Origin of the sequence: Caballeronia ptereochthonis (assembly GCF_001545075.1) — a bacterium.
GTDB lineage: Bacteria > Pseudomonadota > Gammaproteobacteria > Burkholderiales > Burkholderiaceae > Caballeronia > Caballeronia ptereochthonis.
In genome coordinates, this window is record NZ_FCOB02000012.1 from 1 (window position 1) to 204,063 (window position 204,063).

General features: G+C 64.5%; 166 protein-coding genes and 4 pseudogenes. 105 read left to right on the forward strand and 65 right to left on the reverse strand.

Features of this window, described 5'->3' with window-relative positions; genetic code table 11:
• The coding region (locus tag AWB83_RS14210; RefSeq protein ID WP_143750055.1) for a two-partner secretion domain-containing protein at window positions 1-7,451 on the reverse strand (7,451 nt) is incomplete at its 3' end.
• Window positions 7,452-8,025: 574 nt separating this feature from the next.
• Between AWB83_RS14210 and AWB83_RS35780 the strand changes: the two are divergent.
• Both AWB83_RS35780 and AWB83_RS14220 read left to right on the forward strand, forming a co-directional pair.
• Window positions 8,026-8,193 (forward strand): annotated as a pseudogene (locus AWB83_RS35780) (ShlB/FhaC/HecB family hemolysin secretion/activation protein); the annotation flags it as partial.
• Window positions 8,194-8,591: 398 nt separating this feature from the next.
• Window positions 8,592-9,623 (forward strand): LacI family DNA-binding transcriptional regulator, encoded by a 1,032-nt coding sequence (locus tag AWB83_RS14220; protein ID WP_087046212.1) that lies wholly within the window; start codon window positions 8,592-8,594, stop codon window positions 9,621-9,623.
• On the opposite strand, the gene AWB83_RS14225 is transcribed toward AWB83_RS14220, so the two are convergent.
• Together AWB83_RS14225 and nudC are read right to left on the reverse strand one after the other, a co-directional pair.
• Window positions 9,624-10,208 carry a histidine phosphatase family protein gene (locus tag AWB83_RS14225; protein WP_087046346.1) on the reverse strand — a complete coding sequence of 195 codons (585 nt, stop codon included), beginning with the start codon at window positions 10,206-10,208 and terminating at the stop codon, window positions 9,624-9,626.
• A gap of 114 nt (window positions 10,209-10,322) precedes the next feature.
• Window positions 10,323-11,261, reverse strand: coding sequence for an NAD(+) diphosphatase (gene nudC, locus AWB83_RS14230; RefSeq protein WP_087046213.1), 939 nt, complete (start codon window positions 11,259-11,261; stop codon window positions 10,323-10,325).
• Window positions 11,262-11,415: 154 nt separating this feature from the next.
• On the opposite strand from nudC, the gene AWB83_RS14235 reads away from it, so the two are divergent.
• Window positions 11,416-12,120 (forward strand): glutathione S-transferase family protein, encoded by a 705-nt coding sequence (locus AWB83_RS14235; RefSeq protein WP_087046347.1) that lies wholly within the window; start codon window positions 11,416-11,418, stop codon window positions 12,118-12,120.
• 12 nt (window positions 12,121-12,132) lie between these two features.
• Here AWB83_RS14235 and AWB83_RS14240 read toward each other — a convergent pair whose 3' ends face one another.
• The 3 genes from AWB83_RS14240 to AWB83_RS14245 form a co-directional block, all read right to left on the reverse strand.
• Window positions 12,133-12,840, reverse strand: coding sequence for an MgtC/SapB family protein (locus tag AWB83_RS14240; RefSeq protein ID WP_087046214.1), 708 nt, complete (start codon window positions 12,838-12,840; stop codon window positions 12,133-12,135).
• Window positions 12,841-12,919: 79 nt separating this feature from the next.
• Window positions 12,920-13,063 carry a hypothetical protein gene (locus AWB83_RS36795; protein WP_167389113.1) on the reverse strand — a complete coding sequence of 48 codons (144 nt, stop codon included), beginning with the start codon at window positions 13,061-13,063 and terminating at the stop codon, window positions 12,920-12,922.
• Window positions 13,064-13,571: 508 nt separating this feature from the next.
• Window positions 13,572-14,084, reverse strand: a complete 513-nt coding sequence (locus AWB83_RS14245; protein WP_087046215.1) for a response regulator — start codon at window positions 14,082-14,084, stop codon at window positions 13,572-13,574.
• Window positions 14,085-14,319: 235 nt separating this feature from the next.
• On the opposite strand from AWB83_RS14245, the gene AWB83_RS14250 reads away from it, so the two are divergent.
• Window positions 14,320-14,979, forward strand: a complete 660-nt coding sequence (locus tag AWB83_RS14250; protein WP_087046216.1) for a glutathione S-transferase family protein — start codon at window positions 14,320-14,322, stop codon at window positions 14,977-14,979.
• A 28-nt stretch (window positions 14,980-15,007) separates the two neighbouring features.
• On the forward strand, window positions 15,008-15,724 hold the full coding sequence (locus AWB83_RS14255) for a DUF899 family protein (RefSeq protein ID WP_087046217.1): 717 nt from the start codon (window positions 15,008-15,010) through the stop codon (window positions 15,722-15,724).
• A 6-nt stretch (window positions 15,725-15,730) separates the two neighbouring features.
• On the opposite strand, the gene AWB83_RS14260 is transcribed toward AWB83_RS14255, so the two are convergent.
• The 6 genes from AWB83_RS14260 to AWB83_RS14285 form a co-directional block, all read right to left on the reverse strand.
• Window positions 15,731-17,980 (reverse strand): xanthine dehydrogenase family protein molybdopterin-binding subunit, encoded by a 2,250-nt coding sequence (locus AWB83_RS14260; RefSeq protein ID WP_087046218.1) that lies wholly within the window; start codon window positions 17,978-17,980, stop codon window positions 15,731-15,733.
• A gap of 15 nt (window positions 17,981-17,995) precedes the next feature.
• A complete protein-coding gene (locus tag AWB83_RS14265; RefSeq protein WP_087046219.1) occupies window positions 17,996-19,312 on the reverse strand; it encodes an MFS transporter in 1,317 nt (438 codons plus the stop codon).
• Window positions 19,313-19,530: 218 nt separating this feature from the next.
• A complete protein-coding gene (locus tag AWB83_RS14270) occupies window positions 19,531-20,184 on the reverse strand; it encodes an isochorismatase family protein (RefSeq protein ID WP_087046220.1) in 654 nt (217 codons plus the stop codon).
• Window positions 20,185-20,201: 17 nt separating this feature from the next.
• Window positions 20,202-21,236: a 2,5-dihydroxypyridine 5,6-dioxygenase NicX family protein gene (locus tag AWB83_RS14275; RefSeq protein ID WP_087046221.1), complete on the reverse strand. Its 1,035-nt coding sequence runs from the start codon at window positions 21,234-21,236 to the stop codon at window positions 20,202-20,204.
• Window positions 21,237-21,254: 18 nt separating this feature from the next.
• Window positions 21,255-22,082, reverse strand: coding sequence for an alpha/beta fold hydrolase (locus AWB83_RS14280; RefSeq protein WP_087046222.1), 828 nt, complete (start codon window positions 22,080-22,082; stop codon window positions 21,255-21,257).
• 741 nt (window positions 22,083-22,823) lie between these two features.
• The gene (locus AWB83_RS14285) at window positions 22,824-23,576 is read right to left on the reverse strand and encodes a maleate cis-trans isomerase family protein (protein ID WP_087046223.1); all 753 of its coding nucleotides are present in this window, start codon (window positions 23,574-23,576) and stop codon (window positions 22,824-22,826) included.
• A gap of 289 nt (window positions 23,577-23,865) precedes the next feature.
• Here AWB83_RS14285 and AWB83_RS14290 point away from each other — a divergent pair, with 289 nt between their 5' ends.
• The 4 genes from AWB83_RS14290 to AWB83_RS14305 all read left to right on the forward strand — a co-directional run bounded on the left by AWB83_RS14290 (window position 23,866) and on the right by AWB83_RS14305 (window position 28,898).
• Window positions 23,866-25,026: an FAD-dependent monooxygenase gene (locus AWB83_RS14290; protein ID WP_087046224.1), complete on the forward strand. Its 1,161-nt coding sequence runs from the start codon at window positions 23,866-23,868 to the stop codon at window positions 25,024-25,026.
• A 55-nt stretch (window positions 25,027-25,081) separates the two neighbouring features.
• Window positions 25,082-25,591, forward strand: coding sequence for a (2Fe-2S)-binding protein (locus AWB83_RS14295; protein WP_096059370.1), 510 nt, complete (start codon window positions 25,082-25,084; stop codon window positions 25,589-25,591).
• Window positions 25,588-28,257 carry a molybdopterin-dependent oxidoreductase gene (locus tag AWB83_RS14300; protein WP_087046225.1) on the forward strand — a complete coding sequence of 890 codons (2,670 nt, stop codon included), beginning with the start codon at window positions 25,588-25,590 and terminating at the stop codon, window positions 28,255-28,257. The genes AWB83_RS14295 and AWB83_RS14300 overlap by 4 nt, the downstream gene beginning before the upstream one ends.
• Window positions 28,258-28,439: 182 nt before the next feature.
• Window positions 28,440-28,898: a MarR family winged helix-turn-helix transcriptional regulator gene (locus tag AWB83_RS14305; RefSeq protein ID WP_087046226.1), complete on the forward strand. Its 459-nt coding sequence runs from the start codon at window positions 28,440-28,442 to the stop codon at window positions 28,896-28,898.
• 6 nt (window positions 28,899-28,904) lie between these two features.
• On the opposite strand, the gene AWB83_RS14310 is transcribed toward AWB83_RS14305, so the two are convergent.
• Entirely contained in the window at window positions 28,905-29,372 is a 468-nt protein-coding gene (locus tag AWB83_RS14310; protein WP_087046227.1) for a MarR family winged helix-turn-helix transcriptional regulator, read from the reverse strand.
• 67 nt (window positions 29,373-29,439) lie between these two features.
• Window positions 29,440-30,561 carry an acyltransferase family protein gene (locus tag AWB83_RS14315; RefSeq protein WP_087046228.1) on the reverse strand — a complete coding sequence of 374 codons (1,122 nt, stop codon included), beginning with the start codon at window positions 30,559-30,561 and terminating at the stop codon, window positions 29,440-29,442.
• Window positions 30,562-30,818: 257 nt separating this feature from the next.
• Between AWB83_RS14315 and AWB83_RS14320 the strand changes: the two genes are divergently transcribed.
• Both AWB83_RS14320 and AWB83_RS14325 read left to right on the forward strand, forming a co-directional pair.
• Window positions 30,819-31,949: an acyltransferase family protein gene (locus tag AWB83_RS14320; protein ID WP_087046229.1), complete on the forward strand. Its 1,131-nt coding sequence runs from the start codon at window positions 30,819-30,821 to the stop codon at window positions 31,947-31,949.
• A 326-nt stretch (window positions 31,950-32,275) separates the two neighbouring features.
• The gene (locus AWB83_RS14325; RefSeq protein ID WP_087046230.1) at window positions 32,276-33,106 is read left to right on the forward strand and encodes a DUF6566 family protein; all 831 of its coding nucleotides are present in this window, start codon (window positions 32,276-32,278) and stop codon (window positions 33,104-33,106) included.
• A gap of 58 nt (window positions 33,107-33,164) precedes the next feature.
• Here the strand turns inward: AWB83_RS14325 and AWB83_RS14330 are convergent, their stop codons facing one another.
• Window positions 33,165-34,676 (reverse strand): mannose-1-phosphate guanylyltransferase/mannose-6-phosphate isomerase, encoded by a 1,512-nt coding sequence (locus AWB83_RS14330; protein ID WP_087046231.1) that lies wholly within the window; start codon window positions 34,674-34,676, stop codon window positions 33,165-33,167.
• A 341-nt stretch (window positions 34,677-35,017) separates the two neighbouring features.
• Between AWB83_RS14330 and AWB83_RS14335 the strand changes: the two genes are divergently transcribed.
• From AWB83_RS14335 to AWB83_RS14380, 10 genes are read left to right on the forward strand one after another with little or no spacing between them, the layout of a single operon-like run.
• Window positions 35,018-36,415 (forward strand): undecaprenyl-phosphate glucose phosphotransferase, encoded by a 1,398-nt coding sequence (locus tag AWB83_RS14335; RefSeq protein WP_087046232.1) that lies wholly within the window; start codon window positions 35,018-35,020, stop codon window positions 36,413-36,415.
• Between the two features lie 34 nt (window positions 36,416-36,449).
• The gene (locus tag AWB83_RS14340) at window positions 36,450-37,847 is read left to right on the forward strand and encodes a UDP-glucose dehydrogenase family protein (protein WP_087046233.1); all 1,398 of its coding nucleotides are present in this window, start codon (window positions 36,450-36,452) and stop codon (window positions 37,845-37,847) included.
• Window positions 37,848-37,862: 15 nt separating this feature from the next.
• Window positions 37,863-38,306, forward strand: coding sequence for a low molecular weight protein-tyrosine-phosphatase (locus tag AWB83_RS14345; RefSeq protein ID WP_087046234.1), 444 nt, complete (start codon window positions 37,863-37,865; stop codon window positions 38,304-38,306).
• A complete protein-coding gene (locus tag AWB83_RS14350) occupies window positions 38,300-39,469 on the forward strand; it encodes a polysaccharide biosynthesis/export family protein (protein WP_087046235.1) in 1,170 nt (389 codons plus the stop codon). Before AWB83_RS14345 ends, AWB83_RS14350 begins: the two co-directional genes overlap by 7 nt.
• A gap of 10 nt (window positions 39,470-39,479) precedes the next feature.
• On the forward strand, window positions 39,480-41,702 hold the full coding sequence (locus tag AWB83_RS14355; RefSeq protein ID WP_374729118.1) for a polysaccharide biosynthesis tyrosine autokinase: 2,223 nt from the start codon (window positions 39,480-39,482) through the stop codon (window positions 41,700-41,702).
• Window positions 41,703-41,732: 30 nt separating this feature from the next.
• Window positions 41,733-42,704 carry a glycosyltransferase family 2 protein gene (locus AWB83_RS14360; RefSeq protein ID WP_087046349.1) on the forward strand — a complete coding sequence of 324 codons (972 nt, stop codon included), beginning with the start codon at window positions 41,733-41,735 and terminating at the stop codon, window positions 42,702-42,704.
• Window positions 42,701-43,834, forward strand: coding sequence for a glycosyltransferase (locus AWB83_RS14365; RefSeq protein ID WP_087046237.1), 1,134 nt, complete (start codon window positions 42,701-42,703; stop codon window positions 43,832-43,834). The genes AWB83_RS14360 and AWB83_RS14365 overlap by 4 nt, the downstream gene beginning before the upstream one ends.
• The gene (locus AWB83_RS14370) at window positions 43,831-45,354 is read left to right on the forward strand and encodes a glucose-6-phosphate isomerase (protein WP_087046238.1); all 1,524 of its coding nucleotides are present in this window, start codon (window positions 43,831-43,833) and stop codon (window positions 45,352-45,354) included. Before AWB83_RS14365 ends, AWB83_RS14370 begins: the two co-directional genes overlap by 4 nt.
• Window positions 45,317-46,501 carry a glycosyltransferase family 4 protein gene (locus tag AWB83_RS14375; RefSeq protein ID WP_087046239.1) on the forward strand — a complete coding sequence of 395 codons (1,185 nt, stop codon included), beginning with the start codon at window positions 45,317-45,319 and terminating at the stop codon, window positions 46,499-46,501. The genes AWB83_RS14370 and AWB83_RS14375 overlap by 38 nt, the downstream gene beginning before the upstream one ends.
• A gap of 35 nt (window positions 46,502-46,536) precedes the next feature.
• The gene (locus tag AWB83_RS14380; RefSeq protein WP_087046350.1) at window positions 46,537-47,703 is read left to right on the forward strand and encodes a glycosyltransferase family 4 protein; all 1,167 of its coding nucleotides are present in this window, start codon (window positions 46,537-46,539) and stop codon (window positions 47,701-47,703) included.
• Between the two features lie 92 nt (window positions 47,704-47,795).
• Here AWB83_RS14380 and AWB83_RS14385 read toward each other — a convergent pair whose 3' ends face one another.
• Window positions 47,796-48,713 (reverse strand): GDP-mannose 4,6-dehydratase, encoded by a 918-nt coding sequence (locus AWB83_RS14385; protein WP_087046240.1) that lies wholly within the window; start codon window positions 48,711-48,713, stop codon window positions 47,796-47,798.
• Window positions 48,714-48,720: 7 nt separating this feature from the next.
• Window positions 48,721-49,764, reverse strand: coding sequence for a GDP-mannose 4,6-dehydratase (gene gmd / locus AWB83_RS14390; protein ID WP_087046241.1), 1,044 nt, complete (start codon window positions 49,762-49,764; stop codon window positions 48,721-48,723).
• Between the two features lie 275 nt (window positions 49,765-50,039).
• On the opposite strand from gmd, the gene AWB83_RS14395 reads away from it, so the two are divergent.
• The 3 genes from AWB83_RS14395 to AWB83_RS14405 are packed head-to-tail and all read left to right on the forward strand — an operon-like array spanning window position 50,040 to window position 56,241.
• The gene (locus tag AWB83_RS14395) at window positions 50,040-52,256 is read left to right on the forward strand and encodes an NHL repeat-containing protein (RefSeq protein WP_244197731.1); all 2,217 of its coding nucleotides are present in this window, start codon (window positions 50,040-50,042) and stop codon (window positions 52,254-52,256) included.
• Between the two features lie 17 nt (window positions 52,257-52,273).
• Entirely contained in the window at window positions 52,274-53,773 is a 1,500-nt protein-coding gene (locus tag AWB83_RS14400) for an oligosaccharide flippase family protein (protein WP_087046243.1), read from the forward strand.
• Window positions 53,770-56,241, forward strand: coding sequence for a glycosyltransferase family 4 protein (locus AWB83_RS14405; protein ID WP_096059371.1), 2,472 nt, complete (start codon window positions 53,770-53,772; stop codon window positions 56,239-56,241). Before AWB83_RS14400 ends, AWB83_RS14405 begins: the two co-directional genes overlap by 4 nt.
• 12 nt (window positions 56,242-56,253) lie before the next feature.
• On the opposite strand, the gene AWB83_RS14410 is transcribed toward AWB83_RS14405, so the two are convergent.
• On the reverse strand, window positions 56,254-57,393 hold the full coding sequence (locus tag AWB83_RS14410; protein ID WP_087046245.1) for an acyltransferase family protein: 1,140 nt from the start codon (window positions 57,391-57,393) through the stop codon (window positions 56,254-56,256).
• A gap of 154 nt (window positions 57,394-57,547) precedes the next feature.
• Here AWB83_RS14410 and AWB83_RS36800 point away from each other — a divergent pair, with 154 nt between their 5' ends.
• The 4 genes from AWB83_RS36800 to AWB83_RS14425 all read left to right on the forward strand — a co-directional run bounded on the left by AWB83_RS36800 (window position 57,548) and on the right by AWB83_RS14425 (window position 60,622).
• Window positions 57,548-57,700, forward strand: a complete 153-nt coding sequence (locus AWB83_RS36800; protein ID WP_167389114.1) for a hypothetical protein — start codon at window positions 57,548-57,550, stop codon at window positions 57,698-57,700.
• Between the two features lie 89 nt (window positions 57,701-57,789).
• Window positions 57,790-58,731, forward strand: coding sequence for a UTP--glucose-1-phosphate uridylyltransferase GalU (gene galU, locus AWB83_RS14415; protein ID WP_087046246.1), 942 nt, complete (start codon window positions 57,790-57,792; stop codon window positions 58,729-58,731).
• Window positions 58,732-58,881: 150 nt separating this feature from the next.
• On the forward strand, window positions 58,882-59,538 hold the full coding sequence (locus tag AWB83_RS14420; RefSeq protein WP_087046247.1) for a septal ring lytic transglycosylase RlpA family protein: 657 nt from the start codon (window positions 58,882-58,884) through the stop codon (window positions 59,536-59,538).
• Between the two features lie 22 nt (window positions 59,539-59,560).
• On the forward strand, window positions 59,561-60,622 hold the full coding sequence (locus AWB83_RS14425; RefSeq protein WP_087046248.1) for a phytoene/squalene synthase family protein: 1,062 nt from the start codon (window positions 59,561-59,563) through the stop codon (window positions 60,620-60,622).
• Here AWB83_RS14425 and AWB83_RS14430 read toward each other — a convergent pair.
• Entirely contained in the window at window positions 60,600-61,451 is an 852-nt protein-coding gene (locus tag AWB83_RS14430) for a LysR substrate-binding domain-containing protein (protein ID WP_087046249.1), read from the reverse strand. The genes AWB83_RS14425 and AWB83_RS14430 overlap by 23 nt on opposite strands.
• Window positions 61,452-61,556: 105 nt before the next feature.
• On the opposite strand from AWB83_RS14430, the gene AWB83_RS14435 reads away from it, so the two are divergent.
• The gene (locus AWB83_RS14435) at window positions 61,557-62,426 is read left to right on the forward strand and encodes an alpha/beta fold hydrolase (protein ID WP_087046250.1); all 870 of its coding nucleotides are present in this window, start codon (window positions 61,557-61,559) and stop codon (window positions 62,424-62,426) included.
• A 12-nt stretch (window positions 62,427-62,438) separates the two neighbouring features.
• Here the strand turns inward: AWB83_RS14435 and AWB83_RS14440 are convergent, their stop codons facing one another.
• On the reverse strand, window positions 62,439-64,094 hold the full coding sequence (locus AWB83_RS14440; protein ID WP_087046351.1) for a D-alanyl-D-alanine carboxypeptidase/D-alanyl-D-alanine-endopeptidase: 1,656 nt from the start codon (window positions 64,092-64,094) through the stop codon (window positions 62,439-62,441).
• A 304-nt stretch (window positions 64,095-64,398) separates the two neighbouring features.
• Between AWB83_RS14440 and AWB83_RS14445 the strand changes: the two genes are divergently transcribed.
• Window positions 64,399-64,821 carry a hypothetical protein gene (locus AWB83_RS14445; RefSeq protein WP_087046251.1) on the forward strand — a complete coding sequence of 141 codons (423 nt, stop codon included), beginning with the start codon at window positions 64,399-64,401 and terminating at the stop codon, window positions 64,819-64,821.
• 185 nt (window positions 64,822-65,006) lie between these two features.
• Window positions 65,007-65,903, forward strand: a complete 897-nt coding sequence (locus AWB83_RS14450; protein WP_087046352.1) for a fructose bisphosphate aldolase — start codon at window positions 65,007-65,009, stop codon at window positions 65,901-65,903.
• Window position 65,904: 1 nt separating this feature from the next.
• On the opposite strand, the gene AWB83_RS14455 is transcribed toward AWB83_RS14450, so the two are convergent.
• Window positions 65,905-67,182 carry an NAD(P)/FAD-dependent oxidoreductase gene (locus AWB83_RS14455; RefSeq protein ID WP_244197732.1) on the reverse strand — a complete coding sequence of 426 codons (1,278 nt, stop codon included), beginning with the start codon at window positions 67,180-67,182 and terminating at the stop codon, window positions 65,905-65,907.
• A gap of 222 nt (window positions 67,183-67,404) precedes the next feature.
• Here AWB83_RS14455 and AWB83_RS14460 point away from each other — a divergent pair, with 222 nt between their 5' ends.
• Complete coding sequence (locus tag AWB83_RS14460; protein WP_087046252.1) at window positions 67,405-67,722, forward strand: DUF4148 domain-containing protein; 318 nt, start codon at window positions 67,405-67,407, stop codon at window positions 67,720-67,722.
• 76 nt (window positions 67,723-67,798) lie between these two features.
• On the opposite strand, the gene AWB83_RS14465 is transcribed toward AWB83_RS14460, so the two are convergent.
• Window positions 67,799-68,740, reverse strand: coding sequence for a LysR family transcriptional regulator (locus AWB83_RS14465; RefSeq protein ID WP_087046253.1), 942 nt, complete (start codon window positions 68,738-68,740; stop codon window positions 67,799-67,801).
• 112 nt (window positions 68,741-68,852) lie between these two features.
• Between AWB83_RS14465 and AWB83_RS14470 the strand changes: the two genes are divergently transcribed.
• From AWB83_RS14470 to AWB83_RS14505, 8 genes are all read left to right on the forward strand, one after another.
• Window positions 68,853-70,364 (forward strand): CoA-acylating methylmalonate-semialdehyde dehydrogenase, encoded by a 1,512-nt coding sequence (locus AWB83_RS14470; protein WP_087046254.1) that lies wholly within the window; start codon window positions 68,853-68,855, stop codon window positions 70,362-70,364.
• 212 nt (window positions 70,365-70,576) lie between these two features.
• Window positions 70,577-71,491: a LysR family transcriptional regulator gene (locus AWB83_RS14475; protein WP_087046255.1), complete on the forward strand. Its 915-nt coding sequence runs from the start codon at window positions 70,577-70,579 to the stop codon at window positions 71,489-71,491.
• A 29-nt stretch (window positions 71,492-71,520) separates the two neighbouring features.
• Window positions 71,521-72,612: an NAD(P)H-dependent flavin oxidoreductase gene (locus AWB83_RS14480; RefSeq protein ID WP_087046256.1), complete on the forward strand. Its 1,092-nt coding sequence runs from the start codon at window positions 71,521-71,523 to the stop codon at window positions 72,610-72,612.
• A gap of 117 nt (window positions 72,613-72,729) precedes the next feature.
• Window positions 72,730-73,668 (forward strand): TauD/TfdA dioxygenase family protein, encoded by a 939-nt coding sequence (locus AWB83_RS14485; RefSeq protein WP_087046257.1) that lies wholly within the window; start codon window positions 72,730-72,732, stop codon window positions 73,666-73,668.
• A gap of 68 nt (window positions 73,669-73,736) precedes the next feature.
• Window positions 73,737-74,801, forward strand: coding sequence for an ABC transporter substrate-binding protein (locus AWB83_RS14490; RefSeq protein WP_096059372.1), 1,065 nt, complete (start codon window positions 73,737-73,739; stop codon window positions 74,799-74,801).
• Between the two features lie 21 nt (window positions 74,802-74,822).
• Window positions 74,823-75,653, forward strand: coding sequence for an ABC transporter permease (locus tag AWB83_RS14495; RefSeq protein WP_087046259.1), 831 nt, complete (start codon window positions 74,823-74,825; stop codon window positions 75,651-75,653).
• A 10-nt stretch (window positions 75,654-75,663) separates the two neighbouring features.
• A complete protein-coding gene (locus AWB83_RS14500; RefSeq protein WP_087046260.1) occupies window positions 75,664-76,446 on the forward strand; it encodes an ABC transporter permease in 783 nt (260 codons plus the stop codon).
• 14 nt (window positions 76,447-76,460) lie between these two features.
• Window positions 76,461-77,231, forward strand: coding sequence for an ABC transporter ATP-binding protein (locus tag AWB83_RS14505; protein WP_087046261.1), 771 nt, complete (start codon window positions 76,461-76,463; stop codon window positions 77,229-77,231).
• Here the strand turns inward: AWB83_RS14505 and AWB83_RS14510 are convergent.
• Both AWB83_RS14510 and AWB83_RS37645 read right to left on the reverse strand, forming a co-directional pair.
• Window positions 77,228-77,614, reverse strand: a complete 387-nt coding sequence (locus AWB83_RS14510) for an ester cyclase (protein ID WP_087046262.1) — start codon at window positions 77,612-77,614, stop codon at window positions 77,228-77,230. The genes AWB83_RS14505 and AWB83_RS14510 overlap by 4 nt on opposite strands.
• Window positions 77,615-77,691: 77 nt before the next feature.
• Window positions 77,692-77,925, reverse strand: coding sequence for a Fic family protein (locus AWB83_RS37645; RefSeq protein WP_341866705.1), 234 nt, complete (start codon window positions 77,923-77,925; stop codon window positions 77,692-77,694).
• Window positions 77,926-78,509: 584 nt separating this feature from the next.
• Between AWB83_RS37645 and AWB83_RS14515 the strand changes: the two genes are divergently transcribed.
• Genes AWB83_RS14515 through AWB83_RS14535 form a run of 5 tightly spaced genes read left to right on the forward strand, consistent with a single transcriptional unit; the run spans window position 78,510 to window position 83,609 of the window.
• On the forward strand, window positions 78,510-79,811 hold the full coding sequence (locus tag AWB83_RS14515) for a gallate dioxygenase (protein ID WP_087046263.1): 1,302 nt from the start codon (window positions 78,510-78,512) through the stop codon (window positions 79,809-79,811).
• Between the two features lie 27 nt (window positions 79,812-79,838).
• Window positions 79,839-81,188 carry an MFS transporter gene (locus AWB83_RS14520; protein WP_087046264.1) on the forward strand — a complete coding sequence of 450 codons (1,350 nt, stop codon included), beginning with the start codon at window positions 79,839-79,841 and terminating at the stop codon, window positions 81,186-81,188.
• 15 nt (window positions 81,189-81,203) lie between these two features.
• Window positions 81,204-82,229, forward strand: a complete 1,026-nt coding sequence (locus AWB83_RS14525; RefSeq protein ID WP_087046265.1) for an amidohydrolase family protein — start codon at window positions 81,204-81,206, stop codon at window positions 82,227-82,229.
• A 1-nt stretch (window position 82,230) separates the two neighbouring features.
• Window positions 82,231-82,914: a 4-carboxy-4-hydroxy-2-oxoadipate aldolase/oxaloacetate decarboxylase gene (ligK, locus tag AWB83_RS14530; RefSeq protein ID WP_087046266.1), complete on the forward strand. Its 684-nt coding sequence runs from the start codon at window positions 82,231-82,233 to the stop codon at window positions 82,912-82,914.
• Between the two features lie 11 nt (window positions 82,915-82,925).
• Window positions 82,926-83,609, forward strand: a complete 684-nt coding sequence (locus AWB83_RS14535; protein WP_244197733.1) for a substrate-binding domain-containing protein — start codon at window positions 82,926-82,928, stop codon at window positions 83,607-83,609.
• 71 nt (window positions 83,610-83,680) lie between these two features.
• On the opposite strand, the gene AWB83_RS14540 is transcribed toward AWB83_RS14535, so the two are convergent.
• Genes AWB83_RS14540 through AWB83_RS14560 form a run of 5 tightly spaced genes read right to left on the reverse strand, consistent with a single transcriptional unit; the run spans window position 83,681 to window position 89,140 of the window.
• Window positions 83,681-84,601, reverse strand: coding sequence for a dihydrodipicolinate synthase family protein (locus tag AWB83_RS14540; protein WP_087046268.1), 921 nt, complete (start codon window positions 84,599-84,601; stop codon window positions 83,681-83,683).
• A gap of 24 nt (window positions 84,602-84,625) precedes the next feature.
• Entirely contained in the window at window positions 84,626-85,582 is a 957-nt protein-coding gene (locus AWB83_RS14545; protein WP_087046269.1) for an amidohydrolase family protein, read from the reverse strand.
• 4 nt (window positions 85,583-85,586) lie between these two features.
• Entirely contained in the window at window positions 85,587-86,588 is a 1,002-nt protein-coding gene (locus AWB83_RS14550; RefSeq protein WP_087046354.1) for a 4-hydroxythreonine-4-phosphate dehydrogenase PdxA, read from the reverse strand.
• A gap of 26 nt (window positions 86,589-86,614) precedes the next feature.
• Window positions 86,615-87,913, reverse strand: coding sequence for an MFS transporter (locus AWB83_RS14555; RefSeq protein WP_087046270.1), 1,299 nt, complete (start codon window positions 87,911-87,913; stop codon window positions 86,615-86,617).
• 51 nt (window positions 87,914-87,964) lie between these two features.
• Window positions 87,965-89,140: an L-rhamnonate dehydratase gene (locus AWB83_RS14560; protein WP_087046355.1), complete on the reverse strand. Its 1,176-nt coding sequence runs from the start codon at window positions 89,138-89,140 to the stop codon at window positions 87,965-87,967.
• Between the two features lie 143 nt (window positions 89,141-89,283).
• Between AWB83_RS14560 and AWB83_RS14565 the strand changes: the two genes are divergently transcribed.
• A complete protein-coding gene (locus tag AWB83_RS14565; protein WP_087046271.1) occupies window positions 89,284-90,207 on the forward strand; it encodes a LysR family transcriptional regulator in 924 nt (307 codons plus the stop codon).
• 173 nt (window positions 90,208-90,380) lie between these two features.
• Here the strand turns inward: AWB83_RS14565 and AWB83_RS14570 are convergent, their stop codons facing one another.
• From AWB83_RS14570 to AWB83_RS14585, 4 genes are all read right to left on the reverse strand, one after another.
• Window positions 90,381-91,697, reverse strand: a complete 1,317-nt coding sequence (locus tag AWB83_RS14570; RefSeq protein ID WP_143750056.1) for an MFS transporter — start codon at window positions 91,695-91,697, stop codon at window positions 90,381-90,383.
• Window positions 91,698-91,927: 230 nt separating this feature from the next.
• Window positions 91,928-93,484 (reverse strand): methyl-accepting chemotaxis protein, encoded by a 1,557-nt coding sequence (locus AWB83_RS14575; protein ID WP_087046272.1) that lies wholly within the window; start codon window positions 93,482-93,484, stop codon window positions 91,928-91,930.
• 243 nt (window positions 93,485-93,727) lie between these two features.
• Window positions 93,728-94,702 (reverse strand): glycosyltransferase family 2 protein, encoded by a 975-nt coding sequence (locus AWB83_RS14580; protein WP_087046273.1) that lies wholly within the window; start codon window positions 94,700-94,702, stop codon window positions 93,728-93,730.
• Window positions 94,703-94,892: 190 nt separating this feature from the next.
• Entirely contained in the window at window positions 94,893-95,708 is an 816-nt protein-coding gene (locus AWB83_RS14585) for a DUF2182 domain-containing protein (RefSeq protein ID WP_244197734.1), read from the reverse strand.
• A gap of 99 nt (window positions 95,709-95,807) precedes the next feature.
• Here AWB83_RS14585 and AWB83_RS14590 point away from each other — a divergent pair, with 99 nt between their 5' ends.
• The 5 genes from AWB83_RS14590 (at window position 95,808) to AWB83_RS14610 (ending at window position 102,248) form a co-directional block, all read left to right on the forward strand.
• Window positions 95,808-97,028, forward strand: a complete 1,221-nt coding sequence (locus AWB83_RS14590; protein ID WP_087046274.1) for a helix-turn-helix domain-containing protein — start codon at window positions 95,808-95,810, stop codon at window positions 97,026-97,028.
• Window positions 97,029-97,073: 45 nt separating this feature from the next.
• Complete coding sequence (locus AWB83_RS14595; RefSeq protein WP_087046275.1) at window positions 97,074-97,712, forward strand: Vgb family protein; 639 nt, start codon at window positions 97,074-97,076, stop codon at window positions 97,710-97,712.
• Window positions 97,713-97,907: 195 nt separating this feature from the next.
• The gene (locus AWB83_RS14600) at window positions 97,908-100,130 is read left to right on the forward strand and encodes a putative bifunctional diguanylate cyclase/phosphodiesterase (RefSeq protein ID WP_244197735.1); all 2,223 of its coding nucleotides are present in this window, start codon (window positions 97,908-97,910) and stop codon (window positions 100,128-100,130) included.
• Between the two features lie 150 nt (window positions 100,131-100,280).
• Window positions 100,281-100,928 (forward strand): hypothetical protein, encoded by a 648-nt coding sequence (locus AWB83_RS14605; protein ID WP_244197736.1) that lies wholly within the window; start codon window positions 100,281-100,283, stop codon window positions 100,926-100,928.
• A 93-nt stretch (window positions 100,929-101,021) separates the two neighbouring features.
• Window positions 101,022-102,248, forward strand: a complete 1,227-nt coding sequence (locus AWB83_RS14610; protein ID WP_087046277.1) for an MFS transporter — start codon at window positions 101,022-101,024, stop codon at window positions 102,246-102,248.
• Here AWB83_RS14610 and AWB83_RS14615 read toward each other — a convergent pair.
• On the reverse strand, window positions 102,237-103,196 hold the full coding sequence (locus tag AWB83_RS14615) for a LysR family transcriptional regulator (RefSeq protein ID WP_087046278.1): 960 nt from the start codon (window positions 103,194-103,196) through the stop codon (window positions 102,237-102,239). The genes AWB83_RS14610 and AWB83_RS14615 overlap by 12 nt on opposite strands.
• A gap of 134 nt (window positions 103,197-103,330) precedes the next feature.
• Between AWB83_RS14615 and AWB83_RS14620 the strand changes: the two genes are divergently transcribed.
• From AWB83_RS14620 to AWB83_RS14630, 3 genes are read left to right on the forward strand one after another with little or no spacing between them, the layout of a single operon-like run.
• On the forward strand, window positions 103,331-104,644 hold the full coding sequence (locus AWB83_RS14620; protein WP_087046279.1) for an MFS transporter: 1,314 nt from the start codon (window positions 103,331-103,333) through the stop codon (window positions 104,642-104,644).
• Window positions 104,645-104,675: 31 nt separating this feature from the next.
• Window positions 104,676-106,190 (forward strand): M81 family metallopeptidase, encoded by a 1,515-nt coding sequence (locus AWB83_RS14625; RefSeq protein WP_087046280.1) that lies wholly within the window; start codon window positions 104,676-104,678, stop codon window positions 106,188-106,190.
• A 54-nt stretch (window positions 106,191-106,244) separates the two neighbouring features.
• Window positions 106,245-107,288, forward strand: coding sequence for an alpha/beta fold hydrolase (locus tag AWB83_RS14630; protein ID WP_087046281.1), 1,044 nt, complete (start codon window positions 106,245-106,247; stop codon window positions 107,286-107,288).
• A 12-nt stretch (window positions 107,289-107,300) separates the two neighbouring features.
• On the opposite strand, the gene cadR is transcribed toward AWB83_RS14630, so the two are convergent.
• The gene (gene cadR / locus AWB83_RS14635) at window positions 107,301-107,732 is read right to left on the reverse strand and encodes a Cd(II)/Pb(II)-responsive transcriptional regulator (protein WP_087046282.1); all 432 of its coding nucleotides are present in this window, start codon (window positions 107,730-107,732) and stop codon (window positions 107,301-107,303) included.
• A gap of 54 nt (window positions 107,733-107,786) precedes the next feature.
• Here cadR and AWB83_RS14640 point away from each other — a divergent pair, with 54 nt between their 5' ends.
• The 3 genes from AWB83_RS14640 to AWB83_RS14650 all read left to right on the forward strand — a co-directional run bounded on the left by AWB83_RS14640 (window position 107,787) and on the right by AWB83_RS14650 (window position 113,529).
• Entirely contained in the window at window positions 107,787-110,018 is a 2,232-nt protein-coding gene (locus AWB83_RS14640; RefSeq protein ID WP_445343894.1) for a heavy metal translocating P-type ATPase, read from the forward strand.
• A gap of 271 nt (window positions 110,019-110,289) precedes the next feature.
• On the forward strand, window positions 110,290-112,260 hold the full coding sequence (locus AWB83_RS14645; RefSeq protein WP_087046283.1) for a PhoX family protein: 1,971 nt from the start codon (window positions 110,290-110,292) through the stop codon (window positions 112,258-112,260).
• Between the two features lie 162 nt (window positions 112,261-112,422).
• Window positions 112,423-113,529: a porin gene (locus tag AWB83_RS14650; protein ID WP_087046284.1), complete on the forward strand. Its 1,107-nt coding sequence runs from the start codon at window positions 112,423-112,425 to the stop codon at window positions 113,527-113,529.
• A 49-nt stretch (window positions 113,530-113,578) separates the two neighbouring features.
• On the opposite strand, the gene AWB83_RS14655 is transcribed toward AWB83_RS14650, so the two are convergent.
• A complete protein-coding gene (locus AWB83_RS14655; protein WP_087046285.1) occupies window positions 113,579-114,328 on the reverse strand; it encodes an SDR family oxidoreductase in 750 nt (249 codons plus the stop codon).
• A gap of 113 nt (window positions 114,329-114,441) precedes the next feature.
• Here AWB83_RS14655 and pdxR point away from each other — a divergent pair, with 113 nt between their 5' ends.
• The gene (gene pdxR / locus AWB83_RS14660; RefSeq protein ID WP_087046286.1) at window positions 114,442-115,908 is read left to right on the forward strand and encodes a MocR-like pyridoxine biosynthesis transcription factor PdxR; all 1,467 of its coding nucleotides are present in this window, start codon (window positions 114,442-114,444) and stop codon (window positions 115,906-115,908) included.
• A gap of 6 nt (window positions 115,909-115,914) precedes the next feature.
• Here pdxR and AWB83_RS14665 read toward each other — a convergent pair whose 3' ends face one another.
• Window positions 115,915-116,532: an FMN-dependent NADH-azoreductase gene (locus AWB83_RS14665; protein ID WP_087046287.1), complete on the reverse strand. Its 618-nt coding sequence runs from the start codon at window positions 116,530-116,532 to the stop codon at window positions 115,915-115,917.
• Window positions 116,529-116,993 carry a GNAT family N-acetyltransferase gene (locus AWB83_RS14670; RefSeq protein ID WP_087046288.1) on the reverse strand — a complete coding sequence of 155 codons (465 nt, stop codon included), beginning with the start codon at window positions 116,991-116,993 and terminating at the stop codon, window positions 116,529-116,531. The genes AWB83_RS14665 and AWB83_RS14670 overlap by 4 nt, the downstream gene beginning before the upstream one ends.
• A 162-nt stretch (window positions 116,994-117,155) precedes the next feature.
• On the opposite strand from AWB83_RS14670, the gene AWB83_RS14675 reads away from it, so the two are divergent.
• Together AWB83_RS14675 and AWB83_RS14680 are read left to right on the forward strand one after the other, a co-directional pair.
• A complete protein-coding gene (locus AWB83_RS14675; protein WP_087046289.1) occupies window positions 117,156-117,650 on the forward strand; it encodes an MOSC domain-containing protein in 495 nt (164 codons plus the stop codon).
• A gap of 52 nt (window positions 117,651-117,702) precedes the next feature.
• Window positions 117,703-118,035 carry a DUF2322 family protein gene (locus AWB83_RS14680; RefSeq protein ID WP_087046360.1) on the forward strand — a complete coding sequence of 111 codons (333 nt, stop codon included), beginning with the start codon at window positions 117,703-117,705 and terminating at the stop codon, window positions 118,033-118,035.
• A 63-nt stretch (window positions 118,036-118,098) separates the two neighbouring features.
• On the opposite strand, the gene AWB83_RS14685 is transcribed toward AWB83_RS14680, so the two are convergent.
• Both AWB83_RS14685 and kdgD read right to left on the reverse strand, forming a co-directional pair.
• Window positions 118,099-119,451: an MFS transporter gene (locus AWB83_RS14685; protein WP_087046290.1), complete on the reverse strand. Its 1,353-nt coding sequence runs from the start codon at window positions 119,449-119,451 to the stop codon at window positions 118,099-118,101.
• A gap of 123 nt (window positions 119,452-119,574) precedes the next feature.
• Window positions 119,575-120,492 carry a 5-dehydro-4-deoxyglucarate dehydratase gene (gene kdgD, locus AWB83_RS14690; RefSeq protein WP_087046291.1) on the reverse strand — a complete coding sequence of 306 codons (918 nt, stop codon included), beginning with the start codon at window positions 120,490-120,492 and terminating at the stop codon, window positions 119,575-119,577.
• 208 nt (window positions 120,493-120,700) lie between these two features.
• Between kdgD and garD the strand changes: the two genes are divergently transcribed.
• Window positions 120,701-122,293 (forward strand): galactarate dehydratase, encoded by a 1,593-nt coding sequence (garD, locus tag AWB83_RS14695; protein WP_087046292.1) that lies wholly within the window; start codon window positions 120,701-120,703, stop codon window positions 122,291-122,293.
• A gap of 85 nt (window positions 122,294-122,378) precedes the next feature.
• On the opposite strand, the gene AWB83_RS14700 is transcribed toward garD, so the two are convergent.
• From AWB83_RS14700 to AWB83_RS14715, 4 genes are all read right to left on the reverse strand, one after another.
• Window positions 122,379-123,311, reverse strand: a complete 933-nt coding sequence (locus tag AWB83_RS14700; protein ID WP_087046293.1) for a PfkB family carbohydrate kinase — start codon at window positions 123,309-123,311, stop codon at window positions 122,379-122,381.
• 11 nt (window positions 123,312-123,322) lie between these two features.
• Window positions 123,323-124,444: a 3-dehydroquinate synthase gene (gene aroB, locus AWB83_RS14705; RefSeq protein WP_087046294.1), complete on the reverse strand. Its 1,122-nt coding sequence runs from the start codon at window positions 124,442-124,444 to the stop codon at window positions 123,323-123,325.
• Between the two features lie 24 nt (window positions 124,445-124,468).
• Window positions 124,469-125,431, reverse strand: a complete 963-nt coding sequence (locus AWB83_RS14710) for a Dap2 family DHDPS-related protein (protein ID WP_087046361.1) — start codon at window positions 125,429-125,431, stop codon at window positions 124,469-124,471.
• 65 nt (window positions 125,432-125,496) lie between these two features.
• Window positions 125,497-126,825 carry an MFS transporter gene (locus AWB83_RS14715; RefSeq protein WP_087046295.1) on the reverse strand — a complete coding sequence of 443 codons (1,329 nt, stop codon included), beginning with the start codon at window positions 126,823-126,825 and terminating at the stop codon, window positions 125,497-125,499.
• Window positions 126,826-127,129: 304 nt separating this feature from the next.
• Between AWB83_RS14715 and AWB83_RS14720 the strand changes: the two genes are divergently transcribed.
• The 3 genes from AWB83_RS14720 (at window position 127,130) to AWB83_RS14730 (ending at window position 131,370) form a co-directional block, all read left to right on the forward strand.
• The gene (locus AWB83_RS14720; protein ID WP_087046296.1) at window positions 127,130-128,239 is read left to right on the forward strand and encodes a LacI family DNA-binding transcriptional regulator; all 1,110 of its coding nucleotides are present in this window, start codon (window positions 127,130-127,132) and stop codon (window positions 128,237-128,239) included.
• Between the two features lie 954 nt (window positions 128,240-129,193).
• Window positions 129,194-129,796 carry a trypco2 family protein gene (locus tag AWB83_RS14725; RefSeq protein ID WP_143750057.1) on the forward strand — a complete coding sequence of 201 codons (603 nt, stop codon included), beginning with the start codon at window positions 129,194-129,196 and terminating at the stop codon, window positions 129,794-129,796.
• Window positions 129,797-129,804: 8 nt separating this feature from the next.
• On the forward strand, window positions 129,805-131,370 hold the full coding sequence (locus AWB83_RS14730; protein ID WP_087046298.1) for a tetratricopeptide repeat-containing S1 family peptidase: 1,566 nt from the start codon (window positions 129,805-129,807) through the stop codon (window positions 131,368-131,370).
• A gap of 362 nt (window positions 131,371-131,732) precedes the next feature.
• Here the strand turns inward: AWB83_RS14730 and AWB83_RS14735 are convergent, their stop codons facing one another.
• Window positions 131,733-132,629, reverse strand: coding sequence for a LysR family transcriptional regulator (locus tag AWB83_RS14735; protein ID WP_087046299.1), 897 nt, complete (start codon window positions 132,627-132,629; stop codon window positions 131,733-131,735).
• 141 nt (window positions 132,630-132,770) lie between these two features.
• Here AWB83_RS14735 and AWB83_RS14740 point away from each other — a divergent pair, with 141 nt between their 5' ends.
• From AWB83_RS14740 to AWB83_RS14775, 8 genes are read left to right on the forward strand one after another with little or no spacing between them, the layout of a single operon-like run.
• On the forward strand, window positions 132,771-134,264 hold the full coding sequence (locus tag AWB83_RS14740; protein WP_208636757.1) for an aldehyde dehydrogenase: 1,494 nt from the start codon (window positions 132,771-132,773) through the stop codon (window positions 134,262-134,264).
• A 38-nt stretch (window positions 134,265-134,302) separates the two neighbouring features.
• Entirely contained in the window at window positions 134,303-135,379 is a 1,077-nt protein-coding gene (locus AWB83_RS14745; protein WP_244197738.1) for an ABC transporter substrate-binding protein, read from the forward strand.
• A gap of 18 nt (window positions 135,380-135,397) precedes the next feature.
• Window positions 135,398-136,231 (forward strand): ABC transporter permease, encoded by an 834-nt coding sequence (locus AWB83_RS14750; protein WP_087046301.1) that lies wholly within the window; start codon window positions 135,398-135,400, stop codon window positions 136,229-136,231.
• On the forward strand, window positions 136,228-137,082 hold the full coding sequence (locus tag AWB83_RS14755; protein WP_087046302.1) for an ABC transporter permease: 855 nt from the start codon (window positions 136,228-136,230) through the stop codon (window positions 137,080-137,082). The genes AWB83_RS14750 and AWB83_RS14755 overlap by 4 nt, the downstream gene beginning before the upstream one ends.
• A gap of 16 nt (window positions 137,083-137,098) precedes the next feature.
• Complete coding sequence (locus tag AWB83_RS14760) at window positions 137,099-138,688, forward strand: phytoene desaturase family protein (RefSeq protein WP_087046363.1); 1,590 nt, start codon at window positions 137,099-137,101, stop codon at window positions 138,686-138,688.
• 25 nt (window positions 138,689-138,713) lie between these two features.
• Window positions 138,714-139,820: an ABC transporter ATP-binding protein gene (locus tag AWB83_RS14765; protein WP_087046303.1), complete on the forward strand. Its 1,107-nt coding sequence runs from the start codon at window positions 138,714-138,716 to the stop codon at window positions 139,818-139,820.
• A gap of 59 nt (window positions 139,821-139,879) precedes the next feature.
• Window positions 139,880-141,520 (forward strand): class I adenylate-forming enzyme family protein, encoded by a 1,641-nt coding sequence (locus AWB83_RS14770; RefSeq protein WP_087046304.1) that lies wholly within the window; start codon window positions 139,880-139,882, stop codon window positions 141,518-141,520.
• Between the two features lie 30 nt (window positions 141,521-141,550).
• Window positions 141,551-142,402: an amidohydrolase family protein gene (locus AWB83_RS14775; RefSeq protein ID WP_087046305.1), complete on the forward strand. Its 852-nt coding sequence runs from the start codon at window positions 141,551-141,553 to the stop codon at window positions 142,400-142,402.
• A gap of 120 nt (window positions 142,403-142,522) precedes the next feature.
• Here the strand turns inward: AWB83_RS14775 and AWB83_RS14780 are convergent, their stop codons facing one another.
• Window positions 142,523-143,395, reverse strand: coding sequence for a LysR family transcriptional regulator (locus AWB83_RS14780; RefSeq protein WP_087046306.1), 873 nt, complete (start codon window positions 143,393-143,395; stop codon window positions 142,523-142,525).
• Between the two features lie 96 nt (window positions 143,396-143,491).
• Between AWB83_RS14780 and AWB83_RS14785 the strand changes: the two genes are divergently transcribed.
• A complete protein-coding gene (locus AWB83_RS14785; protein WP_087046307.1) occupies window positions 143,492-144,688 on the forward strand; it encodes a YbfB/YjiJ family MFS transporter in 1,197 nt (398 codons plus the stop codon).
• A gap of 146 nt (window positions 144,689-144,834) precedes the next feature.
• Here the strand turns inward: AWB83_RS14785 and AWB83_RS14790 are convergent, their stop codons facing one another.
• Window positions 144,835-145,629, reverse strand: coding sequence for an SDR family NAD(P)-dependent oxidoreductase (locus AWB83_RS14790; RefSeq protein WP_087046308.1), 795 nt, complete (start codon window positions 145,627-145,629; stop codon window positions 144,835-144,837).
• 136 nt (window positions 145,630-145,765) lie between these two features.
• Here AWB83_RS14790 and AWB83_RS14795 point away from each other — a divergent pair, with 136 nt between their 5' ends.
• The 3 genes from AWB83_RS14795 to AWB83_RS14805 all read left to right on the forward strand — a co-directional run bounded on the left by AWB83_RS14795 (window position 145,766) and on the right by AWB83_RS14805 (window position 148,970).
• Window positions 145,766-146,713: a GlxA family transcriptional regulator gene (locus AWB83_RS14795; RefSeq protein ID WP_087046309.1), complete on the forward strand. Its 948-nt coding sequence runs from the start codon at window positions 145,766-145,768 to the stop codon at window positions 146,711-146,713.
• Window positions 146,714-146,782: 69 nt separating this feature from the next.
• Complete coding sequence (locus AWB83_RS14800) at window positions 146,783-148,015, forward strand: Zn-dependent hydrolase (protein ID WP_087046310.1); 1,233 nt, start codon at window positions 146,783-146,785, stop codon at window positions 148,013-148,015.
• 46 nt (window positions 148,016-148,061) lie between these two features.
• The gene (locus AWB83_RS14805) at window positions 148,062-148,970 is read left to right on the forward strand and encodes an amidohydrolase family protein (protein WP_087046311.1); all 909 of its coding nucleotides are present in this window, start codon (window positions 148,062-148,064) and stop codon (window positions 148,968-148,970) included.
• A 40-nt stretch (window positions 148,971-149,010) separates the two neighbouring features.
• On the opposite strand, the gene AWB83_RS14810 is transcribed toward AWB83_RS14805, so the two are convergent.
• The 6 genes from AWB83_RS14810 to AWB83_RS14835 all read right to left on the reverse strand — a co-directional run bounded on the left by AWB83_RS14810 (window position 149,011) and on the right by AWB83_RS14835 (window position 154,725).
• Window positions 149,011-149,574: an RBBP9/YdeN family alpha/beta hydrolase gene (locus AWB83_RS14810; protein WP_087046312.1), complete on the reverse strand. Its 564-nt coding sequence runs from the start codon at window positions 149,572-149,574 to the stop codon at window positions 149,011-149,013.
• Window positions 149,575-149,594: 20 nt separating this feature from the next.
• Window positions 149,595-150,905 carry an MFS transporter gene (locus AWB83_RS14815; RefSeq protein ID WP_087046313.1) on the reverse strand — a complete coding sequence of 437 codons (1,311 nt, stop codon included), beginning with the start codon at window positions 150,903-150,905 and terminating at the stop codon, window positions 149,595-149,597.
• A gap of 61 nt (window positions 150,906-150,966) precedes the next feature.
• Window positions 150,967-152,022: a beta-keto acid cleavage family enzyme gene (locus tag AWB83_RS14820; RefSeq protein WP_087046314.1), complete on the reverse strand. Its 1,056-nt coding sequence runs from the start codon at window positions 152,020-152,022 to the stop codon at window positions 150,967-150,969.
• A gap of 66 nt (window positions 152,023-152,088) precedes the next feature.
• Window positions 152,089-152,937, reverse strand: a complete 849-nt coding sequence (locus AWB83_RS14825; RefSeq protein ID WP_087046315.1) for a TauD/TfdA dioxygenase family protein — start codon at window positions 152,935-152,937, stop codon at window positions 152,089-152,091.
• Between the two features lie 9 nt (window positions 152,938-152,946).
• A complete protein-coding gene (locus AWB83_RS14830) occupies window positions 152,947-153,927 on the reverse strand; it encodes a quinone oxidoreductase family protein (protein ID WP_087046364.1) in 981 nt (326 codons plus the stop codon).
• 18 nt (window positions 153,928-153,945) lie between these two features.
• Window positions 153,946-154,725, reverse strand: a complete 780-nt coding sequence (locus AWB83_RS14835) for a universal stress protein (protein ID WP_087046316.1) — start codon at window positions 154,723-154,725, stop codon at window positions 153,946-153,948.
• 138 nt (window positions 154,726-154,863) lie between these two features.
• Between AWB83_RS14835 and AWB83_RS14840 the strand changes: the two genes are divergently transcribed.
• From AWB83_RS14840 to AWB83_RS14880, 9 genes are all read left to right on the forward strand, one after another.
• A complete protein-coding gene (locus AWB83_RS14840; RefSeq protein ID WP_087046317.1) occupies window positions 154,864-157,572 on the forward strand; it encodes a winged helix-turn-helix domain-containing protein in 2,709 nt (902 codons plus the stop codon).
• A gap of 164 nt (window positions 157,573-157,736) precedes the next feature.
• Window positions 157,737-158,861, forward strand: a complete 1,125-nt coding sequence (locus tag AWB83_RS14845) for a porin (protein WP_087046318.1) — start codon at window positions 157,737-157,739, stop codon at window positions 158,859-158,861.
• Window positions 158,862-158,876: 15 nt separating this feature from the next.
• On the forward strand, window positions 158,877-160,553 hold the full coding sequence (locus AWB83_RS14850) for a fatty acid--CoA ligase (RefSeq protein ID WP_087046319.1): 1,677 nt from the start codon (window positions 158,877-158,879) through the stop codon (window positions 160,551-160,553).
• Window positions 160,554-160,865: 312 nt separating this feature from the next.
• On the forward strand, window positions 160,866-162,455 hold the full coding sequence (locus AWB83_RS14855) for an aspartate:alanine exchanger family transporter (protein ID WP_087046320.1): 1,590 nt from the start codon (window positions 160,866-160,868) through the stop codon (window positions 162,453-162,455).
• A gap of 57 nt (window positions 162,456-162,512) precedes the next feature.
• On the forward strand, window positions 162,513-163,508 hold the full coding sequence (locus AWB83_RS14860) for a 2-hydroxyacid dehydrogenase (protein ID WP_087046321.1): 996 nt from the start codon (window positions 162,513-162,515) through the stop codon (window positions 163,506-163,508).
• 10 nt (window positions 163,509-163,518) lie between these two features.
• Window positions 163,519-164,196: a VIT1/CCC1 transporter family protein gene (locus AWB83_RS14865; protein ID WP_087046322.1), complete on the forward strand. Its 678-nt coding sequence runs from the start codon at window positions 163,519-163,521 to the stop codon at window positions 164,194-164,196.
• Window positions 164,197-164,464: 268 nt separating this feature from the next.
• Window positions 164,465-164,740, forward strand: a complete 276-nt coding sequence (locus AWB83_RS14870; protein WP_087046323.1) for a DUF2950 family protein — start codon at window positions 164,465-164,467, stop codon at window positions 164,738-164,740.
• A 123-nt stretch (window positions 164,741-164,863) separates the two neighbouring features.
• A complete protein-coding gene (locus AWB83_RS14875; protein ID WP_096059373.1) occupies window positions 164,864-165,337 on the forward strand; it encodes a glycine zipper family protein in 474 nt (157 codons plus the stop codon).
• 210 nt (window positions 165,338-165,547) lie between these two features.
• The gene (locus AWB83_RS14880) at window positions 165,548-166,060 is read left to right on the forward strand and encodes a hypothetical protein (RefSeq protein ID WP_087046324.1); all 513 of its coding nucleotides are present in this window, start codon (window positions 165,548-165,550) and stop codon (window positions 166,058-166,060) included.
• 27 nt (window positions 166,061-166,087) lie between these two features.
• Here AWB83_RS14880 and AWB83_RS14885 read toward each other — a convergent pair.
• Window positions 166,088-166,858, reverse strand: a pseudogene (locus AWB83_RS14885) (hypothetical protein); the annotation flags it as partial.
• Between the two features lie 97 nt (window positions 166,859-166,955).
• Between AWB83_RS14885 and AWB83_RS14890 the strand changes: the two are divergent.
• The 9 genes from AWB83_RS14890 to AWB83_RS14930 all read left to right on the forward strand — a co-directional run bounded on the left by AWB83_RS14890 (window position 166,956) and on the right by AWB83_RS14930 (window position 176,643).
• A complete protein-coding gene (locus tag AWB83_RS14890; protein ID WP_510183548.1) occupies window positions 166,956-167,168 on the forward strand; it encodes a DUF2964 family protein in 213 nt (70 codons plus the stop codon).
• Window positions 167,169-167,227: 59 nt separating this feature from the next.
• Window positions 167,228-167,485, forward strand: a complete 258-nt coding sequence (locus AWB83_RS14895) for an RNA recognition motif domain-containing protein (protein ID WP_087046366.1) — start codon at window positions 167,228-167,230, stop codon at window positions 167,483-167,485.
• Window positions 167,486-167,586: 101 nt separating this feature from the next.
• Window positions 167,587-168,420, forward strand: a complete 834-nt coding sequence (gene ppk2, locus AWB83_RS14900) for a polyphosphate kinase 2 (protein WP_087046326.1) — start codon at window positions 167,587-167,589, stop codon at window positions 168,418-168,420.
• Between the two features lie 25 nt (window positions 168,421-168,445).
• Window positions 168,446-170,140 carry a SulP family inorganic anion transporter gene (locus AWB83_RS14905; protein WP_087046327.1) on the forward strand — a complete coding sequence of 565 codons (1,695 nt, stop codon included), beginning with the start codon at window positions 168,446-168,448 and terminating at the stop codon, window positions 170,138-170,140.
• 171 nt (window positions 170,141-170,311) lie between these two features.
• Window positions 170,312-172,645: a DUF3141 domain-containing protein gene (locus AWB83_RS14910; protein WP_087046328.1), complete on the forward strand. Its 2,334-nt coding sequence runs from the start codon at window positions 170,312-170,314 to the stop codon at window positions 172,643-172,645.
• 39 nt (window positions 172,646-172,684) lie between these two features.
• A complete protein-coding gene (locus AWB83_RS14915; RefSeq protein WP_087046329.1) occupies window positions 172,685-173,623 on the forward strand; it encodes a phosphate acetyltransferase in 939 nt (312 codons plus the stop codon).
• 4 nt (window positions 173,624-173,627) lie between these two features.
• Window positions 173,628-174,842 (forward strand): acetate/propionate family kinase, encoded by a 1,215-nt coding sequence (locus AWB83_RS14920; protein WP_087046330.1) that lies wholly within the window; start codon window positions 173,628-173,630, stop codon window positions 174,840-174,842.
• Window positions 174,839-175,621: an enoyl-ACP reductase FabI gene (fabI, locus tag AWB83_RS14925; protein WP_087046331.1), complete on the forward strand. Its 783-nt coding sequence runs from the start codon at window positions 174,839-174,841 to the stop codon at window positions 175,619-175,621. Before AWB83_RS14920 ends, fabI begins: the two co-directional genes overlap by 4 nt.
• The gene (locus AWB83_RS14930) at window positions 175,618-176,643 is read left to right on the forward strand and encodes a hypothetical protein (RefSeq protein WP_244197739.1); all 1,026 of its coding nucleotides are present in this window, start codon (window positions 175,618-175,620) and stop codon (window positions 176,641-176,643) included. The genes fabI and AWB83_RS14930 overlap by 4 nt, the downstream gene beginning before the upstream one ends.
• A 9-nt stretch (window positions 176,644-176,652) precedes the next feature.
• Here AWB83_RS14930 and AWB83_RS14935 read toward each other — a convergent pair whose 3' ends face one another.
• The 7 genes from AWB83_RS14935 to AWB83_RS14965 all read right to left on the reverse strand — a co-directional run bounded on the left by AWB83_RS14935 (window position 176,653) and on the right by AWB83_RS14965 (window position 187,606).
• A complete protein-coding gene (locus tag AWB83_RS14935; protein WP_087046368.1) occupies window positions 176,653-177,237 on the reverse strand; it encodes a PqiC family protein in 585 nt (194 codons plus the stop codon).
• On the reverse strand, window positions 177,237-178,838 hold the full coding sequence (locus tag AWB83_RS14940; protein WP_087046332.1) for a PqiB family protein: 1,602 nt from the start codon (window positions 178,836-178,838) through the stop codon (window positions 177,237-177,239). The genes AWB83_RS14935 and AWB83_RS14940 overlap by 1 nt, the downstream gene beginning before the upstream one ends.
• Window positions 178,835-180,139: a paraquat-inducible protein A gene (locus tag AWB83_RS14945; RefSeq protein WP_087046333.1), complete on the reverse strand. Its 1,305-nt coding sequence runs from the start codon at window positions 180,137-180,139 to the stop codon at window positions 178,835-178,837. Before AWB83_RS14945 ends, AWB83_RS14940 begins: the two co-directional genes overlap by 4 nt.
• Window positions 180,136-181,641, reverse strand: a complete 1,506-nt coding sequence (locus tag AWB83_RS14950) for an efflux transporter outer membrane subunit (RefSeq protein ID WP_087046334.1) — start codon at window positions 181,639-181,641, stop codon at window positions 180,136-180,138. The genes AWB83_RS14945 and AWB83_RS14950 overlap by 4 nt, the downstream gene beginning before the upstream one ends.
• A gap of 1 nt (window position 181,642) precedes the next feature.
• Entirely contained in the window at window positions 181,643-184,858 is a 3,216-nt protein-coding gene (locus tag AWB83_RS14955) for an efflux RND transporter permease subunit (RefSeq protein WP_087046335.1), read from the reverse strand.
• Window positions 184,859-184,902: 44 nt separating this feature from the next.
• On the reverse strand, window positions 184,903-186,189 hold the full coding sequence (locus AWB83_RS14960) for an efflux RND transporter periplasmic adaptor subunit (protein ID WP_244197740.1): 1,287 nt from the start codon (window positions 186,187-186,189) through the stop codon (window positions 184,903-184,905).
• 505 nt (window positions 186,190-186,694) lie between these two features.
• Window positions 186,695-187,606, reverse strand: a complete 912-nt coding sequence (locus tag AWB83_RS14965) for a LysR family transcriptional regulator (protein ID WP_087046336.1) — start codon at window positions 187,604-187,606, stop codon at window positions 186,695-186,697.
• A 117-nt stretch (window positions 187,607-187,723) separates the two neighbouring features.
• Here AWB83_RS14965 and AWB83_RS14970 point away from each other — a divergent pair, with 117 nt between their 5' ends.
• Both AWB83_RS14970 and AWB83_RS14975 read left to right on the forward strand, forming a co-directional pair.
• On the forward strand, window positions 187,724-191,122 hold the full coding sequence (locus AWB83_RS14970; protein ID WP_087046337.1) for a molybdopterin-dependent oxidoreductase: 3,399 nt from the start codon (window positions 187,724-187,726) through the stop codon (window positions 191,120-191,122).
• 109 nt (window positions 191,123-191,231) lie between these two features.
• Complete coding sequence (locus AWB83_RS14975) at window positions 191,232-192,626, forward strand: short-chain fatty acid transporter (RefSeq protein WP_374729116.1); 1,395 nt, start codon at window positions 191,232-191,234, stop codon at window positions 192,624-192,626.
• Window positions 192,627-192,746: 120 nt separating this feature from the next.
• Here the strand turns inward: AWB83_RS14975 and AWB83_RS14980 are convergent.
• Window positions 192,747-193,070: pseudogene (locus AWB83_RS14980) on the reverse strand (aminotransferase class I/II-fold pyridoxal phosphate-dependent enzyme); the annotation flags it as partial.
• A 211-nt stretch (window positions 193,071-193,281) separates the two neighbouring features.
• On the opposite strand from AWB83_RS14980, the gene AWB83_RS14985 reads away from it, so the two are divergent.
• The 3 genes from AWB83_RS14985 to AWB83_RS14995 all read left to right on the forward strand — a co-directional run bounded on the left by AWB83_RS14985 (window position 193,282) and on the right by AWB83_RS14995 (window position 196,863).
• Window positions 193,282-193,587, forward strand: coding sequence for a DUF485 domain-containing protein (locus AWB83_RS14985; RefSeq protein WP_087046339.1), 306 nt, complete (start codon window positions 193,282-193,284; stop codon window positions 193,585-193,587).
• On the forward strand, window positions 193,584-195,245 hold the full coding sequence (locus AWB83_RS14990) for a cation acetate symporter (protein ID WP_087046340.1): 1,662 nt from the start codon (window positions 193,584-193,586) through the stop codon (window positions 195,243-195,245). The genes AWB83_RS14985 and AWB83_RS14990 overlap by 4 nt, the downstream gene beginning before the upstream one ends.
• Before the next feature lie 160 nt (window positions 195,246-195,405).
• Window positions 195,406-196,863 carry an NAD-dependent succinate-semialdehyde dehydrogenase gene (locus AWB83_RS14995; RefSeq protein ID WP_087046341.1) on the forward strand — a complete coding sequence of 486 codons (1,458 nt, stop codon included), beginning with the start codon at window positions 195,406-195,408 and terminating at the stop codon, window positions 196,861-196,863.
• A gap of 54 nt (window positions 196,864-196,917) precedes the next feature.
• On the opposite strand, the gene AWB83_RS15000 is transcribed toward AWB83_RS14995, so the two are convergent.
• The 3 genes from AWB83_RS15000 to AWB83_RS15010 all read right to left on the reverse strand — a co-directional run bounded on the left by AWB83_RS15000 (window position 196,918) and on the right by AWB83_RS15010 (window position 200,754).
• On the reverse strand, window positions 196,918-197,364 hold the full coding sequence (locus AWB83_RS15000; protein ID WP_087046369.1) for a universal stress protein: 447 nt from the start codon (window positions 197,362-197,364) through the stop codon (window positions 196,918-196,920).
• A 173-nt stretch (window positions 197,365-197,537) separates the two neighbouring features.
• Window positions 197,538-200,279 carry an MGH1-like glycoside hydrolase domain-containing protein gene (locus tag AWB83_RS15005; protein ID WP_087046342.1) on the reverse strand — a complete coding sequence of 914 codons (2,742 nt, stop codon included), beginning with the start codon at window positions 200,277-200,279 and terminating at the stop codon, window positions 197,538-197,540.
• Window positions 200,280-200,385: 106 nt separating this feature from the next.
• Window positions 200,386-200,754, reverse strand: a complete 369-nt coding sequence (locus AWB83_RS15010) for a DUF2784 domain-containing protein (RefSeq protein WP_087046370.1) — start codon at window positions 200,752-200,754, stop codon at window positions 200,386-200,388.
• Between the two features lie 387 nt (window positions 200,755-201,141).
• Between AWB83_RS15010 and AWB83_RS15015 the strand changes: the two genes are divergently transcribed.
• The 6 genes and pseudogenes from AWB83_RS15015 to AWB83_RS35785 all read left to right on the forward strand — a co-directional run.
• On the forward strand, window positions 201,142-201,582 hold the full coding sequence (locus AWB83_RS15015) for a cupin domain-containing protein (RefSeq protein ID WP_087046343.1): 441 nt from the start codon (window positions 201,142-201,144) through the stop codon (window positions 201,580-201,582).
• Between the two features lie 261 nt (window positions 201,583-201,843).
• A complete protein-coding gene (locus AWB83_RS15020) occupies window positions 201,844-202,377 on the forward strand; it encodes a DUF4142 domain-containing protein (RefSeq protein ID WP_087046344.1) in 534 nt (177 codons plus the stop codon).
• Window positions 202,370-202,702: a cupredoxin domain-containing protein gene (locus AWB83_RS15025; RefSeq protein WP_374729117.1), complete on the forward strand. Its 333-nt coding sequence runs from the start codon at window positions 202,370-202,372 to the stop codon at window positions 202,700-202,702. The genes AWB83_RS15020 and AWB83_RS15025 overlap by 8 nt, the downstream gene beginning before the upstream one ends.
• An 8-nt stretch (window positions 202,703-202,710) precedes the next feature.
• A complete protein-coding gene (locus AWB83_RS15030) occupies window positions 202,711-203,406 on the forward strand; it encodes an RNA polymerase sigma factor (protein WP_087046371.1) in 696 nt (231 codons plus the stop codon).
• Window positions 203,407-203,448: 42 nt separating this feature from the next.
• The gene (locus AWB83_RS15035; protein ID WP_087046345.1) at window positions 203,449-203,829 is read left to right on the forward strand and encodes a hypothetical protein; all 381 of its coding nucleotides are present in this window, start codon (window positions 203,449-203,451) and stop codon (window positions 203,827-203,829) included.
• A 124-nt stretch (window positions 203,830-203,953) separates the two neighbouring features.
• A pseudogene (locus AWB83_RS35785) lies at window positions 203,954-204,063 on the forward strand (electron transfer flavoprotein subunit beta/FixA family protein); the annotation flags it as partial.

Genomic DNA, 204,063 nt, shown 5'->3' on the forward strand with positions numbered 1-204,063 from the left:
GCGCTGCCGCCCGCCGCGAACGTCGTGCCCTTCGTTTGCTCGTCGTAGTTGTGCTGAACCAGCTTGTCACGGTCATCGGTCGCGACGTTATCGAACTTCAGCGTATTGGTGACGGTCGTCGCGGTCAGGTTGCCGCCCGCAGCAACGCCCATGTCGCCGCCCGCGCGCACGCTCGCGCCCTTGAACGTCATGTCGTTACCCGACTGCATCGCCAGACTGCCGCCCGCGCGGATGCCGCTCGTCTGGTTGATCGTCGTGTTCTCTTCCCAATGGTGCTCGGCGTTCTTGGTCACCGATTGCGACGTGTTCGACTGCACCGCATCGACGAGGATACTGTTGCCCGCCGCGATCTGCGCGTTGCCGCCCGCCGCGATGGTCGCGCCATGCACCGTCAGATCGTGGCCGGCTCCGATCACCATGTCGCCCGTCGAGGCGATCGTGCCCTGCGCGCCCACCAGCGTTTGCTGGACGCGGCTGCCGCCCGCCACCGAACTGACGCCTGCCGCATCCACCAGCGTCGTGTTCACGATGTCGTGGCCCGCCAGCACCGCCACGCGGTTGCCCGTGATGCGGCCCGAGGCGTTCGTGATGTCGTTGGTCGCCGAGACAACCGTGGTGCCGTTGCTGCCGATGCTGCCGCCGCGATTCAGGATGTCGGTCGCGCTGATGACGGTCTTCGTGCCGCCCTTGATGACACCGCTGTTCGCCACGCTGCCCGTCGCGTGGATCTCGACATCATCCGCGGCGATCAACGCGCCGCTCGGCTGCAAGTCATTGGCATGGGCTTGCGCCAGATACACGACCGGCGCCAGGACATGCTGCACGCTGCCGTCAGGGGGTGTGACCGTCTGATCCACCAGCCAGACGATGTCGCTCGTGAGCGCGTCCATCTGCACGGCCGTGAGCGCCATACCCGGCACGAGGTTGAATTCCTTCGCGTAGTTCACGCCGTTGGTCATCAGCGCGCGGTATTCGTCTTCGTTGCTCGTGTAGCCTTGCAGATAGACCCGGCCGGTCAGTTGCGTGATCTGGTTACGGATCAGCTGCTGTTCGTACACGCCATCGCCCAGGCGCTTGATGACCTTGGACGGATCGAGATTCAGCGCATTGAGCATGTAGTCGCTCGAGATGAAGCTCGTATAGCTCGTCAGGCGCGGATCGGTGGCGATCAGATACGCCGCGTCCGGTGCGGTGTTGTAGTGGTACAAGCCGCTCGTCGGCAGCGGGATGTTCAGCGCACCCGTGGGACCGGCAATCGACTGCGGCGCGTTGACCGTCGCACCATTACTTGTGGCCTGTCCTGTCTGCCCGCTTGCGGTATTGACGTTCGGTGCATTGCTCGTAGCCGCGCTCGTCGCATTGCCGCTCGCGCCGTTGACCGATGCGCCGCCCGCCATATTGACGCTATTGGCGCTTGTGCCCGACACGGACGCCATCGCCGTGTTCGCCCCGAGCGTGCCGCCCGTTGCGCCCGTGGCGGAATTCGCCGCCGCCACGTTGACGTTATTCACGTCGAGCGCGCTGATCTGAACGAGGTTGTTCGCGACGATCGTGCCGCCCGTGCCACCGATCGCCACCGGCGCGAGCACGATCGATGGCTCGACGACCGGACTCACGTCGCGGTTCTTGTCTTCGTTCCACGCATACGTCGATACGATGTCCTGCCGCTGATACTGGTACAGCGTCTGCCCGATGTTGTTGACGATGGTGCCTGCCACATCGCCGTTGCCACTGGCATCGATCGTGCCGTTCTGCACCGCGCCGCCAATCCGGATCGCGTCGCCCGCTGCAATCGCACTGTAGGCGTTGTTCACCGTGCCGACGTTGGCGAGCGTCATCGTGCCGGCCGCGAGCAATTGCGCCTGCTGCGCCTGCGCGCCGCTGATCTGATCCCGTTGCGTGGTGGTGGTCGTGTCGCGTGCGATCTCCACGCGCTGCCAGCCGTTGTGCGCATCGTCGCGTGACGGGTATTCCGTCGCCGGATCGTAGTTGATGTGCGGATCGTAGGCGTCCCAATACGCAACCGTGATCGTACCGTCCGTGTTCTGCGTCAGGCTGTTGTAGTAGATCGTGGTCGGTGTGCCGTTCACGTTCATGACCAGCACGCGATCGACGGCGTTCGGCCCATTAGTCGTCGAAACGACATCGGCATCGCTATATGTGTCGTATCGCGGATTCTTGTACGGACCGTTGTACATGAGATCCGTACAGCCCGCGTTCGAATCGCCGCCCGTGGTCGTGCAGGCGATGTATTTCTCGCGCTTGGTCTGGCGCACCGTCTCGACATCGGTCGTCACCGTTTCGACCGCCACAGCGGGCCGCGTATTGTTCAGCGTGTTGGCCGCGACTTCGATGTTCCCGAACGCCTCGATCGTCGATTGATCGTTGGTGACCGTGTTCGCGCGATTGGCCATCAGACCATTCGCGTCGCGCGTGGCGTCGCCCGCGATGTTGATGTCGCCGAGGCTGAAGAGGTTCGCGCCGTTCGTGTTGCTGATGTCGCCGCGCGAGTACAGGTTCAATTGCGACGCCGCCGCCATGACCGCCGCCGCGCCATCGTTGACGATCGACTGCGTGCCGGTGAGCGTCACGTCGTTGCCGATGATCGTCGCAAGGTTGGTGAGCGTCGCGCTCGTGGTCGTCACCGTATTGCCTTCGATGCGGCCTTGGTTCGTGATCGCGTTGGCGGCATTGACCGTCGTGCTCGCCGAATTCAGGTCGGCGCCCGCCTGATTGTCGACGTTGCGCGCGTTCACCGTCAGCGCGTTGACCGCCGCGAGCGTGCCCTGGTTGGTGAAGTCGCCCGCCGTGGTGAAGGTGAGATCGTGATTGGCCTGAATCTGGTTCACGCCGTCGAGCGTGTAATCGCCGTAGATCGTCACCGCGCCGTCGTGGCCCGCGATGATGCGGCCATCGCCCGTCAGGGTGTTGGTCGTGAGACTCAGGTTCTGATCGCTGCCGATCGCGCCGTTCTGGTTCGCAAGCGCGCCCGTCGTGATGGCCACGCTGCCGCCGCTGCCCTGATCGTTGCCGATGCGACCGCTCGTGTTGTCGATCGACGCCGTATTCAAACCGACCGCACCGTTGCCGTGAATCGAGCCGTTCACGTTCACCACTGCGGCGTTCGGACCGTTGAGCGTGACGTTGTTCGCGCCCGAGAGCGTCGCATTGGTGTTGTCGGCCAGCTGCGCGATGTTCAGCGCGAGGTCATGCCCCGCAAGTACCTGCGCGCCGCTCGTGTTGGAGAGTGCGGCAGCGCTGAGCGTGACGTCGCCGTTGCCGCCGATCGTACCCGCGCCCGCCACGCCGCCCGTGTTGCGGTTGGTGATCGAGGCCGCGTCGAGCGTGGTCGCACCCGTTCCGGTATTGGCGATGCGTCCGTTCGTGTTGTCGAGCGAGGCGCCCGACATCGACAGGGCAGAGCTCACACCATCCGCTTCGATTTGACCGCCGCTGTTATCGATCGCGCCCCGTGCGGCGACGGACACGTCGCCCCCGGCCTGCGCGAGCCCCGCGCGATTCGTGAACGTGCTGTTCGATTGCGCCGTGAACGCGCCGCCCGAGTTGTCGATGCTGCCGCCCGCGACCGATACATCACCATTGCCGCCGATCAGGCCGTCGTTCGTGTTGGTGAGCGCGCCGCGCGCTATGACGCGCGTCCCGCCTGTGCCGCCATTGGCGATCGCACCGTTGTCGTTGGCGATCGATTGCGCGGACACCTTCAACGTATCATTTGCCTGCAGCGTGCCGCTTGTGTTGTCCAGCGCGCCGGTATCGTTGATCGACACGCTCTGCGCGCCGACATAGCCCGCGCGGTTGTCGAGCGAGGCGACATCGAGCACCGCCGACGATTGCGCCGCGAGTGTGCCGCCGCGATTCGATACCGCGCCGCTTCTGACGTCGAGCGTACCGTTCGTGGCAAGCGTGCCGGCATCGTTCGACAAGCGGCCCGTCGTGACCGCCAGCGTGCCGGTGCCGGAGCTGGTGATCGTGCCGTGGTCGTTCAGAATCGCGGCGGGCGTGAGGCTCAAATCGTCGGCGTTGGTCTGGATCGAGCCGAATGTATTGTCAAGCGTCCCCGAGACATGGAACGTGGTCGCGGCAGTGCCAGTTTGCGTGATGCTCCCGCGATTGACCAGATCGAACGCCGAGAGCGCCAGCTGAGCGCCGGCAATCGTGCCCGCGTTCGTGAGCGTCGCGCCCGCCGAAACGGTCGTCGTGCCATTGGATGCGAGCGTGCCGCTATTAAACAGGGTCTGCACCGCGCCGGCGATCAGGTTCCGCATCGCCGTGATCGAACCCGCGTTTGCTAGTTGCCCCGCTTGCGCCGTGACATCGCCGTTGCTCGCGAGCAGGCCGTTTGCTCCGTTGTTGAGCAGACCGGCGACCGTCACCGACAAACCGTTCGTGCCGAGCGCGGCCACGGTGCCGCCGGTGTTGTCGAAGCTGCCTGCCCGCGCCGACAGTGCGCCGCCCGTCTGCAGGGTACCGTCCTGATTGGACAGCGCGCCCGAGACGTTCGCAACGAGTGCGCCATTGGTCGCAAGCGTGCCGCCCTTGTTCGACAGCGCTCCGGTATCGATCGAGAGCGTTCCCGTGCCCGAACTGGTGATCTTCCCGTGGTCGTTCACGATCGCGGCGGGCGTGAGGCTCAAATCCTGCGCGTTGGTCGCGATCGTCCCGTTGGCGTTATCCAGCATGCCGGTGACGGCGAGCGCCGTTGCGCCCGTGCCGCTCTGCACGATGCTGCCGTTGCGATTCGTCAGGTTCGACACGCTGATTGCGACCTGATTCCCGCCGATCGAGCCGTTGCTGTTGTCGAGCGTCCCCGCACTGACGTTCGCGGTCTGACCCGCGACGATCGTGGCTACATTGGTGAGCGCGGTGCCGGCTGTCACGGTCGCATTGCCGTTGGCCGCGAGCGTGCCGCTGTTGAACAGTGCCTGGACGGCGCTGGCGATCAGCGTATGTACGGCGGTGATCGAACCCGCGTTGGTGACTTGACCCGCTTGCACGGTGACGTCGCCATTGCTGGCGATCGCGCCGTTCGCGCCATTGTTGAGCAGACCATCGACATTGAGCGTGAGGCCAGCCGCGTTCAGCGAAGTGATGTGAGCGTTCGTGTTGTCGATACTGCCCGCGCGCGCATTCAACGCACTTGCCGCCTGCAACGTGCCGCCCTGATTCTGCACCGCGCCGCCCACGTTCGCCGTCAGCGCGCCATTGGTGGCAATCGTGCCGCCAACGTTCGACAGGCTGGCCGTCGTGATCGACAACGTGCCGGTGCCGGCGCTCGTGATCTTGCCGTGGTCGTTGACCATTGCGGCAGGCGCAAGCGTCAAGTCCTGAGCGTTGGTCGCAATCGTACCGTCGGCGTTGTCCAGCGTGCCGTTCACGGCGAGCGTGGTCGCGCCCGTGCCGGTCTGCGTGAGGTTGCCGCGATGATTCACGAGGTTCGTCGCGGCGACGTCGAGTTGGTCGCCGTTGATCGCGCCGCCGCTGTTATCCAGCGTGAACGCGCGCGCGCTCACGGTTCGACCCGCCGCAAGACTGCCCGTGTTGGTCAGCGTCGCGCCCGCGGAGGCGCTCACGTTGCCATTGGCCGCGAGCGTGCCTGAGTTCGTAAGCGATTGCGTCGCACTCGCCCGCAAGTCCTGCATCGCGGTGATCGAACCCGCGTTGACGAGCTGGCCTGCATGCGCGTTGACGCTGCCATTGCCGCCGATCGTGCCGCCCTGGCCGTTGTTCAAAAGGCCTGAGACGTCAAGGTTCAAGCCGTCCGCGTTCAGCGAGGCAATTTGTCCGGCGCTGTTATCCATACTGCTCGCCTGCGCGCCGAGCGCGCCCGCCGCTTGCAGCGTGCCGCCGCGATTGTTCAGCGCGCCGCCTGTCTTCAAATCGAGCGTCGATTGCGAAATCGCCTGACCGTCCGCATTCGAGACGTTCGCCGCTGCCAGTCGTACCGCGCCGCCCGACAGTTTCCCGCCGTCATTGACGAGCGTATTGTTCGCACCTGCGGCGAGTGCGCCGCCTGCGGTCACGGTCGCGCCGCTCAGGTTCATGTCGCCGCTCCGCGCGGTGAGCGTCAGCGCGCCATTCGCCGAGGTGCTGCTACCGGCGAGACTCATCGACGCGCCTTGCAGCGCCGCGTTGCCGCCCGCGGCGTTGCGGCCCGTCGCGGATATCGCGCCGTTCGCCAGCACGCCGAGTTCACCTGCGCCAGCAATCGTGCCGTCGCTGTTGATGCCCGCGCCGAGCGTGCCGGTCGAGGCGACGCTGCCCGCGTTGACCGTCGTGTTGCCTTGCGCCGCGAGTGTCCCGCTGTTCGTGAGCGCGCCCGAAGTCGTCGCGATGACGTCGCGTTGCGCATAGGTGATGCCGCTATTGTCGATGCCGTCGCGCGCCGATGCGTTGATATCACCGCTCGCGTTGTTTTTTCCGGCCAGCACGAGCCGGCCATTGGACTGGAGCGTCAGATCGCCCGCTTGCGACGCGAGGATGCCGCGCGTCGAGACGCCGACGCCGTACTCGTTCGACGTCAGAAAAATGCGGTTCGCGTACATGCCGCCGAGCTGACTGACATCGATCGCGACCGAGGGGGCAGGACCATTGCCCGCGATGGGCGACGCATTGAGCGTATCGTGGTCCACCTGATTCGCGCCCGCGACCACATTCAGCCTGTTCGCATAGATCGCCGCATTGATCTGCACGGCGCGAGCGAGCAAATCGACCTGATCGACGTTGCTCGCGTTGAGGCCCGCGCCCTGCACGGTGATGTTGCCGCCCGGGACGTTGAACCCGGCGAGACTGCCGTTCGGTCCGAAATTCGGCGTGCCGGTGGTCAGCACGGCGCGTGACGTATTGATGAAGCCCGCACCATCGACCTGTATCCCCGAGGGATTGGCAATGATCACTTCCGCGCGCGGGCCGGCTACTTCGGTGTAGCCGCGCAACTGCGACGGCGCATTCGACATCACCTGATTGACGATGATGCGCGCCGAGCCATCGGGTTGCAGGTTCGGATTGCCGTTGATGTAGCCCGCCTGTTGCGTTTGGACAATGTTCGGCGAGTTATTGAGAATTGCGCCTTGCTTCGGAACGTCGAACCGCGAGTATTGATTCAGCGACACGCCCGCGCCCGAGGGCCTCGCGATATTCACCTGATCGAGGCCGTTTTGTGTCTGCACAACGTGCGCGCCGGACCCGGGCGCGGCGACGATCTGCGCGAGCGAGGGCGCACTCGTGCCGAGGGTGCCAACGAGCAACATTGCGGCAAGGACGAGCGGGCGGAGGGCGAGCACATGCGGGGCGTTTCGAGCCTTCGCGGCGCGGCCGTCGCCCGCTGTCGCGCCCACGCCCTGTCCGTGGCCGTGCGCACTCGCGTAATCGGCGACTGCGACGAACATCGAGCGCACGCGACTAAAGACGAGTTTGTAAATGCCAGCGTTCATATTATTGGTTTGTCGGGCGAGTGATTCGAGAAGGCGCTAACCACGTAGCGCAGCAAACTCTTTATTGTCAGCTTTCCTAATGGTCCACCATAGGCAGAAAACTCCTAAAGCTAACTACGACAGGGAAAAACGCCTCGCGATTGCGAGGCGCGAAGCTGGGAACGTGCACGAAGAGAGTCCGAGAGAAAACCGCACGTATATTCCCGGAGAGAGAAAAAGAGCGCCTCGCCGAGACGAGGCGCCAAAGTCCGCTCGAACGGATGGAACGCCGTCCGAGCGGTGCTCAAACCGTGTAACCGGTTTGAGCGGGGGAGCGATAGAAACCGAGGGGCTAATCGAGCGCGCAAGCCGCGCCGCGCATGGCGCGTGGCGGCCTACTGGGACCGGATATTGATCGGGTCCCCTCCCCACGAAGGGCAGTCTCATGAAAGCAAAAATACGGCTGGCGGCTCTACCGCTTACAGCCTTGGTCACTCACGTCTAACGCACAACACGCGCCCACACCCGACGACAAAGCAGCCGCGGCGCGAGCGAATGCCGAACAGAATCAGCAACTACAGCAACAACGCGATGCGTTCTGACGGTCAAGCGCGCGAAGCCGTGGACCGTGCTCGCCTCGATCGACAACTCGGGCGGCCGCGCGACGGGCAAGCTGCAGGGCAATCTGAGCCCCGGCCTGGACAACCCGCTCGGCCTCAACGACATTCTGAGTCTCGGCGCGAATCAGGATTTGTACTCAGGACCCTCGCCGAGCCCTGGCACGCTATCAGCCGTAGTCCGTGTCAGCGTCTCTCGCTCTGCCTGATCAGGGAAGTCTCACGATTTGTGTTTTTTAGTCTCGCGAAAAGCGATCCAGTCTGCCCGGCAGGAGAGTGTCAGATAGGCGCGACATTATCTGTAGACTTGTGTAGCCGTTCGCGATGATTGCGCGACGCGTATAGGGGTCTATAAAAGGGTACGCCACGGCGTGGCAGCAGCATAAAAAGCCTTTAAAATCAATTGCTTGGTTTTGACAGATTACTTTCCTTCAGCAGCAAAGAAAGTGACTGCCGCCCCGCACAGGGGCAGTGCCAATAGACCGACACGAAAACGGGATCCGGCGAAAGCCGAAGCAAACACCGACAAACCGCCCACCCCCAAATGCCGCCCAAAAAACCGCCCATCGAGCGCCGCCCCCGCCGGGGCCAAAGAGTAGTGCGCATCACCGACGTGGCATCCTCCGCGGGCGTCTCCCCAATCACCGTATCCCGCGTCTTCAACGCGCCCGAATCCGTAGCACCCGAAACACTGGCCCGCGTGCGCCGGGCCGTCGCCGAACTGGGCTACGTGCCCAACCGCCTGGCAGGCGGCCTGTCATCCGCGAAATCGCGCCTGATCGCGGCGATCGTGCCAACAGTCGCCCATTCGCTCTTCTCGGAAACGATCCAGGTCTTCAGCGATACCATGTCGCGCGCCGGCTATCAGGTCCTGCTCGGCCTCTCCGGCTACAGCGACGAAAACGAAGACCAGTTGCTCGACGCCGTTCTCGGCCGCCGCCCCGAAGGCGTCCTTCTCACCGGCGTCGCACATACGCCGACGCTCCACGAACGCCTGCGCAAGATCGCCATTCCGATCGTCGAAACGTGGGACATGACCGACGACCCCATCGACATGCTCGTCGGCTTCTCGCATTACCGCATCGGCGCGGCCGTCGCCGAGCGCTTTCTCGCACGCGGCGCGCGCCGGCCCGCCCTCGTGTCCGCGAACGATCAGCGCGCGCTCGTCCGGCGGCGCGGCTTCGTCGAGACGTTCGCCAGGCACGGCATCGCCGACGTCGCCGAGTTGCTCATGCCGCCGCCCAGCTCGGTCGCGCTCGGCAAGGAAGGCCTGCGCCGCATCATCGAAGCGCGCGCGGGCGTCGACGCCATTTTCTGCAGCTCGGATCTGCTCGCGCTCGGCGTCGTGTCCGAGGCGCGCCGGCTCGCGATCGACATTCCCGGGCGCATCGCCGTGTGCGGCTTCGGCGCGCTCGAATTCAGCGCCGACACCATGCCCGCGCTCACGACCGTGCGCGTCGATGGCAAGCGCATCGGCGCGACGGCGGCGCGCTGCCTCATCGACAGGCTCAATGGCGCGACGGACAAAACCCTCGTCGACGTCGGGTTCGAACTGGTCGAGCGCGAAACGCTGTGATTACGGAAGAAGATTCCACTTGATGATCGCGCGCACGTCGCGCTCGAAGCCGAGCACGCTCATGGCCGCGGTGTCCATCAACAGATGCGCGCCCAGCGACGGCGAGCCCGTCGCCCATTGCGCGCCGAACACCCGCGAGAAGTGCGCATGCGAAAACAGCGCGATGTTCGTCGCGTTCGTGGCGAGCAACTTGTCGATGAGCGCCTGCGCGCGCTTGCCGATATCGGCGAGATTCTCGCCTTCCGGAATCGGCGACGTCCATACCGACCAGTCCGGAATTTCCTTGCGGATGTCCGGCGTCTTCCGGCCTTCGTAGACGCCGTAGTTCCACTCGTGAAGCTCGGGCTCGACCTGCGCGCGCTCGCCAAGACCGGCGAGCCGGCATGTTTCGATCGCGCGGCCCATCGGGCTCGTCAGCACGAGATCGAATTGCTGCGACGATAGAACCCGCGCGAGCGCGGCCGCCTGCTCGCGCCCTTCGTCGGTCAGCGGAATGTCCGTCGTGCCGGTGTGCTGCCCCGACTTGCTCCACTCGGTTTCGCCATGCCTGATCAGCCAGATATGGACGTCGCCTTTCAAGTTCATGTCGTTCACCCTGTGTCTTAAGCGTTTCGGCCGCGCGCCGGCGTGCCGCAGCATCGCATTCTGCACCGCTTGCCGAAGGCGCGCCGCGGGCGTGACCGTTCTCCAGCCAGCGATTCAGTCGAGCTCGCCCGTCGCGAACGCCTTCAGCAAATGATGCGCGATCGCGAACGGTTTCGGCGCCGACAGCCCCTGCTCGTGCGTGCCGTCGACCATCGCGGCGACTTCCGCGCGCGTGAACCAGCGCACATCTTCCAGCTCGTTCCTGTCGACGATGATCTCCGTGCTGGTCGCGCGTGCGAAGCAGCCGATCATCAGCGACGACGGAAACGGCCACGGCTGCGATGCGAAGTAGCGCACGTCCGTGCAGCGGATGCCCGCTTCCTCCAGCACCTCGCGGCACACCGCATGCTCGAAGGTCTCGCCCGGCTCGACGAAGCCGGCGAGCGCCGAATACATGCCCGGCAGGAATTGCGGCTGGCGGCCGAGGAGGCAATGGTCGCCGTCGGTGACGAGCATGATGACGACCGGATCGACGCGCGGAAAATGCTGCGCGCCGCAACTGCCGCAGACGCGCCGCCAGCCCGCGCCCGCGGAATCGGTCGGCTGGCCGCAGTTCGCGCAGAAGCGGTGCCGGCGATGCCAGTCGAGCATCGAGCGCGCTTCGCCGAGCGCGCTGACCATCGGCGCAGGCACGAGGCCTTGCATCGCGATCGGGCGAAGCTCCACTGCTTCGACGGAATCGCCTTCGAACTGGCTTTTCGCGTCTTCATCGAACGAGAGCGCGAAAAGCGAGCGCTTGTCCGCGTCGCGGCCCAGAAACACGGTTTGCAGCGGCGCGCCGGGCTTCGCGGCTTCGTGCGCGTCGAAAAGCGGATCGTGCCCGCCATCGCGCCCGTTCGTGCGCTTGAACAGCGGCACGTTGTTCACGAAGAGCAGAAAGCGCGTGGACGGCTCGTCGCGCAAGGCGGCGACGAAAGCTTCGTCGTCCCGCTTCTCCGAGACGCGATCGAGCGGATCGAGCGTAAAACCGATGGCGTGAGGCGGCGTGGGCATAGTATTTTTCGTGTGTGGCGGCGCATGCCGGAAACACATGCGCGCGTGACGGGAAGATGCAGGGCCAGTCGGCAATCGTAGCGAACTTGGCGCGTCCTTGCAGGGCGATGCTTCATCGTTGCGGCCGGTCAACGCGGTGCTCGCGGAGGCGTCGATGATCACGCTCTATTCGTATCCTCAGTTGTTCGGCCTCGAAGACAACAATCCGTTCGGGCTCAAGGTGTTCGCGTTCCTGAAGCTTGCCGGCCTGCCGTTCGAGCACAAGCATGTGCTCGATACGAGCGCCGCGCCGCGCGGCCAGCTTCCATACCTCGTCGACGACGAAGAAACCATCGGCGACAGCGATGCGATCGTCGCGCACCTGAAGCGCAAATTCGCGCTCGCCCTCGACGACGCGCAGACGCGCGCGCAGCGCGATCTCGATCTGCTCGTGCGCCGCACGCTCGACGATCTCTACTGGGTGATGTCGTACTCGCGCTGGCGCGACGACCGCTACTGGCCGCGCTTTCGCGACGCGCTGCTCGAGGCGCATCCGGATATCGACTCGCAAGTGCTCGAAACCGCGCGCAAGTACAACTTCGAGCGATATCGCTATCAGGGCATCGGCAGGTATGAACCGGATGCAGCATATGCGCGCGGCATCGAGGATCTTCAGGCGGTGGCGAATCTATTGGGCGACGGACCATTCATGTTCGGCGCCGAACCCGCGAGCATCGACGCCGCAGTGTATGGCTTCGTCGCGAACATCTACTTTTACGACATCGACACGCCGCTCAAGCGCTTCGTCGCCGCGCAGGACAATCTCGTGAAGCATTGCCACGCGATGCGCGAGCGCATGGGGCAAAGCCCGGCGCCGTGACGCGCCTCGTCGTCATTCCGGCGCCGTCTCGACATCGTTTCCGGACCAGCTGATGCTCGACACGCCGCGCTCCATGCTCATGCGGCTCGCCATGCGCTCGAGCTTCGCCTGATCCTTCGGATGCATGCGCACGGTCGCCGTCACCTTGATGCGCGGCGGATCGCCGTCGACATCCTCGCTCGTCAGGCTCTGGAAGGACAGCGGCTGCGCGTCCATCGCGTTCGACAGCAGCGTGCGGATGTGGATCTCGTCTTCCTGCCGCCCGATGACGGTCAGCACGTACTCGCGCACGATGTCCGCGCTCGACACGGGCGTCGCGTTGATCGCGCGGCTCACTTCGCGCAGCAGCGTGTTGGTGACGAGGACGACGCCCGTGCCCGCGATCGCCGGTCCGTAGTGCCCGGTGCCGCACAGCACGCCGACGGCCGCCGAGCACCAGAGCGTCGCGGCCGTGTTGATGCCCTGGATCGAGCCCTTGTCGCGCATGATCACGCCGCCGCCGAGAAAGCCGACGCCCGACACCACATACGCGGCGATCTGCGTCACGCCCGCGACGCCGTTGCCCGTCAGCATGCCGAGCGTGACGAAGAGACACGCGCCGCTCGCGACGAGCGTGATCGTGCGCAGTCCGGCCGTGCGCTGGCGCAGCTGCCGTTCGAGACCAATGGCGACGCCGCAGGCGAACGCGGCGAGGAGGCGCAGGGCGAAATCGACGCTCATCGGTTCGAAGGCGAGGCCCTTTCCGGAAATAAACCGGCAAGGATCTCACGCATCCATGTCGTGCGCGTGAATGTGCGGGTCAGCGGAAGATCGCCGTGAGGCGGCGCCAGATTCGCGCGGGCGCGCGCGCGCGGTTTTCGCGCGCTTCGAGGTGGAGCATGGCGTCGTAGTGACGGCGCGATTCGTCGACACGGGGCAGTTGCGAAAGAAGCAGGAAGTTCATGAGTTTCTCCGTGCGCCGGGCGCGGCGCGATGAGCGGAAAGCCGGCGCACGGATGGACGTGCTACGGGCTTGCCTAGGCTGGAAAATGCAACGAGCGGCGTATGGGGCAACAGTCGCTGTCGGGCATGGCGGCTCCTTGTCGGTTGAAAACGACGCGCGAAAGCGCACGCCAGGCAATACGCGACGCGAATGAGAACGCGCGGCGCGGCATCGCCCGAATGGCGCTAACGAAGGTGGTGCACGAGGGAAGATACTGCGGCGCGCACCGTCTGCCTGATGGCGGGACGGCGGCTGGAAGCTTGGAGGGAAGCGGGAAGCGGCGTCCTGCCTGTCAGGCAGCGAAACAGTTCGAAGATCGGCTACTGCAGGTGTCCAAAGGATCGCCCCGTCTTTTTTGAGATGCGCGATTTTAGTCGGGCCATACGATGGGCGTCAACACGAACGGACGACTTGTGCGTCCGGCGCGTAACATTCAGGCCGTCAGCGGTACGAAAGGTGCGGACCGCGATCAGGTCCGCCCGACGAACTGCCTGATGTTCACGCGCGCATTGCCGTAGTCCGGGTTCGAACCGGCAGTCGGGGCGGCATCGGCTGGCTGCCGGAAGGCAGCGATGAGCGGCGAAACAATGCCTTTTGCGCCCGACAGCACCCTGTCACACACGCGCTCGAAGGCGCGCGCCTCGTCGAGCGTGCTCACGACGCCCGATGCGCCCGCGCGCTGGATAGCGGCGAGGGCGGTTGCGTCGAGTTCATCGGTAAGAACGACGACCGGCGTGTCCGGGCAGATTTGCCGCAGCTCGCGCAAGAGCGCGAAATCGTCGGCCTCGGAGCCTTCGATGCCGCCGCTCAGCACGATCAGGTCGAATTCCGCGGACGCCAGTTCGGCGAACAGGCGGGCGCCGTTTCCGGCGCATGCTGCGATATGAAATCGCTCGTGCGCGCCGAACCAGTTCTGCAGCCCCGACAGAACGACCGGACGACGCTCCGCGACTACGATCCTGATCTTGTATGCGCGCATCATGATCCGTGAACGGCGTGCGCGGGAGGACGACGCACGCGAGCCGATTCATGCAGTTGGCCTAAAGCGGGCACGTTAGCAAATCGCCCGAACGAAGGTTGCGCCGCACAACAAATTTTTTCGTTTCGATGTCGATTCGGGCGTCGCCCGCGCGTCGTGCCTATGAACGGCGCCGAAAGACGGCACAGGACCGTCGCGCCGCATCCTGAAACTGCTCGGCAACCCGGAGACTTGTCAGATGAGCTTGCAACTGTATGCGCACCCTTTCTCTTCATATTGTCAGAAGGTGTTGACCGCGCTGTACGAGAACGGCACGCCGTTCGAATGGCGCGCGTTGACGCCCGAGACGCCGCAGTCGATGCGCGAACTCGCCGAGATCTGGCCGATGAAGCGCTTTCCCGTGCTCGTGGACGGCGGCCGGCCCGTGATCGAGTCGACGGTCATCATCGAATATCTGGGATTGTTTCATCCAGGGCCGGTGCGGCTGATTCCCGACGATCCGCGCGCCGCACTCGAAGTGCGCTGGATGGACCGCTTCTTCGACAACTATGTGTCGACGCCGCAGCAGAAGATCGTATTCGACGCCCTGCGTCCGGAACACGAACGCGACGCGCGTGGCGTCGCCGATGCACGTGCGATGCTCGACACGTCCTATGCGTTCCTCGACGGCCTGATGGCCTCGCGCGAATGGGCGGCGGGCGACGCCTTCAGCCTCGCCGATTGCGGCGCCGCGCCGTTTCTGTTCTATGCGGACTGGACGCATCGCATCGGCGAGGCGTTTGCGAATGTGATTGCGTACCGCGAGCGGCTGCTCGCGCGTCCGTCGTTTGCGCGCGCGGTGGACGAGGCGCGGCCGTATCGGCCGCTGTTTCCGCTCGGCGCGCCGGATCGCGATTGAATGCCCGCGTCATTCTGGAGATTTCACGATGAGCACAGCAACGAACCATGTTCCCGCCGCTGAACTCGCACGGCGTGCGACGATGCGGTTTCCCAACGAAAGCGCCGAGTACCGCAAGGCGCGGACCGAACTGCTGGCCGAAGAGATCGAATTGCGGCGGCATATCGAACGCGTCGCGCGGATGCGCCGTGCGCTGCCTCCCGGCGGGGAAGTGAAGGGCGATTACGCGTTCGAGGGCGAGCGCGGGCGGGTCGATTTCGCCGGCCTGTTCGGCGACAAGGACACGCTCGTCACCTATAGCTACATGTACGGGCCGCAGCGCGAGCGGCCTTGCCCGATGTGCACGTCGCTCCTGTCCGCGTGGGAAGGCGAGGCGCGCGATATCGGCCAGCGCGTGGCGCTCGCGGTGATCGCGCGCTCGCCGCTCAGCAGGCTCGTCGCGTTCAAGAAGGAGCGCGGCTGGCGCGACCTCAAGCTTTATTCGGATCTGAACGGCAATTTCAGTCGCGACTATCACGCAATCTCCGCGGAAGGCGGCGATGAGCCCGCGCTCAATGTATTCACGCGGCGCGACGGCGTGATCCGCCATTTCTGGAGCGGCGAGATGGATTTCGACACCGCCGATCCCGGCGAGGATCCGCGCGGCGCGCCGGATTTGATGCCGCTCTGGACCGTGCTCGATATGACGCCCGAGGGGCGTGGGACGGATTGGTATCCGAAGCTCGATTATGGGCCGAGGACGTGAGCGAGGTCAGTGCGCCGCCGCGTGCTCCGCGTGCGCTTCGAGCCGGGCGCGCACCGCGTCCGGTGTGAACGGCGGCGCGTAAAAGCGCACGCCGGTCGCATCGAACAACGCATTCGCGATCGCCGCCGGCCCCGGCACTGAAGCCGACTCGCCTGATCCGAGCGGCGGCTCGCCCTGACGCGGCATCAGCAGGACATCGACCGCCGGCAGCTCCGCGAACGTGATCAGCGGATAACTGCCCCATTCGCGCGACGCCACCAGGCCGTCGCTCATCCGCACGCGCTCCTTCAGCGTGCGGCTCAGCGTCTGCACGACGTTTCCGTGAATCTGATGACGCACGCCGTCGGGGTTGACCATCGTGCCGGTGTCCTGTCCGATCGTCACGCGCTCGATGCGAATCTCGCCCGTCAGACGATCCACTTCGAGATCGACGATCCACGCGGCCCATGCCGCGCCGAAGCCGGGAAAGCGGCTGTGCACGTAACGCGCGTAAGCGATGCCGCGCCCGCGCACACGTCGCTCGCCCGTCTGTTCGAAATGACGCGGCTTCTCGCGCTTTTGCCATCCGGCGCGCGCGGCGATGGCCTGCAACAGTGCCCGAGCGCGATCGTCGGCGAGATTGCGCAAGCGGAATTCGAGCGGGTCCGCGCCCGCGTGCACGGCGAGCTCGTCGATGAACGCGTCGTGCGCGAAGGAGTTCGGCAGCGCCGACACGCCGCGCAGCCACGACGAGCGCACCAACGGCGCCAGGTCTTCGCACACGAAGCGCGCATGCGGAAACGTGTATGGCGTGACGGCCGTGCGATCGCCCATCTCGAAGACGCGCGCCTCGGCGGGCATCGCGCCGGTCAGAAGGAGCGCGAGCAGGGGCGCATCGTTGGACGGATAGCGCGTCGTGAAGGAATACGCGACCGTTTCGCCCGACGCCGACACGCCGCCCGTCACATCCATCACCTGCGCGGTGCCTTTTGGTTCCCACAGATGCTCGTCGGCGCGCGAAAGCTGCACGCGCACCGGCGCGCGCATCGCACGCGAGAGCAGGAGGGCGTCGCCCGCGACATCGTCGGCGCAATTGCGGCCGTAGCAGCCCGCGGCTTCCATGCGCACGATATCGACATCGGCTTCGTCGCGGTCCGCGAGTTTCGCGAGATCGTGCCGCAGCGATTGCGGATTCTGCGTACCGGACCAGACCGTGATGCGTTCGTCGCGATAATCGGCGAGCGCGCATGACGGCCCGATCGACGCGTGCATCTGGTACGGCCATTCGTAGCGTCGATGCAAAGTCGTCACGCCGGGCATGCGCGCGGCGGCATCGACGTCGCCGCTTTCCTGCAGAAGCCTGCGCCTGGCGGGCGCGTCTTGAATCGCGCGAGCGGGATCGGAGAGATCGGGCATTGCGGGAAGCCCGCGCCAGCGCACCCTGAGCGCCTTCGCCGCGCGAATGGCCTGCTCCTCGCGCTCCGCGACGATGCCGATGAAATCGCCGATCACGACCACGCCGCGCACGCCGGGCAGATGCCCGACGGACGCGCGATCCACGTCGATCAGCGAGTTGCCGACGAACCCGCCGCCATCGTGCCCGTAATACGGCGGACGCACGACGCGGCCATGCAGCATGCCGGGCACGCGCATGTCGTGAACGAAGGTGAGCTTGCCGGTTGCCTTTGCTGGCAGATCGACGCGCGGCGACGACTTGCCGACCAGGCGATAGCGCGATGGATCCTTGACGGGCGCCGCGGTATCGAGCGTGAGCGTCAGCCGTCGACCGCGCAGCAAGGAACCGAAGGAGAGCGGTGTGCCGTCGCCCGCGATGACGAAGCCATCGTCCGTACGCAAGGACGAAGCGTCGGTATTCAAACGCGCGGCCGCCATTTCCACCAGCGCATGCCGCGCCTGCGCCGCCGCCGCGCGCAGCGGCACGGCGGATATCTGAATCGAAGCGCTTGCGATCGTCGGTCCCTGATTCGGCGTTTCGCTCGAATCGCCGAGCACCATACGCACGCGTTCGGCGGGCACATCCAGCTCTTCCGCGACGATCTGCGCGAGCGACGTGCGGATGCCCGTACCGAGATCGACATGCCCGTTGAACGCGACGATGCTTTCATCGTCGAGCACGGCGACGAATACCTCTGGCGAATCCTGCACGTACTTCGACGCGCTGCCCGGCTGGCCGGGTGCGGGCTTCGGTGGCGCGACGGGCTGGCGCACGACGGTCAGGCAACCGTCGCGCGCCAGCAGTTCCTTGCGAGTGACCATATCGACGATAAAGCGTCAACGATTGACGATGTGCTTCGGCATCGCGAGCGCGAGCAGGCAGCCGAACAGCATGCACACGCCGAACACGATGAGACCCGCGCTCATGCTGTGCGTCCAGTCCTTCAGCCAGCCGATCACGTAGGTGCTCGCGAAGCCGCCGAGATTGGCGATCGAGCATGCGAAGGCGATGCCCGCGGCGGCGGCCGTGCCCGTCAGGAACGTGGACGGCAACGCCCACACGACCGGCATCGCGGCAGCTACGCCCGCATTTGCGATCGACAACAGGATAACCGTAGCTGCCGTGCTGCCGCTGAAGAACGTGCTGGCGATCAGGCCGAACGCGGTGCACGCGAACGGCACGACGATATGCCAGCGGCGCTCGCGGAACTTGTCAGAACTGGCGCCGGTGACGAGCATCATCACGACGGCGAGCGCGTTCGGAATCGCGGTCAGCAGGCCGATAGTGAGCGCGCTGTGCACGCCGGAGTCGCGGAGCATCGTCGGCATCCAGAAGCTGATCGCGTAGGTGCCGAGCAGCACGCACAGGTCGATCAGGCCGAGCGCCCAGACCTTGGGATCGGTGAACGCATCCAGCAGGCGATGGCGCTTCGCGCCGTGCGCTTCCCTCGCGAGGTCGAGCTTCAGGCGTGCGCGCTCGTCGCTATCGAGAAACCTGGCGGTATCGGGCGTGTTCGGCAGATAGAAGAACACGAGCACGCCGAGGACGATGGAAGGCAGCGCCTCCAGGCCGAAGAGCCATTGCCATCCTTGCCAGCCGTGCAGGCCGTCGAAGAACGTGACGATCCAGCCCGACAGCGGCCCGCCGACGAGGCTCGACAGCGGCAAGCCCATCATGAAGAGCGCGATGATCTTGCTGCGGCGCGCATCCGGGAACCAGTTGGTGAGATAGAGCAGCACGCCCGGCAGAAAGCCCGCTTCGGCGACGCCGAGCAGAAAGCGCAGCGCATAGAACTGGCCGGGCGTCTTGACGAACATCGTGAGCCCCGAGAGCACGCCCCACGTAACCATGATCCGCGCGATCCACAGCTTCGCGCCGACCTTTTGCAGAATCAGGTTGCTCGGCACCTCGAAAAGGATATAGCCGACGAAGAACAGACCCGCGCCGAGACCGTACACGGTATCGCTGAACCTGAGCGCGTCGAGCATTTGCAGCTTCGCGAGACCGACGTTCACGCGATCCAGATACGCCGAGAAATAGCACAGACAGAAGAACGGGATGAGCCGCCAGGTGAGCTTGCGGTAGAGGGCACGCTCGGCTTGCGCGTCGGTCTGGAGCGAGTCGCGCGTCGTGTCGAGTGAAGGGGAAGACATGTCGTGTTCCTTGGAGAATCGATGCGTTGTATTGCGCCACCGCGAGTGGGCCAACCTGCGTTTGCGACCTGCCTAAGTTACGAAGTCAAAATCCGAAAAGCAACGCTTTTTGATAAAAAATGTCTTTCAAATCAATGCGTTATTTCTGTTTGGCGAAGACGTGCGGAAGCGTCCCCGGCGGGGTCGGCCGGGGACTTCCGTTACCGCGGGAAACGGGTTCAGCGGGCCGCTGCGGCGGCGCTTTCCAGCGTGTGAAGGGCTTCTTCGAGCGGCATCACGGCCGCGTATTTCTGCGCCATGTCAAAGAGATTCGCTTCGTGCGGCGCGATCGCGCGATCGCCGACACAGTCGGACACGACGAGCGGGCGGAAGCCGTGCGACATCGCATCGACGACGCTTGCGCGCACGCATCCGCTGGTGACGGCGCCTGCGACGAGCAGCGTCTGCACCGCGCGCTGCGAAAGCCAGGGCGCGAGTTGCGTGCCGAAGAACGCGGAAGGCACGGTCTTTCTCACGACGAGCTCGCCTGGCGCGGGCGTGAGCTCGGGCACGATCGCGCTGTCGGGATGATCTTCCGTCAGCGTGGCCATGCCGGGCACCTTGATGGAGAAGATGTTGTCGTCGCTGCCGTCGTCCGCGTAGACGATGCGGCTGTGCGCGACCGGCCAGCCATGGCGGCGCGCGGCCGCCAGCAGATGCACGGTGCGCGCGATGGCCGGCTTGATGTTGCCGCCGCCGAAGGTATTCGGGTCCGCGAAGCCGACGACGAAATCGACGATCAGCAAGCCCACCTTGCCCTTCACGGGCAGCGGCGTGCCGAAGCCTTGCTGCTGGTACACGCCGGATTCGGCGTGGCTTTCGATGACGCTCATGTGCGTGCCTCTCAGTTTTAGCGATCCATCACGGCGCCGTTCAGCACGACGGGCTCGCCGTCGAGCATCACGTCGCAATGGCGCAGGGGAATGTCGATATGGCAGGTCGTGGTGCGGCTGCCGCCGGCCTCGTTGTTCGGTCCGAGCGAGAAAAGGAAATTGCCTTCGAACGCGCGCGCGTCCATGCCGATGGTCGCTTCGCGATCGTAGAGGCCGAGCGTCGACCAGCGCGCGCGCGGCTGCAGTCCCCAGCCGATGTGCGAGATCGCATAGCCTTCGGGGTCGTTGAACGAGGCCATGTAGTCGCGCAGCAGCGCGGCATCGACGCCGCCTTCGATATGCGTCGCGTAGCCGTTCTCGACGGTCAGCGTGATCGGGTCGCTCACGTACTTCTTCTGCGGCAAGAGAATGTCGCCGCGATCGATGACGATCTGTCCGCGCGCCGCGCCCTCGTTCGGGAACGTGAGCACGAAGCCGCTCGGCCAGTGATCCCAGCGGCCGGGTTCATCGACGAAGCCGTATTCGGAGATCGCCGGGAACTCGCCGAGCGGGCACACGAGATCGGTGCCCGACTTCGACCTGACGCTCATCTGGCGAGCCTTCTCGATGCGCTTCGCGGCGGCGCGCACGCGGGTGCGGTCCGCTTCGGTCGGCACGAGGCGCGCGAGCACTTCGGGCGGCTCGACGGCGAGCAGGATTTTCGTGCCGGTCTTGAGGATGTCGTGCTGTTCGGGCGAGAAGAGCAGCGTCATCAGGTCGAGCACGAGATCGCTTGCCTTCAATGCGGCGATGGCCGCGTGATTGCCCGTGAGCGGCGTCGTGCCGAGATAGGCGAGCGAATCGCGGCTCAGGGCTTTTTCGCCGTTCACCGGCAGGAGGTCGAGCCGGTTGACGACGGCGCCCATCGCTTGCGTGGCGATGAGTGCGGTCGAGAGCGTCTGCGGATGCGTCGCTGCGCTCGTGAGAATCGTGACCGTCTGACCGGGCTGAAGTTTCGAGAGCGTCAGCACCTGTTTCCAGGCGGCGATCATTTCGTAATCGCTGATGGCCATGTCGTGTTGGCTCCTTCGTTAAACGAGCTTCGCACCGAGGAAATCGCCGAAGGCGGCGTAGAAGCCGGCTTCGTTGTCCCACGGGATCATGTGGCCCGCGTTCGGCACGCGTGTGTGCTGCAGCTCGGGCGCGAGGGTTTGCATTTCGGCGACGTCGCTATCGAGGACCACGTCGCCGCGTTCGGCTGTCATCAGCAGCGCGGGCACGCGCAGCTTCGGCAGATCGGCGTGGATGTCGTCGGTGTGGAAGCCTTCGAAGCTCGCGCGGACTGCGCGTTCGTCGCAGGTATGCAGCCATTGCGCGCGCAGGCGCAGTTGTTCTTCGGTCCACGTGGGGCAGAACGCGCGCATGCCTTCCATGTCGATGCCCTTTTTCGCCAGCGCGATCGAATCGGTGTACCACGGGAGTTTCGACGGATACGCGCGGCGGCCGGGGCCCGACACCGGCGGATCGATCAGCACGGCGCGGGTGAGGCCGCGGGGTTGCGTGCGGGCGGCGCGGATGGCGATGCGGGCGCCCATCGAATGGCCTACGTAGGCGTAGCGGTCGAGCTTCAATGCTTCCGTCAGGGCCTTTAGATCTTCGGCTTGCGCGTCGAGGCTGTAGTCGAGTTCGTCCGATGCTTCGGAGAGGCCGCGGCCGCGGACGTCGAGGACATAGGTATCGAAGTGCCTGCCGAACGTTTCGGCGACGAAGGCCCATGTCACGGCCGGGCTCGTGATCCCCGGGATCAAGATGATCGCATCGCGGGTTGCTCTTTCACCTGCGGTGCCGCCGTAGTGGAGGTAGTGTTGGCGGATGCCGTTTGCGGTGACGTTCGCGCCGTGGGGGTAGGTCGATTGCATCGGTTGGGGTTTCCTTTTAGGTGTTCGGTGGTGTGGTTTGCTCTTGTTTGTTTGTTGTTTGTTGTTTGTTTGGTCGCTTGCTTGGGCTTCTGTGAAATCCTGATTTCTTAGTGGTCTATTAGCACTGCCCCTCCCCGGGGCGGGGGTCACTTTCTTTGCTGCTGCAAAGAAAGTAACCAAAGAAAGCAGCTTTGGCCCAGAGTGCTTGAGGCAGACTCGTCGTCATGGTTCGGCGTGGCCCAGCCCCTAAGTGTCGCCCTCAAAGGACTCACGCGCCGTGGCTCGCGCACGGTCTGCCCCAGCGGGCCACAAGACTGACTGGTTCAGCACCAAAGAGCGCCGGCCCGCTTCGCGGCCGAAGGGCCCATCGGGTCTGCGTGTGCTTCTTGGCTAACGCCTCCATCTCACAGCATCCGCTAAAGGTTGGTTTCCCTTGCATACCCCACGGCAGCGCGTAGCGCTGTGCCGGAACGCTTTGGGGCTGAACCAGCGCCCTTAAATGTCTAGCTCGTCAAACCGTGCGCGGTCCACGCCCGATTAGTTCTTTGAGGGCACTCTTTAGAGGCTGGGCCACTCCGAACCATGACGACGAGTCTGCCTGGGCCAAAGCTGCTTTCTTTGGTTACTTTCTTTGCAGCAGCAAAGAAAGTGACTGCCGCCCCGCACAGGGGCAACACTAATAGACCACTAAGAAATCAGGATTTCACAGAAGCCCAGGCAAGCCAAAGAAACGAAAAAAACTCAATAAGCCCCAGAAAGCAAAACCCCACCCCCCGGCACGACCGCCTCAAGATCCAGCTCCCGCAACATTGCATAAGTGGTGGCAATCGCAGCAGTAACCACAGGCTTCCCGGTCAAAGCCTCAACCTTCGGCACCACCGGCAAGGAAGGCATCTGCACGCAGGCAGAAAGCACAATCACATCCGCATCCTGATACCTCATCGATTGAACGATCTCAGGCAGATTCCGCGGATCATGCCGCGCGACTTCGAGATTGTCGGGAATCTCCAACGCCCGATAGTCGATCACCTCGAACCCTTCGCTCTGGATGTATTCGACGACCAGCTCCGTCAAAGGCTTCATATAAGGCGCAACCACGACCACCCGCTTCGCCTTCATCACCTTCAATGCATCGACCAACGCGCCCGCGCTCGTAATCACCGGCGCCGCACCGCCGTTCTCCGCCGTGTGCTTCGTCAAACGCTCCTGCGACACGCGGTGATACCCCCGCCCCATCGCCATGATCGCCACCAGACACGCATAACCAAGCACATCGACCCGCGCATCCGAAAGCTCGACGGCGCAACGGTCCGACTCCGCATCCATCGCGGCAAGCTCCTCCTTCACCACCTTCTTCATCCGCATGCGGCTCGAATGAAACGTGAAACGCTCCGGACGGATCGCCTGCCGCGCAAGCAGCATCGCCGGAATCTCGGTTTCCATCGTCGTGTTGGAACTCGGCACGATCTGGCCGATGCGGAAACTCTTGCTCATCTGTGTTCGACTCCGTATGTCAGGTATCCAGGATTGATATCGGTCAAGCAAAGTCTAGTGTACACACTGTAATTAAACAAGGGAGATCGACGCTTTATTCTTGGTGCACGTGCGCACCGCTTCAGTGGAAACCCTATATTTATGCACAAAACCAGGGTTTTCCGTAACACATGGCTAGGCCATAGAAAATTCTTTACGCTGCAAATTCGAATGTGTACACTCAATTAACACTTTCAAACCGGCTCGGCGACGGACTGTCTCGGCGAGCGCCAGACATGGAGAAAACATCATGAAGAAACCTCGTATCGCGATCGTTGGCGCGGGTCTCGGCGGCACCGCCGCAGCCGCGCTGATGCAGCGCGCCGGTTATCAGGTGCGCCTGTATGAACAGGCGCCCGCGTTCTCGCGTCTCGGTGCGGGCATTCACCTCGGTCCGAACGTGATGAAGATCATGCGACGCATCGGCTGTGAGGACGCCCTGAACGAAATGGGTTCGCATCCCGACTTCTGGTACAGCCGCGATTGGAAGAGCGGCGAGGCGATCGCGCAGATTCCGCTCGGCGACTTCGCGCTGAAGCACTACGGCGCGTCGTACCTGACCGTGCATCGCGGTGACTTCCATGCGCTCATGACCGAAGCACTCGAGCCGAACACCATCGCGTTCGGCAAGTGCCTGAAGAGCATCGAGGATACGGGCGACGAAGTGCGGCTCACCTTCACCGACGGCACCATCGAAACCGCCGACATCGCGATCGGCGCGGACGGCGTGAACTCGCGCATTCGCGAACATCTGCTGGGCGCGGAGCCGCCGCGTTATACGGGCTATGTCGCGCATCGCGCAGTATTCCCGGCGTCGCGCCTCGGTACCGATCCGTTCGACCTGTGCGTGAAGTGGTGGTCGGAAGATCGTCACATGATGGTCTACTACGTGACGAGCAAGCGCGATGAGATCTACTATGTGACGGGTGTGCCGCAGGCCGAGTGGCCGCAAGGGCAGTCGGTCGCGCCGAGCAGCCGCGACGAGATGCGCGAGGCCTTCGCGGGCTATCATCCGTCGGTGCAGAAGCTGATCGAGGCGACGCCCGAAGTGACGAAGTGGCCGCTGCTCGAACGCGATCCGCTGCCGCTCTGGAGCCGTGGCCGTCTTGTGCTGCTCGGCGACGCATGCCATCCGATGAAGCCGCACATGGCGCAAGGCGCGGCCATGGCGATCGAGGATGCCGCGATGCTCGTGCGCTGTCTCGGCGAAACCGGCGCGAACGACTACGCCGCCGCATTCGCGCTGTACGAAGCGAACCGCGCGGAACGCGCGTCGAAGGTGCAGCTCGTGTCGCACAACAATACGTGGCTGCGCACGAACGAAGACCCGGCCTGGGTGTTCGCCTACGACGTGTTCAACGAACCCCTGAAGGCGCTGCAGGCCAAGGAGAGCACGGCCGTCGAGGCATGATGCAACGAGCCGCTACGTACGCGTGGCGGCGCTTCACCACGAATTCGGATAGCCGATGACCGAGCCCGTATCGAATGCGCAGGCAGTGACGCTCACCGTCAACGGCTGCACGCGCACCGTCGCCACCGAAAGAAGCACGCCGCTTCTCTACGTGCTGCGCAACGACTTCGAGCTGAATGGCCCGAAGTACGGCTGCGGCCTCGGGCAATGCGGCGCGTGCACCGTCCTGATGGACGGCGGCGCGACGCGCTCGTGCGTGGTTCCGGTCGCCGCTGCCATCGGCCGCGAGACGACGACGCTCGAAGGACTCGGCGACATAGAGGCGCCGCATCCGATCCAGCGCGCGTTCATCGACGAGCAGGCGGCGCAATGCGGCTATTGCCTGAACGGCATGATCATGAGCACGAAGGCGCTGCTCGACCGCAATCCCGATCCGGACGACGACGCGATCAAGGATGCGCTGCGCTTCAATCTGTGCCGCTGCGGCACCCATCTTGAGATACTCGCGGCGGTGCGGCGCGCGGCGAAGTATGTGCGGGATGAAGAGCGGACGCGTACGCAATGAACGACATGAGCGAGGTGCGTATTCGCGAGATGGCGCAGGCTTCGCTTGCCGCGTGCGTGATCGTCGATATCGATGAAGGCATGGCCGAGCTCGCCGAGCGCACGCCGATGGATGCGCGTGTGTCGTGGATCGCGGCGGGACGCATCGGCGCTTTCGTCGCCGCAGACGAGGACGACGCATTCGACGCAGCGCGACGGCTTGCAGCGGCGAATATAGACGCGACGGCTGTCGTGACTTCGCGAGAGCGCTTGCCGCACGAAGCGCGCTATACGTGGCCGCTTTTCGACGATGCTCTACGTATGTGCGATGTCCTCGCGCGCGACGATGGCGCATCGATCGAAGTCCGGTGTCCGGTCCCCGATGAAGCCGCGCTGGCCGCACAACTGGCCGAAGCAACGGGTCTGCCTTTGTCGCGCTTTTCCGTGCGCGCAACATCGCAGGGTGGCGATGCGACGATTCCGGCTCTTGCAGCGGTGATGCTGCTGCATCGCACGGGGCGCGCGGTGCGCGTGCGCGGCGTGATGAACGCGCGCGAAACGAAAGATGCTCGCTTGAGCCTCGGCGCATCGCTCGATGCAGATGCGCATCTGAATGAATGGCGCTATGACGCGGACACGGGCCGTCGTCTGAATGCGACATCGCGGCTGGACACGCATAACCCATACGCAACGCGCAATGAAACCCTGCGCGCTGATGCCGGCTATGGCGCAATACCGAACACGGCACATACTTTCGCGCGCGAATCGTTCGTCGATGAAATCGCTCGCGAACGCGACATCGATCCGTTGAAATTCCGCCTCACTCATCTCGATCCCGTGGACGATGCAGGCGCACGCGAACTGATCGACACGATTGCGGACCGCGCGGTATGGAACGCGAACCCGAAGCGTGCGAAGGACGACAAGCGCATGCGAGGCCGAGGCTTCGCATTCGACAAACGCGACGACTCGGCGTCCATGCCCGAATACTCCGCGTGGATCGTCGATCTCGACGTGAATCGCGCAACGGGCGATGTCACGATAGAGCGCGTCGTTGCAGGCAGCGCGCAGGGGCGGCGCAGCATTGGGAGGATCGCGGGCGTGCCGTCGTCGCGCATTGCGGCGGCGGCGTCGAAGCTGATCGGCGTGCCGCTTGGCGCGCAAGCCGCGCACGACGAAACGCCGGGTGCGCAGGCGATCGCGCATCGCATCGAAACGGCTTCGCACGAAGCCGTGCCCGCGACGCGCGAGGATCCATTGATCGACACATCGCCTGCCGCTGCGGCAATTGCCAACGCCCTCTACGATGCAACCGGCGTGCGCTTTCGTTCGCCGCCGTTCACGCCGGAGCGTGTCCGCGAAGCATTGAATGGCGCAAGCGCGCAGGGCAAGGCATTGCCCCAACGCTTGCGCCGTTCCTTGCGCGGCGCGTTGGCGGCGACGGGTCTGGGCGGGCTGGTTGCGCTCGCGTGCACGGCGTGGCCGCTGCGCGGGCCGATCGCGCCGATCGATCGGCCCGATGCGTCGACATGGTCGCAAGCCACCATTGCGCGCGGACGTGAGGTTGCCGCGGTGGGCGATTGTGCCGTCTGCCACACGGCGCCGGGCGGCGCGGTGAACGCGGGCGGTCTTGCGCTGGAAACGCCGTTCGGCACGGTGTACACGACGAACATCACGCCGGACGAGCAGACGGGCATCGGCAACTGGTCGTTCGCGGCTTTCGATCGCGCGATGCGGCGGGGCATTTCGCGCGATGGCCATCATCTCTATCCCGCGTTTCCGTACACATCGTTCGCGAAGCTGAGCGACGCCGACATGACCGCGCTCTATGCATATCTGATGTCACGGCCTGCTGTCGCATCGATGCCGCCGCAGACTCGCCTGCCGTTCCCGCTGAACCAGCGCGGGCTCGTCGCGGGATGGAACGCGCTCTATTTGAAGCAGGGCGAGTACGTGCCGGACCCTGCGCGCTCGGCGCTCTGGAATCGCGGGAAATATCTCGTGGACGGCGCGGGCCATTGTGGCGCGTGCCACTCGCCGCGCAACGCGATCGGCGCGGAGAAGGGCGGGCGGTTGTATCTGACGGGCGGCACGGCGGAAGGATGGATTGCGCCGTCGCTGGTGGCGAATTCGAAATTGCCGGTGCGCTGGAGCGAGCAGGCGCTCTTCGATTATTTGCGCACGGGGTTTTCGCACGAGCACGGTGTGGCGGCGGGACCGATGGCGCCGGTCGTTTCGCATCTTTCGACGCTGCCCGCGGAGGATGTGCGTGCGATGGCGCATTACGTTGCGTCGTTATCGACTGTTGATGCCGATGCACGTTCGCCTGTGCAGCACGATGCGATGCGCGTGCATGGCTTTGAAAACGGGCGACGGATTTTTGATGCGGCGTGCGCGGTTTGTCATGCGCAAAGCGGCGGTGTCGGGAATTTCGGTGTGAGACCGTTGTTGGCGCTGAATACGAGTGTTAACGATGAATCGCCGGAGAATTTGCTGCATGTGATCTTGCATGGGATCGATGCGCCTGCTACCGAGGAGCTGGGTTATATGCCTGGTTTCAAGGACTCGTTCGATGATCGGCAGGTGGCAGAGCTTGCGGCCTATATTCGGGCGGAGTTTGCTCCTCGGGAGGGACCCTGGACGGGGTTGGAGAGGGCTTCCGCCAAGGTTCGAAGATTGGGGGATTAAGGGTTTTTGTTTTGCCTGCCGGCGTTTCCATGAAATCCTGAATTCTTAGTGGTCTTCGATGACGACGAGTCTGCCTGGGCCCAAAGCTGCTTTCTTTGGTTACTTTCTTTGCAGCAGCAAAGAAAGTGACTGCCGCCCCGCACAGGGGCAACGCCAATAAACCACTAAGAATTCAGGATTTCATGGAAACGCAAGCAGCGCAAACAAACAACGACCGTTATGAAGTCTCCGAACAGATCGGCCATCTACTGAGAAAAGCATACCAACGCCACCTGGCGATATTCAGCCAGACAATCGGCGATCCCCAACTCACGGCGGTGCAATTCGCCGTCCTGAGCGCGAGTCTTCGCATGGGCCCATCATCGATGAGCGATCTCGGCAAGGCCACCGCGATCGACGCGGCGACCGTACGCGGCATCATCGAACGATTGAAGGGCCGCAAGTTGATCGAACTGAAAACAAACCCCGCAGACCGCAGAAAGACAACCGTCGAACTGACCAGCGAGGGCCGCGAGCTCGTGGAACGCACGACCCCCGCCGCCCAACGCGTGAGCGAATCGACAATGAGCGATCTGAACGAGGTGGAGCGCGTCGCCGCACTCATGCTGTTGCGCAAGCTGAGCAACTCCCCGACGGCTTGAAGAGAATCAGGAAGTTTCAGGCGCGTCGATCATCTTCCTGAGCAGATACACCATCGCTACACGCTCTGCCGGATTCAACGGGCCGTAAGTCTGCTCCGTGATGTCATGCGCGAAAGGCACCGTGCGCTCGACGAGCGCGTCGCCTTCACCGGTCGTCGTGACCGTGACCTTGCGTCCGTCGTTGGCGTCCCGCGCCACGGCAATCAGACCGCGCGTCTGCAGGCGCTCGACCACGCCGCGTATCGTCGCCTGATCGATCGCCGTGATCTTGGCGATGTCGTTGAGCGACGCGCCTTGCTGATCCCGCACCGCGCACAGCGTGACGAACTGCGCGGCGGTCAGCTGGGAGTCGGGAATCGCCTGTTGAAAGATCGCGACGTGACGCTGATACGCGCGTCGCAACAAATGACCGATCTGCTCGTTGAAGTGATAGTCGTCAGATGCGCGCGAAGTTTGAGCCGGGGCACGGGACATGGCTGCCTGCATGTGATTGCACGATGTGTCGTCCCGCGATTATAACGAGGCGCATGTCCACGCCCGTCTATTTCGATACCCCCGCTCGCATGGACGTATCCGCAACGAGGCGGCTGCGCGTGGCGAAACGGTCCTTGATGCGCAGAAACGGCGCTTCGATCAGGTAGTAGCTCAAGGTCGCCGCGGCGAGCGCGCCGACCACGCAGAGCGGAAAACGATACGCGACGGGCGAATGCACATTGCTGAAAAGCTGCTGCCAGAGATAGAGACTGAAGGATATCGTGCCGACATACACGAAGGGCGCAGTGCGCAGAAGCCGCGAGAACCAGAAGTCCTTTTGCGAGATCAGCACGACGATGACGAAGCCGACCATCGCCGATTCGATCGTCGTGCCGTAGGTGGCGCGCCAGAGTCCGCCGAGCTTCGCCTGCAAGGCCGAGACGGCGAAGAGCAGCAGCAGGACCGTTGCAGTCGGAATGACCGGTCCCCAGGGAAGCGCCGCGACGCGCGCCTTGAGCCCATCCTTGTTCAACGCGACGAAGCAGCCGATCAGGATAGGGTCGATACCCGTGTGCAGCATCATGCTCAATTGTCCGCGCAGGCTGGGCGCGGCGAAATACGTCGCGATTCTGACGAGCGGCACGAGCACGATCAGCGCGACGAGCGCGCGCTGATTGCCGCGCTTGAGGATATGAAAGAGCAACGGCGGCCAGAACCAGTAGAACTGCTCTTCGAGCGCGAGCGTCCAGAAATGGCCGAGATACCACGCGCCGTCCGCGTGCGCCGCATTCAGCGAACCCATGCCCGCGATGGCCGAATAATTCCACAGATGCAGCGCGGCGACCGCGACTTGCCGATGATCTATATCCACGAGACCGGCGAACGACATGAACGCGACGATCGCGAGATACATATAGAACGCGGGCCAGATTCTCAACGCGCGCTTCGCATAGAAAGGAAGAAGGCGAATCGAACCGCTCGCTTTCCACTCCGCATTCAGGATGCTGGTGATCAGATAGCCGCTCAGCACGAAGAAGATGAGCACGCCGAGACGTCCATCGGAGATCAGCCGCAAGGGCGCGAGCAACCCGCTGTAGCCGCCGTCGATCATGTGCTGCGCGTGACCGATGACGACCATCGTTACCGCGACGCAACGCAGGCCCGTCAGCTCTTGCACATGATTCTTCATGAAAGATCCTCTCGATGAAAGCCGAGAGCGGCGTCCTCCTTGCCGCTAGGAAGATCAAGCATCTGCTAAAAAATTAGGCAAGAAATAATCCGGCTTGTTAGAAAATATTTCGAACTATCCAGACTTGGCGCGCCAAGGCGCGTGCGCGAATCGCCGGGAATTCGCTAAGGATTTTTTTCTTTTTCTTGCGTTCTACGATGAGCCGCACACCGAGCGGCCTTAGCGGCTGCGTTTAACCGCATCGACGACGCGCAATCATGAACGAAAGAATTCGCGGATTCGACGGCCTGCGCGCGCTCGCCGTCCTGCTGGTCTTTCTCCATCACAAGGCGATGGCGGAAGGCAGCGGCCTGGGACATCTCGGCGTATGGATTTTCTTTGCGCTGAGCGGTTTTCTCATCACTGACATACTGACGACACAGCGGTGTTATATCGATGCCGGTACGAGCTCGTTCGCCGCCGAGCTCAAGCGTTTTCTCTATCGGCGCACGCTGCGGATCTTCCCGATCTATTACCTGCTGCTCGTCACGCTCGCGCTGCTGATGACGATCGGCTTCGCGGGTCCCGAGCTCGCGGGCGGCATGCCGTTTCATTTCGCGTATCTGTCCAATTTCTGGATCGCGGACGTGCTGCATTACTGGCCTGGACGCTATTCGCATCTGTGGAGCCTGTCGATCGAGGAGCAGTTCTACCTCGTGTTCGCGCCGCTGCTGCTGGCCGTGAGCGCGAAATGGCATGCGCGGATCTGTTGCGCGGTATTCGTGACCGGCATCGCGGCGCTCGCGTGGATGAAGGCGGCGAACGATCCGGCGATCGTCATCTATACGCATCCGCTCACGAATTTCTGGCTGCTTGCATTGGGCGGCGCCGGCGGCGCATTGCTGCGCAGAGGCGGCGTGTTCAGGCGTTGCCTGAAGCCGCTTCCTGTCGCGCTCGCGCTTGCCGTGTGTATCGGGCTCCTTTGCAGTGTGGAGCCCACATGGGAAACACTCGCGAGTCCATGGCGCTTCACGGTGCTGTACGTGCTCTACGGCGCATGCATCGCGGCACTCGTGTGCTCGGTCGCGTGTAGCGGGAGCGCGGCACTGTTGCGCGTGCTCGAATGGGCGCCGCTCGTGTCGCTCGGCAGGATCAGCTATGGCTTTTATCTTTACCACGGCTTCATTCCCGACTTTGCCAAGAGCGCCAAGGTGATCGCGATGTTCGGCGCATCCGGCATTCCGTGGTGGGCGCATGCGGCGAGCGTCGTCGCGTCGTTCCTGCTCACGCTGATGCTCGCCAGGCTGTCGTGGCGCTTCATCGAGGAGCCGATCCTGCGGCTCAAGAACCGGCGCTTTGCGCGCAAAACCGAGCCCTCGGAACCCAGCCAGAGCGCGCTTTCTCGCTAAGCAAAAGCCTTAGCAGGAAAACTTTTAAGTATCGCTCGAAATGTCTTGTCCTGTCATATTCGGACAAACCATAGCAATGGTATGCTTCCTGCACAATATCTTCATACACGAGCGAGACCACGCGTCGTGCGCTGATTTGGATCGGTTACTGCACCACCAGCGATTCAAAACCAGCCGGATGCACCATTTTGTTGTTCGAGCAAACGTTTGCGAGTACCTCGGAATCCCTGGATCGGGTGTGCGGGACGCCGGCTTTTTAGGCCGTCCGTTTGATTTTCGTGAGCGCCGTCCGATCCGCAGCGAAGTCGACTGCATGGAGCAAAGCAATGTTTTTCAACGAACTCAGCAATGAAGAGTGGGTGATGGTCTCCGAGTTGATCGGCGAGAGCGAGGTGCGCGAGCACCGCCGCGGCCGGCCCAGAGCCCATCCGCGCACCATCGTCAATGCCGTGTTGTGGATCCTCACGACCGGCGAAACCTGGTCCAGATTGCCGAGCCACTATCCGACGGTGCCAACTTGCCGCCGCCGCTTTGTCGAATGGCAAATGAACGGCACGCTCATTGAAATCGTGAAGGTGCTGGCCAACGCCGGACGTTCCTTCGCCTATGTGCCGCGCCAGCCGGTGGCCGAAGCGGCGCCGCGTCCCGTCGCGCCTGCGTACGATTGCGATCGCCTGAGAGGCGTGTTCTGGCAGAACCCCGAATCGTGGCAGTCGCCGGATGCGCTGCCGTTCAGTCGGGTCGCGAGCGCGCCGCGCCGCTTGCCCGAGGCGCGCGATGTCGCGCAGGCCAACGCGCCGGTGCTCGCGCAGACACGCGCGCGCGCGGCGCGTCTGGCGCGGCCCTATGAAACGCCGCTGCCCTTCGAGGCCGCCTGCGCGCCCGTCAGCGATGCGCGCGGCTATAACATCTATCCGATCGCCCGCAACGTGTCGGGCGGCATGTTCCGCGGCTGGGCCGAGATCGTGAAGGACGGATGCCGCGTCGAGCGCTCGGGACTGATCGGTCCGCGCTTCGCAGCGGCGGAAGACGCGCGCACGTATGCGCTGGAATGGGCGAAGCGCTGGATCGCCGCGCAAGCGACGCGCGCGGATGTCGCCGTATCCGCGCGCGAGATTCGTTCGGAGGAGCGCGCGCCGGCGGATTTGAGGAACTGAGAAGCGAGGATCGCGACACATCGCCTCGTTGGACGAGGCGATGTTCAACCAGGCGCATTCAACTGCGGCCGTACGTATCCTCGAATCGCACGATATCGTCCTCGCCGAGATAAGTTCCCGACTGCACTTCGATGATTTCGAGCGGCATCTTCCCCGGATTCTCCAGGCGATGCTGCACGCCGATCGGAATGAACGTGGACTCGTTCTCCGCGAGAATGAACGTCTCGCTTCCGCGCGTGACGAGCGCTGTGCCGCGCACGACGATCCAGTGTTCCGCGCGATGATGATGCATCTGCAAGGACAGCCGCGCGCCCGGCTTCACGACGATGCGCTTCACCTGGAAGCGGTCGCCCTGATCGACTGAATCGTAATGTCCCCACGGCCGATGCACCTTGCGATGGTCCGCCGCCTCGCTGCCCTGTTCCGACTTGATGCGCCCGACGATCGCCTTCACGTTCTGAGCGGATGACTTGTCCGCGACGAGAATCGCATCCGCGGTTTCGACGACGACGAGATTCCGCGTGCCCACGCATGCGATGAGCCGCCCTTCGGAATGCGCATAGGTCGAAGACGCGCCCTCGAACATCACGCGCCCGCGCGCGACGTTCGACGCATCGTCCTTCGGCAGAATGTTCCAGATCGCATCCCACGAGCCGACGTCGGACCAGCCGGCATCGAGCGGCACGACCGCGCCCGCGAACATGTCGTCGCCGCGGTCGCTTGCGAGATGCTCCATCACGGCATAGTCGATGGAATCCGACGGCGACGACGCGAACGCGTCGCGGTCGAGCCGCAAGCACTCGCCATCGTCGATGCCGCGCTCGAACGCCGCGAGACATGCCGCGTGGATCGCGGGCTGATAGTGCTCGATGGCCGCGATCCACGTCGACGCACGCACGATGAAGATGCCTGCATTCCAGCCATACTCGCCCGAGCCGAGATATTGCTGCGCGAGTTCGAGATGCGGCTTTTCGACGAAGCGTTCGAGCCTCCACGCGCCGCGGCCGTGCATGGGCGCGCCCATCTTGATGTAGCCGTAGCCGGTCTCGGCATGTGAGGGCACGACGCTCAGCGTGACGATCGCGCCTTCCTCCGCGCATCGCGCGCCTTCGCAAATCGCGCGATGAAACGCATCCTGGTTGGCGACGACATGGTCCGCTGGCATCACGACGAGCACGGCGTCCTCGCCTTCGCGCAACGCATGCAGCGCGGCAGCGGTCAGCGCGGGTGCGGTGTTGCGCGGCACGGGTTCGAGCACGAGACGCGCGCGGCGGCCGTGGCTGCGCAACTGCTCGGCGGTGGTGAAGCGGTGCTCTTCATTGCAGACGACGATGGCAGCGGCGACGCGCATGTTCATCGGCGACAAACCATCGAGGCGGTTCGCGGTCGCCTGCAGCAACGACTGGTCCCCGATCAAGCCGATGAGTTGCTTGGGAAAGTGCTCGCGCGACATCGGCCACAGCCGCGTGCCCGAGCCTCCCGCGAGAATGACCGGCTGAACGCTCAAGCGCACGCCGGTATCGGCGGCGATCGTGGATGCGCCCGAGAGCGCGGTGTCTGTCGCATTCATGAAGTGCCTCCTGGCGCGTGATCGCAAAAGCGGACTCGCCAATATTTAGCACGGAGCAAATGCAACGATAAAAGAAAAAACCGCTAAAAAATCGACACGTTCCTTAGCGGAGCAAAGCGCGAAGGACATGCTCGATCAAGAGCGCGAATTATTTCCGTCGTTCGGGAGAAATGGCTGAAAACCCGTCAGACCGGGCCTTCATCGATAAAAAAAGAGAAAAAAATCGGGCCGATCGCCAAGACATATTTTCGCGGTTGCAGCGACATATTTATTCACGTTCCATACCACCATGCAGTGAGCAATAAGGACCGTCTTGCTATCTTCTTCACGAGGTGGATGCAATGCTGAGCGTGATATCGAGAGTCGTCGACATAGCCGTGGCGGTGTTGGGCGCGTCGCTCGGCGCATCGCTTGATGCGGGCGCTTTCGTCTGGCTCGACGATGTCGAACGCACCATGCTCGGTTTCTCCTGCGTGCTGATGATCATGACGTTTCCCTCGTTCGGCATCTATCAGTCGTGGCGCGGCAAGCCGGTGTACGACCTGCTTCTGCGCGTGACCTTCGCGTGGCTGCTGGTCGAAAGCGCGGGCGTGCTGCTCACGTTCAGCATTCACCGCTCGGAATCGCTCTCGCGCGTGTGGCTCATGTACTGGGCCGCGTGCACGGTCGGCTTGCTGATCGTGTCGAAGACGCTCATCTATACGGCGCTCAAGTTCCTGCGACGTGAGGGCTTCAATCAGAAGACGGTCGCAATTGTCGGTTTCGCGCCTTATGCGCTGTTTCTCATCGAGCAGATGCGCGGCCGGCCCGACGCGGGTTTCAGCCCCGTGTGCGTGTTCGATCTCGTCGAAGAGCTCGACGTGAAGAGCCATGCGATGGAAGGCGAAACGCTCGCCGGCGTGCGCATCGAGCGCGATTTCGCACAGCTCGCGAATCACGTGCGCAGGCGCGGGATTCGCGAGCTGTGGCTCGCCTTGCCCATCTCGCACGAGCAAGCGATTCACCGCATCGTCACCGAGTTTCGCGACGATTTCGTCAACGTGCGCTTCATCCCCGACGTGCGCAGCCTGTCGTTCTTCGGTCACGCGGTCGTCGATCTGCTGGGCGTGCCTGCCATCAACCTTGCCGCGTCGCCGATCACGGACATCAAGGTATTGCCGAAGCTCGTGTTCGACCGCGTGTTTGCAGCGTGCGTGCTGATCGGGATGGCGCCGGTGCTCGCGGTGATCGCGGTACTCGTGAAGCTTTCGTCGCCGGGGCCGGTGTTCTTCAGGCAAAAGCGAAAAGGCATCGACGGTCATGAATTCGAGATCTACAAGTTCCGTTCGATGAAGGTCCATACCGAGGCGGCGGGGCATATCACTCAGGCGCGCCGCGGCGACAGGCGCGTGACGAAGGTCGGCGCATTCCTGCGCCGCACGAGTCTCGACGAGCTGCCGCAATTCATCAACGTGCTCAAGGGCGAGATGTCCGTGGTCGGTCCGCGTCCTCATGCGCTCGAACACGACGACATCTACAAGGATCTCGTCAAGGGCTATATGCATCGCTACCGCATCAAGCCGGGCATCACGGGCTGGGCGCAAGTGAACGGCTTTCGGGGAGAGACGGACCGCATCGAAAAGATGTCGGGGCGCGTGAAGCTCGACCTCTACTACATGCAGCACTGGACCTTCGGCCTCGACATGAAGATCGTCGCGATGACGCTGTGGAAGGGCTTCGCGGGCGCGAATGCTTACTGAATACGATCAAGCAAACAACACCTGGAGTTGGACCATGAAACTGACGATCATCGGTAGCGGCTACGTTGGACTCGTGACCGGCGCATGCCTCGCGGACATCGGCAACGACGTGTTGTGCCTCGATGTCGACGAACGCAAGATCGCCATTCTCAACGGCGGCGGCATCCCGATTCACGAGCCGGGCTTGCAGGAAGTGATCGACCGCAATCGCGATGCGGGGCGGCTCGCGTTTACGTCGAACGTGCAGCAGGCGATAGAGCATGGCGAGATGCTGTTCATCGCGGTGGGCACGCCGTCCGATGAAGACGGCTCCGCGGATCTGCAATACGTGCTCGCGGCCGCCCGCGATATCGGCCGCTACATGAACGGCTTCAAGGTGATCGTCGACAAGTCGACGGTTCCGGTGGGCACCGCGCGTCGCGTGAAGGCGACCATCGAACACGAATTGAGCGCGCGCGGCGTGAGTCATATGTACTCGGTCGTCTCGAACCCGGAGTTCCTGAAGGAAGGCGCGGCGATCGAGGACTTCGCGCGGCCGGACCGCATCGTGATCGGCTGCGACGAGGATGTTCCCGGCGAGCGCGCGCGTGACCGGATGAGGCGCCTCTATGCGCCTTTCAACCGCAATCACGAACGCACGCTGTACATGGACGTGCAATCTGCGGAGTTCACGAAATACGCAGCCAACGCGATGCTCGCCACGCGCATCTCGTTCATGAACGAGCTCGCGAATTTCGCGGACCGCGTCGGCGCGGATATCGAAGCGGTGCGGCGCGGTATCGGTTCCGATCCGCGCATCGGCTACGACTTTCTCTACGCGGGCTGCGGTTATGGCGGCTCGTGCTTTCCGAAGGACGTGCGCTCCCTGATCCAGACCGCTTCCGAATTCGGCCATGACATGGGCATTCTCAAGGCCGTGTCGAACGTCAACGAAGCACAGAAGGAAACGCTCACGCGCAAGATCGTCGAGCGTTTCGGCGAAGACTTGTCGGGCCGCACGTTCGCGCTTTGGGGCCTTGCGTTCAAGCCGAACACCGACGACATGCGCGACGCTCCGAGCCGCGTGCTCATTGCCGCATTGCTTTCGCGCGGCGCGCAAGTCGTCGCGTATGACCCCGTCGCCGTCGACGAAGCGCGCCGCGTCTTCGCGATCGATCTGCACGGTCAGCCCGATGCACGCACGCGTCTCTCATACGCGGCCAATCACAAGGACGCTCTCGATGGTGCGGACGCGCTCGTGATCGTCACCGAATGGAAGGTGTTCAAGAGCCCGGACTTCGACGCGATCAAGCGCCGCCTCAGGCATCCCGTGATCTTCGATGGCCGCAATCTCTACGAGCCGGAAACGATGAGCGAAATGGGCATCGAGTATCACGCGATCGGGCGCGGTGTGCGGCAGGTCGAAGCGCCGGTCTCCACGAGCATCGCGTAATACGTCACGCAGCCTATGTTCGGAAGCGTTCTGATCGTCTGTCACGCGAACATCTGCCGCAGCCCCGCCGCGGAGATGCTGTTTCGCGCGCATCTTCAGCGGCGCGGGGGAAAGCCGATCGAGTTCCGCTCGGCCGGACTCTACGCGCACGAAGGCGAAGACATCGACCCGACGATGCAGTTCCTGCTCGCGGAGCACGGGCTGGATTCGTCGGGGCATCGCGCGCGGCGGCTGGATCGCCGGATGGCGCGCGAGGCCGATCTCATTCTGGTGCCCGAGCGCAAGCAGATCGACGCCATCGCGCGCCTCGCGCCGACGACGCGCGGCAAGGTGCATCTGCTCGGCAAGTGGGAAGACTCGGAAGTGGCGGACCCGTATGGCGGTCATGAAGCCGCTTATCGCGAGAGCCTTGGACTCATCGAACGGCTAGTGCTCGGATGGCTAAACAAAATATGCTGACTTCCCGTGTTGCTTTGCTGACGTTCTTTATGTCGGCGCTTCTATCCGCGTGCAGCACCGCGCCCGGCAATTTTCTCGATACATCGCGACTCGAAGACAAGGATCCCACACCGACCACGACCTATCCGGTGCATCTCATCACGGCGGACACCATCGCGCAGGAACTGGCCACGCCCGAAGCCGCACAGCCGCTGCCGCCCGCGCGCTTCGCCGATGCGGCGCAGTATGTGTATCGCGTCGCGCCGCAGGACATTCTCGGCATGACGCTATGGGACCACCCCGAACTGACGACGCCGCAAGGCAGCACGTTGTCGACCGGCGGCAACACGACACAGACGGTCGCCGGCGCGCTTCAGCAACCCTATACGCAGGCGCTGCCGGGCCAGGCGGATCCATACGGCCAGACGGTGTCGGCGAACGGCACGATCTTCTTTCCGTTCATCGGCAAGATGCGCGTGGCGGGCAAGACCACGGGCGAGATCCGCGACGAGATGGCGGCCGCGCTTTCGCCGTACATCAAGAACCCGCAACTCGACGTGCGCGTGCTTGCGTATCGCAGCCAGAAGATCGCGGTGACGGGCGAAGTGAAGCAGCCCGGCCCGCTCGCGGTGAGCGACGTGCCGCTCACGCTGGTCGATGCGATCACACGCTCGGGCGGCACGACGCCCGAAGCCGATTTGCAGCGCGTGCGCCTCACACGCAACGGCAAGCTCTACGTGCTCGATGTGAACGGGGTGCTCGATCGCGGCGACGTCTCGCAGAACGTGATGCTGCAGACGGGCGACATTCTCAACATTCCCGACCGCTACGACAGCCGCATCTTCGTGATGGGCGAAGTGAAGACGCCGATGCCGGTGAACATGGTGCGCGGCCGCGCGTCCATCGCCGATGCGCTCACGCAGGCGGGCGGCGTGCTCGACACCGATGCGAACGTGCGCCAGATCTATGTCGTGCGCGGCGTGCGGAACAACCCGACGCGGCCCGACATCTATCGCCTCGACATGTCGCAGCCCGATTCGCTTCTGCTTTCGACGCAGTTTCAGCTGCATCCGCTCGATGTGGTCTACGTGGGCACGGCGGGCGCGGTGCAGTTCAATCGCCTGATCAACCAGGTGTTGCCGACCTTGCAGACGCTCTTCTATCTGAAGCAGCTGACGCGCTAAGGGGAGTCGTATCGTGAACATGCAAGATCATCCCTATCTGCAGAAGCCCGATGAAGAGGACGCCGTTCTCGGCAATCTGATTCAAGCGGTGATCGACGACATCTGGTGGCTCGTCGGCGTTGCTGCGTTCGTCATCATGGCAGCGGCCGTGTATTGCTATATCGCGAGGCCGGTGTATTCGGCGGATGCTCACGTGCGCGTCGAGACCAATGACAACACCTCGCAGGCGCTCACGCAGACGCAAACCGGCCAGGCCATCAACACCGGTTCGAGCGCACTGCCGACCGACGCCGAGATCGAGATCATCAAGAGCCGCGGCGTGGTCGCGCCGGTGGTCGCGCAATGCAAGCTCAACTTCTCCGTGTCGCCGGTGACGCTGCCGGTGCTTGGCAGCCTTGCCGCGCGTTTCGCGACGCCGGGCGTGCCCGCGAAGCCGTGGTTCGGCCTGTCGTCATACGCGTGGGGCGGCGAGATCGCGGATGTCGATTCGATCGATGTCGAGCCGCAATGGGAAGGCAAGGACCTGATTCTCACCGCGCTCGGCGATTCGCGCTACGCGCTCGCCGATCCGCAGGGCCGTGTGCTCCTGCAAGGACGCGCGGGCGAAACCGCGAACGGCAATGGCGTGACGCTGCTCGTGAAGACGCTCGTCGCGCGGCCCGGCACGCGCTTCAAGGTGATGCGCGCGAACGATCTCACGGCTATCGCGAGTTTTCAGTCTGGCATTACCGTGACCGAGCAGGGCAAGCAGACCGGCGTCATTCAGATCTCGCTCGAGAACCAGAACCCCGACAAGGCTGCAGAGATTGCGAATGCGCTGGCCCAGTCGTATCTACGTCAGCATATCGAGAGCAAGCAGTCCGACGCGAGCAAGATGCTCGAGTTCCTGAGGACCGAGGAACCGCGCCTCAAGGCCGATCTGCAGCACGCGGAAGCGGCGCTTACCGAGTATCAGCGGCAGGCCGGCGTCATCAATGCGAGCGACGAAGCGAAGGTCTATCTCGAGGGGAGCATCAACTACGAAGCGCAGATTTCCTCATTGCGCCTGCAGATCGCGACGCTGGAGCAGCGCTACGGCAACCTTCATCCGTCGCTGGCCACGGCGCGCCAGCAACTCGCGCAACTCGAAGCGCAACGCGAACGCTATGCCTCGCGCTTCCGCGATCTGCCGCAATCGGAGGTGAAGGCGGTCGCGCTGCAACGCGATGCCAAAGTGGCCGAGGACATCTACGTGCTGCTGCTCAATCGGGTCCAGGAGCTTTCCGTGCAGCGCGCGGGCACGGGCGGCAACGTGCATATCGTCGATGCGGCGCTGCGTCCGGGCGACCCGGTCAAGCCGAAGAAGGTGCTCATCATGTCGGCGGCGGTGATTCTCGGGCTCATTCTCGGCACGGGTTTCGTGTTCGCGCGCCGCGCGATCTTCAAGGGCATCGACGATCCCGAGCGTCTCGAGCGTGTCTCCGCGCTGCCGATCTTCGGGCTCGTGCCGCAAAGCGTGGAGCAGACGAAGTTCGATACCGACTCGAAGCGGCGCCGCGAGCGCGATCACGAAGCGCCCATTCTCGCGACGATGCGCCCCAACGACGTGTGCGTGGAGATCATGCGCAGCCTGCGCACGTCGATCCAGTTCTCGTTGATGGAAGCGCGCAATCGCGTCGTGATGGTGACGGGCCCGGCATCGGGTGTCGGCAAGAGCTTTCTCACGATGAACCTCGCGGTTCTGCTCGCGGCGACAGGCAAGAACGTGCTGCTGATCGACGGCGACATGCGGCGCGGCAAGCTCGAGCGGTCGTTCGACGGCGAGCGCGCGCCGGGCCTTGCCGAACTGCTGGCGGGATCGATCGGCCTGGAGGATGCGATCCGCGCGACGCGCATTCCTTCGCTCGGCTTCATCGCGGCGGGCAAGCGTCCCGAGAATCCTTCGGAGCTCCTGATGTCGCCGCGTCTTCAGCAATATCTCGACGCGCTCGGACGCACCTACGACGTGATTCTGATCGACACGCCGCCCGTGCTCGCCGTGACCGACGCGTTGATCATCGGCAAGCTCGCGGGCACGAACTTCCTCGTGCTGCGCTCGGGCGCGCACAACGAAGCGGAGATCACGGAAGCGACGCGCCGCTTGCGCACGGCGGGCATCGCCGTGCAGGGCGCGATTCTCAACGGCACGCCGCAGCGCGCACGCGGCTATGGACGCGCGCATTACGCCGCGGTCGAGGAATACGCGGGCACCTGAGCGCACGACAAGGGAGATCGAGCGATGACGATGAGAGTCTCGGTAGTGGTGCCGACCTATCGGCGGCCGGCGGATCTGAAGCGATGCCTGAGCGCGCTGCGTGCGCAGACGCGCATGCCCGACGAAGTGCTGGTGATCGCGCGGCCCGAGGACGAAGCGACCGCGCGGCGCCTCGTCATCGAACTCAAGAGCGCGAACCGTTTCGCATTGCGCGTGATCGAGACCGCCGCGGGCGGCCAAGTGGCCGCGCTCAATCGCGGACTGGAGGCGGCAGGGGGCGACATCATCGCGATCACTGACGACGACGCCGCGCCGCATCCCGACTGGATCGAACGCATTGCGCGCGCTTTCGAAGACGACGAGCGGCTCGGGGCGATCGGCGGCCGCGACTGGGTGCACGAGAAAGGCCGCGTGCTCGATGGATCGCGTCGTGAAGTCGGCGTGATTCGTCGCACGGGGCGCGTGGTGGGCAATCATCATCTCGGCGTGGGCCCGGCGCGGCCCGTGCGCATGTTGAAGGGCGCGAACATGAGCTACCGGCGCGCGGCGGTGTCCGCGCTGCGCTTCGATACGCGTCTGCGCGGCGCGGGTGCGCAAGTCCACAACGACATGGCGTTCAGCATGAGCGTGCGGCGCGCGGGATGGAACGTGACGTACGATCCGCTCGTCGCGGTCGATCACTTTCCCGCCGAACGTTTCGACGAAGACAGGCGCGATGCGCAAACGCTCGGCGCGCTGAGCGATGCCGCGTACAACTTCCATCTGATCCTGAGGGAGCAGCTCGAACCTGTCGATCGCGAGATCGTTTGGCTCTCGTATGCGCTGATCGGCACGCGCGCCTATCCAGGCGTGCTCCATGCACTGATCGCGATGCGCGGCGGCGTGCAGCGCGCATGCCAACGCTGGCGCGCGGTACGCAAGGGCGCATTGCAGGCGCGCCGCGAGGCACGCCGCACGCGCGACGCATCGACGCCGACGATTCCCGCCGCGAGGACGCTATGACGAACGTGCACGTGCATCTCTTCTACGGCGCCGATCCTCGGCACTATCGCAAGGGTGACGGCATCGGCTGCCTGTATGGCTATCATCATGCGGAATCGCCGGAGTTCGCATTGTCGTATTCGCGCGATGCCGAAGAGAGCACGCCAATGCGCTTTGTTCGGCGTGCATTGAAGGCTGCACTCGGCTTCGACTTCATTCATACCTGGCGCAATCGCGATGCGATCCTCTCCTGCGATGCGGTGTGGACGCATACGGAGCAGGAATATCTCTCGGCGGCGCTGCTGCTTCTGCTCAAGGGTCGCAAGAAGGGCAGACCGCTCCTGCTTGCGCAATCGATCTGGCTGCTCGACAAATGGGCCGGATATGGCGCATTGCGTCGCTGGATATATCGCAAGCTGATCGCGCGCGCCGATATCCTCACGACGCATTCCAGCGTGAATGCGGCGCTAGTGCGCGAGTACTTCGGCCGCGAAGCGACTCAGGTATTCTATGGTCTCAATACGCAGGATTTCGCGCTGACGGCGCCGAACGAGTGGATGCCGCATGCGCCGTTGCGCATCGGCGCAATCGGCAACGACCGCGATCGCGACTGGACGACGCTCGCCATGGCCTTCCGCAACGACGAACGCTATGACGTGCGCATCGCGACGCGTCGACGCGTGCCGGCTTCGTTGCGCGCGGACAATGTGCGCATCGCGCGCGCGATCGGCCTGAATGCGGCGCGCGAGCTTTACGACTGGGCCGATGTCATCGTCGTGCCCTTGCGCGCGAACACCCATGCATCGGGTTTGACCGTGCTGCTCGAAGCCGTCGCGCTGGGCAAGCCGGTGATCGCGACGGACGTGGGCGGCCTGCGCGATTACTTCGGCACGGGACACGTCTCTTACGTGCCTGAGCACGACTCGGCGGCGCTCCGGCGCGCGCTCGACGAACTGCGCGCGAACCCTTCGCTTGCGCTTGCACGCGCGCAAGCGGCGCTCCGGCATTTCGTCTCGCGTGACTACACCACCCGCGAGTTCGCGCTGCAGCATGTACGGTTGACGCGCGAAGCGCTGGGGCGCGGCCAGGGCGCAAGCGAGGCGACATCCGCCGGCCAGGCGGTGTTCGCATCGCACGAGCTGACGCGATGAACGCCTCCTCCCTGCCCCGCGCGCCGCGCGATCTTGCCGGCCGCATCGGCACGATGCGCCCCGCGCGCAAGGGTCCGCCCGAGTGGACCGCTCAGGCCGTTGTCTGGGGCCTGACCGCGCTGCTCGTGCTCGCGCGCCAGGGCACGGTGCTCACGCTCGCGTTCCCGCTGATGTCGACGCTCGCCGCGCTCTGGCTCTACTTCAAGAGCCCGGCGCGCTATATCGGCTTCATGTGGTGGGTGTGGTTCCTGAGCCCCGAAGTGCGGCGTCTCGCGGACTGGGGCAAAGGCTCCTTCACGCCGACGAGCATGATCCAGATCGCGCCGCTCGTCGTCACGATGATCTGCGGCCTCACGCTGTTGCGCCAATACCGCGTGCTCGCGCAACGGCGCGGCCTGCCGATGCTGCTGATGCTGCTCGGCATCGCGTATGCGTATCTGATCGGCGTGGCGTCGAGCGGACCGATGGCCGCGACCTACGATCTCGCGAACTGGCTGTATCCAGTGCTGATCGGCTTTCATATCATGGTGAACGCGCACGAGTATCCGAAGTATCGCAAGGTGCTGCTCGACACCTTCATCTACGGCCTGCTCATGATGGGCGCATACGGCATCGTGCAGTTCTTCATCATGCCGGCGTGGGATTCGATGTGGATGATCGGCTCGCAAATGGCCTCGCAAGGCGAGCCCGTGCCGCTCGGCGTGCGCGTGTTCAGCACGATGAATTCGTCGGGTCCGTTCGCGCTCGTCGCGATGGCCGGGCTCACGTTCGTCATGGCCGGCACGCAGCGCGCGCGGTGGATCGCTGGCGGTCTCGGATTCGTGTCCTTCGGCCTCTCGCTGGTGCGCTCGGCGTGGGGCGGCTGGATCATCTCTATGGTGCTGCAGCTCATCAAGGCGAGCAATCGCGTGCGTTTGCGCATTTTGCTCGGCGCGATGGTGCTGGTGGGCCTGTCGGTGCCTTTGATGACGATTGGCCCGATTGCCGACCGTCTCGGCACGCGCCTGCAAACCATGACCAACCTGAGCGACGACAGCAGCTACGCGGCACGCAACGAGTTCTACACGACATTCATGGTGACGGCCTTTACCGACGTCACGGGCGAAGGCTTCGGCGCGACGGGCACATCGACGAAGCTCGCGAGCGCGAACGGCGATCTCGGCAAGTACGGCAGCTTCGACAGCGGCGTGATGAACGTGCCGTTCGTGCTCGGCTGGCCGGGCGGCCTTCTGTACATGGCTGGCGTGGGCCTGCTGCTCGTGCGGGCATTGCGCGCTTCGTTTTCGCTTCGCGACGACAAGTTCGCGCAGGCCGCATTGAGCCTTTCCCTTTCGATGATCGGCATTCTGCTCTTCGCCAACACATTCGTGGGCACGGGCGGGTCGCTGTTGTTCACGAGCCTCTTCTCGATCATCGCCGCGCGCCATCACGCGAAGCTCATGCGGCGCAACGCTTTCTTATTCAAAACTCAAGGGCTAGCCAATGAGAATCGCGATCGTCACGCACGTCGTGCGGCATAACGACGGACAAGGGCGCGTCAACTACGAAATCGCGCGCGCGGCGCTGGCCGAGGGGCATGAGGTGATACTCGTCGCATCGCACGTGGCGCCCGAATTGCTGGAGCATGCGCGCCTGCGCTGGGTGCGGGTGATCGCAGGCCGCGCATGGCCGACGCGACTCGTCAGGCAGCAGGTGTTCGCGATCAAGAGCGCACTGTGGTTGCGCACACATCGCGACGAGTACGACGTGCTGCACGCGAACGGCTTCATCACGTGGTCGCGCGCCGATGTGAACACTGCGCATTTCGTTCACGGCGGATGGATGAAGAGCCCGTATTACCCGTTTCGCCTGAGCGGAGGCGCCTGGTCGGCGTATCAGTTGATCTATAGCCGACTGAACGCGTGGCTCGAAGGCTGGGCTTATCGGCGCTCGCGTGTGGTGGCGGCGGTGTCGGAGAAGGTTGCGGAGGAAATTCGCGCGGGCGGCATCGACCGGGAGCGCGTCGAGGTGGTCTATAACGGCGTCGATACGAAGGCGTTCAGTTCGGCTGCGTCCGACCGTACGGCGTTCGACTTGAAGGATGACGCGTTCCTTTTGCTCTTCGTCGGCGACCTGCGCACGCCGCGCAAGAACCTGCAAACCGTGCTGCACGCGCTCGTTTCGCTTCCTGCCGGCGTGCAGCTCGTCGTGGCGGGTTATTTGCCGGGAAGTCCCTATCCGGAACAGGCGCGTGCGCTCGGTATCGCGGACCGCGTGCATTTCCTGGGGCTGGTGAAGGACATGCCGACGCTGATGCATTCCGTCGATGCGTTCGTCTTTCCTTCGCGCTATGAGGCGATGAGCCTTTCGCTGCTCGAGGCGCTTGCCGCGGGCTTGCCGGTCATCACGGCGCGCACGGCGGGTGGCGCGGAGATCATCGGCGAAGAATGCGGCATCGTGCTCGAAGATCCCGACGATGCGACTGCGCTGGCGCATGCGATCGGCCACCTGGCCGCTTCGCCATCGAGGCGCGAACGCATGGGTGACGCGGCGCGCGAACTTGCATCGGGCTTCAATTGGGCGCGCATGGCGCGGCGCTATCTCGACCTTTACCGCAGCTTTGCGTCTCATGAGCGGGACAACGCGGTGACACGGATGAATGCGACTTCGGCGCAAACCCGCGCCTGAACGGCATGTCGGATCATATCGAACAGGGCAGGCATATGAGCACGCAATCCATCAAGTCGCTCCAGATCGGAATGCACTGGTTTCCCGAGCGCGCGGGCGGGCTCGACCGCATGTATTACACGCTCGTCGGTGCGCTGCCGGCCGCGGGTGTCGAAGTACGCGGCGTGGTGGCGGGATCGCCGCGCGTGGCCGTTGACACGGGCGGCGCGATTCGCGGTTTCGGGCCGGCGGCGCAATCGTTGCCGCGTCGCTTGATGAATGCGCGGAGCGCATTGCGCGAAACCTTGCGCGACGAGCGGCCGGATGTCGTGTCGTCGCATTTCGCGCTTTACACGTTTCCGGGTCTGGATGTGACGCGCGGCATTGCGCAGGTCTCGCATTTTCAGGGTCCTTGGGCTGATGAGAGTCATGTCGAGGGCGCCGATTCGCTGGGCCAGCGCGCCAAGTTCATGCTGGAGCGGCGCGTGTATGCGCGTTCGTCGCGTCTGATCGTGTTGTCGGAGGCGTTCGGGCGGATATTGAATGCGCGCTATGGCGTGCCGGAGGAGCGCATTCGAGTCGTTCCGGGTTGCGTGCATGTAGCGCAGTTCGATCTGAAGATGACGCGTTCCGAGGCGCGCAGGAGGCTGCAATTGCCGGTCGGTCGACCGACCGTGCTCGCGGTGAGACGGCTCGTGCGGCGCATGGGACTGGAATCTCTCATCGATGCGATGACGCGCGTCAAGCGGAAGGTGCCTGATGTGCTGCTTCTTGTCGCGGGCAAGGGGCGTCTGGCGGAGGAGTTGCAGGCGCGCATCGATGCGGCGGGTCTGGATGACAATGTGCGTTTGCTCGGTTTCGTGCCTGATGAACAACTTGCTGCGCTTTATCGTGCGGCGGACGTGAGTATCGTGCCGACTGTTGCTCTCGAGGGATTCGGGTTGATCACGGTGGAGTCGCTTGCTTCCGGCACACCGGTGCTGGTGACGCCGGTTGGCGGATTGCCTGAGGCGGTGAGAGGCTTATCGGAGGATCTTGTTCTTGAATCGACCGGCGCGGATGCGATTGCCAATGGCCTGATCGCGGTGTTTGACGGCGCGTTGGACTTGCCGGATGAGGGGGCGTGCAGGCGTTATGCGTGGGAGAATTTTGATCGGTCGGTGATCGCTAGGCGCGTTGCGGCGGTTTATGAGGAGGCTATTCAGGTGGGACCGGGGGGGTGAGGGGTTTGGGGCTTGTTCGTGGTCGTTTGCTTTGGCTTTCGCTTCGGCTTTCGCCGGATCCGCCGAAAGAACAAGCAAAACCCAAGACCAAATCAAACAACAACCCGAGCACTCATACAGTCATACATCCATTCGAGCGTATCCGAAATAGGCGTATGAGGAACCTGCCCGATCACCTTCCGCAGCTTGCGATTCGACCCAACCAACCGAGCGATCTCATTGCGCCGCATGAACCTTGGATCAACGAATACATCAATCTGATACCCCGCAATGCGCGCGAGCATCTGCAGCATCTGCCCGAGCGAATGGCTATGCCCTGAACAGACGTTGAACGTCTCACCCACCGGCGCCGCCTGCAACAACTTCGCATAGATCGCCACCACATCCCTCACATCCGAGAAATCGCGGCTCACATTGAGATTGCCCAGCGATATGCGCGCCTCGCGCCGCGCAAAATGCCCGACGATCTTGGGCAGCACGTAGTCCTCGCTCTGCCCGACGCCCGTATAGTTGAACGGCCTGACGAAGATGATCGGCAAACGGTCCATCCAGAGCCGCGCCGCATGCTCCATCGCGAGCTTGCTCACCGCATAGTCGTTCGCGGGCTGAATCGACACGTCCTCGTCGATCGTCTCCACAGACGCGTTCCCATATACGTTCGCAGTGCTGGCGAGCAGCACGGCCCGCGGCTTCTTGTCGAGCGTCGTCAGGGCGGAAAGCAGATTGCGCGTGCCGACGATGTTGACCATGTACGTCTTTCCAGGCGCGTTCCCCGTGACATGCGCGGCGCCCGCGAGATGCACGACGACATCCGGCCGAGCGTCCGCCACGAAGGACTTGAGCGCATCCGCATCGAGCAGGTCGACCGGAATGCCAACCGCATCGGCGACATCGCCGTCAGGCGAAGGCGTGATCGTGCCCCACACGTCATAGCCCGCAGACGTGAGCTCCACCGCCATGTGGCGGCCCGTGAAGCCAGAAAGGCCTGTGATGAGTGCGCGTCTTGCCATGAGTCGCCTAGAAAGTCGGCTGCAGTTCGTTGCGCTTGAGGTCGGCTTCGACCATCATCTGGCACAGCGCCTCGAGCGTGGTCCTGGGCGTCCAGCCGAGCTTTTCGCGCGCTTTGTCCGCGCTGCCGATCAGCAGGTCCACCTCGGCCGGACGATAGAACTTCGGGTTCACACGCACGAGCGTGCGTCCCGTCGCCACGTCGATGCCGCGCTCGCGCTCGCCTTTGCCCGCCCATTCGAGCTGATATCCGGCAGCACCGAACGCCATGCGCACGAAGTCGCGTACGGTTTCGGTCCGGTTCGTCGCGAGCACGTAGGTATCCGGCTCGCTTGCCTGCAGCATGCGCCACATGCCCTCGACATATTCGGCGGCAAAGCCCCAATCGCGCTTGGCATCGAGATTGCCGAGCTCGAGGAGCTCTTCCTTGCCGAGACGAATCTTCGCAACGGTGTCCGTAATCTTGCGCGTGACGAACTCCCGGCCGCGCAACGGCGATTCGTGATTGAACAGAATGCCGCTGCATCCGAAGATACCGTACGACTCGCGATAATTGATGGTCGTCCAGTGCGCAAAGAGCTTGGCGACGCCGTAAGGGCTGCGCGGATAGAACGGGGTTTCCTCGCTTTGAGGAATGGCTTGCACCTTGCCGAACATCTCGGACGTGGACGCCTGGTAGTAGCGGATCTTCGGATCGATCACCCGGAGCGCTTCCAGCAGATTGAGCGCGCCCAGACCGGTGACGCCTGCCGTCGTCGAAGGCTGATCGAACGACACGCCGACGAAGCTCTGTGCCGCGAGGTTATACAGCTCGCACGCTTCGGCCGTTTCGAGCAGACGAAGATTCGAGCCCAGATCCGTCAGATCGTGCTCGACCAGCCTGAGCTTCGGATGACGTTCGATACCCAGTTCCGCGATACGCCAGAAGTTCACCGAGCTCGTGCGCCGGTAAGTGCCGACCACTTCGTACCCTTTATCGAGCAGCAGCCTGGCGAGATACGCGCCGTCCTGTCCCGATACGCCTGTGATGATCGCTTTGAGCTGCGTGGCCATGGGTTCTACCTCATCGAGATGTCATGAGGCGATTCTAGGGAAAAGAAAACGAAAAAATATCCGTGCGCGATGGGTTCCCGATAGCCGTATTTTTCAAGCGACGACGCGCGATTTGCATGGCGGCCGCAGCGGCATCTCCAGATAAGGCGGCCACTTTGCACCACTAAAGCCCGCGAAATTAATTTTCGTTTTTTTAGCTTTATTTGGCCTCTAACCTCAATGCGTCAAATCGGGCCGTTGAAGCGGCGCTATCGGAGGAGCATTTGCGGCGTACCGTGTCGTTCAGATCGGCTTGCGTTTCTCTTTGCATCGCGTTCGCGCTTGCCGCAGCGCTCGCGGAGGCGGCGCCGGTGCGCGTGCTCGACGCCAAATCGTCCTGGATCGGGAATACGTTCGGTTTCGGCAACGGCACGTGGACGCAGATCAACATCACGGCGATTGCCGTCGCGCCCGATGGACGCGTGTTCACCAATTCGCCCTGGGATGAAAGCGGCGCCGAAGCGAGTGTCTATCGCGACGGACAGATGCTCGGCTACGCCGGCGGCACGCACGGATGGGGCGGCTCGGGCGGCAATGCGGTCGCGGTGAATTCACGTTATGTGTTCGTCTCCGTCGGTGTCGGAAACGAGAAGGGACGGCTCGTCAAGGAAGGCGTGTGGCCGCCTTCGGGCCGGCAATGGATCGGCGTTTCGCGGCGCGATATAGGCGACATGAAACGTCCCGTGCCCTTCGAAGGCGGTCCCGATGGCGCCATCGCCAGAAAGGCGCTGGCGAACGACAAGGACCCGCGCGCGACACTCGCGCGCAGTTTCCTGACGATCAACGACACGCCGAACGATGCGCGTCAGGACGTAGGCGGCCTCGCGGCGAGCGATGCGCTCTTGTATGTGGCGAACACGACGCAGGACCGCATCGAGCGCTACGACGCGCAGTCGATGCAGAAGCAATCGCAATGGAGCGCGCCGCAGCCGGGACGCATCGCGCTTGCGCCCGACGGTTCGTTGTGGGCCATCGTCGAGAGTCTCGGAGAACATCCGCGCATCGTGCATTACGGCGCTTCGGGAGAAGCGTTGAGCGATGCGCCGCGCTTGCAGGCGGACAGCATCGCGGTCGATGTCGCGCTGGACAAGCAGGGGCGTTTGCTGGTGGCGGATAACGGACCACGTCAGCAAGTGCTGTTCTTCACGAAGGAAGGCGGTGCGTATCGCGAGTCCGGTACGTTGGGCGAGCGCGGCGGCATCTTCTCCGGCGTCGCGGGCAAGCCAGGCCCGCGTCGCTTCAACGGGCTGACCGGCGTGGGCGTGGATGCTGCGGGCAACGTGTATGTATCGACCAATGGAATCGGTCCGCATAACGGCCCGATCGGCGCGGGACTCGGCGCGACGCTGGAAAGCTATGCGCCCGGCGGCGCATTGCGCTGGCAGACGCAGGGACTTCTTTTCGTCGACGGCGCGTGGATGGACCCGGGCAGGCCCGATAGCGTGTACACGGGCAACAAGCGTTTCGAACTGGATCTCTCGAAGCCTGCGGGACAGGAATGGAAATACGCGGCCTTCCTGTCGGGACGTTTCAAGTATCCGGATGACCCGGTGTTTCATGTCGATCAATGGCCGGGCTTGCCTGTCGCGCGAAGGCTCGAAGGCCGGACGTTCCTGTATCTGACGGACATGTATGCGGACCACTTGAAGATCTATCGCTTCGATGCAAAGCGCGACGGCGAGCTCGCGATTCCATCGGGCTTCATCGCGGGACGGCCGCGTCCGGTGCAGAACGTGCCGAATCGACCGGAGGGCGGCGAATGGATCTGGCGCGATCTGAACGGCAACGGCCGTTTCGATGCCGGCGAGTTTCAGCGCAATCCAGGCACGGCGCGCATCACGGGCGGATGGGGCTGGTGGGTCGATACGAAGGGTGACATCTGGCGCACGAGCGATGTGAAGGGCATTCATCGCCTGCGCTACGGCGGACTCGACAAGCAGGGCAATCCCGTCTACGACTACGCGAACGTGCAGACGTACCCCGTGCCCGCACCCTTCACCGAGTTGCGCCGCGCCGTCTATGACGCCGCATCGGACACGATGTACATCACCGGCTACACGGCCGAGGAACCCTATGACCGCCGCTTCTGGAAGGAAGTCGGGCGCCGTCTCGTGCGCTACGACCATTGGTCGGGCGATCCGCGGGCGCGCTATTCGATCGACCTGCCCTGGGACACGCAAGCGAAGCCGCTCTCGACGGTCATCGGCGTGACGGTGGAGGGGCAATATGTGTTCGCGGTCGAACCGGTCGGCGATGTGCACGTGTACGACAAGGACTCGGGCAAGGAAGTCGGCGTCATCAAGCCGGGACCGGAAGTCGGCAACGCATCCGGCTGGGTAGACGTGCCTAACGGCGTGAGCGCGCATCGGCGCGGCAATGGCGAGTATCTCGTGTTCGTCGAAGAGGATGCGCGCGGCAAGGTGATGATGTACCGCTGGACCCCCAAGAGTTGAACGCGCGAGGAAAGCCGATGGAAAAGAGCATGGTCAGGAACGTCGCGATCAACTTCATCGGGTTGATCCTGCCGACTTTCGTCTCGCTCGCGACGGTGCCCGCGTATATCCGGCTAGTGGGCGTCGAGCGTTATGGCGTCATCAGCCTCGTATGGACGCTCATCGGCTATTTCAGCATTCTCGATCTCGGCATGAGCATGGCCGCGCAGCATCAGATCGCCCGGGCGCAGGCGGCGGGCAATGTCGAGCAACGCGCGCGCGTATTCTGGAGCGCGGTGTGGCTCAACCTCGCGACCGGCGTGATGGGCGGCCTGGCGATCTACTTCGGCGCGTTCATCTACACCGCGTACGTCGCGCATTCCGCGCCCGCCTTGCAGCAGGAGGTGTATCGCGCGTTGCCGTGGCTCGCACTCGCGATTCCGATTGCCAACGTGTCGTGGGTTTTTGCGGGCGCGATCAACGCAATGGAGCGCTTCGGCGTCTACAACGCGAATCAGACGTTCGGCACATTTCTCTTCCAGTTGCTGCCGCTGGGTGCCGCATGGTTCATCGCGCCGAATCTGCAAACGGTGATCGCGGCGGCTGTGGTTGCGCGTCTGCTCGCGGCGCTGTTGCTCGCGAGAGCCAGCTTCAGGCTGCTTGAAATACACCGTATCGACTGGCCGAAGCGCAACGTCGCGGGCGGACTGTTCCGCTTCGGCGGATGGATGCTTGTCTCGTCGATCACGACGATGCTCACCGATTCGCTCGATCGAGTCCTGCTCGGCGCGCATCTCGGCGCTCGCTTCGTCACGTACTACACGGTGCCGCAGAATCTCGTCACGCGCCTGAACATGCTGCCGAACGCGATGGTGCGCACGCTGTTTCCGCGTCTTTCCGCGATCGATCGTAGCGACGCGAACGGCATGGCGGCGACGTCGCTCGAATTTCTCAACGGCGTGTTCACGCCGCTCGCGCTCTTCGCGATGCTCGTGCTCGAACCCTTCCTGCATGTGTGGATCGGCTCCGATCTTGCGGTCGCGAGCGCGCCGGTGGGCCGCATTCTCGTTATCGCGGTCTGGCTCGTCGGGCAGGCGGGCGTCACGCGCATCCTGATTCAGTCGCAAATCGATCCGGCGGCCGCGGCGCGCGCGGGGCTATTCCAGTTGCCGTTCTTCGTGGCGCTGCTCTGGTTCGGCATCGAACGATTCGGGCCGGTGGGCGCGGCGAGCGTCGTCGCGCTGCGCTCGCTCGCGGACTACGCGGTGCTCTTGTGGATGTCGCGGGTGCGGGCAAGGCCCATTGCGCTCGACATGTTCGCGCATCTCGCGTTTCTGATTGCCGGTATCGCGCTCGGCGACATGATCGATGCAACGGCCCACCCCTTTTACGCGATCGCGACAGCGTTGCTGCTTGCGCTTGCCAACGCAGGATGGTCCGTGCTGACGCGTCCCGTTCTGCGCTCGCTGGTTCGCACCTTCGCGCAAAAGCTCGGATCACGCATCCCTTCACCTCAGAAAGCGAGGAGTGACGCATGAAAATGGAATTCGAAGACGCGTTCATCGGACGCGCAAAGTCGCGTCACTTCCTGCATGAGAATGCGCCAATCATGGCGCCGGCGCCGCGGCGCGAGCGCAGCGTGCCGCTCGAGAACGGCATGCCGCGCGTCGCGATCGTGCACGACTGGCTCGTCACGTACGCGGGCGCGGAGCGCGTGCTGGAACAGATCATCGCGTGCTTTCCGGATGCGGATATCTTCAGTGTCGTCGATTTTCTCGAAGATCGCTCGTTCCTGCACGGCAAGCGCGCGACGACGTCCTTCATCCAGAAGCTGCCATTCGCGAAGAAGCGCTATCGCGCGTATCTGCCGCTCATGCCGCTCGCGATCGAGCAGCTCGATCTTTCCGGCTACGATCTCGTGATCTCCAGCAGCCACGCGGTGGCCAAAGGCGTGCTGACCGGGCCCGATCAGGTCCACGTGAGCTATGTGCATTCGCCAATACGCTACGCCTGGGACTTGCAGCATCAGTATCTGCAGCAGTCGAATCTGACAGCGGGCATGAAGTCGCTCCTTGCGCGGCTCATTCTGCATTACATGCGCAACTGGGACATCCGCACGTCGAATTCGGTGAATCATTTCATCGCCAATTCGGACTTCATTGCGCGGCGCATTCACAAGGTGTACCGGCGCACCTCGAAGGTGATCTTTCCGCCGGTCGATGTCGCGTCGTTCGAGCTTTGCGAACAGAAGGAAGACTTCTACCTGACCGCGTCGCGCATGGTGCCGTACAAGAAGATCGATGTCGTCGTCGAAGCGTTCGCGCGCATGCCCGGGCGCAAGCTCGTCGTGATCGGCGACGGTCCCGACATGGCGAAGATTCGCGCGAAGGCGACGCCGAACGTCGAGATCATGGGTTATCAGCCGTTCGCCGTGCTGCACGAGAAGATGCGCCGCGCGAAGGCATTCGTGTTCGCAGCCGAGGAAGACTTCGGGATATCCGTCGTCGAGGCGCAAGCGTGCGGGACGCCGGTCATCGCGTATGGCAAGGGCGGTGTGCTCGAAACGGTGCTCGACGAGTCGCATCCGCAACCGACCGGCATGTTCTTCCCGATGCAGACGCCGGATGCGATCGTCGATGCCGTCGATGCGTTCGAGCGCGACGGCATCGCGTTCCGTCCCGCCGATTGCCGCAGGAACGCGGAGCGCTTCTCGAATGCGCGCTTTCGCGAGGAATTGCGCGCACATGTGGCCCAGATCGTGCCGCAGTTCGTGCTGCCGCCGTTGCCCGTCGATGAAAAGCCGGCCGCGCCGGCCATGACCGAGCCGCCGGGCGATTTGCGCGTGCTTGCGGTCGATCAGAGCGGCGCGCTCGGCGGCGCGGAACTGTCGATGCTCGAAGTCGTGAAGAACATGCGGGGCAACGTGCAGACCGTGCTCTTCGACGATGGCCCGTTCCGCATCGCTCTGGAAGCGGTCGGCGTGAAGGTCGACGTGCTCGATGGCAAGTCGCTCGGCAATGTGCGCAAGGACGGCGGAACACGTCCGGGCGTAAACATGCTGGGCGGCGCGCTCAGGCTCCTGCGCGGCACGCTCGAGAAATCGCGCGATGCGGACGTCATCTACGTGAACACGCAGCGCGCGATGGTGATCGGCGCGATCGCCGGTCTCATTTCGCGCAGGCCGGTCGTGTGGCATCTGCGCGATATCGTCAGCGAGGAACATTTCGGCCGTACGCAGCTCGCGATCATCAAGTGGTGCACCAAGCTGATGCTCGAGCATGTGATCGCGAACTCGACGGCATCGGCGGCGGCGGTGACCGCACTCACGCGCTTGCGCGAGGAGCGGCTCGACGTCGTGTTCAATGGCATCTCGGCGGAGCCATTCACGGATCTCGAAGCGGTCGCGCAGCACCAGTTGCGCGCGCGCTTCGGCTTGCCACCGGATGCGTTTCTGGTCGGCAGCTTCAGCCGCCTCGCGCGCTGGAAGGGGCAGCATGTGTTGCTGGAGGCGCTGCTCGAATGTCCGGAGATGCATGCTGTGCTCGTCGGCGCGGCGCTCTTCGGCGAAGGCGATTACGAGGCGGAGTTGCGTACATTCGTGAAGGAACACGCGCTCGCGGATCGCGTGCATTTTCTGGGCTTTCAGGACGATATCGCCGCGTGCATGAAGGCCGTCGATGTGGTCACGCATACGTCGATCATGCCGGAGCCTTTCGGGCGCGTCATCATCGAAGGCATGTTGTCGAAACGGCCTGTCGTGGCGACGCGTGCGGGCGGCGTGATGGATATCGTCGAAGACGGGGAGAACGGCATTCTCTGTTCCCCCGGCGACGCCGCCGAGCTGGCGCGCGTTCTCGAAAGGCTCAAGAGCAATGCGCCCTTGCGCGAGCGGCTCGTCGAGCAGGGCTATGTCAATGCGACGAGCCGGTTTGGCACGCAGCGGTATGTCGAGAGCGTGGAGAAGATCCTGGCCGATGTGGCGGAACGGACGCGCAAACGAGGGTGAACGTCGACGGGCTCAGGCACTGCGCAGGGAGTGCTTGAGCGCCGCGGACCACATCATCGCAGGCCGTTCAACGACGAAATGGAACGCAAGAGCGACGCCCACGGCAACGGCCGTAAAGGCGAACGTGGCCCAGATATCGGTCTGCAGCGCGGACCTGAAGAAGATCGATCCAAGCAGCACGAAGATCGGCAGATGCACGACATAGAGCGAGAAGCTGAATTCGCCGAGGGAAGACAATCCGCGCGCCGCGAGCGTCTCGCGCATGGGCTTGTCGAGCGCGCCGAACAAATACACCGCGAATGCCACGGCCCATAGCTGAAACGCCGCATATTGGGCGAGGCTGAACGCGCCGCATCCTGCAAGCGCGATCGCGCCTGCGACGAACCCCGTTCGGGACCGAGCCCTGACCCCGAGCGCCTTTGCTTCCGCAATCCAGGCCCCCGACGTCCAGGCGAACCAATAGGACGTGAACACGACGATGTGCTGCCGCTCGAACGCCAACGCCGACGCGAGATTCACGAGGCCGACGAAGATCAATACGCCGCGCATCCCGATGCGCCGCCGCAATGCGATCAGCAACGGATAGACGAGATAGAACTGCACCTCGATGGAAAGCGTCCAGAGCGCGCCATTCGAGCCGAACGTCTTTCCCGCGATTCCTTGCAGGGAAAGTAGATTGACGAGAAACGCATGCAGGTCGAACGGATTGATCTTGCGACTCACGGGCAAGAAGGTCTCGCTCAGGGAATCGAGCGCGAACGTCAATAACAAGGCGGCGATCAACACCGGATAGATTCGTGCGAATCTTCGCAGCAGGAAATTCACGCTATCGAACCGCGCTGAAGGATCGGCAATCAGCCTGCGCGCCATCGCGCGATGGATGCAATACCCGCTGATGACGAAGAAGATCGGTACACCAGCCGATCCCCACGCAATGGGAAACGTCAAATAGCTGATGACGGTATTTGCATCCCAGGCATGCGCCGTTCGATGAAACTGCTGCATGCCGATCCACGTGACCTGGCGGCAATGAAAATAGGCGACGAGCAAGGCGGCGATTCCGCGCCATGCGTTGATTGCCATATCTTTGTCATCGAGAAGGGCGCTCGTTTGACGCGCGGCGGACGCCGCGAATACGGAGGAGTCGCTCATGGAGATCGCTCGGGCCCGCGAAGGAAATTCAGAGCATCTTAGATGCAGCCGCTAGTGCAAGCCTAACTAAAAAATTCCCGATCTCGCCACGCATTATTTATCCATTTTTTTCTGCTACGTTTGATTCTCATCTAACGCCGAATGGATGCCGATCATGGATATGCATGCAATAGCGGGCGTGGCCGTCCTGCTCGTTCTCGTGGCCGCCTCGGCATATCGCGACGCGCTTCGCAACGACCCTTTGAGCCCGCTGCGCAGGCCCGGCTCGAATCGCGCTTCGACGACTCAGGTGGAAGAAGCGGACTAAGCAAAGCGTCGAATGAAACCGGCCGCCAGTGCCGGAATGCAAAAAGCGGGGACATTTCAATTACCGGTTTCGATCTGGAGGGAGGAGTCATGCTCAAGGTGACCAAGGCGGTGTTTCCAGTCGCGGGTCTCGGCACACGCTTTTTACCGGCGACCAAGGCGAGCCCGAAGGAAATGCTGCCGGTGGTCGACAAGCCGCTCATTCAATACGCGGTCGAAGAGGCCATCGCTGCGGGCATCACGGAGATGATCTTCGTTACCGGCCGCGGCAAGCGCGCGATCGAGGATCATTTCGACAAGTCATACGAGCTCGAGGCGGAACTCGAAGCGCGCAACAAGGCGGCATTGCTCGAAGCGGTGCGCAGCATCAAGCCCGCGAATGTCGATTGCTTTTACGTGCGTCAGCCGGCCGCGCTCGGTCTCGGGCATGCCGTGTTGTGCGCGGAACGCCTCGTCGGAGAGCAGCCGTTCGCCGTCATTCTCGCCGATGACCTGCTGCACGGCGCGCAGCCCGTGATGAGGCAACTCGTCGAGGTATTCGATCACTATCACAGCTCGGTGATTGGCGTGGAGCGCATCGCGCGCGAGGACAGCGCGTCGTATGGCGTGATCGAAGGGCGCGAATGGGAAGAGGATGTCATCAAGATGTCGGGCATCGTCGAGAAGCCGCAGCCCGCGCTCGCGCCTTCGAATCTCGGCGTCGTCGGGCGGTACGTGCTGATGCCGAGCATCTTCGAGCACTTGCGCAATACGCGGCCGAACGTCGGCGGAGAGATTCAATTGACCGATGCCATCGGCTCGCTTCTGGCCGTCGAGCAAGTGCTGGCCTATCGGTATTACGGCACGCGCTTCGACTGCGGCAGCAAGCTCGGCTATCTCAAGGCGACGATTCAATTCGCGTTGCAGCATCCCGAAGTACGCGAGGACTTCGAGGAATACCTGCGCGCGGAAGTATGGGCGCTCATGCCGGAGCTCATAGGCGCGGAAAGAACGCAATCGGAGCAGTTGTCGAATACGATGCAAGTAGGATGAGGCTTAGAGAGAATCAAGGGCGCGCCGCGACACAAGCGCCTTTCTGTAAAGTTGAGTCATATCCGCGTCGCTCTCGTCAACTTCGAGGCGATGCGGACGTTGTGAGCGAGCCGATCCGGATGCGTCGGCATTTCATGGAGAGGCTCGCTCATGCAGGACAATGGATTCATCACGCAATGGCACGCCGTCGGAGTCGTCGTCATCGCCGCTTCGGGCGCCTGCGCGGCGGACGTGCATGCGCAGGCAGCGGAGGATGCCGGGAACGCGCCCGACACCGCTTCCACCGCGCAATCGCCAGGCGCTTACGAGGGCAATTCCCTGAGCGGCGAGCCGTTCGACTATCGTGACGCCCGGACGAACGAGACCGCGGAGATCGGGCGGGCGTCTTATTACAGCGCGAAGTTTCAGGGACGTCGCACCGCCAGCGGCGAGCCCTATGACATGCACGCGCTCACCGCGGCGCATCGGACGTTGCCGCTCGGCTCGTACGTGCGGGTCAGCAATCTGTCGAAAACCAAGTCGGTCGTCGTGCGCATCAACGACCGTGGCCCGTACACAAAGGGCCGCGCGATCGATCTGTCGTACGCGGCGGCGAGCGAACTCGGTCTGCTGAAGGCGGGCAGCGCGGACGTGATCGTCGAACCGGTCGGGCAGCGTCTTGCCCAGGCGAGCGCCACGACGCCGCCGAAGCGCATCATGGTGCGCATCGCGCATCATCCACGTCCCCATGCCAGACTTGCCTGCCGCAAAGCCGGTCATTCACGCGGACGGATACAATGCGGCGGCGCGCGGTCATCGCGCGCCTAGCCGAAGGTTTCCGATCCAAGTCATGAACAATTCGCCCCGGGCCGTTCTTCTGGGCCCGCTTCTCAAGAGCGTGTCGCGGTCGTTCTATCTCACGCTGCGCATCCTGCCGACCGGCATGCGCGATCCCATCGGGCTCGCATATCTGCTCGCGCGCGCGGCGGACACGATCGCGGACACGTCGCTGATCTCGCCGCAACGCCGTCTGGAACTGCTGCTCTCGTTGCGCGCGCAAGTGAACGGCGCACCCGACGATGGCGCGCTCGCGCGCATCGCAGGCGAGGTGGCGGGCCAGCAGGCGCAACCCGACGAGCGCGCATTGCTCGAACGCTTGAGCGCGGCGCTCGCGATCCTGCCGCAGCTCAGCGAGCAGGATCAGGCCGCGGTCCGCGATATCGTCACGACGCTCACCACGGGCATGGAGTTCGATCTGCGCACCTTCCCCGACGAGACATCGGGAACGATCGTCGCGCTGAAGGAGTTCGGCGAACTGGATCGCTACACGTATCTGGTCGCGGGCTGCGTCGGCGAATTCTGGACGAAGATGACGTACGCGCACATGCCCGGCACGCTGAAGGCCGCGCCCGACACGATGCTCGCGCTCGGCGTGCGTTTCGGCAAGGCGCTCCAAATGACGAACGTGCTGCGCGATTGCGCGCGCGACCTGCGCATCGGCCGCTGCTATCTGCCCGAATCGATGCTCGCGCGTCACGGGCTCACGCCACAGGATCTCTTGCAGCCCGAGGTGTCCGGGCGTGCGCGGCCTGTGCTCTTCGAACTGCTGCGCGTATCGCTCGCGCTGTATCGGGATGCGATCGACTACACGCTCGCGATTCCGTCGAGCGCGATTCGCCTGCGCCTCGCCTGCCTGTGGCCGATCATGATCGGCCTCGACACGCTCGGATTGCTCGCGCGTAACGACGCGTGGCTCGACCCGGAAAGGATTTCGAAGATCCGCCGCAATGACGTGTACCGGATCATGGCGGCGTCGCTGCCGATGGTGGCATCGAACGGCTTGCTGCGCGGGTGGACTTCACGCCGCATCCGCACGATGGAAACGGAAATCAGCGCCGCAGCTCGGCCATGATCCGCTCGGCGAGAAAGTCGCACGGCGGACGCTTCGACGCCGCGCTACGCGCCAGCACCACTTCGAGCGTGCCGATGTCCGGCAAGCCTTGCGCCGGCCCGAGCAGCGTGAAGTGCGCAGGCACCGCGCATTTCGCGAGCGGCGTGACGGCGAGACCGGCTTCGGCCATTGTCAGTAGACCGAGCAGGCTCGGGCTTTCATACGACGTGCGATAGCCGATGCGCGCGCGCTCCAGGCTGCGGATCGCGTTCTCGCGCGCGACGCTGCCCGGCAGGAACACGGCGATCGGCAGTGGCCGCTCCTTCCAGATTTCCGTGGCGCCGGGCGCGGCCGCCCACACCATGGGCTCGTGCCGGAGGAATTCGCCGGACAGGCCCTTCACGCGCGTCGCGCAGACGAGATCGACCGTGCCGTCCTTCACCATCGGCGCGAGCGCGACGCTCGGCAGCCCCACGACCTGAATCTCCACCTTCGGATACGTCGCCGAAAATTTCTTGAGGATGGGCGGAAAGAGCGAAGACGCGTAGTCGTCCGGCACGCCGATCACCACGCGCCCGGTCACGTCCGGCCGCACGACCGCCGCCCACGCCTCGTCGCGCAGCGCGATCATGCGGCGCGCATAGGTGAGCAGCACCTCGCCGTCCTGCGTCGGCACGACGCTGCGCGGCTTGCGCACGAAAAGCGCCTTGCCGAGCGCCGTCTCCAGTGTCTTGATCTGCATGCTCACGGCCGATTGCGAGCGATGCACCAGCTCGGCCGCGCGGCTGATATTGCCGGTGTCGGCGACGGCGACGATCATCGAGAGAACATCGAGGTCGAGGGCTTTCATGGGGCGAGCGAGCGTTCGTTATCAGAAAATCTGAACGATTCTATCAATATTATGCGATTTTCTTTTAAATCGGCGCGGCGCATAGTGCGGGAAAGGAGCGAATCCATGAACGCGCGAACCGATCTTTCCGTGCTGACCGCTGTGCAAGGCCTACCCGAACCGTCGTTCGCCACGCCGGCTTCGGGCGTTTCCGTGCCGTATATCGAATGCGGTGAGGGCGAGCCGCTCGTCTTCGTGCATGGATCGCTGTGCGATTACCGCTACTGGAGCGCGCAGGTCCTGCCGCTCGCGAAGCAGTTCCGCTGCATCGCGCCGAGCCTCTCGCACTACTGGCCCGCCGTCGATGCCTTCGTGCAGGGCGAATTCGGCTGGGAGGCGCACGTCGCGGAGACGGCCGAGTTCATCGAATCGCTCGATCTCGCGCCGGTGCATCTCGTCGGGCATTCGCGCGGCGGCTGCATCGCGTTTCATCTGGCGCGCGAGTATCCGCGTCTCGTGAAGACGCTCACGCTCGCCGATCCCGGCGGTCCGTTGCAGACGTCGCAGCAAGCCGTGCCTGCCGCGCTGCCGCCCGCGACCAACGCGCTGCGTGCGCGCGTCGCCGAGCTGATCGAGCAGGGCGAGTTCGACCGTGGCCTGGAGATGTTCGTCGATTCGGTGAGCATGCCCGGCTTCTGGAAGAAGAGCACGGAGAACTTCCGGCGCATGGCGCTCGACAACGCGCTCACGCTGCCCAAGCAATTCCGCGATCCGCTGCCCGCCTATACGCACGAGGCGGCGCGCGACATCAAATGCCGCACTTTGCTGATCGACGGCCAGAAGAGCCCGCGCATGTTCCGCAACAACGTCGACAAGCTGGAAGCGTGGATCGAGTTCACGGAGCGGCAGACGATCGCCGGCGCATCGCACGGGATGAACGTCGCCAGCCCCGGCGCGTTCAATCGCGCGGTGCTGGCATTCGCCGGCGCGTGGTGAGTCACGAGCGGCTTACTGCAGCTTCCAGATGTTCGCCGCGATCGTGCCCTGGTCGTTGAACACCTTGATGACGTCGGGCAAGCCGGAGATCGGCACGTTGTTCACCACCAGCGCGAAGGCGAGCCGGCGGCCGCTCTTCGTGTCGACATAGCCTCCGAGCGCCTGTCCCTTCAGCGTCGTCGTGACTACACCGTTGGTCTCCGTGCCCGTGACATACGTGCCCGTCTTCGCGTAGACCTTGCCCTTCGCGCCCGCGAGCGTCGGATCGCTTTCGAAACCGGTCGTGCTCGCGAGCGAGCCGTCGACGCCCAGGAACGGCAGCGAATCCACATACGTGGGGAAAGTCGGCCGGCCGTTCATGGCGCGCAGCATCGCGATGACCGCGATCGCTGTCGCCGTGGTGTCGCCGCCGCCGCTGCCGTCGATGAAATGCGTCTGATCCATCGGCACCTTGTACGCATTCGAGAGCGTCGCGTTTTCCGCCGCGAGCGCCGCGTCGAGCGTGGTCGAGCCGTTGTTCGCGAGGCCGAACAGCATCAGGCTCGTGTCCGCGCCGATGTTGTAGCTGACCTTCAGAATCCACTTGGCATATTCGGACCACGGCTGCGACGTGAGTTGCGCGACGCGCGCATCGGCGGAGTACGCGTTCTGCGCGGGCAGCAGTTGCACCGGGTTGTTTTCCACCGTGGACGCCGTGACGGTCACGCCGGCACGCACGAGCGCCTCGATGAGCACCGTGCGCGCATAATTCGACGGCTGCGTGATGCGGAAGGTCTGGATCAGCGGGAAGCTCGGGACGATCGGCGGCACGAAATCCGCGGGGATCGTGCCGCTGAGCGCGCCGGTGCAGTTGGGCGCGCCGATGCAGGTAGGCGCTTCAGGCGCGAGCTTGATGGAGTCGTCCGTGCCGGCGGCGGTGGTCGTCAGCGTGGACTGCATGGTGAACGCCGACGACTTCGGCCGGTAGTCCACCGGCGTCGCCGACCCCGCGCTGCCCTGGTTGATGATCACGTCGACCACGTCGTCGTTGACGAAGATCGGCCGCACGTCGAATTCCCCGCGGAAGTCGAACGGCTGGAAGAGCCGGTCGTCGATCACGACTTCGCCGTTGATCTTCCTGATGCCGGCAGCCGCCACCTGCGCCGCGATCGCGTCGTAGCCCGCGAGCGGATCGGGCGCGGTGATCTGCGCATTGCCGAGGTTGTCCGCTTCGTTGTGGTCGAAGTTCGTCCACGCGAGCGTGCCGTCGGCATTCGTGCGGCCGCCCATCGAGAGATCGCCGCTCGCGACGAGCACGAGATTGCCGTTGAGCGTGCCGGTCGCATCGACGGTGCCGGTGCGGTAGACCGGCGTCTGGAATTGATGCTGCGCGCCGTATTGATCGAGCAGCGCGCCTTGCGAAAACAGCTTGCGCACCGAGCCGATATAGAGCTGCGCGTTCGAATTCATGTCGTAGATGACATTGCCCGAGGTCAGGTCGACGACGCGCAGCGCCCATGTCGAGCCCTGATACATGGGTTTTTTCATGACCTGAGTGATGGAGTCCGGGACGGATGTGTTCGGCGAATCCGAGCCGCCGCAAGCGGCGACGGATGCGACGAGAGCAGCGAGCGCGCACGGAAGGGCGAGAGCGGCAAGGCGTGCCGGACTTCCTGAAAGCGGGATCATGACGCGGCTCCGATAAAGGCACATCGCGCTCGGAATGGAGCGAACATCCAATACGTCGGGACTGCTTCACAGCACGGACAGGAGATGTCGGCCGCCGCATGCATGCTGAAAGGCGCGGTTGCATGAATTAAATACCGCGAACGCCGCGTGTCAAGCGAGGACTATCGCGGATCCGGTGCTTTAGGCAAGCGCTTTTTGTATGATTTCTTGCGCGTCTTTCGTTCGCTTGTTGTGACCGGACAACGGAAAATCGCACGGCGCGGGCTAACATCGTTGGCACCTCATCGCGAAGAAGAGGACATCTGTGAGCACGGGCCACGACGATCTCGATGCATGGAAGCGCCAGCGCACCGTCGAACTGGCGTTCGAGCTGGCCGATAGCGGCCGCTACGAGAATTTCACCGACATCGCCTATGCGCTGCAATTCGAGCGCGGCATGGCGACCGCCCAGGCATTGATCGACGATCCGGACATGCGCCGCCTGCTCAACGAGCGTTGCGGCGATGCGCGCGAGAAACTCGCGCCGCCTCCCGAGCCTTCCATCGTCGAAGCCGAGCCTTCGCCGGTCGTCGAAGCGGTCGTGGAATCATCGAACGATCATGCGGAACTGCCGCAACCCGCCCACTTCGAACGCGCTCCATCCTTCCTGCGCCGCGCCTTGAGCGTCGTCTGGCGATCCGGCGTCAAGCCGGTCAGTGCGGGGGATCTGAATTCCGCCGCTTCCTGAGCTTCAGCTCACGCAGGCCGTGCGTCAAAGCACGGTCTCGCCCCATTCCTGGCCGATTTGCGCGGGAATGGCGGATTTGCACGAGAAAGGCGCACGCCAAAACCATTACACTTGAGGAGGCTCAACCATAAGCCCGGATGGCGTACGCGCATGTCCGGTGTTTGAACTTCGAGGAGGAAATGTTCGTGGCTAACGAAAAGATGCTCGCGCAGATGGCTGAGAAGAATGGTTTCATCGCCGCGCTGGATCAGAGCGGCGGCTCGACGCCTGGCGCGTTGCGGCAATACGGAATTCCGGACGACGCCTACAACGGCGACGCCGAAATGTTCAAGCTGATGCACGAAATGCGCGTGCGCATCATGACCGCGCCTTCCTTCACGGGCAAGAAGGTCATCGGCGCAATCCTGTTCGAGCGCACGATGGACGGAGAAGCGGAAGGCAAGCCGGTCCCGACATTCCTGTGGGAAGACCGCGGCATCGTGCCGTTCCTGAAGGTGGACAAAGGTCTGGAGGCGGAAAGCGACGGCGTGCAGGTGATGAAGCCGATTCCCGGCCTCGACGATCTCCTCGCGCGCGCGGTCAAGCTCGGCGTCTTCGGCACCAAGATGCGCTCGGTGATCCATCAGGCGTCGGAGAAGGGCATCGCCGCGGTGGCGAAGCAGCAGTTCGAAGTGAGCGCGCAGATCATCAAGCATGGCCTCGTGCCGATTCTCGAACCCGAAGTGTCGATCAAGAGCCCGGACAAGAAGGGCGCGGAAAAGATTCTGCGCGACGAGTTGCTGAAGGGCCTCGATGCGCTGCCGGAATCGAGCAAGGTGATGATCAAGCTGACCATCCCCGATGAGCCGGATTTCTATCGTCCGCTGATCGAGCATCCGCGTGTCGTGCGTGTCGTCGCGCTGTCGGGCGGCTATACGCGCAGCGACGCGTGCAAGAAGCTCGCGCAGAACCACGGCATGATCGCGAGCTTCTCGCGCGCGCTCATCAACGAGCTGAAGAAGTCGATGAGCGACAGCGAGTTCGACAAGACGCTCGAAGAGTCGATCGACGAAATCTACGACGCGTCCGTCAAGAAGGTCTGATTCATCGCTTGTCGGTGCGTCGAGTGGGCGGCGGTGTCTGTACGACGGGCGCCGCCGCCCGAAAGATATCCTCGCGCGTGCCGTTCCTCGGCGGATAGATGCGCTCGCCGTTGATCGTCCGCTTCGTCGCCTTTGCCGTTTCGCCCTCCGAGACGAGCTTTCTGTCCCAGCCCTCCGTATAGACCGCGCCCCACGGCCCCAGATCGCAGATGGTCGTGTACCAGTCGATCGAGAGCGGCAGCATCTCCGCGCCGAACAGATCGCAGGCCGCGTTGTTGCCGGCGTAGCGTCCCATCGGCCGGCCATGCTGGCATGACATCACCGAAGGCCGCGCGCCGTCGATCAGGATGCGCGCGCAGTCGCCCGCCGCGAATACGCCCGGCACGCCTTCCACGCGCAGAAACGCATCCACCGGCACGCGTCCGAGCGGATCGAGCGTGACGGGAAGCTGTCCGGCGAGCGCGTTCGCGTGCATGCCGCCGCACCAGACGACCGTCGACGCCTCGATGCGCTCGCTCGTCGTTCCATCGGTGAGCGTCACGCTCCGGCCGTCTAGCGATTCCAGCGACACGCCCGTCCGCGCCTCGACGTCGAGCGCCTGCAACGCGCCTTCGATGACCGGCTGCGCGCCGCCCATCGATTGCGCGATCTTCGCCGAGCGATCCGCGAGCACGACGCGCACCTTGCTTCTATCGCCTTCCGCCACGATCTCGCGCAGCCGCGAGGGCAGCTCCGCCGCGAGCTCGATGCCCGTCAGGCCCGCGCCGACCACGACCGCCGTGTAGCGCGCCGGCGTATCGGGCAATGCGGGCAGCGTGAGCAGATGCGCCTGGAGCTTGCAGGCGCCCGCGTAGGTATCGACGTCGAAGGAGAAGCGATCGAGCCCGGGAATGGGCGGCCGCACGAGCACGCTGCCGGCGGCGAGGATCAGGCGATCGTAGTCGAGCGATTCGGACGCACCATCGCGTTCGATGGTCACGCGCCGGTTCGCGCTGTCGATGTCCGTCGCTTTCGCTTGAATCAGGCGCACACCCGCGGGCCCGAGGACGGTGTCGAGTTGCACGAGCGTCGGGTCGAGCGGCTGCTCGTAATTGCGCACCCGCACGCTGTGAAAAGGCGCCGGGTTGATGATGGCCACCTCGGCCTCGTCGGCGCCGCGATGGAGCTCGTCCAGCTTGCGCGCCGCGGAGAGTGCGCCCCACATGCCCGCGAAACCCGCGCCGATCACCAGGATGCGCTTCAAGGTGATTCCCCTGAAAAACGAACGTTCGTGCTGCATGCCACGCACCGTGGCCCTGCTGTCTTTGGTTATAGCCGATTCATGCGCGGTTCGTTTCGATCCTTTGTACCCGGATTAGTCGCGATTTCGCCAAAAGTGATTTCGTCGTTTAGGTATTTACCCTAGGGTCCGTGGTGCCTAAACTCTCCTCAACGGTCGCAAACGAAGCAAACAAGGCAGCGTGAGCGGCAACTCGAAAACTTCTATACGGAGGAAAGAATCATGAACAAGTTCATCGGTATTGCAGCGGTCGCTCTTGCTTTTGCCGCTCCGGTCGCGTCGTTCGCGCAATCGAATCAACCTGTGACGCGCGCGCAGGTTCGCGAAGAAATCGTTCAGTTGGAAAAGGCGGGCTATAACCCCGGCGTCATCAACGATGCGAAATATCCGGCCGACATCCAGGCAGCCGAAGCGCGCGTCGCCGCGCAAAACGGCACGGCGCAAAGCGCATTCGGCGGTGTGACGGAAGGTGCGGCGCAATCGGGCGCGCGCGTCAATGCGGTTCAAGGCGACGTGTTCCCGACGTTCGCGCATCACTAAGCAGCAAGCGGTACAAGGAAACGCGCCCGCGTGACAGCGGGCGCGTTTTGCTTTGTGCGCGCCCGGACGCCGCAAGTCAAAGCGGAAATCCGCCCGCAAAGCTCTCGCGCAAATATCCGATGAAAAGCGCGACCGCGCGCGGCACATGTGGCGCATAAGGCCGCACCACGAAAAGCTGATCCGCGAACGCGCCGACCGGACGCCATTCCGGCAGGAGCACGACGAGCCTGCCGGCCTGAACGGCCGCCTGCGCGGTGAAATCCGGCAAGAGCGCGATGCCGAGATCGTCGAGCGCGGCATCGCGCAGCACTTCGCTGTTGTTCGCCGCAAACGGGCCGCTCACGGCCAGCGTGTAAGGACCCGTGGAACTCTTGCGCCCGCCCTTGCGCTGGAACGACCAGATGCTCGACGCCTGCGCGCGCGGATAGACCAGGCAATCGTGCGTGGCGAGATCGTTCGGCGTCAGTGGCGTACCGCGCCGCTTCAGATACGCGCGCGTCGCGACGATCACCGAATGCGTATCGCACAGCTTCCACGCGACGTGCGTATCCGGCACCTGCGCGCTATGCCGCACGGCGAGATCGAAGCCTTCGGTTGCGATCGAACTCAATCTGTCTGACGCTTCGAGCTGCACTCGCACTTCCGGATGCGCGTGCAGAAACCCCGACATTTTCGGCACGAGCTGCTGCCGTGAGAACGCCATCGGCGCCGTCACGCGGATCGAGCCGCGCGCGACGCCCGCCATTTCCCGCACGCTCAGGAAACTCGATGCGATGTGCTCGTACTGCTCGCGCGTATCGTCGACCAGCCGCCGCCCGGCTTCCGTGAAGCGCACGCTGCGCGTCGTGCGCGTGACGAGCGGCACGCCCGCCGCGCGCTCCAGTTCCGCGATGCGCTGGCTCATCGCCGCTTTCGACACGTTCAGGCGCGCCGCCGCCGCCGTATAGCTGCCCTGTTCCGCGAGCACGGTCAGCCAGTGCAAATGGGTCCAGAGCGCCTCGATCTTTTGCTCGTCCATCAGCGGATTGTTTGCAGATATAAACAATGAGTTCAATCATAGCGTCTTTGCGCGGGGCGCGACGCTTCTTACACTGTATCCATCGCCAAACCAATCAGTGAGAGGAGTCGAGATGCAAGCGTTCAACGATACCGCCGACGTGGTCCACTACATTCACGGCCAGCGTACGAGCGGCTCGGCCACGCGCACGCAACCGGTGTTCAACCCCGCGACGGGCGAGCGTCCGCGCAAGCTCGTGCTGGGCGAAGTCGCCGATGTCGATGCCGCCGTGGCGAGCGCGAAAGAAGCGTTCCCGGCCTGGCGCGACACGCCGCCGATCCGCCGCGCGCGCGTCATGCTGAAGTTCCTCGAACTGATGAACAAGCATCGCGACGAGCTCGCCGCGATCATCACCGCCGAGCACGGCAAGGTGTTCTCGGATGCACAGGGCGAAGTGTCGCGCGGCATCGACGTGATCGAATTCGCGTGCGGCATTCCGCAACTGCTCAAGGGCGATTACACGGAGCAGGTCTCCACCGGCATGGACAACTGGACGACGCGCCAGCCGCTCGGCATCGTCGCGGGCATCACGCCGTTCAACTTCCCGTGCATGGTGCCGTGCTGGATGTTCCCGGTCGCGATCGCGGCGGGCAACGCGTTCATCCTGAAGCCGAGCGAGCGCGATCCGTCGGCATCGCTCTTCATGGCCGATCTGCTGAAGGAAGCGGGCCTGCCCGATGGCATCTTCAATGTCGTGCAGGGCGACAAGGTTGTCGTCGATGCGCTGCTCGCGCATCCGCAGGTCAAGGCGATCAGCTTCGTCGGCTCCACGCCAATCGCCAATTACATCTACGAAACGGGCGCGAAGCACGGCAAGCGCGTGCAGGCGCTGGGCGGCGCGAAGAACCACATGGTCGTGATGCCCGACGCGGATCTCGATCAGGCCGTCGATGCGCTGATCGGCGCGGGCTACGGCTCGGCGGGCGAGCGCTGCATGGCGATCTCGGTGGCGGTGCTGGTGGGCGATGTCGCCGACAAGATCGTGCCGCGTCTCGCCGAGCGCGCGAAGCAGCTCAAGATCAGGAACGGCATGGAGTCCGATGCGGAGATGGGCCCGATCGTCACGCGCGCCGCTCTGGAGCGTATCGAAGGCTATATCGCGATAGGCGTCGACGAAGGCGCGAAGCTTGTCGTCGATGGTCGCGGCTACAAGGTGCCGGGCCATGAGGACGGCTTCTTCACGGGCGGCACGCTGTTCGATCACGTCACGCCGGACATGCGCATCTACAAGGAAGAGATTTTCGGGCCGGTGCTCGCGTGCGTGCGCGTGAAGGACTTCAGCGAAGCCGTCGATCTCGTCAACGAGCACGAGTTCGGCAACGGCGTCGCCTGCTACACGCGCGACGGCCATATCGCGCGCGAGTTCGGCAGACGCATCGAAGTGGGCATGGTCGGCATCAACGTGCCGATTCCGGTGCCGATGGCATGGCATGGCTTCGGCGGCTGGAAGCGCAGCCTCTTCGGCGACATGCACGCGTATGGCGAGGAAGGCGTGCGCTTCTATACGAAGCAGAAGTCGATCATGCAGCGCTGGCCCGAGAGCACCGAGAAGGGCGCCGAGTTCGCGATGCCGACCGCGAAGTAAGCATCGGCCGCCGCTTGTGCGCAGTGCGTGTGAATATCGCCCGCTTCTTCCGATCAGGAAAAAGCGGGCGATTCGCTTCGGGCGTTCGCCGACGGATCTGTTCCTCCGCGTCGCAATTCAATTGAAACCGCATCGGTTGACCGCCCGTCCGCAAGCAGGGAAGATTCATCGCAAGGCGTACTGAAGCGCACCACGACGCGAAGCCAACCGACATGCAGCGGCAATTCGACGACCTTCTTCTCGGCAGCATCGAACTCTTCTGCCTCGCGGCCGAGCTCGGCAGCTTCACGCTTGCGGCGACTGCGGCGAGCGTGACGCCCGCCGCCGTGAGCCGCTCCGTCGCGCGACTGGAAAAGCGCCTGGACGTGCGGCTTTTCGTGCGCACGACGCGCCAGATTCGCCTGACCGATGCGGGCCGCCGCTACTTCGAGCAATGCCGCGATGCACTCAATCGACTTGCGGAGGCGGAGCGCGAAGCGACCGGCCAGCAGACGATGCCGAAGGGCGTGCTGCGCATCAGCATGCCGACGCCTTATGGCCACTATCGTGTGCTGCCGCTTCTCGCGGAGTTTCGCAAGCGCTATCCCGACGTAACGGTCGAAGCGCATTTGAGCAACCGCAACATCGACTTCGCCGACGAAGGTTTCGATCTCGCCATACGCGGCCGCGCGCCGCGCGATTCCGGGCTGATCGCGCGCAAGCTGGAAGATGCGGAACTCGTCGTGGTGGCGTCCCCCGGCTATTTGAAGCGCGCGGGCACGCCGAAGACGATCGAGGAGATTCCGGAGCACGAGTGCATCCAGTTCGAGATGCCGAGCACCGGACGTCCCGTGCCGTGGCTTTTCATGCGGAACGGCGAGGCCGTGGAAATGACGACGCACGGCGGCTACGGAACCTCCGGCGACGCACTCGCGGGGATTCCGCTCGCGCGTAACGGCGCGGGTCTTTTCCAGATCTACCGCTTCACCGTCGAGGACGATTTGCGCGCGGGCACGCTGACCGAAGTGCTGCGCGATTTCGGCGGATGCAGCAGGCCGTTCATCCTGCTTTATCCGCATGGCAGGCATTTGTCGTCGCGCGTGCGGGCTTTCGTGGACTTCATCGTCGAGAAGCTCGGCACGCGCTGAATCATGCAACGTTCAAAGGACGCACATTCATGAGCAAGAATGCATTGACATCGCTACTCGGCATCGACACGCCGATTATCCAGGCGCCGATGGCAGGCGTGAGCACGCCGGCGCTCGCCGCGGCCGTATCGAACGCGGGCGGGCTCGGCTCGCTCGGCGTCGGTGCGATGAACGCCGAAGGCGCGCGCAAGGTGATTCGCGAGACGCGTGAACTCACGAGCAAGCCATTCAACATCAACGTGTTCTGTCATGCGCCGGCGAAGGCGAATGCGGCCGTCGAGAAAGCCTGGGTCGAGTGGCTCGCGCCGCTCTTCGCGCAATACGGCGCGACGCCGCCCGGGAAGCTGAGCGAGATCTACACGAGCTTCGTCGTCGACGAGGCCATGCTCGAGGTGTTCGTCGAAGAGAAGCCGGCGATCGTGAGTTTCCATTTCGGCTTGCCATCCCGGCAATATATCGACGCCTTGCGCAAGGCCGGCATCAAACTGGTTGCATCTGCAACCAATTTGCGCGAAGCGGAACAGGTCGCGGCGGCGGGCATGGACGCGATCGTCGCACAGGGCATCGAAGCGGGCGGCCATCGCGGCATCTTCGACCCGCAGGCCGACGACGACAATCTCGGCACCTTCGCGCTTACGCGCCTCCTCGTGCGCAAGTTCGATGTGCCGGTGATCGCCGCGGGCGGCATCATGGATGGCGCGGGCATTGCGGCGGCGCTGGCGCTCGGCGCGCAGGCGGCGCAGCTCGGCACCGCATTCGTGCCCTGCACGGAAACGTCGATCGACGCGGGATACCGTCGCGCCATTCTCAGCGAAGCGGCGGACCACACGACGTTCACCGCCGCGATATCGGGCCGCAAGGCGCGCAGTCTCGTCAACCGGTTCACGGAACTGGGCCGCGGCGCGCAAGCACCCGCGATTCCCGCCTATCCGATTACGTATGACGCGGGCAAGTCGCTGCACGCGGCCGCGAAGGCAAAGGGCGAGTTCGGCTACGGCGCGCAATGGGCGGGGCAGGCGGCCGCGCTCGCGCGCGAATTGCCGGCAGCCGGGTTGATGGCGCGTCTGCAGGCGGAATTGCACGAAAGCATCGAGGGTTTGCGCAAATATGCATCTCGCTGATCGATGTAAAGCTTAGTCGAAACGCTTCGTTGGTCGAGCGTCCTGTCGATGCTTCAATGTTTCGGTCGCATCCATTGCGGCCAGCATCCGACAAACGCATACCAACGGAGATTTTCGATGTCCGAAACCCACACGCTCGCCGCCGACTCCGCGCGTCACCCCGTCGCGTCAAATGAACCGTTCCAGGTGCGCCCGATCGGCGGGCGCATCGGTGCGGAAGTACGTGGCGTGTCGCTTTCCGCCGATCTCGACGATGCCGCCATTGGTGCGATCAACCAGGCGCTGCTCGAGCACAAGGTGCTGTTCTTCCGCGGCCAGTCGCATCTCGACGATGCCGCGCAGGAAGCGTTCGCGGCGCGTTTCGGCGAGACTGTCGCGCATCCGACGGTGCCTTCGCTTGCGAATGGCAGCCGCCTGCTGGAGCTCGATTCGAAGCACGGCACGCGCGCGAACTCCTGGCATACCGACGTCACCTTCGTCGATGCCTACCCGAAAATCTCCATCCTGCGCGGCGTGGTGATTCCGCCCGCCGGCGGCGACACGGTCTGGGCCAATACGGCCGCCGCGTATGCGAACCTGCCGCAGCCCTTGCGCGAACTCGCCGACCAGCTGTGGGCGCTGCATTCGAACGCCTACGATTACGCGGCGACCCGCAACGTCCCCGACACGGAAACGGAGCGCGAATACCGCAAGCAATTCACGTCGACGCTCTATGAAACGGAGCACCCGGTCGTGCGCGTGCATCCCGAAACGGGCGAGCGCACCCTCGTGCTGGGCCACTTCGTGCAACGCTTCATCGGCCTGTCGCAACGCGACTCGGACCGTCTGATCGAACTCTTCCACGATCACGTCACACGCCTCGAGAACACCGTGCGCTGGCGCTGGACGCAAGGCGACGTCGCGATCTGGGACAACCGCGCGACCCAGCATTACGCAGTGGCGGATTACGGCGACGCGCATCGCGTCGTGCGCCGCGCGACCGTGCACGGCGATGTGCCCGTGGGCATCGACGGGCGCAGGAGCCGCATCGTCAGGCAGGAAGCGCGCGCGTCCTGACGCGCTTCTCCCTGCATGCACGGGCGATGACTCTTCATCGCCCGCCGTCCATTCTTCTTCATTGCACGATGACACTACGATTCAAGCTCCTAGCCGGCGCGGCAGCGCTTCTTGCCGCGCTCATCGGTCCCGCGCATGCCGCCGATCCGGCGGTGGTGCGCATCGGCGTCGCGCAGCAGGGCACGGGCGATCCGCCCACGTTCGGCGGTTCGCCCGCCGCGACCGCGCAGTTGCAGCATCGCGTCGAGAATGCGTTGCAGCCCGAGCACGTCAAGGTCGAATGGATCTTCTTCAAGGGCGCGGGGCCGGCGGTGAACGAGGCGCTCGCGAACAAGCAGATCGACTTCGCGTATCAGGGCGACCTGCCCTCGGTGCTGGGCCGCGCGAACGGTTTGAAGACGCATCTGCTGCTGGCGTCGAACGTGCGCGCGGGCGTCTATCTCGCGGTGCCGCCGGATTCGGACATCAAGGGCGTGAAGGACCTCAAGGGCAAGCGCGTCGGCCTCTTTCGCGGCACGAACCTTCAGCTCGTCGCGGACAACGTGCTGAAGGAAAACGGCCTCACCGAGCGCGATCTGCGCGTGATCAATCTCGATACCGCCGCGGCGCAGGCAGCGCTCGCGTCGAAGGGCGTCGATGCGGTGTTCCTCGATTACTCGCTCTTCAAGCTGCAACGGCAGGGTCTCGCGAAGATCGTCTACGCTTCGCGCGACGGCGGCCTGCAACTCACGCGTCAGGCGCATCTGCTCGTGCTCGAGGATTTCGAGCATGCGCATCCCGATACGGTGCAGAAGGTCGTGACCGCGGTGGTTCAGGCGGCGCAATGGTCGTCCGACGAAGCGAATCGCAGCGCGTTGTTCGCATTGTGGGCGAAGAGCGGCGTGCCGCCGGAGTCGTGGCAATCCGAGTATGCGAATCAGCCGTTGAAGGACCGCAACTCGCCGCTCATCGATCCGTTCTTCGTCGCGCGCTATCAATCCGTCGCCGATGACGCGCTGCGCCTGAACCTGATTCGCCAGCCCGTCAGCGTGAACGGATGGTTCGAGCCGAAGTATCTCGATCAGGCGTTGAAGTCGCTGAAGCTCGAAGCGTATTGGCCGCGTTTCGATGCGTCGGGCAAACCCATCGCTTAACGCATAAGGAGAATACTTCAGATGGCGAACGCACTTTCCCGAGTCCTGCTGCCTGCGGATCGCTTTCGCGCTCGCAAGTTCTTATCGAGCGATGCGCTGCATGCCATTGGATGGACCGCGTTGCCGTGGCTTCTGCCCATTGCGTGCGCGGTGTCGTGGGTGCTCGGTTCGCGCTACGGCTGGATCTCCGCGCAAGTGCTGCCGCCGCCCGCGCTCGTCTTCGAGACGCTCGGCGCGCTCGCGAAAAGCGGCGAGCTGTGGATGCATCTCGCCGCGAGCACGACGCGCGCGGCGGTCGGCTTCGGCGGCGGCGTGGTGCTCGGCGTGCTGCTGGGCGGCTTGCTCGGCCTGTCGCGCACGCTGGAGGCGTATGTGCTGCCGAGCTTCAACGCGATCGTGCAGGTGCCGGTGCTTGGCTGGCTGCCGTTTCTGATGATCGTCGTCGGTATCGGCGAGCCGCTGAAGTATCTGCTGATCGGGCATGCCGCGCTCGTGCCGGTCACGCTTTCCACGCTGCAAGGGTTTCGCGGCACGCCGCGCGCATTGCAGGAGGTCGCGTCGGTGTATCGCTATTCGCGCTGGCAGGTGATCACCCGCGTGACGCTGCCAGCCGCGATTCCCGTCATCGGTACCGGCGTGCGGCTCGCGTTCACCAAGGCATGGCTGACGCTCGTCGTCGTTGAACTGGTCGCGTCGTCAGAGGGGCTCGGGTATCTCATCGTGTATGGGCGGCAGCTCTTTCAGCTCGATCTCGTGCTGGCTTCAGTGTTGATCGTCGGCGCAATCGGCTGTGCGGCGGATCGCCTGCTCAACGCGTTCGAGCGCAAGCTCCAGCGCGGCCGCGTGAACTGAGGAGGAGGGTATGTCCACGTTGGATTGGGAAGCGGACATCGTCAAGGGATCGTGGCGCGGCGTCGTGCTGCCGGTCGCCGCACTTGCGCTGTGGTGGTTCGCCGCGCGCGGCGCGCAAGCCGATCACGGCATCATGGTGTCGCCTGTGCGAGTGTGGGATACCGCGGTCGAGCAGGTTCGAAGCGGCGCGCTATTGCGTGCGTTGTCGGCATCGCTTGCGCGCGAGTTGACGGGCTTCGCGATCGGTACGACGCTCGGCCTCGCACTCGGTGCGCTGCTCGGCATCTCGAAGCTGGCCAATCGCGCGATCGCGCCGAGCTTCAACACGTTCAAGCAAGTGTCGCTGTTCGCGTGGATTCCGCTGATCTCAGTGTGGTTCGGCCTCGGCGATGTCGCGAAGGTCGTGTTCCTGTCGCTCGCCGCGCTCATGCCCGTGGTGATGCATACGAGCGATGGCATTCGCGCCGTGCCGCCGCAACTGCTCGAGGTGGCGGGCGCGTATCGCTACGGCAGATTGCAGACGCTCGCATACGTCGTGCTGCCCGCCGCGTTGCCTTCGATCTTCACGGGCGTCTATCTCGCGCTCATCTATTCGTGGCTCGCGACGCTCGGCGCGGAATATCTGCTCGTGGCGGGCAGCGGGATCGGCAATACGCTCGTCGACGGCAGCGAGCAGTTTCGAATGGATCTCGTCGTGTTCTGCGTGATCGTGGTCGGTGTGACGGGGTGGGGGTTGAATGCCCTCGCGCGCGGCGTGCAGCGGCGCTGGTTCGATGCATCGCGCGCGGCTTGAGGAGAATCGGGAATATGACGACGATAGTCGAGCAAGACCGCGGCCTGACGCTGCGGCACGTGAGCAAGCGATACAACGGCGACGATGCGCCGCCGGTACTCGATCGCATCGACCTGTCGATTGCGAGCGGAGAATTCGTGAGCATCGTCGGGGCGAGCGGTTGCGGGAAATCGACGCTGCTGCGTCTCATCGCCGGTCTCGACGCCGATCACGAAGGCGAGATCGACTTCGACGGCGAGCGTGTCGTCACGACGGATTTGTCGCGCGGCATCGTGTTTCAGGATCATCGCCTGTTTCCGTGGCTCGATGTCGCGCAGAACGTGGCCGTCGCGCTGCGCAATGCGCCGCTATCGAAAGCGGAGAAGGCGCGCGCGGTCGCGGAGCATGTCGCGCTCGTCGGGCTGACGGGCTATGAGCGGCACTATCCGCATCAGTTGTCGGGCGGAATGGCGCAACGTGTCGCGATTGCGAGAGGGCTCGTGAATCGGCCGCGACTGCTCTTGCTCGATGAACCGTTCGGCGCGCTCGATGCGCTCACGCGCGCCCGCCTGCAACTCGAATTACAGCGCATCTGGGAGCGCGAGCGCATCACGATGGTGCTCGTCACGCATGATGTCGAGGAGGCCGTGTTGCTTTCGGATCGTATCGTCGTGATGCAGGCGCGTCCGGGGCGTATCGGCGAGGTGGTGGATGTCGCGCTGCCGAGGCCGAGAAAGCCTGGCGATCGCAAGGTCGGCGAGCTGCGCGACGACATCGTGGAGACGTTCTTTACGGACGTCGTCTAAAGCTGGGCTTCGATCGCCGCCTTGTCGATCACTGACCAGACCTGCTCGATCTTTCCTTCGCGGAATTCGTAGAAGACGTTCTCGCTGAAGGCGACGCGTTTGCCGTCGACGCGCAGCCCCATGAAAGCCGCCTTCGGCGTACAGTCGAAAAGCAGGCGGCTCGCGATGCGAGGCGGATCGGCTATCAGCAGTTGAATGTCGAAGAAGAGATCCGGGATGTCGCGGAAGTCTTTCCTCAGCATCTCGCGATAGTCCGTGAGCGTGAGCGCCCGTCCGTTGTAGTGCAACGCGTCGTGAACGAACGAGCCGAGGCTTGCCCACTCCTGCGCATTGAGGCAGGCGATGTAAGCACGATAGCGATCGGAAAGCGCGGTTTTGGTCATATCGGCGGTTCCTGAATCATTGAAGTCGTGGACGCGGCATCGCAGGCGCTGGCCGCCAATGACGCGATTCGCGCTGCCTATCTGTCAGCCGGGAGTCTTCGCCGATAACTCAGACCCAGATGCGTGAGTCGGTATTTTTGGTTTGGGCTCGTCGGCTTGCCCGGAACGGTCATTTCGATCAGGCCTGATTCCAGTGTGGGAACGAGATAAGCCTTTCTGAAGTGCTCCGGGTCACTGAGTTTCAAAAGATGCTGGATGTCCGCGCGGCGTCTTTCCTTGTCCATTACCTTTGTGGGACAACCAGACCTCATACCCGAGCGAGGTGAGCAACGTATAGACTCGATCAAGTAACTCCTCGACGCAGTACGCGGTTGAGGACACCATCAGTTTCAGTCGTTCGGCCGTAAATCAGCATCACCAGAATCGTATCGTTGGAAATGAGTATCTGCTCACCGGGCGTCGATACGTCGCCGCAGGCCCGGGTTCCTGCGCTGCGTCGGGCCGTAATTGTCCTCAATTCTACGAGATTCACCTTGCTTCCCTGCAACGCCGGGATGGACGAGAGACGACCGCTTGGCTTCGTGTGACTGCTGTAATTCGACCAGAGACAGCGGCAGCAAGCGGGACGAGGCTCAGCGACGCTTCACATGCCCTCTTCTTGTTCGATACAACGAGCGAAACGAGCACCCTTGCGTCCTGCTTCCCGAGCCATCAGTTTTATTTATCGACATATCGCGCGAACGACGCCCTCCACACGACCCACGACCCCGGCGCAGCAACGCTAACCGGTCTCCGAACCCCGTCCGCACGGGAAAATTGCTGGTTTACACGTAGTACCTGCCGCCGCCCATTCCTCGCTACCCTTCGTTTCAGTTTCCCTGAAGGAGTAGCGCACATGGCACGGATCATCGGAGGCATTGCCGCCTCGCACACACCGACAATCGGTTTCGCGTTCGACAAGAACAAGCGTGACGATCCCGTCTGGGCGCCGATCTTCGAGAACTTCGCGCCGCTCGCGAACTGGCTTGCGGAGAAGCAGCCCGACGTCGTCGTAACCATCTACAACGACCACGTCACGTCGTTCTTTTTCGACCACTATTCCGCGTTCGCGCTGGGCGTTGGCCCCGAATGGCGCGTCGCGGACGAAGGCGGTGGCGCGCGCGACCTGCCGCCGATCAAGGGTCATCCGGAACTCGCCGCGCACATCGGCACGTCGCTGATGACCGACGAGTTCGACATGTCGTTTTTCCAGAACAAGCCGCTCGATCACGGCTGTTTCTCGCCGCTCTCGATGCTGTGCCCGCACAAGCCCGAATGGCCGGTCAAGCTCCTGCCACTGCAAATGGGCGTGCTGCAATTGCCCGTGCCGAGCGCGCGCCGCTTCTACAAGCTGGGCCAGGCGCTGCGCCGCGCGATCGAGAGCTATCCGGAAGACCTCAAGGTGGCGATCCTCGCGACGGGCGGCCTTTCGCACCAGGTGCACGGTGAGCGCTCGGGTTTCAACAACACGGAATGGGACGCGCGTTTCCTCGATCTCTTCGAGCGCGATCCCGAGCAACTCGCGGACATGACCATCGCCGAATACGCGGCGCTCGGCGGCTACGAGGGCGCGGAAGTGATCATGTGGCTCACGATGCGCGGCGCGCTTTCGTCGAATGTCGTGTGCAAGCATCGCAGCTACTACCTGCCGTCGATGGCCGGCATCGCCACTGCGATCTACGAAGGCGAGGACAGCGAGACCAAGCCCGCGATCATCGAGCGTCATCGTCAGCGCATGGCGGTGCAGCTCACCGATGTCGAGAAGCTCGAGGGCACGTATCCGTTCTCGATCGAGACGGCCGTGCGCGCATATCGCATCAACGACTATCTGCATCGCATGGTCGAGCCGGCGCATCGCGAAGCATTCAAGCAGGACGAGGAAGCGAGCTTCGAAGCGGCGGCCCTTTCTGACGAGGAGCGCGATCTGATTCGCCGACGCGACTGGCGCGGCCTGCTTCATTACGGCGTGATCTTCTTCATGCTCGAAAAGCTCGGCGCGGTGACAGGCGTATCGAACCTGCACATCTATGCGGCGATGCGCGGCGAAACGCTCGAAGAGTTTCAGAAGACGCGCAATGCCCCCGGCGCGCTGTATTCGGTGGCGGGCAAAGGCTCGGGCAAGCTCGACTGGGACAAGGCGGAAAAGGCCAGGAACTAAAAGAGATCAGGGGACGGGAGACAAGCTATGAAAATCAACAGAACCATCGACATCAAGGGCTTCATCGACGAGCGGCCCATTTCCGCCTACCAGTGGCTGCTGGTGGCGCTATGCTTTCTGATCGTGATGGCCGACGGCATGGACGTAGCCATCATGGGCTTCGTCGCGCCTTCGATCATCGCGGACTGGCACATCTCGCGCCCCGCATTCGGCCTCGTGATGAGCGCGGCGCCCATCGGTCTCGTGATCGGCGCGCTCGCGGCCGGACCGGCATCGGACCGCATCGGGCGCAAGTGGGTGCTGATCACGTCGGTGTTCCTCTTCGGCGTCTTCACGATCGCCACCGCGTTCACGAATTCGCCCGCGAGCATGGCGTTGCTGCGCCTCCTGACGGGCATCGGCCTTGGCGCCGCCATGCCCAACACGACGACGCTGCTCTCCGAGTACGCGCCGCAACGCAAGCGCGCGCTGCTCATCACGATCATGTTCACGGGTTTCAATCTCGGCTCGGCATTGATCGGCTTCGTCGCGGGCTGGCTGATTCCAGTGCACGGCTGGCGTTCGGTGCTGATTTTCGGCGGCGCGCTGCCGCTCGTGCTGATTCCGCTGCAGATGTGGCTGCTGCCCGAATCCGCGCGCCTGCTCGCGGTGCGCGGCGCGACGCCGGAGCGCATCGGCAAGGTGCTCGGCGGCGTGTGCGGCGCGCGCTTCGACGGCAATGAAACCTTCGTTTCGAACGAACCTCCGCTGCCGACGAAAAGGCCCATCGGCGTATTGTTCTCGCATGGCTACGGCTTCGTGACCGTCTCGCTGTGGGTCACGTACTTCATGGGCCTGCTCGTGATCTATCTGCTGACCGGCTGGCTGCCGACGCTGATGAAGGACGCGGGCCTCACGGTCTCGGCGGCCGCGAACATCACCGCGATGTTCCAGATCGGCGGCACGATCGGCGCGATCATCGTCGGCTGGATGATGGACAAGGCACGGCCTGCGCCGGTCATCAGCGCGGCGTATCTCGGCGGTGCGGTATGCGTGCTCGGACTCGCGTGGATCGGCGCGCTGTCGTCGTCGCTTGCCGTGCTCGTGTTCGCCGCGGGCTTCTGCATGAGCGGCGCGCAAACGGGCCTCAACGCCTTCGCGCCGGGACGTTATCCGACGGTGGCGCGTGCGACCGGCGTGAGCTGGATGCTCGGCATGGGCCGCTTCGGCAGCATCTTCGGCTCCGCATTCGGCGGCGCGCTGCTCGGCCTCGGCTGGCAGTTCGGCGCGATCCTCGCGATGCTCGCCGTGCCCGCGACGCTCGCCGCCATCGCGATTCTGGTCGCTCAACGCACCAATGCAGCGGACGCGGCGCCGCAGACCAATGCCGCACATTAGTACCGGGAGCCAGGGATGATCATCGACATACACGGCCACTACACGACCGCGCCCAAGGCGCTCGAAGCGTGGCGGAACCGGCAGATCGCCGGCATCACGAATCCTTCGGAGATGCCGGGCGCATCGGAACTGCGCATCAGCGACGACGAACTGCGCGAATCGATCGAAAGCAATCAGCTGCGCCTGATGCGCGAGCGCGGCCTCGACCTCACCGTGTTCAGCCCGCGCGCGAGCTTCATGGCGCATCACATCGGCGACTTCGAAGTGTCGAGCACGTGGGCTGCGATCTGCAACGAGCTGTGCCATCGCGTGAGCCAGCTCTTTCCGGACAGTTTCATTCCGGCGGCGATGCTGCCGCAAAGCCCGGGCGTCGATGTATCGACGTGCATTCCCGAACTCGTGAAGTGCGTCGAGCAGTATGGCAATGTTGCGATCAACCTGAACCCGGATCCGTCGGGCGGCCACTGGACGAGCCCGCCGCTCTCGGACCGCTACTGGTATCCGATCTACGAGAAGATGATCGAGTACGGCGTCCCCGCGATGATTCACGTGAGCACGAGCTGCAACGCGTGCTTCCATACGACGGGCGCGCACTATCTGAACGCGGACACGACAGCGTTCATGCAGTGCCTCACGTCCGACCTGTTCCGCGATTTCCCGACGCTCAAGTTCGTGATTCCGCACGGCGGCGGCGCGGTGCCGTATCACTGGGGACGTTTCCGCGGGCTCGCGCAGGAGTTGAAAAAGCCCTTGCTGAAGGATCATTTGATGAACAACGTGTTCTTCGACACGTGCGTCTATCACCAGCCGGGCATCGACCTGCTGACGCGCGTGATTCCCGTCGACAACATCCTGTTCGCGAGCGAGATGATCGGCGCGGTGCGCGGCATCGATCCGGAAACGGGACACTATTTCGACGACACGAAGCGCTATGTCGAGGCCGCGCAAATCGAGCCCGAAGCGCGCTACAAGATTTACGAAGGCAACGCGCGCCGTGTGTATCCGCGTCTGGATGCGGCGCTCAAAGCGAAGGGACGTTGATATGTACGAACTGGGAGTGGTTTATCGCAACATCGGCCGCGCGAACGCGGATGCAGCCGACAATCTCGGCGCGCTCGGCTCGGCGACCGTGCACGAAGCGATGGGTCGCGTCGGCCTGATGAAGACCTACATGCGGCCGATCCAAGTCGGCGCGCAGGCGAGCGGCACGGCGGTGACCGTGCTGCTGCAGCCGGGCGACAACTGGATGTTGCACGTCGCCGCCGAGCAGATCCGGCCGGGCGATGTCGTGGTCGCCGCATGCACGACCGATTGCACGGACGGCTTTTTCGGCGACCTGCTCGCGACGAGCTTCAAGGCGCGCGGCGCGCGGGCGCTCGTCATCGACGGCGGCGTGCGCGATGTGCGTGTGCTGACCGGGATGAACTTCCCCGTGTGGAGCCGCGCGATTTCCGCCAAGGGCACGGTGAAGGCGACGCTCGGCTCGGTGAACATTCCGGTCGTCTGTGCGGGCGCACTGGTGACGCCTGGCGATGTCATCGTCGCGGATGACGATGGCGTCGTCGTCGTGCCGTCCGCATCGGCGCAACAGGTGCTCGACAAGGCCGTCGCGCGCGAGGCGCTCGAAGCCGGGAAGCGCGCGAAACTTGCCGACGGCGTGCTCGGCCTCGACATGTACGGCATGCGCGAACCATTGGGGCGCGCGGGCCTGCGCTATATCGACTGATGAGCGGCGCGATGATCACCGGCATCTCGTCGATGGCGACGCGCCAAGTGCTCGCCGATCTCGTTTCGGCTTTCGAGGCGCGTTCGGGTCAGCAAGTGGCGATCGAATCGATGGGCGGCGTGGCGGCCGCGAAGCGCACCGAGGAAGGCGCGGCGTTCGATATCGTCGTGCTCGCATCCGATGCGATCGGCCGGCTCGCGGCTTCGGGGCGCATCGATGCGGCGAGCCGCGTGGGCATCGCGCGCTCGGGCGTCGCGATCGCGGTGGCGGCGGGCGCGCCCCATCCGCGTATCGACGATGAAGCCGCCGTGCGCGACGCGGTGCTGGCGGCGCGCAGCATCGGCTATTCGACGGGACCGAGCGGCGTTTATCTGATGCGCCTGTTCGAGCGCTGGGGCATCGCGGAGAGCATCGCATCGCGCGTCGTGCAGGCGCCGCCGGGCGTCGCGGTGGGGGCGCTCATCGCGTGCGGCGAGGTCGAACTGGGCTTCCAGCAGATGAGCGAGATGACCGGCGTTGCCGGCATCGACGTGCTCGGCATGCTGCCGCGCGAAATCCAGACGCTCACGGTTTTCGAAGGCGCGGTGTGCGTGAACGCGAACGCGCCGCAGCTCGCGCGCGCATTCCTCGCATACGTGAGTTCGCCCGATGCCGATGCGACGAAAGCGCTGCACGGCATGGAGCCCGTTCGATGAGCGCGTGACTTCGTGCGCGTGAGCACACGCACGCCGGGTCGCGCTTCGAGCGTGTGAAGCCTGTACCTTCGTCAATGCCCCCAGCGTAACACGAGCGGATCGAGCCTGCGCGCGACCGTCAGAAGACCTTCGCGCGCGGCGGGATGCATCGGCGCGAGCGGATGGCGCACCGCATCCGAGCGAATCACGCCGCCTTCCTTCATCAAGGTCTTGCACGCCGCAAGGCCGCACTGCCGGTTTTCATAGTTGATGAGTGGAAGCCATTGCTGATACAGCCCGGCGGCTTTTTCGGTCTCACCGGCGAAGTACGCATCGACGATCCTGCGAATGCCGTCCGGATAACCGCCGGCCGTCATCGCGCCGGTCGCGCCCGCGTCGAGATCGGCCATCAGCGTGATCGCTTCCTCGCCGTCCCACGGACCGACGATCGAATCGCCGCCTAGCTCGATCAGTTCGCGCAGCTTCGACGCGGCCTGCGCGGTCTCGATCTTGAAGTAGGACACATGCTCGATATCGCCTGCGAGCTTCGCGAGAAACGATGCGGAGAGCGGCGTACCCGCGACGGGCGCGTCCTGGATCATGATCGGGATGTCGATTGCGTCGGACACCTGCCGATAGAACTCGTAAATGCCGCGCTCGCCGACGCGAATGGTCGCGCCATGATACGGCGGCATGATCATCACCATCGCGGCGCCCGCGTCCTGCGCGGCACGGCTGCGCTCGGCACAGACGCGCGAGCTGAAGTGCGTGGTGGTGACGATGACGGGCACGCGACCCGCCACATGTTCGAGCACCGCGCGCTGAACCGCGTCGCGCTCGGCATCGGAGAGCACGAACTGTTCGGAGAAGTTTGCGAGTATGCATATGCCGTTCGAACCGGCGTCGATCATGAAATCGATCGCGCGTTTCTGGCCTTCGAGGTCGAGCCGGCCCGCGTCGTCGAAGATGGTCGGCGCGACGGGAAAGACGCCTCGGTAGATCGGTGCAGGCATTGAAATGTGTCTCCTGTGATCGGCCTAGATTCGGTAGAGCGCGCTCGCATTGTCGTGAAAGAGCGCGAGGCGCTCGTCGCGGGTGCGCTGTGCGACGATGGCCTTGAACCCCGTGAAAAGATCGTCCAGCATGACGACGAGGCCGTCCACCGGAAAGTTGCTCGCGAATAGGCAATGCGCGACGCCGAAGCTCGCGATCGCATCGCGCACGACACGGCCATTGCGCTCGACACTCCAGCTTACACCCGGTTCGCCGATGCCCGAGATCTTGAGCCAGACATTGGGCCACTGCGCGAGCGTGTCGAGCGCGGCGCGCCATGCGCCGAGCGCTTCCTCGCTGCGATCCGCGGGAAGGCCCGTATGGTTCACGATGATTTTCATCTGCGGAAAATCGCGCGCGAGCTCCGCCGCTTCGTCGAAATGCCACCACGGCGCCTGCAATTCGAACATCAGGCCGCTTTGCGCGAGCAGCGCGTAACCGCGGCGCCAGCGTGCGCAGCGCATCGAGCCGGGCGCATCGAAGTCGGCGCGATGCTCGCTGCGCGGCACGGTCCTGGGCTTGTGCCGCACGCTGCGCACGAGCGGCATCTCGCGATAGGCGGCGATCACGTCGGCAACATCGTCGCGATCGAGCCAGATCTGCGCGGCCAGCGCGCTCGGCAAGCCGGTGCGGCCGCGAAGCGAGGTGGCCCAGCGCGCCTCGCCGAGCACGTCGCGCGGGTCCCATTCGCCTTCCATCATCACGGTCTTCACGATGCGGTGATTGCCCGCCTGCGCGAAGTAATCGTCAGGCAGGAAGTTCTTGCAGATCGCCGCGTAGTCGCCGTAACGGAACGGGATGCGCGGCAGATCGCGCAGCCACGGATGATAGTTGCGCTTCACATCCCAGAAGTGATGATGCGCGTCCACGATGGGCAGGTCCGCGTCGTCGCCGCTTTCCAGGAAGCGCGCGCGCAAGGCTTCGATGCGTTCTTGCATCATGGCGTCAGCCAAGACGTTCTTCCGCCATGCGCACGGCGATGTCGAACGCCTTCTGCGTCGCGCCGACGTCCGCGCGGCTCTGGCCGTGGATATCGAACGCCGTGCCGTGCGCGGGCGTCGTGATCGGCACGGGCAGGCCGCCATGCACGGTGACGCCGCGCCAGAATCCCATCAGCTTCATCGCGATCTGGCCCTGGTCGTGATACATCGTGACGACGCCGTCAAAAACCTTCTGATCTCGCGCGCGCACGAAGATGGTGTCGGCGGGAAACGGGCCTTGCGCGTCGTAACCGAGCGTGCGCGCACGCTCGACGGCGGGCGCGATCACGTCGATCTCCTCGCGGCCGAACGCGCCGTTGTCGCCGTTATGCGGATTGAAGCCGCACACCGCGATGCGCGGCTTCGCAATGCCTGCGCGCTTCAGGCCGTCGTGAATCAGCTGCACCGCGCCGACGATGCGCTCCGGCGTGAGCTTCGCGCTCACGTCCTTCAACGCGATATGCGAGGTCACGCGCGAGGTCCACAGCTCGTCGAGCACGTTGAACTCGCAGAATGCGCCGCTGTAGTCGAGCTGGCGCGCGAACCATTCCATTTCGTCGTTCGTCTCCATGCCCGCCATGTGCAGGGAGGTCTTGTTGACCGGCGCGAAGAGCATCGCCTGCGTGCGGTTCGCGCGCGTCATCGCGAGCGCCTGTTTGAAGGCTTCGAGGCTGTAGCGGCCGCCGCGTTCGGTGGATACGGCGCGCTCGTAGGGCGCGTCGTCGGGCAGGCGGAAGTCGATGAGCGAGGGCACGTCGGTGTCGCGCGCGGCGGCGGCTTCGTCATCGATGACGTCGTACTCGAAGCGCTGCTGCGCGATTTCCATGCCTCGGTCGAGCTCGCGCCTGTCGCCGATGATGAGCAGGTCGGCGCGCGCGCGATTCTCGGGGCGCGCGACGAGACGCGCGATCAGTTCGGGGCCGATGCCGGCGGGGTCGCCGAGGAGGACTGCGATGCGAGGTTTCATGTTGGTCCAGTTCTGTTGATCGGGTTTCAATGTGTGCGGCGCAGATCGATGACGATCGAACCGAAGATATACACCAGCGCGCACGCGCCATAAAAGTGCAGCACCGCGTCGAACGAGCCGGTGCGTTGAAGAATGAAGCCGGTGATGAGCGGAATCGAAATGCCGCCGACGCTGCCCGCGCAGTTCATGCACGCGCCGAGCAGGCCGACGCGCCCCGGGCTTGCGAGCAGCGAAGGCAGGCTCCAGTAGAGGCTGCCCCACATCAGCAGGAACGATGCGCCGCACAGCACCGCGACCGCGATGACGGGCGATGTGATCGTCGGCAGCGAGGCGAACACGGCGAGCGTCGCGATGCCGGAAACCGCAATCATGCTCTTCACGACCTTGCCGCGCGAGAGATTCATCGCGCACAGCGCATCGCACAGAAAGCCGCCTGACAGCGAGCCCAAGGCACCGGAAAGGAAGATGAAGAACGTCGCCGCGCCGATCTGCGAGAGGCTCAAGCCGCGCGCCTGCGTCAGATAGCTCGGACCCCATGTGAGCAGGCCGAAGAAGATCATCGCCCAGCTCATGCGGCCGACGCACATTGCGATGGTCGAGCGCACGGGCAGCGGCGCATCGTCCTGGCTTGCGCGCGCGGTGGCGGAAAGGGGCGGGGCGCCGTCGCGGATATGCGCGAGTTCCGCGCGGTTCACGCCGGGGTGCTTCGCGGGATCGTCGCGCAGATAACGCCAGGCGAGCCAGCCGCACGCGATGGTCGCGAGGCCCGCCACGACGAACGCGGTGCGCCACGAGCCGAACATGAGGATCAGGTTCGAAATCGCGAGACCGCCGATCGCAGCGCCAAGCGGCGAGCCCGCGTCCATCAGCACTGCGCCGCGAGCGCGTTCCTTGCGTGACAGCCAGAGTGCATTGAGCTTGCTGCCCGCGGGAAAGAGCGGCGCTTCGGCACCGCCGAGGCCCACGCGCAGGAACAGCATCGACATGCCGCCCGTGGCCGCACCCATCAGGGTCTGGAAAAGACCCCACAGGATAGTTGCGCCCGTAACTATTTTGCGCGGCCCGAGCTTGTCGATGAGCGAGCCGCCCGGAATCTGCAGGAGCGCATAGGACCAGAAGAAGCTCGACAGCACGAGCCCCTGCATGGCGGGCGAGAGCGCGAACTCCTTCGCGATGGTCGGCATCGCGATCGAAAGCGAGATGCGGTCCACTAGATTGATCAGCGTGATGAGAAACACCACGCCGAAGATACGCCAGCGCACGCTCGTCGCGCGTTCGGATGCGGCGGAGTCTCGCGCCGCCTGTGCTTCGATCCGGCTCTCCATGTCTGTCTCCTGTCTCGGCGAGTCGGGCTGCGTTGGCCCGAGTGCATTACGTCATTCGATGATGTTGAAGTCCTCGAGATGCTTGTCGGACAGGGTGATGCCGAGACCGGGAGTCTCGTCGGAGAGTTGCAGATAGCCGTTCTCCGGTTGCGGCTCGCCGTCGAAGATGTAATAGAAGAGCTCGTTGCCCACTTCGACGTCGAACACCGGGAAGAACTCGGACATGGGGCTCGCCGTGGTCGACATCGTCAGGTGATAGTTGTGCATCTGGCCTGCGTGCGGAATAACCGGCACCGACCAGGCCTCGGCCATCGCGTTGATCTTGCGCGCGGCCGTGATGCCGCCGACGCGGTTCGTGTCGTACTGGATCACATCCACGGCGCGACGCTCGAGCAGGTCCTTGAAGCCGTAGCTCGTGAACTCGTGCTCGCCGCCGGAGATCGGCACGATGTTCATCTTCTTCAGTTCCTGATAGCCCTCGATGTCGTCGCCGATCACGGGCTCCTCGAGCCAGCGCGGATTGAACTCGGCGAGGCGCGGCAACATGCGGCGCGCGTATTCGAGCGTCCAGCCCATGTAGCATTCGACCATGATGTCCACTTCGTCGCCGGCCAGCTCACGCAGCAGGCGCACCTGTTCGAGGTTCTTCGCCATGCCTTTGGGTCCGTCCTTCGGGCCGTAGCCGAAGCGCATCTTCATCGCGGTGAACCCCTGGTCGAGATAGCCTTGCGCTTCGGCGAGGAACGCGTCGCGGTCGTCGTTGTTGTAGAGTTTCGATGCATAGCACCAGATCTTCTCTTTCGTGCGTCCGCCGAGCAGCTTGAAGACGGGCTTGTTGACGGCCTTGCCCATGATGTCCCACAGCGCGATGTCCATCGCCGAGATCGCCGCCATGCCGATGCCCTTGCGGCCCCACGCAAGCGTGCGTCGATACATCTTCTGCCAGATGTATTCGTGATCGAACGGGTCTTCGCCGATGGCGATGGGCGCGAGATATTCATCGACGATCTGCTTGGCGACGCGCGGAGCGAGTGCGCAATTGCCGATGCCGACGGTGCCGTCGTCGCATTCGATCTCGACGACGAGCCAGCCGTGAAAGCGGAATGAGCCCATTGCGTCGCCGCGTTCGTAGAGAACGTCCACGGCGTTCGTGCAGAAGTGCGATTGCGGCGGCACGACCTTGCCTTTCCATTCGAAAACGCGTGCGCGGACATGCTTGATCTTCATCTTCGGTGTCTCCGTGTGATTCGCGTAGAGCCGCTGAAACAAGGGTTTGCGCGGCTGTTTCGGGTAGCGCCAGTGTGCGAAACTCTGCGATAACTGACCATTGAATTATTTGAATCAGGCTATTTCCTGGAGTTATCGCTCGCATGATTGCGCCCGCCGCGACCATTCGCAAACGCCTGCGCCTGCGTCATCTGCAACTGATGATGGCGCTCTCGGAAACCGAATCGCTACGAAGCGCCGCGGACGAACTCGCGATGACGCAGCCTGCCGCGACGAAGGCATTGAAGGAACTGGAGGACACCATCGGCGCATCGCTGTTCGTGCGGCATGCGCGCGGGATGGAGCCGACCATCTACGGCGAGGCCGTGATGCGCTATGCGCGCGTGGTGTTCGAGGATCTCGATGAGTTGCGCGAGGAATTGGCGGCGATCGAGGCAGGCGATATCGGCAAGGTGCGCATTGGCGCGGTGATGGCGCCGGCGCCGGACCTGCTGACGAAGGTGATCGTGCAGTTGAAGGAGGCGCATCCGCGCCTGCAGATCGGCGTGCAGATCGATACGAGCGATGTGCTCGTGCAGGCGTTGCAGCAGGATCAGCTGGATATCGTTGTGGGGCGCATTCCGTATGGGTTTCCGGCGCTGGATCTGACTTTCGAGACGCTTTCGGAGGAGGCGTTGGCGATCGTTGCGCGGCCGGATCATCCCGCTGTCGGGGTGGCGGCCAAGCCGAAGCTCGTCGATCTGGCGAAGTATCCGTGGATCGTGCAGCCGCATCCGAGCCCGATGCGGCAGATCATCGACCAGACGTTTCGTGAATCGCGGGTGGCGCCGCCGGTGAGTACCGTCGAGACTTCTTCGATTCTCACGACGTTGTCGTTGTTGCGTGATTCGGACATGCTGGCGGTACTGCCGAGTTCCGTCGCGGATTATTATTCGGCGCTTGATACGGTTGCTTCCTTGGCTACCCCGTTGAGGGGGCGGCTTGCGCCTTATGGGTTGATTTTTAGGAAGAACAGGAGGATTAGTCCGGCGACGCAGCTTGTGATTGATGCTATTCGGGGGGCTTGAGGGGTTGTTGTTCGCTTGTTCTTTCGCCGGATCCCGTAGTCGTGTCGGTCTATTAGCACTGCCGCCCCGCACAGGGGCAGTGCTAATAGACCACTAAGAAATCAGGATTTCATGGAAACACAAGCAAGCAACCGAACAAACCCAAACCCAAACCCATACCCAAACCCCAAACCTCACCTCCCAACCTGCCGCTCCGCAAGCTTCAACTCCCCACGCATAGCATCATCAGAAACCGAAGACCGGTCGAGCGCGACATCGGGGCGCATAAAAAACGTCATCACGATCCCGATAGCGAGCAACCCAAGCGAGCCGGCAAACGGCAAGGTCCAGCTCCCAGTCCGGTCAACGACAAACCCAAAAACGATCGGCGAGAAAATCCCCGCAATCGCGGAGCCAGCATTGACAAGCCCGCTGGCAATCCCGACGTGCTTCGGCGTAATGTCCATCGGCACCGCCCAGATCGGCCCGATAGTCATCTCGAGAAAGAAAAACGACAAGCTCATCGACGCCGCCATGACGGGCAGCGACTTCACGAACATCACCGGCGCGAGAAACACCAGCGCGCCGAGAAACGCCACGATGATCATGTTGCGGCGAGCCGAAACCACACTGCCCGTGCGCTTCAATATGCGATCGGAAATCACGCCGCCCGCCGTATTGCCGACCACGCCCGACAGAAACACACCCGCCGAAAAGAGCGCAGAGCTCTTCAGATCGAGGCCGCGGCCATGCATGAAGAAACTAGGCAGCCACGTGAAGAAGAGCCAGCCGGTCCAGCCATAGCAGAAGTAGACCATCATCGTCGGCCCGATACGCTTGATGAGACGCCCCCAGGGCGTCGGCTCGCGCGTCCTGTCGACGGCGACCTTGTTCTCGGGCGGCAACTCCGCTTCTTCCTCGGCCGTCATGTGACGATGCCTGCGCGGATTGTCCGCGAAGTACCACGCATACACGACAACCCACACGGCCGTCAGCGCGCCGACCAGAACGAACGACGCGCGCCACGAGGCGAACGCGACCAGCAGCGCGATCAAGGGCGGCGTGAGCGCATTGCCCAGGCGCGAGAACGAATGGGTGAGGCCCTGCACGAAACCGCGCTTGCTCGCCGGATACCAGTTGACGAGCGCGCGCGCCTGCGCAGGCAGCGCGGCGCCTTCACCGACGCCCAGCAGCATGCGCGCGCAGAACAGCGAGACGACTCCGCCCGCGAAACCCGTCGCGACCGTCGCGACGATCCAGATCGACGCGCACAGCACGAGCGTGGTCTTCGCGCCGAAGCGGTCGCTGAACCAGCCGCCGATGACCTGGCAGATGGCGTACGTATAGGCGAACGCGCCGAACACGAGGCCGACGTCCGTGTTGGTGAGATGCAGATCGTCGCGTATCACGCCCGCGGCGGCGGACAGGTTCACGCGGTCGAGGTACATGATGAACGACATCGCGCACATCAGCGCGAGCACGGAACGGGTGACTCTGGGGCGATGCAGCATGTTCTATGTCTCCTCCGAGGCTTGTTGCGCGCCGGTTCGTTCCTTGCGCGCGCTCTTATTCGAGGACGGACCGCACGTCGGTCCGACGCCCCGCAGTCTCGCGAAAACAGCGATAGCCGTCTATTGAATTCGCCTCATGAGGTGATTACCGGCGGTTATGGCTTCAGAAAAGCACGCGGCTCGCGTCCCGAAGGACCGCGAGCCGCGCATCATCAAATCAGGGAATGACTTCAGGCCGTGGCGTGCATCGCCTCGTCGTGCAGGCGGAACGTCTCCACCGCCGCGCGCAACGCGCCCGCCTGATGTTCCAGCGATTGCGCCGCCGCCGCCGCCTCTTCGACGAGCGCGGCATTCTGCTGCGTCACTTCGTCCATCTGCGTGACGGCGCGCGCGACCTGCTCGATGCCGCTGCTCTGCTCTTCGGACGCCGCCGCGATTTCGCCCATGATGTCGGTCACACGCTGCACCGCCGTGCTGATCTCCTTCATCGTGCGGCCCGCTTCATCGACGAGCGCGGTGCCCGATTGCACGCGCGCGACCGAGCTGTCGATCAGTTCCTTGATCTCCTTCGCCGCCGCGGAGGAACGTTGCGCGAGCGAGCGCACTTCGCCCGCCACGACCGCGAAGCCGCGTCCTTCCTCGCCCGCACGCGCCGCTTCCACCGCCGCGTTCAACGCCAGGATGTTGGTCTGGAACGCGATGCCTTCGATGATCGTGATGATGTCCGCGATCTTCGCCGAGCTCTGGTTGATGTCGCCCATCGTCGTCACCACCTGCGACACGACGTGGCTGCCCTTGCCCGCGATTTCCGATGCGTTCGCCGCGAGCATGCTCGCCTGACGCGCATTGTCGGCGTTCTGCTTGACCGTGCCGGTAAGCTCATCCATGCTCGACGCGGTCTCCTGAAGCGCGGACGCCTGCTGCTCGGTGCGCGAGGAAAGATCCACGTTGCCCGCTGCGATCTGCTTGGTCGCGGACGCAATCGATTCGCTCCCGCCGCGGACCGTGCGAACGGTCTCGCTGAGGCTCGCCTGCATCGTCGAAAGTCCGCGCAGCAGCCGGCCCATTTCGTCGTTCGAAGCGACGGTCACGTTGCGGCGCAGATCGCCCGCCGCGATGGCGTCGAACTGCGCGAGCGCGGCATCGAGCGGACGCGTGATGCGGCGGCGCAGCGAGAACCACGCATGGAACGCCGCCGCCACGCCGGCGAGGATCGCGATGATCGAGCCCAGGCGGAACATGTCGAACGTCGCCTGGCCTGCGTCGTATGCGGCCTTCGCCGATTCGAACTGCAGCTTGCGCAGCGCGACGCCCGTCTTCGCGAACTCGTTGAACGCGGCCTGCATGGCGCTCGCGTCGGCGACGATCTTCGCCTGGTCGCTTGCGCGGACGTCGGCGTAGCCTTCGTCGATCAGCTTTTGCAGCGCGAGGCGCTGCGCGTTGAACTTGGCCGCGAGCGGCTTTTCGCCGGAATCGTGCGGCAGGCCGGAGTATGTCGTCCATGCGTCGTCGGAGGTCTTGCGCATGAGCGCGCCGCGTCCGATGGCGTCCTCGGCCGCGGGCGTGCCCACGTTCAATGCAGCGCGGTCGAAGCTCAGGCGCTCGCGCGCCATGAACATTTCCGCATTGCCGACCGACACCGCGCTCGGCATTTCATTCGTGAAGAGGTCGTAAGTTACCGCATTGGACCGGCTCATGCCGATCAGTCCGACCATGCCGATCATGATCAGTAGCGCGCTCAGAAGCGTCATGGCCAAGGCCAGACGGCCTTTGATTGTCGAAAACATAGCTCTCTCAAGGTGGCTGCATCTCGGGGACGCGAGCGCGAACGCGGGCGAGATGCTCCGCCGGCCGCGCGGCCGATGAGGTCATCGGGCCACCTTGTATAACGACAGCGCGGACGACGCCTTTAGGGAGCAATTAAAACGGAAGGAAACGTTTGCTGACCGGGTTCTCCTCGTTTTGACGGGATGCGCGACGAAAACGGTCCTGCCCGGCGCATGTCGCGCTGAAGCTTTCAGCGATGTAATTCAGGGAAAGCGCGGCGCGCGCGGACGTTGCCGCACGAAAACGGCAAGAAGCGCACGCGCGATCAGGGCAAGGTGATAGTAGAACCGCGGGCTGAGCCCGTAAGCATAGGCATCGGGACGATCGAGCGCGACGCGCAGCGCCGCGAGCGGCGCATCGTGCCTCGCGTGCAGCGACACGACGATCGGCGCGAGCCTCCGCAATGCGGTTCTGCGCGCCGCTTCGAGCGATGCATCGAGCGATAGTCCCAGCACGAACGAATAGGCGGTGAAGGCGGCGGCAAACGGCGACACACGCGTGCTCCTCGATATGGAGACCGGCGTCCTGCGGTAGTAAGACACATACTCGTGCAGGTAATGGACGTGCGATGCCGCGAGACACAGCTCGACGCCGAACACGAAGTCGCAGCACGCACCGGCGTCCTCGTGATAGCCCACGCGCCTCACCAAGGCCGCGAGCGCCAGCCATCCGTTGTTGGGGAACATCTGCACGAGGCCGGTTCTTCCGGGACTCGCTTGCATGCCTTGCGCGCGCCGCTTGCGATGAAACGCGGCATTGAGCGCCGCGCTTCTTCGCACATCGACCCGGCCCGAAGCATCGACTTCGTATTGATCGCCGAACGCGACTTCGAGATGCGGATACCTCTGCCAGAGCGCGGCGAGTCGGGCGACGCCTTCCAGCACGAGGTAGTCGTCGTCGTGAATCAGCATGAAGAGCGCGCCCGACGCGCGCTCGAAGAGACTCGCGACGTTGCGCGCCTGACCGAGCGGCGGCTCGTTGCGCACGTAGCGAATGCGCGCATCGTGGGCATAGCGTGCGGCGATCAGTTGCTGAGTGAGGTCGTCGCGCGAATCGTCGCCAATGAGGATCTCGATGTGCGGATACGTCTGCGCGAGACACGAATCGAGGCATTCGACGATCAACTCGGGCCGATCGCAGGTCGGCAGGCAAATGGAGACCATCGGTGCGCTCGTCATGTCTTCCTCTCGCTTTGTTCCTTGTCGTGGCGCTCTTGTTCGGCAGACGCTTTACATTGCGAAATGTCACGCGGATTTCAGCAAGGTAGAAGAAAGACGAAGAAAAATAATCGGAAAAAATTGAGTAAAAAATACGGCGTTGCAAGCGCGGCGTGTTTGCGTTCAGGCAAAAAATTCGACGTATGCGGTGCTAGTGGAGCATCGCAGCGTGCACGATCATCGCGCAGCCCAGCATGACGAGAACGCCGCCGATGCCTCGCGCAACGGTTCGATGGGAACGCGCGAGCCGCTCGGCCGTGATCGCGACGGTCACGAGCGTCATCGCGCGCAGGTCCATGACGCCGAAGACGAAGAGCGTCGCGGTCAATCCCGCGCAGCAACGCGCGCAATGAAAACCATGCCGCGAGCCCGCGACGCACGAGGCGCGCAGGTCGTCGCGCAAGACGACATGCCGAACGACGGCTTCGCGGCAGCACGCCAGCCACTCGACCTTCCATGCGGAGAACTGCAGCGCGCCCGCCAGCAGAACAACGGCGCCGCCCATGAACGGAACGGCGCGCGCGATCGCGGGCATCCGCATCGCGAGTTCGGCGAACACCGCGCCGAGAACAAACGATGCAATGCCGAATGCGGTCCATACACAGACATAACCCGCCGCCATGGCCGACGAATGCCGGGCGACGCGCCGCGTGCCCGCACGCCTGAGCGTCTCGCGATGGCGCCACATGAGCGGTGCGAAGGAAGGCAGCATCATCGTTGTCATCATCGCGATCCACATGGCGACGAACGATGCCGCCGCGCGCAGCCAAGTGCGCCCGCACATGGGCGTCCATGTCGGCGAGAGCATCCAGCCGCCCGGCATCGGCAGCTCGTGCATCGACGACATCGACACGTGCATGGCGCAGGTCACAAGCATGCTCGCGATGAATACGAGCGCTGCAATGGCAATGAAGCGGCGCAAGGCTTGCTCGTTCTCTCGTCCGGCGGTAATGGTCAGCGCATTCATGATGCCGTTCCGTTGCGGCCACGCGGCGCGCGGTGAGTACGGTGTTAGATTAGTTGCGGACATCCACCGGAGAGGAGTGACAAGTGTGTCGGGATTCGCATGGATTCGCTGATCACGGCGGCGGCGCGCGCGCTCGCGGCGGGTGATCCGCTCGGCGCGCTGAACCGCATCGCGCTGCGCGAGGACGCGAGTGCGCTCGCATTGCGCGGCATCGCGATGGCGCAGCTGGGCGACTTCGCGCGTGCGCGGGCGCTCGTGAAGAGCGCGGCGCGGGCGTTCGGCACGAAGGAGGCGCTCGCGCGCTCGCGTTGCATCGTCGCGGAAGCGGAGATCGCGCTGGCATCGCGCGATCTCGCGTGGCCGGCCAGATCGCTCGATCACGCGCGCGCGATCCTCGCGGCGCACGGCGATCACGTGAACGCCGCGCACGCGCGCTATCTCGAAGTGCGGCGCGCGCTTCTGATCGGACGTCTCGACGATGCCGAGCGCATGCTCTCGACGCTGAATCCCGAACGGCTTCCGCCCGCATCGCGGGCCGCGCACGAACTCATCGCGGCGGGTATCGCGATGCGGCGGCTTCAGACGCAGGCGGCGCGCGCCGCGCTCGTCCGCGCAGAGGGCGCGGCGCGGCAAGCAGGCATTCCCGCGCTCGCCGCGGAGGTCGAGAGCGCATGGCGCATCCTCAGCACGCCCGCGGCGCGCCTCATTGCTCGGGGCGAAGAACGGCTCCTGCTGCTCGACGAAGTGGAGGCGCTCCTCGCGTCGGACGTCTTCGTCGTCGATGCCTGCCGTCTCTGCGTGCGCGAAGCGGGCGCATCGGTCTCGCTGGCCACGCGCCCCGTGCTCTTCACGCTCGCGCGCATGCTCGCGCAGGCATGGCCCGGCGACGCGCCGCGCGACGCGCTCATCGCGCGGGCGTTTCGCATCAGGCAGGCCGACGAGACGCATCGCGCGCGGCTGCGGGTCGAGATGGGCAGGCTGCGCACGCTGCTGCGGCCGCACGCCGGCATCGACGCGACGCCGCGCGGCTTCGCGATGAAGCCGCTTCATGCGCGCGAGGTCGCCGTGCTCGCGCTGCCGGTCGAGGACGAACATGCGCCGCTGCTCGCATTTCTGGCCGATGGCGAATCGTGGTCGAGCTCCGCGCTCGCCATGGCGCTCGGCGCGAGCCAGCGCACCGTGCAGCGTTCGCTCGACTCGCTCGCCGCAAGCGGCAAGGTGCAATCGTTCGGGCGCGGCCGCGCGCGCCGCTGGACGACCCCGCCCATGCCCGGATTCACGACGGCCTTGTTACTCCCCGTCGAGCTCGCGAGCGACTAGCATGGAGGCTCGATCAACGAAGCAGACGATCCGGAGGACATCGACATGAAACGCGCGAAGGCGGAAATCATTCGCGAATACGGGCCTTTTCCGGATATCGAAGGGGTGCACGGCGTCACGTACGACGGCGAGCACGTGTGGTTCGCCGCCGGCGATACGCTCAACGCCTTCGACCCGGAAAGCGGCGAGAAGACGCGCTCGCTCGATGTCCCCGCGCATGCGGGCACGGCCTTCGACGGCGAGCACCTGTTCCAGATCGCCGAGGACCGCATCCAGAAGATCGATCCGAAGACGGGCCGCGTGCTCGCGACGATTCCCGCGCCGGGCGGCGGCGCGGATTCGGGCCTTGCATGGGCCGAAGGCACGCTCTGGGTCGGGCAGTATCAGGCGCGCAAGATCCATCAGGTCGATCCGCAGAACGGCGCGATTCTGCGCACGATCGAATCGAACCGCTTCGTCACGGGCGTGACGTGGGCCGACGGCGAACTGTGGCACGCGACCTGGGAAGGCGACGAAAGCGAGTTGCGGCGCATCGATCCGCAGTCGGGCGAGGTCATGGAGCGGCTGGAGATGCCCGAGGGCGCGGGTGTATCAGGGCTCGAAGCGGACGGCAAGGATCGCTTCTATTGCGGCGGCGGCCGAACCGGCAAGGTGAGGGCCGTGCGCAGACCCAAGCGCGGTTGATGCGCATGCTCGCCCCCTGGTGCGATTCGACGCGCCCGGCGGGCTAGCCTCGATTCGGAGATCAATGAACTTGCTCAAGACTTTCCGCACCTCGCCGATAAACAACGATTAAGCCATCAGCGAAACAGGGTCAGAGCGGTGCGGAAAGGAGCGACCGATTTTCTCGGGGTCATCGGCGAGAACGTCGCCGGGAACATGCCATCCATCGAATGCGCACGCCGTTTCGGTGGGCTCGGTCTTGCCGCGTTCGGCGTGTTCATCGCCGTCTGCGGCGCCTTCTTCGTGCCGCTTCCCTGGAACGTGCTGCTTGCCGCTGTCGTCTTCGTGGTCACGCTCGCCGCGTACCGGATGCGGGACGCGCACCGCAAGAGCTTCGCCGCGCGTCAGGTTGCGTACAGCTTGCTTGCCATCGCCGAGGATTGCCTCAAGCTGCTGAGCCTCGAAGGCAGGATCATGTGCATCTCCGAAGTCGGCAGACGCCTGATCGAAGCGGATCGCGCAGATGATCTCGTCGGCATCGACTGGATCGCGCTCTGGGACGGCCCCGCCGCGCGGCAGGCCTTCGAGCGTGCGAAAGCGGGCGAATCGACGTCGTTCTCCGGCGCCTGCCGCACGATGGGCGGCAACCTCAAATGGTGGACCTCCACCTTCGCGCCCGTCCACGGCGAGTACGGCAGGGTCAAGGCGGTGCTGTGCAAGTCGCGCGACATCACGGCCGAAGTGAATCTCATCGACGAATTGCGCGGCAATGCGCGCGTGCAGAAGGACATGGAAGATCACGTCGATGCCGTGTTCTGGACCGCGACGCACGATTTCCGCGAGCTCCTGCACGTGAGCTCCGCGTTCGAGCGCATGTGGGAAATGCCGATGTCGGTGCTCGAAGCCGATCAGACCGCATGGGCTCAGCGCGTGCATCGCGACGATCTTCCCGCGTTGCGTGACGAAATGCGCACCGCCGTGAAAACCGGCGCGGCGACGCAGAGTTATTTCCGCCTGTGCCTGCCGCACGAGCGCACGCGCTGGGTGCGCGCCGACATCTATCCGGTGACGGAAGACGGCGTGGTGTCGCGCGTCGTGAGCGTGTGCGTCGACGCGACCGACGAGCGTCAGCGTCTCCAGGAGCTGCACCGTCTCGCCAACACCGACAGCCTCACCGGGCTCGCCAACCGCAATGCGATGATGGAGGCGCTCGTCGGGCGCTGCGAATCCGGCGCGCCCTTCGCGTACCTGTTCGTCGACATCGACCGGTTCAAGTCGATCAACGATACGGCGGGCCATATCGCGGGCGATGCCGTGTTGCGCACGATCGCGCGGCGCATCCAGGACGCGCTGCCGGAAGGCGCCGTGGCCGCGCGCCCGGGCGGCGACGAGTTCACGGTGATCCTGCCCGGCTCGTTCGATCAGGAAAGCATCGCGCGGGCGTGCCGCAAGCTCTCGCTCGCGTGCCATCGCCCGATCGAGACCGACTGCAAGAGCGTGACGATGACCTGTTCGATCGGCGTCGCGCTGCATCCGGAACACGGACGCACGCCGGAAGCGCTCTTCATCAGCGCGGACATGGCAATGTACGCCGCCAAGCGCGCGGGCCGCAACACGTTCCGCGTGTTCGGCGAGCGCGAGAAGGACGATCTGGCGCGCGCGCATCTGGAGTCCGAGCTGCACGGCGCGATTCGCGAGAATCAGTTCGTGCTGCACTATCAGCCGCAGTATCGCGTCGATTCGGGCGCGCTCGTCGGCGTCGAGGCGCTGCTGCGCTGGAATCATCCGGCGCTCGGCATGCTTGGGCCGGGCGCGTTCGTGCCCGTGCTCGAGGAAAGCGCGCTCATCGTCGAGGCAGGGCATTGGGTCATTCGCGACGCCGTGCAATCCGCGGCGCGGCTCGCGGGCGCGTTGCCGACCGTGTGCTCCGTGGCGGTCAACGTCTCGCCGAAGCAGTTCCGCGATCCGCGCCTCGTGTCCGTGCTCAGGCACGCGATCAGGCGCGCGTGCATCGATTCGAACCGCATCACGCTCGAAATCACCGAATCGGCGCTCATCGAGAACCTCGACGACGCGCAGGAAGTGCTCTCGAACGTCCGCGCGATGGGCGTGCACATCGCCATCGACGACTTCGGCACGGGCTATTCGAGCCTCAGCTATCTCGCGCGCTTCAGGCCGGACGTGCTGAAGCTCGACAAGTCCTTCGTCGACAACATCGCGACCGACGTCATGGTTCGCACGGTGGTCGAAGGCGTGATCGACCTCGCGCACAAGCTCGGCGTGACCGTGATCGCGGAGGGCGTCGAGACGCAGGAGCAGCTCGACACGTTGCGCGACGTGCGTTGCGACAAGGTGCAGGGCTTTCTTCTGGGCAGACCCGTGCCCCTCGCGAACCTGATGGAACGGGCGGGCGCGAACGAGCTGGAGCCCGCGCGCTGACCTTTGCAGCCGAAATCGCTCCGGCACGCCGGCCGGCGTTATCATCGCCGCATTCGGAGGCGAGCCGGCCCGGACGCGGGACCGCGATGAGGCATCCGATTTTCGCGTCGCGGCGGCATTGCCTTCCTTCGCGCAATCCGGAGAGAACCGATGAAGACATCCTCGTTGCGCTGGCTCGCCGCCCTCGGATGCGCGATGGGCGCATCCGCATTCGGGCAGACCGCCGCGCCGTGTCCGGACCCGGGCAGCCCAAGCGCGGCCAAACTGGTCTTCGTGCGCGATTTCACGCCGGTGAGCGAAGGCGGGGCGCCGCATCTTCCCGGCTCGCGGCTGCGCGCCGCGCGTAACGCCATGCGGGTGAATGAGAACGCATCGGCGCTCTCGGAGGGCATCGTGAAGGCGCTGAACGCGCGCGGCATCGCGGCGTGCCACGCGACGGCGCAAACCGCGCTGCCGGCGTCGGGCTGGCTCGTGAACGGCGAGTTCGACGAAACGCTGTCGGCGGGATTCGGCTCCGCGTTGCCGTCGATGGGTTCGTCGGACAAGCAGGCGCCCAACACGCACGTCACGGTTCAGCTCGCCGATCTGGCGGCGAGCCCCGACAAGCCGCTCGCGCAGATCGACACGACCGACGAGCTCAAGGGACAGAAATCGGCGGCCGCGCCGAAGCCCTACGGCGCGGCGGTGCGCTTCGTGATCAACCGGGTCGAGGCGTCGTCGTCGCTCGACGATCTCGCGGGCAAGATCGCGGACGGCATCGTTGCCGAGAAGGCGAAGCTCCCCGCAGACGAGCAGTAAAGGGATCGAATCACAGCGCAAGATCTGGAGTGCCGTCGCGCGCCGTAACCGTGACGATGGGATGTCCCACCCCAACGTCACGGAGAACCGCCGATGCATTTCCCCGCTTCCTTCCGGCGCCTCGCCTGGTCGAATCTGCTCGCGCAGTCCGCCGAGCAGATCGGCCTCGCGGCCGCGCCACTCGTGGCCGTGTTCGCGCTCGGCGCGTCGGCCGCCGATACCGGTGTGCTGCAGAGCGCGCAGACGCTGCCCTTCCTGCTGCTGTCGGTTCCGCTCGGCGTGATCGCGGACCGGCGCTCGCGCCGCACGCTGATGGCCGCCGCCGAATGCGCGCGGGCGCTCGCGATGGCCTGCGTGCTGCTGCTCGTGCTCTCCCGCTCGCTGACGCTGCCGCTGCTCGCGCTTCTCGGCTTTCTCGGCGCGACGGGCACGGTCGCGTACAACGTCGCCGCGCCCGCGCTCGTGCCTGCGCTCGTCGAACGCGCCGCACTGTCCGCCGCGAACGGGCGCATCGAACTCGCGCGCAGCGTCGCGTATTCGGCGGGGCCCGCGCTGGGCGGGCTGCTCGTCGGCTGGATCGGCGCGGGGTGGGCGTATGGCTGCGCGGCGGGCTTGTCGGCACTGGCGGCGATGCTGCTCGCGGGCCTGCGCGAACCGGCGCGCAAGCCGGCGGCCGCCCGTCACTTCCTGACGGAGTTGCGCGAAGGCGCGGGCTTCGTCGCGCGCGACGCATTGCTGCGCCCGATGCTCGCCACCGCCGTGTTCTTCAACATCGGCTTCTTCATCCTGCAGGCGGTGTACGTGCCTTATGCCGTGCAGCGCCTCGGTTTGAGCGCGTCAGCGGTGGGCGTGACGCTCGGCGCGTACGGCGTCGGCATGGTGTGCGGGGCGCTGGCGGCGCCTGCCGTCGCGCGGCGCATCGCGTTCGGCCGCATGCTGCTCGTCGGGCCGTTCTGCGGCCTGGCCGCCTCGCTCGCGATGGTCGCCACGCTCGCCGCGCCGTCGTTCTGGCTCGCGGCATCGAGCTTTTTCCTGCTCGGCGCGGGCCCGATTCTATGGACCGTCGGCTCGACGACGCTGCGCCAGGCCATCACGCCCGCGACCATGATGGGCCGCGTGTCCGCGCTCAACAGCACGGCGACCTACGGCGCGCGCCCGCTGGGCGCGCTCGCCGGAGCGGCGATCAGCGCGCACTTCGGCATGGGGCCGTGCCTCGTCGCGGCGGCGCTCGGCTTCGTGGTGCAGGCGTGGATCATCGCGACATCGCCTGCCGCGCGTCTCGCCGATGTGCCCGAGGGCGTGAGCGCCTTATCCGCGTGATCGTCTGCCACGCGCGCGCCTTGCCGTGACGGGCGCGGGCCGCGCGAACATCGGCATCCTCCCGAGAATCCAGTCGAGCAGCTCCTGCGGCCCCGCCGCGAGCGGCCGTCCCGTCTTCACGAGCAGTTTCGCCTGTGCGCTTTCGAAGAGCGGATGCGCGATCGGGATGGTCGTCAACTCGCCGCTCGCCAGTTCCCGATACGCCGCGAACTCGCCGATCAGCGTCATGAAATTCTCGGCGCTGACGAAGCGCTTCAATGCGCCGAGCGAGTTGGTGGTGAGTGTCGGGCGGATGGCGAAGTCGTCGGTGGTCTCAAGCATCTTCACCACGTGGCCGATGCCGAATGTCGGCGGCATCAGCGCGAGCGGGTAGTCGAGCAGATCGCGGATATGCGCGACGCCGCCGCGCCGCGCCAGCGGATGGTCGCGCCGCGCGAGCAGCACGACCGGCTGCGGCGAGCTCGCGCGGCATTCGATGCGCTCGTGGGGCGGCGGATTGTACGCAAGCCCGATATGCGCGCGGCTCTGCGCGACTTCCTCCAGCAGATCGTCGACGGCGAGCATCCGCACGTCGATCTCGAGGCGCGGATAGCGCGCGCAGAACGGCGCGAGCACGTCGTCGACGAGCGTGTCGACGTACCCCTCGCTGACCGCGAGGCGAATCTGCCCCTGTTGCAGGCCCTTCAGCGCGTGAAGCTGATCCTCGAGCTTCTCCTGTTGCGAGCGATAGCCGCGCCAGAACTCGAGCAGATGGAACGCCGCTTCCGTCGGCCGCACGCCGCGCGCCTCGCGCTCGAAGAGCGTCGCGTCCAGTTCGTCCTCGAGCAGCCTGATCTGCCGCGTGATCACCGAAGGCGACGTGTTCAGGTGATCCGCCGCGCCGCGAATCGTGCCGTGCGAGAGCACTTCGTGAAAGTAGCGCAGCCGCTGCTGGTTGATCTCGCGCATGGTCTTCGTCCCGATCGAATGGAGAGTGTTGCTCACAGGGCAACGATACGTGAACTTAGTTGCTCTTGCTAGCACGATTGCGCGCGCTCAACATGGCCTTACCCGAAGACGGGGAGACAAACAAGGAGGCGCGGATGTCGACGATTCAGACCCTGCGAGGCGGCGATGCCGTCTCGGCGCTGTACAGCAGAATCAACTGGCGGCTCCTGCCGCTCCTGATCGCGTGCTACATGTTCGCGTATCTGGATCGCGTGAACGTGGGTTTCGCGAAGCTTCAGATGCAAAGCGATCTCGGCTTCTCCGATGCGGCGTACGGCGTCGGCGCGGGCATCTTCTTCATCGGCTATGTGCTTTTCGAGCTGCCGAGCAACCTGATGCTGCCGAAGATCGGTGCGCGCCTCACGTTCAGCCGCATTCTCGTGCTGTGGGGCATCACGTCGGCGTGCATGCTCTTCGTGCGCAACGTGCCCGCGTTCTATGCGATGCGCTTCCTGCTGGGCGTCTTCGAAGCGGGCTTCGCGCCGGGCATGATCTATTACCTCTCGTGCTGGTACGGCCCGAAACGCATGGCGCGCGCGATCGCGCTGGTGTTCGTCGCGGGGCCACTCGGCGGCGTCGTCGGCGGGCCGCTCTCGGCGTGGCTGATTTCGTCGTTCGCGGGGGTCGGCGGGCTGGCCGGCTGGCAGCGGATGTTCCTCGTCGAAGGCCTGCCGTGCATCGCGCTGGGAGCGCTCGTGTGGTTCGTGCTCGCGAACCGTCCGGGCGATGCGCGCTGGCTCACGCGAGACGAACAGCGTTTCGTCGAAGCGGAAGTCGGCGGCAATGTAGGCGAGTCGCATCGCATCGATTCGTTCAGGGAAGTCGCGAAGAATCCGCGCATTTACGTGCTGGCGCTCGCGTACTTCTGCATCATCTTCCCGATCTACGCGATCAGCTTCTGGCTGCCCACGCTCCTGAAGGAGCAGGGCGTCAACGACACGATCCGCCTCGGCTGGTATGTCGCGATTCCGTATGTCGCCGCGGCCATCGCGATGTACGCCGCCGGCCGCCATTCCGACAAGGTCGGCGAGCGCCGCTATCACAGCGCGCTGCCGGCGCTCGCCAGTGCGGTGCTGCTGGTCATGACGCCATACGCTTCCGGCAACCTCGTCGCGACGCTCGCGCTGCTCACGCTCGCCACCGCCTGCATGTGGATGGCCTACACGGTGTTCTGGGCGATTCCCTCCGAAACGATCTCGGGCCCGGCGGCGGCGGGCGGCATCGCGCTCATCAACACGATCGGACTGTCGGGCGGATTCTGGGGCCCGGCGGTGATCGGCTGGGTCAAATCCGCGACCGGCAGCACGCAGGGCGGCCTGCTCGCGATGGCGTGCATGGCCGCTGTCGCCTGCGTGCTGATTCTCGCGAACAAGGGCGCAGTCGCCGCAGCGAAGGCGCGCACGGCCTGAACGTTTATCGACGAACCAGAGGACACCGATCATGAAGATCCTGATCGCAGGATTTCAGCACGAGACGAACACCTTCGCGCCGACGAAGGCGAGCTACCAGAGCTTCATCCAGGGCGAGGGCTTCCCGCCGATGGCGCACGGCGACGACGTATTGAAGCTGCGCGACGTGAACGTGCCGATCGGCGGCTTCATCCAGTGGGCCGAAGCGCACGGGCATGAGCTGCTGCCGGTGATCTGGGCGGGCGCGAGCGCATCGGCGCATGTGACGGAAGACGCGTATGAACGCATTGCGGGCGCGATCGTCGGGCGCGTGCAGGCGGGCGGCTTCGACGCGATCTATCTCGATCTGCACGGCGCGATGGTGACCGAGCATCTCGACGACGGCGAAGGCGAATTGCTGACGCGCGTGCGGCGCATCGTCGGCGACGAAATGCCGCTCGTCGTCTCGCTCGACCTGCACGCGAACGTCACGGAGCGCATGGTCGAGCTCGCGGATGCGCTCGTCGCGTATCGCACCTATCCGCATGTCGACATGGCCGGGACGGGCTTGCGCGCGGCGCATCTGCTCGCGCGACGCATCGCGCATGGCAGGCCCTTCAAGCGCGCGCTGCGCCGCGTGCCTTTCCTGATTCCGGTGAACGGCATGTGCACGCTCGTCGAGCCGGCGCGCGGCATGTATGAAGCGCTCGAATCGCTCGAATCGCCCGAAAAGGAAGTCGTGTCGCTGTCGTTCGCGCCGGGCTTTCCCGCTTCTGACTTCGATGAATGCGGCCCGGTGGTCTGGGGCTACGCATACGATCAGGACGCGGCGGACAACGCAGTCGATGCGCTCTATGCGAAGCTCGTGAACGAGGAAGCGCGCTGGGACGTGCCGTTCCTTTCCCCCGACGAAGCCGCGCGCGAAGCGATCGACGCGAGCCGCGCCGCAACGAAGCCCGTGATCATCGCGGACACGCAGGACAATCCCGGCGTCGGCGGCGATTCGAACACGATGGGCATGGTCCGCGCGCTCCTGCGTCACGGCGCCCGCGATGCGGCCGTGGGCGTGATCTGGGACGAGCAGGCGGCACGGGCGGCGCACCGGGCAGGCGTGGGTGCGCGCATCGAGCTCGCGCTCGGCGGCGGCTCCGGCGTGCCCGGCGACGCGCCGCTCGAAGCCGTCTTCGAGGTCGAATCTCTTTCCGATGGTCGCTTCCGCTTCGACGGCCCGATGCTCAACGGCATGGCCGGCGAACTGGGCCCGACCGCGTGCCTGCGCATCGAAGGCGTGCGCATCGCGGTGAGCAGCATCAAGATGCAGGTGTTCGACCGCAATCTCTTTCGCGTCGCGGGCATCGAGCCCGAGCGCATGAAGATCCTCGTGAACAAGAGCTCGGTGCATTTCCGCGCCGACTTCGAGCCGATCGCCGAGCGCATACTCGTCGCGAAAGCGCCCGGGCCGATGGCGGCCGACCCAGCCGATCTGCCCTGGCGCAATCTCGATGCGCGCATGCGCGTGCGGCCGATGGGGCCGACGCTCGCCGCGCTGCGCGCATCGGCTGCATGACCGTTCGCCGGTTTGTCGATTTCATCGAATACATCGAAACAGGAGAACCGCACCATGTCGGATGATCAGATCAACGTCTGGCGCCGCCGCTTTCTGGGCACGACGATCGCGGGTGTCGGCGCAATGCAGCTCGGTTTGAGCGACCTTGTCCGTGCTCAGACCGCGCCATCCGCCAAGCCGGTCCGCGCCGCTTCGACCGCGGGCTTCGCCGGGATTCGCCAGATCGACGCGGGCACGCTCAACGTCGGCTATGCGGAGGCCGGCCCGGCGAACGGTCGCGCCGTGATCCTGCTGCACGGCTGGCCCTACGACATCTACAGCTTCGCCGAAGTCGCGCCGCTGCTCGCGGCGCAGGGCTATCGCGTGATCGTGCCGTACCTGCGCGGCTACGGCACGACGCGCTTTCTTTCCGCCGACACGCCGCGCAACGGGCAGCAGGCGGTCGTGGCGGTGGACATCATCGCGCTCATGGATGCGCTCAAGATCCAGCAGGCCGTATTCGGCGCGTTCGACTGGGGCGCGCGCACGGCGAACATCATCGCGGCGCTCTGGCCGGAGCGCGTCAAGGCGATGGTGTCGGTGAGCGGCTATCTGATCGGCAGCCAGCAGGCGAATCGCGCGCCGCTGCCGCCGAAGGCCGAGTTGGCGTGGTGGTATCAGTTCTATTTCGCCACCGAGCGTGGCCAGGCGGGCTACGAGGCGAACCGGCACGACTTCAACAGGCTCATCTGGCAACTGGCGTCGCCGAAATGGAACTTCGACGATGCCACCTACGACCGCTCGGCGAAAGCCTTTGAGAACCCGGACCACGTCGCGGTGGTGATTCACAACTACCGCTGGCGCCTCGGACTCGTGCAGGGCGAGCCGCAATACGACGCGCTGGAGCAGCGTCTCGCGACGGCGCCGGCCATCGGCGTCCCGACGATCACGATGGAAGGCGATGCCAACGGCGCACCGCACCCCGATCCTTCCGCGTATGCGAAGAAGTTCACCGGCGAGTACCGGCATCGCAATGTAGCCGGCGGCATCGGCCACAACCTGCCGCAGGAAGCGCCGAAAGCCTTCGCCGATGCGGTGATCGAAGCAGACCGGATGTAAGGGCGCAGGACGCTAGCCGAGGTGCGACTTCTTCGCCTTCGGCTGCGCCGTTTTCTTCGACGTCAGTTCGTGCATGATGCCGCAGGTGTCGACCGCCTGTTCTCCACGGCACTTCTTGCGCAACGTGGTGAGTTGATCGCGCAGTTTGATCAGCTCGTCGATGCGCGAGCCGACATGGGCGATGTGCTCGTCGACGAGCGCATCGATCGCGCAACAACTCGGCGAGCCCGTGTCCACCGCATGAAGCAGCGCGCGCACTTCGTCGTGGGTCATGTCGAGCTCGCGGCAATTCCGGATGAGACGCAATCGTTCGATGTGCGATTCGTCATAGGTCCGGTAGTTCGCTTCCGTTCTGCCGGCCCGCGGAAGCAAGCCTTCCTTTTCGTAGAAGCGGATCGTATCGGGCGTGCAGTTCGTGATGCGCGCCAGTTCGCCAATCTTCATTCTCACACCTTTCGTTCCCGTGTCTTTCCTTCTTGACTCTGGAGTCGCTCCAGGGTGTCTACTCATTCCGGGTCAAGAAAGGAAGCCAGTATGTTACGTCCGAAGAATATCAGCAAGCCGTATTGCGATCGTTGTCATGACCCGGTGTGTCAGGGCGAAAGCAATGTACAGGATCGCGAAATAACATCGAAAGAAACGGTGCGCACGCAGGTCCGCATCGAGCAGATGGATTGCCCGACCGAACAGGCGCTGATCCGCAAGAAGCTCGAGGGCATGCGCGAAGTCGCGTCGATGGATTTCAATCTGATGCAGCGCACGCTCGTCGTCGAGCACGAAGCGGGTGCGCTCGCCGCGATTCTCGATGCGGTGCGTTCGCTGGGATTCACGCCGCGGACCGCTCGGCAGCCGATGCCGGAGGAGAGAAGGGCGACCTGGCCGCTCGTCGTCGCATGCGTGGCCGCGCTGGCTTCGGAGGCGGCGAGCTGGCTCGGCCAGCCGTCGTGGCTCGTCGCCGCGCTCGCGCTTGCGGCCGTGCTTGCTTCGGGTCTCTCGACGTATCGCAAGGGCCTGATCGCCCTTTGGCACGGCAGCCTGAACATCAACGCGCTGATGAGCATCGCGGTGACGGGTGCGCTCATCATCGGACAATGGCCGGAAGCGGCGATGGTCATGGTGCTCTTCACGATCGCCGAGTTCATCGAGGCGAAGTCCCTGCAGCGCGCCCGCAATGCGATCGCCGATCTCATGAAACTCGCACCCGACCGGGTGACCGTATTGCAGGCGGACGGCACCTGGATCGAGACCGACGCGCGCGAGGTCCACCCGGGCGCCGTCGTGCGCGTCAAGCCGGGCGAGCGCATCGCGCTCGACGGGGAAATCGTGTCCGGCGGCTCGACCGTCAATCAGGCGCCGATCACCGGCGAGAGCCTGCCTGTCGAGAAGGCGCAGGGCGACACCGTGTTCGCGGGCACCATCAACGAGACCGGCTCGTTCCAGTTTCGCGTGACGGCGGCGGCGAACGACACGACGCTCGCGCGCATCATTCAGGCGGTCGAAGGCGCGCAGGGTTCGAAGGCGCCGACGCAGCGCTTCGTCGACCGGTTCGCGCGCGTCTATACGCCGACCGTGTTTGCCGTGGCGCTCGCCGTCGCGCTCGTGCCGCCGCTGGCAATGGGCGGCGCGTGGCTCGACTGGATCTATCGCGCGCTGGTCCTGCTGGTGATCGCGTGTCCGTGCGCGCTCGTCATCTCGACGCCCGTGACCATCGTCAGCGGGCTCGCCGCGGCGGCGCGGCACGGCATTCTCGTGAAAGGCGGTTCGTTTCTCGAGCGCGGGCGGCAGTTGCGCTGGCTCGCGCTGGACAAGACGGGAACCATCACGCACGGCAAGCCGGTGCAGACCGCATTCGAACTGCTCGATCAAACACTCGAACCGAGCCGCGTGCGTGCGCTTGCCGCCAGCCTCGCGAGCCGCTCCGATCACCCGGTGTCGCTCGCGATCTCGCGGGCCGCAAGAAAGGACCATGTGATGCGCTTTCCGGTCGATCAGTTCGACGCGGTGCCGGGGCGCGGCGTGCGGGGCACCATCGCTGCGCGCGCGTACTGGCTCGGCAATCGTCGAATGATGGAGGAGATCGGCTGCGCTTCCGACGATCTGGCGCGCCGCGTCGATGCGCTCGAGCGCGCGGGCAAGACCGTCGTGATGCTCGCCGGCGAGGACGGCCCGCTCGCGCTCTTCGCGGTCGCGGACACGGTGAAGGAGTCGAGCCGCGAGGCAATCGGCCGGCTGCACGCGCTCGGCGTGCGCACGGCGATGCTGACGGGTGACAACCCGCACGCCGCCCGGGCGATCGCAAGCGAAGTCGGCATCGACCGCGCCGAGGGCGGGCAGTTGCCCGAGGACAAGCTGCGCGTCATCGAAAGCCTCGCGGGGAGCGGCGGCGCAGTCGGCATGGCCGGCGACGGCATCAACGACGCGCCCGCGCTCGCGCGCGCGGACATCGGCTTCGCGATGGGCGCGATGGGCACCGACACCGCCATCGAAACCGCCGACGTCGCGCTCATGGACGACGACCTGCGCAAGATTCCCGCGTTCATCCGCCTGTCGAAGACCACGCACGCGATTCTGCTGCAGAACATCACGCTCGCGCTCGTCATCAAGGGCGTGTTCCTCGCGCTGACCGTGGCCGGACTCGGATCGATGTGGATGGCCGTGTTCGCGGACGTGGGCGCGAGCCTGATCGTCGTGGGCAACGGGCTGCGGCTGTTGCGTGCGCGCTTTGCATGAAGAGGCCACGGCAGCGGAGCGACGCAGCATGCAGCACGTGTTGAATCTGGCCCGCGTACATCGGCATCGCCCATGTGACCAGGTTAGTGCGCGCAGCATCCGAAGGCTGCCTCCCTCTCAGGCCAACTCCAATAATTACAACTGACTGTCAAGGAAATTTCACATTCATTTCCTAAAGTAGCGCGTCATCCGGTACGTCAGGCCGCAACGACTTGAGGCAAGGGCTTCGCTCGCCGGTAGATAACCCACAATCCAGGACACGAAACCACACATGGCGCAGCCTCTCGACCTCTCCCGCCGCAAAGCCCTCAAGATTCTCGCCAGTGCCCCGATGCTCCCGCTCGGCGGCGCGGCGACCGCTTCGTTGCTCACCGCATGCGGCGGCAGCGACAGCAACGCGGCAACGCCCGCGCCCACCCCGGCGGCCGCGTTCACCACGGCCGCGTTCGGCAGCATGGCGGCGCCGACCCTGGCCGATCCGAACGCGATGGCCAAGACCACCGTCGCCTCGACGATGACCGCGAATTTCAGCGACGGCAGCAGCCGCACGTACAAGCTCGCATATCAGCCGTTCTTCATGACGGGCGACACCGTGACGAACACGAGCGGCGGCACCATCGTCGCGGGCGGCTACTTCGACATCGACAATCAGCCGATCATGGACCGCTCGGCATCGGGCAAGGAACGCCAGTTCTTCTCGGACTGCCCGGACGGCACCTCGCTCATCAGGATGGACAATCCGACCGTCAAGGGCGTGAAGGGCAATGCGGTGCTCGCCGTGGTGCAGTTCGAGTACGCCTCGCGCGACCAGAACGACGCCGACATGTACGGCAAGCTGCCCTCGCCGATCGCCGTGCTCACGCTGGACCAGGACCCGGCGACGGGCAAGCTCACGCTCGTGAGCTACTCGAACGTCGATACGTCGAAGGCGAACGGCCTGTGGATCACCTGCGGCGCGAGCCTGTCGCCGTGGAATACGCACCTGTCGAGCGAAGAGTACGAGCCGGACGCGGCCACGCTCTCGACGAACTCGCAGTTCAAGGCATACAGCAAGAATCTCTACGGCGACGAAACGAAGGCGCGCGCCTATCACTACGGCCATCTGCCGGAAGTCACCGTGCATCCGGACGGCACGGGCACGATCAGGAAGCACTATTGCCTCGGCCGCATCTCGCACGAACTCATTCAGGTCATGCCCGACAAGCGCACCGTGCTGATGGGCGACGACGCGACCAACGGCGGCCTCTTCATGTTCATCGCGGACAAGGAGGCCGATCTCTCGGCGGGCACGCTCTACGTGGCGAAGTGGACGCAGACGTCGTCGGCGGGCGCGGGCTCGGCCACGCTCACGTGGCTCAACCTCGGTCACGCGACGAGCGATGAAATCGAGAATCTCGCCAATACGCTGACGATCGCCGACATCATGGACATCGTGACGGATGAAAAGAACCCGCCGGCCGATGCGTCGTACACGCGCATCCACTACAGCGGCAAGTTCAACTGGATCCGCATCAAGCCGGGCATGGAAAAGGCGGCCGCGTTCCTGGAGACGCACCGCTACGCCGCGCTCCGCGGCGCCAGCATGGGATTCACGAAGCTCGAAGGCACGACCGTCAACGCGAAGGACAAGGTGCTGTACTCGGCGATGTCGCAGATCGTGTCGTCGATGGTGAAGGGCAACGCGCATTCGACGGACATCGCGCTCGACAAGTCCATCAACTCGGGCGCCGTGTATGCGCTCAACATGAAGGGCGAGCAGCGCGACATCGGCGGCGCCGCGATCGACAGCGAATGGGTGCCCGTCGACATGGCCGCGCCCGCCGCGCTCGTCGGCGAGGATCTCGCTTCGGCGGATGCGCTCGGCAACACCGCGAATCCGGAGCGCGTCGCGAACCCGGACAACCTCAAGTTCTCGGAGAAGCTGCGCACGCTCTTCATCGGCGAGGACAGCGGCATGCACGTCAACAACTTCCTGTGGGCGTACAACGTCGACACCAGGACGCTGTCGCGCATCCTGTCCACGCCGTCGGGCGCGGAATCGACGGGCCTGCACGCCGTCGACGAGATCAACGGCTGGACCTACATCATGAGCAACTTCCAGCACGCCGGCGACTGGAGCAGCAGCCTGCACTCGAAGGTGCGGTCGACGCTCGATCCGCTCGTGCGCGCGAACTACAAGGATCGCTTCGGCGCGTCGGTCGGCTATCTGACCGCCGATCCGACCTCGACCAAGCTGAGCTGACGATGTGGATGGAGCGAAGCCTCGCGCTTCGCTCCATCTGCCGCATCGATGCGGCCGCGCCGTTTCCCGCACACGTTCCGTGCCGGTTTCTCCAGATGGTGCTATGTTCCGTTGAATCGTTTTCTTTCAACCGAGCAGAGCCCATACGGAGCTAAGACGGCCATGAAAGTTCGTGTCTGGAAAGCGGCAGGTTTCCTTCTCGTCACCTCGAGCGCCTTTGCGCAGACGAGCGTCACGATGTACGGACGTCTCGACGGCGGCATCGAGTATCTGAACCACATCGCGAACGGCACGGGCGGCAGTTCCTCGCGATGGAGCGCCGAAGGCGGCGACTGGGGCACCAGCATGTGGGGCTTGAAGGGAACCGAGGATCTGGGCGGGGGCATGTCCGCGGTCTTCAATCTCGAGACCGCAATCCAGATCATGAACGGCACCACCGGCGGCGGCCGCGAGTGGTCACGCCGCGCCTATGTCGGCCTCAATTCGAAGACGTGGGGCCAATTGCAGGCGGGCCGCAATCTTTTCATCGATAGCGATGGCGTGTGGGAGTTCGATCCCTTCGTGCAGCAGGCGGTGTCGTCGGCATCGCTGGTGCGCGGGCGCAACTGGCAGCAATCGAGCAACAACGTCGAATATCACAGCCCCGTGTTTCATGGCTTCGACGTGCAAGGGCAATACGCGTTCGGCAATCAGCCGGGCGCCTTCAATCAGGGCGCGCCGGGCGAGTTCGGACGTTCCGACGGCATCATGCTGACTTATCACTCCGCCTTGCTCGACGTGCGCGGCATCTACGACGAACTGCGCAGTCAGGACGGCCGGCTGGACAACATCTTTCAGGCGTCGCGCGAATACTTCGTCGGCGCAAATCTGAAGGTGGAGAAATGGAAGGTGCAGGCAGCCTACACGCACTACGCCGCGCCTGATTCGCCGGCGGGCGTGGCCGATACCGCCGATCATTATTGGCTCGGCGCGACTTACCAGGCGACGCCCGCATGGGCCGTGACAGCGGCGGGCTTCTATATTCATGTCGGCGCGGGCACGGGAGACGCCGCGCACGATCCCGCGAGCCACGCGACGCTCTACGCGCTCGGCACGACCTACAACTTCACCAAGCGCACCTTTCTCTACGGCACCGTGGCTTACGTGCGCAACAGCGCGAACGGCACGTTCTCGGTCTTCGCGACGCCGCGCAACGCGGAACCCAGCACGAGCCCGCTGGCGGGTGAATCGCAGACGGGCGCGTATGTCGGCATGATGCACGTGTTCTGAACGGATCTGAGCGCCTCGCGCAGGGCAGCGGGGCGTTCGGACGCGCTCGTCAGGAACGCGCGCGCTTCAGCCAGTCGTCGAGTGCGATGCTTCCACGACGCGCCTCGCCGAGCGGCACGAGGGAAGTCTCCTCGACGGTGCCGCCGAAATACGTCGCCTTCGGATCGACGACGATCTCGCGCGCATCGCCCTGGGCCTTCATATACGTTGCGATGAACTGATGCAGGGGCGCGCGCTCCGGCCCCGCGATTTCGACGATGCCATTGACCGGCGCGCCGAGCGCGACGTCGGCGACGATGGCCGCCACGTCGTCGGCTGCGATCGGCTGAAATTGCCCCGTCGACAGGTGAACCTTGCCGTCCTGCATTCCCGAATCGGCAATGCCGCCGAGAAACTCCATGAACTGCGTCGCGCGGACGATCGAATAGGGCACGCCCGACTCCGCGATCAGCTTTTCCTGCGCGACCTTCGCGTCGAAATAGGCGTTGTCCGGCATGCGGTCCGTGCCGACGACGGAGAGCGCGACATGATGCTGCACGCCCGCCGCGGCCTCGGCCTCCACGAGATTGAGCGTCGAGGTGCGGAAAAACGCCATCACGTCGTCCGGCGCCCATGAGGGTGCGTTCGACACGTCGATGACGACCTGAGCGCCACGAAGTGCTTCACTCAGACCCGCGCCCGTAACCGAATTGACGCCGTTGCGCGGCGACGCGGCAACTGCCTCATGTCCCTTCGCGCGCAGAATCGCGACCGTCTTCGCGCCGATCAAGCCGGAACCTCCGATGACGACGATCTTCATGATGCACCTCGTGTGGTAAGTGAAAGTGTGGTTTCCGAGTGCATTGTGTGACAATCATGTCTTGGCATAAAGGGACAAGAATTATCGAATCGACTAGTCCAAGAGAGCCCTCGATGACGCCGACGGAACACGCGCTGAACCTCGAAATCGACCGGCGCAAGGCGTCGCCGATTTATCTGCAGATTTGCGAGCGCTTCAAGGCGGCGATCGCGGCCGGGCATCTGAAGCCGGGCGACCGCGTGCCCGCGCTGCGTGGACTCGCGACGCAACTGAATACCGCGCGCGGCACCGTCGAGACGGCCTACAACATCCTCGTCGACGAGGGCTATTTGCAGATGCGCGGCGCCGCGGGCACGTTCGTTTCGTCGTCGCTGCCGGATTCGGTCATGTGCACATCGGCCCGCAAGGGTCGCGAACGCGCCGATGTGCCGCGCTCGAGGCAAGCCGCCGCCGCCGATATCGGCCACGACGCGAAGCCGCTGCGCCCCGGCTTGCCCGCGCTCGATGCGTTTCCTCGCAAGGTCTGGAGCCGCCTCGTCATGCGTCGCGCGCGCAGCGTCGATCTCGCTTCGCTGACCTATCCCGATCCCGCGGGTTATGGGCCGCTGCGCGAGCGCATCGCCACTTATCTGGGTCTGTCGCGCGGCGTCGAGTGCACGCCGGAGCAGGTGTTCGTGACCAGCGGCTATCGCGCATCGCTCGAGCTTGTCCTGCGCGGTCTCGCGAAGCCGGACGACAGCGCATGGTTCGAGGAGCCGGGCTATTTTCTGGCACGCAATTTTCTTGTCGAGGCGGGACTGAAGCTCGTGCCGGTGCCGATCGATCACGACGGGCTCGACGTCGACGCCGGACAGACGCTCGATGCGCACGCGCGTTTCGCCATCGTCACGCCCTCGCATCAGAGTCCGCTGGGCGTCACGCTGTCGCTCGCGCGGCGCATGAAGCTGCTCGACTGGGCGCAACGCGCGGGAAGCTGGGTCGTCGAGGACGATTACGACAGCGAGTTCCGTTACGCGGGCCGTCCGCTGCCTGCGCTGAAGAGTCTCGACGTCAACGATCGCGTGATCTACTGCGGCACCTTCAGCAAGGTCCTGTTTCCGGGCTTGCGGCTGTCGTATGTCGTGGCGCCGGAGCGGGCGATCGCGCGCTTCGAGCAGCTCACCAAGAGCATGAACGCCGGGCCGCCGCATCTGTTGCAGGCGGCCGTCGCGGATTTCATCGCGCAGGGGCACTTCGCGCGGCATCTGAAGCGCATGCGGGCGCTCTATGCGGAGCGGCGCGGGGTGTTTGCGCAGGCGCTGGTGAAAGCATTCGGAGACAGGGCGAGCATCGAGCCGCCCTCGGGCGGGATGCATCTCGTCATGCTGTTCAACGCGGACGCGAACGGTCCCGTCGATGATCTGGCGATCGCCGCACGCGCGCGGGAAGCGGGGCTCGCGGTGAGCGGGCTGTCGTCGTGGTATCTCGGCGCGCGCACGAAGCGCACGCTGCGCGGCATGGTGCTCGGCTTCGCCAATGTCACGGATGCGGCTGAAGCGGCGCGTCTCGCGCGCATGCTGCGGCGCGCGTACGACGGATGAGCAGCGCTAGAGCGTGATGGCGTCGCCGGACCCGAAGAGCGCGTGCCGCGCGATTTCTTCGCGGGCGGACCGCAGGGCGTCCGTCACGGCTTCGTCGCCGCGCACGAGTCCCTCCAGCAGGACGAAGTGCAGGCTCTTCAGGCCGATGGAGCCGAGCGCGTAACGCAGATACGGTGTGAGGAAATCCTGCTGCCGCGCATGCTCGCCGCTATGAAACCCGCCCGAGCCGACGATCACGAACGCGGGCCGGTCGCGCATCAACCCGACCTTGCCTTCGGGCGTCGCGGCGAAGGTGCGGTGAATGCGCAGCACGTAGTCGATCCACAGCTTCAGCGCGGCGGGCACCGTGAAGTTGTGCATCGGCGTATTGATGATGAGCGCGTCCGTCGCTTCGATCTCGCCCACGAGCGGCTCGGACACGTCGAACCGGCTCGCATCCGGATCGCGCGACGTGATGGCGCGTGCATAGTCCTGCGTGATCGGCGGCAATGGCTGCGAGGCGAGATCGCGTTCGACCACCGACACCTGCGCGCTCTTGCCCAACGTGCGGATCATCTCGAGCGCAAGCCCGTAGCCATGGCTCGCTTCGCCGTGCGGGCTCGCGTTGACGAAAAGAATCTTCATCGCGCGCGCTCCGTGTCGTTCTGAACGAGCGGTTCGACGAAGTGCATGCCTTTCGCGAGCAGGCCGTTGCGGAAGTAGAAGCGTTGCGCGAGCGGCATGTGCAAGCCCGTATCGAGCACGAAATGCGCGCAGCGCGCATGACGTGCGATCTCGCGGACCTTGTCGAGCAGTTGCGCCCCGATGCCGCCGCGTTGCAGCCGCGCGGTCACGACGAGGTCGTCGACATAGATGAAGCGCCCGTACAGCGTATTCGTTTGCGCGCGATATCCGGCGAGACCGAGGATCGTGCCTTCGGCGTCGCAGGCGGCGAGCAGGCGGTAATTTTCCTCGCGCTGACGGCGCAGTTGCGCGCAGAACGTGTCGGCGTCCGTCAGATGCGGCCGCAGTTCCTTCATGACGTCGAAGGCGCGGGTCCAGTCCTCGGGTGAATCGAGATGCCGGAAGGTCAGGGTCGTGTCCATGCGTGTTCTCCACGTTGCATGGCGCCTACGATATCGACTCGATGACCCGGCCTGAAGGGCCAAGAAGTGATCTCTCGACTAGACCATGTTCGATGCTCGTCCGGTCCGGCGCTCTCGAACCGTGAGCGATAGAATCGAACGCATCGCCTACCGTTTCGACACATGCCGCTCAATCCCGATTCTCCGCTTGCACATCTCATGAACGCGCCCGTGAGGCCGGGCGGCGTCGTATGGATAGGCTTGCGTGTCGCGCGGCGCGCGCCGCTTCAGGTGGTCGAATCCGCGCTCGCAGTGGCGGGCGTCGGCCTCGAAGGCGATCACTACGGCCGCAGGGACGGCAACCGGCAAGTCACGCTGATTCAGGCGGAGAGCCTGCGCGCGATCGCGAGTCATCTTGGTCTCGACGATGTTTCGCCCTCGGACTTGCGGCGCAATATCGTCACGAAGGGAATCAATCTTCATGCGCTGAAGGACCGGCGCTTTCGCATCGGCGGCGCGGTGCTGGAGGCGAGCGGCGAATGCCATCCCTGCTCGCGGATGGAGGAAACTTTCGGTGTGGGCGGCTATAACGCGGTACGCGGCTTCGGCGGCATCACGGCGCGCGTCGTCGAGGGCGGAGCAATCGATCTTTCGAGCGCGATCGAAGCCTTGCGCTGATCGGCTAAGATACAGCGCCCAGATCATCGACCCATAGCGAGGAGTGTTTTCCGTGATTCAGCCGAGCAACGTATTCAAGGACAACCTGGCCCAACTGCCCGCCATCGACGGCATCGAGCGCATCGACCTGGTCGACGGCAAGGGCGGCGTGGTCGCGAGCATCGAGAACAAGCCGGGCAAGCAAGGCTCGCTCGCGGTCTACAACTATCTGAAGCAGGCGTTCGGCGCGCTTGACGCCCAAGCCGCCGCGCACGGTCTCGCGGTGTTCGCCGAACATACCGCCGATGCGCGCAATCGCCCCGGCGCGCATCCGAACGTCGACCGCTTGCTCGAGATCGCCGCCGGCGGCGAGGCGCTGCGCATCGACGTCGTTCAGGCGAGCTAGCGTCATGCTGCCTGTTCCGCAAGCTTCGACGGAACAGGCAGATCGATCAACGAGTGCGGGAACTCAGACCCGCAGTTCCACGCGCTTGATGTCCTTCACGATCACCAGATAGCTGAACACGGTAATCAGCGCATTGATGCCGACGAACGCCAGCGCGCCGTTGAACGATCCCGACTGCGCGACGAGATAACCGATCACGATCGGCGTGACGATGCCGGCCACGTTACCGAACATGTTGAAGATCGATCCGGAGAGCCCGATGGCTTCCTTCGGCGACGTATCCGCGACCACGGCCCAGCCCAGCGCGCCGATGCCCTTGCCGAAGAACGCGAGCGACATCAACGCGACCACGACCCAGTCGGCATTCACGTAGTTGCAGCCGACGATGCACGAGGACAGCAGCATGCCGCCGACGATCGGCGCCTTGCGCGCGACGGTCAGCGAGTGGCCGCGACGGATGAGGCCATCGGAGATCACGCCGCCGAGCACGCCGCCCGTGAAGCCGCAGATCGCGGGGAGGGAGGCCACGAAGCCCGCCTGCAGGATCGTCATGTGACGCGCCTGCACGAGATAGATCGGGAACCAGGTAAGGAAGAAGTACGTCAGCACGTTGATGCAGTACTGCGCGAGATACACGCCGAGCAGCATGCGATTGGTCAGCAACTGCTTGACCACCGGCCAGCCTACGCCGTTCGACTTCATACGCGATGCGCCGCCCGCGCGCTGGTGACCGCGCACGAGACCGCCGCCTGCCTCGATGTACTCGAGCTCCTGCCTGTTCACGCGCGGATGGTCCGCCGGATTCTTCATCACGGAAAGCCACGTGAGTGCGAGCAGCAAGCCCGCCACGCCCATCACGATATACACGTGATGCCAGCCGAACGCATGCGTGAGCCACGCCATCAGCGGCGTGAACACGACAGCCGCGAAATACTGCGCCGAGTTGAAGATTGCCGATGCCGTGCCGCGCTCCTGCGTGGGAAACCAGCTCGCGACGACTTTCGCATTGGCCGGGAATGCGGGCGCTTCCGCCGCGCCCATCATGAAACGCAGCACGAAGAGCGCCGTCACCGCGGTGGCCGCGCTGCCGAGCAGGCCGATCGAGCTTTGCAGCAGCGTGAAGAGCGACCACAGGAAGATGCTCGTCGCATACACGCGCCGCGCGCCGAAGCGATCGAGCAGCCAGCCCGCGGGCACCTGCGACAGAACATACGCCCAGCTGAAGGCCGAGAAGATGTAACCCATGCGGATCGCATCGAAGCCGAATTCGGCGCGCATCGCCGAGCCGGTGACGGACAAGGTCGCGCGGTCCGCGTAGTTGAACGTCGTGATCACGAAGATCAGCAAGAGAATGAGATAGCGCACCTTCGTGCGCTTCATGACGTCCGCGGGATTCGCGGCGCGGCTCATCGACATGGACTTCCCCTTCGAATCGAACGTGCTGATGCACGGAGGGCCGCTCAGGCGGCCCTCATGTGTGAAGCGATGCGCGGCGCCGTTGCGGCGCCAAGCGTTCCGCTTGTCTCCTTCTGATCCTGCTTACTGCGCGCCGAGCTTCCTGATCAGCACGTCGAGCTGCTCGAGCTCGTCTTCCGTCAGGTCGGTGAGCGGCGCGCGGACCGGACCCGCGTCGTGGCCGACGAGCTTCGCGCCCGCCTTGACGATGCTCACCGCGTAGCCTGCGCGGCGGTTGCGGATCTTCAGGTACGGCAGGAAGAATTCGTCGATCAGCTTGCCGGTGGTTTCGTGGTCGTTGGCCGCGATCGCGCGGTAGAACTGCATCGCGGTCTTCGGGATGAAGTTGAACACAGCCGACGAGTACACCGGCACGCCCAGCGCCTTGTACGCCGCTGCGTAGACTTCAGCCGTCGGCAGGCCACCGAGGTACGAGAAGCGGTCGCCGAGGCGGCGGCGGATCGTCACCATGTTCTCGATTTCGCCGACGCCGTCCTTGAAGCCGATCAGGTTCGGGCAACTATCCGCGAGTTGCTCCAGCATGTCGGCGTTGAGCTTCGAGTTCGCGCGGTTGTAGATGATCACACCCATGTTCGGCACGGCCTTGCAGACTTCTTCGGCATGCGCGCGAATACCTTCCTGCGAAGCTTCGGTCAGGTAGTGCGGCATCAGCAGAATGCCTTGCGCGCCTTGCTTCCCGGCTTCCTGCGCGAACGCGATGGCCGTACGGGTCGGGCCGCCCGCGCCTGCCAGGATAGGCACCTTGCCACGGCAGACTTCGGTGGCCGTCTTCACGATCTGCGAATATTCGGGTTGCGTCAGCGAGAAGAACTCGCCCGTGCCGCCCGCGACGAACAGCGCCGAAGCACCGTACGGAGCCAGCCATTCGAGGCGCTGCGCGTACGTATCGGCGCGGAAGTTGCCTTGTTGGTCGAAGTCCGTCACGGGGAAGGAGAGCAGGCCTTCGGAAACGATTTGCTTCAGTTCTTGCGGTGTCGTCATGTTGATGTATCTCGGTGAGCAGCGACCGGCGGGTGCCGAGCTTATATGTCATCGTACAACATGATGTGACGAGGGACAATCAATTTAAGCGTGTGAAATCAAGATATTCGGGTAAATACTTACCCAATGTGGACGCCCATGTTGTAGGATGACATAACTCCAAGCCGCGCGCGGCCGCGCGGTCTGTTCCGCCGAAGGAATCGTCAGAATGAATCAATCTCCCCTCTATATTCGCGTCCATCCGGATGACAACGTCGCGATCGTCGTCAACGACGGCGGTCTCGGCGAAGGCGCCACGTTCTCCGACGGTCTCGTGCTGCGCGAGCGCGTGCCGCAGGGCCACAAGGTTGCGCTGAAGGATCTCGCGGAAGGCGACGCGGTGATCCGCTACAACGTGGTGATCGGCTATGCGACCAGGCCCTTGCCGAAGGGAAGCTGGGTGAACGAGCACGTCACCCGCATGCCGACGCCGCCCGAACTGCACGATCTGCCCATCGCGACGATCAAGGCGCCGGACGAATCGCCGCTCGAGGGCTTCACGTTCGAGGGCTATCGCAACGCGGACGGCTCGGTCGGCACGCGCAACATCCTCGCCATTACGACTACCGTGCAGTGCGTGGCGGACGTGGTGCAGCACGCGGTCACGCGCATCAAGGCGGAACTGCTGCCGAAGTATCCGAACGTCGACGATGTCGTGAGCCTCGGGCACACCTACGGCTGCGGCGTGGCGATCGACGCGCCCGATGCGATGGTGCCGATCCGCACCGTGCGCAACATCGCGCTGAACCCGAACTTCGGCGGCGAGGTGATGATGGTGAGCCTCGGCTGCGAGAAGCTGCAACCGGAGCGCCTGATGCCGCCGGGCACCATTCCGATCGCGGCCGCGACGGCGGAAACGGAAGACGTGGCGGATATCGGCGACAACACCCACGATGACAACGGCGGCACGGTCGTGCTGCAGGACGAATCGCACGTCGGTTTTCAGTCGATGATCGAGTCGATCATGCGCATGGCCGAGACGCATCTGAAGCGCCTCAACAATCGCCGGCGCGAGACGTGCCCGGCGTCGGATCTGGTCGTCGGCGTACAGTGCGGCGGCAGCGATGCGTTCTCGGGCCTCACGGCGAATCCGGCGGTCGGCTTCGCGACGGATCTGCTGGTGCGCGCGGGCGCGACGGTGATGTTCTCGGAAGTGACCGAAGTGCGCGACGGCGTCGCGCAACTCACGGCGCGCGCGGCGAACGGCGAAGTGGCCGCCGCGATCATCCGCGAGATGCAGTGGTACGACGATTACCTGAAGCGCGGCGGCGCGGACCGCAGCGCCAACACGACGCCGGGGAACAAGAAGGGCGGGCTCTCGAACATCGTCGAGAAGGCGATGGGTTCCATCGTGAAGTCGGGAAGCTCGAGCATTTCCGGCGTTCTCTCGCCTGGCGAGAAGGTCAGGCAGAAGGGCTTGATCTATGCGGCGACGCCTGCGAGCGATTTCATCTGCGGCACGCTGCAACTGGCGGCGGGCATCAACCTGCACGTGTTCACGACGGGACGCGGCACGCCGTACAGCCTGGCGGAAGTGCCGGTGCTGAAGGTCGCGACGCGTTCGGATCTCGCGCGCCGCTGGCACGATCTGATGGACGTGAACGCGGGCACCATCGCCACGGGCGACGCGACGATCTCGGATGTGGGCTGGGAGCTGTTCCGCCTGATGCTCGATGTCGCGAGCGGGCGGAAGCAGACGAAGGCCGAGGCGCTCAAGCTGCATAACGCGCTCGTATTGTTCAATCCGGCGCCGGTGACCTGATTTGAAGGGTGGTCAGCGAAAACGAATCGCCCCGCATCGGCGGGGCAATTTTTTCGCTTCATGCAGATTGTCTGGACGACCGGCGTTATACAAACTCCGCCGCGCCAAGTTGCAGCCGCTCGAGCAACTGAGGCAGACGGGGTGCTCCTGCGCGACCGCCGAAGTGCTCACACTTCATCGCTGCCGCGACGCTTGCTGCGCGCACTGTTCGGGAAAGATCCCAGCCGCGCGTAATACCGTAGGCGTACGTGCCGTGCCACACATCTCCCGCATTGAGCGTATCGAGCGCGCGGATGTTGATGGTGGGAAAGCGACTTAGCGTTCCGGCTCCGTCGTCGTTCTGCCAGATCAGACTTCCACGCGCGCCGAGTGTTACCCCGACTACCCTGGCGCTCAGAGTAGACGCGACTTCCACGAGCGCCTCTTCTGGTGAGGACGCCCCGCTCAGGGAATGTAATGCCGGCTCCGAAAGCAGCACGTGGTCGGCCAGCGGCATCATGGCTCGAAGGTCGTCGACCGGAGCGACGTCGGCGTCGAGGATGGTCGGAATACTCAGGCGTCGCGCATGTGAAAACAGCACCTCGGCGCCTTGCAGCCAACGCATGTCGCAGAGGACCGCGCCCGCGCTCGCGATTTCGTGCAGTGGCAGCCACCCCGTATCGGTATCGAGCGCGGGGTCGAAATACGGCACCACCAATCGTTCTCCGTGCTTGTCGACCAGAATCGTCGAGAACGGGGTGCGCACATTCGGCAATTGCCGGACGCCCGCTGTCGAAACGCCTTCGCGAGCCAGATCTTCAATGAACATCTGGCCGGTATGGTCGTCGCCGATGCGGCTCCACAGGCTGACCCGCCCGCCCAGCCGCGCGATGCTGACCGCGGCGACCGTTGCCATCCCCGAGGCGCCTTGCACCGCTATGGTCGGCAAAACCTTGCCGCCGTGCGGCGGGATATGGTCCACGCGGAAAATGGTGTCCCACAGAGCGGAGCCAAGGCAGATGATGTGCTTCTCGGACATGATGTGTTCTCTCAGCTCCTTTGACAATTGGCGTCGATCACCTGACGCACGATCGTGTCCGGTGCGGGCCTGATGCTCGCATGGCCATCTTCATCGAGCAGCACGAAGCGAATCTCACCTCCCTCCGATTTCTTGTCATGACGCATCAGCTCGAGATACCGATCGGCGCCCAGTCGCGGCCCGACGACGGGAAACCCGGCGCGCTCGACCAGACGGCGCAATCGAATCGCGAATGCCTCGGAGATCATGCCGAGGCGCGCCGACAGGTCGGCGGCCATCGCCATGCCGCAACCAACAGCCTCGCCGTGCATCCACACGCCATAGCCGGCGCCGGTTTCGATGGCATGACCGAAGGTGTGCCCGAAATTGAGAACCGCCCGCACATTCGCCTCGTGCTCGTCCTTGGCCACTACCTCGGCCTTCAATTCGCAGCAACGTTGTATTGCATATCCCAATGCGTCGGTGTCGCGCGCAATGAGTGCGTCGATGTTCGTCTCGATCCAGTTGAAGAACTGAGGGTCGAGGACAGGGCCGTACTTGATCACCTCGGCGAGTCCGGCGGCGAACTCGCGGGCAGGAAGCGTCGACAGCGTGTCCAGGTCGGCGACGACGAGCCGCGGTTGATAGAACGCTCCAATCATGTTTTTCCCGAGAGGATGATTGATGGCAGTCTTGCCGCCGACTGATGAATCGACCTGGGCGAGCAGCGTTGTCGGGACTTGCACGAACGGGATGCCGCGCATGTAACATGCGGCCGCGAAGCCCGTCATGTCACCCACCACGCCGCCTCCCAATGCGAACAACACGGTTTTCCTGTCTGCGCGCTCGGAAAGCAGCCGGTCGAAAATGTGATTCAGCGACGCGGCATCCTTGAATTCCTCGCCATCGCGCAGTTCGATATGGATCACGCGCCTGAACCGGTTCGAGATCGCGCGTTCGAGCGTGGCCGCGTATAGCGGCCCCACGGTCGTGTTGGTGACGATTGCCGCGCAGTCGCCTTCGCCGGCACTCGACCAGACTGATGCGTCATCGAACAAGCGGCGCCCGATCACGATCGGGTAGCTACGGTCGCCAAGCTCGATCTGGACGATGCGTTTGTCGTTTCGCTGCTCAGCGGCGATTACGTCACTCATTTTCAATTCCGTATCTGGTGTTAGTTAGCCTGCTTTGCCGTGACGCGGTTCGAGCGACAAGGCGCAAATCTTCGAGCGGAAGTCTTCGGTGCCGGCGACGATCTTGTCGAGCACTGCATCGAGGGCCCAGAAGCGCTGGCGGACGTCATAGTCGATTGCGCGGCAACCGATGGACGAGAATGTGCCAATGCGCTGGTGGTACATCTTCGCAAGCGCGGGATAGCCGAGTGCTTCCGACACCGCCGCGAGCACGAGAAAGGTCGACAACGCCTCTGCGAGCGCCGGATGGCTTGCGCTGTCGCTGCGCAGCCATTGATAGAGATCGGGATGGAAGTTGTTGAATACCCCGTTGAATCCGGCCGCGCCTGCTTTCATTGCGTCCCATGCGATGGCCGCGTTTGCGTTCAGGATCTTGAGCGGCGACCCCTCCGCCATTGCCACTCTCCGGACGACGGTGCTCAGGTCGCAACTCACGTCCTTCAGCATCACGAACCGCCCCGAGTCGATGCACACCTTGAGTTCGTCATCGGTGAGCAAGCGGCGATACGGCGCCGGACACTCGTACAGGCCGAGCGGTACTTCCGGCGGCAGCGCGGAGAGCAATTGATGAAGGTTGGCAAGGAATACCGCCGTACCCTCGTGTTTCGGATCAAGCCTGTTCGTGACAAGCACGATGCCCTGCACTCCGGTGGATGCGACCGCACGGAGCTCCTCGATCTGGTCACCGATGGAATCGCTGATATGGCCGGATGCGACGACCGGGATGCGACCGCCAACCTTCTCCACGACGAATCGGGCGATCGCGACCCGTTCAGGGAGGGTAAGGAACTGCATTTCGCTCGACTGAGCGACGGCGAACAGCGCGTCCGATCGGTGCGCCACATACCATTCGATCAGACGCTCCAGCCCCGCGTAGTCGACTTCACCGCTGTCGAGAAAAGGGGTGAGCATGACCGGGACGATGCCCTCGATGGCGGTTGTCGGCATATTGATGTTCACGATGCCTGCTCCTCTTGGAAATGATTGACGATTTGCCTGTGTGCAATGCGCTGTCAGGTCGAGACCTGAAACGGGATGGTGTTCGCCGAGGGGTCTCGTTCCGGAATCGGTTTGCGGACCAGGAACAGGTATGCCATCGAGCCGACGAGAGCGATTCCCGCGCCAGTCAGAAGCGCCGGGACGAATGACCATGCCTGTGCGATATATCCGGTCAGCAGAGGCGCCAACGCGCCACCGAGGAAACCACCGAAATTCTGGATCGCACCGAGCGAGGCAATCCGGCTGGGCGGCGCCGTGACTGTCGCGAGCGACCACGCGCAAGCCGACGACGCGTTGGCAAGAAAAATCACGACCGAGATGCACGCCAAGGCGATCGTGTTGCTTTCGACGAATGCAGCGGGCACGGTGAAGACGACCATTCCGAGCATCGCAAATACCATCGCGTTCCGGCGCCCGCCCACGGGTGACGCGCTCTTGCTTGCGATGCGGTCGGAGACCCATCCGGCAACCAGTGCACCCAGGAAGCCACAAAAGAACGGAACCGCTGCGGCGAAGCCTGTGTTTGCGAGGCTCATATGCCGCGCGGTTCTGAGATAGCCCGGTAACCAGGTGAGATAGACCCAGTTGAGGTACACGGAGCCAAAAAATCCGATCAGCATGCCCCACGTGGCGGGGTAGGAAAACAGGGCGCGCCACTCCGCGAAGCTGACGTTGGCGGGCGGCTTGTCCGAGACTTCGACGCCGGATTCAAGGTAAGCGCGCTCTTCCTCGGACATTCGCGACTTCACCGGGTCGCGATACATGGCGACCCAGACAAGCGCCACGACCAGTCCGGCAGCACCCGTCATCCAGAAAGCCCAACGCCAGTCAAGAACGGCAATCAACGGCGAAAGGACGAGCGGGGCGAGTGCAATCCCGAGCGGCGAGGCCGAGTTGAAAATGCCGGTGGGTGCGCCGCGCGACGCAGGCGGAAACCAATTCCCTACCACTCGGGCCGCCGATGGAAACTGGGGCGCCTCGCCGATCCCGAGCACGAGCCGGGCGATGACAAAAAAGCCGAACGTTGCGGCAAAGCCGCCCGCAGCCTGCGAAACCGACCAGATGACCAGGCCGATGCCCAGGAGCCAGCGAGGTCCGATCCGATCGACCAGTACGCCAATCGGGAGTTGACACACGGCGTAGGTCCACGAGAAGGCGGACAGCAGGACGCCCATCTGCCCCATTGTGAGCCCGAGGTCGCCGCGGACGAGCTCGTTGGCCACCGCAAGCGTGCCGCGATCCAGGTAATTGATCACGCCGCTCAGCATGAGCAAGGCCATTGCGATCAATTGCTGGCGCCGAATCCGTGGCGGAGCGGGCGGGGGTGTGGGGCGATCTGTCATTTGATGTCTCCATGTATTCATGCGAGCGCATGTGGTCAGTACGGGCGGCCGGGTTTTGCCGCCACGCCGATGCCGGGCTTCCCGGATGGGCGGGTAGCCGAAATGTAAGCGTAAATCACGCATTGCACAGACTTATCGACAGCGATCTTCTCTGTCTGGCAAATATGGAACACCGCTCGTTTTAGTACTATGATTAGCGCTTACATTATCAATCCGCAGGCATCTTGCGCTCGAACGGCAAGTTGCGTCATTAAGGGAAAACACTTATCGTAAGCGTATCGCTTACATCGAGGTATGACTTGCTATGGGAGTCTCCAACGACTCGGCAGGCGACGCTGCTGCCTCCCCCCAGACCGAATCTGAAATGTTGGCTTCCGCCAACGCTGCATTGACGGCCCAGCCTCTGTTGGCCGACGTTGCGCGCCTGGCCGGCGTGTCTACCGCCACCGTGTCGCGGTTTCTGAACGAACCAGCGAAAGTCACGGAGCAGACACGAGCCAAGGTCCAGGCTGCAATTACCCAATTGGACTGGGTACCGAATGCAGCGGCCCGTTCGCTCGTTTCGCGCCGCTCGTACGCGGTCGGCGCGATCGTGCCCACACTCCAGCATGAGAAATTTCACCAGCAACTCCAGGCTTTCCAGGCTCGCCTCGGCGTTGAAGGGCTGGCGGTCTTCGTCGCCTGCTCATCGTATGATCCTATGGAGGGTTACCGGCAGGCGCGAGGAATGATCGCGCGAGGTGTCGACGCGCTCGCGCTGCTTGGCGACGATTATCCTGATGCTCTGTTCGAGCTGCTGGAGGCGAAAGGCATACCGTACGTCATTACATTCGGCCGGCGCGCAGACAGCCAGCGGCCTTGCGTCGGCTTCGAGCACACTCGCGCGTATGAATTGATGACGCTGCGTCTGCTTCAGCTTGGCCATAGTCGATTCGGAGTGATTTTCCAATCGCAGAAGGACAACAGTCGCGTCGAGGCACGGTTGAAAGCGATTACCGACACGCTTGCTCGGAACGGGCTTGCCGTCAGGCCGCAGCATCTGGCGGTGATGGCCGACAACGCGACCTCGCGCATTCCTTTTGCACGGGCTGCGTTTCAGCGAATGATGAATGCTGATCCGGCTCCTACCGCCATCATCTGCGGGAACGACGCGTTGGCGATAGCCGCACTTCTCGAGGCAAAGGAAATGGGCCTGGAAGTACCCGGTGCAGTGTCGATTTCAGGCTTCGACGACATTGAACTTGCGGCGCACTTTCAGCCTGCCTTGACAACCATACGTGTACCGGACCGCCAGATGGGCGAGCTGGCGGCTGAATACCTGATAGATCGAATCGCGGGAAAAGCCGCCGAATGTCCTCCGATGCTCGATGTCTCGATTATCGAGCGCGATTCGACGGGCCCGGCGCCGGCATAACTTGATCCCTCACGGAGAGTGATCTTCATCGACGCGGTGCCATGACCGACCGGCGCCTCGGTAGCACGGCATACGCCAACTTGTCGCGTCGGTCGAAGCATCTTCGAGCAGCGGAGTGGACGATACTCCGTTTTAAGCTTGGCGGGCCATATTCATGATATTCCCGTTGAAGTTGATCCCGCCGCTTGCCTGCTTGATCCGCTTGCGAGTGGGCTGGCTCTTTGTTGGGCTGATGGCGCGCGGTGTGGCCGCATGAACACTATCGAAGAATGAACGGCGACTTCCCTTACTCTTACCTCAGGGATGTTCTCACATGATCGCTGCGCAGCCAGCTGGCAAGCCGTTCCCCGTGATGTATTCGAGGCTCGTGTGGCTGTCTATGCGGCAGATGTCCCATCAGCGAAGCCAGCCTTGAAATGCCGTTAAATCTCTGGGTGCGATGCTACGTTTTTCGTGCGTTCGCTGGCGGCAACGTGTCGGATACTGTGATTCAAGCCCCTTCGTGTCCCGGTAGTGGGCTTCCCCGGGTTGTATCTTTCGACGACTAGCGTCTCTGTGAAGGCAGGATTCCTCAGCGCGGGGTCGACGTCTTCTTTACACCTCGATCGTGAAGAAGGAACCGCCGATGGCCGGCCGTCCCGGTTACTCAGCTTCTCGCAGTCAATAAGTTGTCGGCGTCCGCGAAACGATTGGGCCTTCCAAAAATTCCCGTTTTGATCCGCTAAATCCAATGTCAACGCACGATCGTGCTAGAGGTTTGCGTGCCCAATTACAGAAGCTTCGTTTAGGTCGGAACTCGGTCCCGAGTCAGGGCGCGACGCCAGAATGAAGGGTTTTTATCAGATGAGAACTGTTCACCTCCGCTCAAAAATATATCCTAGACTCTTCAGAAATCGGTAGCGTTAGTCGTGGCATTTTGTAGTGTTTGTAAGCCGTGGAAAGCGGAGAACAATAATGAACGAGAGTCTTCGAGTGATGGTCGCCGCATTCCTTCTCGTTGTTGGTGTCCACGCCAACGCGAAACGGCCAGCCGTTCCAGAAGGCCCGCCTGCGGAAATTGAAAGCGTTCTTAACCAGGTGCAGCAAGCTCTGGCAAACGTCCAGTCGACGCTTGCCGAGAGCAATTTGCCCCCCCTAAGTGAAGTGAAACTGGATTTGCAGACCGTTGTGAAGGTAAAGGTAGGCGGAGGCGTGACGCTTTGGGTAATTTCCGTTGGCGGACACTGGGAACAAGATAAGGCGCAACAAGTCGTGCTGACGTTGAAGCCTCCAAGCCCCGGTGCCGAGAGAAACGTCGCTTCCGCATCGCTCACGCAGACACTCGAGGAAACGATCGTGAGCGCGGCAAAGGGCGTGAAGGATGCGGAGAAGTCGCGCGTGCCGCTAAAGCCGTCGGCACTCGACCTGACATTGCAATTCACTGTCGAGACGAATGTGAATGCAGATGTCGGGCCCAAGATTACCCCGATCACTGCTGATTTCTCGGGTGATGTCACCAAGACAGCGATTCAAAAGCTCACGGTCAGTTTCGCTTACCCCAAGACGCCCGGAAAATAGGAGGTGCCGTGAAGCGTCTCTTCCTCAGCATAGCGTTCTGCGCCGGGTTCAATCTGGGTGGGGCTGCGACTGCAATCGCGGAATGTGGAAACTTCGAACCGCCAAAGATGGATGAAGTTCAGCTTCGCAACGAATACAGTGGCGCGGTGCTCCGTATCACGATAGGAGACGGCGACATTTGGGGAACCGGGTATCTCATTGATGCCGAACACGGATTCGTTCTGACTGACAAGCATGTAATCGAGACTGCGACTTCCAAGGAAGCCATTCACGCGGAGAGTCCCGTCATCCCCGGGGAAAAGACCGACGCCAAAGTCGTGAGCACGATCGATGCTCCGACTGACCTAGCTCTACTTCAGTTGAGCCATCCGCTGCCATCAACCGTCCATGCTGTGGATATCGTTTTGCGAGAACCAAACCAGTCGACGACTCTCTATGTAATGAACTATCCGAAAATCGGAGACGAGAAGGCTGTTTTCCACGAGCAGGCCGTACATGTCATCGCAGTGAATGGAAACATCGAAGTTCAGCAAAGTTTGTCGACGGGTGGTGATAGCGGGGGACCGCTGATCGATCCGTCTGGAAGCTCGCTTGGCACTTGTCGCGCGCAGATTGGCATAGGCGGTACGGCTGCCCGCTATGTGCCGATGAGCGATGCGCAGAACCTTCTGAATCTTATCCCGATGTCTACAAGGGTTAAGGCGCTCGACGAGCGCCTTAAGTCGGGTGATTTAAAGAGCGCAGAGTTTGCCGAGATGCTCAGAAAGACGCCGGATCGTCCGACAAATCTCGAGCTCTACACCTGGGGAAAATTGATATCGAAGAATCCGGCCTTATATGATGATCGCGCAAAGCACTTGATCCAGTGTCCGCTTGTAAAAGCTTTGATGCATCGGGGTATGGAGGATGCGGTTCCTCCGCTTTATCCAATTGCCGATGCCAACGACGTCGGCCAAGCGTACGTTCGCATTGCGAACCGGGAAGCGCTCCTAGGTCGCCCGATCACATCGCTCGCCAGCTCGCGAACGGCGTTGGCTGCATATAAAAGCACCGGAAACAGGGAGGGAAAGATTGCAGCCCAGCTCGTCCTTGCACAAGCGCACCTTCAGAGCAACAACAATGTCGCGGCGCAGAAGAACATTTCGTATGTGCTGTCGCAGAAGAAGTATCTCTCCCCCGCGGAAGAGGGGAAAGCGTACTACACCGCTGCCGCGATATCCGAGAATAAAGGCAGTATGCATGCTGCGATTAGTCAGTATGACACCGCTTCCGAATTGTTCATAAAGAGCGGCGACTACGTGAGCGCCGCCAACGCGCTCACCAATCTTGCTGAAGTTCAATTCAGCAAGGGGCGATATGCAGAGGCGCAGGAGAGTGTTTCCCAAGCTGTGGCTTTGTCACGCCAAGCTGGCAATACTGCGGCTGAGTCGCGATCGCTTTACGACCTAGCGAAGATTCAAAGCGCCGCGGGACTCACGTCGAAATCCTTTGATACCCTGCAGGACTATCTGAACGTTGCCCCGTCCGGTCCGCATGCAAACGAGGCGAAGGCCATTCTGGATCATGCCAAGTAGGCGTAACCGTACTTAAGATGCAAAATCTGGCGGTTCCGTCGGGCGACACGCGCGATACAGCTTCGAGAATGCGTAAAAAAGCTCGTCAAAGTTGACCTGCGATAATTGCCGGGAAGCTAGCTGTATCGAACACCTTCGCGCATAGGACTTGCTCCGGCAAGACGGCGAGCACCCGCGTCACGCCTTCCACGAGACGCTTGCCGACGGGCGACGGCGCCCTCACGGAACGCCGGCTTATCGCTATGCCTCAAGAGCATAAAATGACCTCCTCCGAAAGACATGGCTAGTTCAATGTTCCATGCATCGAATGAAACCAAGGACCGTCGTTCATTTGAGCGTTTTGGCAAGCCCCGAGGATCGCCCTATCGCATCGCCATCTGATCCGCTGTCTTCTTGAGCTGCAATACGAACTGATTGACGATCACCGAACGCGGGCGACCAGGCGCGAACAGGAAACGCGGCTCGACCGGCACGGCCGGCGAGAATGGCCGTGCGATCAGATCAGGGAACGAGCGTCCCATCAGCGCGAAAGGATCGACGAGCGCCACCGCGTTGGCTTCCCTCACGAGCGCGCAAAGCACCGGCGTACTGTTGGAGACGAACGTACTCGTAAACATCCGGTCTTGCGCGCGAAAAGCCTCGCGCAGCCGCCAGCCTGTGAGCGTGTCCTCGCCGAACGTGGCAAGCGTTTCCTTGTCCAGCATTTTCGGCGTAATGGTCTTGCGCCCCGCGAGCCGGTGCCCGGCGCGCATCACGCAGCGCAGCTCCGCGCTGCAGAACTCTTCGACCTCGAGCGTGCCGGAAGGCGCGGCCACATCGAGAATGCCGAAATCCGCCTGGTTGTTGTTCACGTATTCGACGACGTGACGCGTCGGCAGTGCGCGGATATCGAATTCCACATACGGATGAGTCTCACGAAACTCGCCCACCGCACGCGCGACGATGGTGGTCGCGAGCATCGACACCGTCGACACGCGAATCGACCCGCGATGTCCTTGCTGAATCTCGCGCGCGGTCTCCGCAATCGATTGCACGCTGCCGAACAGGCGCTCGATTTCCGGCAGGATCGCCTCGGCCTCGGGCGTGCACACCAGGCGCCCTTTGACACGCAGAAACAGCGTGAGGCCGATTTCCTCCTCGAGCATGCGCAACGTCTTGGTGACGGCGGGCTGCGAGACATACAGCAGACGCGCGGCGGCCGACACGCTGCCGGACTTCACGACCGCGCGGAAAATCTCCAGATGGCGCACTTTGAGCATGGTCCGGACTCGTTGAAGGTATAACTTTCTGGCAGGAACAAGCTTAGCAGAATGTATTGGTTTTCATGGTTTTGACACCGTACACTGGGTTCGACCGCTTGAGGAAGCACGCAATCCACTCATCCATCAAGGAGTTTTGCTGTGAGCATTCCCGACGCATCGGTGTGGCGCGCTCGCGCGCAGGAGATCCGGCCCGAAGGCCGCGCGTTCATCGACGGACGGTACGTGCCCGCGCTGTCGGGCAAGACCTTTGCGACGGTCAATCCCGCGACGGGCCGCGTAATCGCCGGGATCGCGGAATGCGACAAGGAAGACGTGGACGTGGCGGTGGCCAGTGCGAGGAAGGCGTTCGAATCCGGCGTGTGGTCGCGCCGCGCGCCCGCCGAGCGCAAGGCCGTCATGCTGAAGTTCGCGCAGTTGATGATGGAGCATCGCGAGGAACTGGCGCTGCTCGAATCGCTCGATGTCGGCAAGCCGATCGCCAACGCGTACAACGGCGACATCGTCAGCTCGGCGACCTGCATCCAGTGGTACGGCGAGGCTGTCGACAAGCTCTACGGCGAGACCGCGCCCGCCGCGCCCGACATGACCACGATGATCGTGCGCGAGCCGCTCGGCGTAGTCGCGGCCGTGGTGCCGTGGAACTATCCGCTGTCCATGGCGAGCTGGAAGCTCGGCCCGGCGCTCGCATCGGGCAACTCCGTCGTGCTCAAGCCTGCCGAACAATCCCCGCTGACCGCGATCCGCATCGCCGCGCTCGCGATGGAAGCGGGCCTGCCGCCGGGCGTGCTCAACGTGTTGCCCGGCTACGGTGAAACAGCGGGGCGCGCGCTCGGCCTGCACATGGACGTCGACGCGGTCGGCTTCACCGGCTCCACGGCGGTCGGCAAGCTCTTCATGCAGTACTCGGGCCAGTCCAACATCAAGCGCGTCGGGCTCGAATGCGGCGGCAAGAGTCCGCATATCGTGCTCGACGACTGCCCCGATCTCGACGCCGCCGCGCGCGCCGTCGCTGCGGGCATCTTCGCCAACAGCGGGCAGGTGTGCAATGCGGGCTCGCGGCTCATCGTGCACGCCGCCGTGCGCGACGAACTGCTCGACAAGATCGCGGCCATCGCGCGCGAGCTCGTGCCCGGCGATCCGCTCGATCCCGCCACGAAAATGGGCGCCATCGTGAGCCAGACGCAGCACGAAACAGTCATGTCATACATCGACGCGGGACGCGCCGACGGCGCGCGCATCATCGCGGGTGGACGCGCCGCGCGGCCGGAGTCGGGCGGCTATTTCATCGAGCCGACCGTGTTCGACCGCGTGAGCAACGACATGCGCATCGCGCGCGAGGAAATCTTCGGGCCGGTGCTGTCGGCCATCACGGTCGAGTCGCCGGAAGAAGCGGTGCGGATCGCCAACGACACCATCTACGGACTCGCCGCCGCCGTGTGGACCTCGAACGTCGCGCGGGCGCAGCAGGTCTCGCGGCAACTGAAGGCCGGCGTGGTGTGGGTCAACTGCTTCGACCGCGGCACCATGTCCTCGCCGTTCGGCGGGTTCAAGCAATCCGGCTTCGGCCGCGACAAGTCGATGCACGCGTTCGACAAATACATGGACTGGAAGGCGATCTGGATCGCCGGATGACGCATCGCTCCTCACCACTCGCGCTCATGGAGACCATCGTGAAAACGCCTGACGTCGAAATCGAAACAGCCGCCGATACTTCGTCGCGTTCGCGGCGCGAGTTCTTCAAGCAGGCGGGCGCGCTTGCCGGTGCGGCGTTGCTGGGCGCGCCCGCCATCGTGCGCGCCCAGTCGAAGAGCATCAGCGTGACATGCTGGGGCGGCGCGTATGAAGCCGCGATTCGTGGCGCGTTTGCCGAGCCGTTCACGAAGGAGACCGGCATCGCAGTGAATCTCGTCAACAGCGCGGACCTCGCGCGCATGAAGGTCCAGGTCGAATCGAAGAACGTCTCGTGGGACGTGTTCGACAGCATTGGACCGCAGATCGTCGCGGGCTCGCGCCAGGGCATGTGGGAGAAGCTCGATCCGGCCATCGTCAGGACCGAGGGGCTGATCACGAAGACCGGGCCGGATTTCGTCGGCACATATTCGTATGCGGGCGGCATCGGCTTCGATCCGAAGCGCAGCAGCAAGCCGCCGATGACCTACGCCGAATTCTGGGACGTGAAGGCTTTTCCGGGACGACGCGGCCTGCGTCCACGTGTGAGCGAGAATCTGGAGATGGCCCTGCTCGCGGACGGCGTCGCGCCCGACAAGCTCTATCCGCTCGATGTCGAACGCGCGTTCAAGGCGATGGACCGCATCAAGCCGGCGGTGCGCAAGTGGATCGAGACGACCCCCGAAACGGTCACGCTCATCGCGAGCAACGAACTCGATTTCACCTATACGTACCTGAGCCGCGTGCTGCCGGCGCAGCGCGCGGGCACGTCGATCCAGATGTCGATGAAGCAGACGCTCAACAGCCTCGAATATCTCGCGGTGCCGAAGTACGGCAAGAACACGCAGGCCGCGATGCAGTACGTGGCGTTCTGTTTGCGTCCGGATCGTCAGGCCGCGTTCTGCGAGATGGTCGAATTCGCGCCGAACGCGGCGCAGGCGATGCCGCTGGTCTCCGCCGCCGCGAAGGCGCGCATGCCGGACATGCACGACAAGAACAGCATCATCATCAACGATGCATGGTGGGGCGATCACTACGACACGCTGCAGAACCGCTTCACGACCTGGATGCTGACGTAAGGCGATACGGGGCGCGCGATGAACTACACGTTGAACCTGAAGGCCGTCGTCGCGATGTTGCTGCCGCTCTACGGGCTGCTGGCGGTGTTCTTCCTCTGGCCGCTGTGCGTGGTGGGCTGGTCGAGCATCTGGGACCACGCCTTCACGCTGCGCGGCTACGAGCAGGTGCTGACGAACGCGCTCGTTCATCGCGTGCTCGGCAACACGCTCATGATCAGCGTGCTCGCCACACTGACGAGCCTCGTGCTCGGATATGTCGTCGCGCTGCATCTCGCGCGCATGCCCGCATCGAAACGCGCGCCGTATCTCGTGATGGTGATGCTGCCGTTCTGGACCAGCATCCTCGTGAAGAGCTATGCGTTCACGGTGGTGCTCGGCAGCGCCGGCATCGTCGCGAAACTGGCGGGCTGGCTGTCGGGCGACGCGTGGCATCCCGAGCTGATGTTCAATCGCACGGGCGTCGTCATCGGCATGACCAATTACCTGCTGCCCTTCATGGTGCTGCCCATTCTCACGAGCCTTGCATCGCAGAACCGCAATCTGAAGTTTGCCGCCGAGATGATGGGCGCGGGACCGTGGATGATCTTCGCGCGCATCACCTTGCCGCTGTCGATGCCGGGCGTGATCGCGGGCGTGCTGATGTGCCTCACCCTCTCGATGGGCATGTACATCACGCCGGCGTTGCTGGGCGGCCCGCGCGACATGATGCTCGCCAACCTGATCGACTTCTACACGCGGCAGACGCTCGACTGGACGCTGGCCGCATCCATCGCGATGATGCTGCTCGTGCTGTCGGCCGTGCTCATCGCGATGCTCGGACGCGTGCAGCGCGGCAGCGAGGCGCTCGTATGATGGATACCGCGACCCGCGTGAGCAGCGATTACGTGAAACCCGAGCCGAAGCGTCGCGACTCGCGCGCCCTCATGCGCGTGCTGGGCACGATCGGCGGATGGTGCGGCTATCTGTTTCTGCTGCTGCCGAGCCTCGTGATCGTGCCGATCTCGTTCGGCGGCGGCAGCGAGCTGACCTTTCCGCCGAAGACGTTTTCGCTCACGTTGTTCAGGCAGTTCCTGTCCGATCCGGCATGGTGGGGCGCGTGCGTGACGAGTGTGATGGTCGCGCTGCTCGCTTCGGCCATATCGATCGCGGTGGGCGTGCCGGGCGCATATGCGCTTGCACGCGGCCGCTTTCCCGGCAAGCGCGTGCTCGAGACGTTCGCAATCACGCCGATGCTCGTGCCCGTCGTCGTGCTCGGGCTCGGCGTCTACAAGCAGTTCTCGATGCTCGCGCTGGTCAACACCGTGTGGGGCATCGCGCTCGCCCATGCCGTGCTGGTCGTGCCGTTCGTCGTGATCGCGGTGGGTTCGGGGCTGCGTCACGCCGATGTATCGCTGGAAGCCGTCGCGCTCGTGATGGGCGCGAGCCGCACACGCATTTTCCTTCAGGTGGTGCTGCCGCAGATTCGCGCATCCGTGGCGGTGAGCGTGCTGTTCGCGTTCCTGCTTTCGTTCGATGAAGTCGTGGTCGCGTACTTCATCTCGGGGCCGCAGACCACGACACTGCCCGTCAAGATGTACAGCGCGCTTCGCTGGGAAGTGTCGCCGGTGCTTGCCGCCGTCTCGACGCTGCTCACGCTGATCTCGCTCGTGGTGTGTCTCGGCATCATGACCTTGCAACGGCGCGATGCGTCCGCCGATCAATGAACGAATCGACACCAACATGGCGAACAGGTACGACGCGGTGATCATCGGTGCGGGACATAACGGTCTCGTGTGCGGCGCGTATCTCGCGCGCAAGGGCTTCAAGGTCTGCCTGCTGGAGCGGCGCGAGATCGCGGGCGGCGCGGCGGTGAGCGAGCCCGTGTGGCCGGGGTATCGCGTATCGACCGCGTCGTACACGATGGCGCTCCTGCAGCCGCGCATCATCCAGGAGCTGGAGCTGGCGAAATACGGCTACGAGATCGTCGTGCCGTCGCCGATGCTGCATCTCTACGGCGACGGACGCAGCCTCGTCTTGCGCGCCGAAGGCGAACGCCTCTTCGCCGATATCGCGCGCTTCAGCGAAGCGGACGCCGAAGCCTACGGCAAATATCGCGCCCACATGACGAAACTCGGCAAGGTCGTGTCCGAGATGCTGTGGGAAATCCCGCCCGATCCCGCCGACAACGCGCTTTCCGCGCGCAGCAGGCTCCTTGGTTTCGCCTGGCGCTTCCGCGACATGGGCGAGCAGTTCTACGAGCTCTACGACGTGCTCACATTGAGCGCGCGCGATTTTCTGGGGCGCTGGTTCGAGTCCGACGAAATGATCACGGCGATGGGGTTCTATGCATCGTGCGGCGGTGCGGCGACGAGCATCTGCTCGCCGGGCTCGGCTTACGTGCTGTTGCGCGGCTTCATTCGCGACCATACGACGGGCGCGGGACCGGCGGGCTTCGTGCGCGGCGGCATGGGCGCGATCTCGGAGGCGATCGCGGCATCGGGCAAGGCGCACGGCATGGAAGTGCGCTGCGATGCGCCGGTCGCGGAAGTGCTGATCGACGGCGAGCGCGCCACGGGCGTGCGGCTCGCGTCGGGCGAGCGGATCGAAGCGGGATGCGTGATATCGAACGTCGCCACGAAGGTGCTGTTTCAGCAGCTTGTGAACGCGAAGCACGTGGCGCCGGAATTTCTGTCCCGCGTGGCGCGGATCCGCGATCGCTCGACGGCGTTCAAGGTTCATCTCGCGCTCAATCGCTTGCCCACGTTCAAGGACTTCGACGCGCAGGCGGCGGGCTTCGCCTATCCGGCGCAGGTGCGCATCGCGCCTTCGGTCGAGTATCTGGAACGCGCATGGGATGCCGCGAAGTATGGCGGGATCGCGCCGCATCCGGCGCTCGTGGTGATGACGCCGAGCGTGGTCGATCCGGGCGTCGCGCCGGAGGGCAAGCATCTGATCAGCATTTTCGGCCAGCACGCGCCGTATGCGCTGCGCGAAGGGACGTGGAACACGCAGCGCGAGCGCCTTTGCCAGATCGTGCTCGATACCCTCGCGGTCCACGCGCCCGACATACGCGAATGCATCGACGACGCGCAGGTGCTGTCGCCTGCCGATCTCGAACGCATCTTCGCGCTGCCGGGCGGCCACGTGCATCACGGCGAACTCAGCGCCGACCAGATCTTTTTCAGGCGCCCCGTGCAGGGCGCCGCCGACTATCGCACGCCCATCAAGGGCCTCTATCAGTGCGGCGCGTCGGTTCATCCGGGCGGCGGCGTGACGGGCGTGCCCGGGCACAACGCGGCGCAGGTCGTCATGCGCGCGGAACGGCGTTGAACGCGAACGAGGGTGGGACCATACGATGAACATGATCGAACTGAAGCAGGTCTCGCGGTGCTACGGCACGGTGCAAGCGCTCGCTCCGCTCGACTTCAGCGTGAAGCAGGGCGAATTCGTCACGCTGCTCGGGCCGAGCGGCTCGGGCAAGACCACGCTGCTCAACCTGATCGCGGGCATGGTGAGCCCGTCGTCGGGCAGGATCTTCGTGCGGGGCGTCGATATCACCGATGCGCCGCCGAGCGCGCGCGGCCTAGGCATGGTGTTTCAGAACTACGCGCTGATGCCGCACATGACCGTGTTCGACAACATCGCGTTTCCGCTGCGCGTGCGCAAGATGCCGATGGACGAGATTCGCCGCAAGGTGAAGGAAGTGCTCGATCTGGTGCGCTTGCCCGACATCGCATCGCGCAAGCCGAAGGAGTTGTCCGGCGGTCAGCAGCAGCGCGTGTCGCTGGCGCGCTGCATCGTCTATAACCCGGCGCTGATCCTGCTCGACGAACCGCTCGGCGCGCTCGACAAGAAGCTGCGCGAGCAGATGCAGTTCGAGATTCGCCGCCTGCATGCGGAACTTGGCATCACGATGCTCAACGTGACGCACGATCAGGACGAGGCGCTGTCGATGTCCGATCGCATCGTGCTGATGAACCAGGGCCGCGTCGAGCAAATCGCGACGCCCGACGAGCTCTATCGCTCGCCGCGCACGGCGTTCGCGGCGAGCTTCATCGGCACCGCCAATCTGATTTCGGGCACGGTGCAGGGCAGCGCCGGCCAGCACGCGATCGTGTCGACGCCGCTCGGCATGCTGCGCGCCGCGATGACTTCGCAGGCTGTCTCGCGTGGCGCGGCGGTCAAATTGCTGGTGCGGCCGGAAAGCGTGCGCATGGTGCCCGCGCCCGCATCATCGGATCTCGCGCTCGACAACGCCATCGCCGACGGCAGACGCCATGCCGGCACGCTGGAGGATTCGATCACGCTCGGCAGCGTGGTGCGTCATCACGTGCGGCTGCCCGGCGACATGCAGATCGTCGTGCAGCAGCAGGGCAGCCGCGGACCCGCGGCGCATGCGCGCGGCGCGTCCGTTCTGCTCGACTGGGCACCGGAGGATTGCCAGATGATCCTGCAGGACTGAAGCCCGCATCGACACGCGCGCCTCGCCGACCGGGGCCCGACACGTTTCTGGAGAACAGCATGAGAACACAGTCGCCGACCGTGGCGGAAGAGCTCGCCCATCGAAAACGTCAGGAGCTGCTCGCGTTGCCCGAATCGCTCGGCGCTTTCGTGCGCGAACAGGCCGCGCTATATGGCGACAAGACCGCGGCGGTGTGGTTCGAGCGCGGCATCGGCATGACCTATGCGCAGATCGACCGCGCGGCGTCGCAACTTGCCGATTCGCTCGTGAAGCGCGGCGTTCGCAAGGGCTGTCACGTCGCGCTGATGCTGAAGAACACGCCCGAGTTTCCGATCACGTGGATCGCGCTTGGACGCATCGGCGCGGTGATGGTGCCGGTCAACACGGCCTATACGCACGACGAGATGACCTTCGTGCTGACCGACGCCGACGCGCAGTACCTCGTGATCGACGCTGAGTTCGTGCCGCGCCTGGCCGACGCGCCCGCGCTGCCCGGTCTGCTCGCGTGGGAGCGCGTGATCGTGAGCGGCGCGAGCGATCATCCGCTGCAATGGCAGGCGCTCGTCGATGCGGGCGACGCCGGCTTCAAGGCCGCCAGCGCGGTATCGCGCGACGACCTGCTGAACCTGCAATACACTTCGGGCACCACGGGCTTTCCGAAAGGCTGCATGCTGAGCCACGACTACTGGATGATTCATTGCCACGGCGCGGCGCGCCATCGGCGCGGACCGGAGGCGGGCATCGAGAACGTGCTGATCTGGGCGCCGTTCTTCTACATGGACCCGATGTGGCAATTCCTCATGACGATGAAGCTCGGCGGCACCGCGTATATCGCGGAGCGCATGAGTCTGTCGCGATTCATGTCCTGGCTCATCGACTATCGCATTCACTATTGCATTTTTCCGGAGCCCGCGCTGAGCCAGTTTCCGCCGGGTGAACGCGACACCGAGGTGTGCTTGAAGTACATCAGCATCTACGGCTGGACACGCGCCGCGCGCGAGGAAGTTCAAGCACGCTTCAACGTGATCGCGCGCGAGGGCTTCGGCATGACCGAAGTGGGCACGGGCGCGCTCGTGCCCGCATGGGCGCACGACAAGGCGCTCGAACGCACCTGCGGCCTCCCCGCGCCGTTTCGCGAGCTGCAGATCCGCCGCGACGACGGCAGCATCGCGGATACCGATGAAATCGGCGAGTTGTGGATTCGCGGACGCGGCATTCTGTGGGGCTACTACAAGCGGCCCGAAGCAAACGCCGAGAGCTTCGACGGCGAATGGTTTCGCACCGGCGACCTGTTCCGGCGCGACGCCGACGGCTTCTATTTCATCGTCGGACGCATCAAGGAGATGATCAAGCGCGCGGGCGAGAACGTGTCGGCGACCGAAGTGGAGACCGTGCTGCGAAGCATGGACGCCATCGACGAGGCCGCTGTCGTGCCCGTACCCGATCCGCTGCGCCGCGAGGAAGTGAAGGCGTATCTGAAGCTGCGCGAGGGCCTCACGCAGGCGGATGTGCCGCCTGCCGACGTCTTCGCGTATTGCGCGAAGCACCTCGCGCCGTTCAAGGTGCCGCGCTTTCTGCAATACGTCGAAGGCGATTTCCCGCGCACGCCTTCGCGCAAGATCGCGAAGAAGCGCCTGATCGCCGAGACGGCCGATCCGTTCGCCGATACCTACGACCGTCAGGAGTCTCGCTGGCGCTGATGCTCGCGCGCACGCATTCCGGAGCTGCCCATGTTCGTGGACTTTTCGAGCCGACCGCCTTCGTTGCAGTTCGACGGTCCCGCCAGCCATCTGGCGAACTACCGCCGCGTGTACGAAGGCACCGAGCGCCAGGTTGCCGACCCAAGCGGCGTTGATCCGCTTACCGCCTATCTCGCGACCTATGAGCGTTTGAATGCGCGTCATGTCGTGCTGAAGGCGCGCGATCTGACGAGCACCTTCGGCGTGAAGATTTCGAACGAGGATGTCGCCGCGTTCTGCCGCGCACACGGCGAGCGCTATATCGGCTTCGCGGGCGTCGATCCGCACAAGGGCGACGCCGCGGTCGCCGAATTCGAAGCCGCCGTGCGCGAGCTCGGTCTGCGCGGGTTGAACGTGCAGGGTTTCGAGCACAAGCTGAACATCGACGATCCCCTGTTGTTTCCGCTTTACGAGAAGTGCGTGGAGCTGGATGTGCCCGTCAACATCCATTGCGGCACCAACTTCTCGACGCATACCTCGATGATGTATGGCCATCCCGCAGCGCTGGATCGCGTGATGATGGCGCTGCCCGATCTGCGCGTGTGCGCCTCGCCGCCCGGCTGGCCGTGGGTGCAGGAACTGCTCGCGGTGGCATGGCGTCATCCGAACATATGGATCGGCACGCTCGCCGTGCGCCCGAAGCTGCTCGCGACCGCGCACTCCGGCTACGAGCCGTTGCTGCAATACGGCCGCACGGTGCTGAAAAAACGCATGATCTTCGGCTCGGCGTTTCCGATGATGCCGGTCGAAAAAGCACTCCGCGAATTCGACGCGCTCGACCTGCCGGATGCGGTCAGGGAAGACTGGCGCTGCAACAATGCGCTTGCTTTTCTTGGCATGTGAAGCCGGGGCCTTCTGCCCGCCCGCGCGCGCAATGCGCCGCAGGGCGCGCCGGACGGCGTGCACCTCGACGGAGCCTTCGCCATCGTCAGCCCGACATCGATTCTGACCGGCGAGCCCGGCCTACGTCCCGTCCCCGAGCAGCTCCCGCAGCGCATTGAGCGCGGCCGAGAAGTGGCCCTTGCGCCAGACGAGCAGCGTATCCACCTGTCCCAGCTCGCCGATCGAATGCAGATCCACTTCACCCTCGAGCCGCGCCAGTTCCAGCACCGACCGCGGCGCCACCGCGACCCCCGCGCCCGCCGCCACGCACGCGACGATTGCGTGGTACGAACCCAGCTCCAGCACGCGCGCCGGCCGGATACCCTGCAGCTCGTACCAGCGCATCGCGTACGAGCGGTACGCGCAGCCGCGCTCGAACGCCACCAGCGTGAGCCCCGCTGCATCGCGCGCGGTTGCCGCCGGATGCTGCCCGCGCGGCGTGAGCACCACCAGTTCCTCGTTGAACACCGGGACCGACTCGAACTGCTCGGCGGGGAGCACATCGGGCTCGATCGGCCGCGCGATCAACGCCGCGTCCAATTCGAACGTACGCACGTCATCGATGAGCGCGCGTGTCACGCCCGTCGCCAGTTCGAGCGTCACCTGCGGCCAGCGCTGGTGGTAAGTCGCCAGCACGCGCGGCAGGCGGCTCGCGGCGGTGCTCTCCATCGTCCCGAGCCGCAGGCGACCCTGCGGACGATTCTCGCTGAGCGCGTGGCGTGCTTCATCAGCGAGAGCGAGCAGGCGTTCCGCATACGGCAGCAAGGTCTCGCCCGCCGGCGTCAGCACGAGGCGGCGGCCGTCGCGGATGAAGAGTTCCACGCCGAGCGTCTCCTCGAGCTGGCGGATGCGCGTCGTCACATTGGACTGCACGCGGTTGAGCTTGGCCGCCGCCCGCGTCACGCCGTTCTCGCGGACGACAGCCCGGAAGATGGTCAATGCCGACAAGTCCATGATCTCTAAAAAAGATTCAACGCATCTTCATTATTCATTTTTCAAGATGCTTCGGTCAAGCTAGGATCGCTTTATTGCTGCTTCGAACGTCGAATCATGGCTACGCCCGCTCACGCTTCCTCACTGCCTGCCCATCACGCGCGAAATGCCGCGCTCGCGTGCGCCGTTGTGCTTGCGGTGGCGCTTGGCGTCGGGCGATTCGCGTTCACGCCGCTGCTGCCGCTGATGCTGAAAAGCGGCGCGCTGGATATCCGTCACGGCGGCTGGCTCGCGTCGGCCAATTACGCCGGATATCTGATCGGCGCGCTGTCATGCGCGGCGATCCGCCTCGATCACGCGCGCATGGTGCGTCTCGCGCTGGCGTCGACCATCGTGCTGACGCTCGCCATGGGACTCGTCGACATGTTCTGGCTGTGGGCCGCGATACGGTTCGCGGCGGGCGTCGTCAGCGCGTGGGCGTTCGTGTTCGCGTCGCAGTGGGGTTTGAGACGGCTCGCCGAACTCGACGCACATGGTTTCGGCGGGGTGATCTACGCGGGACCCGGCGTTGGCATCGTGGCGACCGGCTTGCTGGGGGCGGCGGCCGCGGCGCTCGCCGTACCGGCGCCATGGGTGTGGATCGGATTCGCGGTCTGCTCCGGCGTGGCGGGAGCGATCGTATGGAAGACCTTCGCACATGAAACATCGGCTACGCGCGGCCGCGCTCGTGTGCCCGACAAGGTCGCGTTCGCATCGACACGTGCCGATGCGACAGGGCTTGTCGGCCTCTACAGCCTGGCGGGATTCGGCTACATCATCACGGCGACGTTCTTGCCGGTCATCGCACGACAGGCGTTGCCGGGATCGCCGTGGCCCGACCTGTTCTGGCCGGCGTTCGGGCTGGCACTGATTGCGGGCGCACTGATCGCCGCGCGGCTGCCGATGTCGTGGGACAACCGCCTGATGTTGGCCGCGTGCTACCTCATCCAGGCGTCGGGAATAGCGCTGGGCATCGTATTGCCGACCGCGCTCGGCTTCGGGCTCGGCAGCCTGCTGCTAGGCCTGCCGTTCACCGCCATCACCCTGTTTGCCATGCGGGAGGCGCGCCGGTTGCGCGGCGACGCCGCCGCCGGCCTGATGGGCTACGCAACGGGAGCATACGGATTGGGACAGATCGTCGGGCCGCTGGTCGCGGCGCCGATTGCCGAGCACACAGGGTCATTCTCCATCGCGCTATGGATCGCGGCGGCGGCACTGGGACTGGGTGCGGCGGGACTGGCCTGCCTTGGCATGCGCAGCGCGGCCAACTCCTAAGTCAGTTCGGCGCAGCTATCGTTCACACGTCTCGCCAGCGTTCACGCGCCGCTTGGTCCATGGCGGCGGCGCTTCAAGAATCGCCTCCGGTTGGCGCTCATCCCACCCAGCGTGGCATCGGCTACTGCTTCATATCATCCGAGGATTCACGCGGCGTAACGCGCGGCCGGTGTGCTGGTCGACAGCTCCGGCGCCATCGCCTGGCGTGCGGCTTCATAGGCGTCCCACTTCGCGCCGTCGTGCAGCGACGGAATCGTCACGAGCTCGTCGCGGTCGAAGCCGACGAGCGCCGCATCGACCATGTCGCCCGCAGACATCACGATCGACTTGTCGAGGTTTTCGAGCGGCAGGCCGCCGGTTTCCCAGAAGTCGGTGGCCGTGGCGCCGGGCAGCACGGCCTGAATGCGCACGCCCTTGCCCGATAGTTCGCGATGCAACGACTGGCTGAACGCAAGCACGAACGCCTTGGTGCCGCCATACACGCCATTGAGAATCTCCGGCGCGATACTCACGATAGACGCGATATTGATCACCGCGCCCCTGCCGCGCGCGACGAAGCCCGGCACGGCCGCATAGGCGAGCCGCGTGAGCGCGGTCACGTTGAGTTCGATCATGCGCGTCATCGCGTCGACGTCGCTGTCCAGCAAGGGCGTGTGCGTGCCGATTCCCGCGTTGTTCACGAGCAGCGTGATGCTCGCGTCTTCCCGGAGCTTCGCCTCGACGGCGGCGAGCGCCGCGCGGTCGTTCAGGTCGGCGTCGAGAATTTCGACGCTGCGGCGCGTCTCGTTGGTGATGCGCTCGGCGAGCGTCGCCAGGCGATCGCGACTGCGCGCGACGAGAATGAGGTCGTAGCCGCGTCGCGCGAGCCGCTCCGCATAGACCGCGCCGATGCCGGAAGATGCGCCCGTGACGAGCGCCGTGCCAAGGTGTTCCTGCGTCATGATTTCACTCCGTTCGGAAACAGATGGTTGATTGCGTGAGTGAATTCTGGTCCGGTTTGACCGTGGCTCAAATGACGTATATGGTAGTCTTTCATGACACGAGGAAGTTTACGGACATCGGCGGCGGAGGAACGGCATGCACCGCATCGGATATTTGTTGAGCGACGGCTTTCAGATCATGGCGCTCGCGTCGCAATCGGTGTTCGAGTTCGCGAACGACGCCGCGGGCGAAGCGTTCTACGGCATCGAAAACTATTCGATGGCGGGTGGCGAGGTGCGCTCGTCGCTCGGCATGAAGCTCGATACGCGGGCCGTCAGCGCGCGCACCGCGATGGACACGTGGATTGCCGCGGGCGTCAACGCGCCGCTCACCGCGCGGCCGCCGGCCGCGCTGCTTGCATTTCTGCGTCGCGCGAGCACGCGCTCGCGGCGCATCGCGGGAATCTGCACGGGCGGTTTCGTGCTGGCCGAGGCGGGCCTGCTCGCGAACCGGCGCGCGACCATGCATTGGGCGTACGCGCGTGACTTGCAACGGCTCTTCCCGGATGTGCGCGTCGAGGAAGACCGCATCTATATCGTCGATGGTCCGGTCTGGACGTCGGCGGGCATGACGGCCGGTCTCGATCTCGCGCTCGCCATGGTCGAGAAGGATCTCGGCGCGGACGTGGCGCGCTCCGTGGCCCACAAGCTCGTGATGCATCAGCGGCGCGCGGGCGGCCAGTCGCAGCATTCGGAGATGCTCGATCTCGCGCCGAAATCGGATCGCATCCAGAACGCGTTGAACTATGCGCGCAAGAATCTGAACCGGCCGCTGACGGTCGAGGAGCTCGCGGGCGAAGCGCATCTGAGCCCGCGGCAGTTCAGCCGCGTATTCACGCAGGAGACGGGGCAATCGCCGGCGAAGGCCATCGAGGGATTGCGGCTGGAGGCGGCGCGCCTCATGATCGAAAAAAGCCGCCACTCGCTGGAGACCATCGCGCGCGAGACGGGCTTCAGGGACCGCCGTCATATGCGCGAGGCATTCATGCGCGGCTTCGGCTTGCCGCCGCAGGAAGTGCGGCGCGAGGCGCGTGCGCAGGTCTGATGGCTGACAGGAATCTGGCGTCACGCGGCTGATACGCTACGCATTCGCCACGCATAACGAGGACATACCGTGTTGAAGATCGAGCCGGACCGCTTGCTGAACGACCTCAAACGACTGCGCAGCTTCGGCGCGACCGGGACCGGCGTCGTGCGCCTGTCGCTTTCGCCGGCCGACATGGACGCGCGCCGCTGGCTCGCGCAGCGCATGAGCGAGGCCGGATTGTCGGCATCGATCGACGGTGTCGGCACCGTGTTCGGGCGCTCGCGCAACGACGGCCCCGCGCTCCTGATCGGCTCGCACACCGATACGCAACCGACCGGCGGCTGGCTCGACGGCGCGCTGGGCGTGATCTACGGCCTGGAAATCGCTCGCGCGCTCGCCGAGTGCGGCGAGACGCGCCATCTCGCGGTGGACGTCGCGTCGTGGATCGACGAAGAGGGCGCGTTCTCGGGCTTTCTCGGCAGCCGCAGTTTCGTCGGCGAATCCGTCGACGCTGCGATTCGCAGCGCGCGCAACCGCGAGGGCGTTCTGCTCGGCGACGCGCTCGAACAGGCCGGGCTCGCCGCCGCGCCGCGCGTGCGCCTCGACAAGACGCGTCACAAGGCATACATGGAGCCGCACATCGAGCAGGGCGGGCGGCTGGAAGCGCACGGCAAGTCGATCGGCGTGGTGACGACGATCGTCGGCATACGCGAGCTCAGGCTGCGCTTCACCGGGCAGCGCAATCATGCGGGCACGACGCCGATGTCGATCCGCCGCGATGCGGGCGCGGCGCTCGTCGCGTTCATCGCGCGCATGAACGAAGCGTTCAGCCAACTCGCCGATGCCGATACCGTGTGGACGGTGGGGCGCATCGAGCTCGATCCGGGCTCGTTCAGCGTGGTGCCCGGTTCGGCCGACATGTGCCTGCAGTTCCGCGATGCCGGCGCGGAGCGCTTGCGCGCGATGGAAGCCGCACTCGCCGCGCTGATCCGCGACTTCAACGCGCAGGAAAAAGTGAGCGTCGCAATGCTCGATGGCGAGCCTCCCGAAGAACCGGTGACGATGGACGCCGCGCTTCAGGCGCATCTGGCGAGCGCCGCCGATGCGCTCGCGCCGGGACAATGGGAGCGCATGCCGAGCGGCGCGTCGCACGATGCGCAGGTCATCGCGCATCATGTGCCGGCGTGCATGCTGTTCGTCCCGAGCATCGGAGGGGTCAGTCATGACTTCATCGAGGATACGGCCGAGGCGCACATCGTGCTGGGCTGCGAAGTGGCGGCGAATGCGGCGGCGCGAATTCTGGAGGCCATGCGGAAGTAGCGTATGCGGCGCGCGGCGCGTGCGGTCTCTCAAAGGCGGTGCGATCATGAACGACAAGCTTGCAATCATCGATTGTCATCAGCATTTCTACGACGCCACGCGCCTGCGCTATCCCGTGTTCGAGGAACGCAGCGCGGGCTTCGAAGCGCTCGTCGGCGATTACGCGGCGATGCCGCGCGTCTATCTTCCCGAGGACTACGCACGCGATACGCAAGGCTTCGACATCGTCGGAACGCTCTGGGCCGAATTCATCTCCAGTGATCCGTCGAGCGAAGTGCGATGGGCGAGCGAAATGCTCGATTCGACCGCGCACGCCGCCGGCATGATCGCGGTGATCGATTTCGCGGCGCCCGATGTGGAGCGCACGCTCGATGCTTACGCGTCGGTGGAACGCATACGCTGCGTGCGTCAGCACATGGCCTGGCATCCGTCGAATCCCTCACTGCGCTTCGCGCCCCGGCCCGATCTCATGACCGGTGCGCAATGGCTTCGAGGCATCGCCTTGCTGCGCGGCCGCCGTCTTGTCTGCGAAATCGAGGTATTCGGCTCCCAGTTGCGCGATCTCACGCACGTCGTGCGAGCGAATCCGGAGATCCAATTCGTGCTGCCAGTGATGGGCTGGCCGCTCGACGTGTCGCGCGAGGGCAGGGCGGCATGGAAAAGCGATCTCGCCGCGCTTGCCGGATGTCCGAACGTCGCGATCAAGATCTTCGGGCTCGAATGCATCTTCGGCATTCACTGGACGCTCGACGAGACGCGGCCATGGATGCTCGATGCGATCGAATGCTTCGGACCCGCCCGCAGCATGTTCGCGAGCCACATGCCGATAGCGAGCCTTGCCTGCGGTTTTCAGCAGCTTTACGATGCGTATCTGCAAACCATTGAAGGGTTCGCGCTCGACGAGAAGCGACAGATGCTGCACGATACGGCCATGACGATCTATCGGCTCGCTTGACCGACCTGAGCGGGCCTGAGCGGGCCTGAGCGGGCCGCGCTCAGTCGATCGCCGCAATGAGCCGCTCTGCTTCGCGCCATTCGCCGAATCCTGAAGCCGGATTCATATGCCCGACTTCGCCGAGATCATGGAGCCGCGCCCCCCAGTCGCGCGCCATGTCGGCCACGCGCTCGAAGCGGGCGAGCGGATCGTTGCGGCTTGCCGCGACCACGCACGGAAACGGCAGACGCTCGCGCGGCGTGGGAAGCCATCCGTGCAGCCGAAGCTCATCGAGCGTCGGGTAGCCCTCGGGCAAGGGCGCGTCGAAATCGGGTGGCGTGACGAGGAGCGCGCCACGTATTTTCCGGCGTTGCCGCAGCGCCCAGTGCGCGGTGATCATCACACCGGCGCTGTGTGCGACCAGCACGACCGGCCCTTCGATTTGCGCGAGTTCCGCATCGAGCGCCGCCACTCGCGCGGCGCGATCCAGCTTGTCGCGTTGCAATGGCGGAACGGTGCGTACGTTCGCATGCGTCTCGGCGAAGTGCGTCTGCCAGTGGTCCTCGACGTGATCGCGAAGACCAGGAACCATGAGAATCGCCGCTTCATGGAATGTTGCATTCATTCGATGGATATCCTCTCGAATCATTGAGCGGCCGCGCGTTGACGCAGCGCGTCCAGGCGGCGCAGATCGCGTGTGTAGCGCGTCCGCCCGAGCGTGAAAGCCAGCATCGCGCCGAGGCTCACGAGCGGAATCGACTGCAACGCGCCGAGCAGGCCGATGCGGTCCGCCAGAAAACCCGTCACGAGCGGGCCCGGCGCCATGCCGAGCAGATTGTTCGCGAGCGTGAGCGTGGCGAATGCCGACGCGTGAATGGCGGGCGGAGTCAAGTTCGCGACCATCGCGCCGGCCGGCCCCGATGTGCCCGCCACGACGAGAATGCCCACGCCGAGGAGCACGAGCTGCATCGGTCCCGCGGGCAGGCGGAAGGCCACCGCGAGCAGGACGAAGGAGAGCGTGCAATACGCGATCGCGGTGAGCCACTTGCGCGCGGGCACGGCTTTGCTTACGCGGTCCGTCACGATGCCGCACGCCACCATGCCGATGCCGCCCAGCAGCACGAACACCGCCGCGCCGGCGCCTGCCTTGTCCGGGGCCAGACCGTAGTAGCGGTTGAGATAGCTCGGCATCCAGGCGAGCACCGCCGCCATGATGAAGAGCTGCAAGCCGCTGCCGATGTATGCGCAGATCACCGACACCGTCGAAAAGAGCCCGGTGAAGAGCGCGCGAAAGCTGACGCGCATGCCTTGTGATTGCAGCTCGCGCCGCTGACTCGTCGCGATGCGCTTTTCCGTCACCATGGCCCAGTACGCGACCACGAGCACGATGCCGAAGAGCGCCATCACGCCGAACGACCAGCGCCAGCCGAAGCGCACCGCCACATAGCCGCCCGCCGCCATGCCGAGCACCGAACCGAACGCGCCGCCCGCCATGAAGGCGCCGGTGAGCGTCGAGCGCAGGTGCGCCGGAAAAATGCTCAGGATGACCGCGATGCCGACGCTGCCATACGCCGCCTCGCCGAGGCCGACGATCGCGCGCGCCGCCAGCATCTCGCCGTAGCGCGTGGCGAGGGCGCAACCGAGTGTCGCGAGGCTCCAGAGCATCGCCATCAGCACGAGGCTTTTGACGCGGCCCCAGCGGTCGGCGAGCACGGAAAGGGGAAGCGTGAGCACGCCCACCATCAGCGCGACCACGCTGCTCAGTGCCCCCAACCGTGTGTCGGAGAGTCCCCATGCGGCCTTGAGCAGCGGGAACACGGCGTTGAGCACCTGGCGCGACATGTAGTCCGAGAGCAGCAGCCCGAAGGTCAGCGCGAACACGACCCACGCGTAACGTCGCGAGACCGCGGGCGTGGCTGAGCCGGCCACCGCGGGTTTGGCGCAATGCAGTTCCAAGATCGTCTCCTCCGTGATCCGGCGGCTAGCGGCCGGATTGTTTCATGGCACGGCGCCGTTCTTATGCGGCGCGCAGCGGCACGTTCAACTGACCCGCGCGCCGGTTCGGGCTCATGCCGAGGTTCCGCAGCGTTTCTTCGACGCTGTCGTACTGCACGCCGATCCTGTAGATCTCGCGCGCTTCCTTGCCACTCGCCACGTCGCGCCCGAGCTCGCGCGCGATGCGCACGCATTGCTCGACTTGCTGCACGGACGTCATGCGCCGGCCGTGCTGATCGATGATCGTGTCCTCGATGCCGCAGCGCGGATGCAGGCCCATCGCCATCGCCATCGTGTTGATCGGCAGCACGTTCTTCATCAGCGATTCGAGCGTGATGCACGAGCCGTCGGGGCAGCGTCGCACGAACTCCATGAAGTTGTACGGATTGGGACCGTCGAAGCCGCCGCCGATGCCGACCCACGTCACATTGAGCGGCCCGCGATAGGCGCCGCGCCTGATGATCCGCTCGAGCGTCTCCAGCGAGTGCATGCCGGTCAACTGGAAGTGCGGCTGAATGCCCGCGTTCTGCAGGCGGCGCAGATGCTCTTCGACCCAGCCGGGACCGGCGGGCACCGTCATCTCGCGGTACGCCTCCCAGTATGCGGGCTCGGCCAGCGACGTCCCAGCGATGTCGTTGCGGTTCATCAGTTCGGTGATGTTCATCTGCACCGTGTTGATCGCGACCGTCACCTGATCGGGACGCGGCGTGAGCTCGGCGAGCATGTGGCGCGTATCGTCGGAGAGCCACTTTGCGGCGGCGCCGTCGTCTTCGGGCGCGAACGAGATCGAGCCGCCCACTTGCAGGATCATGTCGGGCACGGCTTCGCGCAAGCGGCCGAGCAGTTCGTTGAACTTCGAGAGGCGCTTGCTGCCCTTGCCGTCCGGCTCGCGCACATGCAGGTGCAGCACGGTCGCGCCCGCGTTGTAGCAGTCGACGGCTTTCTGCACGTGCTCGTCCATCGTAACGGGGATGTCTTCGGGAAAGTCCGCGGGCATCCATTCCGGCCCATACGGCGCGACGGTGATGACGACCTTGTCCTGATTCTCGGGATGCAGCGAATCGTCGAAGAATTGCATGTTGAACTCCGTTGAGATATTCGAAATGAATGAGCGCGCGTGCCGGGCGAGAACCGGCACTGAAATTCAGAAAGGCATGTCGCCGATGATCCCCGCCCGCTCCATCTTGCGATGACAGGGCGGATAGTCCATCACCGCGTAGTGCTGCGTGCTGCGGTTGTCCCAGATCGCGATGCTGTTCTTCGACCAGCGCCAGCGCACCTGATGTTCAGGGATATAGGCCTGGCTCAGCAGGTACGCGAGCAACTGGCCCGCGCCGGGATTCGCGTCCTGCCCGAAGCGCACGCGCGCGGGCGTGTGATAGTTGGTGAAGTGCGTCGTGAAGGCGTTCACGAACAGGACTTTTTCGCCGGTCTCCGGATGCGTGCGCACGACCGGATGCTCCGCGTCGGGAAAGCGCTCCTTCAGTGCGAGACGCTGATCGATCGGCATCGCCGCGCCGAAGCTCGCCTCGATGCTGTGCCGCGCGCGCAGATCCGCGATCTGCTCCTTCACATGCGCAGGCAGGTTCTCATACGCAAGCACCATGTTTGCCCACATCGTGTCGCCGCCGACGGGCGGGCACTCCACGCACCGCAGCACGCAGCCGAAGGGCGGCACCACGCGCCACGTCGCATCCGTGTGCCACGCGTTTTCGTAGCGGTCGTTCGGCTGCTCGGGCGACTTGTAGATGCGCACGAGTCCCGGATGCCCGGGATCGCTGCCCGCGACCGGATGATCCTCCAGCTCGCCGAAGCGCCGCGCGAACGCCACGTGCTCCGCGCGCGTGATGTCCTGATCGCGCAGAAAGAGCACGCGGTGCGCGAGGAGCGCGGCGCGTATCTCGGCGAAGAGCGCATCGTCGTGAATGGCGTCGGCGAGCCTGACGTCCTTGAGTTCGGCGCCGATCGCGCAGGTGAGCTGTTCTATACGCATGATGCCTCCTCAGACGACGAACACCGACGAGCCCGTGGTCCTGCGCGCTTCGAGATCGCGGTGCGCGTCCTGCGCGTCACGCAGCGCATAGCGCTGATTGATCTCGATGCGGATGCGTCCGCTCGCGACATGATCGAACAGTTCGGCGGCGAGCTGATTCTTCTCGACCGGATCGGCGATGTAGTCGGCGAGCGCCGGGCGCGTCAGGTAGAGCGATCCCTTCTTCGCCAGCAATTGCGGGTCGAAGGGCGGAACCGGCCCCGATGCCGTGCCGACACAGACCATCAAACCACGCCGCGCGAGCGAATCGAGCGATGCGTTGAAGGTCGTCTTGCCCACACTGTCGAAGACGACGTTCACGCCCTTGCCATCGGTCAGCTCGCGCACGCGCGCGGCGACATTCTCACGGCTGTAGTCGATCACGTGCGCCGTGCCGTGCTCGCGCGCGACGCGCGCTTTTTCTTCGCTCGACACCGTGCCGATCACCGTGACGCCCAGAAGCTTCGCCCATTGCGACACGATCAACCCCACGCCTCCTGCGGCAGCGTGGAGAAGCAGCGTGTCGCCTGGTTCGAAGCGGCGCACGCGCGTCATCAGATAGGCGGCGGTGAGGCCGCGCATGGTCATCGCGGCGGCGCGCGCGCAGTCGATCGCATCGGGCAGCCTGATGAGCGGCGCAGCCGCGATGATGCGCTCCGTGCTGTACGCGCCGAGCGTGTTGATGAAACCAGTGTAGGTCACGCGATCGCCTTCCTTCAGATGCGTGACGTTCGCGCCGACTCGCTCGACGACGCCCGACGCCTCCACGCCCATGCCCGAGGGCAGCGGCACCGGATAGAGGCCGGAGCGGAAATAGGTATCGGCGAAGTTGAGTCCGACCGCCTCGTGACGCAGACGGACCTCGAAGGGACCGGGCTCGTCGACGCGAACCTCTTCCCAGCGCAGGACTTCGGGACCGCCGGTTTCGTGAAAGCGGATTGCATGTGCCATTGTGTTCATCTCCAGTTTTTATTGGGCGCTGTCTCGGCCCGCGTGATCTGCGAGCGCGCTCCAGTCGGCATCGCGCAGACAGCGGCGCGATGCCGGCAGCACGACGCCTTCGATGCGTCCCATGCGTTCCCACGCGAAGCGCGCGCACGCATGCAGTCGGTCTTCGATCTCTTCGCCGCGCATGGCGGATTCCGCGATGCGCGCGAGCAGGGCGGCTTCGCGCCCGGCGAGGCGCGCGAGTTCGTCGAACTCGGCATCGAGCGCGGAGGTGCGCTCGCGCAAGGCGAGCGTCAGCGCTTTTTCCTCGCGAGGCGCGACGCAAAGACCTTCGATCGTCCGCTGTGCGAGCCGCTTCGCGCGCAGACCGGCGAGTGCGTCCTCGAAAGCGTCCGAGCGCGCGCGATGCTCGTCGAGCAACGCGCCGACCACTCTGGTGACGCTCGGACGCGCATCGGCGGGACACACGAGCACCGCGACGCCGGCCAGGGGCGGCACGGCGCTGCCTTGAGCGATGCACACGAGGTCGTAGTCGCGCGATGCCTGGTGGCCGATGCCATCGAACGTCGCGCCACCTTGATCCAGAAGCACCGACGCGGGCACGCCCTGAGCGCGCGCCGCGGCTTCCGCACGGGCCAGCAGTGCTTCCGTGCGCCGGTGCGTGAGCGCATCGTGCTCGCCGGTCTCGCCGCAAACGAACGTGATGCGCGCGCCGAGCGATCGCGCAAGCTCGGCCGCATGGCCAATCGCCTCGACGCAGGCGTCGCTGCGCTCGACGGGCACGAGCAGATGTCGGTACATGAGGATCCTTCGGCTTGCGGTTGCACGGTTGAATCTATCGTAGTGCGGGCATTGCACTCGCGCCCCTCTCGCGACGGGAGGGGACTTGACGCATGCGCGCCATCCGACCCATCCTAGGCGGATCACGAATGCATCCCGATGCCCACGAACTTCATCTCATCCGGCGACCCAGCCACCGAGCTCGTATTGAAGACCATGGCGCCGCGCGCCCCGGCCGGCCTGCTCGCACGCGCGCGTCTGAATGCCGAAAGCGCCGAGAGCGTGCCGGGCGCCGGCTGTCAGATCGTCGTCGTGCAGGCAGGCGCGGGATACGGCAAGACTTCGCTGCTGGCCCAATGGCGGCGCGAATTCCTGTCGCGCGGCGCCGCGGTCGCGTGGCTGCTCGCCGACGAACGCGACGACGCCGAACGCTTTCTGCGCGCGCTCGTCCACGCGATCCGCACCGGCTGCGCGCGGCCCGCATTCGGGCGCTTCATATCCGGGAGCGCGGGCGCGCCCGCCGGCGCTTTCGATCTGGCGACGGCATGGCTCGCCGAACTCGCGCAGCTTTCGCTCGATGTCGTACTGATCGTCGACGAAGCGGACAGGCTGCCCGCGTCGGGCGCGCAATTGCTCGACTACGTGATGCACAACGCGCCGCAGAACCTGCGCATCGTCGCGGCCGGGCGGCAGGGTCTCGACAAGCCGGTGGCGGAACTGCTCGCATACGGGCAGGCCGTGCTCGTCGGTCCCGACGCGCTGCGCTTTCGCGTCGACGAGACGATCGCGCTCGTCACGCAGCGCTTCGGCGCGCGCGTGAACGCCGATGCCTGCGCGCGACTTTTCGAGATCACCGATGGCTGGCCGCTCGGCCTGCAACTCGCGCTCACCGCGATGGCGCGCGCGCAGGACCCGCGCGCGGCGCTGGACAATCTCGCGGCGGGTCCGCGCGGCCTGCGCGAGCCGCTCGTCGCGGCATTGCTCACGGAGCTTTCGTCCGACGACGAGCGCTTTCTTACATACATCAGCGCGATGGACGTGCTGCATCCGGACTTGTGCGCCGCCCTGACAGACGACGCGCAGGCGCCGCGGCGCCTGGTGCGCCTCGCACGCGACACGCCCGTGTTCGTCACCGCCGAGGAAAGCGACTGGTGCCGGCTGCATCCGCTCGTGCGCGACGTACTGCAGACCCGCTTTGGCGCGCTCGCGGATGCGGAACGGGCGGAGCTGCATCGCCGCGCGGCGCGCTGGCTCGGCGCGCGCGGGATGCTCGAACAGGCCGCGCGTCACGCGCACGCGGCAGGCGAGCGCGAGCATGCGTACGAGCTGGCCGAACGCTCGCTGCATGACGCCGTGAAGCAAGGGCAGCTCGGCACCGTGCTCGACTGGCTCGAGCGCCTGCCGGAACCCGAGCTGGAAAAGCGCCCGCGTCTGCGCCTCGCCGTCGCGTGGGCGCTCGCGCTCGGCGAACGTCACCGCGAGGCGCAGCGCCAGGTCGAGCGCGTCCTCGCGTCGCCCGGCGCCGATGACGCACTGCGCTACGAATGCGCGCTGATCCTGAGCGCGGCCGCATGGTATTCCGACGATCCCGACCGTTTCCTCGCGCTCTTCGAGCCGTGGGCGCAGCAGCCGCCCGCAAAGGATTCATGGCTTGCTCAGGCGCATGCGAACCGCCTCGCCGCCCGCGCGATGCTGCTGGGCGAGCCTGCGCAAGCGCGGCGGCTGCAACAGGCCGTGACGCGCGCGCAGATCGGCAAGGGGCTCGGCTACGTCGTGCGCTGGGGTGACCACATGGTCGGCCTCACGTGGATGCGGGAAGGTCAGGTGAAACTCGCCGAAAGCGTCCTCCTGCCCGCGCTCGCGAGCGCCGAAGACGATCTCGGCCGGCGTCATCCGCTGACCTGCATGTTCGCCGCGACATGTGCGTCCATCGCGTACGAGGACGATCGCATCGACGAGGCGGGCGCGCTGCTCGCCAACCGTCTCGACGTGCTGGAGCGCGCGGCGATGCCCGAGGCGGTCGTGCTCGCGTATCGTACGGCGGCGCGCATCGCGGCCTTGCGCGGCGACGAGCATCGCGCGCTCGATCTGCTCGAAATGCTGCATGCGATGGGCGTCGCGCGCGGACTGCCGCGTCTTTGCGTGACGAGCCTCGTCGAACAGGTCAGCGTGCACGCGGGCCGCTACCGCGCGCAAACCTGCGACGCGCTCGTCGAACGCATCGATGCGCTCGTCGATGAGCACATCGGCGCGCGTGGCCCGATCTGGCGTCAGTCGGTGCAGATGCTGCAGGCGATGGCGCACGGCAGCGCCGCGCTCGCGCGGCAGGACTGGCGCGCCGCGATCGAACCGTTCGCGCGCGCGGAAGAGATCGCCGCGACGATGAAGCTCGGCCGGCAGCGCATCGAACTGATGGCCTTGCGCGCCTTGGCGCTCGAACGCGCGAGTGCAGAGGGCCGCGCGCCGTTCCTCGAAGCGCTGAACCTCGCGCGCACGTATCACCTGGGACGCGTGCTGGTCGACGCGCATCCTGCGCTTGCCGACTGGGCGCGGAGCGTGAGCGAGGAAGGCGAGATGAAGCCCGGCGAGCGGCCGATCGTGCCGCCGCATGTCGTGCGCGTGCCGCCGCGCTCGGGCGAGGGCGGCCCGCGTGCGCTGCCCAGCGTGATCCTCACGCCGAAGGAGCGCGAGATTCTCGAACTGCTCGCACGCAACCTGACCAACAAGGAAATCGCGCTCGCGGCGGCGGTGGGCGAGGGCACGGTCAAGTGGCATCTGAAGAATCTCTTCGGCAAGCTCGATGCGAGCTCGCGCAAGCACGCGGTGCGGCGCGCCATCGCGCTCGGCCTACTCGAAGGCGTGCACTAGCGCCTTTTCAGCGCGTTTCAACAGGGTTTTCCCGCCTCTCTCGCAATCCCTACCCCTCTCTCCACGAGAGGGGTTCGGCGCACCCCCGATGCGTATTCTTGCCTCCAGACGTCGCAGCACCTTCGACGACACGCGACGCACTCAAAACAGCATCAGGAGACTCGATGAAGCTCAGATTCGCCACTGCGGCAGGGCTCGCGCTGGCCGCCTGCGGCGCGCATGCGCAATCGTCCGTGACGCTCTACGGCGTGCTCGATGCCGGCCTGCTGTATCAGAGCACGTCGGCAGCAAGCTTCGCGCACAACGCGCCCGACACGGGGAAGGTGTATCGCTTCAAGGACGGCGGCATCTATTCGAGCGTCTGGGGCCTGAAGGCCAGCGAGGATCTCGGCGGCGGCTACTTCGTGAACGTGAAACTGCAGGGCTCGTTCGATTCGGGCACGGGCAAGACGGGATTGAGCGATACGCCCGGCGTCGCGGCGAGCTTCAATCAATACGCGACGGTCGGCATGTCCGGTCCGTTCGGCACCTTCAACGCGGGCCGCCAGATCGTGCCGATGATCTGGGCGATGTACGACACCGATGTGCGCCGCGCGCAATACTTCGGTAGCGTCCTTACGGCATGGCTCGGCCTGAACACCGCTGCCGGCTGGCCCGGCACGAGCACCAATGGTTCGATCGGCGCGCTATACGACAGCAACGCGCTCGTCTATCAGTCGCCGGTCCTCGCGGGCTTTTCGCTGTCGCTCGAATACGCGCCCGGCGGCACGGCCGGCCAGTTTCAGGGCGGCACGCGCGAGTCGGCGGTGCTCAAGTACTCGAACTTCGGGCTCACGCTGTCGGCTGTCTACTACAACGGCCACGACACGAATCCCGCACCCGGTTCCGTGCCGACGGGGCTCAACAACAACCGCTTCATGTACTTCGGCGGCCTCTATACGACGCATGGCTTTTCGTTCTCGCTTTCGTATGCGAACGGCAAGAACCCGGTGGACTCGAGCCACGCGAACTTCGATCTTTACTCGGGCGGCGTCGGATATCGCTTCGCGCCCGACCTCAACGTGACGACGGGCGTGTACTACATCAAGGACAAGAACGACTCGTCCAATCATTCGCTCGAGTTCGCGATCGGCGCCGAGTACAACCTGTCCAAGCGCACGCTCGCGTATGCGGAAGTCGGTCACGTGAACAACCGCGGCACGATGAACCAGATGATCGTGTATGGCCAGCCGACCGCGCCCGGAAAATCGACGACCGCGGCCATGCTCGGCCTGCGCCACAACTTCTGAAATCTGGAGAAACGGATGCAAGACCCGCATTTCGATCCGCACGCCGCGACATCGGCGTATGCATACCCATTGCTCATCAAGCAACTGCTGCACACGCCGCTCGCGCAGGCACCGGATCAGGAGATCGTCTATCGCGGCGAGCTGCGTCATTCGTATCGGATGCTCGCCGAGCGTGTCGCGCGGCTCGCAAACGGGCTGGGCGGACTCGGCGCGAAGCACGGCACCACGGTCGCGATGATGGACTGGGACAGCCATCGCTACCTCGAATGCTACTTCGCCGTGCCGATGATGGGCGCGGTGCTGCAATCGGTGAACGTGCGACTTTCCCAGGACGAGATTCTCTACACGCTCAATCATGCTGGCGCGGAGATCCTCATCGTGCATGCGGACTTTCTGCCCGTCGTCGATGCGATCAGGGAGCGGCTCGAGACCGTCCGCACCTTCATCTGGATCGACGAGCGAGACCGCGTGATCCCCGAGCACGGCATCGCGTTCGCGCACGAATATGAAGCGATGCTCGCGGCGGCCGCCCCCGTGCGGGAGTTCCCCGACTTCGACGAGCACACGCGCGCCACGACGTTCTACACGACCGGCACGACAGGCCGGCCGAAGGGCGTGTACTTCTCGCATCGCCAGCTCGTGCTGCATACGATCGCGGGCATGGCGGCGCTGGCGAGTCCGGCGAGCGGTCAGCGCTTTCATCGCGGCGATGTCTATATGCCGCTCACGCCGATGTTCCATGTGCACGCGTGGGGCATGCCGTACATCGCGACGATGCTCGGCGTGAAGCAGGTCTATCCGGGTCGATACGTTCCGCGGAACATCGTGCGTCTGATCGAGGAAGAAGGCGTGACCTTCTCGCACTGCGTCGGCACAATTCTGCACATGCTGCTGACTTGCCCCGATGCCGAAGCCGTCGATCTGCGGCGCTGGAAGGTCGTGATCGGCGGCGGCGCGCTGACAGAAGGGCTCGCGCGCAGTGCGCTTCGGCGCGGCATCGATGTGTTCTCGGGCTATGGCATGTCGGAAAGCGGCCCGCTGCTGAGCTTGGCGCAACTGCCGCCCGACGCCCACGCGCTCGATCCCGACGAGCAGGTGCGCCTGCGCTGCATGACCGGGCGTGCGGTTCCGCTCGTCGATCTTCGCGTCGTGCACGATGGAATGCGCGAAGCGCCGCGCGATGGCCGCACGTGCGGCGAGATCGTCGTGCGCGCGCCGTGGCTCACGCAGGGCTATCTGAAGAATCGGGATGCGTCCGCGGCATTGTGGGAGGACGGAGCGCTGCATACTCAGGACATCGGACATGTCGATACATCGGGCTATCTGTGCATCACCGACCGCGCGAAGGACGTAATCAAGTCGGGCGGCGAGTGGGTGTCGTCGCTGGAAATCGAGAGCTTCATTTCGCAGCTTCCGGGCGTGGCCGAGGTCGCGGTGATCGGCGTATCGGACCAGAAATGGGGCGAGCGGCCACTCGCGCTCGTCGTAAAAGAGGCCGAATGCGCGACGCCCGTCACGGAGGAAGTGATCGTGCGGTATCTGCGCGGCGTCGCGGAAACAGGGCGTATCTCGCGGTATGCCGTGCCGCGTGACGTGCGCTTCGTCGACGCAATCAGCAAGACGAGTGTCGGCAAGATCGACAAGAAGCTGCTCAGGACACGCTTCGCCGATCCTCGCGCCGACGGCGTCTGATTCGGTCGCGCTCGTGCGTGGCGCGGCTCCTCTGCGAAGCGGCGAGGGACATCACGCGGCGCACGCGTGCTTTTCGGCCGCGACGATCGTGGCCGGCGCCGAATCGTCGATGCAGCAACCGAAGCACTGCCGGACATTGTGCCGGATATCGAAACGACAACGGCCGAAAGCGACGTACGCTTCGTGAAAGCGCGCGGTGTGGTCGTGCTCGAATCGTGCTGAACGTGCATTCCGATGCTGGACTGTGCGCCTCAAAGCGCCTTTAATGTTCGTGTACTGCTCGTTGCTTTGTCCATCCATACAGGAGGCGGCATGGATGCAGTCCGAACCTTCCTCGAAAATCAGCCGCTGTTCGCGCTCTTTCTGACTATCGCGCTGGGCTACCTGATCGGCGAAATCAACATCAAGGGCGTGGCGCTGGGCTCCGGCGCCGTGCTGTTCGTCGGACTGGCGATCGGCGCGTTCGCGCCAAAGTCCTCGCCGCCGGCCTTGCTGGGCACGCTCGGCCTGCTGCTGTTTCTGTATGGCATCGGGATTCAATACGGCGCACAGTTCTTCCGGGGGCTCACCAGCCGCGAGGGCATGAGGGCGAACCTGGCCGCGTGTCTTGGCGTGATCATCGCGGGTATCGTGGCGTGCGGCTTCATTCGCTTCGGCATCAGGCTCGCCGACGCGCTCGGCATGTTTGCCGGCAGCGGCACCAGCACGGCGAGCCTGCAGGTCGCCATCGTGTCGATGAAGAACAACGATGCCGCCGTGGCCTATAGCGTTGCGTATCCGTTCGGCGTCGCGGGACCGATTCTGTTTCTCTACGCACTGAACGTCGCACTGAAGGTAAAGATCCAGAAACCGCCGGCAAAGATACTCGAAACCGCGGAGATCGCGCTGCGCAATGCGAATCTCTTCGGTCTCAGTCTGTCGGAGCTCAGGAGCCGCCTGCCTTCCGGCGTCGCGATTGCGGCGGTGCGGCGCGCGCATCACAATCAGTTGGCCATCGACGAGTTCACGCTGCGTTCCGACGACGTGCTGCTCGCCACCGCCACCGATCGACGCCTGCTCGACGAAGCCACGGCCGTCTGCGGCGAGTTGCAGCCGGGCCGCATGGCGAGCCATCGCGAAGACCTGGACTACATGCGCGTGTTCGCATCCAATCCGTCGGTCGTCGGCATGGCGATCGGCGACATCCGCTTTCCTGACGGCGTGAACTGCGCGATCGCACACGTGCGCCGCGGCGACGCCGATCTGCTTTCGACGCCCGATCTCATTCTCGAAGCGGGCGACCGCGTCGGCCTGCTCGTCAATCGCGCGCATCAGGCGACGATCCGCGCGTTCTTCGGCGATTCGATCAAGGGAACGGCCGATCTCAGTTTCATCTGCCTCGGCATCGGCGCGGCGGCGGGCCTGCTGGTCGGCGCGATTCCGCTGCCCGTGCCCGGTCTCGGCACGTTCAGCCTGGGGCTCGCCGCGCTGCTGCTGGTCGCGCTCTGCCTTGGCAAGGCGCGCCGCAACGGTCCATTCGTGTGGGTGATGCCGTTGTCGGCGAATCTCGTCCTGCGCAATCTCGGGCTCACGATCTTCCTTGCGCAAGTGGGCATTTCATGCGGACCGAAGTTCGTCGCGACCGTGGGCACGGCCGGGCCGTTGCTGCTGCTCTACGGCGCGATCACGCTGCTGGTTCTCGTGGGCGTCACCGCCGTATGCTGCCTGTGGCTCTTCAAGCTGCCCTTCGATACATCGGTGGGCGTGATCTGCGGTGCGACCGGCAATCCGGCGATTCTCGCGTTCGCCAATCGAATTGCGCCGACGGATCAGCCCGACATCATGTACGCGATGATTTTTCCGTCGATGACCATCGTCAAGGTGCTTTTCGTGCAGATCGCCATATCGATCGCAGCCGGCTAGGCGCCGCCGCACCGCGCCCGGTCGAAAGTCGAGTTCCGGATCGAGGAGGAGCGCAACATGGAAGTGGCGATATTCAGCTCGACGCCTTACGAGCGCCAGTATCTCGACGAGGCGAACAGGAGCGCGCATCACAAGCTCAGGTATTTCGACGTGCCGCTGGATATGGACACGGTCGGTCTCGCCGCGAACTACGGCGCCGTCTGCATCTTCGTCAATGACAACGCGAACGCCGACGTGCTGGAAGCGCTGCACAAAGGCGGCACTGGCGTGCTCGCGCTGCGTTGCACGGGCTTCAACAACGTGGATCTGAAGGCCGCTGGGGAGCTCGGCATGAAGGTGGTGCGCGTCGTCACGTATTCGCCGAACTCGGTGGCGGAACATGCGGTCGCGCTCCTGCTCGCGATCAATCGCAAGGTGCATCGCGCCTACAACCGCACGCGCGACTCGAATTTCTCGCTCGACGGCCTGACGGGCTTCGATCTGTGCGGCAAGACGGTCGCGGTGGTCGGCACCGGCAAGATCGGCTGCGTGTTCGCGAAGATCATGCTCGGCTTCGGCTGCAGGGTGATCGGCTACGATCCCTATCCGTCAGCGGAATTCGAGGCGCTTGGCGGGCGCTACGCGACGCCGGGCGAGATCGGCGAGAAAGCCGACATCATTTCGCTGCATTGCCCGTTGACGCCGGCGACGCACCACATCATCAATTCGGAGACGCTCAAGCGCGCGAAGCCCGGCGCGCTGCTCATCAACACGAGCCGCGGCGCGCTGGTCGATACCGAGGCCGTCATCGAAGCCCTGAAGAGCGGTCAACTGGGCGGCCTTGGGATCGATGTCTATGAACAGGAGGCAAATATCTTTTTCCGGGATCTGTCCAGTGAAATCATCACGGACGATGTCATTCAGCGTCTCGTCTCGTTTCCCAACGTGATCGTGACGGGGCATCAGGCGTATCTGACGCGCGAAGCGTTGACGACCATCTGCGAGACCACGCTGAACAGCATCACGGCCTTCGAGAAGAATCAGCCTCTGGAGAACGAGGTGAAGGCCGCGTAGGGGCGCTCACATGCTTGCGGAAACGTCGCCGGAGGAGCCCGATTGCACGCGAGAGCCGGTGCTCGATACCGTCGATCGCGTGTCGGAGCTCTGCTTCGGCTTGTTCATGGCGTTGACGTTCGTCGGTACGGTATCGGCCGCGACGAGTGGGGAAGATGCGGGACGCAAGATGCTCTACACGGCGCTCGGCTGCAATCTCGCCTGGGGTCTCGCCGATGCGGTCATGTACCTCGTGCGCACCATCGCGAACCGCTCGCGCAGGCATGCGCTCGCGCTCGCCATCCAGCGCGAGCGCGATCATGCGGCGGGCGTGCGCGCGCTGCGCAGGAGATTGCCTGGCTCGCTCGACGCGTTCGTCTCGGACGCCGATCTCGAAGCGATACGCCAGCGCATCGCCGCAAGCGAAAGTCTTCCGAAGCGCGCGCGCTTCATGCGCGATGACTTTCTCGCGGCGATGGGGATCTTCGTCATCATCGTGCTTTCCACTTTTCCGGTTGCCGTGCCGTTCGTCATTTTCCGGCACGTTCCGACGGCGCTGCTGGTTTCGCGCGTACTCACGCTCGCGATGTTGTTCTTTTGCGGCTTTGCCCTTGGCCGCCATGCGGGTTGGAGAGGCTGGAAAGCGGGGCTTTCGATGATGACCCTGGGCGTCCTTCTGACAATGGCAATCATCGCCTTAGGTGGCTAATACATACCGGCGGCGCACTCGACATATCGGATCGGCGCCGTTGCAAGCTTCTTGAAATCGCTGAAGGGTTCGCATATCTTCCAGTATCCACGCTTAACGCGCGGCTCCGCTTCCAACGCGCATCCAGCCACAAATCGGCAATACGAGAATACGAAGACGCTGCTTTTGTCACGAGGTTACACCCGCGGCTTCGATGCTTTGAACGGGTGTTTTCGCGACACTTGAAGGTTGACACGCGCGACACGGCCAACGTCGTTGGCGCGGGACGATGCGTAACTTTATCGGCGCGCTTTCCGTGGCGATAGCGGCGGCGCTCTATTGGCCCGCGGACGAATCGAAAGGCGAGGAGCCGAGTCCCTTCGGTCCGCTGATCGCGGCGAGCGCGAACCATTTCAAGGATCGAAACCCTGGCGACGCTTATCACGGTTATTACTTCAGCATCCTCACGGAGCAGGGAAGGCACGCGCCAGACGTGACGACCTTCATTGCGAACAACAAGGCGTCGTGTATCAAAAGAATCGCGGTGCGTCCGCACCGCAGCTGACGGAGTTCGATCACGACGCGTCCTGGACCCGTGTGCGCCGTGATGAGCGAGCGGGCGCAGATCTCGTGGAAATCGCCGAAGCCTTGAACTCTTGAACCGGGAAAACTCATGCAAGGAGTCGCCATGAATGTGAAGAGATTGCACGCGGGCTGCGCCATCGTGATTGCGGTGATGGCGCTCGATGCGATCGCGCAGAGCAAGCCGATCGCGTATCCGTCCAAAGGACAAAGTGCGCAGCAGCAGCAGAAGGACGATGGCGCGTGCTATAGCTGGGCGAAGAGCAATACGGGCATCGACCCCGCCACGGCGTCGGCCGCGCCGCCTCCGCAAGGCGGACCGGCAGTCGGCGGTGGCGAGCGCGTGGGTGGTGCTGCGCGTGGCGCGGCGGGCGGCGCGGTGATCGGCGCGATCGCCGGCGATGCGGGCAAGGGCGCGGCGATCGGCGCGACCGCCGGCACGATGGCGGGCGGCATGCGCGCGCGGCAGAACAAGCGGGCGCAGGAAGCCAATGCGCAGGCGCAGAGCCAGGGCGCGATGTCCACATACTACCGTGCGTGGGCGGCGTGCATGCAGGGGCGCGGCTACTCGATCCAGTAGCGTCCGGGCCGCGTACGGCCCTTTTCGAAACGCGCACGACGATGAACCGTGTGAGCCTCGCCGTCCTGTCTTGTCTTGCGATTTCGGCGAGCGCGCTGTCCGCCGTGCGCGAAACCGACGTGGGCGCCATACGGAAGCATTTGCGATCTCCGTGGAACCCGCCATGACGAACTAGCTGCGGCGCGGTTCCGCGCAGCGTGGAGGAGACCAATGAAAATGCGCCTGAGATTCGCGTTGACGAGCGGCGCGTGTGGCCTTGCGCTCGCGCTCGCCGGGTGCGTGCAGCCGGAGCAGCGCGTCGATACCGGCATGAGTCAGCAGGCGATCGTCGCGAAGCTCGGACCGCCGAAGGAGACCTATGACCTGCCCAATGGCGGCAAGCGTCTCATGTGGCCGACGCAACCGATGGGATCGACGACCATCGCGGTCGATCTCGATGCATCGGGCAAGGTCGTCGACTCGCGGCAGGTGCTGCAGGAAAACGAGTTCTATCGCGCCGAAGTGAACAAATGGACGCGAAATGACGTGATGGTCGCGTTCGGCCGTCCGTTCGAGACGGCGTATTTCAAGCGGATGAATCGCGAAGTGTGGTCGTATCGATACACGGAGAACAACATCGACCATCTGATATTCAACTTCTATTTCGACGCCCAGGGGGTTCTCAGGCAAACGCAGAAGCAGCCGGATCCGAAATTCGATCCCAGCCAGCGCAACAGGTTTTGATGGGAGACGCGATGAGCGACTCGCGAGCTAGAAGCTGACGGCCAAGCCGAACGACACCCCATGCACGTTGTGGCCGAACACGTAGCGCACCATCGCGCGGGTGCGCGTGATGATGACCGGATACTTGCTGCTGTCGGGTTCGAGCCCCACGCCGAGGGATGTCAGGTCGTTGAACCCGAGCGCGCCGGCGCTGTCGCCGAAGTAATGCGAGTAGGCTCGTTTCGAGCACGTAGCGCACCAGCCTGTCGAGCGCGGAGAGACCCGTGGGCGCACGCCGGCGCGCCCACAGGCTGAACTGCTGCGCGGACGCCGAGCCTTGCACGGCGTCCGACGATCCGCCGAAGCTGCGCAGATAGATGTCCGTTGCGCGAAGTTCGACGTCGATTTCATAGTGTTCGCGATAGTGCTCCAGATCGAGCATCAGCGAGCCGCCGATGCAAACGCATTGAGCGCGCCGTCTTCGAGGAATTGCAGATTGGCGTCCGCCGCGTGATTGAACACCGATTGCGCGATGCGCAGATCGGTCGCGACGCGGCCGATCATGCCGTTGATGATCGGCCTGAAGCGCAGCTCGTCGGTGATCGGAAAGTCCCAGCCGACTCCGATCGTCGTACTGAAGGTGTTCCATTTCGTCGGCACCGGGCGTTCCTGATTGCCGTCGGTCGCGATGAAGGTGGGGTCGTAGCGGCTATACGCGAGCGTGCCTTCGAGATAGAGCGGAAACGACTTGCTGATGGTGAAGCCGCCGCCGAGCTGCGTCTGGCCGAAGCCGGGATTGCCGGTCGCGCCGCTGTTGACTCGTCGCGTGCCAAGCTCGACGCGCCGACTGGCTCCCACGCCGGTCCAGGATTTCCTAAACTGAAGCTATCTCGCGCATCGTATCTGGGAGACGTCGATGAGACTGAACGAGCCTCGCATGGCGATTGCTTCGATCGGCGTGTTCGTCTGGCTCGGCGGCCTCTATTTCACGATTCATGGTCTCCTGTATGACGTAAAGCCCGAATTCCGCTACGGGATGCTGGGGCTCGGCATCGGCATCGTCACCTTCGTTGTCGCGCTGAATCCTCTCGCCCAGCGCAGGTCGAAAAAGCGCGACGGACCGACCTGAAGCGTGCGAGCGTGCACTACGCTATGGAAACGCCGCGGGACCATATGGAGGAATGTTCGATGGGTGATCTCTGGCTAGGCAATGTCGAAGAGTCGACGACCGACGACGAAATCCGGACATTTCTCTGCAACTACGGCTTTCCTCCCTTCGATTCGATCAGGCGCGTGTCCGGCACCGGGGCGCATCCGGCCGCGGTCGTGAGTTTCGATTCGGTCGAGCCGCACGTGCTGCGCACGTTTCAGCCGCGCGTCCACAACATGTTCTGGAAGAATCGGACGCTCGTGGTGCAGGTCATGCCCGAGCGCAACGAAACCTGACGGCGGTGCGACACGCCCGTGACCGCTTGCCGCGCGCATCGTCGCGACGGCGGCCTCGTCCTGGCCGCGCGGACCGCATCGGACATCGAGGGGAGACAGCGATGAAGGAAGACAAGGGTGTCGACGAATCGCGCGGCGCGCGCGAAGATGTTGGCGTGCATGATCGCCTGAGCAGAAAGCAGTATGAGAAAGAGCTCGCGCGCCTGCATGTCGAACTCGTGAAATTGCAGGAATGGGCGGTCCATGCCGGCGCGAAAATCTGCATCGTCTTCGAGGGCCGTGACGGCGCCGGCAAGGGCGGCACGATCAAGGCGATCACCGAGCGCGTGAGCCCGCGCATCTTTCGGGTGGTCGCGCTGCCCGCGCCGACCGAGCGCGAAAAGACGCAGATGTACGTGCAGCGCTATTTGCCGCATCTGCCCGCTGCGGGAGAGGTCACGCTATTCGACCGAAGCTGGTACAACCGCGCGGGCGTCGAGCGTGTGATGGGCTTCTGCACCGACGAGCAGGCGGCGACCTTCCTGAAGGGCGTGCCGCTGGTGGAGCGTGCGATCATCGACTCAGGCATCATTCTGCTCAAGTACTGGCTCGAAGTCGGTCAGGAGGAACAGACGCGGCGTCTGCGCGAACGCATCCACGACCAGCGCAAGATCTGGAAGCTCTCGCCGATGGACCTGCGCTCCTATAGCCGCTGGTACGACTATTCGCGCGCGCGCGACGACATGTTCGCCGCGACCGACACCGATCACGCGCCATGGTACGTCGTGCGCTCGGACGACAAGCGGCGCGCGCGTCTGAATCTGATCAGCCACTTGCTCACGAGCATTCCATACAAGGCGGTGCCGAGGGAGAAAGTGAAGCTGCCGAAGCGGCAGAAGCCCGGCGGCTATCGCGAAAGCGACCGCCCCGTCAGATACGTGCCCGAGCGCTTCTAGGCGCGGCATCGGGCACGGCATAACCATGTCGCATCACGCGTCCGTCGTTCCCGAGTGGCTGCATCGCTACGAGGAACAATGGGCACGCGCCGACCTCATCGCGGGACTGACGGCAGCGGCAGTCGTCATTCCGAAGGCGCTCGCCTACGCGACGATCGCGGGTCTGCCGGTTCAGGTCGGCCTCTACACCGCGTGCCTGCCGATGGCCATCTACGCGTTCATCGGCTCGTCGCGCCCCTTGAGCGTGAGCACGACGACCACGCTTGCGATTCTCGCCGCGAACGCACTCGGGCTCATTATTGCGAATGGCGATCCGCGGATGCTCATTGTTGCAAATGCCACGTTGACGCTTCTCGTCGGCATGATGCTCGTCGCGGCCGCGGTCCTGCGCCTGGGCTTCGTCGCGAATTTCATTTCCGAGCCGGTGCTGGTCGGCTTCAAGGCGGGCGTCGCGATCGTCATCGTCGTGGATCAGTTGCCGAAGCTCTTCGGCATCCACTATCCGAAGGGATCGTTCTTTCACAACATCGCCGCGTTCGTTGCGGGCTTGCCGCATGCATCAGCCAGCACCCTCGCGCTCGCATTGTTCACGCTGGCCGCACTTTTCGCGCTCGAGCGCTTCACGCCGCGCGCGCCGGCTCCATTGTTCGTCGTCGCCGCCGCGATCATCGCCGTGGCCGTGTTCAAGCTGCGCGCGCATGGCGTCGAGACGGTCGGCGCGGTGCCGGCGGGATTGCCGTCGTGGACAAAGCCGGACCCGTTGCTCGCGTTGAAACTCTGGCCGGATGCATTGGGCATTGCGCTCATGAGTTTCACCGAGAGCATCGCGGCGGCCCGCGCGTTCGCGCGTAACGACGAACCCGCGCCGGATGCGAATCGCGAACTGCTCGCGACCGGACTCGCGAACGCGGGCAGCGCGTTCTTCGGCGCGATGGTGTCGGGCGGCGGAACGAGCCAGACGGCCGTGAACCGGCAGGCGGGCGCGCGCACGCAGCTCGCGGGCCTCGTGACGGCTGCGCTCGCGCTCGCCGTCATGCTGATGTTCTCGCCCTTGATGGCGCTGATGCCGCACGCGACGCTCGCGGCCGTCGTCGTGTTCTATTCGGTCGGGCTCTTCAGCCCTGAAGAATTTCGCGCGATCCTGAAAGTTCGCCGCACGGAGTTCGTGTGGGCGCTGGTCGCGTGCGCGGGCGTCGTGCTGCTCGGCACGCTGGAAGGCATTCTCGTTGCGATCGTGGTGTCGCTGTTCGCGCTTGCGCATCAGGTTTCGAATCCCCCCGTGTACGCACTTAAACGCATACCGGGCACGAACGTGTTCAGACGCGACTCGAAGCGGCATCCCGACGATGAAGCGTTTCCCGGCCTGCTGCTGCTGCGTCCCGAGGGGCGGATTTTCTTTGCCAATGCGCAACGCGTCGCGGAAAAGATCCGCCCGCTCGTGCGCGAGGCGAATGCGAGGATCGTCGTGCTCGATCTGAGCCGCGTGTTCGACGTCGAGTACACGGCCATCAAGATGATAACGGAAGCGGAGAAGCGCCTCTCGGAGACCGGCACGACGCTCTGGGTCGCGGGCCTGAACCCGGGCGTGCTCGCGGCGGTGCGTCGCTCGCCGCTCGGCGAGGCCCTCGGCGAAGCCCGCATGTTCTATAACCTTGAATATGTCGTGACGAGGTATCAGGAAATGGTTGCGCGCGAAGACCGCGACGTCTCGCGTCGATAAGCCGCTGCGCTTGCCACATGCCTGTAGCACCTTGCGGATATATCTTGATGATGGTATTCAATTCATCGCTCCACGCGTTCGCGCGGCCGTTGAACGATGCATTCGGAATGCGGGCTCAAGCATCTGACTCCAGCGTTTTTCCTCTCACGTTCTCGTCGCGGAGGTCACGCCATGACGTATGCAAGTCGACTGGCTCGCAGCCAGGAAATCGCAGGCAAGGTCACACGGGTGTTTCAGAAGCGCGCGGAGCTGGCGCAGCAGCAATTCAGCGAGCGCGCAAGCGAAGCGGGCACACATCTTTTCAGCAACGGCGGCGCCGATCATTTCATGAACGCGGACGCAAGCGGACCGGGCCGGTTCGACGGCTATGCCTACGCGGTCGACCTCATGCAGCGCTGCATACTCTTCTGGGACGTGCTGCGCCAACGCGGAAACAACTTCGTCGAGCAAACGAAGCGCGGTCTCGAACCGGTGCTGCATTTCGATCATGAAATGCTCATCGACGGGCGCACTTTCGCGCGGCCGGTGAACTATGCGCTGCTGCGCATCGTGCCGCCGGAAGGCGTGACGATCGATGCGCGCAAGCGTCCCTATCTCGTCATCGATCCACGTGCGGGACACGGGCCCGGCATCGGCGGTTTCAAGGACGATTCGCAAGTGGGCGTCGCATTGCGCGCGGGTCATCCCGTTTATTTCGTCACATTCTTCCGCGACCCGCAACCCGGCCAGACCTTGCTCGATGTCTGCGCGGCGGAGCAGCTGTTCGTGAAGCACGTGCGTGAGCTGCATCCCGAGAGCCTGAAGCCCGCGATCGTCGGCAATTGCCAGGGAGGATGGGCCGCGATGATGCTCGCGAGCTCGCAACCCGACGATGCCGGACCGCTCGTCATCAACGGCGCGCCAATGTCGTACTGGAGCGGTGCGTGGAGCGCGGGCGAGGGCGACAATCCGATGCGCTATTCCGGCGGCATGCTGGGCGGCACGTGGCTCGCTTCGTTGACGGCGGACCTCGGCAACGGCAAGTTCGACGGTGCGCATCTGGTGCAGAACTTCGAGAATCTCAATCCGGCCAACAGCCTGTGGGACAAGTACTACCACCTGTTCGACAACATCGATACCGAGCCGCCGCGCTTTCTCGACTTCGAGCGCTGGTGGGGCGGCTATTATCTGATGAACCGCGAGGAGATCGAATGGATCACGCGCAATCTCTTCGTCGGCAACAAGCTGTGGTCAGGAGAAGTGCGCGGCGGGTCGGGCGCGTCGTTCGACTTGCGCGCGATCAAATCGCCGATCATTCTCTTCGCGTCGCTCGGCGACAACATCACACCGCCGCAGCAGGCGTTCAACTGGGTAGCGGACGTGTATGGCAGCACCGACGAGATCAAGGCGCGCGGACAGGTGATCGTCGGGCTCATGCACGAGAACATCGGGCATCTCGGCATCTTCGTGAGCGGCAAGGTCGCGAAGAAGGAATACACGCAGATCGCATCGGTGCTCGAGGCAATCGAATCGTTTCCACCGGGCCTGTATGGCATGGAAATCGCCGAGCACCGGACGGACGACGGCAAGACCGAGTACGACGTGACTTTTCACGAGCGCCGTCTCGAGGACATCACGGCGCGCTTCAATCGCTTCGAGCGAGCGGACGAATCGCCCTTCGAGGCGGTGCGGCAGGTGTCCGATTTCAATCAGCGTGCCTACGAGCTGTTCGCGCGGCCGTTCGTGCAGGCAATGACGAACGACACGACCGCGACCTTCCTGCGCGCGTTCCATCCGTTGCGCGCGCAGCGCTGGATGCTATCCGATCTCAATCCGTGGCTCGCGTGGCTCGGCCCCACGGCGGATGCAGTCAGGGCCGCCCGCAAGCCCGACACGGAGCGCAACGCATTGCGCGAGACGGAGCGTCACGGCTCGGAGCTGATCAGCGCGAGCCTCGACTATTACCGTGCGATGCGCGACGCGGCGACCGAAAGCCTCTTCTTCTCCATCTACGGCAACCTGTTTTCGTTGCACCAGGACGAGCAGCCCGAAGCGCTGAAGCACCAGGCGGAAGCGGGCGACCCGCGCGCGCTGCCCTTCGTGCAGGACGCGCTCGCATCGATTGCGCACGGCGGCTATGCGGAAGCCGTGGCGCGCGTCGCGTGCCTGCTCATGCGCGGCGACGAACCGCTGCCGCTCGCACGCCTGATCCTGCGCCAGGAGCTGGCCGCCGACTACGCCGAGTACCTGCCGCAACTGCCGCGCGACGAGTGGCGACGCATGCGCGGCGAGCAGGAAATTATCGTGCGCTACGAGCCGGAACAGGCGCTTTCCACGCTGCCCGGCCTGCTCGACGACGCCGACGACCGCAGGAAGCTGCTCACGCTCGTCGACAAGCTGCTGAGCGATAGCCGCGTGCAAGGCATCGCGCCGAGCGATGCCCAGCGCGACATGCTGGCGCGCGTTCGCGCGGCGCTGCCCGTCAAGGCGGCGCGCACGGCGCGGCGTTCGGCGCCCGCGCATTGAAGCAGCAGCGGTGCATCTCACGCCCTCACCGGAGGCGATATGGAACATACGCACGAGAAGTATCAGCGACTGATCGACGTCTGCCGGACGCTGCCGCCGCTCGCCACGGCCGTCGCGCATCCGTGCGACCGCACTTCGCTCGAAAGCGCGGTGAAGGCCGCGGAAATGGGGCTTATCGAGCCGCATCTCGTCGGGCCGCGCGAGCGCATTCGCGAGGTCGCGGAGGAATACGGTCTCGACATCGCCGGCTTTCCGATCATCGATGCACCGCACAGTCACGCTGCCGCGCAGAAGGCCGTCGAGCTGGTGCACGAAGCGCGGGCCGAGGCGCTCATGAAAGGCAGCCTGCACACCGACGAAGTGATGGCCGCCGTCGTCAGGCGCGACGGCGGCCTGCGCACCGCGCGGCGCGTCTCGCACTGCTTCATCATGGATGTGCCCGGACACGAGAACGTGCTCATCATCAGCGACGCGGCGATCAATATCGCGCCGACGCTCGCCGACAAGGTGGACATCGTGCAGAACGCGATCGATCTCGGTCACGCGCTGCGCTTCGAGGAAGTGCGCGTCGCGGTTCTCTCCGCGATGGAGACGGTGAATCCGAAAGTGCCGTCCACGCTCGAAGCGGCGGCGCTCTGCAAGATGGTCGATCGCCATCAGATCACGGGCGCGCTGGTCGACGGGCCGCTCGCGCTCGACAACGCGATCGATCCCGAAGCGGCCCGCACCAAGAAGATCGATTCGCCCGTCGCGGGGCGCGCGAACGTGCTGATCGTGCCGGATCTCGAAGCGGGCAACATGCTGGCGAAGAGCCTGTCGTTCCTCGCGGGCGCGGATGCCGCGGGTATCGTGCTCGGCGCGCGCGTGCCGGTTATCCTGACGAGCCGCGCCGATTCGCTGCAATCGCGGCTGGCGTCGTGCGCGATCGCATCGCTCGTGGCGTCGAAGCGCCGCGAGGAAGCGCAAGTGATGGGGTGAAAAGATGGCCGACGTCATTCTGGTACTCAACGCGGGCTCCTCGAGCATCAAGTACAGCGCGTTCGACGTGCACGGCGGAGCGCTCGCGCTCGTGTCGCACGGGCAGGCCGAAGGGCTGTTCAGCTCGCCGCGCTTCACCGCGTTCGATGCGAAGGGCGAGAAGACCGGCGAGCACGCCTGGGGAGACGGCGCCACGCTGGAGCACGCTCAGGCCATCGCGCATATCGCGGATTTTCTGCGCGCGCGGGGCGGGGGGCATCATCTGGTGGCGGTGGGGCATCGCGTCGTGCATGGCGGCGCGCGCTTCACGAAGCCCGTGATCGCGACCGCGGAGGTGCTTGCGGAACTCGACAGGCTCACGCCGCTCGCGCCGCTGCATCAGCCGCACAACCTGAAGCCGATCCGCATCGTCGCCGAACGCAATCCGGCGATGCCGCAGGTCGCGTGCTTCGATACGGCGTTCCACGCGACGCAGCCCGCGCTCGCGCAGGCTTTCGCGCTGCCCGATTCGGTGACGAAGAACGGCGTGCGGCGCTACGGCTTTCATGGCCTGTCGTACGAGTACATCGCGAGCGCGCTGCCGGACGTGGCGCCCGATGCGGCTGGCGGGCGCACCGTGGTCGCGCATCTGGGCAACGGCGCGAGTCTGTGCGCGATGCTCGCGGGCAGGAGTGTCGCGAGCACGATGGGCTTCACCGCCGTCGATGGCCTCATGATGGGCACGCGCTGCGGCAACCTCGATCCGGGCGTGATCCTCTATCTGCTCGACGAGCTCGGCATGAACGCGCGCGAAATCGAGGACTTGCTGTATCGCGGGTCGGGGTTGCTCGGCGTCTCGGGCATCTCGGGCGACATGCGCGCGCTCTTCGCGAGCGGCGATGATCGCGCGCGCTTCGCCATCGATCTGTACGTGTACCGCATCGCGCGCGAACTGGGTTCGATGGCCGCCGCGCTGCATGGCCTCGACGCAGTGGTATTCACGGCGGGCATCGGCGAGCACGCGGCGGAGATCCGGCGGCGCGTGTGCGAGGAAGCGCAATGGTGGGGCATCGAGCTCGATGCGCGCGCGAACGAGAGCAACGGCCCGCGCATCAGTGCGGCGTCGAGCAAGGTGAGCGCGTGGGTGATCCCCACCAACGAAGAACTGATGATCGCGCGTCACACGCTGGAATTGATCGATCCCGCGCGCGTCGCGCCGACCGAAGGAGCCTCCGCATGACTCTGCACATCCCGCAGCCTCCGCTCGAGGGCGCGAAGGCGCTCGTCACGGGCATCGCCAACGAACATTCGATCGCTTGCGGCTGTGCCAAGGCGTTTCGCGAACTGGGCGCGGACCTCGCCATCACATATGCGGACGAGAAGGCGCGGCCGTATGTCGAACCCGTCGCGCGGAGTCTCGAAGCGTCGATCTTCATGCCGCTCGATGCATCGCGCCGGGACGAGCTCGACGCGGTGTTCGCCCGCATCGCGAGCGAATGGGGCAGGCTCGACATTCTCGTGCATTCGATCGCCTGGGCGCCGAAGGACGATCTGCAAGGTGGCCTGCTGACCTGCTCGGCGGAGGGCTTCGCCAAGGCGATGGACATCTCCTGCCATTCGTTCGTGCGCATGGCGCGGCTCGCGGCGCCGCTCATGAAGAACGGCGGCACGATGTTCACGATGAGCTATCACGGCGCGAACAAGGTCGTCCCCAACTACAACGTCATGGGTCCGGTGAAGGCCGCGCTCGAAGCCTGCGCGCGCTATCTGGCCTACGAGCTCGGCCCGCAGGGGATACGCGTGCACGCGATCTCGCCCGGACCCCTCAAGACACGGGCGGCGTCCGGGCTCAAGGACTTCGACCTGTTGCTGGCGGAAGCGGCGCAGCGCGCGCCGCTCGGCGAGCTGGTGGACATCATGGATGTCGGCTTCACGTGCGCATTTCTCGCGACGCCCTACGCCCGGCGGCTGTCGGGCGAGACGCTCTACGTAGACGGCGGCGTGAACATCATGGGATGAACATGTTCGGCTGGCTGTTCAGGCGTGGCGGCGGCGACGCCGGCCGCGCCCGTGCCTCGCGCGAGGACGTGCGGCAGGCGCTCGAGCGCATCGTCGCGATCGCGCCTCAGGTGCGGCTCGCGAAACGGTACGAGTCGCGGCTCGCGCTCGGCCTTGGTAAGACGCTTGGCCATGCGCGCGAGCTCGCGGCCGCGCTGCCCGGCCCGCGCGACGCGACGCCCGGCAGGTGGGCGAGCGATCCGCACCTGCGCGCGAAGTTCGCGACGCCCGAGGACGTCGCGCGCGTGATCGGCGAGTCGCACGAATTGCGCCGCTGGTTCGACGAGCATATCGCCGCGGACCATGCATTCGCGCTGCTCGGCAGCACGCTGGACGAACGGCGCGTGCTCGTCGCGGCGCAAGAGGTCAGCATGATGCGCTCGGATGTCGCGCGCACGGCGATCGGCTTCGACGACAAGCGCCTGAGCTTCTGTAGCGAGACGGACGCCGCGCTCAGACAGGAGATCGTGCAGCGGATCGTCGAGCAGTTCGCGCTCGAGGCGATGTCGCGCGTCGCGGCGCAGGAAGCCCGGCGCGACGCGCTGCGGGAGCACCGGGCGCTGATCACCGCGAGGATGCATATGCTCGAGCGGCGCGGGGCAGGAATGGGCAGTCTGCTCGCATCGGCTGACATTTCGGGCGATGCCGCACGGCTTCAGCGCGATTTCCAGGAAAACGAAGCGGCGCTCGCGGCGCTGGGATCGCTCACCGATGCCATCGAGATGCAGTTGCGCACCATGGTCGAACTGCTGGCGGAACCGTCCGCGCTCATCTCCGTCACGCCCCGCACGTTGCGCATCAATCAGATGAACCTGCTGCTGGACGAAGGCAGCGACGAGCATCACGCGGAGATCGCGCTCAGTCTTGCACACATTCCGACACGGCCGCCGCAGACGCGCGCCGTCGAGATCGTGCGCATCGCGCGGCATGACGTGCCGCCCGCGGGCACGGCGTTCGAGGATGCCGCGCGCCTGGTGCTGTGACATCCCCCTTCAGGGCCGCCCGTTGCCCTCGATCGCCGCCGCGATGTCACGGCTCACGCTCGCGAGCGCGCGGCTGTGCGCGGCCACGAGCGCATCGTAGTCGGGGCCGGTGACGGGTTCGCGCACGAGCGAGCGGCCGCCGAGCACGTTGTCGTCGCCGAAGCGGCGCACGGACCAGTGCGCGTCGATCGCGACGGCATCGCCGGGAACGGATTCGAACTGCTGGATATCGACGCGCACGCGCCATGCCTCGGGGTCGGCGATCGCGCGCGACGCGACCGCCACGCGGTCGGAGCCGAGCAACAGCGTGAGATCCCCGGCGATGGCGTCCGCGATGCTGCTCCTGAGCGGCTCGCCCCAGCGCGCATACTCGTTGAGCGCGACTTCGTTGCTCGTGTTGCGCGTGACGATCTGCGGACGATCGACGAGATCGGGCACCGTCACCGGGCCGACGATCACCGGCCGCGCAGGCGTGCGCGCGCTCGTGGCGCTCAGGGTGGAATCGGCGCTCAGCCGGTAGAAGCTCGCGCGCGGCGAGGTGCATCCGGCGAGGAACGATATGGCAAGAAGGACATACACGAGAGCGGGGCGCATCACTTCTTGTCCTCCGGCTTGCCGCGCAGCAGCGCTTCGGGATGCTGCTGCAGATAATCCGCGAGACTTCGGAACGATGCCGCCGTGCGCGTCAGCTCGCGGATCGCTTCGGCCGTATCCTGCTGCAGGCCCGAGTCCGGCATGAGCGTCGAGTGCGCCGCATCGAGCGCGGCGCGCGCGGCGGCAAGCGTGTTCGCCGCTTGCGGAACGACATCCGAGTTGAGATTGCGCATCAGCAGGCTCGTATTGTTGAGGGTCTGCCGCGCGCTCGCGGTCAGCTCCTCGATCGGCAGCTTGTCGATGCGCGCCATGATCCGGTTGACCGAATCCTGCAGCGATTCGAGGCCGCTCGCCGTTGTCGGCATCTCGGGCGGCGTGCGGTCCCAGTCGATGCTCGCCTTCTTTGCATTGGGGAAGAAATCCATCGAGACATAGAGTTGGCCCGTCAGCAGGCTGCCCGTGCGCAACTGCCCGCGCAATCCGCGCTCGACGAGCAGGTCGGCGAGGGCATGGCGATCAGTCGCCATGCGCCCGCCCTTCGGCGCGGTCGCGAAGCGCGACGTGAAGCGCTCCGGATAGATCTTGACTTCGACGGGTATGCTGATCCGCTTCGTGACCGGGTCGAAACGCGTATAGATCGCCGACACCTCGCCGATCGGAATGCCGCGGAACTCCACCGGTGCGCCCACGGCGAGGCCGCGCACCGAGCCCTCGAAAGCGAACACGTAAGTGTCGACGATGTGCTCCTGCACGCGCAGCGCGTCGGCGCGGGTCGAAAACAGGTTGAACGTCGTGTCGGGAGGCGCTTCCGCGAAGCTCAGCGACACGGCGGGCGTCTCGAAGGCGAGCCCGCCGATCAGGATCGACACGAGCGATTGCGTGTTGACCTTGAGCCCGTCGGTGCCGAGCGTCACGTCGATGCCGCCTGCCTGCCAGAAGCGCGAATCGGCGTTGACGTAGCGGTCGTAGGGCGCATTGATGAACACGTGCACCGTGACGCCGCTGCCGTCCTTGTCGAGCTCAAACGACGTCACCTGGCCCACCTGCAGGCGCCTGAAATAGACCGGCGCGCCGACGTCGACCGAGCCGAGGTCCGCCGCCTTCAGAATGAACTTGCGCCCGGGCACGTCGCTCGCGAAAACGGGCGGCGTTTCGAGACCGACATAATCGCGCCGGTCGCGTTTGGCGTGGCCGATGTCCATGCCGATATACGCGCCCGACAGCAGCGTGCCGATGCCCGACACGGAGCCGCCCGCCACGCGCGGCCGCACGACCCAGAAGCGCGTGTCCTCGACGAGCATTTTGGCGGCATCGCGCGTGAGCTCCGCCGTCGCGACGACGCGCGTGTAATCCTGCGAGAGCGCCACCGATTTCACGAGGCCGATGTCCACGTCCTTGAACTTGATCTTCGTCTTGCCGGCTTCGATTCCTTCGCCGGTCTTGAAGCTGATGGTGACGGTCGGCCCTTGCTCGAGCACCGCCTGCACCGCGAGCCAGATGCCGATCACCACCGCGACGGCCGGCACGACCCAGACCCAGGGAATGCGCCAGCGCTTGCGTGGCACGACTTCGGCGTCGGGCATGTCGTCGGGCGTGCTCATCGGGGTACCTCGCGCGGGTCTTCCGCGTCCCAGATGAGACGCGGATCGAACGACATCGCGGCGAACATCGTCAGCACGACGACGGCGCCGAACGCGATCGCGGCGGGCCCCGCTTCGATCGTCGCCATCGCGCTGAACTGCACGAGCGCGACGAGCACCGCGATCACATAGATGTCGAGCATCGACCAGCGGCCCACCAGCTCGACGATGCGGTAGATGCGCGCGCGCAGCGCGCTGCGCCGGGTCATGCGCAGATTCGCGCTCGCGGCGAGATAGCCGATCGCGAGAATCTTCAGCATCGGCACGGCGATGCTCGCGATGAACACGATGATCGCGAGCGGCCACGAACCGGAATGCCACAGGTACGCGACGCCGCTCATGATCGTGTCCTTCTGCGCGCCGAAGAGCGAGCTCGTGTTCATCACGGGCAGCGTGTTGGCGGGAATGTAGAGGACCGCCGCGGCGATCAGATAGGCCCACGTGCGCGACAGGCTCGCCGGCTTGCGCAGATGCAGCCGCGCGCCGCAGCGCGGGCAGTGCAGGTGCGCGTGCCGATGCGTGCCGCGCGTGCACAGCCCGCACTCGTGACAGACGCAGATGCCGCTCGGCGCCGCCGTGCGTCCTCGAATCGGCGTGTCCGCCGGCACGCCGGGCAGCGCGCCTTCGATGCGCATCCACATCGCGCGCTCGTCGAACGCCGATGCCGCCGCGACGAGCAGCAGCATCAGCGCGGCGAGCGACCACAGCGCCGGCCCCGTCACCACCGACGCGATATGCGCGAGCTTCACCACCGCGACGAGCAGGCCCAGCATCAGCACCTCGGTCATGCCCCAGTCGCGCGCGATGCGCAGCATGCGGAACACGGCGTCGGCGCGCCAGGGCGTGCGGTTCAGATGCAGCGGAAGGAGCAGCCAGACCATGCCGAGCGCCTGCAGCGCGGGCATCAGGATCGTCGTGACGAAGATGAGAGCGGCGAGCGGCCACATGCCGTCGCGATAGAGCATGCGCACTGCGCCGATCAGCGTGGTCTCGACCAGATCGCCGTTGACCGCGAGGCCGACGATCGGGAACGCATTCGAGATCACCCACAGCACGCAGGCGGCGCACGCATAGGCGAGCGCGCGGTCGAAGCCGCGCCCGCGGCGCCGGTAGAGCACGGCGCGGCATCGGCAGCAGCGCAGCGCGCCGCCCGGCGGCACGGCGCGCTCGTGCTGCAGCAGATCGCATTCATGGCATGCGACCAGCGCGCGATCGACAGGCTGATCGCGCTCGGAAACCGCCCCGGATGTCACTGTGTTCATTGGATTGCCTGCGGGGCCGGCTGGCCCGGTTTCGCTGCTTCGGCGGGCGGATGCGCGGCGCCGCTCGCGCCCGCCGTCTGCTGCGTGGTGAGCTTGTCCGCCGCGACCACCCAGCCACCGCCCATCGCCTTGTACAGCGTGACGAACGAGACGAGCACGGCCGCCTGCGTCTGCGTCTGCGCGAGTTGCGCGTTGAAGAGACTGCGCTCGGCGTCGAGCACTTCGATATAGCTCGTATAGCCGCCCTCGTAGCGCGCCCGCGCAAGACGCGAGTAGGTCGAAAGCGCGGTGATCTGGCGGCCTTGCACCTCGAGCTGCTCGTGCAGCTTCTGCGAGGCGATGAGCGCATCGTCGACTTCCTGGAACGCGACCTGGATCGCCTTCTGATACGAGAGCAGGGCCGCCTGCTGCTGCGCCTCGGCCGTCCGCACCTGTCCGGAGATGTTGCCCGCCGTGAAGATCGGCTGCGCCACCTGGCCCGCGAACGACCATATGCGCGACGGTCCCGTGAAGAGCTTCGAGAACTGGCCGCTCTCCGTGCCGAGCAGGCCGGTCAGCGAGATCTGCGGAAAGTACAGCGCGCGCGCCGCGCCGATCAGCGCGTTCGCCGCGATCAGATCCTGCTCCGCCTGAAGCAGATCGGGCCGCCGCTCCAGCAGATCCGAAGGCAGGCCCGCCGGAATGACGGGCGTCTCGAGCTCGCCGAGCGGCCGGCCCCGCAGGATCGGTCCCGGGTTGTCGCCGAGCAGCACGGAAAGCGCGTCCTCCTGCTGGGCGATCTGCGTTTCCAGTTGCGGAATCGTCGCGAGCGAGGCTTCGTATTCGGACTGGCTCTGCGCGAGCTCCATCTGCGAGACCTCGCCGCCCTCGAAGCGCAGCGTGAACACGTGCACCGATTCGGCGCGGCTCTGGGTCGTCGCCCTGGCGATTTCCAGTTGCTTGTCGAGGCTGCGCAGATTCAGATACGACGACGCCACCGACGCCACCAGCGACAGGATCGTCGCGCGCCGTCCTTCCATGCTCGACAGCAGATTCGCCCGCGCGGACTCGGTGAGCCGCCGGTTGCGGCCGAAGAGGTCGATCTCCCAGGCGGCCGAGACCGACACTTCGAAGTCGTTGAACACGGGACCGAAGCCGACGAGCGGCTGCGGACCGGCCTGCGACGCGCGCTGCCGCGCCGCCGTCGCGCCCGCCGAAATCTGCGGAAAGAGCGCGGAGCGCGTCGTGACGAACTGGCCCATGAACTGATCGATGCGCGCCGCCGCGATCTTCACGTCCTTGTTGTTGGCAAGCGCCGTCGAGATCAGTTCGTTGAGAACGGGGTCCTGGAACTGCTTCCACCATTCGCTGTTGGCCGTGTCGGCGACTTCGGTCGCGGCGAAGCGATACGTCGCGGGCGTTTCCACCGGCTGGCGCGAATAGTTCGGTCCGAGCAGGCAGCCGCTCAAGGACAGCGCGGCGGCAAGGCTCGCGATAGGGGAGATGTGCCGGTCGCGCCGCATGTCAGTGTCCTTTGTCCGGAACGGACGGCGTGGCGTCGGGGCCGCTTCCCGATGCGCTCTGCCCTTGCGTCGCATCGGCGGCGGGCGTCTCGCCGCCTTTCTTCTTCGAGCGCGACGACATCGTTTCGAGCGCCCAGAAGAACATCGGGATGAAGAACACGGCGATGGCCGTCGCGCCGAGCATCCCGCCGATCACGCCGGTGCCGATCGAATGCCGGCTGTTCGCCGATGCGCCCGTCGCGATCGCGAGCGGCACGCAGCCGAGAATGAACGCGAGCGAGGTCATCACGATCGGGCGCAGGCGCTCTTCGGCGGCGGTCATCGTCGCATCGAAAACGGATTTGCCCGACTCGCGGTTCAGCACGGCGAACTCGAAGATGAGAATCGCGTTCTTCGCCGCGAGCGCGACGAGCATCGTGAGGCCGATCTGGAAGTACACGTCGTTGTTGAGCCCGCGCAGGAGAACCGCGAGCAGCGCGCCGAAGATCGCGAACGGCACCGCCATCAGCACGCCGAACGGCAGGCTCCACTTCTCGTACTGCGCGGCGAGGATCAGGAAGACCATCACCAGCCCGAACACGAAGACGAGCCCCGATGTGCCGCCCGACTGCTTCGCCTCGAACGCCTCGCCGCTCCACGCGATGCCGTAGTCGGACGGCAGGCCCGCTGCCACTTCCTCGAGCGCCTGGATCACCTCTCCCGACGCATAGCCGGGCGCGGCGTTCGCCGTGATCTTCACCGCCGGGAAGTTGTTGAAGCGCGTGATGAGATCGGGTCCGGTGACGTAGCGCGTATTGACCACCGCCTTGAGCGGCACCATGTTGCCGCTCCTGCTCTTCACGAAGATCTGCGTGAGATCGTCGGGCTTCAGCCGGTATGAAGGCTCCGCCTGAAGAATCACCTGCCAGAGCCGGCTCGAGCGGTTGAACTGCGATACGTAGAGCGAGCCGAACATTGTCTGCATCGCGCTATAGACGTCCTCGACGGGCACGCCGAGCGTCTCGGCCTTGTCGCGATCGACATCCGCGAGCAACTGCTGCGACGACGCGTTGAAGGTCGACGTGACGCCCGTCAGTTCCGGCCGCTGCTTCGCCTTCTCGACGTAATCCTGCACGACCGCCGCGAACTGCGAGATGGGCGCGTCGCCCTTGCTCTGGATCCACATCTCGGTGCCGCCCGTGGTGCCCAGACCGGGAATCGACGGCGGATTGAGCGGCACGACGATGCCTTCCCTGATCTGCGAGAGATGCTTGTAGGCGTCGATGAGCAGGGCGCGCGCGTTCTGCGTGCGGATATTGGCGGATTTGTAGCGCTCGTCGAAGCCCTTCAGGCCGACGAAGAACGTCGACGAGTTGTTCTTGTTCTGGCTGTCGAGAATGCTGAAGCCGTCCACCGTGGTGATGCTGCCGACTGCCGGCTGCTTCATGAAGTATTCGGTGACGCGGTCCGAAACCGCGCCCGTGCGGTCGAGCGACGCCGCATCGGGCATGATCACCGCGCCCAGCAGATAGCCCTGGTCCTCGGGCGGCAGGAACGCGGTGGGGATGTTGCGCATCATCACGACCGCCAGCGCGATCATGCCGGCGAAGAGCAGCAACGCAATGACGAAGCGCTTGATCACGAGCCGCACGACGCTCGTGTATCCCGCGGTCATGCGCTCGAATTGCCGCTCGAACCAGCGGAAAAAGCCCTTTTTCTCGTGATGCCCCGGCTTCAGCAGCAAGGACGCGAGCGCGGGCGACAAGGTCAGCGCGACGATGCCCGAGATCACCACCGATATCGCGATCGTGATGGCGAACTGCTTGTACATCTGCCCGGTGATGCCGCCCAGGAACGCGACCGGCACGAACACCGCGCACAGCACGAGCACGATGGCGACCACCGGCCCGGCCACTTCGTCCATCGCCTGCTTGGCGGCGGTCTTCGGATCGAGCTTGTGCACCGTCATGTTGCGCTCGACGTTTTCGATCACGACGATCGCGTCGTCCACGACGATGCCGATCGCGAGCACCATGCCGAACAACGTCAGCATGTTGATGGAGAAGCCGAGCGCCGCCATGCCCATGAAGGTGCCGACGATCGACACCGGCACGGCCAGCACGGGAATCACCGTGGCGCGCAGGCTCTGCAGGAACACGAACACGACGATCACCACCAGCACGACCGCCTCGAAGAACGTGTGCACCACGTCGGAGATGGACGCGCGCGTGAATTCCGTCGTGTCCATCGCGATTTCATAGTCGATGCCTTCGGGGAACGACTTCTTCATTTCCGCGAGACGCGCGCGTACCAGCTTCGACACGTCGAGCGCGTTCGCGCCCGGCTGCTGATAGACCGCGAGCACGGTCGCCGATTTGCCCTGGAAGCGGCTGCGGATCGAATAATCCTTCTGCCCGAGTTCGGCGCGTCCGACGTCCTTCAGCCGCACGATCGCCGCACCGCCCGATTCCGCGCGAATGATGATGTTCTCGAACTCGGAAGGCTCGGTGAGCCGCCCGGAGGTCGTCACCGCAAACGACTGCTCGACGGGCGCGCCCGTCGGCGATTGTCCTAGCCGTCCCACCGCGAATTGCTGGTTCTGGTTCGCGACGGCGCGCTGCACGTCGGCGGCGGTGATGCCGAGTTGCGCCATGCGGTCGGGCTTGAGCCATATTCGCATCGCGTAGTCGGGCGTGCCGAAGATGCTCGACTGGTTCGCACCGGGAATGCGCTTCAGTGCGTCGAGCACATAGACATTCGCGTAGTTGGCGATATACGTCGCGTCGTAGCGTTCGTTGGGAGAATAGATCGCGATCACCATCATGAAGGCCTGCGACTTCTTCTGCACCTGCACGCCCTGCGCCGTCACCGACTGCGGCAGTTGCGGCAGGGCGAGGTTCACGCGGTTCTGCACGTCGACCTGCGCGAGTTCGGGGTTCGTGCCGATCTCGAAGTAGGCGTTGATCGTCAGGTTGCCTGTCGATGAACTCGACGAGCTCATGTAGATCATGTTGTCCGCGCCGTTGACCTGCTGCTCGATCGGCGCGGCCACGTTGTTCGCGACGACCTCGGCGCTCGCACCCGGATAGGTCGCGGAAACCGTGATCTGCGGCGGCGTGATGTCGGGATATTGCGCCGTCGGCAGCGCGAGCATCGCCAGCGCGCCGCCCAGCGTGATGATGATGGAGATGACCGAGGCGAAAATCGGGCGGTCAATGCAGAAATGTGAGATGTTCATTGGCCTCTTCCGCGCGACGTGCTTCCGATGGTCTTCGGATCAAATCACTTTTCGGCTCCGCCGCCTTCGGTCCTGTTATGGCCGAGCGACGCCTCCTGCACGCCCGAGCCCGACATCGCGGCGGGCGCGGACGCCGGTGCTGCGTTCCCGGCGGGCGCGCTCGTCACGCGAATCTGCGAGTCTGCGCTGACACGGATCGCGCCATCCACGATGACGCGCTCGCCCGCCCGGAGTCCGTTCGTGACGAACCAGTCGTCGCCATGCCACTCGCCGACTTCGATCACGCGCTGATGCGGCTTTGACTGCCCGTCGAGCACCCAGACGAAATGACTCTTCGCGCCCTGCAGCACGGCGCGCTGCGGCACGAGAATGGCGTTCGGCCGCACCGCGCCCGTGACGCGCGCCTTCACGAACTGGCCAGGCCGCAGCGTGCCCTTCGGATTGGCGAACACCGCGCGTACCAGGAACGTGCCGGTCTCGGTGCTGAACGCCGGATTCGTGAAGTCGATGCGGCCGGTCTGCGGATAGATCGAGCCGTCCGCCTGGATGATGGTCACGTCGAACCTGTTGTCGGGCGGAAAGTGCAACTGGCCCTTGTGGATCTGCTCACGGTAGGTCAGCAGCTCGTTCTCGGAGATGCTGAAGTTCACCCACATCGGATCGAGTTGGTACACGTAGGTGAGCAGGCCGGATTGCGTCGGCGTCACGTAACTGCCTTCCTGCACGCGCGCGAAGCTCGACAGTCCCTTGAGCGGCGAGCGGATCGTCGTGTAGCTCAGGTTCAGTTGCGCGGTCTGCACTTCGCCTTGAGCGGAGATGACGGCGGCTTCGGCCTGCTTCTCGTTGCCGACGGCGTCGTCGAGATCCTTCTTGCTCAAGGCGTTCATCGCGGCGAGCGGCTTCACGCGCGAGAGATTCTGCTGCGTGACGAAGAGCCGCGCCTGCTGCTGCGCGAGCGCGCCCTTGGCGGTTTGCAGCGCGGCCTCGAAGGGACGCTTGTCCATGAGAAACATCACCTGGCCGCTTTCCACGAGCGCGCCTTCGGTGTACATGCGCTTCTCCAGGAAGCCGTCGACGCGCGCGCGGATTTCCACTTCGCGCGAGCTCTGCGTCTGCGCGGTGAATTCGAAGTCGACGGGCGTCGACTGCGCGGCGACGGTCACGACGGTGACGTCGACGGCGGGCTTCTGCGCTTCGGGCGGCGGCTTCTTGCATGCCGCCAGCGAGAGCAACGCGACCGCGGCCACCGAAACGAAACGCAGCGCGCGCCTCCGGCGCGATGCTCGGGCGAACCAGCAGCAGTCCAGTATCCGTTCCGACACGAACGCCATAGGCGCCTCCCTCTTGGGATGGCCGACAATTGAACGGCGAAACGCGCGGGAACGCGCGCTCGCCACGGCATGCTCGCGGTAAGCGATCGGCGATCGCGGCCCCGGTTGACGTGCATCCCGGGAGACCGTTTCGCTATGCGACGAATTCGCGCGCGACGGGATTGCCTGGCGACATCAACGCGCGCGAGCCTGATGCTTGTGATGGGTTGTAGCTGCCTCCGGTCTTGACGGTCGAGTTCTTGTGAGAGAGCCGCTCATGGTTCGCCTGCGTGTGGCGTGACCTGCGTGACGAGTCTACTAATAGTCGAAGACGGCTGAAAACGCCATAGAATTAGCGCGTATTCGAACGTGCGGAAATGAGCGCAATGCGTAGCAATTGCTGAAAACGCGAGAGGGAAAGCCATGGCGTGCCGATTGGTCTGTTGGTTCGTCATATCGGTTTCTGAAACGCTCGACACGACTATCCATACTTTTTGTTCTGCGCCGCGGCGCTTGCGCACCGCCTTCAGGCGTCCGCGCGCTTCCATGTTCTGAACAGATCGAGCAGCGTGCGGACCTGACGGCCGGGCGCCGCACTGCGCGGCCACACCGCGCCGACGTCCATCGTCGGCACCGCGACGCTCAGATCGCGCTTGCTGATGCGATTGCCTTCGAGCGACCACGGCCGGTAGACAAGGTCGGAAAGAATGGTCACGCCCTCGCCGAACGCGACGAGACTGCGCACCGCTTCGATCGATTTGCTCTGCATGCGCACGCGCGGCTCGACGCCGAACTTGCCCCAGTAGCGCGCGACCGTCCGCACGTGCTCGTCCATGTCCAGCAGCAGGTAATTCTCCCGTGCGACGTCTTCGAGCGTGACGCGCTGCGCGTCGAGCAGCGGATGATCCGGTGGCGTCCACAGCCTGCGCGGCGAGCGCAGGATCACCTCGCACTTGAGATCGTCGTGCAGCGCGGTGTTCGATACGAGCAGGATCGCCACGTCCAGGCCGCCGTCAAGGAGTTGCTGCTCGATGACTTCTCTTTCCCGCTCGACCACCTCGACCTGCAGATTCCTGAAACGCCGCGTGAGCGTCGCCATCATCGAAGGCAGCAGATAAGCGGAAATCGTCTCCGTCACGCCGATGCGCACGACGCCCGCGATCTGCCCCGGTTCCTCCTGTGCCGCGAGCACCGCCTGATCGACGGATTGCCGCGCCTGCTGCACGTGACGCAGGAAGCGCACGCCCGCTTCGGTCAGGCGCACGCCCTTCGCATGACGCGCGAGCAGCGCGACGCCGACGGTGTCCTCCAGGTTCTGCAGCGCGATCGTCATGGACGACTGCGACACGCTGCACAGATTCGCGGAGCGTGAAATCTGCCCGCTGTCCGCCACCGACAGGAAATATTCGATCTGGCGCATGGTGATCTGTCGGGGCATCGCGGTGGTCCGGGTTGGTCCTGAGATATCTAAAAATTCTATATCGCTGAATCGGAAATATGAATTCTTGATTTGTTTTTGACTTTCTAGGATCGCCTTATCGAAACCGGAGACGAGATGGAAGCTCAGGAGAAAAAGGGCTATTGCACGCTTTGCCGCTCGCGCTGCGGCACGGTCAACGTCGTGCGCGGCGGGATTATGGCGGAGGTGCGGCCCGATCGCGACCACCCGACCGGCCACGCGATGTGCCTGAAGGGCAAGTCCGCGCCCGAGCTCGTGCACAGCCCGCACCGCGTGCTCCATCCGATGCGCCGCACCGCGCCGAAAGGCGCCGACGATCCGGGCTGGGTGCGCATCGGCTGGGAGGAGGCGCTGGACGAGATCGCCGCGAAGCTCGACGCGCTGCGCCGCGAACACGGCGCTGAAACCGTCGCATTCGGCGTGACGACGCCGAGCGGCACGCCGATGAGCGACAGCATCGACTGGGTGGAGCGTTTCATCTGGTCGTACGGCAGCCCGAACATCTGCTATGCGACGGAGATCTGCAACTGGCACAAGGACGTCGCGCACATGTTCACGTTCGGCTGCGGCATGCCGACCGCGGATTATCGCAACGCCGACGTGATCCTGCTGTGGGGCACGAACCCCGCGAATACGTGGCTCGCGCAGGCCGATGCGATCGCTCAGGCGCGTCGCGAGGGCGCGCGGCTGATCGTCGCCGATCCGCGTCCGACCGCGCTCGCGCGCGAAGCCGACGTATGGCTGCGCGTGCGCCCCGGAACCGATGCCGCGCTGGCGATGGGCATTGCGCGGGAAATGATCGCCACGCAACGGTTCGACGAGTCGTTCGTGCGCGCCTGGACCAACGCGCCGCTGCTCGTGCGGCGCGATGACGGTCATTTCCTGCGCGAGCGCGATATCGATCCTCATGCGCTTCGGAACCGCTATCTGATCTGGAACGCCGCGCATGATCGCGCCGAAGCGCTCGGCGAAGAAGGCGACACGTCGCCCGCCGATTTCGCGCTGTCGGGGCTTCATACGATTGCGTCGATCGACTGCGAGCCCGCGTTCGCATGCTACTTGCGCGCGCTCGATGCATACACACCGGACCATGTCGAAGCGATCACCGGTGTCGCGCCGGACGAACTGAAGCGCGCCGCGGAACTGCTCGCGCCGGGCAGGCGCATCGCTTATCACGCGTGGTCGGGCGTCGGCCAGCAGGCGAACGCGACGCAGACCGAGCGCGCCATCGCGACGCTCTACGCGCTGACGGGCGCCTTCGACACGCGCGGCTCGAACCGCGAATTCGCGAGGCAGCCGGCGAACGCGGTGAGCACGTACGCGCTGCTCTCGCCGCAACAGCGCGCCAAGGCGCTCGGTCTCGCCGAGCGCCCGCTCGGTCCGCCCGCGCAAGGCTGGGTGACGGCGCGCGACATGTATCGCGCGATCATCGAAGGAGAGCCGTACAAGGTGCGCGCGCTGTTCGCGTTCGGTACGAATCCGCTCGTTTCGCAGCCGGACAGCGCACGCGCGCACGAGGCGCTGAGCGCCCTCGAATTCCATGTGCATTGCGATCTCTACGAGACGCCTTCGTCCCGCTACGCCGACATCTTCTTGCCGGTCAACACGCCGTGGGAGCGCGAGGGCTTGCGCATCGGCTTCGAAATCGACGAGCGCGCGGTGGAGCTCGTGCAGTTGCGCCAGCGTATGGTCGCGCCGCGTGGCGAGAGCCGCGCCGACTACGACATCGTGTTCGAACTCGCAACGCGTCTCGGGATGCGCGAAGCGTTCTTCGGCGGCAGCATCGAAGCGGGATGGAATCACATGCTCGCGCCGCTCGGGCTCGACGTCGAGACCTTGCGCGCACATCCCGAAGGCATTTACCGCCCGCTCGAACAGCGCGAAAAGCAATATGCGATGGCGACGCCCGATGGCGTGCGCGGCTTTCGCACCGAAACGCTGCGCGTGGAACTGTATTCGGAAAAACTTCTGCGACATGGCTACCCGCCGGTGCCGGTGCATGTGCCGCCCGCAGGACTCGCGCCGGACGCGCGCGATCCGAAGTACCCGTATGTGCTGACATCCACGAAGAACGGCTATTACTGTCACAGCCAGCATCGCGGCGTGACGCGGTTGCGGCGGCGTGCGCCCTGTCCGGTCGTCGAAATGAGCGCATCGCTCGCGAAGAGGAAGGGCGTCGAGTCGGACGACTGGGTGATCCTGAGCACGGCGCAAGGCACGGCGCGCTTCGTTGCGCGCATCGAAGCGGCGCTCGCGGACGACGTGCTGATCGCCGAATACGGCTGGTGGCAGGCCTGCGATGAACTCGGCATGAAAGGCTATCCGGCGCTCGGCGAGGGCAACAGTAACTTCAGCAATCTCGTGTCCTCGGAGAAGCACGATCCGTTGAGCGGATCGATGCCGATGCGCGCGCTCGCATGCGACATCGAACCCGATCCTTTGTTCGATCGCGCGCGGCGCGCATGGCAGGGCTGGCGCGAATTCGTGGTGGCGAAGCTCGAAGACGAAGCCGAAGGCGTGCGCACGGTCACCTTCACGGCGAAAGACGGTGGCGCGCTACCCGACTATCTGCCGGGCCAGCACGTGACCGTGCATGTGCCGACGCTCGGGGCGCGCGGCACGACGCGCGCGTATTCGCTGGTCGGTCCCGCGAGCGAGCCCGCGCGGCACAGCTACACGATCTCGGTGCGGCATCAGCTCGAAGGCGCGATGTCCGGACATATTCACCGGGCGCTGGAAATCGGTGATCGCGTGGATCTGCGCGCGCCGGGCGGCACCTTCATCCTGCCGATGCGCTCGCGCCAGCCTGTCGTGATGTTCGCGGGCGGCATCGGCATCACACCGTTCATCGCATATCTGGAGTCGCTTGCCCGGGTGACGTCGATGAACAGGCGGCCCGAGGCGTGGCTCTTCTATGCGAACCGGCACGGCGCGTCACACGCGTTTCGCGGCCGCATCGGCGCGCTGCGGGAGGCATGGCGCGGGCTGCATGTATTCGATTGCTACGCGCATCCGCGCATGGGCGAGGACGTTGCCGGCCGCGACTACGACCGCGCCGGCTACCTCGATGCGTCGAGCGTCGACGACGCGCTGATCCGGCGACGCGCGCGCTTCTATCTCTGCGGCCCGGAGCCGATGATGGCCGCGATCACCGAAGGCCTCCTCGCGCGCGGCGTGCCCGCATTCGACATCTTCAAGGAAGCATTTCGCTCTCCGTCCGAGCCGCGCGCCGACGAGACGCAACGCTTCACCGTCGAATTCGTGCGCTCGAAAAAGTCCGCGCAATGGACGCCGAAGGACGGCAGCCTGCTCGCGTTCGCCGAAGGACTCGGCATCGCGCTGCCGAGCGGCTGTCGCGTGGGCCAGTGCGAGAGTTGCGCGGTGCGCGTCGCAGCGGGCACGACCGGTCACCTGTCGGGCAACGCGCCCGACGAACCCGACATGTGCTTCGCGTGCCAGGCGATTCCGCTGTCGGATCTCGTCGTCGAGGCATGACGACGCCGTTCAATCGATTTGCACACACACGCCAAGGCGCGAAAGGGGAGAGGAAATGGAACAGGTCACACAGGTAAAACCGCTACGGTCCGAAGGAAGGCCGGGCAACATGATGGAACGCATGGCGGCCAGCGTCACGCGCTGGGCCGAGGCATGGTTTCCCGATGCGTATATCTTCGCGGCGATCGCAGTGATCGTCGTGGCGTTGGGCGCGCTCGCGATCGGCGCGCCCGCGCAGCGCGTGGGCATCGCGTTCGGCGACGGCTTTTGGAGCCTCATTCCGTTCACGATGCAAATGGCCGTCGTCGCGATTTCCGGCTATGTGGTGGCGGTGTCGCCGCCGGCGTCAAAGGTCATCGCGCGGCTCGCGCGCCTGCCGAAGACGGCGCGCGGCGCGGTGATGTTCGTCGCGTTCGTGAGCGTCGCCACGTCGCTGTTCAACTGGGCGATCAGCCTCGTGTTCAGCGGGCTGCTCGTGCACGCGCTCGCGCGCCGCAACGATTTGCGCATGGATTATCGCGCGGCGGGCGCGGCGGCGTATCTCGGCATGGGTGCGACGTGGGCGCTCGGCCTGAGCTCGGCGGCCGCGCAGTTGCAGGCCAATCCGGACAGCCTGCCAAAGACGCTCCTCGCGATCACCGGCGTGATCCCGTTCTCGGAGACCATCTTCCTGCCGCAATCGATGCTGATGGTTGCGGCGCTGACGATCGTCTCGCTCCTGATTGCGGGCCTGTCCGCGCCGGTCGGCGAGCGTGTGCGCACGGCGGCGGATCTCGGCGTGCGGCTCGACGACATCGATATGAAAATGGACAAGCCCGCGCGTCCCGGCGACTGGCTCGAATACAGCCCGCTCGTGACGATTCTGCTCGTGGCGCTCGGGCTCGTCTGGGTCGCGCACGAGTTCACGACGAAGAACCCGATCCTCGCGATCTCGAACCTCAACACGTATAACTTCGTGTTCATTCTGCTCGGCATGCTGCTCAACTGGAGGCCGCGCCGTTTCCTGAACGCCGTGGCGAAGTCCGTGCCGTCGACGGCGGGCGTGCTGATCCAGTTTCCGCTCTACGGCGGCATCGCGTTCATTCTCACGAAGGCCGCGGCGCCGGGCGGCCTGCCGCTCTCCGAGCATCTCGCGCATTTCTTCGTGGCGATTTCCTCGCAAGGCTCGTTTCCTGCGCTGATGGGCGTGTATTCGGCGGTGCTCGGCTTCTTCGTGCCGTCGGGCGGAGGCAAGTGGATCATCGAGGCGCCATACGTGATCGAGGCGGCGAAGGCGTTGCAGGTGCATCTCGGCTGGTCCGTCACGGTCTACAACGCGGCCGAGGCGCTGCCGAACCTGATCAATCCCTTCTGGATGCTGCCGCTGCTCGGCGTGCTCGGGTTGCGCGCGAAGGATGTCGTCGGCTTCACATTCACGCAGCTCGTCGTGCATACGCCGCTCGTGGTGTTCATGCTGTGGGCGCTTGCGCCGACGCTTGCCTATCATCCGCCGGTCATGCCTTGAGTGCCTGATGTGAAGGGCGAGCGACGCGCGAACTGAATCGTGTCCGCAAGTGCCGTCAGTTTCAGAGGCAGTCCTTGGTGGAGATTCTCATCGACACGCTGCGCCACCACGGTTGTCGCCTGGGCGTCGAGGCGTCGTGCGCACGGCCTCCGCACAAAGCGCTGCATTGTCCCGCGGGCTCAGCAGATAGCCGAGCCGCAAGCCCGGCGCGAGGGTCTTCGAGGTCGCCGAGATGTGGTAGGTAAGCTCGGGGCACAGGCTCGCGATCGTCGGCAGGCGCTGCGCGACGAGCGGGCCGTACGCATCGTCCTCGATGATCGCCACACCGTGCCGCCGCGCGACATCCACGAGCTTCATGCGCCGCTCGAGGCTCATGGTCGTGACGGTGGGGTTCTGCAGATTCCGGCACGATGAAATGGCCTTTACCGGCACGCGCTTGCAGAGTGCGCGCAAATTGACGGGCGTCGGACTCAAGGACGACAGCGCCATGACCCTGCCTCAGCGAACGATCGATCGTCTATCGAAAAGCTGGCGACGCACGATGCTTCGCGTAAACCCCGCCAAAAGAAACCGCCTGCCGTAAGAAAAGGGTAAGCGCACGCTCTTACCTTAGTCTCCAGCGAATCGAAGACAGAACTTCACGCAGGAGACGGAAATGGACCGCAATGTCGTAGAGAAGATCAAGTCGAGCGCCACATACGGCGAACTGGTGCGAAAACGCTCGAAGCTCGGCTGGACGCTGACGGCGCTCGTGCTGGTCGTGTATTACGGCTATGTGCTGCTCATCGCGTTCAACAAGGGCCTGCTCGCCGCGAAGATGGGCGCGGGCGTGATGACGTGGGGCATGCCGATCGGCCTGTTCGTGATCGTTTTCACGGTGGTCATCACGGGTCTCTACGTGCGCCATGCCAACAGCACGTACGACGAGCTCACCGACAAGATCAAGCGGGAGGCCGCATGAAGCCGCAACGATACCTCACGGCAGGCGCGCTTCTCGCGGCTTCCGCCAGCTCCTTCGCCGCGGGTGGCGATCTCGGTCAGGCGGTGAAGCAGCCGACCAACTGGACCGCGATCAGCATGTTCATCGCGTTCGTGGTCGCGACGCTCTTCATCACCAAATGGGCCGCGAAGAAGACACGCTCGGCCGCCGAGTTCTACACGGCGGGCGGTGGCATCACGGGATTTCAAAACGGCCTTGCGATCGCGGGCGACTTCATGTCGGCTGCATCGTTCCTCGGCATTTCAGCGGCGGTTTATTCCAACGGCTATGACGGCCTGATCTATTCGATCGGCTTTCTCGTGGGCTGGCCGATCATCACGTTCCTGATGGCCGAGCGCCTGCGCAATCTCGGCCGCTTCACGTTCGCCGACGTCGCCGCATACCGCTTCAAGCAGACGCCGATTCGCGCGTTCGCCGCGTCGGGCACGCTCGTCGTGGTGGCGTTCTATCTGATCGCGCAGATGGTCGGCGCGGGACAGCTCATCAAGCTGCTGTTCGGTCTCGAATACTGGATCGCGGTGGTGATCGTCGGCGCGCTGATGATGGTCTACGTGCTGTTCGGCGGCATGACCGCGACGACGTGGGTGCAGATCATCAAGGCGTGCCTGCTGCTCGCGGGCGCTTCGTTCATGGCGTTCATGGTGCTGTGGCAGTTCCACTTCAGCCCCGAGGCGCTCTTCGCGAAGGCCGTGGACGTGCACGAGAAGAAGGCGTCGATCATGGGCCCGGGCAACTTCATCAAGGATCCGATTTCGGCAATCTCCTTCGGCATCGCACTGATGTTCGGCACCGCCGGCCTGCCGCACATCCTGATGCGCTTCTTCACGGTCCCCAACGCGAAGGAAGCTCGCAAGTCGGTGTTCTGGGCGACGACGTGGATCGGCTACTTCTACATTCTCACGTTCATCATCGGCTTCGGCGCGATCGTGCTCGTGAGCACCAATCCGCTGTTCAAGGACGCGGGCGGCAAGCTTCTCGGCGGCACCAACATGGCGGCGGTGCATCTCGCCAGCGCGGTCGGCGGCAACGTGTTCCTCGGCTTCATCTCGGCGGTTGCGTTTGCAACCATCCTCGCGGTCGTCGCGGGTCTGACGCTCGCGGGCGCCTCGGCGGTGTCGCACGATCTTTACGCGACCGTGTTCAAGAAGGGCAAGGCATCGAGCGCGAGCGAACTGCGCGTGTCGCGGGTCACGACAGTCGTCCTGGGCATCATCGCGGTCGTGCTCGGCATCGTGTTCGAGAAGCAGAACATCGCGTTCATGGTGTCGCTCGCGTTCGCGGTGGCCGCTTCCGCCAACTTTCCGGTGCTCTTCATGTCCGTGCTGTGGCGCGGCTGCACGACGCGCGGCGCGGCCGTCGGCGGCTTCCTCGGCCTGCTCTCGGCGGTCGTGCTGACGGTGCTCTCGAAGGCCGTGTGGGTCGACGTGTTCCACTACGCGGATGCGCCGTTCCCGTATGCCTCGCCCGCGCTGTTCTCGATGGCGATCGGCTTCGTCGGTATCTGGCTCTTCTCGGTGACCGACAAGTCTGCCCGCGCGCGCATCGATCAGGCTGGCTTCGAAGCGCAGACGGTGCGCTCGGAAACGGGCATCGGCGCAGTGGAGGGCGCGAGTCACTGAGCGTGCAGCGGCGCCGCGTTTGCTGACGCGTCGCCGCCGGCGCGGTTCGAATACCCGACATATTCGCACCCGACCGAACGGCAAACGAAAATGCGTTAAGCTCGATGCAACCACTTCCGCACCGGGGGTTGCACGAAGCGCCAACGCATTGGAGCGAGCCATGGAACTGCAGTGCCCAAGTCTGTTCGAGCAATCGGCCTATATCGCCGGCGCGTGGGTGGATGACACTCCGTTGCCGCGCGTGCGCGTCGCCAATCCCTCGACGCGTGAAATCATCGGCTCGGTGCCGCAAGTCACGGCGGAGCAGGTGACGCATGCCATCGAGTGCGCGAATGCGGCCTTGCAGGACTGGCGCAGCTGGAGCAGCCGCGAGCGCGCTTCGGTATTGAGGGAATGGGCGCGTCTCGTCGAACATCATCGCGACGATCTCGCCATCATTCTCAGCAGCGAGCATGGCAAGCCGCTGCATGAAGCCCGCTCCGAGATCACGCAAGCCGCCAATTACCTCGACTGGTTCGCCGAGGAAGCGCGCCGAATCTACGGCGACAATATTCCCGCGCCCCGCCGCAACCAGCGCATCCGCGTGCTGCATCAGCCGGTCGGCGTATGCGGCGCGATCACGTCCTGGGCCTTTCCCGCTTCGATGGTCGCGCGGCGCGTCGGCGCGGCGTTGGCCGCGGGCTGCACGGTCATTCTTCATCCCGATCCGCAGACGCCATTTTCCGCACTCGCGCTATGCGTGCTCGGCGAGAACGCCGGATTGCCGCGCGGCGTGCTGTCGGTGCTGACGGGCGAAGGCGAGCCGATCCGAAGCACGATGCTTGCGAACGAGGACGTGAGGAAGGTGTCGTTCACGGGTTCCATCGAGGAAGGCAAGCGCCTGATGGCGCTCTGCTCATCGACCGTCAAGAAGATGTCGCTCGAACTGGGCGCGAATTGTCCTTTCATCGTGTTCGCCGACGCGGACATCGACCTCGCCGTCAAAGGCGCGCTCGATGCGCGTTTCAGGCATACGGGTCAGGCCGCCATGTGCGCGAACCGGTTCTTCGTGCATGAGGACGTGTATGAGACGTTCGTCGCAAAGCTCGTTTCGAAGGTCGCCTTGCTGAAAGTGAGCGACGGCATGGACGAGGGCGCGCAGATCGGTCCGCTCATCAGCGAGGACGCGGTGACGCGCCTCGAAGGTCTCGTCGATGAAGCGGTTCGCGCAGGCGCGACCGTCGCGGCGGGCGGCGCGCGCGTGAGCCCCGGTTCGAGCTTCTTCAGGCCGACGGTTCTGACGGGTGTCGAGCCGGCGATGAGCGTATGCGGCGACGAAGTTCTCGGACCGATCGCGAGCGTGCTCCAGTTCAGGGACGAGGACGACGTCATCACGCTCGCGAACGATACGCGCACCGGACTGGCCGCGTACTTCTACACGGCGGACATCAGCCGTGCGTTCAGGGTGATGGAGGCGCTGGAGTGCGGCGTCGTCGGCGTGAACGACAGCCTCGTGTTCAACGAGGTCGCGCCGTTCGGCGGCATCAAGGAATCGGGGATGGGGCGCGAAGGGGCGTCGTCCGGCGTCGAGGAGTATCTCGAAGCAAAGTACGTGTGTTTCGGGAATCTGGAGGGGTAGGCGGTTCGATGGGCGCTTGCCGCGACCACCAGCCGCCCTTCACCGACCACGAACTCACACAGGCGGCCGCACCACGAGAATCGGCAGGTGACTATGAGTCAGCACCTTCTGCGTCTCGCTTCCGAGCAGCATCCCGCGAATCCCGCCATGGCCATGAGACGCCATCACGATGAGATCGCAGTTCCGCTTTTTCGCCGTTTCGAGAATGGCCTCATAAGGATGCGTGCCGGTGGGCGCGTCCGTGTCGCACTCCACGCCGGCCTGGACGGCGATGTTCCTGATGGTCTCGAGGTACAGTTGCGCGCGCTCCTGGTCGACGGCCTGAAACTCGTCCTGATTGGAGCCCACCATTTCGGCGCTATAAACCGTCATATGAAATGGCCGGATCATATAGAGGCCCGTGATCCGCGCGCGGTCCTGTTTGGCGAGCCCGACCGCCATGTGCATGGCCGCTTCGGATAGCGTGGAACCGTCTGTCGGAACCAGCAAGTGCTTGAACATGATCGCGTCCTCCGGTCTTCGGGGACTGAAAGGTTTCATGAACCGACGATTCAAGTATAGGCAGCGCGCGAATGGCCTGCACGGAATTGAAAGCTTCGATACCCGCCGACGAATCGAACGGTTCGTTCAATGCGATGCGATGGCCCGCCGGAATGCCGCTTCCCGCGAATCCGCTAGCGCGCCATCGCCGCCGTCGCGTCGTCGTACAGCCGCACCGCCATCACGGGCGCCTCGGGCCCCACGTGCGACAGCTTCATCAGCCGCGGCTGCAGCAGCAGCGCGACGAGCCCGCTCCAGCCCGTCTGATGCGAAGCGCCGACGCCGCGTCCGTCATCGCCGTGAAAGTACTCGTGAAAGAGCACGAGATCCTGAGAACGGGGATCGGCCTGCAATCGCGGATACGCCGCCATCACGGGCCGCTTGCCCTCGGCGTCCTTCAGGAACAGCGTGGTGATGCGGCGCGAGAGATCGTCGGCGATCTCGCTGAGCGAATGCGTGCGGCCCGAATGCGTCGGATATTCGATGCGGAACTCGTCGCCGTAATAGCGATGGAATTCGTATAGCGATTCGATCAGCAGGTAATTGACCGGCATCCATATCGGACCGCGCCAGTTCGAATTCCCGCCGAACACGCGCGAGTCCGATTCGGCAGGCAGATACCGGATGCAGAGTCGCACGCCGTCGTGATCGAAGACGTAGGGCGCGTCACAATGCACGCGCGACAACGCCCGAATGCCGTAGGCCGACAGGAACTCGTCCTGATCGAGCGTGCGCCGCAACAGCGCCTTCATCCGATGTCCGCGCAACAGCGACAGGAGCGTGGTGTTGCCCTTGCCGGGCTCGGTCCAGCGCGAAACCAGCTTCGCAAGATTCGGCCGGTGATCGAGAAACCACGCGAGCCGCTCGCGCAAGCCGGGAAGATCGCCATATACGCTCTCTTCCAGCACGTGCACGGCGAACAGCGGTATCAGCCCGACGATCGAACGGATGCGCATCGGCACGCGCGTTCCGTCGGGAAGATGCAGCACGTCATGGAAGAACTCGTCGCTTCCGTCCCATAAGCCCGTGGCGCAACCTTCACCGCAGCTGACCGCTTCCGCGATATACAGAAAGTGCTCGAAGAACTTCACCGCGATCTCGACATACGCGTCGTTCTTCATCGCCAGTTCGAGCCCGATCTGCATGAGATCGAGTGCATACGACGCCATCCACGCGGTGCCGTCCGCCTGATCGATGCGCCCGCCCGTCGGCAGCGGCGAGGAGCGATCGAAGATGCCGATATTGTCGAGCCCGAGAAAGCCGCCCTGAAAGATGTTGCGGTCGTCGGCATCCTTGCGGTTGACCCACCATGCGAAGTTGAGCAGCAGCTTGTGGAACATCACTTCGAGGAACGTGTGATCGCCGATGCCGGTCATTTCGCGATCGAGCTCGTACACGCGCCACGTCGCCCAGGCATGCACGGGCGGGTTGGCGTCGCCGAACGCCCATTCGTACGCGGGCAATTGCCCGTTCGGATGCATGTAGCGCTCCTTCACGAGCAGCAGCAACTGCTTCTTGGCGAAGTCGGGATCGATCATGGCGAATGCGACCGCGTGAAACGCGAGGTCCCACGACGCATACCACGGATACTCCCATTTGTCCGGCATCGAGACGATGTCGCCGTTGCACATGTGCCGCCAGTCCGCGTTGCGACCATGCTTGCGTCCTTTCGGCGGCGTGGGCTGGCCCGGATCGCCGTCGTGCCAGCGCGTCACGTCGAACTGATAGTACTGCTTCGTCCACAACATGCCGGCGAGCGCCTGACGCTGCACGAGACGCGCATCGGCGTCGTCGATGTCGTGCTGAAGCGTGGTGTAGAACTCGTCCGCTTCCGCCTCGCGGTGCGCGAAGAGTTGCGGCAAATCGAGGGGCGCGTCGCTCGCGGCAGCAGCGGGACGCCAGCGCAGATACAGCACGGAGCGCTCATGCGGTTCGAGCCGGATACAGGCGTGCGCGGCGGCGCGCGTGCCGCGATCGCGCCGGATCGCTTCTTCGTCGCCGTCGACGAGATAATCGTTGAAGCCGTCCTTGAACGGCCCTGCACCCTCGATGCCGAAAATTCTGCGAACGTTCGTGTCATTCTCGCAGAAGAGCCATTCGAGCGGCACTTGCGCGGACGCGCTCACGATCATCGTGCCATGCGAGGGGTTGTGCGCGATGACGCGCTCGCCTTCGTGCGCGTGGGTCTCCAGCGTCAGCGACGGCTTGCCCCACCTGCTCGACCACGCCCATCGATTGCGCGCCCAGAACTGCGGCAGCACGTGAAGCGTGGCGGCTTCATTCGCGCGGTTCTCTATCGTGACACGCATCGCGATGTCGTCGGGCGTGTGCTTCGCGTACTCGACCCAGACGTCGAAGTAACGGTCGTCGTCGAACACGCCCGTGTCGAGGACTTCGTATTCGGGCTCGCTCGCGCTGCGCCGCCTGTTTTCGTCAATGAGATCCTGATACGGGTACGCATCGTGAGGGTACTTGTAGAGCATCTTCATGTACGAATGCGTCGGCGTGCCGTCGACGTAGAAGTACAGTTCCTTCACATCCTCGCCGTGATTGCCCTGCTCGTTCGTCAGACCAAAGAGCCGTTCCTTGATGATAGGATCTCGCCCGTTCCACAGCGCAAGCGAGATGCACCAGTCGAGCGGATCGTTGCCGAAGCCGGCGATACCGTCTTCGCCCCAGCGATACATGCGGCTGCGCGCATGGTCGTGCGGAAAATAATCCCACGCGGTGCCGTATTCGCTGTAGTCCTCGCGAACCGTGCCCCACTGGCGCTCGCTCAGATACGGGCCCCAGCGGCGCCAGTTGTCGGGTTCGGAGCCATGCAGGCGCGAGCCTTCCTTCGTTTGCAGCAGATGGATTGCGCGTAGCGGCGGCATGAGACCTCCAGTGCGAATGTTAAACTCATGCGCTCAGTGCACGATTTTCCGATGATAAGCGGCATTGCGCGGAAGCGTGCGGCCTCGTAAACCAAGCGCTGTTTGTTCACGAACGTGGTGGAAAGCGGCGCCACGTAGCCACCACGATGAGGAAGAAGGCGGAGTAGGCGAGTATGAACACCCAGATCGGGAGGTCAAGATATAGCCAGGCGCTTATCCAGTGCTGCAAGAAGCCCTGCGCGCCGGGGTGTCCCGAACGCAAGTCACCTTCGAGAACGGTGAGCGGGCAGGGCAGATCAAGAAGGGCTAGTGCCGCGACGATACCGATGGCGACCATGTGCGTCATCCGGAATGCGCGATTTCGGGCCCAGGTGCGTTTGAATGCAGCGCCCAGCCAGATCGCGATCAGACCGCCGACGATGAACAGCACGGTCAGCGCATGCAGCATGAGAACGATATCGGCGAGCCAGATCATGGGCATACGCTTGATACCTAGTCATTTGTTCGGGCATCGAATCTGCTCCGTCTAGCGGCAGATACCCGGCTCGCCGGCGTCGGCTTCGTCAAGGAGCACGAACAGTCGAGCTGCTGGAGCCCACTCCCGCCGGGCAATGCCAGGTGATCTTCGTTATGCATCACATACATTCCAATGTCCGTGTGGGCAGTGGTGTGATGGTCGAAGGCAGATCGTTCACTCGCCATCGAGAATGTCGAATACCAATGATGAACGATTTGATTGCGGATGTGTCTCCGTTAGACCGGCACATCAGGCCAAGCCAATTTCGCGGATGGACGTGCATCGAAAGGCGACCGAAACCATTGCCGTTCATGTTCGATCATCAGCAACCGTAAAGGAGGATCCATGAGAAATCCCGTTTTCGAGTCCGTCCGGCTGGACGACGTCCTGCTGAGGCCAGACCCGATCGATCCTGCATGGATCCTCGAAGGCAATCCCGTTGCTCGCAGCGGACAGTGGTCGCAAAGCCGCGACACGACTACCTCCTCCTGGGTCTGGGACTGCACCGCCGGTCGTTTCAACTGGTATTTCGATGCAGACGAGATCATCTACGTGATCGAAGGCGAAGTCATCATCACGGCCGAAGGCCAGGAACCGCGCTCGCTGCGCGCGGGGCACGCCGCGCTGTTCTATGCCGGCACGCGCTCCGAGTGGCACGTGCCCAAATATGTGCGCAAGCATGCCATCCTGCGTCCGCACATCTCCAAGCCGGTGCTGCTCGCGCTCAAGGTGAGCCGCAAGCTCGCACGCAGGCCGACGGGCTATCTCCCTCGTTCTTCGTTCTGAATCGCGGCATATGCCACGCGTATAGCTCATCGCGTGCCTGCTCGTCTTCCTGCGCCGTCTCCGGATAACGCTCCGGATAAAGATGCCGCTCGCTCACTGCAACATCGAACGTGCGCGACCACTTCGCCCCGCCGGGCGCTTTTCGGTCTCGATGCGGCTCAAGCGGTCGCAAAACCGAGCGCGCGTTCAGTCGGGCGGGAACGCGGTTTTTCGACGTGACATCCAAGCCGGTATCCGCAAAGGAATACCGGGAGATGTCAGATGAAGCTCATCCACACCGCGCTGGCGGCGGCGCTCGCGCTTGCGAACATCGCGCCTCACGCACAGAATGCCGGACCGACCGATCCGCAGATCGCGGCCATCGTGGTGACGGCCAATCAGGTCGATATCGACGCGGGCAAGCTCGCCGAATCGAAAACGAAATCGAAAGACGTGAAAGCGTTTGCGCAGCAGATGGTCACGGATCATGGCGACGTCAACAAGGCCGCGACCGATCTCGTGCACAAGCTCAACGTGACGCCCGAGGACAATCCGACGAGTCGGAGCCTCAAGCAAGGCGGCGACGCGAATCTCGCGAAACTCAGGACGCTTTCGGGCGGCAGCTTCGACAAGTCGTATATCGATCACGAGGTTGCCTATCATGAAAGCGTGCTCGACGCGCTCGACAAGAGCCTGATCCCGGGCGCGAAGAACGAGGAGTTGAAGGCCCTGCTCGTCAAGGTGCGGCCCGCGTTCGTCGCGCATCTCGAACATGCGCGGCATTTGCAGGCGGAACTGGGAAAGAGCGGTGCGTGATCCACACGTGCTCGCTGGCCTCGTTTGCCTGGTTTGCTTCCAGGGCGCGCCCGGACTGCCTGGCGAGGCTCGCGCCGCGACATTTGTCGTCGTGATCGAGCAGATGCGTTTCGAGCCGCCCGCGCTGACGGTCGCGCGCGGCGATCGCGTCGTGTGGATCAACAAGGACTTGTTTCCCCACACGGCGACTGCCGACGCGAAAGCGTTCGATTCGCGCGCCATCGCGCCCGATGCTTCGTGGAGCTACGTGGCGCGCGAAGCGGGACACTATGCGTATTCGTGCACGCTGCATCCGACCATGCACGCGGTCCTGAACGTAAGATGAAGGCGAACATGAGCGAGCCAGCACACACCGACGCAGCCACCGCAGCCGACGACGACCTGAGCATCGCGCGCCGCGTCGCCGCGGGTGAGCGTTCCGCTTTCGAGTTGCTGATGCGGCGGCATAACCGGCGTCTCTATCGCATGGCGCGCGCGGTCTTGCGCAACGACGCCGAAGCGGAAGATGCGTTGCAGGAAGCGTATCTGCATGCGTACAAATCGATGAGCCAGTTTCGTGGCGATTCGCAGCTCTTCACCTGGCTGTCGCGGCTCGTGCTCAACGAATGTTTCGCGCGATTGCGGCGGGCGGCGCGGCGCCAGAATGTGATTCCCATCGTGGACGCGCCCGGATACGTCGAACAAGCCGATGCAATGATCTCGCGCGACGAGGATGCCCCTGACCAGGCGCTCGCGCGTTCGCAAGTACGCGCGCTGCTCGAACGCAAGCTCGATGAATTGCCGGAGCTGTTTCGCGTCGTGTTCGTGTTGCGCTCGATCGAGGAAATGAGCGTCGAGGAGACCGCGCAATGCCTGAACATTCCCGAGGCGACGGTGCGTAGCCGTCATTTTCGCGCGCGAAGCATGCTGCGCGAATCGCTGGCGCAGGCGTTCGATCTCGCCGAGCGGGATGTGTTCGACTTCGGCGGTGCGCAGTGCGACCGCATCGTGGCGCGCGTACTATCGAAGATATCCGGTGGCGCGTCATAGCGTTTGCGGCGTGCTTTCCCGGAGCGCCGGAAAGGAGGCGCCATGTACAAGGACAGGGCGGTTGCGCGGGCCGTCCGCATCGGCCGGGCTTGCGTGATAGCGGGAATCGTCGTGCTGGCGGGTATTTCGAACACTCATGCGCGGACGATCACGGTCATATCGGGAACTTATGGCGGGAACTGCGGCGCGCCGGGCGGCAACGCGACGCGCGATCTGGTGCGTCAATGCGATGGCCGCAGCATTTGTGAGTACGTGCTGAACCGAAAGCGCATCCGCGACACGGCGCGCGCCTGCAGCAAGGATCTGCAAGCCGACTGGCGTTGCACGGACACCGAATTCCATACCGCGATGCTCAGCGCCGACGCGGGCGCGGGCAGCACGCTCGTGCTGAGCTGCATCGAGCAGACGGGCCCCGGCCACTGATCGGTCCTAGGCTGCGCCTATGGCGGGCAAAGCTATCTGATATTTGCGCGCTTGCCGGGCAGGCATTCAAATAGAGGCTATACGAAGCCTCATTCCGAAGGCTTGTCATCACTCGGAGACGCAAGTGAAGATCCTTGTCCCAGTCAAGAGGGTGGTCGACTACAACGTGAAGGTCCGGGTGAAGTCGGACAACACGGGAGTCGATATCGCCAACGTGAAGATGTCGATGAACCC

Bases quoted from the DNA above. Each gene is read 5' to 3' on its own strand.
- AWB83_RS14220 (WP_087046212.1), top strand. From the start codon at position 8,592: ATGCCGCCCAAAAAACCGCCCATCGAGCGCCGCCCCCGCCGGGGCCAA.
- AWB83_RS14225 (WP_087046346.1), bottom strand. From the start codon at position 10,208: ATGAACTTGAAAGGCGACGTCCATATCTGGCTGATCAGGCATGGCGAA.
- nudC (WP_087046213.1), bottom strand. From the start codon at position 11,261: ATGCCCACGCCGCCTCACGCCATCGGTTTTACGCTCGATCCGCTCGAT.
- AWB83_RS14235 (WP_087046347.1), top strand. From the start codon at position 11,416: ATGATCACGCTCTATTCGTATCCTCAGTTGTTCGGCCTCGAAGACAAC.
- AWB83_RS14240 (WP_087046214.1), bottom strand. From the start codon at position 12,840: ATGAGCGTCGATTTCGCCCTGCGCCTCCTCGCCGCGTTCGCCTGCGGC.
- AWB83_RS36795 (WP_167389113.1), bottom strand. From the start codon at position 13,063: ATGAACTTCCTGCTTCTTTCGCAACTGCCCCGTGTCGACGAATCGCGC.
- AWB83_RS14245 (WP_087046215.1), bottom strand. From the start codon at position 14,084: ATGATGCGCGCATACAAGATCAGGATCGTAGTCGCGGAGCGTCGTCCG.
- AWB83_RS14250 (WP_087046216.1), top strand. From the start codon at position 14,320: ATGAGCTTGCAACTGTATGCGCACCCTTTCTCTTCATATTGTCAGAAG.
- AWB83_RS14255 (WP_087046217.1), top strand. From the start codon at position 15,008: ATGAGCACAGCAACGAACCATGTTCCCGCCGCTGAACTCGCACGGCGT.
- AWB83_RS14260 (WP_087046218.1), bottom strand. From the start codon at position 17,980: ATGGTCACTCGCAAGGAACTGCTGGCGCGCGACGGTTGCCTGACCGTC.
- AWB83_RS14265 (WP_087046219.1), bottom strand. From the start codon at position 19,312: ATGTCTTCCCCTTCACTCGACACGACGCGCGACTCGCTCCAGACCGAC.
- AWB83_RS14270 (WP_087046220.1), bottom strand. From the start codon at position 20,184: ATGAGCGTCATCGAAAGCCACGCCGAATCCGGCGTGTACCAGCAGCAA.
- AWB83_RS14275 (WP_087046221.1), bottom strand. From the start codon at position 21,236: ATGGCCATCAGCGATTACGAAATGATCGCCGCCTGGAAACAGGTGCTG.
- AWB83_RS14280 (WP_087046222.1), bottom strand. From the start codon at position 22,082: ATGCAATCGACCTACCCCCACGGCGCGAACGTCACCGCAAACGGCATC.
- AWB83_RS14285 (WP_087046223.1), bottom strand. From the start codon at position 23,576: ATGAGCAAGAGTTTCCGCATCGGCCAGATCGTGCCGAGTTCCAACACG.
- AWB83_RS14290 (WP_087046224.1), top strand. From the start codon at position 23,866: ATGAAGAAACCTCGTATCGCGATCGTTGGCGCGGGTCTCGGCGGCACC.
- AWB83_RS14295 (WP_096059370.1), top strand. From the start codon at position 25,082: ATGACCGAGCCCGTATCGAATGCGCAGGCAGTGACGCTCACCGTCAAC.
- AWB83_RS14300 (WP_087046225.1), top strand. From the start codon at position 25,588: ATGAACGACATGAGCGAGGTGCGTATTCGCGAGATGGCGCAGGCTTCG.
- AWB83_RS14305 (WP_087046226.1), top strand. From the start codon at position 28,440: ATGGAAACGCAAGCAGCGCAAACAAACAACGACCGTTATGAAGTCTCC.
- AWB83_RS14310 (WP_087046227.1), bottom strand. From the start codon at position 29,372: ATGTCCCGTGCCCCGGCTCAAACTTCGCGCGCATCTGACGACTATCAC.
- AWB83_RS14315 (WP_087046228.1), bottom strand. From the start codon at position 30,561: ATGAAGAATCATGTGCAAGAGCTGACGGGCCTGCGTTGCGTCGCGGTA.
- AWB83_RS14320 (WP_087046229.1), top strand. From the start codon at position 30,819: ATGAACGAAAGAATTCGCGGATTCGACGGCCTGCGCGCGCTCGCCGTC.
- AWB83_RS14325 (WP_087046230.1), top strand. From the start codon at position 32,276: ATGTTTTTCAACGAACTCAGCAATGAAGAGTGGGTGATGGTCTCCGAG.
- AWB83_RS14330 (WP_087046231.1), bottom strand. From the start codon at position 34,676: ATGAATGCGACAGACACCGCGCTCTCGGGCGCATCCACGATCGCCGCC.
- AWB83_RS14335 (WP_087046232.1), top strand. From the start codon at position 35,018: ATGCTGAGCGTGATATCGAGAGTCGTCGACATAGCCGTGGCGGTGTTG.
- AWB83_RS14340 (WP_087046233.1), top strand. From the start codon at position 36,450: ATGAAACTGACGATCATCGGTAGCGGCTACGTTGGACTCGTGACCGGC.
- AWB83_RS14345 (WP_087046234.1), top strand. From the start codon at position 37,863: ATGTTCGGAAGCGTTCTGATCGTCTGTCACGCGAACATCTGCCGCAGC.
- AWB83_RS14350 (WP_087046235.1), top strand. From the start codon at position 38,300: ATGCTGACTTCCCGTGTTGCTTTGCTGACGTTCTTTATGTCGGCGCTT.
- AWB83_RS14360 (WP_087046349.1), top strand. From the start codon at position 41,733: ATGAGAGTCTCGGTAGTGGTGCCGACCTATCGGCGGCCGGCGGATCTG.
- AWB83_RS14365 (WP_087046237.1), top strand. From the start codon at position 42,701: ATGACGAACGTGCACGTGCATCTCTTCTACGGCGCCGATCCTCGGCAC.
- AWB83_RS14370 (WP_087046238.1), top strand. From the start codon at position 43,831: ATGAACGCCTCCTCCCTGCCCCGCGCGCCGCGCGATCTTGCCGGCCGC.
- AWB83_RS14375 (WP_087046239.1), top strand. From the start codon at position 45,317: ATGAGAATCGCGATCGTCACGCACGTCGTGCGGCATAACGACGGACAA.
- AWB83_RS14380 (WP_087046350.1), top strand. From the start codon at position 46,537: ATGAGCACGCAATCCATCAAGTCGCTCCAGATCGGAATGCACTGGTTT.
- AWB83_RS14385 (WP_087046240.1), bottom strand. From the start codon at position 48,713: ATGGCAAGACGCGCACTCATCACAGGCCTTTCTGGCTTCACGGGCCGC.
- gmd (WP_087046241.1), bottom strand. From the start codon at position 49,764: ATGGCCACGCAGCTCAAAGCGATCATCACAGGCGTATCGGGACAGGAC.
- AWB83_RS14400 (WP_087046243.1), top strand. From the start codon at position 52,274: ATGGAAAAGAGCATGGTCAGGAACGTCGCGATCAACTTCATCGGGTTG.
- AWB83_RS14405 (WP_096059371.1), top strand. From the start codon at position 53,770: ATGAAAATGGAATTCGAAGACGCGTTCATCGGACGCGCAAAGTCGCGT.
- AWB83_RS14410 (WP_087046245.1), bottom strand. From the start codon at position 57,393: ATGAGCGACTCCTCCGTATTCGCGGCGTCCGCCGCGCGTCAAACGAGC.
- AWB83_RS36800 (WP_167389114.1), top strand. From the start codon at position 57,548: ATGGATATGCATGCAATAGCGGGCGTGGCCGTCCTGCTCGTTCTCGTG.
- galU (WP_087046246.1), top strand. From the start codon at position 57,790: ATGCTCAAGGTGACCAAGGCGGTGTTTCCAGTCGCGGGTCTCGGCACA.
- AWB83_RS14420 (WP_087046247.1), top strand. From the start codon at position 58,882: ATGCAGGACAATGGATTCATCACGCAATGGCACGCCGTCGGAGTCGTC.
- AWB83_RS14425 (WP_087046248.1), top strand. From the start codon at position 59,561: ATGAACAATTCGCCCCGGGCCGTTCTTCTGGGCCCGCTTCTCAAGAGC.
- AWB83_RS14430 (WP_087046249.1), bottom strand. From the start codon at position 61,451: ATGAAAGCCCTCGACCTCGATGTTCTCTCGATGATCGTCGCCGTCGCC.
- AWB83_RS14435 (WP_087046250.1), top strand. From the start codon at position 61,557: ATGAACGCGCGAACCGATCTTTCCGTGCTGACCGCTGTGCAAGGCCTA.
- AWB83_RS14440 (WP_087046351.1), bottom strand. From the start codon at position 64,094: ATGATCCCGCTTTCAGGAAGTCCGGCACGCCTTGCCGCTCTCGCCCTT.
- AWB83_RS14455 (WP_244197732.1), bottom strand. From the start codon at position 67,182: ATGCAGCACGAACGTTCGTTTTTCAGGGGAATCACCTTGAAGCGCATC.
- AWB83_RS14460 (WP_087046252.1), top strand. From the start codon at position 67,405: ATGAACAAGTTCATCGGTATTGCAGCGGTCGCTCTTGCTTTTGCCGCT.
- AWB83_RS14465 (WP_087046253.1), bottom strand. From the start codon at position 68,740: ATGGACGAGCAAAAGATCGAGGCGCTCTGGACCCATTTGCACTGGCTG.
- AWB83_RS14470 (WP_087046254.1), top strand. From the start codon at position 68,853: ATGCAAGCGTTCAACGATACCGCCGACGTGGTCCACTACATTCACGGC.
- AWB83_RS14475 (WP_087046255.1), top strand. From the start codon at position 70,577: ATGCAGCGGCAATTCGACGACCTTCTTCTCGGCAGCATCGAACTCTTC.
- AWB83_RS14480 (WP_087046256.1), top strand. From the start codon at position 71,521: ATGAGCAAGAATGCATTGACATCGCTACTCGGCATCGACACGCCGATT.
- AWB83_RS14485 (WP_087046257.1), top strand. From the start codon at position 72,730: ATGTCCGAAACCCACACGCTCGCCGCCGACTCCGCGCGTCACCCCGTC.
- AWB83_RS14490 (WP_096059372.1), top strand. From the start codon at position 73,737: ATGACACTACGATTCAAGCTCCTAGCCGGCGCGGCAGCGCTTCTTGCC.
- AWB83_RS14495 (WP_087046259.1), top strand. From the start codon at position 74,823: ATGGCGAACGCACTTTCCCGAGTCCTGCTGCCTGCGGATCGCTTTCGC.
- AWB83_RS14500 (WP_087046260.1), top strand. From the start codon at position 75,664: ATGTCCACGTTGGATTGGGAAGCGGACATCGTCAAGGGATCGTGGCGC.
- AWB83_RS14505 (WP_087046261.1), top strand. From the start codon at position 76,461: ATGACGACGATAGTCGAGCAAGACCGCGGCCTGACGCTGCGGCACGTG.
- AWB83_RS14510 (WP_087046262.1), bottom strand. From the start codon at position 77,614: ATGACCAAAACCGCGCTTTCCGATCGCTATCGTGCTTACATCGCCTGC.
- AWB83_RS37645 (WP_341866705.1), bottom strand. From the start codon at position 77,925: ATGAGGTCTGGTTGTCCCACAAAGGTAATGGACAAGGAAAGACGCCGC.
- AWB83_RS14515 (WP_087046263.1), top strand. From the start codon at position 78,510: ATGGCACGGATCATCGGAGGCATTGCCGCCTCGCACACACCGACAATC.
- AWB83_RS14520 (WP_087046264.1), top strand. From the start codon at position 79,839: ATGAAAATCAACAGAACCATCGACATCAAGGGCTTCATCGACGAGCGG.
- AWB83_RS14525 (WP_087046265.1), top strand. From the start codon at position 81,204: ATGATCATCGACATACACGGCCACTACACGACCGCGCCCAAGGCGCTC.
- ligK (WP_087046266.1), top strand. From the start codon at position 82,231: ATGTACGAACTGGGAGTGGTTTATCGCAACATCGGCCGCGCGAACGCG.
- AWB83_RS14535 (WP_244197733.1), top strand. From the start codon at position 82,926: ATGATCACCGGCATCTCGTCGATGGCGACGCGCCAAGTGCTCGCCGAT.
- AWB83_RS14540 (WP_087046268.1), bottom strand. From the start codon at position 84,601: ATGCCTGCACCGATCTACCGAGGCGTCTTTCCCGTCGCGCCGACCATC.
- AWB83_RS14545 (WP_087046269.1), bottom strand. From the start codon at position 85,582: ATGATGCAAGAACGCATCGAAGCCTTGCGCGCGCGCTTCCTGGAAAGC.
- AWB83_RS14550 (WP_087046354.1), bottom strand. From the start codon at position 86,588: ATGAAACCTCGCATCGCAGTCCTCCTCGGCGACCCCGCCGGCATCGGC.
- AWB83_RS14555 (WP_087046270.1), bottom strand. From the start codon at position 87,913: ATGGAGAGCCGGATCGAAGCACAGGCGGCGCGAGACTCCGCCGCATCC.
- AWB83_RS14560 (WP_087046355.1), bottom strand. From the start codon at position 89,140: ATGAAGATCAAGCATGTCCGCGCACGCGTTTTCGAATGGAAAGGCAAG.
- AWB83_RS14565 (WP_087046271.1), top strand. From the start codon at position 89,284: ATGATTGCGCCCGCCGCGACCATTCGCAAACGCCTGCGCCTGCGTCAT.
- AWB83_RS14570 (WP_143750056.1), bottom strand. From the start codon at position 91,697: ATGCTGCATCGCCCCAGAGTCACCCGTTCCGTGCTCGCGCTGATGTGC.
- AWB83_RS14575 (WP_087046272.1), bottom strand. From the start codon at position 93,484: ATGTTTTCGACAATCAAAGGCCGTCTGGCCTTGGCCATGACGCTTCTG.
- AWB83_RS14580 (WP_087046273.1), bottom strand. From the start codon at position 94,702: ATGACGAGCGCACCGATGGTCTCCATTTGCCTGCCGACCTGCGATCGG.
- AWB83_RS14585 (WP_244197734.1), bottom strand. From the start codon at position 95,708: ATGAATGCGCTGACCATTACCGCCGGACGAGAGAACGAGCAAGCCTTG.
- AWB83_RS14590 (WP_087046274.1), top strand. From the start codon at position 95,808: ATGGATTCGCTGATCACGGCGGCGGCGCGCGCGCTCGCGGCGGGTGAT.
- AWB83_RS14595 (WP_087046275.1), top strand. From the start codon at position 97,074: ATGAAACGCGCGAAGGCGGAAATCATTCGCGAATACGGGCCTTTTCCG.
- AWB83_RS14600 (WP_244197735.1), top strand. From the start codon at position 97,908: ATGCCATCCATCGAATGCGCACGCCGTTTCGGTGGGCTCGGTCTTGCC.
- AWB83_RS14605 (WP_244197736.1), top strand. From the start codon at position 100,281: ATGAAGACATCCTCGTTGCGCTGGCTCGCCGCCCTCGGATGCGCGATG.
- AWB83_RS14610 (WP_087046277.1), top strand. From the start codon at position 101,022: ATGCATTTCCCCGCTTCCTTCCGGCGCCTCGCCTGGTCGAATCTGCTC.
- AWB83_RS14615 (WP_087046278.1), bottom strand. From the start codon at position 103,196: ATGCGCGAGATCAACCAGCAGCGGCTGCGCTACTTTCACGAAGTGCTC.
- AWB83_RS14620 (WP_087046279.1), top strand. From the start codon at position 103,331: ATGTCGACGATTCAGACCCTGCGAGGCGGCGATGCCGTCTCGGCGCTG.
- AWB83_RS14625 (WP_087046280.1), top strand. From the start codon at position 104,676: ATGAAGATCCTGATCGCAGGATTTCAGCACGAGACGAACACCTTCGCG.
- AWB83_RS14630 (WP_087046281.1), top strand. From the start codon at position 106,245: ATGTCGGATGATCAGATCAACGTCTGGCGCCGCCGCTTTCTGGGCACG.
- cadR (WP_087046282.1), bottom strand. From the start codon at position 107,732: ATGAAGATTGGCGAACTGGCGCGCATCACGAACTGCACGCCCGATACG.
- AWB83_RS14645 (WP_087046283.1), top strand. From the start codon at position 110,290: ATGGCGCAGCCTCTCGACCTCTCCCGCCGCAAAGCCCTCAAGATTCTC.
- AWB83_RS14650 (WP_087046284.1), top strand. From the start codon at position 112,423: ATGAAAGTTCGTGTCTGGAAAGCGGCAGGTTTCCTTCTCGTCACCTCG.
- AWB83_RS14655 (WP_087046285.1), bottom strand. From the start codon at position 114,328: ATGAAGATCGTCGTCATCGGAGGTTCCGGCTTGATCGGCGCGAAGACG.
- pdxR (WP_087046286.1), top strand. From the start codon at position 114,442: ATGACGCCGACGGAACACGCGCTGAACCTCGAAATCGACCGGCGCAAG.
- AWB83_RS14665 (WP_087046287.1), bottom strand. From the start codon at position 116,532: ATGAAGATTCTTTTCGTCAACGCGAGCCCGCACGGCGAAGCGAGCCAT.
- AWB83_RS14670 (WP_087046288.1), bottom strand. From the start codon at position 116,993: ATGGACACGACCCTGACCTTCCGGCATCTCGATTCACCCGAGGACTGG.
- AWB83_RS14675 (WP_087046289.1), top strand. From the start codon at position 117,156: ATGCCGCTCAATCCCGATTCTCCGCTTGCACATCTCATGAACGCGCCC.
- AWB83_RS14685 (WP_087046290.1), bottom strand. From the start codon at position 119,451: ATGTCGATGAGCCGCGCCGCGAATCCCGCGGACGTCATGAAGCGCACG.
- kdgD (WP_087046291.1), bottom strand. From the start codon at position 120,492: ATGACGACACCGCAAGAACTGAAGCAAATCGTTTCCGAAGGCCTGCTC.
- garD (WP_087046292.1), top strand. From the start codon at position 120,701: ATGAATCAATCTCCCCTCTATATTCGCGTCCATCCGGATGACAACGTC.
- AWB83_RS14700 (WP_087046293.1), bottom strand. From the start codon at position 123,311: ATGTCCGAGAAGCACATCATCTGCCTTGGCTCCGCTCTGTGGGACACC.
- aroB (WP_087046294.1), bottom strand. From the start codon at position 124,444: ATGAGTGACGTAATCGCCGCTGAGCAGCGAAACGACAAACGCATCGTC.
- AWB83_RS14710 (WP_087046361.1), bottom strand. From the start codon at position 125,431: ATGCCGACAACCGCCATCGAGGGCATCGTCCCGGTCATGCTCACCCCT.
- AWB83_RS14715 (WP_087046295.1), bottom strand. From the start codon at position 126,825: ATGACAGATCGCCCCACACCCCCGCCCGCTCCGCCACGGATTCGGCGC.
- AWB83_RS14720 (WP_087046296.1), top strand. From the start codon at position 127,130: ATGGGAGTCTCCAACGACTCGGCAGGCGACGCTGCTGCCTCCCCCCAG.
- AWB83_RS14725 (WP_143750057.1), top strand. From the start codon at position 129,194: ATGAACGAGAGTCTTCGAGTGATGGTCGCCGCATTCCTTCTCGTTGTT.
- AWB83_RS14735 (WP_087046299.1), bottom strand. From the start codon at position 132,629: ATGCTCAAAGTGCGCCATCTGGAGATTTTCCGCGCGGTCGTGAAGTCC.
- AWB83_RS14750 (WP_087046301.1), top strand. From the start codon at position 135,398: ATGAACTACACGTTGAACCTGAAGGCCGTCGTCGCGATGTTGCTGCCG.
- AWB83_RS14755 (WP_087046302.1), top strand. From the start codon at position 136,228: ATGATGGATACCGCGACCCGCGTGAGCAGCGATTACGTGAAACCCGAG.
- AWB83_RS14760 (WP_087046363.1), top strand. From the start codon at position 137,099: ATGGCGAACAGGTACGACGCGGTGATCATCGGTGCGGGACATAACGGT.
- AWB83_RS14765 (WP_087046303.1), top strand. From the start codon at position 138,714: ATGAACATGATCGAACTGAAGCAGGTCTCGCGGTGCTACGGCACGGTG.
- AWB83_RS14770 (WP_087046304.1), top strand. From the start codon at position 139,880: ATGAGAACACAGTCGCCGACCGTGGCGGAAGAGCTCGCCCATCGAAAA.
- AWB83_RS14775 (WP_087046305.1), top strand. From the start codon at position 141,551: ATGTTCGTGGACTTTTCGAGCCGACCGCCTTCGTTGCAGTTCGACGGT.
- AWB83_RS14780 (WP_087046306.1), bottom strand. From the start codon at position 143,395: ATGGACTTGTCGGCATTGACCATCTTCCGGGCTGTCGTCCGCGAGAAC.
- AWB83_RS14785 (WP_087046307.1), top strand. From the start codon at position 143,492: ATGGCTACGCCCGCTCACGCTTCCTCACTGCCTGCCCATCACGCGCGA.
- AWB83_RS14790 (WP_087046308.1), bottom strand. From the start codon at position 145,629: ATGACGCAGGAACACCTTGGCACGGCGCTCGTCACGGGCGCATCTTCC.
- AWB83_RS14795 (WP_087046309.1), top strand. From the start codon at position 145,766: ATGCACCGCATCGGATATTTGTTGAGCGACGGCTTTCAGATCATGGCG.
- AWB83_RS14805 (WP_087046311.1), top strand. From the start codon at position 148,062: ATGAACGACAAGCTTGCAATCATCGATTGTCATCAGCATTTCTACGAC.
- AWB83_RS14810 (WP_087046312.1), bottom strand. From the start codon at position 149,574: ATGAATGCAACATTCCATGAAGCGGCGATTCTCATGGTTCCTGGTCTT.
- AWB83_RS14820 (WP_087046314.1), bottom strand. From the start codon at position 152,022: ATGCAATTCTTCGACGATTCGCTGCATCCCGAGAATCAGGACAAGGTC.
- AWB83_RS14825 (WP_087046315.1), bottom strand. From the start codon at position 152,937: ATGCGTATAGAACAGCTCACCTGCGCGATCGGCGCCGAACTCAAGGAC.
- AWB83_RS14830 (WP_087046364.1), bottom strand. From the start codon at position 153,927: ATGGCACATGCAATCCGCTTTCACGAAACCGGCGGTCCCGAAGTCCTG.
- AWB83_RS14835 (WP_087046316.1), bottom strand. From the start codon at position 154,725: ATGTACCGACATCTGCTCGTGCCCGTCGAGCGCAGCGACGCCTGCGTC.
- AWB83_RS14840 (WP_087046317.1), top strand. From the start codon at position 154,864: ATGCCCACGAACTTCATCTCATCCGGCGACCCAGCCACCGAGCTCGTA.
- AWB83_RS14845 (WP_087046318.1), top strand. From the start codon at position 157,737: ATGAAGCTCAGATTCGCCACTGCGGCAGGGCTCGCGCTGGCCGCCTGC.
- AWB83_RS14850 (WP_087046319.1), top strand. From the start codon at position 158,877: ATGCAAGACCCGCATTTCGATCCGCACGCCGCGACATCGGCGTATGCA.
- AWB83_RS14855 (WP_087046320.1), top strand. From the start codon at position 160,866: ATGGATGCAGTCCGAACCTTCCTCGAAAATCAGCCGCTGTTCGCGCTC.
- AWB83_RS14860 (WP_087046321.1), top strand. From the start codon at position 162,513: ATGGAAGTGGCGATATTCAGCTCGACGCCTTACGAGCGCCAGTATCTC.
- AWB83_RS14865 (WP_087046322.1), top strand. From the start codon at position 163,519: ATGCTTGCGGAAACGTCGCCGGAGGAGCCCGATTGCACGCGAGAGCCG.
- AWB83_RS14870 (WP_087046323.1), top strand. From the start codon at position 164,465: ATGCGTAACTTTATCGGCGCGCTTTCCGTGGCGATAGCGGCGGCGCTC.
- AWB83_RS14875 (WP_096059373.1), top strand. From the start codon at position 164,864: ATGAATGTGAAGAGATTGCACGCGGGCTGCGCCATCGTGATTGCGGTG.
- AWB83_RS14880 (WP_087046324.1), top strand. From the start codon at position 165,548: ATGAAAATGCGCCTGAGATTCGCGTTGACGAGCGGCGCGTGTGGCCTT.
- AWB83_RS14890 (WP_510183548.1), top strand. From the start codon at position 166,956: ATGAGACTGAACGAGCCTCGCATGGCGATTGCTTCGATCGGCGTGTTC.
- AWB83_RS14895 (WP_087046366.1), top strand. From the start codon at position 167,228: ATGGGTGATCTCTGGCTAGGCAATGTCGAAGAGTCGACGACCGACGAC.
- ppk2 (WP_087046326.1), top strand. From the start codon at position 167,587: ATGAAGGAAGACAAGGGTGTCGACGAATCGCGCGGCGCGCGCGAAGAT.
- AWB83_RS14905 (WP_087046327.1), top strand. From the start codon at position 168,446: ATGTCGCATCACGCGTCCGTCGTTCCCGAGTGGCTGCATCGCTACGAG.
- AWB83_RS14910 (WP_087046328.1), top strand. From the start codon at position 170,312: ATGACGTATGCAAGTCGACTGGCTCGCAGCCAGGAAATCGCAGGCAAG.
- AWB83_RS14915 (WP_087046329.1), top strand. From the start codon at position 172,685: ATGGAACATACGCACGAGAAGTATCAGCGACTGATCGACGTCTGCCGG.
- AWB83_RS14920 (WP_087046330.1), top strand. From the start codon at position 173,628: ATGGCCGACGTCATTCTGGTACTCAACGCGGGCTCCTCGAGCATCAAG.
- fabI (WP_087046331.1), top strand. From the start codon at position 174,839: ATGACTCTGCACATCCCGCAGCCTCCGCTCGAGGGCGCGAAGGCGCTC.
- AWB83_RS14930 (WP_244197739.1), top strand. From the start codon at position 175,618: ATGAACATGTTCGGCTGGCTGTTCAGGCGTGGCGGCGGCGACGCCGGC.
- AWB83_RS14935 (WP_087046368.1), bottom strand. From the start codon at position 177,237: ATGCGCCCCGCTCTCGTGTATGTCCTTCTTGCCATATCGTTCCTCGCC.
- AWB83_RS14940 (WP_087046332.1), bottom strand. From the start codon at position 178,838: ATGAGCACGCCCGACGACATGCCCGACGCCGAAGTCGTGCCACGCAAG.
- AWB83_RS14945 (WP_087046333.1), bottom strand. From the start codon at position 180,139: ATGAACACAGTGACATCCGGGGCGGTTTCCGAGCGCGATCAGCCTGTC.
- AWB83_RS14950 (WP_087046334.1), bottom strand. From the start codon at position 181,641: ATGCGGCGCGACCGGCACATCTCCCCTATCGCGAGCCTTGCCGCCGCG.
- AWB83_RS14955 (WP_087046335.1), bottom strand. From the start codon at position 184,858: ATGAACATCTCACATTTCTGCATTGACCGCCCGATTTTCGCCTCGGTC.
- AWB83_RS14960 (WP_244197740.1), bottom strand. From the start codon at position 186,189: ATGGCGTTCGTGTCGGAACGGATACTGGACTGCTGCTGGTTCGCCCGA.
- AWB83_RS14965 (WP_087046336.1), bottom strand. From the start codon at position 187,606: ATGCCCCGACAGATCACCATGCGCCAGATCGAATATTTCCTGTCGGTG.
- AWB83_RS14970 (WP_087046337.1), top strand. From the start codon at position 187,724: ATGGAAGCTCAGGAGAAAAAGGGCTATTGCACGCTTTGCCGCTCGCGC.
- AWB83_RS14975 (WP_374729116.1), top strand. From the start codon at position 191,232: ATGATGGAACGCATGGCGGCCAGCGTCACGCGCTGGGCCGAGGCATGG.
- AWB83_RS14985 (WP_087046339.1), top strand. From the start codon at position 193,282: ATGGACCGCAATGTCGTAGAGAAGATCAAGTCGAGCGCCACATACGGC.
- AWB83_RS14990 (WP_087046340.1), top strand. From the start codon at position 193,584: ATGAAGCCGCAACGATACCTCACGGCAGGCGCGCTTCTCGCGGCTTCC.
- AWB83_RS14995 (WP_087046341.1), top strand. From the start codon at position 195,406: ATGGAACTGCAGTGCCCAAGTCTGTTCGAGCAATCGGCCTATATCGCC.
- AWB83_RS15000 (WP_087046369.1), bottom strand. From the start codon at position 197,364: ATGTTCAAGCACTTGCTGGTTCCGACAGACGGTTCCACGCTATCCGAA.
- AWB83_RS15005 (WP_087046342.1), bottom strand. From the start codon at position 200,279: ATGCCGCCGCTACGCGCAATCCATCTGCTGCAAACGAAGGAAGGCTCG.
- AWB83_RS15010 (WP_087046370.1), bottom strand. From the start codon at position 200,754: ATGATCTGGCTCGCCGATATCGTTCTCATGCTGCATGCGCTGACCGTG.
- AWB83_RS15015 (WP_087046343.1), top strand. From the start codon at position 201,142: ATGAGAAATCCCGTTTTCGAGTCCGTCCGGCTGGACGACGTCCTGCTG.
- AWB83_RS15020 (WP_087046344.1), top strand. From the start codon at position 201,844: ATGAAGCTCATCCACACCGCGCTGGCGGCGGCGCTCGCGCTTGCGAAC.
- AWB83_RS15030 (WP_087046371.1), top strand. From the start codon at position 202,711: ATGAGCGAGCCAGCACACACCGACGCAGCCACCGCAGCCGACGACGAC.
- AWB83_RS15035 (WP_087046345.1), top strand. From the start codon at position 203,449: ATGTACAAGGACAGGGCGGTTGCGCGGGCCGTCCGCATCGGCCGGGCT.